The following is a 230,686-nucleotide window of genomic DNA, read 5'->3' as shown; positions in this document are numbered from 1 at the left end:
CGGGAACTCGGGTTGATCGGGCGTTTTGCCGCGGATCGTCCGCCCGAGGGGCTGTTTCTTGAAATGCAGCCGATTCTTTCGCTGCGCGCGCCGACCGAATCCCTCAATTTCGAGATGCTGCTGCGAATGCGCGAGCCGGACGGCAGCATCGTTCCGGCCGGGCAAATCATCTCTGCCGCCGAAAACAGCGGGCGCATCACGCTGATCGACCGCTGGGTGCTGGCGACGACGCTGGAGTGGCTGGAGCGCAACAAGGAGCGACTGGGCAAGACGCGTTTCGTCAGCATGAACTTGAGCGGCGCTTCGTTGAGCGACGAGGTGTTTGTCCGCGAGGCATTCGAGATGCTCAGCAAGGCACCGGCCGCCCGTGATCGGCTTTGCCTGGAAGTGACCGAAAGCGTCGCGCTGCGCGACACCGGCAGCACCCGCACTTTCCTCGAAAAGGCGCGGCGGCTCGGTATCCGCGTCGCCCTCGATGATTTTGGCGCCGGCTACACCTCGTTCTCCTATTTGCGGGAGTTGCCTGCCGATGCGCTGAAGATCGACGGTTCCTTCGTCCGCGATGCGGCCAGCCATCCGGCGAGTCTGAGCATCATCGAGGCCATCGCCAAGCTGGCCGGCAACTTCGGGATGCAGACGATTGCCGAATGGGCCGAGGACCTGCCGACACTGGAGGCGCTGGCGTTGGCCGGCATCGACCATGTTCAGGGCTATGTGGTCAGCCGGCCGGTGGGGGAGATGGATCTCCTGAAGGCGGATTCCGCGGTCGACCTCATTCGGGACCCGAAAGTGGCGGAATTTGTCCGCGGCTTGAGCGCCATGCCCCAACAAGGCTACCCGGCTTCCGTCGAGCATGATCACCGGACCTGGACGGTTCATTGAGAACAGCGAGGATGACCCGCTGAGCGACAGGTTCGAGGTTCTCCTGGGTGTTCGTCGGCGCCCAACCGGAATTTCTGGGCCGACCTGGCTTCCCGCGTCCCGGGAAACCCGGCGAACCGGCGCCTCGCTTTTGCCGCGCAGGCGGGCATAATCCTGAGGGCCAGGACTGAGATGGTGACCGTGACGGGACGGACGCTGGCCTGTTTGCAATTCCGCGCCTCGTTTCCCGATCGCGGGCAGCCGCGCCGGCGGCGTTTCCCGGGAAGCGCCCGGCAGTCGAGTGTGAGGCGAAAGAATGGGCATGCATGCTCCCATCCTCCTTTGTGCGTTGGCCGTGGCCGGCTTGCTGGTCGCCGAGCACCGGGATTCGCGCGTCGGGCTGTGGCTAACCAAGCCGCTTGCCTCCGCCGCCTTCATCTGGCTCGGCCTGGTCTCGGGCGGGCTTGACTCCGCCTACGGCAATCTGGTGCTGCTCGCTCTCGTATGGTGCCTGCTGGGCGACATCCTGCTTATCCCACGCGACCGACCAAGAGTCTTCCGGGCCGGCGTGTTCGCCTTCCTGCTCGGGCATGTCGCCTACAATGCAGCCTTCCTGAGCAGGCCACTGGCGCCAGAAGGGCTACTGGTCGCTGCCATCGTCCTCGGAGTGGCCCTCCTGGTGGTACTGCGCTGGCTCGGCAAGTCGCTTCCGGCGGATATGGTCGGTCCGGTGCGAACCTACATGCTGGTCATCGGCGTCATGTCGGCGCTCGCGTGCGCGGTCTCGGCTGCCGGAGGTCCCTGGGTGGTGGCGGTCGGGGCGCTCGCCTTCACGGCTTCCGACATTTCAGTGGCTAGCGACCGCTTCGTCAGGCAGCGGTTCATCAACCGCGCCTGGGGCCTGCCGCTCTACTACACGGCGCAGTTGCTGCTCGCGACGACGCCAGCGCTCATTTGATGTGTCAGCCTTTCAGGATGGTCGCAGCCACTGGCATAATCGCATGATGAAAGCTGAGACGGTCACACGGACTGCCGGAGGAGTCGGGACGTGCTGAAGGTGCTGGTGTTGATGCCGCTGCTGGGCGCTGCCGCGGTGGCCGCGCTGCCGGTGCGTCGTGCCTTGCCGCGGTGGCGCGTGGCGATGCTGTTCGCGCTGGCGACCCTCGGCCATGCCTTGTGGCTGGCGGCCGGATTCGATCCGGCGGGGCCGGCGATCCAGTTCTATGAAAGCCGGCCGTGGAATGTCCGGCTCGGTTCCTATTTTGCGCTCGGCATCGACGGCATTGCACTGACCATGGTCTTGCTGTCCGCCTTGCTGACCCTGATCGCCGTGCTCGTCTCGCGGCGCATGGAAAAGGGCGCGCGGCTCTACTTCACACTGGTGCTGCTGCTTGAATCGGCGATGTTGGGGGTGTTCACCGCCCGCGACTGGTCGTTGTTCTATGTCTTCTGGGAAGCCACGCTGCTGCCGCTGTTTTTCCTGATCGACCGTCTCGGCGGCCCCGACCGGCAGCGGGCGGCGCTCAATTTCTTTCTCTACACGCTGGGTGGGTCGGTGTTTATGCTGGTGGCGCTGCTCTTCCTCTATGACGCGGCGCCCAACCACAGCTTCGCCATGGGCGACATGGCCGAGGGCGCGCGCGACCTGCCGCCATCGACGCAACTGCTGATCTTCGCCGGGCTATTCATCGGCTTCGGCGTCAAGATGCCGGTCTTTCCATTACATGGCTGGCTGCCGCTGGCGCATGTCGAGGCGCCGAGTCCGGTGTCGATCCTGCTTTCCGGTGTCTTGCTCAAGATGGGTGCCTACGGCCTCATTCGCGCCGCCGAAACGCTGCCTGCCGCACTGCTGGCGACGCAGGACTGGCTTGCGGCGCTGGCGCTGGTCAGCCTGCTCTACGGCGCTGTCCTTGCCTGGCGGCAGCAGGATCTGAAGGCGATGGTCGCCTACTCGTCGATCTCGCACATGGGCGTCGTCCTGCTCGGCATCGCCACGCTCAATGTCACCGGGCTGACCGGCGCGGTGATGCAGATGGTGGCGCACGGCCTGACTGCGGCAACTCTGTTCCTGGTTGTCGGCCTGCTCTACCAGCGAACGCACAGCCGCGATCTCGCGGATTACGGCTGCCTGCTCGGGCGCGCCCCGCGCTTCGCCTTCTTCACTGCGTTTGCGCTGCTCGCCGCGATCGGCCTGCCCGGCAGCGCCGGCTTCATCGCCGAACTGCATGCACTGGTCGGCGGCTTCGCGCGCTGGGGTGGCTGGGTGCTCATTGTCTGTGTCGGCATGCTGGTCGGCGCCGCCTACGGCCTGCGCGTGATCGGTCGCCTGTGCATGAGGGGGCTGCCGGCGCAGGACATTGCAGACATGACGCGGACCGAGACGGTCGCCGCGGCGATTCTCGGGCTCGCCATCGTCACCCTCGGCGTCTGGCCGGCGCCCTTGCTCGATCTCGTGGCGGGCAGCGTCGGCCGCGTCGGCCGGTTGTTCGGAAGCTGACATGGGCGACGATGCCATGCTTCCATTGCGCGAGCGCCTGAGCCGCTGGATCGAGCACCTGGCGCACGTCCTGCCGGCGCAGGCGCCGATTCGCGATTTCGTCCATCACAACACCCTACACGGCTTCCAGCACCTGGCGTTCACCGACGCGCTGGCGGCTGCACAGCGCCTGACCGGTGCAGCGGTTTACCTGCCCGAGGCGCGCTTCCGCGAATTGCTGGCAGAGGGGCGGATCACGCTCGACGACCTCGATGCGGCACTGACCGACGCCGGCCTGACCGATCTCGACCTGCCGGTTTGGCGGGTCATCACCCGGCGCGATGTGCTGCTCGCCACCTTGCGCCTGGCGCCGGACGATCCAGGCCGGTTCCGCCAGGACTGGGAGGCACGCGAGCATCCGCAGCCGAAAAGCTTCATTTTTGCCCGTTTTTCGCCGTCGACCGTAGCAGTTGGCGGCGAGCCGACGGCCGACTGGCGGGACGCGGCGACGCGGCATTGGTCGGCGCTGTGCGCGCGAGTCGGGCGCGAGTGGACGCGGCGCGGCCTACTCGAACATCTGACCGGGGAGGATGTGCTCGAACGCGTACGTACCGTCCTGCAGCGCCATCTTGCTGCCCACCTTGACCTTGGCCTTGCCGCCTGGCGCAACCCGCAGCGCGAGCGCGGCTTTTGGGCGGCCTGGCGCGCCTGTGCCGGCGTCGATATGGTGTGGGAACTCGACGACCTGCCGAACGTGCGCGATGAACTCACTTGGCTGCCCGACGATCCGGTCGACGTGCTGGCGGAGGAACTGCCGCGGGTGATCGCCGATGAAGCCCTGTGGCCCGGTTACCTCGAACGGCTGGCGCTGGAGATACCGGGCTGGTCGGGGATGTTCCTGTGGCGCGCGCGCAATCCCGGCCGCGGTGACGGCACGCCAGTGGCCATGGTCGATTACCTTGCCATCCGCGTCCTGCTCGAGCGACTGCTGTGCGATGACCTGACGCGGCGGCTCACCGGTTCGCCGCTGACCTTGAGCGAATTGCACGCCTGGTTTGCCGCGCGTCCGGCCGAGTTTTTCGTCCGTGATGCCTTGCGTAGCCAGGCTCTGGGCGAGGATCACCAGAACCGGGCGGCACGCCTGTGCCGCATCGATCTCGTCGGGGCGAGCGCTGACGCGGAGTGGGAGGCGCTGGCCGACGAGATCGCCGCCTCCGGCGAGTCGCGCGCGGCTGCCGCGCGGGTAGCCGCAGCCCGCCTCGAGGCCCTCCTTGCGCTGCTCGGGCTTGCCGCCCGCGATGTTGACGGGCTGACGGCGGAGGATGCGCGGGCTCTGCTCGGCTGCGCCGCCAGCCTTGAGTCGCTGGAGCGCGGCCACGTCTGGCTGCTCGCCTATGAGCGGCACTACCGCGAGCAGATTTTCGCGGCGCTGGCCGCCAACCAGCCCCACCGCAAGCCGGTCACCGCGCCGACGGCGCAGGTCATCTTCTGCATGGACGACCGCGAGGAGGGCACGCGCCGCCATCTCGAAGAGGTCGCCCCGGCCATTGCCACCTTCGGCGCTGTCGGTTTCTTCGGCGTCGCCATGCTCTGGCAAGGCGTCGACGACTCGGCTCCCAGCGCACTGTGCCCGGTCGTTGTGGAGCCGGTGCATGCCGTAGGCGAAACCGTCGTCCCCGGTGGCGAGGAGGCGCTCGCACACCGTGCTGGACGCCGCCGACGCCGACTGAAATGGCGCGAGCAGTTCATTCAGGGCACGCGCCGCAGCCCGCTGGCTGGCCTGCTGCTGACCGCGCTTGCAGCGCCGCCGGCGCTGGTGGCGCTGGTTGCCGGCACGTTGGCGCCCGGCTGGTTCGGCCAGGCGTTGGGACACTGGTGCGAGCAGTTCGATGGCCGCGTTCACACCCGCCTGCGACTGACGGCGGCGAGTGCCGATCCGCAGGCGACTCCGGCCAATCCACAGGCGGGATTCACCGACGACGAGCAGGCGCTATGCGTCGGGAACTTCCTGTACATGATTGGGCTCGCCGCTGACTTCGCGCCGCTGGTACTGGTGCTCGGCCATGGCTCCGGAAGCCGCAACAATCCGCATCTCTCGGCCTACGACTGCGGCGCCTGCTCAGGCCGTCACGGCGGCCCGAATGCCCGTGTCCTGGCGGCAATGGCCAACCGGCCCGAGGTGCGTGCGCGGCTTGGCGAGCGCGGGTTGCACATCCCGCTGGCGACATGGTTCGTCGCCGCCGAGCACAACACTTGCGACGACGGTATCGAATGGTATGACCTCGACCTGCTGCCGGGCGCCCGCCAGGCGGACCTCGATTGCCTGGTCGGACAACTGGCGGAAGCCTGTCGCGCCCATGCCGTCGAGCGCTGCCGCCGCCTCGCCTCGGCGCCGCCGCGCGTGTCTCCCTGGCGGGCCAGCCAGCATGTGGTCGGGCGCGGCCACGATATCTCGCAGGCACGGCCGGAACTGGGTCATGCGACCAACGCGGCGGCCTTCATCGGCCGCCGTGAGATGAGCCGTGGGCTCTTCCTCGACCGTCGCGTCTTCCTCATCTCCTACGATCCGATCGCTGACGACGACGGACGGATCGTCGAGGATATCCTGCTGGCCGCCGGGCCGGTCGGTGCCGGGATCAGCCTCGAATACTATTTCTCGACCGTGGACAATGAGCGCTTCGGCTGCTCCTCCAAGGTGACGCACAACATCGCCGGGCTGTTCGGCGTCATGGAGGGCGCCGATTCCGACCTGCGTACCGGCCTGCCGTGGCAGATGGTCGAGATCCATGAAGCGATGCGCCTGCTGGTGGTCGTCGAGCAGACGCCAGAGATGCTGTCGGCGATCGTCGCGCGGCAGCCGGCGCTGCAGGAACTCATCGGCAACGCCTGGATCGTTTTGGCCGCAGAGGATCCGTCGACCGCGGCAATTCAGGTTTATTGCCCGCGCCGCGGCTGGCTGCCGTGGTCGGGCGGGGCGGTCCTGCCGCGGGTCGAGCGTTCCGCCGACTGGTTCACAGGGCGGCACGAGGCGCTGCCGCCGGCGCTGATCCGGGGATCTGCGGCATGAATGCGGCACTGCACCTGCTGCCTGATCTGGTCTGGCTGGTGCCGGCATTGCCGCTGCTGGCTCTCGTGGCCGTCGGGCTGCGCGTGCTGTTCGGGTGCGCGCGTGGCGACGGCGCCGAGGCGCTGACTGCTCAACTCTGCGCGCTGGCCGCACTCGCCGGCCTGCTGCTGCTGCTCGGCATCGATCTCGTGGCATTGCGCGACGGCGCGCCCGACCATCGCGTCCTCGGCACATGGTTCGCCAGCGGCAACTGGCGGGGCACCATTTCCTTCCTGCTCGATCCTCTGTCGCTGTCCGTATCGACGGTAGCGGCGCTGATCGGCTGGCTGACGCTGCGGTTTTCGGCCAACTACCTGCACCGCGAAGCCGGCTTCCATCGCTTCTTCATCGTCCTCAGCCTGTTCCTCGCCGGCATCCAGCTCGTCTTTCTCGCCGGCAACGGCCTGCTCGCCTTCGTCGGTTGGGAAATGTGCGGTATTGCCTCCTTCCTGCTGATCGGCTATTCCTGGCAGCGTCCGGTGGCGACCGACAATGCCCTTTTCGCCTTCGTGGCCAATCGCGGCGGCGATGTCGGGTTCCTCCTCGGCCTCGGCTTTGCCGCCGCCTGGCTCGGCAGTTTCGAGTGGCCGGTCTTGGCCGGCACCGCGGAACTGACGAAGGTGACAGCGCGCCTGCTGGTCTGCGGCTTCGTCGTCGCGGCTCTCGCCAAGTCGGCGCAGCTGCCATTCACGCCGTGGATCGCGCGGGCACTCGAGGGGCCGACGCCGTCGTCGGCAATCTTCTATGGCGCGGTCATGATTCATGCCGGCGTCTATCTGCTGCTGCGGCTATCGCCGCTGCTCGCGCAGGTACCGGACGTGATGGTGGGGCTGGTCGTCGCTGGCGCCGCGACGGCTCTCTATGCCTGGCTGTGCGGGCTGGTACAGACCGACGTCAAGTCGGCGCTGATCTTTGCGACGGTCTTTCAGGTGGCGCTGATGTTCGTCGCCATCGGCCTCGGATGGACGACGCTGGCCACCGTTCACCTGTGCCTGCATGCGGCGTGGCGCGCCTGGCAGTTCCTGTTCGCTCCGTCCTGGCTGGCGCTGACGCAGGGGCGCCCGAAGCCGGCGCCGATCTGGCTGCGCCGCTGGCAATGGCTGTATGCGGCAGCTGTCGAGCGCTTCTGGCTCGACCGGCTGGGTTTCACGCTGCTGGTGAAGCCGACCGGGTCGTTTGCCCAGGACATTCGTGGGCTCGAAGAGCATTTCATCGATCGCGCGCTGGGCGAGCCGGGTCGTGGTAAGCCGCTCGCCCCCGAGCATCCGCTGATCGTCGGCGACGGCCTCGCCGGGCGGGCGCTGGCCAGCCTTGCCGAACGCCTGCAGCGACTGGAGACGCACCTTTCGCTGAGCGGTCGCGGCGGGGTGGCGGAACGGCTGCTGCGGCGGACCAGCGGCTATCTGCGGGTCGTGGAAAACCTGCTCGAGCAGCCGCGCTACCTGATGATGGCGGTCATGGTGACCTTCGTGGTGATCCTCTGATGGGTGGCTTCAGCGAAATCCTCGGGGCCGAGCAGGGTGGCCCGCCGCTGCTGGCAATCCTGCAACTGCTGCCGCTGTGCGGCGCCACCGTCGCCTTCGCCTTCAAGGAAAGGGCAACGGCGGTTGTCGCCGGCAAGGCTTTCGCCCTGGCCGAACTGCTGCTGTGTATCGTCGTCGCCAGCCGGATCAATCCGGCGTCGGCGACGCTGCAACTGGCGGAGCGTTTCGAACCGCTCGCCTATCATGTCGCGGTCGATGGAATGAGCATCGTCTTTTTGCTGGTTGCGGCCCTGCTGACCGTGCTGATGACCTTCTACGGGATGAGTCGCGGCATGATTTCGCCGGGCCGCCTGTTCGCCGTGCTGCTGGTCGCCGAGGCGGGGTTGGTTGGCATGCTGGTGACGCTGAATGTCGCCTGGTTCGCGCTATTTTCGGCGCTCGAACTGTGGGCGGTGATCTATCTCCTGCGGCGCTGGGCTTCGTCACGCGCCGAGACGCAGGCGTTGGCCCGCTTCGTCCAGTATCAGAGCTTCGGCCTGGCGCTGTTCGTCGCCGGCTGCCTGGTGCTCGGCTGGGGCCACGCCGATGCCAGTGGCGGACGCTGGAGCTTCGACCTCTTTGACCTCGCGGGCACCGTGCTGGCCGACCGTTTCCAGACGGTGGCTTTCTTCCTCCTGTTCTACGGACTGGCGGTGCGCACGCCGCTCTTCCCGCTGCACGGCTGGCTGCCCAACATGGCGCAGCACGGCCTGATCGCCGTCGCCCCGGCGCTGATGGTCGGTACCAAGGTCGGCATCTACGGCATGCTGCGTTTCGTGCTGCCGCTAACGCCAGCCGCCGTTCTCCACTGGCAGCCCTACGTCATCGGCTTCGCCATGGCCGGTGTCTTCTTCACCGCCGCACTGGCCTTCCAGCAGACCAATCTCCGCCGCTTGCTGGGGTTCGCCGTGGTCAGCCATACCAGCCTGCTGGTGATCGGCGTCTTCAGTCTGCACGAGGCGGGGATTCAGGGCGCCGTGCTGCTCGCCGCCAACTTCGGCCTGGCGGTGAGCGGCATGTGGTTCATCGTCGGCTTCGTCTTCCGCCGCACCGGCACTACCGAACTCGACGAACTCTCCGGCCTGTTCGAGCGCATTCCCTTCCTCGCCATCGCCTTCCTCATTTTCGGCCTGGCTATCGTCGGCATGCCGGGAACCCCCGGTTTCGACGCCGCCCACCTGATTCTGGAGGCAGCCATCGACTCCTTTGGCGCCCTGTCGACGGTGGCGGCGGCGCTCGGCAACGTCGCGGCGGCCGGATTCCTGCTGTGGGCCTTTCAGCGCGCCTTTTTGAGCCAGCGAAAACAGGGTTCCCCCGACGTCGACCGCACCACGCCCATGGAATATCTGGTGTGCGGCATCGCGCTGCTGGCGATGCTGACCATCGGCTTCTTCACCGAACCCTGGTTGCATCTTACCGAGGCCGCCAGTCAGGGTCTGGCGGCGCGTTTCGTACGATGAACGGATACCTGCTTTCTCTCCTTGTTTTCCTGCCGCTGCTCGGCGCCGTGCTGATCTGGCTGCTCCCGGACCGCGCGGCGCGTGGCCTGACGGCGCTGGTCATGCTGGCGACGCTGGCTGCCGCCAGTGCCGTGCTTGTCGCCTTCGACCCGGGTGGCGCGCGCTTCCAGTTGCTCGAGCGCGAGCTTTGGGTGTCGAGCCTCAACGTGCATTATCAGTTGGGGGTCGACGGCCTGTCCGTGCTGTTCCTGCCGGCAACGGCGCTGCTATTCCTCGGCAGCCTGGTGGCTTGCTGGAATGCCGTGCACGACGCGCCGCGCCTGCACTACTGCCTGCTGCTGCTGTTGCAGTGCGCGACGCTGGGGATCTTCTGCGCGCTCGACACGCTGCTCTTCTTTTTCTTCTGGGAACTGACCCTGCCGCCGAGCTACTTCCTGCTCGCCCGCTGGGGTGTGACGGCCGGCAGTCCTCGCGTGGCGGCGCGCTATTTCATGATCATGCTGGCCGGCGGCGTGCCGCTGCTGCTCGCCTTCGTAATGCTCGCCGCCAGCCAGTCGGTGCCGACCTTCGACCTGCTGGCGTTGCTGGCGGTGCCCTTGCCATATTCGATGCAAATGATTTTCTTCCTGCTCTGCCTGATCGGCTTTGGCGTGAAGGTGCCGCTGGTTCCGCTGCACACCTGGCTGCCGCGGTTCGCGCTGGCGGCGCCGGGTTCGCTGACCGCGCTGCTTGTCGGGCTCAAGGTCGGGGCCTACGGACTGGTGCGCCTGGCCATTCCGCTGGCACCCGCTGCGGCGCAGGATATGTACTGGCTGCTCGCGGGCCTCGGCACCCTGACCCTGATCTACGGCGCGGTGGGCATCCTGGCGCAGACCAACCTGCGGGTCGGGCTGGCCTATGCGAGCATCTGCCACGTCGGGCTGGCCGTGCTCGGCCTGGCCACATTCACGGCGCAGGGGGTGCAAGGGGCGGTGTCGCTGCTGCTGAGCTTTTCGGTGGCCACCGGCGGCGCTTTCATGCTCCTCGAGTTCCTGCGCCAACGCACGGGGTCGACCGACATCAACAGTCTCGGCGGGGCTGCCCTGACGATGCCGCTGCTCGCCAGCGGCGTCCTGATCTGCGGCCTGGCCGGCGTCGGCATGCCTGGCACCAGCAGCTTTCCCGGTGAATTCATGGTGATCCTCGCCGCCCTCGAGAGCCATGCGGGCACCGGAATGGCTGCGCTGTTCGGGCTGGCCATCGCCGCCGCCGGATTCCTGTCGCTCTACCGAAAGGCGTTCCTCGGCCGGGCAACCCGTCGCGAGGTGCTGGAAGCCGAAGACCTGCGGCCACGGGAATGGGCGGTGCTGGTGATCCTGATCACCCTGGTTGTGACCATCGGCCTTTATCCCGGGCCGTGGCTCGAGATCGTCCGGCCGGCGGCGGAGGCGTGGGCCGCCGGGGTGGTGCGCTGAGGGCGGGCAAGAAAATGCCCTTCAGGTCAGGCGTCCGGCCCAGCGTTCGCTCCCCTGGCGGACGACCTCTTCCAGCGCGCCTTCGCGTACGAAGCTGTCGCGAACCTCGCTTGCTCCATTGCGCCGCTGCAAGACCTCGGTGCGCAGCAAGTTCAATGCTTCGGTTGAACCGAGATCGTAGGCATGCACCTCGATGATGGCCATCGTGCGCAGGATATCGTCGCGGATGATGCGTTGTTCGGCGCTGCCGGGCACCACCAGCGTACCGTCATAGCCGAAGCGGCAGGCCTGGAAACGGTTGAAGGTATAGACCAGGTAATCGTCCTCGCGCGGCTCGATCGGCTTTTCCTCGAGCAGATAGCGCGCCAGCGCCTGGGCATAAGCGGCGATCTGTGCAGCCCGGTCCACGGTCAGCGGCGTATCCATCACACGCAGTTCGATGGTGCCGAATTCGGGCTTGGGACGGATGTCCCAATAGAAGTCCTTCATGTTCTCGACGACGCCGGTGGCGATCATCTTGCGGTAATAGGCGGAGAAGTCGTCCCAGTTCAACACGAAGGGCGCGCGTCCGCTGAGCGGGAAGGCAAAGACCGAATTGAGTCGCGCCGACTGGAAACCGGTGTCGAAGCCCTGCACGAAGGGCGAGGCGGCGGACAGGGCGATAAGGTGCGGTATGTAGCGACTAAAGGCGTGCAGCAGCCACAACGCCTGGTCCGGGCAGGCGCATCCGATATGGACATGCTGGCCGAAGACGGTGAACTGCTTGGCCAGATAGCCATAAAGCTGCGAAAGGTGGTGGAAGCGCGGGGCGTCGAAGATGGCTTGCTGTCCCCAGTGCTGAAAGGGATGGGTACCGCCCCCGGAAAGCAGGATGCCGAGGCGGTCCGCCTGATGTACCAGGGTCTTTCGGATGTCGAGCAACTGGGCCAGCGCATCGTTGTAGTCCTGGCAGATATCGGTCGAAAGCTCAATCATCGAATCGGTCATTTCCGGTTTGATCTCACCCGGATACCGACGGCCGGCCATTTCGCGCAACAGGTCCGGGGCCGAGCCGATCAGGTTGTAATCTTGACTGCCGACGATCTGCAGCTCGAGTTCCACACCCAGGGTCAACGGCGCGGAATGCGAGAAATCCGGCAGTTCGTTCTCGATTTCTTCAGTCACGACGCTCTCCGCTCCACTTGAGGCACAATGCCACGATCACCGGGCCGGCCAGTTCCATGATCGCCGCCGCACTCATCGCGACTGGGACCATGGTGCCCTGCAACTGCGGGTAGATGCGCCCGATGTCGGCGGCAGCTACCATCACCGGCCCGGCCGCCGGGGAAAGCGCGAGGCCCAGCAACAGGCCCTGGCGCCAACTGATGCCCGCGGGCCGCGCCAGCAGCAGGATGCCGCACAGCTTTGCCAGACTGCGTGCACCGATCAGGACGAGGGCCAGGACGCCACCGGTCAACAGGTGTTCGATCTTGATCTGCGCGCCGACCACGAGAAAAAGCATAACCACCAGCACGCCGCCGACGGAGCCGAAGTGTCGCGGGAACACCCAGGCCCGGGGTGTGCTATTGCGCAGGACGATGCCGGCGAACAACATGCACAGAGTCACGGGCAGGTGCAGGGCTTCGATCAGGCCGATGGTCATCAGCACGAGGCCGAGCAGAACGGTGGAGGCATACTCGTCGCGCAAGCGCAGCCAGCGATCCAGTCTGCTGACCGCCTCGGCCAGCAGCATGCCGACGAGCAGCCCTCCGCCGAGCAGATACAGCGGATGGGTGATCGCCAGCACCCAGTCGTCCCTGTAGCGCTGGTGCAGCACACCCAATGCCAGGTGCACGGTGACGACGGCGTAGATGGTGTTGAGCGCCGTCAGGATCAGCAGACGGGTGCTGACCTGACCCTGCGCATTACTCTCGGCAACCACGCGCATGATGACGGCGGGTGACGTGGCCATCCCGATCGCCGCGAGCAGCGCGGCTGGTTCGGCAGCCAGGCCGAGATGCCGGCTGACCAGAAACACCGCGCCGAAGGCAGCCAGCGATTCACAGAGGCTGGTCACCAGGAGCCAGCGGTTATTCCGCAACCAGCGCAGATCGACACGACTCCCAAGCTCGAAGAGCAGGATGGCGAGGGCCACGTCGAGACCACGGTGCAGCCATTCGCTGTGCGCGGCGACCAAGGGTGCGCCCGCCAGAGCCGAGACGACCATGCCGACGATCGGGTAGGCCGTGATTCTGGGCAGGCCGAGATGATGACGTACCCATTCGCCGGCCAGCGCGGCCCCGAAAACCGCCAGCGCGACCCACAGCAAGGGGCCGAAAGCGAGTGGCCAGTCTGGGAGGAAAAAGACGGAAGGTTTCATTATGGGTATGTTTAGGGTTGTCGGGCACTAACGAGAGTAAGACAATGAGGCTCTCGGCAAATTATGCCCCGTCGGGCCAAGGAGTTCACCATGAAACTGAAACGTACCCTCACGATTGGTTTGTCGGCTCGGTTGCTGCACCCGCGAGCGGGCGGCAAGGGTCTCGACAGCAAGACACTGCAATACCTCGAGCAGTCGGTGGCGCAATGGATCATGGCGCGGGACGTGCTGGTATTCATGATTCCCTCCATTACACGTGATGGTATTCTTGACCGTAGCGTAATGCGATTGAGTGATTACGCCAAGAATATTGACGGACTAGTCCTGCAAGGCGGCGCCGATATCAATCCGGCGACCTACGGCGAGACGGAGATGCGCCCTGAATGGGCAGGCGACCGGACGCGCGACATGTACGAGATGGAATTGTTGCACGAGTTCCTCGAGTGTGGGAAGCCGGTCCTCGGCATCTGCCGCGGTGCCCAATTGATCAATGTGGCCATGGGCGGCGCCCTTTATCAGGACATTGCGTCGCAACTTCCCGGATCTGCCGAGCATCTCGCGGAGGCTTATGACCGCCATGCGCATGGCATCATCCTTGAAAAAGGGGGGCTGCTGGAAAAGCGGCTGGGAAATCCCGCTCATTGCCAGGTCATTTCGATCCACCATCAGGGTATCCGCACCCTCGGACGCGATCTCGTCGTCGAAGCGCGAGCGGAAGGCGACGGGATGATCGAGGCGATTCGCGGCACGGGCCGGAATTTCCTGCTCGGCCTGCAATGGCATCCGGAATTCCGGCGACCGGGCGACGAAGACATTCTCGATTGCCTGCCCCTGCTCGAAGCCTTTCTCGACGCCGCCCGCAGCCGTCGCTGGCTGTAGTGTATTGGCCAGGCGGCGGGGCTTTGACTGCCGTCCATGACGTTGCCGCGCTGAACGCTGAAGGCAAGCGCGAAGGCTGCGGGGATGACTTGGTGAGCGGTCGTGGCCTCAATCGGCGTGCTGAATTTCCAGGCCCGACAGCGCTTGCGCCTTGGCCGATCGGATTCGCAGGTAGTGGATACCGCTGCGGTCGACCTCGAAAACAAAGGCAATTTGCTTTCTTCCGGGGCATTACAACGGAAAGTCCGTGATGTCGAAGCGGGCGGATATGATCTGCGCGACTCCCTCCAGTGGCCCAGCCGAGTACAGAGTTGCCAGAGAGCGGCCAGCGGGCAGGTGCCCGAGGGGGATGAACCAGGCGTTTTCCTTCGCGTTGTGCAGCATCGCCAAAGCTCCTGAATCCCAACGACCATCTTTCGGTATTTCGATTGCCATGGGGTAGTAGGCGCAGGTTTGCTTGGTGTGCGTGAGCAACTGGGCGAGGTCGCGCCAGATATCCGGAGGAACGCCGCCAGCATGGCGCCGGATATGATTTTCGGTGGTCTCGATGCCGGAATCGAAACTCAGGCGCCCGCTGAATTCGCCCTCGTGGCACGTGGCGCAAAGCGTGTTGAAGCGCACAACGGTATCCAAAGAGATGTGTCGGCAGCCTGGGCAGAAAGCAGCCAGAGCAGGGGCAGCAACAGAAGCAGCAGGGTCATGTCACATTTTCCTCCGGGTGGCCGCAATGGGTGATCGATTCTCCGTTGTGCAATGCATCAACGATGCTGTGCTACAAATCCTGTTCTGCCCGGCCGCCTCTATTCGGCCAAGAGCGGCCCGTCACCACTCCCGATCTGGCTTCTAATTACCTGCCGTTCACGAATGCACACTATGCTCTAAAAGCCGCCATCTGTGATGCACTGGACATATTCGTTCGCGTTAGCCCATTGAATGTCGGCAGTTCAAAAATGCCAATGAGTCATTTCGACCCTCTGCTACCGGTCGAACCGTCGAAATGCTGGCAGCAAAGCCGACATAGGCAACCACTCCTCGGCGACCCTTCGGTTCGCAGTTCATGGCGAGTATGTGCTGCGGTTTCGGGGCCATTCGATGCCGACACCTGCATCAACGCTTCAGGCTGGCAATCTGGGCGATTTAACCGTATTGCGCAACGCAAATGCGCCCTACCTCGACTCAACAAATCCTTCGCATTGCCGCCTGACCTCCCTCGAGATCTTATCCTTCTGCATTGAGATTCCGGAGTAGTAGATCAGGTCCTACCTGTTCACTCCGTTCTTGAATTCCACGTGCACGTGGCTCTTTTCGTCGAAGACGAGGGTCGCGCCGAGACCCTTGCACAGAGACTTGATAGCGGCGTTCTCGCCTTCGATGTCGAGCGCATAGCCGGTACCGTGCTTGCTGGTGCCTGGCGGGGCCACGGGCGCGGCGGCCAGGTCGAAGGCGTGATCGCCCTTCTTACTCTTCTTCTTGAGCTTAGCGCTGTCTGTGAGCTTGCCAAAGGTCCGCTTCGCGCTCGACAGCGTCTTGTGCCGCTGGCGCGTGTCTTCGACGGACGAGCGGTCTTCAGGCTTGCCGATGGGACTGGTCGCGTAGCCGCTAGTTGGATCCGGCTTGCAGCCCATGAGGATGGAGCGAATGCCCTTGAGATCCTTCTTCTCGTCGTCCTTGAGCGGCAGGGTGAGGGAATGCTCCACCATCTGCAGCAGATATTCCCAGTGATAGTTCACCTTCCAGAACTGATCGGCGTCCGAGAGAAAGCCGGCGATGATCCTGGCGCGCACGTCGGTGAGGCGAGGAACGAGACCGTCGATGATGCGTGTTGTCAAAGCCGTCTCTTTCACCCGAGGGTCGACGCGCTCGGTGCGCGCCTGGCGGTCGGCCTTGCGTGTCTCCGTGTTCTCGCCGGTGCCGCGCTCGTTTCCTCCATTGCTCAGCTCGCGCAAGGTACGGCCCTCGGGGTCAACGCGTCCGTCCGGCGAATTCATGCCGAGGCAGCGCGCTTGGAATTGACGGATTGCCTCGATCGTCGACGACCCACTACGGCCATCCTCTTGAAGCTTGCGCAGCGGTGCGAGATCCCGCCGATTCAGGAGTTGCTGCACCAGGCGGACGTCGTCCTCGACGTTGTCCCCGTCCTGGCCGACCGACCCCTCGATCTTGTTCATGAGCCTTACCCTGGTCCAGTGGGCAGCATGCGATCCAGAAGAACCAGCGCGTCGTTGATCCCTACCAGCCCCTCCAGACGAGTCGCTCCACCCCCCAGGTCAGGATCCTCGGTCATCGCTCGCCAGATGGCTTTCAACATGTCGGAGTGGGTGTACACACTGTGTGCTGGCATTTGTGAGATCCCCTTTCGCTGTGCCACGGCCAAGATCTGTCGCATCAGCTTCTCGCCTTCGGCAACTCGCGCCGCATCCGCGGCGATCGCCTGAAAGATGGCCTCCGCTGCCTTTCGCAACACGTCCGCAGCGGCCGCCTCTTTGATCTTTCGCGCCGTGGTGCGCGCGCTGAACGCCATCCCAGTTGGGATGACCCCTCGCTCTGCAGAGATCAAGACCCCGCGGAGGGCGGCAACTTCGGCGGCAACTGGCAGTCGGTTGTTAATGAGGATCTGTTCGCCGTCCGTGAGCCATGTCTTCACGGAACTGATGAGGCTCATCTGCCGTTCTGCGAGCTCATGAATGAGCCCCGGAACCCGGAGAAGCACGCGCTGAATCTCTTCGAGATTCACGATGTTCAGCATGTCGGCACTACTCAGGAACCAGGCGAGTGCTGGTCTTACCCTGTGATTCGACCACGGACCATTCAAACGCCTCTTCTGAAATCGATAGATGAAGCTGCGCAAATAGCTCTTGTGGCCCCGACTCTCGCAATTCTGCGGTGGTGACCAAGACGGATAGCCGCGGCGGAGCGGTCCTCAGATTCAAGAACTCCTTCTGCACCGCGGTTTTGAGCTCGTCTGCCAATTTCTCCAGTTCAGCTGATTCGACTCTACGCTCTGAATTGCCCACCGCCTTCATGGCAGTCCGGACCAGCTCGTCGCCGAGGTGCACGATGCTGACCGAAACATAGGGCAGCCTGGCAGGGGTTGACGTTAGCTCGGCCAGCGCTTGATCGAGGGTGCTTCTCTCCAGGCCCGACAGTCTTATCCCAGCTCGCTCTAGGTGCAGGTCAAGGAGCTTGGCGAAACGCTCGCGCACAGCAGGAAGTGACACATCGCCTCTGGGTGAGTCGCCTGGCTTCGCCTCCTCCATATCTTTGATGACGACGGGGACGTTCAACGTCAGCGTTGGCAACCGAAAGTGAGGAACCGGCATGTGTCGGAGCAGCGGATGGCTCGCATACATTTCTGCCAGTCGTACAGCCTCCAGATCAGCCTGGACCCTTGCCATCGTGATCTCCGATAGCAAGTGCCCAATGTAGTCTCCCAGGTACGGCATTTTGGCTCCCCTGGCCCCACGCTTATGCGGGTCGTGATCTCATGTTGGCTTCGAGGATATCGAGCACTTTCGCCATTCCAGCGGGCATCTCGTCTTGCACGGCTCTGATGTGAACTGCCATCGAGTAGGTGCGCTGAACATTCGTGCCTTGCTGGGTGTTTCGTTGATATCCCACGGAGACGTTCAGCTTCGCGGATCCCCAGCCCCAGCCGGCCTTCGCCTCAAGGGACGCGTCGATCTTCAAGCTCTCGTCGATCTTCGTGTACTCGACGGAGTCGATCTTGGCATTGAAGTCGATCGTCACATCCTCGATTCGAAGGTAGGGAATCGGAAGCATGGTCAGGATCGGCACCTCGAGTTGCTGCGTCTCGTACACGGCTGGCGCAGCGGCTGCCGCCACGACTGCAGCCACTGCTGGCACCCCTGGCACCGCTGCTGCGGTGACGTTGCCCTGCGCGTCGCGCACTTCTGGAATGGCTGCTACCGCTGGGACGGCGGCAACGGCTCTGACTGCGGGGACATAGGGACTCATTTCCTTGGGGTACTTGAACTTGACGTAGATGGGATCGCCGGTCTCAGCATTCGTCGGATCCTGTCCATTCTGTCCGGCGGGAACTTGAAGCTTCTTGAAACCGACCTCCTTGATGAAGTTCACGGCGCTCATTGCCGCCTGCGCCTGGGCATTGACCGCCGCGATCAGCGGTCCTCCAAGCATCGAGGCGAAATCAATGGTGGATAGTTCTTGACCTGGTGTCGGCATGATCTCTCCTTTGGTTGAGCGAGTAACCTAGTCTTAATGCTTATGGGTGTCAAGCGAGCGTAATCTGCTCGGGGCGGTGGCAATCGTATTGGACCGAGGTGCCATCTGGTGCCCGTTGGGGCTGCCGGCCGATGGCTTGCACGCGAGGCGTTGTGACCTCGGACGGTCTCAAGCCCTTCACCGCATCTCAATCGCTCCGAGTGCCGCCTACCTGTGTGTGCCTGCCTCTGTGTGGCCACCTCGCTGTCCCCTCCAGCCTGGCGAACGTGAGATGAGACGCCGGGAAGTTTCCCGTAGCCACCGTCAGCTGATGGCCGGGAGCGCCTGTTGGGCAGGACTGCTCCATTGCGGTCATTGAACGGCAACTGTCTTTTCCGGGCGCCGAGGAACGTACGAGCCCAACTGCCCCATTCCGCCACAACCGAGCCTTGGTCACATAAGTAACCTTATCCCTTTTCCCTGACGCGAAACCACCCGGTTATGCTGCGCCGTTTGTTGTGCGCCATGAGGACTTCGTGCGGAAACGATTCACTGAGAAAGATGATCATGGTGCCGAAGCTTGGGCTAACGGTCGCGATGGCCGTTTCCCCTCTGGGCTCAAACAAGCGCAACTCCCCACCGTCGCCTGCTTGCCAGTGCTCGTTCAGGTAAAAAACCGTTGAAAGAATCCGGTTCCTAGAGCCGTGCAAGACGTCGGAATGCTTGGCGTAGCCTGTACCAGCCACATAGATGGCGTAATGGCATTCATAATCAAACAAGCCGAGAAATAGCGCCGAGTTCAGGCCGCTCCGCAGCGTTTCCATCCAAGCCAAGTAGGCGTGATCAATGCTATTGGTGTCGTCCAGCCAACTGATTACATCGCCACGCAATGGACTGAGGAGTTTCTTGGCTGAGCCTCGGCCAATCTGCGCTGCCTTAAACCTGAAGGAGCCATCATCCTGGCAGCGCGTAAAAAGCAAGTCAGTTAACGTTTTTTGCAGTGGGTCGTCTAAAACAATGTAGCCAACCCGCGTTAAATGGTCGGCGATTTCCTCAATATTCATTGAATCGCCAAATCAGCGTCGCCGCTTGCGGTATTCCGAATTGCCTCACGGTCGAAGTGGCGGGGTGCCAGTAACAATTGCGCCAGATGTTCGGGGTCGTTCGCTTTCATGTGCAAGGCAAAGGCTGCCAACTGCGGATCGTTAGCCGCTGCGAGCGCTTCGATCAGCGCCTTGGCGGCTTCGCGCGGATTTGCCCCGCCAACGACATGGGTCGGACTGTTCTTGTAGTGTGACAGTAGTTCTGCGCAATGCATCCGATAGAGCAGGCTGTTGCGCGGGAGCTCAAACTCCGCCTGTTTGGCTGCGATCTTCGCCTCCATTTCGGTGTCACTTTCCCGGTAATGTTCCTGCTGAGCCTCGCTCCAAGGTGGCTTGTCGCCATGCATGATGCGCAAGATTGCAAAAATGCCTTGGAGGATGATCTGTGAATGCGTGCTGGCATCGCGGAAAACATGAACCAGACCCTTGCCGTGACCTTCCTTGCCGGTGTAGCACATGTTCGCTGTGATCCGTCGTGGATTGAAGCGGAACTGTCGTGCGCAGGCGGAGGGCAGGAGAGCGAAGAGCTCATCGGTTTTTGCTGCGGTGCTCACGAGGAGATTCTTTCAGTCAGCCTTTGTCGCTGTGGGTGCAGCGCGGCCAGATAGCTGCTAAGAGCATACGCCACTCCGGTCATGTATCGGAATTGGTGTTGTAGGTGTACTTTGTTACCTGCCTTTCAGTCCGTGATGACCTGAAGGGCGGGATTGGGTCAGGATAACACATTGGCATTTTTGGATAGCGGCCGCTTGGATCGATTTCTCGCCCGAAGCTGACGAAGGTCTGGTCCACTCAAATTGCTGCCGCTCAGTTCGAGAATCCTGTTTCCCAGTTGCTGACACCCGTGATTGAGTGCTATGGGTCGATTAGCGACGGTCGGAGATATTTGGCGGGCTCGCAGTCTCAAGCTGGCGTTGTGTTCTGCAACATGGCAAATCGCGATCAATTATGGGTTGCTGTTCCCCTTTCCTTCAAGCGACATTCCCATTCCTGTCTTTGGCCGCAAACCGATGGCAGTCCAATCCGGAATGCGGCTTGCACGCCTTCCCCAGCGACTGCTGCGACTGCCTGGTCAACGCTGTTCCGGGCGGCGCCGTTCAGGACTCCGCGTCGATGAAGTGCAGCAGATCCCTGGCGAAACGTTCGCGTTGCCATTGGTGCGGCGAGTGATCGCTGCCTTCGTAGATGTGAAGGATGGCATTGGGGATTTCGCGGGCGACGTAGCGCGCCGTGTCGTTGCTGTAGAAATTGCTCTGGCCGCCATAGACGAGCATGGCCGGGATGTCGATCCGGCGCAGAACATCGCGGTAGTCGGCGGCGGTCAGGCTGGCCCAGCAGGCGATCAGCGGTGACGGGTCCTGGGCGCGTAGCGCCGAACGCGAACGTTCCCAACCGCTGGTGCCGGCCAGGTATTTCTCCCGGGCGCGCTCGTTGAGGCCGAACGCCGTCAGCTTGAGCACGCCTTCGGCGAAATCCTCGGCCAGCCAGGTCATCAGTTCGCGCGCCTTCTCCGGGCCGAAGTCGCCGTAGATTCCATGTTCCCAGCCCGGTTCGGTGAGCAGCTTCGGTGATTGGTCGATGATGCACAGCCGTGACAGGCGCCCGGTTCCGTAATCCCTGATGTACTGCCAGAGGGTCAGGGCGCCCATCGAGTGGCCGACCGCGACAACCTTGTCGAGCTCGTAGTGATCGAGCAGGTTGGCGAAATCCCGGGCCATCCGTTCCGCGGTCGGCGGATCGCCATTGTCCACCGGGTGGCCGCCGTGGCCGCGGGCGTCCCAGCGATAGACGCGGTGGCGCCGGTTGAGATCGTTGAGGAGCGGCGCCCACTCGTGGTGACTGGATGTCCAGCCATGCAGCATGACGATCGGCGGCCCCTCCCCGGAAACCCTGACATGAATTTTGGTGCCGTCGTTGGCGATGAAGTGGGACATTGGAGCGCTGTGCGTGGTGAGGCCGGCAGTATAATCCGGCCTTCAAAGTGGGGGATACCGGAATGTTCGACTGGCGGGATTACGGCAACGGCATCGTTGCTTTCGACGCGGGCTACGTGCGGCCGATTCTGGCCGCGATTCACATCGTCGTCGAGGACGGACGGGTGGCCTTCATCGATAGCGGCAGCAACGATGCCCTGCCCAACTCGCTGGCGATGCTGGACAGGCTGGGGTTGGATAGCGCCGCGGTCGACTACATCATCCTGACCCATATCCATCTCGACCACGCCGGCGGCGCCGGCAGCATGATGGCGGCCTTCCCCGGTGCCCGCCTCGTCGTCCATCCGCGCGGCGCCCGCCACATGGCCGAGCCAGACCGCCTGGTGGCCGGGGTCACCGCCGTCTATGGCGAGGAATACGTCCGGCGTGTCTACGGCGAGATCGTCCCGGTTCCCGCCGGGAGAATTCTCGCGGCGCCGGACGGCCAGGTGGTCTCGCTCGCCGGTCGCGACCTGCTGTGCATCGAGACCCCGGGACACGCCAGGCATCATATCTGCATCGTCGATCGCCGGACCGGCGGGATCTTCAGCGGCGACACGTTCGGGCTTTCATATCGCGAGCATGATGTCGGAGGGCGCGCCTTCATCTTCCCCACGACCACGCCGACGCAGTTCGACCCGGCAGCCATGCATGCCTCGATCGACCGCCTGATCTCGCTCACACCCGAGGCGATCTACCTGACCCATTACAGCCGGGTGCGCGATGTGGCCGAATTGGGGGCCGATCTCCACCGGCGGCTCGACGCGATGGTTGCCATCGCCCGGGGCGTGACGGGATCGGGCGCGCCGCGCCACGAAGCGCTGAAAGCTGAACTGACCCGCTACCTGCTCGCCGAACTGCGCGCACATGGCTGCCCGCTGCCCGAAGGGCGTACGCTCGAGATCTGGGAAGTCGATCTCGAACTCGACGCTCAGGGACTCGCGGTCTGGCTGGATTCCCGACAGCCAGCCTAACGGCGGCGCCAGAACAAGACGAGCATGATGGCGGCGATGGCCAGCATCAGGCCTGTTGCGTAGTAGAAGCCGGCGGGGCGCTCGAGCCAAGGCATGAAATGGAAGTTCATCCCGAAGATTCCGGCCAGCAGCGTGGCCGGCATGAAAATGGTGGCGACCACGGTCAGCGCCCTGACTTCGAGATTCACCCGGTTGCTGACCGTCGACAGATGGACATCGAGCAGCCCGGTCGCGAGTTCGCGCAGGTCGTCCAGTGATTCGACGATATGCACGGAGTGGTCATAGACATCGCGCAGATAGACCTGGATTTCCGGCCCGAAGAAATGCGCGTGCTCGCGATGCAGGCTGCCGAGAAGTTCACGCAACGGATAGACGTTGCGGCGTAGCCGGGAAACGCAGCGCTTGAACTGGTGGATCTTTTCGGGAACCTGCTGACCGGCGCGTTCGAGAATATCGGCCTCCAGGTTCTCCGAATACTCGTCGAGCTGCTCGATAACGGCGAAGTAGCTGTCGACCACCGCATCGATCAGCGAATAGGCCAGCATGTCGGGAGCCGCGCCGCGCAGGTTTCCGCGGTCGCAGCGCAGGCGCTGGCGTACCGGCTCGAAGGTCCGCGATGGGCGTTCCTGAAAGCTGAGGAGATAATCCGGCCCGATGACCAGGCTGATCTGGTCCTGCACGACGTCGAGCGGCTCGCTGGTGATCTCATAGCGGTGCAGGACGACGTAGAGATAGTTGTCGTAGGCATCGATCTTCTGCCGCTGGTCGTTGTTGAGAATATCTTCGAGGACCAGCGGGTGCCACTGGAACGCAGCGCCGATGGCCGCGAGGTCCGCCGCAACCTGGAGTCCATAGACGTTGCCCCACAGGGTCGAGTTCTCTCGCCGATAGGCAACCAGGGCGGCGGCATCCGGCATTTCGGCCTCGCTCAGCGCCTCCGGGCCGAAGTCGATGACCGATATTCCAGGCGTTGCAGTCTTGATTTCGCCGATGTGAACCAGTGAGCCCGGCGCCAGGCCAGCCTTGAGTGACCGCGGCTTATTCAGCTTTCGGATGTGCTTACCTCGTCAATAGTTGAATGGCGTGCGCAGCGGCGGCCATGCCGAAGACCGAGGTCACGCAGACCGACGATCCGAATCCGGCACAGCTGAGTCCCACCGGCCCCGCCGCCGCGTCGCAGCTTTCCCGAACGGCGGGGTAGCGCAGGGCTTCGGTCGAGAAGATCGTGGCGACCCCGAATTTTTTTTTGGTGTCGCGCGGGAAACCGTATTCGCGGCGCAAGAGCGAACGAACCCTGGCGAGCAGGGGGTCCTGCACGGTCAATGCAAGATCGCTGATGCGCACCTGGGTCGGATCAGTCTGCCCGCCGGCGGCGCCGGCCACGACGATGGGAATGTGGTGGCGCCGGCAGTGGGCGATCATCGCCGCCTTGGCGCGCGCCTGGTCGATGGCGTCGATCACGACATCGAAGTGCGGCTGCAGCAGCTCGGCCACGTTTTCTGGCGTCACGAAATCCTCGATGCCGGTGACCCGGCAGTCGGGATTGATGGCGCGGATGCGCTCGGCCATCGCGTCGACCTTGGCCTTGCCGTAGATGTCGCCCAGGGCATGAATCTGGCGGTTGGTGTTGGATTCCGCCACCATATCGAGGTCGACCGCGGCAAGCCGGCCAATGCCTGTTCGGGCGAGCGCTTCCAGCGCCCACGAACCGACGCCGCCGACACCGACGACGCAGACGCTGGCATTTTTCAGTTTCTCTGCCGCTTCCGTCCCATAAAGGCGGGCGACGCCACCGAAGCGGCGGTCGTAATCAGCCTCCACGGGTCTTCGCAGTCGGTGGACGGCGCCTGCCTTGTGCCTGTCCGTATCGGGCCATGTTAAATTGTTGCGGTCGGGTCATTTCCGGGTAAGTTTATCCGAAAGCGCTGGTTGTGCAGAAGGCGGCATGCTGAATTGCCGGCTTGACGACCTGTCAGCCCGCGCCTAACATTCCGCGCTTACTTCAAAACAGGCGCAATGTGACCCTGGAACACCTTTACGCCCTGATCGGGGCCGACATGAAGGCCGTCGATGCCGTCATCCGCGACCGTCTGCATTCCGAAGTCGTGCTCGTCCGCCAGGTTGCGGAGTACATCATCGGCAGTGGCGGCAAGCGCATGCGGCCGGCGCTCGTCCTGTTGGCGGCCGGCGCCATGGGTTATGCAGGCCGGCATCATCATGACCTAGCGGCGGTCGTCGAATTCATCCATACGGCGACCCTGCTTCACGATGACGTGGTCGATGGGTCCGACCTGCGGCGCGGACGCAATACCGCCAATGCCATGTTCGGCAACGCCGCCAGTGTCCTGGTAGGTGATTTCCTTTATTCGCGTGCCTTCCAGATGATGGTCGAGGTCGACGACATGCGCGTCATGCGCGTCCTCTCCGATGCCACCAACGTGATAGCCGAAGGCGAAGTGCTGCAACTCATGAATTGCCACGATGCCGACGTCGACGAGGAGCGCTACCTGCAGGTTATCCGCTACAAGACGGCCAAGCTGTTCGAGGCCGCCGCGCAACTCGGCGCCATCCTGGGCGGCGCCGCGCCCGATGTGGAAAGGGCGCTGGCCGACTACGGCATGCATCTGGGAACGGCTTTTCAGCTGGTCGATGACGTGCTCGACTATTCCGGGCTGGAGGGTGATACCGGGAAGCATCTCGGCGACGATCTGGCCGAAGGCAAGCCGACCTTGCCGCTAATCTACGTGCTGCGGAACGGAACACCGGAGCAGTCGGCTTGCGTGCGGCGGGCGATCGAGGAGGGGGGGCGCGACGATTTTGCCGCCGTGCTGGCTGCCATCCAGACGAGTGGCGCACTTACCCATGCGCGCCGCCAGGCGGCGCACGAGGCCGAACTTGCAAGAGCGGCAATCAGCAACCTGAACGATACAAATTATCGGAAAGCTCTGCTACAATTGACTGTCTTTGCAGTCGAGAGAGACCACTAGGAACTTCTCGCAAGGTATCGGAGTGTAGCTCAGCCTGGTAGAGCACTGCGTTCGGGACGCAGGGGTCGCAAGTTCGAATCCTGTCACTCCGACCATAGCAAAGTAAGGACAAAGCCCTGATTATTCAGGGCTTTTTTCTTTTCTGTCTTGCATCCATCGAAACTCGAATTTGTCAATTTGTCGTAAAATTGTCGTAGCGGCAGTTTTGCGTCGTTCAAAAATCGGAGTTACGACGTGGCATACATCAAAAGGATGGAAAGCAAGCGCACCGGCCAGGTTACGTGGAAAGCGGAAATCCACGTAAATGGCGTGCGAGACTGGGATACATTCGACACGCAAGCGGAAGCGAAGGCGTGGGCCGCAGACATTGAAACGCAGTTGCGCAAGGGAACCTATAGAGACACGTCAGACGCGCAGAAAAAAACGCTTGCAGACGTACTTACATCGTTTCGTGACGAAGAGGCAACGGATAGACGCACTAAGCGTGCGAGCAAAGCGGAAATCTATCGAATCGATAAGCTGCTGCAGTACGATATTTGCAAGAAAAAACTTTCTGAGTTGAAGCGTTCAGACGTAAAAAGCTGGAAAGAAACCCGAAGTAAAGAAAAAAACCAGCAAGGTAATCCACTCTCCGCATCCACGATTTCAAGAGAAATCGACATCTTTCGTTCGTGTATCGAATATGCAAGAGACGAAGATGATGGCCTTGGAATTTTTCTACATGAAAATGTCTTTTCAGTCGGTCGGCGCAGACGGAATAAAAAACCAGTCAAAGTAAAGCGCGAACGTATTTTTTCAAAAGAAGAAAAGCAAGCATTGCTCAAAGCGATTGAGAAATGCAGAAATCCGCAAATGCGGCTTGCTTTCAACTTTGCAATTGAAACCGCATTGCGAAAAGCAGAGCTTGTCGCCCTTAAAATGGAGGACTGGCTATATCCTGAGCCACTTCTTTATATTGAACGCGTTGAAGACTTGCCCGATGAAAAAACGGGGGAGCGCGTTTTTGTCGATGGAACAAAGAACGGGAGAAAAGCATATATTCCGCTTACACCACCTGCCATCGAAATTTTGCGCTCTTTGCGTAAGGGAAAGAAGAAGGGTGAAATGTATTTCGACAAGCTGAATTACAACAGCTTGTCTTGCTCTTGGAAGCGTGTTCAAAAACGCTCAGGCGTCGTTGATTTTCGCTGGCATGACTTGAGGCATGTGGCAGCAACGAAAGCTGCCTCAGAGTTGCATGATCCGCACCAAGTGATGAAGGTTGCACGCCATTCGAATATCCAGCAATCTTCAGAGTATGTTCATGCTGATTTGATAGAAATCGCAAAAAAACGTGCGGCTGCACACGAGCGCCGCGTTAAAGAAGGTCGGCTTGACGATCCGATTTAAGAATTTACCCTCCGCCGAGGGCTAAAACCCAAGTGCTGATATAGCATCGCATGTTGAAGTCTCCAGTTCCGACAACACGTTCCGACAACGTTTTTTGCTTCGCAAAATCCCGCGTCGGAATCCTGCATCGGAAGCTTCAACTTTCAAAATGCTTCCACTAGATTTTGAAGTCAAAAGCAGTGGAGGGGCACAGTCGTGCCAGTAACTATTATGATTGAGCTTATGGGTTCGATATTTGGTTCTCTGCCTTCAGAGCGCAAGCTCCCCCTATGGTTTTGACTTGAAAAGCGGTTTGTCGCTGCTCAAAACTTCGAAGGTGCTTCCGACCCCCGAAGGGAAGTCGGATCACTGAAGAATTTTGACGCTGCGAACGGGATCAGCAGATTTCAGCTAGTTCTGTTTCCGGCCTTTGCTGTAACGCCTTACAATCGTTGGCTATTACAAATCCATAAAAACCACGATGACGCCCGCCGAATTTATTGCCAAGTGGCAACACAGCACCCTTTCCGAAAAAGCAGGTGCACAAGCCCATTTCCTTGACCTCTGCGAAATGCTCGGCGTCGAGAAGCCCGGCGACCCAGACAACTATTGTTTTGAACGCGGCGCAACACGCACGGGAGCGGGGCATGGTTGGGCGGACGTGTGGAAACGTCATTTCTTCGGATGGGAAAATAAAGGGCCGGGCGCTGATTTGAGCAAGGCACTCAAACAGCTAATGACCTATGCCTTGGCGCTCGACAATCCGCCGCTGCTTGTTGTCTGTGACCGTCTACTGATTCAGATTCATACCCACTTCACCGGGGCACCTTCTGAGGTGCACACCATCCGAATTGAAGACATTGGAGAACCGGCCAATCTTGAAAAATTGCGCTGGATATTCACTGCGCCGGAAAAATTTCGGCCCGGTCGAACAGTGCAAGATGTCACAGCAGAAGCGGCGGGGCGCTTCGCGCAAATCGCGCAGGCATTGACCGGGCGTGGTCATGAGCCGCAGAAGGTGGCGCATTACCTGATTCAATGTTTGTTTGCGATGTTTGCTGAAGATGCTGACCTGTTACCAGACAAGATTTTCGAGCGGATTTTGGCGAAAAGTGCCAACGCGCCCGAGAAGGTGTCTGCCCGCCTGGGCGACCTTTTTAAATCCATGCAGGCCGGTGGTGAATTCCTTCTTGAAGACATCAATTATTTCAATGGCGGACTGTTCGCCGTTGTCGAACCGTTACCACTTGAAGCTAGCGAAATTGCCGAACTACATGCAGCGGCAAAAATGGATTGGTCGCATATCGAGCCATCTATTTTTGGCACGCTGTTTGAGCGCGGCCTTGATCCTGCCATGCGTTCGCAGCTTGGCGCGAACTACACAGACCCCGCCACTATTGCCAAACTGATTGATCCGGTGGTGACTCGTCCGCTTTCTGACGAGTGGGAGGCGGCAAAGCTAGTGATTACTGCCGCGATGGAAAAATATCATGCCGGGGGAAAGGGTTCCCAGTCTGCCTATAAGACCGCACAAGAAACTTTCCTGCTCTATATCGAGCGCCTGAAAAATTTCCGCGTGCTTGATCCGGCCTGCGGTTCCGGGAATTTTCTATATCTTGCGCTTCGCGCATTAAAAGACCTCGAACACCGCGCAAACCTAGATGCAGAAGCCATCGGCTTGCATCGACAGTTGACCATTGAAGTGTCACCGGCCAACGTCCTCGGCATCGAGTTGAATAGTTACGCGGCAGAACTGGCGCGGGTCACTGTCTGGATTGGTGAAATTCAATGGATGCTGCGGCATGGTTACGACATCCGGCGCAATCCGATTCTTGCCACACTGGATCACGTCGAATGCCGTGATGCGATTCTCGGCCCGGAAGGGGCCGATTCGCCGTGGCCTGCCTGCGATGTCATCGTCGGCAATCCGCCGTTTCTAGGCAATAAAAAGATGCTGACTGAACTGGGTCAGGTAACGACTGAAGCCATCCGAAATCTGTTCAAAGGTCGTTTGCCGGGTGGTGTCGATCTGGTGATTTATTGGTTTGAACGTGCGCGTGCACATATTGATAGCGGCAACTGCCAGCGTGCCGGATTGGTTTCTACGCAAGCCATCCGCAAGGGTTCAAATCGTGCGGTCCTTGAACGCATCGTCGCCGCCATGCCGATTTTTACGGCTTGGCGTGATGAACCTTGGGTGAATGATGGCGCTGCGGTTCGTGTGTCGCTGGTTGCCTTTGGGAAGGGCGGCAAGCCGCACATTGACGGCGAGGAAGTCACAGGCATTCAAGCTGATCTATCGCCGTTGTCGGGTGGGTTCGATTTGACGGAAGCCAAGCCGCTACCTGAAAACGCAGGTATCGCGTTTCAGGGGCCGGTCAAAGTCGGGGCTTTTGACATTCCCGGCGATACCGCCCGCGCCTGGCTAAAGTTACCGAACCCGAATGGCAGGCCGGGGGCCGATGTTTTGCGGCCTTGGGCCAATGGTCAGGACTTGGCCGGTCGGCCATCAGATACATGGATTATTGATTTCGGCGTCGATATGCTGGAAACGGATGCGGCACTGTATGAAGCACCTTTTGCGCATGTTCAGGAACACGTCAGGCCGATGCGCGAAGCGGGGCGGCGAGAAGGCCGGAAACGCTTTTGGTGGCGGCACGGGGAAACGGTGCCAGCTTTACGGCGGACAATGAACGGGCTTTCGCGTTACATCGCCACACCACGCGTTGCCAAGCATCGTTTTTTTGTCTGGTTGCCGGTCGCCGTTTTACCCGACTCCCGGCTATATGCCATCTGCCGCGACGACGATTTCACTTTCGGCGTCCTGTCCTCCCGCCTGCATGAAGTCTGGGCGTTGGCGAATGCCTCCCGGCACGGCGTCGGCAATGATCCAACCTACAACGCCGGTGATTGCTTCGAGACTTTCCCCTTTCCACAAGCAAGCGAGACAGCAAAAGCGGCTATCGCCGAAGCGGCAAAGAAACTCGATGACATGCGCACGCGCTGGTTGTTTCCTGCGGAATGGGTTGATTGTGTTCCAGAAATTGTCGCCGGGTTCCCTGAACGGCGAGTACCGAAAACGGGCCATGAAGCTGCCTTAAAGGCGCGAACCATGACGAACCTGTACAACGCTCCACCGGCATGGCTTATTCAGCACCATCAGGCGCTGGATAAGGCCGTTGCAGAAGCCTACGGGTGGACAGACTTCTCCGAAGAGATGACTGATGGGGAAATTCTTCAACGGATTGTGGCTCTGAATTCAGAGCGCCGTTAATGCATTTGATAAAGCTTGGTAAGTTTGAGTAAATTTATGACACAAGTCGTTATTCCAATTCCGGCATCACTAGATTTGCCTTCGGCGCTCGATTTTTCAGTTTTCTTGTCAAAGATAGAAAGAGCGGACGAATACGTTTTTGATTTCTCTCGCACCCGCACAGTTGAACCGTTTCCCATGCTTCTCGTTTCGAGTGAGATTCAGCGTCTTGCCATGCGGTTTGAGGGCACAAATACGGCTTGTAGTAATTTCAAACATATGACCTACGCGGGTCATATGGGCTTCTTTCAGGCTTTTGGCTTGGAGTTTGGCAAAGCTCCAGGGGAGGCTAATGGGAGCAAGCGATATATCCCGCTAAAAATATTCCATTGCGATGATCTTATAAAGGCGGCAGCAGCAAAGGGGATTGAAGTAGGTGATGAAGTTGAGGGCGAAAGCCAGCACATGGCAGCGATGCTGTGTGGTTCGGATTCTGGCGCCGTTTTTGACACGCTGACTTACTCTGTAAGAGAGTTGATGCGTAACGTCGTCGAGCATAGCGAAGCTAAACAATTTGGGATTTGTGCACAGTATTGGCCGACGAAGGGAAGAGTGGAGGTTGCAATTCTGGATCGTGGTATCGGCCTGCGAGAGAGCTTAAAGAACAATCCTCACCTGGATGTGACTGATGATAAAAGAGCTATCAATTACGCGCTAATGCCTGCCGTTTCCGGTAAGGCATTTAAGGGTGCGAGGCAAAAGCAAAAGGGGCCGTGGGCAAACTCTGGTTTCGGTCTTTATATGACAAGTCGGATTTGTCGAAATGGTGGAACGTTCTTCGTTGCCAGCGGTGATAAGGGAATGTTGTTAACAAAAAAAACCGAGGCGAAGCGTTATTTTGATTCAGCCTTTCAAGGCACCGCGATTCGTATGGTTGTTCGGACAGATCAGTTATCAGAACTTCGGGATGCTTTAGAGAAATATCGCAATGAAGGGTATGAAATTCAGCGACGATATAAAGAGATCGTCAGTATTGACCCTTCATCCGCTTCGCTCATGCTTTCAGAGGACTTTGATCTTGGCGTTTGGGAGCGGTTGTTGAACAAGCTCAAAACGAAGCTTTGAGCTTGTTGGGCGAGCTTCACGGAAATTGCCGCCGGGTTCCCTGAACGGCGAGTGCCGAAAACGTGCCATGAAGCCGCCTTAAAGGCGCGAACCATGACGAACCTGTACAACGTTCCCTGCGTCGCTTATTCAGCACCATGAGGCGCTGGATAAGGCTGCGAACGTTTACGGTTGAACTGACTATTCACCGACAACAGCCGATTGTGAAATATTGCGTCGTTTGAGCAAATTGAATACAGAACGATTATAGATTGCAGTTTAATCCATATGGGGTATTGACATATTTGTTGATTTATGATGGAATCGTACTTGCTGGATGTTTGTAGCGGTGCGATATTGCAAGGGACTCTGCCTCTATATCGTTGTTTGACGACGCAAACAGTTCTTTATTAGAGTTCCGATTTATTAAGGACGTACTACACCTCAGCGGCTAAATGTACGTTGCAAACGGTCAATAAATTTGGCTTTTTATGCAACTATATTTATGAGGTTAGACATGACGAATAAACAACTATTCGCAAAAATCCGTATTAGCAGCAAGTACTTTTGGCAAAATGAATATGCTCTTCAAAAGGGCCAAAAATTGCCATTTCCGGTCACTTTGAAAGAAAAAACCCCGCATGGTTATGAGGTTTTTGGCGGACTTGGGGGGCAATATCACCGTAAGGACGTTCACTTGTTCGTCATCGAAAACGGTGAATATGTTTGCGTTGATGAGCCTGCGGGCGAATTAGTTGTCCAACTTAGCGCCAAGCTCAAGCGAACCAGTCTCAATTTTTCTGACAACGAACTGGCAAAAAATGACCCGCGCTTTGGTCTTCCTTTCCCAGTTTGCATCGTACCCGATGCTGACTATAAGGAAGTGGTGCGCGGTGGTCCGCGTGACTATAGACTCGACGAAGTTACGTTGTTTGTCGATTGTCTAAAAATCAGTTAATTCAATCTTAATGCTATTGTGTTTTTCCATCTTCTTCCGATGGCGGCATTTGACGCCAAAAAATAGGAAGAAGATGGCGGTGGTCAGATCAAGTCCCGAAGGGGCTTGTTCTGATTCGCGTAGCGAAAACCGTGCTTTTGCGTTCGTTGAAATCCGATGAGGATTTGTGCGAACGTGTTCGGCTTTAGCCGAACCTTGGTTTTGGTGTCGAGCCACTAATGCCAGTTGGAGAACGCGAAGTGTCTCGAACTGGCATGCTGGCACGAACGCCGAGAATTGCGGTGGCGTTGTTGCTGCGCTGGGAGCACATGCCATACACCTGCTGCGACCTGCTCGCACGATGCCCGAGTACTTGCGCGATTCCTTCGGCATCAATGCCGCTGGCTTTCAAAGACGATGCAACGGCATGACGCAGCGAGTACGGCGAGATGGTCGAGCGCATGCGCGGAAAAGCTTTCTTTCCCGCTTTGCGAACAGCATCACAAAATCGTTTGGCATTGTTTTGTATAGTGACCTTGCCACCTTCAGTTAGCGCGGCGAGATATTGAGCCGATTTGCTGTCGAGAGAGACAAGAATGACGCGTTCCGGTTGTCCTCTTTGCTTACCGATTTTTGCGCCTTTGATCGTTATTTCCAAGCCGTTTTCGCACTGTTTGACTGAAACGCCATTTTCAATTTCTGCTGGTCGTGCGCCCGTTAAAAATGAAATAGTGTAAGCAGCACGGTATTTCGGTGTGATTGCATTGAATAAACAGTTTGACCAGTCTGGGCGCTTAAGAAGCGCACTCAGTCCAGCGCGTTTTGATTTTGATTCGGCTTTCCACCCCGCTGATTCTTTTTCTTGCCGAACATCATTCCAGCAGCGACCAGTGCTGCCGACCACGTGATTTTGCCGCTCGGAATCAGGAGGGTAAGAGCGGAATATTGATGAAATGCGCTCGATTTCGAGCAAGGCAGATTGCCATTCGTCAGAGCCAAAAACTGATTTGTCACGGTCACGAAGGGCATTGCGTGCTTGATTGGCACAAACGTACATTAAAGCCGCTCGGCGCAAAAAATAGCCGGAACGACTTGTTGCATCAGCAGGGGTTTGATTGTCGCGCAACATGCGAGCGTAAATTTTTTCATACTCAACAATAGTTGAAGGTTGGATGCCCTTGGCAACATTTGAAACAGACTTGCGCAGTTCTGCAACCAACAAAAATTCTTCGCTCCTATCTGTTGAAATCATGGCTACCTCCTGTTGATGCAGAGGGCTTCAACTCAAGCCCCGCAAAGCCACTGGAGCCTTCACCATCGCTTTTCCCGCCTTTCCCTGATTTGGCTTTTGACGAGCTTTGTGGACGAAGCGAATAGAGTTTTTGAAATTTTTCAAGAAGCTCGCTGTATTCGATATTGCCTGCGATCCGGGGCGTTAGACAGGTGAGCCAATGCCCTCCAGCATGTGGCTCAAACTCCCAGTCTTGGCCGATTTCTAGTTCAGGATCAGGCGGCAACGCATCAAATTTTTCTAAGTACAGTTCCATGTACTGTTTTGCATGGAAACATCGCTTTATTTTTGATTTTTTCAAGAAATAAAAGCGCGGTGTGAAGTCACTTTCTATTCTCCAAAAAAATGCGGTATCAGTTGATTCGGCAACAAATATTGCTCGACATGAATTAAAGCCCGCAGGCTCGATTGAGAATTTTTGGCCGCACGACAGTACGTGGGCTTCGATTGATTTCATCAAATCGAAAGCCTCGTCGGACATGTTTGGGAAAGATTTGGGTTGTTCTATTGCTGCCGGTTTGGATAAGGAAAATATTGATGAATTGATAAAGTCTGTGACGGCCTTAATTGATTTGTTGATTAAATCCATATTGATCTCCGTGAAGTTGCTATATTTATATTAATTGCAAATTCATTGAGTTCTGTCAATCAAATAACAGGATTTATATTATTTTGATATTCTGCGCCGTATCGATGATGGGCGGAATAATATTCAAACTAAGGCCATTATTTCTTGATTCTAGATGGGTGTATTTGAAAGCTGGATGTAGCGTTCGGATTTTGTAAATAATTGATTCTAGGCGGTTTGTATCGATGGTTGAGTTTGGTATGGGTATATGTCTGGAATGGTTTAAGTGAAATTTTGTTTCTGGAGTTGTTTTTCTTGTTTTGTTTTTTTGGAGTGGTTTTTGATAGGATACAGATAATAATATTAAAAACCCAAAGACAAAGAGTTTAATAGGAACGCGTGTGCCTACGTGCACGGGCGTGCGCTATATAGGTAGCAATGCCATTGAGATAGTTTTTTGGAAAAAACTATTTTCTAATAATCGGGTTGTTTTTGCTTGATTTAAATATCAAGACATGATTCACTTAATGTGAAAAACATATTAGCTGCTTTGTGATTGGCTTTTATGGTGCGCAGTATATTGAAGCAATTTTCTTACATTCGGAGTCGTGTGATGAATACAACAAAATCAAATGAAAAATCGATGCAGATGCCTGGATACATTAAAGAAGAAATAGACGCTGAAACAGGCATAATGCAAAAATTTTGGAAAAATATTTCAGACAAAATTCACTTCAGGAAATTTGATGAAGTGGGACAAATGTTGACAAAATGGATGAAAATAAAAGGGAAGGCTGTAGAGGTGCCGGTCGACAACGATTATTTCGTTGAAAACATCGACCAACAACTTCTTATTGACCGCATTTTGTTCACGAGGAATTATTCAGACATGCTTGTCTTTCAAGTAATGAAAGGAAAGCTATCAGTTTTGACCGGACTAGCGCATGTCAAACAAGCTGAAATCGTCAAGGCGACGAAGCTGAATAAGGGACAAGTCTCATCAGCAATTAAGCGTCTTAAGTCCCCCATCGTCTTGAATGAAGATGGGCACAAGCTTCCTGAGCTTGTGCGTGAATATGAGGGTGATACAAAGAGACCTGCCTGGTTCGTGTTAAATCCTGAGATTGTTATTACCGGCGACCACAATCGCGCACGTGAGCTATGGGATGGTGCAAAGAAACAGATTGAAGCCGCTCAGAAACGGCGCAAGGCCGAAGTTGCCAAGCTGGTACAAGAAATCATTGACCGCATTAATGATCGCATCAATGCGGGCGAAGTCGAAAGCGTCGTTGTCGATGACGAGCTATCAAAAGTCAAAGATGTCTGCGTCAAGGAAGATGTTGAGTTTGCAATGACTCCGGCGTGGGAAGATGACTTTTGAGCAATGAAGCAGTTGCCAATCATGGCATCGTGTTGGGATAACTGCGTGTGTCGTAACGCAGTGGTCACATCGAAAGAAATTTTCGTAAAATCAGACCATTAAAAAAACCCGAAATCTCGGGCTTTTTTTCACTTTATACGGCCAGACATGAAAAAATTTGTCGTAAAATTGTCGTAGCGAGTTTTTCGCTAAACGACTGGGTTTTTTTGTTTGCTTGACAAAGTGCGCTAAGTATCTGATTTTAAAAAACTATGATTTCTCGCGTTTTTTTACGATTAGTGCAATTGAGCGTTCGGGACGCAGGGGCCGGAGGTTCGAATCCTCTCACTCCGACCAGAAAATAATAATCAAGCCTCTGTTTTTCAGGGCTTGTTTCCGGTGGTTCGTTCCAGAGATCGAAAGAACGGAGTTGCGCCAATTTCCGATCTCTTTTGGCGCAAGCGTGGAGGATCTGCGCTTGCCGTCCGTAGCGGAATTGCCGCCCAATACCTAAGTAACGCGAGTCGTCCGAAGCGTGTCTCGCTGCGCTCAACGCCCCGGGACTCCGGGCAACGATGAAGCCGCCGGCGGCTTCGCTAAAGATCCGCATGCGCCGGGTCGGCGTCGAGACCCAGACCATTACCTACTTCAGGTAGAGCAGGCACGCCTCAACGTCGCCTCCGATTTGTCGGTCAGCATCATCCGCGACCGTACCATTGCCACCCGGACCAAGCTCGCGGAACTGACGACCGAGGACCCGGCGATCCGGTTCCCTCAATCTGTGGCATGAGGCCGTCCATGGGGCGGCGGGCCCACAGGATTCACCTGGTGGCCGACGTGCGGTAGCGGACCCGAAATCCTGAACCTGCGCGCGCATGGTGAGCCCGGCGCGGGACGCGATGAATCCGTTCACAACCTTCTCCAGTCGCCTGAAACCCGTACGCCGATCCGCTGCCGGCATTCCAGCCTCTGGCCCATCCTGTTGCTGATGCTCTTCTGAGTGGCGGTCCTGCTCGGCTTCCTGCTCGGACGGGCGCTGCTCCTCCTGCTCCCCGTCTTGGTGGCGGGCTTGGCGGCGTTAATCGTGCCGCGTTGGCTGCGTACCCACGATGTGCAGGCGGCGAATTAATTGCCGAAGGTCGTGGAAGGCATCGATCCGGCTATTTCACCAAATCCGTGAATTCAATCACAGCCGGATTTTTCATGCTCGGGGATCATGGCTACACACAAACACGAATGGAGAAAAAGCCATGTCGCCCAGCCTGAACCCGAATTCCCCGATGCGCCAGCGCCCGAACCCAGCGGCCGCGAACGGGTCTCGTTCCAGTAATGAAAACACCGGCAGCTTTGACCTGCGCGCCACGCTGGCTGCAATGGTGGTGCGTGAACTTTCTTTTGCGGAATTCCGTGCCGCCCTCGAAAAATCCGGCATGCGCGTTAGCTGATCGGGAAGGAACAATGACCATGGCAACCCAGGCAACCGTCTCGCTGGTCGGTAATATTTTTTTTGCAACGTTAGGTGATGGACGACGCGTCAAGCAACCTGATCTGCGCAGGTTGGCCTATGCGCTGTATTCTTCCGGCGTCCTGTCCGCCGACATCAGGTTTGAATGGCGGGCGGGACTTCGCATGACGACCGCTGGCCAGCGGGTAGGTCTTACTGCGGAAATGACCCGTCTGGAGCGTGAAAGCCTCAACCTGACCGTCGCGGCGTAGGGGATCGGCGATACATCTCAACAATTCCGAAAAGCTGATCCTGATCATGCTCGGCGAGGTCTAAGAAAGGCTGGGCATAGTCGGGGGATCATGAATGGACCCGAAAATCGTCCAATCAGCCATCTACAGCGGCCACACGTGGGGCATCGAATGGAAATACTCCTGGATTTATGATAATTCGGACGCTCAGCCTCCCGAACTCAACGATGTTATCAACATTCTGAGCATGTAGAGTGTTGTCGAGGAAGCTTACGAGATCTTTGACGGCGACCAGAAAGCCCAGCTAAAGCAATTGGCTCCTCCATTTGGGAACAATTCCGGTTTTCCTGGCTTCGGCGGCAATGAAAAAGGTGAATTCAGCAGCATCGCCACGTTCCTGGCCGAACATCAGGATCGCTTTACCCGATTCAAGGGTCGGATATGCGACAGCCACACCCCCTCTGTTGCGAAGTATCGTCGGATGTGCGAAGTGTTCGAGACAGTTCAGCCCGCGCTGTTTGGTCGGCAACTCATTGTCAACGAACTTGCCCAGATACTGAATGTGAGAAGTCATCATTCAGAAGATTGACCGAATGGAAGCCGCTGGCGCGAATCGCGCGTAGGGGGGTGCGCCGACCGGCGCAACTGACGAAGATCAATGCCACGCCGCTGCCGGTAGCGGACAATGACGGGAACTGGAGATAGAGATGACCTTTCCCGAATTCTTTGCGCGTGTTCCCACCATCACGCTGCGCGACCCGCTGGCCGATCTGCTCGGCGCTGCCGAAGGTGGACTGATCGAATATCACTTTGCCGACGCCGTCAGGCTCGCCGGCCATTCCTGCCCGACCGTCGCCGGCGCCTGGCTGATGACGGTACGTGCGTTGCGTGCGCTTTACGGCGATGAAATTCCCGAGCGCGGAAATATTGCGGTGGCGCTCCGTGAAAACATCGATAGTGGCGTGGCCGGTGTCATCGCCAGCGTCGCCGGGCTGCTCACCGGCGCTGCCGGCGAAGGCGGCTTCAAGGGGCTGGGCGGCCGCTACAGCCGGCGTAATCTGCTGCAATTCGGCGTCGCCGGCAGCAGCGGCATGTCCTTTATGCGTCGGGACACGAATGTTGCGGTCGACTGCGAATTACACCTCGAAAGCGTTCCCGCTGACCCTCGCCTCGGCGGCTTGCTCGCTTCTGTCGTGAGCGGCACGGCTGACGTTTCGGCAAGACGCCTGTTCGGCGAAGTCTGGCAGGAACGCGTCAGACGTATCCTGATCGACCGCGGCGACGATCCGGAACTTGTCCGCTTGAGAATGTCCGGTAATCCGTCCTGACTGGAGCCGCTGAGAATCGATCAGGATTAAGTTCCAGCAGACAGTTGGGTAAATGACACGCATGGGGAGCGTCATGAACAGGATCTGGCTCAAGAACTACCCTCAGGGTACGCCGGCCGAGATTGATCCGGACCAGTACACATCGATCCTCGACCTGCTCGACAAGACGTTTGCCAAATTTGGTAACAAGCCGGCCTTTCACAATCTCGGCTGCTCGATGAGCTATGCCGAACTGGAGCGGCAGTCGCGTGCCTTTGCGGCCTTTCTGCAGGGACTGCCGGGGATGGTCAAGGGCGAGCGCGTGGCAATCATGTCCCCCAATCTATTGCAATACCCGGTGGTGCTCGTCGGCATCCTGCGCGCCGGGATGACCGTGGTCAACGTCAATCCGCTATACACGCCGCACGAACTGGAGCACCAGTTGAAGGACTCCGGCGCTCGTATCATCGTCATCGTCGATAATTTCGCGCAGACCCTGCAGCAGGTGTTGGGTAAGACTTCGATCGAGCATGTCATCACCACGCAGGTCGGCGATCTGCTGCCGGTCCCGAAGCGCTGGCTGGTCAATTTCGTGATCAAGCACGTCAGGAAGATGGTGCCGGAATGGAATATCGACGGCGCCATCACGCTGCGTACCGCTCTCGAGCGCGGCAGCGCGGCGCGCTTCAAACCGGTGGGCACGACGGTCGAAGACATCGCCTTCCTGCAGTACACCGGCGGCACGACCGGGGTCGCCAAGGGCGCGATGCTCACCCACCGGAACATCCTGGCCAACATAGAACAGCTTGGCGCGTGGTTCTCGGGGACCATAACGGAAGGTAACGAAATCCTCATTGCGCCGCTGCCGATGTACCACATCTACTGTCTTATCGGGACGCTGGTGTTCATGAAATGGGGCAGCCATACGGTGCTGATCACCAATCCGCGCGATCTGCCGGCCTTCGTCAAGGAATTGGGGGGCTGGAATTTCACCGCGTTGACGGGCGTCAACACGCTGTTCAATGGCCTGTTGAACACCCCGGGCTTCGACCAACTGGATTTCTCGGCACTGAAATTCGTGACTGGCGGTGGCGCCGCCATCCAGAAGCCCGTGGCCGAACGCTGGCAAAAGGTGACGGGAAGCTATCTCACCGAAGGTTTTGGCCTCACGGAAGCCTCGCCGATTGTCTGCTGCATGCTGCCGGGCACGGCGTGGGATGGCACCGTTGGTTTTCCGATTCCGTCGACCGTGGTCTCGATCCGCGACGGCGATTTCAACGAACTGCCGGCGTGGACCGGTGAGGGCAATATCGAGAAACACACCGGCGAGATCTGCGTGCGCGGGCCGCAGGTCATGAAAGGTTACTGGAAGAATCCCGCCGAAAGCGCCAACGTGCTTCACGATGGCTGGTTGAAAACCGGCGACGTCGGGCATCTCGACGACAAGGGTCGGGTGACCATCACCGACCGCAAGAAGGACATGATTCTGGTCTCGGGTTTCAATGTTTATCCCAACGAGATTGAAAGCGTCGTCGCGGCGCACCCGGGCGTTCTTGAATGTGGCGTGGTGGGTGTGCCCGATGAAAAGTCGGGCGAGGCGGTGAAGGTGGTGATCGTCAGGAAGGATCCGAATTTGACGAAGGAGTCTGTCATCGAGCACTGCCGGACGTCCCTGACGAGCTACAAGGTTCCGCGCCACGTCGAATTCTGCGATGCCCTGCCCAAGACGCCGATCGGCAAGGTCCTGCGCCGCGAACTGCGCCAATCGATCCAGCGCGACTGAGGGATCGATTCGGAGTAATCTGGACGCTAGGCAGCGTGAATGACAGCAAAGAGGGGGACCATCATGAACAAGATCTGGCTCAAAAACTACCCGCAAGGGATCCCGGCGGAGATCGATCCGGATCAATTCAAATCCATACCGGATCTGCTCGACAAGACGCTTGCCAAATTCGCCGACCGGCCGGCCTTTCACAACCTCGGCTGCACGATGAGCTATGTCGAGCTGGAACAGAAGTCACGCGCTTTCGCGGCCTTCCTGCAGGGGCTGCCGGGAATGGTCAAGGGCGAGCGCGTGGCAATCATGTCACCGAACCTGCTGCAGTACCCGGTGGTTCTGTTCGGCATCCTGCGTGCCGGGATGATCGTGGTCAACGTCAATCCGCTGTACACGCCGCGTGAACTGGAACATCAGTTAAAGGACTCTGGCACGCGGGCCATCGTCATCGTCGAAAACTTCGCCCAAACCCTGCAGCAGGTGCTGGGCAAGACGACTGTCAAGCATGTCATCACGACGCAGATTGGCGACATGCTGCCGGCCCCGAAGCGCTGGTTGATCAATTTCGCGATCAAGCACGTCAAGAAGATGGTGCCCGCCTGGCACATCGACGGCGCCATCACGCTCGCTAGTGCGCTCAAGCGCGGTAGTTCGGTGCGTTTCAATCCGGTCGATGTGAAGAATGAAGACATTGCCTTCCTCCAGTACACCGGTGGCACGACCGGCGTTGCCAAGGGCGCCATGCTGACCCACCGCAACATTCTCGCCAATCTGGAACAGACGGGCGTGTGGATATCCGGCAGCTTCAAGGAAGGTAGCGAAATCGTCATTGCCCCGCTGCCGATGTACCACATCTTCTGTCTCACCTCGACGCTGTCGTTCATGAAGTGGGGCAGCCTGAGCGTGCTGATCGCCAACCCGCGCGACCTGCCGGCCCTGGTCAAGGAAATGGGAAGCTGGAAGTTCACGACGATGACCGGCGTCAACACGTTGTTCAATGGCCTGTTGAACACACCGGGCTTCGAACAGCTCGACTTTTCGGCGTTGAAGGTGGTGGTCGGCGGCGGCGCCGCCGTACAGAAGCCTGTCGCCGAGCGCTGGCAGCGGGTGACCGGGCACTTCCTCACCGAAGCCTACGGTCTCACCGAAACCTCGCCCGGCGCCTGCTGCATGCCGTTGGGCGGCGCCTGGGACGGCACGGTCGGCCTGCCCATCCCGTCCACTGAAGCATCGATTCGTGATGAGGATTTCAACGAATTACCGGTGTGGACCGGTGCTGGCGACATCGAGAAGCACACCGGCGAAATCTGCGTTCGCGGCCCGCAGGTGATGAAGGGCTACTGGAACAATCCTGCCGAAACTGCCGACGCGCTGCATGATGGATGGTTGAAAACCGGTGACGTCGGCCACCTCGACAATCAGGGGCGCGTTACTATCACCGACCGCAAGAAGGACATGATTCTGGTGTCGGGCTTCAACGTCTATCCCAATGAGGTCGAAAGTGTCGTTGCGGCGCACCCAGGCGTTCTCGAATGTGCCGTGGTCGCCGTGCCCGACGAAAAATCGGGTGAGGCGGTCAAGGTCGTGATCGTCAAGAAGGATCCGAACCTGACGAAAGAGGCCGTGATCGAGCACTGCCGGACGCTCCTCACCAGCTACAAGTTGCCGCGCCATGTCGAGTTCCGCGATGTGCTGCCCAAGACGCCAATCGGGAAAATTTTGCGCCGCGAATTACGCTAATTGATCCAGTGCATCTGGTCTCGTGAGGGCTTGCGGAGCAGAGAACGCTTGAGTCGCCGGCGGCCGGCCCTCATACTGCCAGTTGTTCAATAATGTTGCCGGACAGCGGACTCAATCCGTTCACCCCTGCCAGGCATTACTCAGGAGAAATGAAATGACGCTATGCCCCATCGCCATTGTTGCCGGTTGCAGCAAGTGCCCGGTGGTCAAGATCTGCCCCGTCAAGACGGTTCTCGGCGACTATGCGCCGCCACCGGAACCACCGGTGAAGCCGGCCCCCCGGAGAAGGGCGCCCGCCGCCAGGAAGCCCAAGTAGCCGAGGCCGCCTCCGTTGCCGGGGGTGGGGAAGTGCCGATCGCATTGATCGGAATCTAGCTGCGTCGGCGACAGAGGCGGATGGTCAGGCCGGTAGCAGAGTGACTTGATTTCTTGCTGGTCGCGCAGCCGGAAAATTCGGGCTGTTGCGGTCGACGGGTCAATACACCCAAAAACCGCGCAGGTGAGGAGGGTGCACTACCCCGCTTGGGCGGGCGCCCCCGGCAATCGGTGGGGCCGATCCTTTCATTCAGGGAAATCAGAGAAATTCAGGCCGGATCAGCCATAGTCTCGCCACCGCCGACGCGTAGCGCGGTGAAGATCGCAAGCGCCTGGAGCATGGCGATACCGATCAGAACCTGGGCGAAGCGTCCGTGGTCCATGAACACGCCGAAGACAATCGGGGCCAGCGCCAGCCCGGCGTCGAGGCCTGAATAGACGAAGCCGTAGACGCGCCCGTAAGCGGCCTGCCCGAAACGTGAGGTGGCCACACGCCGGACCAGCAGATCGCGCGAGGGACCGGCGACACCGGTGCAGAAGCCGATGCCGGCCATCAGGGGCAAGACGCTCCACGACGGGAGGGGCAGCGTCGCCAGTGCGACGGCCAGCAGCGCCGCCGCGCCCAGTGCCAGCGCGATCAGGCGTTCGTGATCACCCTTGCGGGCGAGCAAGCCGCCGCCGAGAATGCCGGCCGCCCCGCCCAGCAGGTACGCCGAGAGGGCGCTGGCGGCGACCGCCAGCGAGAGTCCGTGAAGATTCTGCAGGATAGGGGTTGCGAAATTCTGGATTGCCCCGAAGGCGGTGGTGATCAGGAAGAAGAAGGCGAAACACGTCCACACCGCCGGCGAACCGAGGAAGGCGAATATCGAGACGCCTTCGCCTTCCCTCACTTCGTACGCAATGCCTGGTGGATCGGCGAGAGCATCACGACGCCAGAACAGCAGGGCAAGCGCAGCGGCCGCGACCATGGCCGCGCTCAGCGCGGCGGCTCGCCAGCCGGCGCTGGCGGCAATCGACGTCAGGAAAACCGGCGCCAGCGCCCAGCCGAGGTTGCCGGAAAGGCCGTGCATGGCGAAGGCATGGCCGAGGCGTGGTTGCGAAACATGGCGGTTCAGGACCGTGAAATCCGCCGGGTGGAAGACGCTGTTGCCCAGCCCGGCCAAGGCGGCGACGACGACCAGCATGGCATAGTCGTCGGCAAGCGCGAGCAGCACCGCGGCAACGAGGAAGCAGCCGATCCCGGCGCCCAGCACGCGAGCTGCTCCCAGTCGATCGACCAGAAAACCCGAGAGGGCCTGGCCGACTCCGGAAATAACGAAGAACACGGTCATCGTCGCGCCGATGCCGGTAAAGCTGAGTCCGAAATCCTCCATCAGCCAGGGAAACAGCGGCGGCAACAGCAGGTGGAAAAAATGCGACACACCATGCACGAAACCGACCACGGCGATGGTCTCGACATCGTTTCGAGGGTGCTGTGAGAGTGTGGCGCTGGTCATGGGCGGCAACCGGAATGACGGATGAGCGGAGTCTACCGGCTTCTTGCCCGAAGCGTGCCGACGCATTAGCCTTGCGTCTTCGAATGACTGGCAAGGCAAATGCAAATTTTCATCGACACCGAGTTCACAATGCTCGCGCGCGAGGCAAGCCTGATCTCCTTCGGCGCGGTGAGCGAAGACGGCCGCGAGTTCTATTGCGAACTGTCACCGATTCTTGACGAGGAGTGCTCGGAGTTTGTCCGGGAAACCGTGTTGCCCTTGCTCGAAGGCGGCGCGGCGGTTTGCCCACGCGCCCGTTTTGCCAACCGGCTCGCTGCCTGGCTGGGGCAGTTCGATGCCCCGGTGCTGCTCTCGGACAGCGACTGGGACATCTACGTCGTGCGCCACGCCCTGAGCGGCGAGCGCAATCACCTTCCGGGTCTGCTCGTGCTCCCGGGCCTGGCCGGGCCGCTGGACGTCATGCTGCTGACGCTCGCGCCCCTTTCGGTCGAGGCGATGGCGATTTTCGAGCGCGAGCTCAGGCGCCATTTTTCTAGGGACAACAGGCAACATCATGCGCTGGTCGATGCGCGAGCAATGCGCGACGGGCTGCTGGCCATCATTTCCAATCTCAAGGTGGAATAGGGCGGACCCCTGCGGATTCCGGCGACCGGCAGTCGCGCAATCGATGGATGGGGATTCAAACCGGGAATCTTCGGGCGGCATCGGTTAGAATGCCGGGCTTTCAGCAATTTTCAATGGGACTGGTGATGACGCCGCAAAGCAAGCCGAACACCGACGACCTGCGGATCCGGGAAATCAAGGAACTGGTACCGCCGGCGCACGTCTTCCGCGAGTATCCAGTCTCCAGTCGCGCGGCGCAGACCACCTACGCGGCCCGTCAGGCAATCCACCGTACCCTGCACGGTGCAGACGACCGCTTGCTGGTCGTTATCGGTCCCTGTTCGATCCACGACTACGACGCCGCGCTGGAATACGCCAAACGCTTGGCGAAGGAAGCAGAAAGGCATGCTGAGGATCTCGTCGTACTGATGCGTGTGTATTTCGAGAAGCCACGCACCACGGTCGGCTGGAAGGGGCTGATCAACGACCCACGTCTCGACAACACTTTTCGCATCAACGAAGGCATCCGCCTGGCCCGGCGCATCCTGCTCGAAATCAACGAACTCGACCTACCCTGCGCCACTGAATTTCTCGACACCATCACCCCGCAATACACCGCCGACCTCATCGCCTGGGGCGCTATCGGCGCCCGTACCACCGAATCGCAGGTGCACCGCGAACTTGCCTCCGGCCTCTCCTGTCCGGTCGGCTTCAAGAACGGTACCGACGGCAACATGCGTATCGCGGTCGACGCCATCCGCTCGGCCAATTCCCCGCACCACTTCCTGTCGGTCACCAAGTCCGGCCACACCGCCATCGTGTCGACGATGGGCAACGAGGACTGCCATGTCATCCTGCGTGGCGGCAAGGAACCCAACTTCGACGCCGCGAGCGTCGATGACGCCTGTACCGAAATCGCTAAGGCCGGCCTGGCCGCCAGGCTCATGGTCGATTTCTCGCATGGCAACAGCCGCAAGCAATACAAGCTGCAACTGGAAGTCTGTGCCAGCGTTGCCGCCCAGTTGGCGGCTGGCGAGGAGCGCATCGTCGGCGTCATGGTCGAATCGCATCTCGTCGAAGGCCGTCAGGACCTAGAGCCAGAGAAGGCGCTGACCTACGGCCAGAGCATTACCGACGCCTGTCTCGGCTGGGATGACAGCCTGACGGTGCTGGAGAAGCTGGCGGCGGCCGTCCGCGCCCGTCGGGTGGCGGAGGCAGCGGCGTAAAGATTCCCTGGTCGAGTCGAACAGAGTGTTGACAGCCGGCAAATGGCTTGGTCGAGGCGTGAACCGAGGCAGCCCGGTTCTCATTGCCGAAAGCCGATTGCCGCGGAGATCCGCCGGCTAGAGCATGACCCGATTACGTCCGCCGCTTTTCGCCCGGTAGAGCGCTTCATCGGCGGTGGCGATCAACTCCGGCAATGTTTGCTCCGGCTGCATGCGCCCGATGCCGATCGATACGGTCATGTGCGGCAGACCTTCGCCGCGTCGGAAGTTCAACGGCAGGAATTCGATCGCGCGACGCACACGTTCGGCGACGATGAAGGCCTCGTCCAAGCCGGTGTTCGGCAAGCCGATTACGAACTCCTCGCCACCGAAACGCGCCAGCAGATCCTCTGGTCTTATGTTGTTGACGAGCGATGCGGCGACGGCCGCCAGCGCCTGATCACCGGAAACGTGTCCCCAGGTGTCGTTGAGCCGCTTGAAGTTGTCGATGTCGATCAGCAGGCAGCAGAATGAACGGCCCCCGTCGGCACAGCGCGCCATGATCCGCGGGAAAGAATGTTCCATCCAGCCGCGGTTATTGATGCCGGTCAGGGCATCGACCGTCGCTGCCAGTTCGAGGTCGCGCTGCGTTCGCTTGTTGCGAATGAGCAACTCGTTGCCATGGCGCACCCGTGTCGACAGGATGTAGAGCAGATTGCGGGCGATGGCATGCGAGATTTCGACCATCGTCCAGAGGACATCCTGCGAAACCCGCAATACGCATGTTTCCTCCTCGGCAATGACGTCGGCCGACACCACGTTGCCATCAACCACCGACATCTCGCCGGCACATTCTCCAATGCCGATGTAAAACGCTGGTTCGTCGTCCGGGGCCGTCAGGTGTACGCTCACGCGACCGGCGAGGAGGACATAGATGCTACCGTTCGGTGCATTGCGGGAGAGCAGCGTCTCGCCGGTGTCGATGGTCAGTTGTTCGCAGTCCAGAAGCAGATGCGCGATCGCGTCCATGGGGACGTCGCGAAAGAGCCGCGATTGGCTCAGCATCTCGATCAGGTCGGTGCCGGTTGTCTCGGCTGCTCCCGGTTTTTTCTCTTTTTCGCTCATCTCTCTTTCTCTAGTGAGCGGGCATCCACATCCGCTTCAGCCCGGTTGCAATGATGCTGCCTAATCCCTTTGGCAGTCAATGCACCCCGCGTAACCGCGACCGGACGCTTCCTAGATACTACTTCGGCATGCGGTACTGGCCTCTCATCGTCAGCACGTGCGCTGACCACACCTTGCCGTAAGGCAGGTCATCGACCACCGGCTTGCGGATCATCTTCAGGCACTGCGCCATCTGCCCTTCGCTGCTGCTGGGCTTGGAGTACATCTGTAGGGCAAACTTGGAGAAGTCGCGCACCATGAAGTCGAAGATCTGGTCGAGCACCTCCGTTTCGAGCTTGTGGATTTTTGCGTTCTCGAGGATGAGTTGGCCGTAGACGACGAGCGTGAACATTTCGCCGGCGGTCAGCAGGAATTCGATATCCTTGGCCTGCGCCTTGGTCGGCGACGCCAGCACGGCCATTTCCTTGAACAGGGCGATCTGCCCCTTGAACACGTTTAGGTTGGGCAGGTCGTAGCTGGCGTAAACGATGCGGTAGTCGTGAAACCTGATTGTGCCCTGTCCCCTGGTCGAACAGGAAGGCGTCGTCGGCACCGTCGTCGCGCCTGGGGACTTCCGGGTATTCGGCCGGCGCGAAGAAGTAGTTGACCATGAACTTGACGATCAGCGCCATATTCACATGCACCGTACCTTCCAGCTTGGGCAGGCAGCGGATGTCGGCGGCGGCCATCGAGAAGTATGGCTCCTTTTCGAAACCCTTGGCGGCAATGACGTCTCACAGCAGGTTGATGACTTCCTCGCCCTGGGTCGTCACCTTCATCTTGACCATCGGGTTGAACGAGAGTCCGAAAGCGAAGATGTTGCCGTCGTCGAGCAGGCGCTTGGCCCTGCCTTGCGCGTCATTGTTGCTGCTCATCAAGATGGGGCCGATGCCGCAGTACCGACACCTGATAGACGTACCAGTAACACAGGCCGTAAAAGCCGAGGATTTCGGCAAAGCCACTGACGCGCCAAGTATCCCAGACGGCGCCATTGTAGGCCTCCTTGAGCTTGGTCAGCCCCTTCCTTTCGAAGAAGGCGATGGTCTTTTCCATGATCTCCCGCGAGCGCTGATCAGGATAGGCGCGGATTTTTTTTCGAATTGAGCAGGATCATGAATCGCTCCTTTGCTGGCGTGGATGGGACGAATGGGCGGACGAAGCGGCGGTTCCCCAGTTCAGTCGGCGAAGCGCGGCGGGCGCTTTTCGCGCTGGGCGGCGATCGCTTCGCCAAGATCGTCCGAGAGCAGCATCGACGCATTCCAGGTGGCGACGAAGTTGAGTCCGTCGGCAACCGAATGGTCACGGCTGTAGTTCATCACCTCTTTGATGCCGCGAATTGCCAGCGGTGATTTGGCGGCGATGGCGAGCGCCAGCTCGCGAACCGTTGCGGGCAACGTCTCTTGGGATGTGAAAACACGGTTGACCAGGCCGATCCGTTCCGCTTCATCGGCCAGGAAGTTGCGCCCGGTGAACGCCAGTTCGCGGGCCACGCCTTCCGGTATCAGGCGCGGCAGGCGCTGCAGGGTGCCGACGTCGGCGACCATGCCGACGTCGATCTCGCGTACCGAAAAAACGGCGTCGGTGGCGGCGTAGCGCATGTCGCAGCAGGTCACCAGATCGACCGCGCCGCCGATGCAGGCGCCGCGGATGGCGGCCAGCACGGGTTTGCGACAGCGTTCGACGCTAGAGAGGCAATCCTGCATGTCGAGGATCAGGCGGCGCAAGGCTTCCCGACTGCGCGCACCGTCGGGATGTGCGATGTGCTGCTGGATGCCGGCGAGCAGGGCGAGATCAATGCCGGCACAGAAGTTCTTGCCGGCGCCGGAGAGAATGACGACGCGCACCTCGGGTGTGGTGTCTGCCCATTCAAAGGCCTGGCGAATTTCCTGCCACATGGCCTCGGTCATCGCGTTGAATTTGTCGGGCCGGTTGAGGTGGATCTCGGCGATGCCCTGTTCGAGGCTTAGCGACACTGTGGAAAGATTCGGCAAGTTCATGGAGTTGGCTCCGGGCGAGGGTGTCGGACAGCATAGCCGGCACGGTACAGGTGCGGGTAGGGGCAACTGCCTAAACGACGACGCTTCAGTCAGTGAAGGAAAGCAGGACGAAGTCGGCCGCCTGTTCACGCAGCGGTATCAACGCTTGGTAAGCAGCGGACTGGTACCAGCCAGCGACCGCCGCGCCATCCGGGAAGCGGATGACGACAGTGTCGCTAGCCGCGTACTCGCCGCTGAGGACGGCAGCCAGTTGCCCGCGAAACAGCAGTTCAGCGCCCCACGGCGCCAGCGTCGCCGGCACCCGGGCACGATACTCTGCCCATTTGTCGACATCCCTGATCGTGATGTGACCGATGATGCAGGCGCTCATGCGGCGGTCTTGCCTTTCTGCCACAGCACGTCGCCGCGGCCACCGGCGCGGTTGAGGACGCGGCCGAGAATGAACAGCAGGTCGGAAAGGCGGTTGATGTAGCGGCGCGCCGCGTCAGACACCGCTTCGGCGTTCGCCAGGCGGACGATGGCCCGCTCGGCACGGCGGCAGACCGTGCGGCTCACGTGGGCGAGGGCGGCCGGGCGGGTGCCGCCGGGCAGGATGAATTCCTTGAGCATCGGCAGATCGGAGTTGAACTCTTCGGCGAGCGCCTCGAGGCGGGCGACCTGCACTTCCTTGACCACTTCCATACCCGGCAGGCAGAGCTCGCCGCCGAGGTCGAAGAGTTCGTTCTGGATGTCGAGCAGTGCGGCGCGCACGGTGTCCGGCAGTTCCTCGCAAAGCAGGACGCCGAGGCCGGAGTTCAGTTCGTCGACCTCGCCCATGGCATCGATGCGCAGGCTGTCCTTGGTTGTCCGGCTGCCGTCGCCGAGGCCGGTGGTGCCGGCGTCGCCGGTGCGGGTGACGATCTTCGACAGGCGGTTGCCCTTGCGTTCCGGATCCTGGTCTTTATCCGTTGTGCTCATGTGCGACTTCTCCTTGCAGTGGGTATGTGTTCATTTTCTCAATAATGCCTTGCGTTTCAACGCTCGCCGCGCAGACGCAGCCGAGCAGGTCGATGACCTTTTCCTTGTAATCGGCGAAGCTGTAGGTGTTGAATTTCTCGCGGATGCTCGATTCGTCGGTTGAGCCGCCGCACTGCATCAGGTCGGCGATCTCGCGCTGGTATTGGCTGACGGGGAGTTGGCTCATGAGGGCTGGATTGGTTGAGGCCTTTGGTCTGAGATGGCTTTTTGCCGAAGGCGACAATCGTCACCTCGATGTGGGCGGATTATACTGGCCGGCCCGCCATACAGAATGCTGTGACCATGCCATAGTTCGCATCCAATGTCAGTTTTCTAGTCACCGATGCCCCATTTCCCGAACGCTTCGGGCGGGTGGCAGCGGCGGGGTTCTCGGGTGTCGAATATCTTTTCCCCTACGAATGCCGGTGCGCGCGGTCGAGGATCACTGGTCGGGGCCGGTGCCTTCGTCGCGTCGGATACGCTGGTCCGCGCTCGCGCGCTCGGTGTCGACCCGCGCCAGCATCTGGCGGGCAACGATGCCAGGGGTTTCTTCGCCGTGCTCGACTACCTGCTGGTGAACGGGTCGACGCGGACCAACGTCAACGATTTCCGCGCCCTGCTGGTGGGGTTAGAATGAGCCGATGACAAAGCCCGACCCCACATTCAATACTGATCGTGCCGCCCTTGTGGCACGCCTCAAAACCATCCTGCCGGCGTACTGCCTGCTGGTGGACGAGGAGGATCTGCGTCCCTACGAGTGCGATGGTCTGACGGCCTACCGCGAACTGCCGCTGGCGGTTTGTCTCCCGGAAAGCGAAGGGCAGGTAATTGACATCCTGCGTACCTGCCACCAGCTTGGCGTACCGGTCGTTGCGCGCGGTGCCGGCACCGGCCTCTCCGGCGGAGCGATGCCGCATGCGCAGGGGGTTGTCCTGTCGCTGGCGCGTTTCAACAAGATTTTGCGCGTCGACCGCAACGCTCGCCTGGCCGTCGTCCAACCCGGCGTGCGCAACCTCGCTGTTTCCGAAGCGGCGGCGCCGTTCGGTCTCTACTACGCACCCGACCCGTCGTCGCAGATTGCCTGCACGCTGGGCGGCAACGTCGCCGAGAATTCGGGCGGTGTGCACTGCCTGAAATACGGGCTGACCGTGCATAACGTGCTGCGCATCCGTGTCGTCAGCATCGAGTGCGAGGTTTTCGAGTTCGGCTCGGAAGCGCCGGACTCTCCGGGCTATGATCTGCTGGCGCTGTTCATCGGCTCCGAAGGGATGCTCGGCGTGGTTACCGAAGTCACCGTCAAGCTGGTACCCAAGCCGGAACTGGCGCAGGTGGTAATGGCCTCCTTCGACGACGTCGGCAAGGCCGGTGACGCGGTGGCCAGAATCATCGCCGCCGGCATCATCCCGGCCGGTCTGGAAATGATGGACAAGCCGGCGACGGCAGCCGTTGAGCCTTACGTCAAGGCAGGCTATGACCTTGACGCCGCCGCCATCCTGCTCTGCGAATCCGACGGCACGCCGGAAGAGGTCGCCGAGGAAATCGTCCGCGTTACCGAGGTCCTGAAAGGCGCCGGCGCCGGCAACATTCGCGTTTCGCAATCGGAGTCCGAGCGCCTGCGTTTCTGGGCCGGACGCAAGGCGGCTTTCCCGGCGGTCGGGCGCATCACGCCCGACTATTACTGCATGGACGGCACGATTCCGCGCAAGCGGGTGGCCGAAATGCTGGGGGCCATCGTGGACATGGAGAAAAAATATGCGTTGCGTTGCGCCAACGTCTTTCATGCCGGTGATGGCAACCTGCATCCGCTGATCATGTACGACGCGGCCAAACACGGCGAATGGGAACGCGCCGAAGCCTTCGGCGCCGAGATCCTCGAACTCTCGGTGGCGCTCGGCGGCTCGATCACCGGCGAGCATGGGGTCGGTATCGAGAAGATCAACCAGATGTGCGTGCAATACACGACGCCGGAACTGGAGACTTTCCACCGCGTCAAGGAGGCATTCGATGAGCGCGGCCTGCTCAATCCCGGCAAGGCGGTGCCCAGCCTGCACCGTTGCGCCGAGTACGGGCGCATGCATGTTCATCACGGCGAAATCAAATTTCCCGAACTGGAACGCTTCTGATGACGCTCGATGATCTCGTTGCGGCGCTCCGTAGCGCCCATGACAGCCAGACGCAATTACGCATCCGCGGTGCTGGCAGCAAGGATTTCTACGGTGGCATGCTGGCCGGCGAGGTACTGGATGTTGCGGCTTACGCCGGCATCATCGCCTACGAACCGACCGAACTTTACGTTACTGCCAAATGCGGTACGCCATTGGATGAGATCGAAGCGGCGCTGGTCGAGAAGGGGCAGATGCTCGCTTTCGAGCCGCCGCGATTTTCCGGTGCCACGGTCGGCGGCTGCGTCGCCACCGGCTTGTCCGGTCCGCGTCGTCAGCAGGCCGGTGCGGTGCGCGATTTCATGCTCGGCGTGAAATTGGTTGATGGCGCCGGTCAGGTGCTCGAATTTGGCGGTCAGGTCATGAAGAATGTCGCTGGCTACGACATTTCGCGGTTGCTTGCCGGCAGCCTTGGTACGCTGGGCGTGCTGGCCGAGGTGACGGTGAAGGTGTTGCCGCTACCGGTGGCCGAGCAGACGCTGGTTTTCGACATAAACGAAAGCGAGGCGGTCAAACGGCTCAACCAGTGGGGCGGCCAGCCTTTGCCGATTTCCGCGTCGTTCTGGCATGACGGAAAGCTCTGGCTACGGCTGTCCGGAGCCAGGGCCGCCGTCGCGGCAGCGATCAGCAAGCTGGGTGGGGCTGTTGCGGTCGACGCCGAAAAACACTGGAATTTGGTGCGTGAGCAAACGCACCCGGCGTTTGCCGCTGCTGTACTCTGGCGTCTGGCGCTGCCCTCCGGCGCGCCATCACCGGGCCTCGACGGCCTGCGCGCCATCGAGTGGGGCGGCGCCTTGCGCTGGTACGCCGGCGAGCCGGGCGAAATTCACGCTGCCGTGCGCGGCGCGGCGGCGCGTCTCGGCGGTCATGCCGTGCTTTATCGGGCGCCGGAATCGCTGCGCTGCCGCGAAGGCGCTTTTGCACCGTTGCCGCCGGCCATGCTCGCGCTGCATCGCCGGCTGAAAAAAGCCTTCGATCCGCGCGCTATCCTCAACCCCGGTCGTCTCTACGCGGAGTTCTGATGGATACCCGACTTGCCGATTTCATCCGCGACACACCGGCCGGCAAGGAGGCGGAGGCGATCCTGCGGACTTGTGTGCACTGCGGTTTCTGCAACGCGACCTGTCCGACCTACCAGTTGCTTGGCGACGAGCTCGATGGGCCGCGCGGCCGCATCTATCTGATCAAGCAGGTGCTCGAAGGGCAGCCGGTCAGCGAAAAGACCCGCCTCCATCTCGACCGCTGCCTGACCTGCCGCTCGTGCGAGACGACCTGCCCGTCCGGCGTCAAATACAGCCATCTGCTCGACATCGGACGTCAGGTGGTCGAGCAGAAACTGCCGCGCAAGGGCGGCGCTGCGCTGACCCGCTGGGTGCTGCGTAACGCCTTGCCGCGCCCGTTGGTGTTTGGCCCGGCGGTGAAGCTGGGCCAACTGGTGCGCCCGTTGCTGCCTTCCGCGTTCGCCGACAAGTTGCCGCCGGATAGCCAGGGAAAGGCGAAGCCGTGGCCGGAGGCGCTTGGCCATCGACGCCGCATGCTGGTGCTGGCCGGCTGCGTGCAGCCGGCGCTGGCGCCGAATATCAACGCGGCGACGGCGCGCGTGCTGGACAAGCTGGGTATCAAGTTGTTCGAGGAAAGGAAGGCAGGCTGCTGCGGCGCCGTGCGTTTCCACCTGAACGACCAGGATGCGGCCAAGAATGACATGCGGCGCAACATCGATGCCTGGTGGCCGCATGTCGAGGCCGGCGTCGAGGCGATCGTCGTCACCGCTTCCGGCTGTGGCGTGCAGGTCAGGGACTTTGGTCGTGTACTGGCGAACGATGCGGTCTACGCCGAAAAGGCGGCAAAAATCAGTGCTCTCTGTCGCGACCCCTCGGAAGTGCTCGCCGCCGAACAGGCGCATCTGCAGGCCTTGCTTGAAGCGCCTCATGGCGCGCGCGGCAAGGTGGCTTTCCATTCGCCGTGTACCTTGCAGCACGGACTGAAGATACGCGGCGTCACCGAAGGGCTGCTGGTGGCAGCCGGCTACGAGCTGGTTCCGGTGGCGGACGGGCATCTGTGCTGTGGTTCGGCCGGCACCTATTCGCTGCTCCAGCCGGAATTGTCGCGACGCCTGCGCGACAACAAGCTGGCGGCACTGATGGCGGGTTCGCCGCTGCTTATCGCCACCGCCAATATTGGCTGCCTGACCCATCTGCAGGCGGGAAGCGTTCTGCCGGCCAGGCACTGGATCGAGCTCGTCGACGCGGCGATGCCCTGAGAGCGCGGCCATCGTCCGTAAAGCGTGAGTTTTGTCACGGGCAGCAGGCTGACCATCCGTGCTAATCTTCGCGGTCAAGGAGAGGTAATGCTCATAACGGTCGATGCGTGCGCGGCACAGCACCAGGGGGATCGCAAGGAACAACAGGATCGTCTCGCGATCCTTCCGCATGTTCACCAGCGCGGGGTGGCGCTGGCGGTCGTCGCCGACGGCATGGGCGGCCACACCGGTGGCGCACTGGCCGCGGAACAGGTGGTGTATACGGCGAAGAACAGCTTCGAGTGCTTTTCGCCGAGGCTGGAAATGGCGCGGATCTTGCTAGAAAATAGCATGCTCGAGGCGCATCTCATGGTCAAGGCCTCGCGTTTCATGAACGAGAAAGATCCGCACAGCACGGCGGTGATGTTGTTGCTGCAGCCTGGAAAGGCAACCTGGGCTCACTGCGGCGACAGTCGCCTCTATCGCTTTCGCGACGGGGAGCCGATTTTCCGCAGCGTTGATCATTCCTATGTCGAGTACCTGATCGCCAGCGGGCGTCTCACGCCCGAGGAGGCGCTGTCGCATCCCAATCGCAATATCCTGATAACGTCGCTGGGCGGCAAGGAAGATCCGCGGTTCGATTTTGGCGAAGCCCACGACCTGACCGGGGGCGACAGTTTCGTGATCTGCTCGGACGGCCTCTGGGCCTACTTCGATGACGCGGAGATGGGCCGCATAGTCGCCGAGAATTCGGCACGCAGGGCTTCGGAAATTCTGGTCGACGCGGCGCGTGCCCGGGCCGCCGGAGGCGGCGACAACCTGTCGCTGGTGATTATCAAGCTGAACGAGACAAGACCTGCCGTGGCTGCTCCCGACACCGCCCGGCGACAGTGATCTAGCGCTTGCCGAGACCGCCGAGCAGCGCCGCAACGATCCGCCTCGGCTTGTGTGGGTCGACCTTGGCCGGCGGCTTTGGGGAATCCGGCAACTCGGCGCACGGCGCCGTGTCCTCGTAAGGCTTGCTGAAGTCGAAACCGTCGGCGGCGACCATCGGGCTGCGCCGCGGCGGACGCCGGTCGCTCTGCGCCGGGCGTTCCGGACGCTGGGCGATCGGTGCCTTGATCGGCGGCGCGGACGAGCGCTTGCGCTTGTTGCCCGGCGGGTATTCGTACTCCGGCTCCGGTTCGAAACCGGCGACCTCGACCTGCTCGATCGGCCGCTTGATCAGTTTCTCGATATCGACCAGATAGCCGACTTCACGCGCACAAACCAGTGAAATGGCATTACCCTGCTTGCAGGCGCGGCCGGTACGGCCGATGCGGTGCACATAGTCTTCCGGCGTGTGCGGCAACTCGTAGTTGATAACGTAGGGCAGGTCGTCGATATCGAGGCCGCGGGCGGCGACATCGGTGGCGATCAGCGCGTGCGTCGTGCCGTCCTTGAAGGCGTCGAGCGCCTTGATGCGTTCGAGCTGGCTCTTGTCACCGTGAATGGCATCGGCATGGATGCCGGCGCGCTGCAACTCGCGGGTCAGCCGCGAGCAGCCCTGCTTGGTGCGCATGAAGACCAGGCACTGGCGGATTTCACTCGATTTCAGCAGCTTGATCAGCAGGCCGCGCTTGCCGAATTCGGATACCGGGTATACGCGGTGTGTGATCGTCTCGGAAACCTGGTTGCGGCGGGCGACTTCGATCAGCACCGGCGACTTGAGCATGGTGTCGGCGAGGCGCTTGATTTCTTCCGAGAAGGTCGCCGAGAAGAGCAGGCTTTGTCTTTGTTTCGGCAGCATGTTCAGGATGCGCGTGACATCCGGGATGAAGCCCATGTCGAGCATGCGGTCGGCCTCGTCGAGGACCAGCGCCTGCACCGAGTTGAAGCTGACGCTCTTGTTCTCGACGTGGTCAAGCAGGCGGCCCGGTGTGGCGACGAGGATCTCGACCCCCTTCTTCAGTTCGGTGATCTGCGGCTTGATGTCGACGCCGCCGAAGGCGCACATGGAGCGGACCGGCGTGTGCTTGCTGTAGGACTTGACCGACTCGTAGACCTGCAGCGCCAGTTCGCGGGTCGGCGCAAGGATCAGCGCGCGCACCGGATGCCGGGCCGGCGACGGGCTGCTGCTGGCGAAGGGCAGGATGCGTTGGAGGATCGGCAGCACGAAGGCGGCGGTCTTGCCGGTGCCGGTCTGGGCGCCACCCATGATGTCCACCCCGCTGATCAGCAGCGGGATGGCCTGGGCCTGGATCGGCGTCGGCTTGGTATAGCCCTCGTCGAGTACGGCGCGCAACAGTTCGGGCACCAGGCCAAGGTCGGCAAAGGTGATTTCGAGAGCGGTTTCGGCAGTTGTTGCGGCTACCGGAGTGCTGGCCGCGTCGCCAGCTAAGGTATTGATTTCAGGCATGGGGCAAAATTATACGCCTTGCGCGTCTCGATCAGCGGAATATGCCCGGTTACCTCTGCACAGTCGTGGTTCCACTCGATATCTGCTGTTCAGCGCGGCATCGGAACGCCGAGTCCGCTGAACCATACGTCGAGAATGTGGAGGGCATAGCTGGCCAGCGGAAACATCTCGGGCATTCTGGTCCAGTTGAAGAGCAATCCGTCGATCAGGGCGATCAGGCCGATGGTTGCCTGGTGCGGGGTCAGTGTGCGGTTGATCTGGCCTTTTTCCTGAGCCAGTGAGAAGGCACGCTGAATGACCTCAATGTGGTTCTGGCCTTCGTCAAGATGCGAGTCGCGCAGGGTGGCCATTTCGCCGACGTATTCGCACTTGTGCCAGAAAATCTCGAATACGCTGCGGAAACTGCCGTCGATCTGCATCTTTTCGAGAAATTCGTTGGTCGCTGCCTGAATAAAACCGAGCGGGTCTGCCACCAGATGCGCCTCCCGTTCCGCGCTGTTGATCAGCAAGGGGCAGATCAGGCGCTCGATCATCGCATCGAACATGGCGACCTTGTTGGCAAAATGCCAGTAGATGGCGCCGCGCGTGACACCAGCTTCCTTGGCGATATCGTTCAGCGAGGTTTGCGCGACGCCTTGCCGACTGAAGACCTCGACCGCCGTGTCGAGAATCCGGTTGCGGGTTTCCTGGGCGTCTTCCTTGGTTCTTCTGACCATTTTGTCTCTCTCCTGTGATCGAGGGCGCCGTTCAGATGTCTTCGCGCCAGCCGCCGCCGAGCGCCTTGAAGAGGTCTACCGCGGCGCCAAGCCGGTTCTTGCGGCTGTTCAGATAAGTCAATTGGGCGACGTTTGTCGTCCGCTGTGCATCGAGTACGTCCAGAAAGCCGGCATAACCGGCCTCATAGCGCGCCTGCGACAGCTTGAGCGAACGTTGCGCGGCTTCCAGTTGGGCAATGTTGGCGGCTTCTTCCGCGCGCAGTTCACGCAGGGCAACCAGGGCGTCGTTGACGTCCTTGAAGGCGCTCTGCATGGTCATCCGGTAGTTGGCCAGCGCTTCCTTCTGGCCGGCGCTTGCCTGGTCGACACGGGCACCGGTGCGGCCGGCATCGAAAACGGGCATGGTGAGGCCGAGCGCGGCCGACCAGATGCCGGCAGGGCCGGTGAACAGGTTGGAAAGCGCCATGCTCTCGCTGCCGTAGATGCCTGTCAGGCTGATTGTCGGAAAGTAGGCGGCTTTGGCAACCCCGATGCGGGCGTTGGCGGCGATCAGTTTTTCCTCGGCCTGGCGCACGTCCGGACGGGCTTCGAGCAGGGTCGAGGGCAGGCCGGTGGGGGGCATCGGGGGCAGGGGAAGCTTGGCGAAATCGCCGGCAGGAATGCGCAATCCCGGCTGGCCGGTGAGCAGGCCGATCTGGTTCTCGGAAAGTCCGCGCAGTCGCTTGAGCTGGCTGAGTTGTGACTGGGCGGAGGCGAGCGAGTTTTCGGCCTGTGCCAGTTCGAGCCCCGAGGCATTTCCGGCATCAAGCCGCGCCCGGACAATGCGCACGGTCTCTTCGCGGGAGTCGACGGTGTTCTGGCTGACGGCAATTTCCGCATCGTGGCTGCGCAGGGCCAGATACTCGTTGGCGACGTTGCCGATTAACGCCAGTCGTACGCTGTCGCGGGCAAAGCGGCTGGACAGTGCGTCGGCGCCGGCGGCTTCGTTCTGGCGCCGGATGCGGCCCCAGAGGTCGATTTCGTAGCTAAGGATGAGCGCGGCGCGGCGGTTGTTGTAGGTGGCGCCGCCCATCTGCTGGCCGTTGTAAGTCACGCCGCTGGTGCCCAGGCGGCTGGTGGCGGCATCAAGGCCGACAGCCGGATAATACGCGGCGCCGACTTCGCGGGCAAAGGCGTCAGCGGCTTCCAGACGGGCGACGGCCGCTTGCAGATCCTGATTGGCGGCCAGGGCCTGCTGGACGAGGGCGTTGAGGTCGGCGTCGCCAAAGAGCGTCCACCAGTCCGGATCGACCGGTGCCGTGGCGCTTTCGTCGGTTGGCGCCTGACTGTAGGTTGCCGGCAAGGTCGCCTCGGGGCGCTGGTAGTCCGGGCCGACCGCGCATCCGGCGAGGGCGAGCGTTACGGTCAACACCGAAAAAAGGCCGATTTTTGCGGGGCGGATATTCCGGGCGGGCATCTTAGTTTTCCTCGGCTTGGGTTGCTGCTTCGTGGCCGTCGGGCATTTCCCGCTTGCCGCGTTCGAGCCACTTGAAGAACAGCGGGATGAAGAGGGTGGCGATGAAGGTGGCGGCGATCATGCCGCCGAAGACGCCGGTGCCCATCGACTGGCGGGCGCCGGCGCCGGCGCCGGTAGCCGTGACCAGTGGGACGACGCCGAGCACGAAGGCGAGCGAAGTCATGATGATGGGCCTGAAGCGCAGGCGGGCGCCTTCGAGCGCGGCGTCGACGACGCTCATGCCTTCGGCGTGCTTCTGGGCGGCGAACTCGACGATCAGAATGGCGTTTTTCGACGCCAGGCCGATCAGCACGACAAGTCCGATCTGGAAGTAGATATCGTTCGGCATGCCACGCAGCCAGATTGCCGTCAGCGCGCCCATCAGCGCGAACGGTACGGCCATGACCACGGCCAGCGGCAGCGACCATTTTTCGTACTGCGCGGCAAGGATCAGGAAGACCATGATGATGGCGAAGGCGAAGGCTTGGATCGACGAGCCGGCGGAACGCTTTTCCTGGAAGGCCTGGCCGGTCCAGGAGATTTCATAGCCGCTCGGCAGCGTGGCGGCGGCCACTTCCTCAACGATCTTGATGGCATCGCCCGAGCTGACACTGGGCTTGCTGTCGCCGATGATCTTGGCGGCGACGAAGCCATTGAAGCGTTCGACCTGTTCGGGGCCGACGACGCGCTTGACCGAGGCGATGGCGGAGAGCGGAATCATCCCGTTGCTGGTCGAACTGCGCACGTAGACTTTGCCGATGTCTTCCGGCTTCATGCGGTAATCCGCGTCGGCCTGCAACTGCACGCGAAAGACGCGGCCCGCCTTGTTGAAGTCGTTGACGTAAAGCGCGCCCATCGTGCTTTGCAGCGTCGAATACACGGAGTCGAGCGGGATGCCGAGCGCCAGCGCCTTTGGCTCATCGACCTCGACGAAAAGCTGCGGCACGGTCGGGCGGAAGAAGGTGGAGACGCGGGTGAATTCCGGGCGTTTCTGTAACTCGGCCATGAAATTCTTGACCACTTCGTCGAGCTTGCGGGCATCCCCGTCCACGCGGTTCTGGACGAATACTTCAAAGCCGCCTGCCGTACCGAGACCCTGGATGGGCGGCGGGTTGAAGACGAGGCCGAGGCCGTCCGGTTGCATCATGCCGATGCCCATGAACTTGCCGGCCAGATCCTGCGCCTTGGCCTCGCGTTCGCTCCAGTCGTGCAGTGGAATGAACATGGTGCCGGCATTGGGCTTGTTGCCGCCGCCGATCAGGTCGAAGCCGGAAACGACGAAGGTGTACATGACGGCAGGATCGGCGGCAATGGCCTGGCGCATGTTTTCGCCGGTCGTCGCCGTGCGTCTGAGCGTGGCCCCGTCCGGCAGCATGATGGCGGAGATCAGGTAGCCCTGGTCTTCGTCCGGCACGAAACTACCGGGGATGATGCGGAAAAAAGCGAAGATGGCCCCGATTACAAGGGCAAACAGTAGCGCAACGACGATGCTGTGCTTGACCGTCAGGCGAACGACGCCGATGTAGGATTTGGTGAGCCGCTCGAACAGGCGGTTGAAGGGAGCAAAAAACTTGTTCTCACCGTGCTGTGCCTTGAGCAGCAACGCACAAAGCGCGGGAGTCAGGGTCAGTGCGACAACGCTGGAGAGCGCCACGGAAACGGCCACAGTGACGGCGAATTGTTTGTAGAGCTGGCCGGCGATGCCGCCAAGGAAAGCGACCGGCACGAAAACCGCGACCAGAACCAGCGTGGTGGCGATGACTGCGCCCTGGACTTCCTTCATGCCCTTGATGGCCGCCTGGCGCGGCGGCAGTTTTTCCTCCGACATCAGGCGCTCGACGTTTTCCAGTACGACAATGGCGTCATCGACGACGATGCCAATCGCCAGCACCATCGCGAACAGCGTCAGCATGTTGATCGAGAAACCGAACAGCCAGAGGCCGGCGAAGGTGCCGATCAGGGAGATCGGCACGGCGGTCATCGGGATCAGCGTCGCCCGCCAGTTCTGCAGAAAAATGTAGACGACGGCGAGTACCAGGATCATCGCTTCGAGCAGCGTCTTGACCACTTCATGAATCGACGCCGAAACGAAGCGTGTGGTGTCGAACGGAATCACGTAGCCCATGCCTTCTGGGAACTTGACTTTGAGTTCGTCCATCCGCGCTTGCACTTTTTCCGCCACTTCCAGCGCGTTGGCGCCGGTTTGCAGGAAAACGCCCATCGCGATGGTCGGCTGGCCATCCAGCGTGACCTGCTGGTCATAGCTGAAAGCGCCGAGTTCGAGGCGGGCAACGTCCTTCAGGCGCAGTACGCCGCCCGGACCGCTGGCGCGGATGACGATGTCGCCGAATTCCTCGGGGGTCAGCAGGCGGCCCTTGGCAGTCACCGTATAAACCAGTTGCTGGCTGTCCGGCGCCGGCTCCTGGCCGATCTTGCCGGCCGCGTTCTGGGCGTTCTGGATGCGGATCGCGTTGGCGATGTCGGTTGTCGTCAGGCCCAGTTGCGCCATGCGGTCGGGCTTGAGCCAGACGCGCATCGAGTAATCCTGAGCGCCGAAAATGGTGACGTCGCCGACGCCCTTGAGCCGCTTCAGTTCATCGACGATGTTCAGGCTGGCGTAGTTGGAGAGAAACAGCGTGTTGTAGCGGCTTTTTTCGGAAGTCAGCGCGACGAGTTGCAGAATGTCGTTGGAGCGCTTCTGGACGATCACGCCGTTACGCCGTACTTCTTCCGGCAGGCGCGGCTCGGCGGCCTTGACCCGGTTATTGACGTTGACCGAGGCGATGTCGATGTCGGTGCCGATATCGAAAGTCGCGGTAATGGCGACCGAGCCGTTGGCCGACGCCGAGGAGGTGAAATACAGCAGGTTCTCGACCCCGCTCAATTGTTCCTCGATTGGCGCCGCGACGGTGCGTGCCAGCGTTTCGGCAGAAGCGCCCGGATAGTTGGCGGTGATCAGCACCGTCGGCGGGGCGATCTGCGGGTACTGCGCGACCGGCAGCACCTGCGAGGCGACCAACCCGGCGATGACGATGATGATCGAGATCACCGACGCGAAGATCGGCCGGTTGATGAAGAATTTCGACATGGCCGCTCCTTACTCGTGGGTCGGGGTCGTGGCGCTCATGCCCGACATGCCTTCCGGCTTGGTGCCGGCGGCTGGGGCGGGTGGGTGCGGATCGACCGGCGCGCCCGGCCTGAGCTTCATCAGGTTGTCGATAATCACCTTGTCGCCGGCCTTGAGGCCGTCAAGTACGATCCAGTCCTTGCCAAACCATTCGCCGGTCTTTATCGGGCGCGGCGCGACCTTGTTCTCGGCATCGGCGGTCATCACCAGATTGCCCTGCTCGCTCTGGACCACCGCGCTTTGCGGGACGAGGAAAATGCCGCCCTGCTCGCCGGCCAGCAGGCGAATGCGCACGAACTGGCCGGGCAGCAGGCGACTGTCGCTGTTCGGGAATTCGGCACGCAACTGGCGGGTGCCCAGCATCGGGTCGATGGTGCTGGCCATGAAGTTCAATTTGCCCTTGACCGGGAATACGCTGCCGTCCGGCAAGACCAGTTCGACCCCGGTGACAGTTTCCGGCGTCAGGCGGCCACCCGGCAGGCGCGCCGCTTCGTTGGTCGAGATGCTGAAGCGGACCCACATCGGGTCATTCTGGTACACCGAGGTCAACAGGCTGTCCGATCCGACCGTAATCAGGTTCCCGATCGATTTTGCCGCCCGCCCGGAGATGCCGTCCACCGGCGCCGTGACCGTCGTCCACGAGAGATTCAATTGGGCCTGGCGCAACGCGGCCTGCGCCAGTTCGTTGGCGCTGATCGCATCGTCGTATTCCTTGCGGCTGACGCCCTGAATGTCGACCAGTTTCTTGAGCCGCGCCATTTCGCGCGCTGTCTGGTCGGCCTTGGCCTTGGCCTCGGCGTGGGCAATATCATAGGTGGAGCGGTCGATCTGAAACAGCGGTTGGCCGGCCTTGACCGGCGCGCCCTCGTGATAGAGCTGTTTCATCAGAATGCCGCCGACGCGGGCGCGTACCTCGGTTTCCTTGGCCCCTTCGGTCTGTGCCACGATTTCGACCGCATTCGGCACGCTGCGTGGCTGTATCTCCAGAACGGTGACGGGCATTGCGCCGCCTGCCTTTGGCGGTGCCTCAGTCTTGGAGCAGGCGCCGAGGAACAGCGCGCCGCTGATGAGGCTAGGAAGCAGCAGGGTTTTCGGAAAACGATGTAGCAGGGTGAGAGGTGAGTGCATGTCGAAGCTCCGGGAATAGCGATCGGCAGGGTCGTGTGACCTGCAGAATTGACGATGAACGGATTCTACATACATTCGTGTATGTATGTAAATTGTGGCAAGCATGCCTTCTGAGGTGCATTGCTGCCAGCGGTCGGCGGGTCGCCATTCCGGACGCAACAGCCGTACGGCTTTCATCACCCGGAATTCGGATGTTGTCGGCTACGAAGTGGGCGTGGCGTTGTATTTTTTATAGCGCTTCACGCTTGCGAATCGAGCGTTATAATCGCAACCTTTCGCCTCTCGGAGTACCTATGTCGCATTTCATTCGCCCCCTGGTAATCGCCGCCAGCCTGGCTCTGGCCTTTCCAGCGCTGGCCGCAGAACCTTCCGCCAAGCAGGCATCCAAGCCGGCTGCCAAATCGACTGCAAAATCTGTCAAGAAGCCCGTTGCGAAAGCTGCTGAAAAACCGGAGGCTGCCGTGGCCGCCTCGGGCGACTTCGAGCTGGCGCACAACCTGAGCCCGGAAGGCGAGAAGGCCCTGCAAGGCTTTGTCGATCGTTTTAACAAGGACACCGGCGGTAACCTGAAACTGGTGCGGCTGCAAAAAGGCGAGAGGCCGGCTGGTCTGAACCTGATGCATCGCTATGACATGAGCGAGGTGTTGAGCCAGTCGAAGTACTTCATGCCGCTCTATCAGATGATGGCCAAGGCAGGTGTCAAGCTGGATGCCGACGGGCTGTCGAATGACCTGAAGGCCAATGTCGTCGATGCCAAGGGTCGCCTGGTTGCCTTGCCGGTTCTCTACGCGACCCCGGTGCTGTTCTACAACAAGAACGCCTTGCGCAAGGCCAAGCTGAATCCGGAGCAGCCGCCGAAGACCTGGTTCGAGATGCAGGGCATGCTCGACAAACTGCAGGATGCTGGTTATTCGTGTCCCTACACCACGGCCTGGCCGGTTTGGGTGCATGTCGACAACGTCAGCGCAGTTTCCGGCTTGCAGGCGACGACTGACAAGGGTCAGCTTGCTTTCAACGGCCTGCCGCAGGTCAAACACGTGGCGATGATGTCGACGTGGACCAAGGCCAATTATTTCCGCCTGTTCGGTCGCCGCGACGAGGCCAACCAGAAATTCGCCTCGGGCGAGTGCGCGATGATTACTGCCGACTCGAACCAGTCGATCGCTTTCCGCGATGCCAAGGGTGTCGAACTTGGCGTCGCGCCGATGCCTTATCACGAAGACGTCTATGGCGGCCGCCGGCCGTCGCTGGCCGATGGCGCTTCACTGTGGGTGGGGGCGGGCCGCTCGCCGGCCGAATACAAGCAGGCCGCCAAGTTTGTCTCGTACCTGCTGGCGCCGGATAATCAGATCGAGCTGGTGCGCGCCTATGGTGGCTTGCCGCTGACCGCCGCCGCCCGCGCCGCTGCACGCAGCAAAATTCTGAAGGACGACGACGAAGCGCTGCAAGCCGCCTATGTTTCCTTGAAGGGTACGAATTCCAAACTGCCGTCAGCGCTGAACGTTTCGGATATCGATGCGGTGCGCATAATCACCGATGAGGAAATCGAGCTGGCGTGGTCAGACAAAAAGCCGTCCAAGGCCGCACTCGATACTGCGGTCAGTCGCGGCATGTCGGTCCTCAATGCGACGCCGGCCTTGAAGAAGGCGCAGCCCTTCTGATGCACCCCCCGCTGCCGCGCTGGATTGCCCATCGCGGTGGCGGAACCCTGGCTCCGGAAAACACGCTGGCCGGCATCCGGCTGGCGGCCAGCCTCGGCTACCAGGCGGTCGAATTCGACGTCATGCTCTCGGCGGACGGAACGCCGGTGCTGATTCACGATGAAACGCTGGAACGCACGACCAACGGCACGGGCCACGTTTGCGATACACCGGACGTGGTCCTGTTCAAGCTCGATGCCGGAAACGGCGAACCCGTTCCATTATTTGCGGAAGCCGCCGCACTGTGCCGTGAATTGGGCTTGCTGGCCAACGTCGAGATCAAGCCGGCAATCGGCCACGAACTGGCGACGGCCGCTGTCGTCGCCCGGCTGACCGCCGACCTGTGGTGCGGGGCGACGATTCAACCGCTGCTGTCTTCCTTCTCGCTCGCAGCCCTCGAGGTGGCGCGCGACGTGGCGCCGGAAATCAGCCGCGGCGTTCTTTTCGAGGTGCCGCCCGCCGACTGGTATGCGCAACTGGACCGATTGCAGGCGGTGACGCTGCATTGCGCCGCCGACCTGGTCAGCGACGAAATTATCGCCGAAGCGACGGCACACGATATCCCGGTGCTGTGCTACACGGTCAACACGCTGGAACAGGCAAAAACGCTGTTCGAGCGTGGCGTCAGTAGCCTGTTTACCGATCGCCTCGATCGTTTTGCCGGGTAGCGGCGCTGCCAGCCGCATGGGCGGTCCGGTTTTCTTTTAAAATTGACGGCTTCGCACTTAACGTTTTTGAGGCCGCCAGCTTATGACAAGCGCCGAAATCCGCCAGCAGTTTCTCGACTTCTTTGCCTCCAAGGGCCACCAGATCGTCGCTTCGAGCTCGCTGGTGCCGCACGAGGACCCGACCCTGTTGTTTACCAATGCCGGGATGAACCAGTTCAAGGACGTCTTCCTCGGCTTCGACAAGCGCCCGTACAACCGTGCGACGACGTCGCAGAAATGCGTGCGCGCCGGGGGCAAGCACAACGACCTCGAGAATGTCGGCTACACCGCGCGCCACCATACTTTCTTCGAGATGCTGGGCAACTTCAGCTTTGGCGACTACTTCAAGGACGACGCGATCAGGTATGCCTGGGAACTCCTGACGGAAGTCTACAAACTCCCGTCCGACAGGCTGTGGGTGACGGTCTATGCCGAGGACGACGAGGCCTACGACATCTGGACCCGCGAGATCGGCATCCCCGGCGAGCGCTGCATCCGCATCGGCGACAACAAGGGTGCCCGCTACGCTTCCGACAATTTCTGGATGATGGGCGACATCGGCCCCTGCGGTCCGTGTACCGAAATCTTCTACGACCACGGCGAGCAGCACTGGGGTGGCCCGCCAGGAACGCCCGAGGAAGACGGCGACCGTTACATCGAGATCTGGAACATCGTCTTCATGCAGTTCAACCGTGACGAACACGGCGTCATGCACCCGCTGCCCAAGCCCTCGGTTGATACCGGCATGGGCCTCGAGCGCATCGCCGCCGTGCTGCAGGGCGTCCATGCCAACTACGAGATTGACCTGTTCCGGACGCTGATCGCCGCCGCCGCGCGTGAAACCAGCGCTGCTGACATGAACAGCCCGTCACTCAAGGTGCTGGCCGACCACATTCGCGCCTGTGCTTTCCTGATTGCCGACGGCGTCATTCCCGGCAACGAGGGACGCGGTTACGTGCTGCGCCGGATCATCCGCCGCGCCATCCGCCACGGCTACAAGCTGGGCGCGCGCGCTGCCTTTTTCCACAGGATGGTGCCCGACCTCGTCGCCGAAATGGGTGCTGCCTATCCGGAACTGGCGCGCTATCAGGCGCGCGTCATGGCGATGCTGAGGCAGGAAGAGGACCGCTTCTTCGAGACCATCGAGCACGGCATGGCGATCCTCGAAGGCGAGCTGACGGCGATGGAGCAATCAGGCAAGACGGAGTTCAGCGGTGAGGTCGCTTTCAAGCTACACGACACTTACGGTTTCCCGCTCGATCTGACGCAGGACATCTGCCGCGAGCGCAGAGTGAATATCAAGAAATCCCCGGTAGTGCACGTAGCTAGTGGAGCAATAGTTGGCCAGGGTGCAGCGGTAAGCATGACAGTCGAAATTACCTCCTTCGATACCGCGATGGCGCGCCAGAAGGAACAGGCGCGTGCCGCCGGCAAGTTCAGGATGGCCGCCAACCTCGATTACGACGGCCCTGCCACCACCTTCCATGGCTACGACAGTCTCGAATACAAAGCCAATGTCCTGGCGCTCTACAAGGACAGTGCTGCGGTCAACCAGCTAAACGAGGGCGAAACAGGCGTCGTCGTGCTCGACAACACGCCGTTCTACGCCGAATCCGGCGGCCAGGTTGGCGATCGTGGCGTGCTGCAGTCGGTGCATGGTACCTTCGCCGTCGAGGATACGCAGAAGATTCAGGCAGCCGTCTTCGGGCACCACGGCATCGTCAGGACTGGGGCCATCACGGTCGGCAACGGCGTCGCCGCCAGGGTGGATGTCCTGGCCCGCATGCGCACCATGCGCAACCACTCGGCGACCCACCTGCTGCACAAGGCGTTGCGCGATGTGCTCGGCGACCACGTGCAGCAGAAGGGGTCGCAGGTGGACCCGGACAAGACCCGCTTCGACTTCGTGCACAACCAGCCGCTGACCAATTCGGAAATCCGCCGCGTCGAGCAACTCGTCAATGCCGAGATTCTTGCCAACACCGCCAACGAATGCCGCGTACTGCCGATTGCCGAAGCGCAGAACCTTGGCGCCATGATGCTGTTCGGCGAGAAGTACGGCGATACCGTGCGGGTACTCGACATCGGTTCGTCGCGCGAACTGTGCGGTGGCACGCATGTTGCCCGCACTGGCGACATTGGCCTCTTCAGCATCAGTGCCGAAGGTGGCGTCGCGGCTGGCGTGCGCCGCGTCGAGGCGGTCACCGGCGACAATGCGCTGGCCTACATGCAGGGAATGGAAGCGGCGCTCGGCGGCGTTGCCGGCACACTGAAGGTGCTGCCGAAAGACGTGCCGGCCCGTGTTGCCGCGGTGCTCCACCAGGTGCGCAAGCTGGAACGCGAACTGGCGGCGCTCAAGGGCAAGCTGGCGTCGGCGCAGGGCGACGACATGGTCAATCAGGCAACCGACGTCAATGGGGTCAGGGTTCTTGCAGTCAGGCTGGAAGGGGCGGACATCAATGCCTTGCGCGAGACCATGGACAAGTTGAAGGACAAGCTGAAGACGGCCGCCATCGTGCTGGCTGCGGTGGCCGACGGCAAGGTAACGTTGATCGCTGGCGTCACCGCCGACCTCACCGCCAGGGTCAAGGCCGGCGAACTGGTCAACATGGTCGCCCAGCAGGTCGGCGGCAAGGGCGGTGGCCGCCCGGACATGGCGCAGGCCGGCGGCACGCAGCCGGAGAACCTTCCGGCGGCGCTGGCCTCGGTTGCCGGCTGGGTCGCGGGCAGGCTGTGAGGCGGGGTCGCCGGGCATGAGCGAGGGATTCAGCTTTTGCCCGCGTTGCGCCGCGCGCCTCGTCGAACAGACGATCGACGGCGTGCTCCGCGCCGCCTGTCCGGAGGCGGTCTGCGCTTTCGTACACTGGGAAAACCCGGTACCCGTGGTCGCCGCGCTGGTCGAGGTCGGCGGCCGTATCCTGCTGGCGCGCAACGCGCGCTGGCCGGAAAAGGTCTTCGGGCTGGTGACCGGCTACCTCGAGCGTGGGGAGGCGCCCGAAGTGGCGGTGGCACGCGAGGTTGGCGAAGAACTCGGGTTGCGGGCGACCACGGTCAAGCTGGTCGGGCTCTACCCTTTTGCGCAGAAAAACCAGTTGATAGCCGCTTATCACGTCGTCGCCGAGGGGAAGATCGTCCTCAATGAGGAACTCGCCGAGTTCCGGCTAATCGATCCGGACAAGCTCAAGGCCTGGGATTTCGGCACCGGCCCTGCAGTACGCGACTGGCTGGCGGGGCGCGCCGCCGCTGCCTAGGCGGCCGGGTCGCTCACTCGGGAAAGCGGCGGACGACGACGGTCTCGGTCTCGCGCACGGCCTCGCCCTCAATGACGTAGCCGCCGCCCGGCCGCCGCCCGGTCATTGCCTTGCGCGCTTCGCGCGTCTTCCACCACAGCCAGCCGCCGAGCGCCGCGCCGCCGGCGACGACCAGCGCGATCAACGCCAGCGAGAACATGAAGGCGAGGAGGGTGGCGGCGACCGCCGCGACGAAACCAACAATGCGACCGGCCAGTCCGGATGGCTGTCCGGCGAATGCGGAGTGCCGTGGGGATCGTTGCTGCTGGTCGTTCATGGTGTGTGCTCCGTGGTGTGCGTCCTGATGGGCGAGAGTCTACCCAAGAAGTGGTCGCCGCCTGTGGTCAGAATGTCATCTTTTTGTAACAGCAAGCCTTGCCAAGCTCTCGCGGCCGGCTCACCATGATGCAATCGGCAAGGCGGTCCGCTACGCTGCCCATGCCGCAGAAACGATCGATCCAGGAGAACACGATGACGCACCCGCTCGCCGGCCAGCCGGCCCCCACCGCCAGCCTCGCCGACATTCCGGCGCTGCTCGCCGCCTACCGCAATCCGCCCGACCCCGCCGACCCGGCGCAGCGCGTCGCCTTCGGCACCAGCGGCCACCGCGGCAGTGCGCTCGCCGGCAGCTTCAACGAGGCGCACATACTCGCCATCACCCAGGCGGTGGCCGAATACCGCGCCGGCGCGGGAATCGTCGGGCCGCTTTTTCTCGGCATGGATACCCACGCGCTGTCGGCCCCGGCGCAGCGCACGGTTCTGGAGGTGCTGGCCGCCAACGGCGTCGCCGTCCGCTTCCAGGCCGCCGGCGGCTTCACGCCGACGCCCGTCATCTCGCATGCCATTCTCACCCATAATGCCGGGCGGACGGCTGCCCTGGCCGACGGTATCGTCATCACGCCCTCGCACAACCCGCCGCAGGATGGCGGCATCAAGTACAACCCGCCGCACGGCGGGCCGGCCGACACCGACGTCACCGGCGCCATCGAACTTCGGGCCAACGAACTGCTCGCCGACGGCAACCGCGGCGTCAGGCGCGTGCCCTGTGAGCAGGCACTGAACGTGTCGACCACCCGTGCGGTCGACCTGATGAATGGCTACATTTCCGATCTCGGCAACGTCATCGATATGGAGGCGATACGCCGCGCCGGTCTGCGCATCGGTGTTGACCCCATGGGCGGCGCCGCGGTCGCCTACTGGGCGCCGATCGCCGAACGCCACGGGCTCGACATCACTGTTGTCAACCCGGCGGTCGACCCGGCCTTCGCCTTCATGACACTGGATCACGACGGCAAGATCCGCATGGACTGCTCCAGCCCGTATGCCATGGCCAGCTTGGTCGCGCTCAAGGACCGCTTCGGCATCGCCTGGGGCAACGACGCCGATGTCGACCGCCATGGCGTCGTCACCCCGTCGCTCGGGCTAATGAACCCCAACCACTACCTCGCCGTCGCCATCGCCTACCTGCTCGCGCATCGTCCGCAATGGCCGGCGACCGCCGCCGTCGGCAAGACTCTGGTGTCGAGCGGCCTGATCGACCGTGTCGTCGCCGGGCTTGGCCGCCGTCTGCTCGAAGTGCCGGTCGGCTTCAAATGGTTCTCCACCGGGTTGCTCGACGGCAGCATTTGCTTCGGCGGCGAGGAAAGCGCTGGCGCCAGCTTTCTGCGCTGCGACGGCAGCGTGTGGACCACCGACAAGGACGGCATCATCCTCGGCCTGCTCGCCGCCGAAATCACCGCCGTCACCGGCAAGGACCCCGGTCAGCACTATCTCGACCTCGCCGCCCGCCACGGCACACCGCACTACCTCCGCATCGACGCCCCGGCCAGCCCGGCGGAAAAAGCCGCCTTCAAGCAGTTGACCGCGGAACGCGTCACCGCCACCACCTTGGCCGGCGAACCCATTGTCGGCAAACTAACGCGCGCCGCCGGTAACGACGCGTCGATCGGCGGGCTCAAGGTGGTCACGGAAAACGGCTGGTTCGCCGCCCGGCCCTCGGGCACCGAGGACATTTACAAGATCTACGCGGAAAGCTTCACCAGCGCCGTGCACCTGCAGCAGGTGGTGGCCGAGGCGAAACAGATCGTTTCGGCGGCGCTGGGGGTGTGAGTTGCTGCAATGCAGACGCCGGGGGCGGCAGTCGACCAGGATCAGTCATCGACAGCCAGCGGAAAGTGCTTCTCTGAACGGCAGGTCTCGGATCACGAAGCCGCCCTTTGCAACCTGCAGTCGTGATTGTCTCGATAGCTGGATGGGCATAAAGTGTTGCGTCTCGATCACCCGATCCGGACTGCCATGCCTGCCACCTCCGCCTGCGCCCCGAAGGAAGTACCCTTGGGGTGCGCCTCACCGCGCAGTGCGGTCTACCGCCGTCGCCGCCCCGAAGGCACGCTGCGCTATCGCACCGTACAGACGCATCTTGCCACCTGGCTGGCGCTTCAGGATGACGGCACCGGGGAGACTGCACCGGCGGTAACCGAGAGGGAATTTTGCCGTTACCTCGACTGCGGCATCCACGCTCACGGTTTCGCCCGTGCCCGTTGCGCCGACTGCGGGTACGACTTTCTGGTTGCATACTCCGGCACGGGGCGTGGCGTCTGTCCGTCCTCCAACACCTGACGCATGGTCGAGACCGCCGCGTATCTGGCCGATCACGTCATCCTGCGCCTGCCGGTGCGCCAGTGGGTATTTGCCGTACCCAAGTGGCTGCGCTATTACCTGGAGCGTGACCCTGCCATCCAGAACGCGGCGCTGCGCATCCTCCTGAATGCGATCCAGAAAACCCTGCGGCGGTGCAGTTCAGGCGCCAGTGCCGCGTCGCATATCGGCGTGGTGGATTTCATCCACCGCTTTGGCGCGCTGCTCAACGCCCATCTGCACTTCCACTGCGTCGTCGTCGATGGCGTATTTAATGCCGTGGCGAACGGTGGCGTCGCTTTTCACGTCGCCGGCGGGCTCAATGCGCAGGCGATCACGGCGGCGGCTTTTCGGTCGACGCCGAGGTACGCATCGAGGCGCACGAGCGCGATGGCCTGGAGCGCCTGTTGCGCTACTGTGCCCGCCCGGCCTTTGTGCTGGAACGTCTGTGCGAGACGGGATGGCCTAACCCATATTTAACGCCACCCAATAACACGCCATATAAAGCAATGAGTTATGACCGTCTCGGGGCGCGTCTGGCACTACAAACGCGCCATCGGCGAAGAGCGCAGGGCTAGGTGACCAGCTTTTTCGTCCCGCCCGGCAGCGGATCAAGTCCCAGTGCCGTGTAGATCGCCCGCAACTTGGGCTCGGGTTGCGTCGCCTTGCGCAGGTGCAAGGTGCGACCATCCTTCTGCTTGAAACTCGCCGTCACCCGGCGCTGGACCGATAGGGTCTCGCGTAGCGACGCCCAACTCGCATCGATCCCCTTCGCCTTCAGCTGCCGACGGACCAGTTGCACGCACTGATATGCCAGCACCGAGATGAACAGGTGGCCGTCACTGCGGCCCTCCTTGTGATGGAAGACCGGACGCAGCCCCAACTCCGACTTCAGGCTGCGGAACACCGCCTCCAGATCGGTTAACATGATGTAGGTGCGCCAGAGTCGTTCCTCGCTCCAGGTCGTCTCGTTGCTGCGCAGGCAATACACCCCCGGATCGGTCAGCATCGTCCCCGTCACCGGCTTCTGTTCCCAGGCCAGCCGGATCACGCGGGTCTGCTCGGTATTCGTCTCCAGCGTGATCTCGTAATGTCGCCCCACCCCGAAGCAGCGTTGCTTCAGTTTGCCGATCCGCTCCTGAATCCGGTTGGGACGCTTCTCGCCGCGTGGGGTCGCGAGCCCCGCCGCGATCTTGGCCAAACCCGCCTCGAAGCGCGCGCAGAAACGGCGGTTGATGCCATTCTCCTTCTCCTCTCGTTTGGGCGAATGGCAATACAGCCGCACTTCTCCGGCTTCCTCGTCGAGGACCTTCATCACCCGCAGCGTATCGCCGCCCGCCGTGGCCACCGTCTCGTCGCCCGCCGGCTGCACCCGTCCAGACTCTTGACTGACCACCAGGTAACGGTAGCCATGCTCGCGCAACCAGGCGAGATTCTCCTCGGTAGCGATGCCCCGATCCATCACCACCAAGGCGCCCGGCGACGCCGACAGCCCGCCGAGTATCCCCGCCAGCGTGCGGCACTCCACCGCGTTGCCGGCGAAGACCTGCGAGCGGCGCACAAATCCACTGACATCGAGCATCAGGCCCAGGGTCAAGACCGGACAGTCGCTGCGCTTCTCCTTCGAATGGCCGCGCCGGGCCTTGGGATTGCCCGCCTCGACGCCCGCGAAATAGGTGTTGGTCAGGTCGTACAAGGTGACCGTCGTCTCCAGGCCGAAGAGGTCCTGGACCCAGTTGAAGAGCGAGGTCTCGATAGCCTCCCGATGCCTCATCAGCACATCGGCGGCGCGGTACAGGCGCATGATCGACAGGTCCGAAAGCGAGAGGTCCCGGAGTTCGCCCAAGGCGCTGGTCTCGTTCAGCCAGCCCCAGGTGGTCAGCTCCGAAGCGGGCGCGGCCATGCGCGCCACCACCTGCGCCAGGATCATGGCGCGGGTCACGGCGTTGATCCCCAGCGAAGCCAGCAGGGGCTCGAACTCCAGTTGCGCCAGAGCGGCGAGTCCTACATGCTCGACGCCCACCGAACGCGGCTGGGTGAGTTCGAGGGAGTGCACATCGACCTCGACGAATGCCGGGCTCTCGGCGGGAGCCGGGGCGCGGACCAGATGTTGCGCAAACAGGGCCTGGGCAATCGTCTCGACCTCCTCGAGCCGGTCCACGCTGAGGAGCGACTCCTGCTGGCCGAGCAGTTGGCTCAGGCGGGCGCAGAGGCTGGGCCAGAGGTCCTCGGCGAGGTCGAAGTGGGAACCAAGGTTGAGGAGGGTGACCTGGCGGACGCGTCCGCCCTCGCGGCGGCTCTCGACCAGGCGGTAGGTGTGGTGAACCTCGCCGGAGGCGGAACGACGGGTGGCGGTGCGGCGGATGAACATGCGCCAAGGATAGCGCGAGTCAAGGGGTTTGGATCGGCTACTGACAAATATTATGGCACTACAAAATGATCTCCAGCCCCACCCCACGTAACCATGCGGGTTTGCGGGGCGTCATGGGGCGAAATCAGGGCAAAATCGGGGGGAGGTTGTTAAACATGGCCTGGGGCCATCGACTCCGAGCATTTGGTCTATGAGAGCGTGAAACCCGGCACCGGCGGCAGCGACAGTTTGATGCTGCCGCCGATGCAACTGCTCGATCGGCTCGTGGCGCTGATCCCGCCGCTGCGGGCCGCCGTTACTGCGCTGGCGCAGCCCGCAGCAGATGCCGGTGTCACCGCCACCGACCCTAATGCACCCGCCAAGACGGGCGGGGCGGCCACGGACGCGCCTGAGCCACCGCATCGCAAAGCGGCGCGCTATGTCTGGACGCTGATGTTGGCCCGTATCTGCGACCAACGGAAGTCCCTGTGAGACGACGTGCTGCCCCTGCTGTGTCCGCAGTGTGGTGGCGTCCCGGGATACCATCTCAGGCTCTGCCTGAGACATAAGATGAAGATCATCGCCTTCATCACCGAGACGGTGATGATCCGGGAGATTCTCGGCCATCTGGGCGTACCGGCTTCGCCACCAGCACTCAAGCCGGTACGCGGGCCACCGCTGTGGGAGATGCCGGGCAGCGAGCCCGGCGACATTGACCTGCCGGCGTAACTGGTGCCGGACCATGTCGCGAAGCAAATCCCCTGGCGGGACGAGTTCGATCAGCGCATCGCGTGGTAGGGGAAAACGACGAACGCATCCCGCTCGTCGGGAGCGACTCACCCCTGCGGCCCTGTGAGTGGCGGAATTCCGGCACTCACAGGGCCGCAGGCACAGACTTGAGCGCTACCCATCCAAAGTTTTGGGGTTCCTTCGGCATGAACCTCGCATTGACTGCGAATTTCATCCATGCGATCGTTGCCAATAGAATGGGCACTTGAAATTCCTATCTTTCCCGCCAATTCTTCGTGCTCAATCATGCCTTGAATTCACGATCTGATCTGCTAGAATGAAAAAAGCATAGATATATATTGTCTCAGGCAGTTAATTCGGTTCGAAGGAAGGTAGCGCTCCCAATCCTCTTGACTTAGCGTGTTTGCATATTTTACAGCCGCCGCGATAAGCCGGCCATATCGGGGTAGAATTGGGTCTCGTAACGGATTGATATTTATAGGTTAAATATGCCATCCTAAATATGTCAATGTGCTTTTCAGGCTTGTGGACTTCATTCAGAGCACAGCCTTTCGCGAAGCGGCTCGCCGTGATTCCCGGAATTTCACGCGCAGCCGTGGATTGCCCTTCACCGATCTGATCGCTTTCCTGCTCAGCGGTGTGCGTGGGGCCGTGCAGGGCGAACTCGATGCGTTCTTCACGCTGCTGGCGCGGCGAACCCGCTTGTCTCGGGTGGTGACCGCCAGTGCGTTCTCGAAGGCGCGTAGCCGCCTCTATGCGAATGTCTTCGATCCGCTCAACACAGAGTTGCTGCGGCTGGTCGATGAAGCCCTTCCCGGTCAGCCGCTCTGGCAGGGATTGCGGGTTCTGGCCGCCGATGCCTCCAAGGTTCGCTTGACCTTGCTGAACGCGGAGGGCAAGCGGTGTGTGCGCGAGGCGACGCTGTTCGGCTTGTTTCGTCCGGGCATCGAGTTGTTCGATTCGCTGATCCTGCACAGCCCCCTGGTTGGTGAGCGGCAGATGCTGTTCGAGCGCCTGGACCGGATTGACCGCCACGACATGCTGCTGCTCGACCGCGGTTACCCGGGCGCGTGGCTGGTGGCCGCCTTGCTGCATCGGGAGATTCCCTTTTGCATGCGCTGCGATTCGTCGTCGACCTTTGCCGCCATCACGCAGTTCATGCGCTCCGGCCAGGACGACACCGTGGTGACCCTGCCACCGCCGAATTGCCGGGATGCCGTCGATTATGAGTGTCCCCGCCAGGCCTCGACCGTGCGCCTGATCCGCCAAGTGACACCCGCCGGTAAGGTGCGCGTGCTCATGACGTCCTTGCTCGACAGTGCGCAGTATCCGGCGCCTGCATTCGCAGATCTCTATCATCGGCGCTGGCGCATCGAAGAGGCCTTCAAGCGCCTCAAGCATCGCCTGTCGCTTGAGCATACGTCTGGCTTGACCTGGCTCGCGGCCTGTCAGGACGTCGGCGCCAAGATGCTCTGCGACAACCTCAATGCGCTGGCGGTCTATCTGGCCACGGAGCACCTCATCGCCCCAGATTCGCCGTGGCGTATCAATCGCACCTTGGCTTTCTCGCATCTGCGCCGTCTGCTGCTCCAAGTGCTCACCGGTCGCCTTCGCTTGACCTCGCGCATCGTCGCCGCACTGTTCTCCGAGATTGTCCTGAACCTTCAAAAATTCATCCCCAACCGAAACCGACCGCGACCTATTCGACCCAAGCCACACAAGTCTCATGCCTACAAAACCGCTCCATGACAAGATGCTAAGTCACGAGGATTGGTAGCGCTCCCCTCAGGAGCCGTGAGGGGTGTTTTCTGGTTTACTTAAGGCGTTGTGGCATGAATCTGTGCCATACCTAACTGAGGAGAAATATCATGTCAATGTTATTCGTATCGGCTTTTTCAGAAGATACCATCGCCGCCCCGGGCAATCGGCAACCCAACTACATTATCGTGTCCGTCACTGACAACAATGGAATTCCGGTCACCGGACTTGGCGTAGCCAATTTCAAGGTGGACCCGATGATTGTTGGTCCTGGCGGAGCACTGGTGAACATCACCGGAGTTACGGCAGGAAGAATGCCGGGCTTCTACCTCATAAATGTCGTCCCCATCAGAACGGAAACATGGAAGTCGGGCGTCTATATTTTCGCGGTCGCGGTTGAAAGAAACGCAGACAAGGGTCAGGCCTTGGCCACGGTATTAATGGACTGAGCAGGGCTGGCGCAGGCGGCACTTGATGCTCTGGGTTGCGGCGTGGGAGTTGTTTGACGCCCAGCGATTAGGGCGAAGGCGTACCCGGCCACACCGAGTGGAAAAGGCATTCTTTAAGAATAGGAATTTCAAGTACCCATTTTGCAACTATTGGCATCTATCGCATCGATGAAATTTGCAGTCAATGCGAGGTTCATTCCGAAGGAACCTCAAAACTTCGGATGGGTAGCGCTCCAATCCTCTTGACTTCGCGATTTGCCATTAGTTTATAGCGACTTCGCAATCTGGTTGCTTATAGGTATCATAAGGCTCGTAACAAGTTGATATAAATGGGCTTTATATGACGGTCTAAATATGCCAATATCGTTTCTCAGCTGACGGACTACATTCATGGTGCTGATTTCCTTGGCGCCGCCCGACGTGACCCCCGGTTTTTCACCCAAAACCGTGTGTTGCCCTCCACAAATCTGATCGCATTCCTGCTTACCGGTATTCGCGGCGCAGTTCAGGCTGAGTTCGATTCCTTCTTTGCCCTGCTTGCCGGAAGAACCCGTCTGTGTCCGGTGATCACGGCCAGTGCCTTCTCGAAGGCGCGTCGCCATCTACTCGTCAATCCCTTCGATCTGCTCAATGTGGAACTGTTGCGTCTGGTCGATGAGGTCATTCCTCAGCAGCCCGACGAGCAATGCTTGCGGGTCTTGGCGGCAGATGCATCGAAGGTTCGCCTGACCTTGCTTGACCCAGAAGGGCGACGCCATATTCGGGAGGCGGTGATCTTCGGTTTGTTTCGACCAGGGATCGCATTGTTCGACTCGCTGATTTTGCACAGTTCGCTGATCGGCGAACGTCAGATGTTGTTTGAGCGGCTTGACCGGCTCGGCGCCCAGGACATGTTGGTGCTTGATCGGGGATATCCGGGGGCCTGGCTGGTCGCGGCCCTGCGGCATCGGGGTATTCCCTTTTTGCATGCGCTGTGATTCGTCCGCTTCTTTTTCCGCCATCCCCCAGTTCATGCGATCCGGCCTCGATGAGGCGCAGGTGACATTGCCGCCACCCCACCGTCAGGATTCCACGGCGCAAAATTCTTTGACATTCGCTGCTGTTGCCCTATCGTTTCTGAATAGACACAATTTCAAGGAGGACAATATGATCAATGGACCGGTGTGGAATGAAGCGGAGATTCAGCCTGGCGATACTCCGACAGTGTTGGCGATTGGCGATTCCTGGTTCTGGTACCCGCGTAACAATTTGGCCATTCCGCTGCACCGAATTCTCAACAGAAGCTCAAACCACGTCATTCTTGTGCGCGGACATAACGGTGCCGAAGCCGTCGAATACGAAAATGGGCCCATTCGGAAGCAGATCGAATGGGATCTGGACAAGAAGATTGGCTATGGCCGCACCATCAGGGCGGTTTTCCTGTCGGGCGGTGGAAACGACTTCGCCGGGCGCGACGACATGCGAGCACTTCTCAAGGGTGACTGTTCGAGCCTGTCGGACCCTTCGCAGTGTTTCCGGGCCAGCCAACCCGCTCAACTCTTCGAAGCCGTTCAGAAAGCACTGCTCAGTGTCGTCGATCTCGTTGCTGAAAAACTGCCAGGGGTTCCGGTGTTCGTTCATGGCTACGACTATGCCGTTCCGAGCGGGAAGGGCTTTTTTGGGCTGGGTCAATGGCTGCAATACCCGATGGACGAGTCGCAGGTGGATCGCGGCATACAACAAGCTGTCGTCAATGAACTGATTGACTCGTTCGCCGGGGCGTTGGCCGAAGCATCCAAAAAGCGGCCTGCTCTCCACGTCGTCAACGCCAGGGAAACTCTGAAACCGGATCAGTGGGCCAACGAACTGCACCCAACGCCAAGAGGGTTCAACAAGCTCGCTACTGCATGGGAGCCTGTCTTGAAGTCTGCCGGGATCGCATGAGCGCTGGCCACATAGCACAATAATGCTGAAAGCCCTTTTCAACCGAGGACTCGCGCGCTTGGTGAAGCCTACCCATCCGCTCGATAATAGGGGCCGCCGCTTAGTGGCCGTGATTGAGTGCATACTGAACCAAAATGCCCACGATGCTGGAGCCGCAACGTTTCCTTCCATGAATTGGGATGTAGTTAGCCTTTGTCGGGAGCACGACGTCGGCATTCTGCAGATGCCTTGTCCAGAGATAGCCTGTTTGGGCTTCAGTCGAGCCAGGAAGCCTGGCCAGTCCATCCGCGAGTTGCTGGATATGGATTCCGGCAGGTGTTGCTGCGTAAAGATTGCTACTGAAGTTGCCGATCGGTTGGAGACATATGATCGCGAGGGCTATCAGGTGCTTGCCGTCCTGGGTGGTAATCCTCAGAGCCCCGGCTGCGCAGTGCACAATAATGAGCAAGATCTGCTCCCGGAGTCTGGCATTCTGATGCAGGAGCTGCACGCTGAGTTAAGCAGACGAGGACTGCTAGTGCCATTCAAGGGCATGAGGGATTCGGATGACAAGCTGCTGGCAGAGGATTTACGTTGGCTGCGCAGCATATTTGAACACCCGTCTAAATTCAATTAGAAGCCGTCTCAAAAAATGATGGTAGATACCGATAGATGAGGCACATCAGTGGCAACTGTAATTTGTTACCTGCCGTTCAATCCTGGATGACACGGAGGGCAGGATAGGGTCGAAAACCGCCGGTAGCAAAACGTCTTTAAACGAATCAGTGATATACGCGCAAGTAGCCGTTACAACGAACCTTAAATCATGAGCAAACCCACCAATTTCGCCACCCCCGAAGATCTCGAGCAGGCCTTCTACGAGGCCGTCCTCAAGGGCGATGCCGACCTCCTCATGCAACTGTGGGCCGAGGACGAGGAAACCCTGTGCGTCCACCCGACTGGAGTCCGCCTGATCGGCATCGCCGCGATCCGCGAAAGCTGGCGCGGCATTTTTTCCAGCACCCGGCTGCGCGTCCAGGCCGAGTCGATCGCTCACTGGCAAGGCTCGGTACTGGCCATCCATCACCTGACCGAAATCCTCTTTGTCGGCGACGATCCCGGGCCGCACGGGCCGCTGCACGTCACCCACGTCTATACGCGCGGCGCGCACGGCTGGCGCCTGGTCAGCCGCCACGCCTCGGCCGCCGACGACGGCCACCAGGCCATGGCCGACGCCATCCCGCACACGCTCCATTGATCACCGCCTGCAAGCCGTATCATGCGCCCGCCTGGCTTCCCGGCGGCCATGCCCAGACCATCTGGCCGCGCCTGATCGCGCAGCGACCGCTCAAGCTGCGCCGCGAACGCTGGGAAACGCCCGATGGCGATTTCATCGACGCGGATTTTCTCGACGGTCCGCCCGACGCACAGTTGCTCGTCCTGTTCCACGGACTCGAGGGCAACGCCCGCAGCCATTACGCCATTTCGACGGCACGCGCCTGCAAGGCCATCGGCTGGCGCTTCGTGATGCCGCACTTTCGCGGCTGCTCGGGCGAACTGAACCGCCGTCCGCGTGCCTATCACTCGGGCGACAGCGAGGAAATCGACTGGATCCTGCGCCGCCTGCTGGCCGTCAACGGAGGACGCAAGCTGCACGCCGCCGGCGTCTCGCTCGGCGGCAACACGCTCCTCAAGTGGGCCGGCGAGCGGGGCGTCGCGGCCGGCGAGCTGGTGACAGGCGTCGCCGCCATCTGCACGCCGCTCGATCTGACCGCCTGCGGTCACCACCTGGCGCGCGGCTTCAACCGCGTCTATACACGCCACTTCCTAAACACGCTCAAGGCAGTTTCCGCCGCGCGCCTGCGCCAGTTTCCAGGGCTGTTCGACGAGGCCCGAATGCGGCGTGCGATCAATCTCTATGAATTCGACGACGCAGTCACCGCGCCGATGCACGGTTTCGCCAGCGCCGACGAATACTGGGACAAATGCTCGGCCAAACCCTGGCTCAAATCCATCGCCGTGCCGACGCTTGCGGTCAACGCCAAAAACGACCCATTTTTTCCTGCCAGATACCTGCCGACCGCCACCGATGCAAGCCCGCGCGTTCACCTCGAGCAGCCGGCCACCGGCGGCCACGTCGGCTTCGTCTCTGGCGCCTTCCCCGGCCATCTCGACTGGCTGCCACAGAGACTTCTCCACTTTTTTACCCAGGAAATCGCATGAGTGCCACCATCAACCTCCCCGCAGAGATTTTCAAGGCCTACGACATCCGCGGCATCGTCGGCAAATCGCTGACCGCCGAGGTCGTCCGCCGCATCGGCCACGCCCTCGGCTCGCTGGCCGTCGAGCACGGCCAGACCGCCATCGCCGTCGGCCGCGACGGCCGCCTCTCCGGCCCCGAACTCGCCGGCGCGCTGATCGACGGCATCTGCGCCGCTGGCTGCGACGCCATCGACGTCGGCTGCGTGCCAACGCCGGTCACCTACTTCGCCGCCTGGGAACTCGGCTGCAACTCCTGCGTCTCGGTCACCGGCAGCCACAACCCGCCCGACTACAACGGCCTCAAGATGGTCATCGCCGGCACCACGCTGGCCCTCGACGCCATCCAGCAACTGAAACGGCGCGCTAACAGTGGCGATCTCAGGCACGGTAACGGCAAGCGCAGCAGCGCCGATGTCAAGAGCGCCTACATCGAGCGCATCGTTTCCGACGTCCACCTCGCCCGCCCGCTGAAGATCGTCATGGATTGCGGCAACGGCGTCGCCGGCGCCGTCGCCCCCGAGCTCTTCGCCCACCTCGGCTGCGAAGTCGTGCCGCTGTTCTGCGAGGTCGACGGCAACTTCCCGAACCACCACCCCGACCCCTCCAAGCCAGAGAACCTCGCCGACGTCATCCGCGCGCTGCGCGAGACCGACGCCGAGATCGGCATCGCCTTCGACGGCGACGGCGACCGCCTCGGCGTCGTTACCAAAGATGGCGAGATCATCTACCCGGACCGCCAGTTGATGCTGTTCGCCGCCGACGTGCTGTCGCGCGTGCCCGGCGGCCAGATCATCTACGACGTCAAATGCACGCGCCTGCTGGCGCCGTGGATCAGGCAACACGGTGGCGAACCGCTGATGTGGAACACCGGCCACGCGCTGGTCAAGGCCAAGCTCAAGGAAACCGGCGCCCCGCTCGCCGGCGAGATGAGTGGCCACACCTTCTTCAAGGAACGCTGGTACGGCTTCGACGACGGCCTCTACGCCGGCGCCCGTCTGCTCGAAATCCTCTCGCACTCAGCCGACGTCGGCGCGCCGCTCAAATCGCTGCCCAATTCGCCGTCGACCCCGGAACTCAACATCAAGATGGCCGAGGGCGAACCCTTCGCGCTGATCGACAAGCTCAAGGCCGAGGGCGTCTTCGACGGCGCAACGGAACGGATCACCATAGACGGCCTGCGCGTCGAATACCCCGACGGCTTCGGCCTCGCCCGGCCGTCGAACACGACGCCGGTCGTCGTCCTGCGCTTCGAGGCGGACAACAACGCCGCGCTGGCGCGCATCCAGGGCGATTTCCGGCGGGCGATCACTGCGGTGTGGTCGGGGATTGAAGTGCCGTTCTGAGCGAGCCAAGATGGCCGCAACCTGGGCCATTCAGCCGGCTATCGACTCTTTGCGGATATTGATGCTCGCGGCAGACGAGTGACAGCAAACTGATGACCAAGCGGTCATTGAGACGAAACGGCAGTCTGATTCGCTTTCCAGTCGCACGAGCAGTGAACGTAGCGGCGCAACAAAACGTTCGACTTGTTGTGGAAAGAGTCACAGGGCGAGTTGTGGTTTCCCATAACATCATTCTCTAATGCGCACCGGCCATCCTTAGCGATTGCCTTGGACTTTGCCGTGCGTTCCAGGACAATTGCAAGAAATGCCAATGAATCCCGGCCAGTGATTTCCGCTTACCACACGAAATATTTCGCCTACGCGCTAACCCATCGCTGCCCGCCTGACAGTGTGGAGAAGCTAGCTGGCGCGCTCGTCGACGCCCAGGTTGACTTGAATCCTCACCAGGTAGATGCAGCCCTTTTCGCGTTCAACTCGCCTCTTTCAAAGGGGGCACTTCTGGCGGACGAGGTGGGCCTGGGCAAGACCATCGAGGCAGGCCTCGTCCTCTCGCAGAAATGGGCAGAGCGCAAACGGCGCATTCTGGTGATAACGCCATCCAACCTGCGCAAGCAGTGGTTTCAGGAGCTGGCCGAAAAGTTTTTCCTGCCCTGCAGGATTCTCGAAGCCAAGCCCTACAACGCCGCCATCAGGCAAGGCCAGTTCCGCCCGTTCGAGGTGCCGGAGATCGTCATTTGCTCCTACCAGTTCGCCAAGAGCAAAGCCGCCGACGTTCACGCCGTGCCCTGGGACCTGGTGGTGATCGACGAAGCGCACCGGCTGCGCAACGTTTACAAGCCGTCGAACGTCATCGCCAATACGTTGAAGCAGGCGTTGGCCGGCAAGCACAAGCTGCTGCTTACCGCGACGCCACTACAGAATTCGCTGCTGGAATTGTTCGGCCTGGTGAGCTTCATCGACGAACACGCCTTCGGCGATCTGAAAAGTTTCCGTGAGCAGTTCGCCAATCTGAATCAGGAGCAGGTATTCCAGACGCTCAAGGCGCGCCTCAAGCCGGTCTGCCATCGCACTCTGCGCCGTCAGGTCACGGCTTACATTCCCTACACCAAGCGCTTGCCGCTGGTCGAGGAATTCACCCCCGAGGAAAGCGAAGACCGGCTCTACCAGCTCGTATCGGAATACCTGCAGCGGGACAACCTCCAGGCCCTGCCGGCCAGCCAGCGTTCCCTGATGACGCTGGTTCTGCGCAAGCTGCTGGCATCGAGCACCTTTGCCATCGCGGGCGCATTAACCTCGATATCCAACCGGCTCAAAGTCAAGCTGCTCAAGCATCAGCCGGCAGAATCGCTCGCAGACGAGCTGGATCAGGACTACGAAGCCCTGGACGAAACCGCCGAGGAATGGGCCGACGAATTTGCCAACGACCAACCGGTCGAACTGCTCATCGAAGCCGACCGTCACGCGCTTGAACAGGAAATCGCCGACCTCGACGGCTTCGCCCGGCTGGCCACCTCCATCGAGCACAATGCCAAGGGAAAGGCGCTGCTCAAGGCGTTGAAGATCGCCTTTGCCAAGGCGCAGGAAATCGGCGCGGCGCAGAAGGCCATCATCTTTACCGAGTCGCGCCGCACCCAGAGCTATCTGTTGCGCCTGCTGGCGGACAGCCCGTTTGCCGAGGGCATCGTGCTGTTCAATGGCTCGAATACCGACGATGGCTCCAAGCTGATCTACAGCCAGTGGCTTGAACACCACCAGGGTGGCGACCGTGTCACCGGTTCGCGCAGCGCCGACATGCGCTCGGCGCTGGTCGACTACTTCCGCGAGCAGGGCCGCATCATGATCGCCACCGAGGCGGGGGCCGAAGGCATCAACCTCCAGTTCTGTTCGCTAGTGGTGAATTACGACCTGCCCTGGAACCCGCAGCGCATCGAGCAGCGCATCGGCCGCTGCCATCGTTACGGCCAGAAGCACGATGTGGTGGTCGTGAACTTCCTCAATCGCAAGAACGCCGCCGACCAGCGCGTCTTCGAATTGCTGTCCGAAAAGTTCCAGCTCTTCGAAGGCGTTTTCGGCGCCAGTGACGAAGTGCTGGGCGCCATCGAATCCGGCGTCGATTTTGAAAAGCGCATCGCCGCCATCTACCAGACTTGCCGCAAGCCGGATGAAATCCAGACCGCCTTCAACCAGCTTCAGCTTGAACTAAGCCTGGAAATCAACGAGTCGATGACGCGCACGCGCCGGCAATTGCTGGAAAACTTCGACGACGAGGTGCGCGAAAAGCTCAAGGTGCGCGGCGAAGCTTCCAGGGCCTATCTCAATCGCTACGAGCGCCTGCTCATGCAGCTCACGCGGCATGAACTCAACGGGCAGGCCGAGTTTATCGGCGATGCCTCGTTTCGTCTGGCGGCCAACCCTTTCCCGCAGCAAGCCGCCGCTATTCCGCTGGGACTGTACGAGCTGCCGCGCCGCTCCGGCGAAGCGCACCTCTTCCGCCTCAACCATCCGCTCGCCGAAGCCCTGGTGACGCAGGCGAAAGTCCGCGAACTGCCACCGGCGGAAATCAGTTTCGACTATGGCCAGCATGACGGCAAAGTCACTTCCCTGGAGCCGTTCATCGGCAAGGCCGGCTGGCTTTCCCTTTCGCTCCTCAGTGTGGAATCGCTCGATCAGGCTGAAGACCACCTGATCTTTTCGGCGATCACCGACGATGGGCAGTCCCTCGATGAAGAAGTCGCGCAGCGCCTGCTGACGCTGCCATGCGCATCCCCTCCGCAAGAATTACTCCCTCTCCCTCAAGGAGAGGGCCGGGGTGAGGGCAGGGTTCAGGAATCACTCGACACGCTCACTCAAGGCCGTCAGGCCATCATCCAGCGCGACATCTCCACGCGTAACGCCCGATACTTCGAGGCCGAGGCCGACAAGCTCGATGGCTGGGCCGACGACCTCAAGGTCGGACTGGAGCGCGAAATCAAGGAAATCGACCGCCAGATCAAGGAAGACCGTCGCGCTGCCACATTGGCTCTCACCCTGGAGGAAAAGCTCGCCGGGCAAAAGCAGATCAAGGCGCTTGAATTCCAGCGCAACCAGAAGCGCCGTTCCCTGTTCGATGCGCAGGATCAGGTGGACAAACAGCGGGAGGAGTTGATTGCAGTCATCGAGGGCAAGCTGAATCAGACCACGACATTGCAGCCATTGTTCACACTGCGCTGGAGGCTCGCCTGATGAGCCTGCTTGATGCATACAATGGAAGCCGTTCGCCTTGCCATCTCAACTGTCCGATAGAGCCGCGCCAATGAAAAATCGAGTCATTTCCGTCAAGGGTGTCGACGTCACCATCACAAGCCGCCATGAGCAGGACTACATCTCGCTCACCGATATGCTTAGGCACTTTGGCGATGAGAGCATTCTGTACAACTGGTTGCGCAACAGAAACACGATTGAGTTCCTGGGTATCTGGGAGCAGTTGTACAACCCGGACTTTAAACCTGTCGAATTCGATAGGTTTAAGAGTCAGGCAGGTCTAAACAGCTTTGCGCTGTCGCCCAAAAAGTGGATTGAGGCCACTGGCGCCATAGGTCTTTATGCCAAGGCGGGCAGAGGTGGCGGCACCTATGCCCACAAGGACATTGCCTTTGAATTCGGCTCATGGCTCAGCCCGGAATTCAAGATTTATCTCATCAAGGAATTCCAGCGCCTCAAGGATGAAGAATCCCGCCTCACCGCGCTGGAATGGAGCTTCCAGCGCACGCTGGCCAAGGTCAATTACCGGATTCACACCGACGCCGTCAAAGAGCGTTTGATCCCGCCGCGCCTGACGCCCGCGCAAATCAGCATCATCTACGCCAGCGAGGCGGACTTGCTCAACGTAGCGCTGTTCGGCTTCACGGCCGCGCAGTGGCGGCAAGCCAACCCCGAGCAAGCGGGCAACATGCGCGACGCCGCCACGCTGGAGCAATTGGTCGTATTGTCGAACCTCGAAAGCATCAACTCGGTACTGATCCACCAAGGCTTGTCCGCGCAAGAACGCCTGGCGCAATTGAACGCCATCGCGATTACCCAGATGCGTTCCCTGGTGGGGAGCGTTACGCTCAGGCACTTACCCGGCGCCGGCACACAAAAAGGGATCACCAAATGACCGAACCCACCATCATCTGCCCCAACTGCAAGACCGAAATCCGGCTGACGGAGTCGCTCGCCGCGCCCCTGATCGCCGCCACGCGCCAGCAGTTCGAGCAGCGGCTTGCGCAGAAGGACGAAGACATCGCCAAGCGCGAGCAAAGCATCCGCGACAAGGAAAAGCAGGTTGCGGAAGCCAAGCGCACCCTGGATGAACAGGTGGCCGACCAAGTCGCCGCTCAGTTGAAGGCAGAGCGTGCCCGCGTGATCGCCGAAGAATCGAAGAAGGCCAAGCTCGCCAGCGCGGCCGAACTGGAAACCAAGGCTCGGGAATTGACCGAGCTTCAGGAAGTTCTCAAGTCCCGCAATGAAAAGCTCGCCGAAGCGCAGAAGGCGCAGGCTGAACTCATCAGGAAGCAGCGCGAACTTGACGACGCCAAGCGCGAACTGGAACTCACCGTCGAAAAGCGCGTGCAGGACGGCTTAACGGAAGTCCGCACCCAGGCCAGACGCGAGGCCGAAGAAGGGCTCAAGCTCAAGGTGATGGAGAAGGACCAGACCATCGCCTCGATGCAGCAGAAGATCGAGGAACTCAAACAGAAGGCCGAGCAAGGATCGCAGCAGTTGCAGGGCGAAGTGCAGGAACTGGAACTCGAAAACCTGCTGCGCGCCAAGTTTCCCTTCGACACCATTGAGCCGGTGCCCAAGGGCGAGTTCGGCGGCGACGCACTGCAACGGGTGGTGAGCCACAGCGGCCAGCCCAGCGGCACGATTCTCTGGGAGTCCAAGCGCACCAAGAACTGGAGCGACGGCTGGCTGGCCAAGCTGCGCGACGACCAGCGCACGGCGAAAGCCGAAGTCGCCGTGCTCGTCAGCCAGGTGCTACCGAAGGGTGTCGAAGCCTTCGACGTGGTGGACGGCATCTGGGTCACCAGCCCGCGCGCCGCGTTGCCGGTGGCCACGGTGCTGCGCCATACCCTGCTTCAGGTCAGCATGGCGCGGCAGGTATCCGAGGGCCAGCAGACCAAGACCGAGATGGTCTACCAGTACCTCACCGGCCCGCGCTTCCGCCACCGTGTGGAAGCCATCGTCGAAGCCTTCTCGTCGATGCAGGAAGACCTCGACAAGGAACGCAAGGCCATCATGAAACAGTGGGCGAAGCGCGAAGAGCAGATCGAGCGCGTGATGGGCGCGACGGTGGGCATGTATGGCGACTTGCAGGGAATCGCGGGCAAGTCGTTGCAGGAGATTGAGGGGCTGGGGTTCCCGGCGCTTGAAGATGGAAAAACCTTGTAGTATTGAGGATGCATAAGGCTCGCCTAATGAGCCTGTCAATAGGGTAAAACCACCAAAATAGGGGGCATTATGGCCAGCGGCAAAATATTGAGACAATTGGTAAAAGCCGGTGCAGCCGGGGATACGTCTGCCTTTCGCCAAGCGTCCGAGGCCATCATCCGGGAAGAAAGGCAGAAGCAGCATCATTTGCTCGCCAATGACCTGGAACAAATCCTTTGTGGCGGCGGCCATCGTCCCATGTCAACGGCAACTCGTGGACTCTCGGAACGCATCCCCATGGATCAGGAGCGCGGTCTACCGCTCCTTGGTCTGCGCGAACCCGGTCGTGGTCTTGAAGAAGTTGTCCTTGCCGAAGACAACCAACAGATCATCGAAGACATCCTTGAACAGCATCATCGAGCCGATGTGCTCAAAAGTTACGGCCTACGTCCTGCGGACAAAATCCTCTTTTGCGGCCCGCCGGGCTGTGGCAAGACCCTGACGGCGGAGGTGATTGCCACGGAACTGGGGTTTCCGCTTGCGCTTATTCGTCTCGACAGCGTGGTGTCCTCCTATCTGGGAGAGACGGCCGCCAATCTGCGCAAGGTGTTCGACTTCATCGACGCCACCCCCATGGTGGCTCTTTTCGACGAATTCGATGCCTTGGGTAAAGAGAGGGCCGATGCCAGCGAACACGGCGAACTCAAGCGTGTGGTCAACGCTGCGCTGCAAATGCTCGACGCCTATCAGGGTAAGAGCCTCATCATTGCTGCCACTAATCACGAAGGCATGCTCGACTCCGCGATCTGGCGGCGCTTCGAGGAAGTGCTGGTGTTCGGCTTGCCCACACGTGAACAGCTTGGGCAACTTCTGAAGATCAAGTTGCGCGGCGTACGCCGCGATTTTGAATTGGACGATGATCGGGTTCTTTCTTACTTCTCGGAGATGTCCCATGCCGACGTGGAACGGGTGCTACGGCATGCCATCAAGGACATGATTCTCAAAGGACAGGAGTTTCTCCAGCTTCGCCATATTGAGAAAGCGCAGCAGCGTGAACTGAATAGAAAACGGCAACTGTCGGGGGCGTAATACATAATGGAAGCCTACCCCCATTTAAAATTTGAACGCGAGCAACCTGTTAGACAAAAACGGCCAGGTACTTTTCGACCGCCGCCACCCCCTGCAGATTTGCCTGCGCACGCACGCAAGCTTCAAAAAAGTCTGACGACCTCAATTGAGGAAGCCGCTAAAGACATTGGCGGTTTCGACAACCGCACACTATTCAAGTTGAAGGTCGGCACGCTGCCTCCGGAACAGATTGAGCAAGGATTCCCCGGCGTTGAGGTTGTAAGCCAGGAAAACGGTGGCTACGCACTTGCCTTCGTCGACAAGAGCGCACTCGATGAATTCGAGGCAAGGCTTAGCCAACTGGCCGATGGCAAGTCGCCCAAGTACGCCAATATCCTCTATGCGCTGGAAGCGTTCGACCACTGGACACCGGAAGATCGCATGGGCTGGGCCTTGAAGCGCGAGGGACTGCCTACTCAAGAGCCTTTCGTCATCGATGTGGAGTTGTGGCCTCTTGGTCGGCGTGATGAACGCGAGGCAATGACAACAGCCTTCAGTGTTTGGTTGGCGAAAGAGGGAGCCGCGATTCTGGATCGCATCAACGTGGAAGACTTCGTTGCCTATCGGCTGCGACTCTCCCGGAAGCAGGCTGAAGCGCTGTTGAAACATCGCGATGTCCGAGCGGCTGACCTGCCGCCACGCTTGGGGCTGGAGCTGGGTATCATGCAACTCGATATCCAGGAAGTCAGCCAATCCGCGCCGCCGGCTGATGCCCCATTGGTGGCGGTGCTCGATAGCGGCATTGCCGAAGGCCACCCGTTGCTTGCCCCGGCGTTAGGCGATGCACAGGGCTTCTTGCTTCCGGACAAGATGTCCCATGATGACGACGGCCATGGAACCATGGTGGCGGGAATCGCGCTCTACGGCGATGTCGAAGCCTGCGCCCAGGCCAAGGAGTTCATTCCCCAATTGCGCCTGCTGAGCGGGCGCGTGCTCGATCGCAAAGCCGAATCTGACGCGCGCTTTATCGAGAACATTGTGGATGAAGCGGTAAGATATTTCCACGAGAACTATGGTTGCCGTGTCTTCAACCTTTCCTACGGCAATCTGAACAAGCCCTACCTTGGAGGCCGGGTGGGAGGCCTTGCATATACCCTCGACTGCCTTGCGCGCGAATTGGATGTGCTCTTCGTCGTGCCCACGGGAAATTTCAAGGATGTACCTATCGAGTGGTTGAAAAATGAATACCCAGATTATCTCTTCAAAGAGGAGGCTAGGTTGATTGATCCGGCTCCAGCTTTGAACGTACTCACCGTAGGAAGCCTTGCCCGCTGGGATCGGAGTGCCACGGCATGGCGCTGGCCGAACGATTTGGTAGAAATCCCGGTTGCGCAGAGGAACCAGCCTTCGTCATTTACCCGTTGTGGGTGTTCAGTAAAAGGAGCCATCAAGCCCGAGTTGGTGGCCTACGGTGGGAACCAAGCGATTGATCCGCGTACCGGAAACGTCTCGAATCGGTGGCTGGGCGAGCTGTCGTCTGGTAAAGACTTCGTGGAAGGGCGATTGCTTGCAGAAAGAGCGGGGACAAGTTTCGCGGCCCCTCATGTCGCGCATGCCGCCGCTCGATTATTGGCGGAGGTGCCTGATGCCAGCATGAATCTTCTCCGTGCGTTGTTGGTTGCAAGCGGAAAGATACCTGCCGCAAGCCATGATCTTTTTAATGGTAAGGAAGACCAGATTGCGCGAGTGGTCGGTTACGGAATGGTCGAGGTTTCCAATCTGTACCGCTCTACCGAGGAACAGGTTATTTTGATCGCGGAATCGGCCCTGATCGACAAGCATCATCACTTCTATGAAATACCAATACCAGAGAGTCTCTACAGCGGAAGAAGCCGCAGGCGCGAAATCACCGTCGCGCTCGCACACTGTCCGCCGGTCCGGACAACCCGTCTCGACTACAAGGCCAGCCGTTTCCAGTTTCGGCTGGTAGAAGCAAAGACTCTTGAACATGCCATCTCAGCATTCGACAAAGCAACAGTCGATGAGGTTGACGGCATCAAGGAACTCAACTGCAACAAGACAACCTATGGCACCCAGAAACGCGCCTACGGGACAGTGCAGGCATCCACATGGGCAATCAAGCGGTCCCGCACGGACAGATTGTTTGTTGCGGTGACCCGTAACGATCATGCGTGGGGCATTCCACCGTTTACGTTGGAAGAGGAACCGTATGCCCTGGTGATCCGCATGAGCGACCGCGAAAACGAAGAAGCACGGCTCTATACAGAAATTCGTGTCCAGTTGCAGGTACGCGAACGCGCGCGTGTTCGTGTTTAAGCAGCGAGAAATTGATGACTAAGAAGCAAAAACTCGAACTTACCTGGATCGGCAAGGAGAACCGGCCCAAGCTGGAGCCGCGCATTTTGCTGGAGGAGCCGGCGCGGAGCTATCACGCGAAGCACCGTGTCACCGGGGCTGACTCTTTCGATAACCGGTTGATCTTCGGCGACAACCTGCTGGCGCTGAAGGCACTGGAGGCGGAGTTTTCCGGCAAGGTGAAGTGTGTGTTCATCGACCCGCCCTACAACACCGGCAGCGCCTTCACGCATTACGACGACGGGGTGGAGCATTCGATCTGGCTGTCGCTGATGCGCGACCGGCTGGAGATCATCCGGCGGCTGCTGTCCGACGATGGTTCGCTTTGGATCACCATCGACGACAACGAGGCGCATTACCTGAAGGTGTTGTGTGACGAGGTGTTTGGGCGGGTGAATTTTGTGGCGTCCGTGATTTGGAGAAAGAACTACGCTCCAAAATCAAGCGCGAAGCATTTTTCAGTAGATCACGATTACGTGCTGATCTACGCAAAGAACGAGGATCGCTGGAAACCTAATCCGATGCCTCGGTCAGAGAAGCAGGACAAAGCATACAAGAACCCAGACAACGATTATCGTGGCGTTTGGAAGACAAGTGATCTTTCTGCTCGCAACCCTTATAGCTTGGGTATTTATTCTGTTACCGGTCCATCTGGGCGAGTAATCGACGGACCGCCTAAAGGACGGTTTTGGTCAATTTCCAAAGACAAATTATTGGAACTGGATGCCGAAAATAGAATTTGGTGGGGTAAAGGCGGGGACTCGATACCCCAACTCAAAAGATTCCTGGCAGATGTAAAGCAAGGTGTTGTTCCGCAAACGCTCTGGCCTTATGAAGAGGTAGGGCATACGCAAGACGCGAAGAAGGAAATCGTCGCGCTTTTTGGGGAAGATGTGTTCGGCACACCGAAGCCAGAAAAACTGATGAAACGCGTTATTGAGATAGCCACCAACCCCTGCGACCTCGTCCTAGACTCCTTCGCCGGTTCCGGCACCACCGGCGCGGTGGCCCACAAGATGGGCCGGCGCTGGATCATGGTGGAACTGGGCGAGCACTGCCACACCCATATCATTCCGCGCCTGCAAAAGGTCATCGACGGCGCCGATCCCGGCGGCGTGACTGCCGCGGTCAACTGGCAAAGTGGCGGCGGTTTCCGCTACTACCGCCTGGCGCCCTCGCTGCTGGAGAAGGACAAGTGGGGCAACTGGGTCATCCACCACGACTACAACGCCGCCATGCTGGCCGAGGCGCTGTGCAAGCTGGAAGGCTTCAGCTACGCACCCTCGGACGCCGCGTATTGGCAGCACGGCCATTCCACCGAGCGGGATTTCATCTACGTCACCACCGCCAGCCTGACCCATGAGCAGTTGCAGCAACTGGCCGACGAGGTGGGGCCGGAGCGTACGCTGCTGGTGTTGTGCACCGCCTTCCGCAGTCGCGGCGATTTCCCCAACCTGACGGTGAAGAAAATTCCCAAGCAGGTGCTGTCGCGCTGCGAGTGGGGGCACGACAACTATTCCTTGCGGGTGGAAAACCTGCCGCAGGCTCCCCCCTCACCCCCGGCCCCTCTCCCGCCAGCGGGCGAGGTGAGCAAGTCAACGGGGCAGCAGGCGTTGGATTTATGACTATTTGTGGGAGCATTGCACGGTAATGGCGCGCTGCGTTGAAAATGCCTATCGAGGAGAACGACCATGAATCGGGACACGGTACTGAAGCTGTTGAGCGAGCATCGCGAGGAGGTGCGCGAGCGCTATGGCGCGAGGCGTCTGGCACTATTCGGATCGGCGGCGCGGGACGAGTTGCGCGACGACAGCGATATCGACGTGCTGGTGGAATTCGAGGGGCCGGCGACCTTTGACGGCTACTTTGACCTCAAGACCCGCCTGGAAGAACTGTTCGGCAGGCCGGTCGATCTGGTGACCGAAAAGGGGCTCAAGCCGCGTGCCCGTCGTCATGTCGAACAGGATCTGATCCGTGTCGCGTAGCTGGTTGCTGTATCTCGATGACCTGATCGCCAGCGCCGAAAAGATTGGTCGGCTGATCAGTGGCCAGACCCTGATCACTTTCAGCGAGAACGAGGCGGTCTTCGACGCCGTCTTGTTCAATCTGCAGGTGATTGGCGAGGCATCCAAGAGCCTGCCGGAGGAAGCGCGTTCCGCCATGCCGGAGGCAAGCGGTTCCGCTCCCGCCCGATTGCGCGACCTGATCGCGCACCACTATTTTGCGCTGGATGCCGAGATCATCTGGGAGGTCGCGATGACGCATGTACCGAGACTGCTGGCGCAAGCGCGCCTGCTTCAGGCGGGTAGCGACGATGATTCCTGAATCGGGGACGTGAATTGAACCGCCACGTCAACGCCATTGCCGGTCGCCTGAGCCTGCGCCACCCGCAGCGCCGCTCGCTGGAGATACTCGACCGGATCACGGAGATTGCGCCACCCGGCAAGGGCGCCGATGTGGCGGCCCTGCTGGAAGCCATCCGCAGCGAGTTCCCCTCGGTGACCGACTTCGAGCGCGAGTTTCCGTCGCTGTGTTTCGCGCTGGCCACCGGCGTCGGCAAGACGCGGCTGATGGGCGCTTTCATCAGCTATCTGCACCTGGCGCACGGCATCGATAATTTCTTCGTGCTGGCGCCGAACCTGACGATCTACAACAAGCTGATCGCCGACTTCAGTGACCGCAATCATCCCAAGTACGTTTTTCGGGGCATCGCGGAATTCGCCATCGATGCGCCGACCATCATCACCGGCGACAACTACGATCAGCGTGACCCAATGAGCAGGACGCTTTTCGGCGGGGTGCGGATCAACATCTTCAATATTTCCAAGATCAATTCGGAAGTACGCGGCGGCAAGTCGCCGCGTATCAAGCGGCTGTCGGAATACATCGGCGAAAGCTACTTCGACTATCTGGCCGGGCTGCCCGACCTGGTGATGCTGATGGATGAATCGCATCGCTACCGTGCCAGCGCCGGGATTCGCGCTATCAACGAGCTGAAGCCGATTCTGGGTCTGGAACTGACCGCCACGCCATTTGTGGAAACCGCGAAGGGTGCGCTGGCGTTCAAGAACGTCATCGTCGACTATCCGCTGGGCCGAGCGATGGCCGATGGCTTCGTCAAGGAACCGGCGGTGGTGACGCGCAAGAACTTCAATCCGGCGGGCATGTCGGCGGAGGAGATCGAACGCCTGAAGCTGGAAGACGGCGTGCGCCTGCACGAAAGCGTGAAGGTGGAACTGGAGACCTATGCCCGCGAGAGCGACAAGCCCATCGTCAAACCCTTCCTGCTGGTGATTGCCCGCGACACGACCCATGCCGGGCAACTGCTGACCTTGATCCAGTCCGATGGTTTCTTCGAGGGACGCTACAAGGACAAGGTCATCCAGGTCGATTCGAGCAAGACTGGCGCGGAAGAAGAGGAAATGATCGGGCGCCTGCTCAAGGTGGAGTTAACTTCCGAGCCGACGGAGATCGTGATTCACGTCAACATGCTCAAGGAAGGCTGGGATGTCACCAACCTCTACACCATCGTGCCACTGCGGGCGGCCAATGCCCGCGTCCTCATCGAGCAATCCATCGGGCGCGGCTTGCGCCTGCCCTATGGCAAGCGCACCGGCGTGACTGCCGTCGATCGTCTGAACATCGTCGCCCACGACCGGTTTCAGGAAATCATCAGTGAGGCCAACAAGCCGGACTCGGCGATCCACTTGAAGGCGGTAATGCTGGACGCGGACCAGCTCGGGCAGAAGACGGTGACGGTGGTGTCGCAATCTGGACTCGCCACCAGGCTTGGACTGACGCCCGCGCAGGTTTCCGGCAGCACGACCGTGGCCGGCCAGGAAGTGGCGCCGGCCTTTGCCAAGCCGGAAGAGCAGAAGGTGGCGCAGATTGCGTGGGAGATGATCCGCAAGCTGGAAAACCAGCCGGCGACCCTGCCCACCATTGAATATCTGAAGAAGCCGGAGATTCAGGCCGCCATCGTCAAGGCGGTCGAGGAGCAGTACCGGCCGGCGCAGTTGGAACTGGAAGAGATGGGCGAGAAGCCGGATATCGCCGCCGTGGTGGCAAAAACCTCGGACCTGGTCACGCAACAAACCATCGCCATCCCGCGCATTCTCGTGGTGCCCAGGGGCGATGTGAAAGCCGGATTTAAACCGTTTACGCTTGCGCTTGCCACACTGAAATACCCGGCGGTGTCTGACGAACTATGGATTCAACATCTGCGCACCAACCAGCTTGAGGTGGTTTCGCTGGGCCGTGGCGGCATCGAGGAGGCCCGGCTGGAAGACTATGTGGTCAGCGGACTGGTGGACTTCGACGATATTTCCTACGACGACCATGCCGATCTGCTCTACGACCTGGCCGCACAGACCGTGCAACATTTCCTGAGCTACCTTTCCGAGGACGATGCCCGCAAGGTGTTGCGTTGCTACCAGCGAGATATTGCGAAGTTCATCCACGCCCAGATGCAGGCGCATTACTGGGAGGGCGTTGTCGGCTACGAGGTGAAAATCAGCAAGGGCTTCAGCGAACTGAAGCAGAGCGCCTACACCCAGTCCGTACAGGAACCGCCGGCCAGCTACCGCGTGGAGCCGGCGGACAAGAGCAACATGGCGAAGTACCTGTTTGGCGGCTTCCAGCGCTGCCTGTATGCGGTGCAGAAGTTCGATTCCGACTCGGAGCGCAAGCTGGCGGTGATCCTGGACCGCGATGCGCTCAAGTGGTTCAAGCCCGCCAAGGGCCAGTTCCAGATTTATTACCGGAATGGCGCGGATCATCTGGAATATCAGCCGGACTTCGTTGCGGAGACCGGCGACACGATCTACATGCTGGAACCGAAGAAACGCACCGAAGTCGTAGACGCGATTGTCATCGCCAAAAAGGAAGCTGCGGTTCAATGGTGTGCGAATGCGTCAAATCATTCGGCAGGCTACGGTGGAAAACCCTGGCGTTATGTGCTGATTCCACATGACGAGATCGTGGAGAACATGACGCTGTCTGGGCTGGCAGAACGATTCGACGGTTGATCTGAAAAGTTGGCGCTGACTGGATGGCGGCAATATCGGCTTTGCCAAACAGTGACGATGCCGTAGCGGTCGGCCTAGGCGTCGTTGTCCCAGGCGATGTCAAGCATCGGCCACGTTCGCGCCGAGGCCAAAGGTTACATCTGTGTACCCATCGAGTTTCACGCCAGTTATCCAATAAACCCGGTCGAACGCCATGCCAAGCTGGCTCCCGCCATCATGGCCGGAGCCGGTTTTGACATTCAGCCCTTGCAACTTACTGAAAAGCCCCTGGAGACAATGCATTACTCACCCGCAAGGGGCGCGTCCCAACCGGATAGGTGAATTCCGCATTGGGCAGCAGATCGACAGCGCCAATGCTACCCGGTGGCCGCACCGTGCCGCGCAGCGGTGACATGTTGGTCAGGCGCGAAGGCAGCTTGCCATATTCGATCAACTCGCCCCGCCCTGCCGACTGGTTTCCCTCGAAACGCCCTTGGGCCGGCGGGAAAAAGTCGCCGTTGCCCACCGTCAGGTTATTGATTGCCCAGATATCGATACCCGCCGGGAATTTCTCGGCCCATACGGCCATAAAATTACCGCTGTGGTTGTCGTTGACCAGGGTGTTATGGATCAAATAGAGTGCGTTGGCCGGCCAGAAAGGCCCTTCCGCCCCGTAAGAGACAATGCGTGGATTGTCGGTCGTCGCGCTCTGACCGATCACATTGCCGATCACATAGGCAACGCCGCCATTGGGAAACTCGAGTTCGTAGGACGCCTTGCCGCCGGTACCATCCACCAGCATGTTGTAGAGCACGTGACTCTCGCGAGCCCGCGACTTGACGAGATGCCCGAGATAGCCGTTCTCGAAACGGCTGCCGCGCAGCACGAACTTGCCGATCCGCCCGACATAGAGCAGGTGATGCAGCAAACCGGCATGGCGCGGCGCATCGACGAATTCGCTATCCGAAACCTCTAGCGAAAGTTCGGGTGAATCAGCCGCCAGTAGCCCCATTTCGTTGTCGGCGAAACGACAGGCATGGACCGTCAGTTGCCCTTTCTCGAAACGGATGCCAGCCCCGTTTCCATCGGCGACCCGGGCGCCACGAAATTCGATGTTCTCGATCCGTACCTTGCCCCCCTTGACCACCCAGATCGCCTTGCCTCCGGCATTTTTGCCATCGGCCAGCATGACCGGCCGCTCACCGACACCCCGAATGACCAGGCGGTCCTGCGTCCAGACCGCCGGCTGCCCCCGGTAAATTCCCGGCCGAATCTCGATCACTTCACCATCTCGCGCCAGACGGGCGGCTTCAGTCAGCGAACTGATTTTTTCGCCGACACCCACCACCATCGTAGCCTTTGGCGCTGCCTCGGCAGGCGCCTTCTGTCCAGGCAGCCCTGATTCCGGCAACACCATCAGCTTGCCATCCGCGCCCCGCCGGATCTCACCGCGGTAGCCCTGCTGCTGTGGCAGATTGTCTGCTGGTTGGGCGATTGCCTGCCCTGCCGCCGATAACAGCAAAACATAAATGACATGGCGCAGTGATTTCCGAATCATGATCTTTCCTCTGAGGAGATCGTCAGGACAAGGCAAATGAGGTGTGTGCATTCTAAAGGCATTTTCCCGATCGAAAAAAAGCCCCTGCCTGTTTTCCACACCGCAGTTTCACTCGTACTCAAGGCATTCAGCGCCTCCCTGCCAGACCATCTCTAACGAAATGAGGCAGGTCGTCAACCACAGAGTCCAATGGCTTAAGCGGCTATTTGATCTGCACAGTGTTGCTGGGTGAATTTTGCAGGCGAACGAAGTCGTGGCCGTCGCTTTGGTTCTTGTAGCCGTGGGCGCCGGCGTATTTGTAGATTTCCATGCCGGGGAGCTTGCCTTGCCGGTGACGGCGGTGATTGCTACCATCGAGCAGCACGGCGGAGAACCACCTGAAGCCGACCGGCACTTCAAGCAAATGGCGGCCCAGCCCGGCAACGATGCGGTCGATCAGCCTACTCGACATCAGGGTCTTGCCGACGATGCGCGAGCAGGAAACCCGCGCTTCCCGTGTTCCCGTCGTGCCGTTGCGGCTCAGCGCTTCCGACGCGCCTTCGCGGCAATATGCGTTCACACCGGTTTGGTGGGCTTCTTCGCTCTTGCGGGTGGCGTCTTCCTGGTGGCAGGCTTGTGTCGCGTTTAGGTGAAGTCCTTGGCGGCCTTTGCCAAGGCCTTGGCCTGCGCCGCCGGATCGAGGGCGATGCGCGGGTTGGCCGCGGAGACGGTCACGGTCGCGGTGGATTCGGCCAACTCGGTGGCCAGGTCACGCACGGTCCCGTTGAAGGACGCCTTGCTGCCCGGCTCGATCTCCTTCACGTCGGTCGGAAGGCCTATCTTGTCCAGGATCGCAATGAACGGATCGGGATCGAGTTCCTCGACGTTCACCATCGTTCGGACATCCCATGCGCCTTGTGCGACAAGGATGGCCGCCGCGACCGGCGGCACGCCCGCCGTGTAGCTGATACCCTGGGACTCGACTTCGTCGTAGCACGTCTTGTGATCCGAGACCTGGTAGATCAGCACCTCCCGCGCCTTCCCGTTCTTCCAGCCCTTCAGGAAGTTACCGATGCACGTCTTGCCTGTGTAGCCGGGCGCGAGCGTCTTCGGATCCGGCAGCAGCGCTTTGACGACTTTCAGCGGCACCACCTGTTGGCCCGCGGCGAGGGTGACTGGCAGGTGCGACAGGAAACCCAACGTGCGCAGCACGGTGAAAACATTGATGTAATGGTTCCCGAAGCCCATCCAGAAGCGGATACTGTTGGCGTCTATGTTCTTCGAGAGCGAGTGCAGTTCGTCGTGCCCGTTGAGGTAGATGGGGCACGGGCCCACCGCCGGGAAGTCGTAGACGCGCTTCACGGAGTGGGTTGGGTACTCCTTCCATTGCCGGTCAATCCACGTCCAGACCTTGATGAACTCGCGGAAGTTGATCTCGGGATCGAAGTTCGTCGCGAAGTATCTGCCGTGACTCCCCGCGTTGACGTCCATGATGTCGATCGTGTCGATCTTGTCTAAGTAGTGCTTCGCGGCCAGCGCGCAGTAAGCGTTCACCACACCCGGATCGAACCCTGCGCCGAGGATGGCCGTCAGCCCCTTCTCCTGGCAGCGGTCGCGGCGCTTCCACTCGTAATTGGCGTACCACGGCGGCGTTTCGCAGACCTTGTCCGGCTCTTCGTGAATCGCCGTGTCCAGGTAGGCTGCGCCGGTCTCCATGCAGGCCTCCAGGACCGACATGTTGATGAAGGCATTGCCGAGGTTGATGACGATCTGGGAGCCCGTGTCGCGGATAAGCCGCGCCGTTGCCGGGATGTTCAGCGCATCAATCTGGCGGGAGTAGAGTTTCCCGGCCGGGTCCTTGAGGTGACCCTTCCGGCGTACGCTCTCGATGATCTCGTCGCACTTGGCTTGCGTGCGTGAGGCGATGCAAAGGTCGCCCAGCACGTCATTATTCATCGCCGCCTTATGAGCAGCGACGCGGGCCACGCCGCCCGCCCCGATGATCAACACATTTTTCTTCATGAAGCTGCTCCCTTACGAATGGCTTGTGCGGAAATCCTTGTAGCCGAAACGCCGTACCATATCCAGCGTCCCATCCAGTCGCCGCACACAGATGGCCGGCATCGGCAGGCCGTTGAACCAGTTCTTCTTGACCAGCGTGTAGCCGGCCGTGTCGGCGAAGCGAACGGTGCTGCCCGGCTTGAGCCTGGAGGCCAGCTGATAGCTACCGAAGATGTCGCCGGCCAAGCATGAGCGCCCGGCGATGATCACCGGGTGGGGCCCGGGGCGGGGCGATGCGATCTTGGCCGGAATGCGGTAGATGAGCAGATCGAGCATGTGCGCCTCGGTCGAGGCGTCTACGATGGCGATCTCCGCCTCGTTGTGCACGACGTCCAATACGGTGGTGACCAACTCGCCGGCCCCCGTGATGGCGGACTCCCCGGGTTCTAGGTACACCTGGACACCGAAACGCCGGCTGAATTCTTTGAGCTTCGCGCAGAGTGCCGCCAGCGGGTAGCCGCGCTTCGTGAAGTAGAGTCCCCCGCCGAGGCTTACCCACTCCAGGCGTTGGAGAAGCGAGCCGTACTGCCGCTCGATAAGGCACAGGTTCCTGGAGAAATCGGAGAAGTCGTCGTTCTCGCAGTTGAAGTGGAACATCACGCCGCTCAAGCGGTCTGCCACGCGTTCGAGTTCCTTCGGATCGCGCACCCCGAGCCGGGAGTGCCGTCCGGCCGGGTCGGCGAGGTCGAAGTGCGAATAACTGACGCCGGGATTCACGCGAATTCCCACGGGCAGGCCGCGAATGTCGTCCGCGAACGCCTCCAATTGCGGCACCGAGTTGAAGATGATCTTGTCCGCGTAGCGGCAGACCTCGCGGATTTCCGCTCCGGAAAAGGCGACGCTGTAAGCGTGCACCTCCTTGCCGAACTTCTCGTAGCCGAGCCGGGCCTCATACACGCCGCTGCTGGTGGTGCCGTCCAAGTACTGCTGCATGAGCGGAAAGACGGTCCAGGTGGAGAAGCACTTGAGCGCCAACATCGACTTGGCCCCCGAGGACTCCCGCACGCGCTGGATGATCTTCAGATTCCGCAACAGCTTGCGCTCGTCTATTAGGTAGTACGGGGTCTTCACATGGGTCTCCGAAGCGCAGCCGACCGGCGCACTTTTGCACCCCACTTCCGAACGGTCAAGCGTGGGCAGGGTCGCCCATGACGTCTAAATCGCTTGGGGTATTCCTCACCCTCGCTGAGGGACAAGGATAGGAAATTCAAGGCCACCTTCACAGTATCTCTTGCGTTTCAGTCGTAGTCAATCTGGGAACTTGTGTCGAAGGAACCTGAACGGCCCGCCACTGCATGCACGTTGTCTGTGCCTGAGGCCACCCGACGAGCGACGTCTGTTCGTCTGTTGCCCGACCACGCGATGCGCTGATCGAACTCGTCCCGCCAAGGATTTGCTTCGCGGCATGTTCCGGTGCAGGTTGCGCTTGCGGATCGCTCTCGTCCGGCGCGACGCCCGCGATCTCCCACAGCGGCTGCGCGCGTGCCGGCATCAGGCGTGGCGGTGAGGTCGGCTCACCCAGATAATGGTTAATGAGATCTCACTCTCATGTCACAAGTTTAAGCCGATAGCTGGTCAGTAAAGTAAGGGGCTGACAGCCCGAAGCGGTAAGCTTTTGTTGCGAAACGAACGGCAAACTGCAGCGAGGTCAGCCCGAATGAAGGATAGTAAAGCTGCTCGATTACGGCGCGGTGCGATGGCACTACGCCAACAATTTACCAACCCGCGAGACGGCGTCTTCAGTCGCGTACTGGGCGATGCGGAAATCGCTGCGCTCGTCACCGCGCATGTCAAAGACTATCGTGAGCGTATCTACCCGCCGCTCGATACCCTATCCGTGGACAAGCACCTGATGATTGTGACCGACTAGTATATCGTTCCATCAATATAATTACGTATTATGCGATTTCGAGGTCGAATTTCTTCCAGCGAAAGACAACTGGGGTGGCGTTCATTTCATCGATACCTTTCAGGATGCGCGCTTTGAGTTCATGAATCGAGGCGACGCGGATATGGCGGAGGAAGGTCCGGGCCATTTTCGAGAAAGCGCATTCGATCAAGTTGAGCCAAGAACCATGCTTGGGTGTATGAACATACTCGAAACGTCCGGGTCGCGTCGCCAAGTAAGCCATCGTCTCTTTCGAGATGTGGGCCGAGTGATTGTCGAGGACGACACGGATAATGGCCTCCGGCGGGTAGTACGCATCGATTGAACGGAGCAAACCGATGAATTCGCAACTGCGGTGCCGATCTTCAACCTGGGCAAACACATGGCCGGCGTGCAAGTCGATGCCGGCCAGGATCGATACGGTTCCATGGCGGACGTACTCGTAATCCCGACTCACCGTCGGTGCTTTGCCGGGAACCGGTGGCCGGTCAGGCGCCGTCAAGCCAATCGCTTGAACGCCGGGCTTTTCATCGACACTGACCGTGTAAATCGGGTTCGGCCGTCCATCATGAACGGCGCCTTCGGTGTAGAGGGAAACGTCCCGGTAGACCATCAGCACCTCATGCGTAACCGGTAACTCTGCGGCGTTCTTTCCAGCGCCGATCGTGCTGTCGACAATGTCCTCCTCGAATCACGAAACGCGGAGGAGGCCAGGATGGCCAAGGCAGGGGAAGGGTCGCGGGTGCGGCGTAGCGCGAGCGAATGGGAGGCGTTGCTGTCGCGATTTCCGGGCAGCGGTTTGAACGTTGCGACCTTCTGCAAACGCGAAGGGATCAGCGATACCAGCTTCCATCGCTGGCGCACACGTCTGGGCATCGCCCTCGACAGTCAGGACAAGGCCAGCGGCCAGCCGGCCACCTTCGTCGACGTCGGCCCTCTGAGCACAACCACGGCGACGCCCGCTCGTTTCCACCTCACCCTCGACCTCGGCGGCGGCCTGATCCTGCAGCTGGAGCGCCGCTGATGTTTTTCCCTGAAGGCCAAATCCGCGTCCAAGTCTATGGCCAGCCGGTCGACCTGCGCAAATCCTTCGACGGTCTGTACGCGATCACCCGTCATGTCCTCGGTCAGGACCCGCTGAGCGGCCAGCTCTTCGTCTTCTTCAATCGCCGTGGCACTCAGGTGAAGGTGCTCTACTGGGATCGCAGCGGCTTCTGCCTGTGGGCCAAGCGTCTCGAAGAAGGCCGTTTCGTCGCCAACTGGGATAAAGTGCGCACGTGCGAAATCGACTGGACCGGTCTGAAACTGCTCCTCGAAGGGATCGAGCCGGGACGCCGGAAGAAGCGTTATCACGCCTCTGGAGCGCCCATAAAAACGCTTCAAAACAGCGGCTTGTGTTAAAATGCACGCATGGATTCAGCACGTTACCAGACGGTTTACAACCTCGAACAAGCCGCGGCATTGTGCCCGCAAGAGGTGCTGGATCTGTGCCAGACGCTGTCTGCTGAAATCACCGCACTGAAGCAACAAATCGACTGGTTCAAGCGCCAGATCTTCGGCCAGAAAAGCGAACGACGCATCGACGTCACGCCGAGCGGCCAACTGAGTCTCGGCGAGTTCCCGACGCCCCCACCAGGTTCTGAGTCACCAGGTCGCCCCGTCGCCGCGCATACCCGTCAGCCGACCAGCAAGCGTCCCAGTGACGAAAGCGTGCCCTTCTTCGACGAGAACCGCGTCCCAGTCGAAGTCGTCGAGCTCACCGCGCCGGAAGTCGAAGGCCTCTCTCCCGAGGACTACGAGGTCATCAGCCACAAGGACAGCTATCGCCTGGCGCAACGGCCGGGTAGCTACGTGGTGATCAAGTATCGCCGGCCGGTAATCAAGCTCAAGAGTAACCAGACACTGGTCTGCGCCAACGCGCCGGCCGGTGTCATTGAGGGCAGCCGGGCCGACGTCAGCTTCGTCGCCGGACTGCTGATTGACAAATTTGCCTACCACCTGCCACTGTATCGCCAGCATCAACGCCTGGCCGATGCGGGAATCACCGTCAGCCGGCCGTGGCTGACGCAGATCGGGCAACAGGGCATCACTCTGCTCGAACCGATCTACGAGGCGCAGTTTGCCTCGATCCGCAGCTCGCGCGTCAAGGCGATGGACGAGACGCCGATCAAGGCCGGACAGGGCGCACCCGGCAAGCTGAAAGCGGCGTACTTCTGGCCGGTGTATGGCGAAGGCGACGAAATCTGTTTCCCCTTCTTCGCCAGTCGCGAGTTCAAGCACGTCGAGGCGGCCCTCGGACTGACCGCCGCCGAAGGCGCGGTGCTGTTGTCGGACGGCTATCAGGCCTACAGTCATTACGCGGCGCAGATCGGGATCACGCACGCCCAATGCTGGGCGCACACGCGTCGTAAGTTCTTTGACGCGCAAGACGCGGAACCAGAAGCGGCAGCGCAGGCACTCGCGCTCATTGGGGACCTGTATCAGGTCGAAGAGCGCATCCGCGAGCAAAAGCTCACCGGTGCAAGGGAAGCGCGACTATCGTCTGGAGCATGCCAAACCGATCGTCGAGCGTTTCTTCGCCTGGGTTGGCGAACGCTTCGCGGCGCAGGGGCTGTTACCGCGCAATCCGCTGACCAGGGTGCTGGCCTACGCGCGCGATCGACGATGGGGACTGGAGGTCTTCCTCGCCGACCCGGACGTGCCGATCGACACCAATCACCTCGAACGCGCCCTGCGGGTGATTCCCCATGGGGCGCCGCTCCTGGCTGTTCTGCTGGACGGAGTTCGGCGCCAGGCAGGTCGGGATCATCCAGAGCCTGATCGTTACCTGTCGGCTGCATCAGATCGACCCCTACGATTATCTCGTCGATGTCCTGCAGCGCGTCGCCGAGCACCCCGCCGACCGCGTCCATGAACTCACGCCACGGGTCTGGAAAGAACTGTTCGCTCAGAACCCGCTGCGCTCGCCTTTGTACGCGTTGCCGAAGTAGGGGCGCTCGACGCCGCGTAGTTGCCGGTTACCCTCATGCATCTTCCGGTCGAAGTCGGGATCCCGTTTCTCCAGATAGTAGGTGATCTTGTGGGGTTTGAGTTGTGGTTTGCATCAAGAATCCGCCAGACCGTGCTCTTGCCCGCACCGGCAAGCCGTGGGAAGCCCGATGCCGCTGCCTGTTCGGCCACATGGCGGGCCAGCGCCGAGATGCTCCACAACTCCGCAGCCAGTCCAAACTCCCTTGGTTTGGTGCACGCTACGCTGACCACCCAAGCCTTGGCCTCCTCAGTAATCTCCGGGGCGTGAGGCCGGTGGTAGGCATCCTTCAATCCGGCTTGAATGCCCGCCGCAAGCGCCTTGTCGATGCATTTGTAGATCATCGGCCGGCTGACGCCCAACTGCCGCTGAATCTCGGTGATCGATACGCCCTGCGCGTATTTGAGCAGCACGCCGGCACGCTCCACTTCGCGCAACGGCGCCGTTCGCGACGCCGCCAATTCAGACAACCTGGACCTCTGCTCGTCTGTCAGCAACAGTGCTGCTCGCCCGCTTGTCCGCCCCATGATCACCTCCACGTCAAATGCTAAGACAATCATGGCAATTAACGGCACGTTTGTAAATATATTAATGGAACGTACTACTAGACTGTGGTCGGGCTGGCAGGAAGACTATCCGCTGCCATACGTCAGTCCGAACGCACCGAGCAAAGCTGAAGTGTTTGGCACCTGGATGCTGTCGATCCTTTCGGGTCACAGACGCTACTCGCACGTCACCGCGATCCGCTGCGACGGCGTCAATCCAGGGCTCCTGGGCATGAGGAAAGTGATCAGCGAAGATGCGCTGCGTCGGGCATTGGCGGCAACCCCAGAAGCCGAAGGCGTCGCCTGGCTGGACGGACACCTGAACGAGAGCACGGCGCCATTGCTCGATGCACCCTGGATTTTCGATGTCGACACCACCGTGAAGCCCCTCTACGGCAAGCAGGAAGGGGCGGTCGTCTCCTACAACCCGAAGAAACCAGGGCGTCCCTCGCACACCGATCACACCTACCTCATGGCCGGCCTGCGGTTGGTCGTTGGCGCCGAGGTCAAGGCGGGTGACGAACACTCGGGCAGTCACAGTCTGCCGGGTCTGCTGAGAATTCTGGATGCCCTGCCACCCAAGCGGCGCCCCAAGATGGTTCGCGGCGATTGCGGCTTCGGCTCCGATCCCTTCATCGCGCCGCTGGAAGAGCGGGGGCAGCCTTACCTCTTCAAGCTGCGCCTGTCGAAGAACGTCAAGCGCCACATTGAGCGTGTCTTCTGGGAAACCGGCTGGACCGATGCAGGTCAGGGATGGGAAGGCAAGGACGGCCGTCTGAGCCTGTCCGGGTGGAAGGCGTCTCGACGGGTGGTGATTCTGCGCCGTCCCCTCAAGGGCGCAATGATGATTGCTCAGGAGGACGATGGTCAAGGACTGCTCGGCTTTGTCGAGACCGACCGCAAGACCGGCAAACAAGCGACAGGCTACGAGTATGCCGTCCTGGTCACCAACCTCGATCACGAGATTCTTTCGCTGGGGCAACTCTATCGAGATCGGGCCGATGCGGAGAACGCCTTCGACGAACTGAAGAATCAGTGGGGATGGGGTGGATTCACGACGCACGACCTGCATCGTTGCCAGCTCTCGGCAAGAGCGGTGGCGCTCATCTACGACCAAAGGAAGTCCCCGTGGGACAACTGCTGGAGTCTCTTCGTCCGACTGGCCAACCCGGAGGTCCGCCGCGAGGCCATCACCAGCAGGCCGTGGTTGATGTCCGCGGTCGGCCGCAAAACCGAGCATGCCGGACAGACGACGATCACCCTCACTGGTTTGCACGCGCATTTCGGCCAGGCCCGTGAGGTTCTGCAACGTGTCTCAGCGCAACTTCAGGCTTGGGCAGCATGCGCTGCGGAGCAGTTGAACTTGACCACCGTCTGGAACCTCGTCTGCGATCATTTCAAGCGCACCCTGGCCGGCGTCGGACCGCCTCAATCTCGCCGATTACTCGCAAATCATGCGAATGGAATCGGCTAACTGCGGTTTTTAGGATGAGTCCAACCTGTATCGCTGATCCCATGGACCACCTGTTCTGGAACGGCATCCACCCAACGACTCAGGGCCATGAGTTGATAGCACGGCCGGCGCTGGCCGAAATTCCCGAGCCCGAAACTCTGTTGTTGCTGGCCATCGGCCTGATCGGCATTGTCGTGACCTGGCACCAGGCGGCCTACGCGCCCAGTTGTCACCCATCAGCCCCGCTGCGGTGGCGCTTTTTTATGCTCCGCGCTCTTGTCGGGCGATAATGTCTGCCGGCGGTATTTTCTCCGCCCTGAAAAAGCAAGGAATCCAAATGACTATGAAGAGGACAGATCTCGAGAAGAATCGTGGTCTCAAGATCAATGGCAAACTGGGGGCAGGCGGTAGCCCGAATCGCTTTGCGGCGGGTGCATCCAGCGTCGTGGATAGGCGTGAGCAGCGCCGGCTGGATCGGGAATCCGGGCAGGTCCCCTTTGCCTGCAAGCTGCCGGCGGATCTGGTGAAGCAACTTCATGAGCGCGGGGGTGCGCATGAAGGCGGAATCAACGTTTTCATGGCGGAACTGATCTCCGGGGCACTCATCAAAGCGAAGTGAGGATCATCGCTCGGTGGGCCCGTTTTCAGGTCTTTTGACCGGTCGACCGCGACATTCCCGCCACCCAGCCTCGTGGCAGTCCTACACCACCCCGGTCGTCGTCTGGCGTTTCGAGGCGGACAACGACACCGCGCTGACGCGCATCCAGGGCGATTTCCGGCGGGCGATCAACGCAGTCTGGCCAAGGGTCGAAGTGCCGTTCTGAGCGAAGCACGATGCTCACAACCGCGAGGTCAAACAGAAATATGAGTAAATTGGATTTTTCAATTCACTCTGACCCCTTTCGCTTGCTCCGGAATAAGTTCCGACCCACACAGGAAAACGGCCGCCCCGAGGGCGGCCGCAGTGTTAGTGAGTGTCCACATAGCTGCTCAAGCGCGAGCCATGTTTGCGCTTACTGACAGACGTCCATAGTCGGCACGCCGGTCGGCACACCAGGGAACGGTTTCACCGGCTTCCCCAGAGCCATCGAGAAGTAGGGATTGCATGCGGGCGGCTTGCGCGCGGTAGTGACGCGGACCTCGTTTGAACCCACCCCTTCCTTGCCGCCGATGACCGGGCGCACCGTGTAGGTGTAGAGGGTCGCAGGGGAAAGGCTGGCATCCACCAGGAAAGTCTGGTTGCTGGCTTTGCCCAAGGCAGCCGGAGTCTTACCGGCCCTTGCACGATAAACGCGATAGCCGGAAGCGCTCTCCACCGCTTGCCAGCGCAATACGGCCTGGTTGGCGCTTTTGTCCACCACTATCAGGCGGGTGACCGGGCCGGCGATGCTGGCCGGGGTCGTAGCCGAACTCTTGTTCGCCAGCTTTTCCACCATGCGCCAGACCGCAGCGATTTGCACCCCATCCTTGGTGGCGTAAGTGCCGGCCTTGGCGCCCAGGGTGCTCATGTCCTGAGTGTCGTTATAGCCCCACCAGTCCCAGCAACCATTGGGGTTGATGGGTAGCCGCATACCCAGGGTAGGTATGGATTGGGGATAGAGCACGACGATATTGTTGGCATCGGCCCATTCATTCACGCCGGCGTTGTCGACGAAGTCGGTGCCTAGTGTGGCGGCGCTTTGCATACAGCCATGGAAGACGATGTGCAGGCGGCAGCGCTGGCCGGCCTTGCACGACTCGGGCACATAGACATAGCCGGTCTCGCCCATCGCGATGTCGTCCGGCTTGTCGACCGGCGTGCCATCGCGCTGCTTGAGGTAGGGCACTTGGCTGAAGGCCAGAGGCTTGGTGCTCAGCTTGCTGCTCTCGGTGCGGGCGAGCGGGCCATAGAACAATTGCAGGGCGGCGCCGGCGGCGTCGTACAACTGACCGCTGACGGGCGGTTGGTCGCCACAGATGTTGATGAACTTGCCGCCGGTGGTTGGGCAAAGGTTGCACGAAGACGAGCCTGAGCCGCTGCAAGCCGCGGAAATCTGTGCATGGGCGGCGTTCAGGCTGTCCTTGTGGAAAATCTGGCTCTTCGGTGTGAAACGGCCGTACCAGTCCACCAGGGCTTGCGAGACTGGCCGCTTGACGACGCCGTCGTTATAGCCGTGAAATACCCACACGGCCTGGTTCTCCAGGTTGCTGACTGGGTCAATCATGCCCTTCGCTGACCAGTCGCGGGCCGCACGTTCCATTTGCTTGAGGTCGTCGGAGGTAATCGGCCGCGTCGGAATCATGGGGTCGCCCTGCATGCAGCGGCCCATGGCGATGGTCGAAGCGGATCCACCAAAGGATGATTGAAGCGCACAGAAGTAGGGGCCGCCGGCGGTGATTGCCACGCCCTTAACCGACGCCGACTTGGCGACGCCGACTTGCACCGCCATGAAAGCACCGGATGAAATGCCGGAGACGGTGGTCTGCTTGATATCGATATTCAGTTCCGGCAGGTCCGCCGGTAGATTGGCCCCGTGGCCAAGGTTCATGGTAAGGGCGATTGCCAGGCCGGCAAACGTTTGCAGCATCTTCTGGCGCATGATGGTTCTTTCAGGAAGTGGTGAAAAATGCCGAATAGCATAACGTGGCATTGTGTGTTGCACAATCGATAAAGGATGGGGATGAACGAAAGGGAATCCAACCGGGCTTCGGGGCGAATGGCGGCGCCGGGTGCAGAAGGCAATCGCCGATTTTTGGCCAGCATGCGTCACGATTTGCAGAAAATCCTTCTGAATAGCACCCCAAGCACTGCCCGCGACCCAGAGATTGGCAACATACCATTCAGTTCCCTGTCATCGACGATCTAGTGGCCACAATGGGCTGAGGGGCACTCCAATCCTCGAAACTTAGCACGAGGTCATACGGCAGATTTATAAGCATGGGACAAGTGAGGTTTCCGCTGATTTGGGCGAGTTCGGCATTGATCAGGGATGAATTTCTCGAGGTTTTTGACGATTTCCGAGAAGATTTCCCGAGTGACTCGGGTGGTGATTTTCTGCACCCCTGCCAGGACGCGAGGCAAGAGTCGACGTAGCGTAGGAACGGACTTGCTGCCAGGGCTTTTAAACGGGCAGGACGGGCTGGCGAAACTGGTGGAAGCGGTGCTCAATCAAGTACTGGAGGCGCAGGTGACGGAACCCGCCGCCACGCATACAGTGTCGCTTCTGTTACGTTGAACGCCCGCGCCAACACCGACACCGTCTCATTCCCCGGCGCCATCATTCGCGACAATACTTTCTGCTTCAGTTCCTTCGGATATCTCACGTCGTCCTCTTCCTCGCCCCTGCTGTTCTGGTCTGAAGTCTAAATCAGACCAAAGGGACAACTATCCCAATCCTCTTGACTTAGCGCGTTTGCATATTTTACAGCCGCCGCGATAAGCCGGCCATATCGGGGTAGAATTGGGTCTCGTAACGGATTGATATTTATAGGTTAAATATGCCGTCCTAAATATGTCAATGTGCTTTTCAGGCTTGCGGACTTCATTCAGAGCACAGCCTTTCGCGAAGCGGCTCGCCGTGATTCCCGGAATTTCACGCGCAGCCGTGGATTGCCCTTCACCGATCTGATCGCTTTCCTGCTCAGCGGTGTGCGTGGGGCCGTGCAGGGCGAACTCGATGCGTTCTTCACGCTGCTGGCGCGGCGAACCCGCTTGTCTCGGGTGGTGACCGCCAGTGCGTTCTCGAAGGCGCGTAGCCGCCTCTATGCGAATGTCTTCGATCCGCTCAACACAGAGTTGCTGCGGCTGGTCGATGAAGCCCTTCCCGGTCAGCCGCTCTGGCAGGGATTGCGGGTTCTGGCCGCCGATGCCTCCAAGGTTCGCTTGACCTTGCTCAACGCGGAGGGCAAGCGGTGTGTGCGCGAGGCGACGCTGTTCGGCTTGTTTCGTCCGGGCATCGAGTTGTTCGATTCGCTGATCCTGCACAGCCCCCTGGTTGGTGAGCGGCAGATGCTGTTCGAGCGCCTGGACCGGATTGACCGCCACGACATGCTGCTGCTCGACCGCGGTTACCCGGGCGCGTGGCTGGTGGCCGCCTTGCTGCATCGGGAGATTCCCTTTTGCATGCGCTGCGATTCGTCGTCGACCTTTGCCGCCATCACGCAGTTCATGCGCTCCGGCCAGGACGACACCGTGGTGACCCTGCCACCGCCGAATTGCCGGGATGCCGTCGATTATGAGTGTCCCCGCCAGGCCTCGACCGTGCGCCTGATCCGCCAAGTGACACCCGCCGGTAAGGTGCGCGTGCTCATGACGTCCTTGCTCGACAGTGCGCAGTATCCGGCGCCTGCATTCGCAGATCTCTATCATCGGCGCTGGCGCATCGAAGAGGCCTTCAAGCGCCTCAAGCATCGCCTGTCGCTTGAGCATACGTCTGGCTTGACCTGGCTCGCGGCCTGTCAGGACGTCGGCGCCAAGATGCTCTGCGACAACCTCAATGCGCTGGCGGTCTATCTGGCCACGGAGCACCTCATCGCCCCAGATTCGCCGTGGCGTATCAATCGCACCTTGGCTTTCTCGCATCTGCGCCGTCTGCTGCCCCAAGTGCTCACCGGCCGCCTTCGCTTGACCTCGCGCATCGTCGCCGCACTGTTCTCCGAGATTGTCCTGAACCTTCAAAAATTCATCCCCAACCGAAACCGACCGCGACCTATTCGACCCAAGCCACACAAGTCTCATGCCTACAAAACCGCTCCATGACAAGATGCTAAGTCACGAGGATTGGCCAGACTCACTCCCCTACAGCACCCATACGGGGGCCTACTGCCGCGCTCGCCAACGTATGCCAACGGCGATGGTCAGCACTTTGGCCGGTCACACAGGTCAATGGCTGACGGCCCACGCCCCAGCGGCTTGGCACTGGCGAGGTCGTCCGGTTCGCTTGGTTGATGGTGCCACTGTCATCATGCCTGATACCGAGGCCAATCAAACTGACTTTCCCCAGCCGCGAAGTCAGCAGCCTGGATTGGGGTTCCCGCAATGCCGACTTGTCGGCCTGATCTGCCTTGGCAGCGGTGCAGTGCTCAATGCCGCCATCAGCGCTTGTCGTGGCAAGGGAACCGATGAGCAGTCCTTGCTGCGCCTTCAGCTCGATACCTTGGCGCGTGGTGACGTGCTGTTGGGCGACGCCTTCTTTGCCACCTATTTCCTGCTGTGCGCCCTGGCCGAGCGTGGGGTGGATGCGGTCTTTGAACAGCATGGATCACGCCAACGTACCACCGATTTCAGCCTCGGCCAGCGCTTGGGGGAGCGAGATCACCTGCGGGTACTACCCAAGCCGGCTATCAAGCCAGGCTGGATGTCTCAGGATGATTACGCGCAGGCGCCGACGAGTCTGACCGTGCGCGAGCTTCGTGCCGGCGGCAAGACGCTGGTTACTACCTTGTTGTGCCCGAAGCAAACGTCCAAGGATTCCATCAAACGGCTGTACCGGGATCGCTGGCATGTCGAACTTGACCTGCGCAACATCAAGACTACCTTGGGTATGGAGCAACTGAGTTGCCAAACCCCCGACATGGCCGTGAAGGAGATCTGGGTCTATTTGCTCGCCTACAATTTGATCCGATTGATGATGGCGCGCGCAGCGCTGCTCAGCGGTTGCTTGCCCCGGCAGTTAAGCTCCAAGCATACGGTACAAGTTTGGCTCGCGTGGGCACCTCACGCCTTTCAGGGCAATATCACCTGCCCTGATGAACTCTTCGCACTCATCGCACGGCAAATCGTGGGCAATCGCCCCGGACGCATCGAACCTCGTGCCATCAAACGACGACAGAACGCCTACCCATTACTCACCAAGCCGCGCTCCATCGCTCGCAACATCGTCCGCACTCAGGGACATCCCAAAAAGCTTAAGTAAGTGCCATTCTGGTCCGTCCCCTATTGTTCTCTGGAGCAGACCTCTTTCGCTTTGTCGCTTAGGCGAAAAAGTCCACGGCGCCCGTCTTCAGGTCGTAAAATGCGCCCGCGATCTTGACTGTACCGGCTTTTTCCAGTTCGGCGATCACCGGGCTGTTCTTGCGGATGCTGGCCATGGTCAGTTCGACGTTCTTGCGCGCCACCGCATCGACGAATGCCGCGTTGCCGGCCGTGCGGTCGCCGCTGTAAGTCGTCGCCTTGATGGCTGGCTGGATCTTCGCGAGCAATTGCGTGAGGTTGCCCAGCTTGGCGTCCGCAATGGCACCTGCCACCGCGCCACAGGCCGAGTGCCCCATCACCAGGATGACCTTGGCGCCGGCCAGCTTGGTCGTGAACTCCATACTACCCAGAATGTCGGGGTTATCGATATTGCCGGCCACCCGGGCGTTGAACACGTCGCCCATGCCCAGGTTGAACAGAATCTCGGCCGGCGCGCGCGAATCGATGCAGCTCAGCAATACGCCTGCGGGAAACTGACCGGATGCCGTCATGCGCGCTTCCGCGAGGAAATCGCGCTGGATCTTGCGCCCCTCAAGGAAGCGAAGGTTGCCGTCCTTCCATTTCTGGAGGATCTGGTCCGGCGTCATCTTGTCGCGCGCTTCTTTCGTCAGCGCCATGGCCACGGGGCCCTTGGCGGTGGTGTCCGCCGCGTGGGCACCACTGGCGCCGAGCAACCCGGCGGCGGCCGCAGCCGTGGATGCCTTGACGAAGGCGCGCCGGGAAGGCAGATGCACACATTGTTCCGGATGGTTCTTATCGGATTCGCACATGAGACAGGTCTCCTGATCAGTCAGTTTGCAAACAGAAGGCAGATGGGATTTTCACTCTCATTCCGCCAGAAAAAATTATTTCACCCGGAATCAAGCCATCGGGTGAGCAAAAACTTTAAAAGCATTGTATTTGAAAATTCACGGCACCTCACGCGTAAACAGCCTGGGCGGCATCGGCGGCAACCGGTCCACCGCCGCGGTAAGTTCCCGCACCCAGACCTTGTGCAACTTCTCGAGATAGTCCGAACCCGAATCGTTAAAAGGGGAAAGCCCATGTTTTTTCGGTGGTCAGGCTGTCATGCAGCCAGGCCGGATCAAGGTCTGCGCCATTAGGCCAGATGAGTACGCCAAGTTCAATCCGGACCTGTGCGAAAAAATCTGCACTAGCCAGAGGAGCGTAGATGCCGGGGTTCGTGCTTGTTTTTATCGCTGAAAGAGCGGCAATGCCTGACGAGCCGTCGCGGAAGGTCAGGGCGAGCCGATGATCCGGCAGGACTGAAACAGCCTGGATACGCCATGGCGCGGCAGGAATTACTCCAGCGGCCGAATTTTCCTGGGCTGTTGTCTGGCTTGGCATAAATCCCAATCCTCCGTCAGTTCATGTCGGTGTTCGATCGCCCATTCTATTGTCAGATTCATCGCCCGCCGGGGCAGGCTGCCAGCGATTACCTCCAGCGTTCAAATGTTTACCAGCGCCTCGCGTTCGCCATACAGTGCATGAAAGTAAGAAGGTAAATGTTCCCGCCAGAACATCTGAATCACGATACCGAAAGACTGGCTGATAGTTGGCATCGTCTTTTTCTCAGGCCATCCGTTCCGGCAGCACGTCGCGCAGCAGCACGGCGGCGTCGCGGATCATTTTCTCGGTGGTATCCCAGTCGACGCAGGCGTCGGTAACCGAGCAGCCGTAACGGAGCTGGCTGAGGTCGACGGGGATCGGCTGGTTGCCGGCTTCGATATTGGACTCGATCATGACGCCGATCAGCGACTTGTTGCCGAGGCGGACCTGGTTGACGATGTCGGCCATGACCAGCGGCTGCAGTTCCGGCTTCTTGAAGCTGTTGGCGTGCGAGCAGTCGACAACGATGTTGTTTGGCAGCCCGGCCTTGGTCAACGCCTGCTCGACCATCGCGATGGATACGGTGTCGTAGTTCGGGCGGCCGTCACCGCCGCGCAGGACGATGTGGCCATGGCGGTTGCCGCGGGTACGGACGACGGCAACGCGGCCCTGGCCGTTGATGCCGAGGAAGGAATGCGGCTTGGAGGCCGACAGGATGGCATTGACCGCGACACCGAGGTCGCCGCTGGTACCGTTCTTGAAGCCGACCGGGGTGGACAGCCCGGAGGACATTTCGCGGTGGGTCTGCGATTCGGCAGTGCGGGCGCCGATCGCGGTCCACGTGATCAGGTCGCCATAATACTGGGGCGAAATCGGGTCGAGCGCCTCGGTGCCGGTCGGCAGGCCGAGTTCGGCAACGTCGAGCAGGAACTGGCGGGCTTTCTCCATGCCGACGTCGACGCGGAAGCTGTCGTCCATGAACGGGTCGTTGATGTAGCCCTTCCAGCCCACCGTGGTGCGCGGCTTTTCGAAATAGACACGCATGATCAGCTGCAGCGTGTCGCCGACTTCGTCGGCCAGCGCCTTGAGGCGGCGGGCGTAATCGAGGCCGGCGACCGGGTCGTGGATCGAGCAGGGGCCGACGACGACGAAGAGGCGCGGGTCCGTGCGCTCGAGAATGCCGCGCAGCGTGGCGCGGCCATGCATGACGGTGTGTGCGGCGGCCAGCGACAGCGGCAGGCGGCTGTGGATATCCTCCGGCGTCGGCATGGTGTCGAAGGCGGTGACGTTGACGTTTTCGATGTCGATGGTGCTCATGGCTTACTGGCTCAGTTGGCGAATCATGTCTTTGACGGCGGCGACCTTGTCGTTCAAGGTCGGGCAATGGCGCAAAAATGAAATTTTATCCTGTCCGGCCAGCTTATAGCTGCGGTTCTTCTGGATCAAATTGATAATCCTGATCGGGTCGATAGGCGCCAGTTTTGCGAATTCCGGACCGAACTGAAGTGTGATCTGGTCGACCGAGGCGTCGAGCTTCTGGATGCACAGCGGCTTGACCAGCAGGCGCAGGCGGTGCGTTGCCAGCAGCGACTGACCCTGGAGCGGCAGTTGGCCGAAGCGGTCGATCAGTTCCTCCTGCAGCGCGTCGAGTTCGTCGGCGCTGTCGCAATTGGCCAGGCGCTTGTACAGTGTCAGGCGCTCATGGACGTCGGGGCAGTAAGCGTCGGGCAGCAGGGCCGGCGTGCGCAGGTTGATCTCGGTACCGGTTCCCAGCGGCTGGGTGAGGTCGACAGCGTCGAGGTGCTTGCCCTGCTTGAGCGCGGCGACGGCGCGGTTGAGCATGTCGGTGTACAGATTGAAGCCGACTTCTTGCATCTCGCCGGACTGGTTGTCGCCCAGCACTTCGCCGGCGCCACGGATTTCGAGGTCGTGCATGGCGAGGAAGAAGCCGGAGCCGAGTTCTTCCATGCCCTGAATCGCCTCCAGACGCATTCTTGCCTGCCTGGTCACCGCCTTCGCGTCCTGTACCAGCAGGTAGGCATAGGCCTGGTGGTGCGAGCGGCCGACGCGGCCGCGCAGTTGATGCAATTGTGCCAGACCGAACTTCTCAGCGCGGTTGATCAGGATGGTGTTGGCGTGCGGGTTGTCGATGCCGGTTTCGATGATGGTCGTGCACAGCAGGACGTTGGCGCGCTGGCCGGTGAAGTCGCGCATGACGCGCTCGAGTTCGCGCTCGTTCATCTGACCGTGGCCGATGACGATGCGCGCTTCCGGCACCAGCTTTTCCAGCTTGTCGCGCATGTTGGCGATCGTGTCGACTTCGTTGTGCAGGAAATACACCTGGCCGCCGCGCTTCAGTTCGCGCAGCACCGCCTCGCGGATGATACCGTCGGAGAAGTTGCTGACGAAAGTCTTGATCGCCAGGCGCTTCTGCGGTGCGGTGGCGATCACCGAGAAATCGCGCAGCCCTTCCATCGACATTGCCAGCGTGCGCGGAATCGGCGTCGCCGTCAGGGTCAGGACGTCGACCTCGGCGCGCATCGATTTCAGGATTTCCTTCTGGCGCACGCCGAAGCGGTGTTCCTCGTCGATGACGACCAGCCCGAGTTGCTTGAAGCGGACGTCCTTGCCGATCAGCTTGTGGGTGCCGATGATGATGTCGATCTTGCCCTCGGCCAGTTCCCGCAGCGCCTGCGCCGATTCCTTGGCGGTCTTGAAGCGCGAGATTTCGGCGATTTTCACCGGCCAGTCGGCGAAGCGGTCGACGAAGGTCTGGTAATGCTGTTCGCAGAGCAGGGTGGTCGGACAGAGCACGGCAACCTGCTTGCCGCCGGCCACCGCGCCGAAGGCGGCACGCAGTGCGACTTCGGTCTTGCCGAAGCCGACATCGCCGCAGACCAGGCGATCCATCGGCTTGCCGGAGCGCATGTCTTCGATGACGGCAGCGATGGCTTGCGCCTGATCATGGGTTTCCTCGAAGCCAAAACCGTCGGCGAAGGCTTCGTAATCGTTTTCCGAAAAACTGAAGGCGTGGCCCTGACGGGCGGCACGGGCGGCATACAACGCGAGCAGTTCGGCGGCGGTGTCACGCGCCTGCTCGGCGGCCTTGCGCTTGGCCTTTTCCCACTGACCGGAACCGAGGGTGTGCAGCGGGGCGTTTTCCGGGTCGGCGCCGGAATAGCGCGAGATCACATGCAATTGGGCCACCGGCACGAAGAGCTTGGCCTCGTTGGCGTAGTGCAGTTCGAGGAATTCCTGTTCGCCGAGACCAAGGTCCATGCGCACCAACCCACGGTAGCGGGCGATGCCATGGCTTTCATGGACGACCGGGTCGCCGACCTTGAGTTCGGTCAGATCCTTCAGCCAGTTGTCGAAAGTGGCCTTGCGTGCCGCTTCACGCCGGGTGCGGCGCGGGCTGCCGGCGAACAACTCGGTTTCGGTGATGAACGCCAGTTGGTCGAGCGCAAAACCGGTTTGCAGCGGGCCGATACCGAGCGCCAGTTTGGCATCGCTGCCGACAAATCCGGCAAAATCGGCGTTGGCTTCGGGCTTGATGCCGTGCTCGGCAAACATTGCGGCCAGCGTTTCGCGCCGGCCGGCGGTTTCGGCGAGCAGCAGTATGCGACCGCCAAAACTGGCGAGATGGCTTTTCAGCGCGCCGAGCGGGTTGTCGCTGCGGCGGTCGACCGCAAGATTGAGCAGTTTTCCGGCGGAGCTTTCATTTTTGGCCGGAATTGCCAGTCGACCGTAGGATTTTGCGGCACTGAAGAAGGCTTCGTCGGTCAGGAACAATTCTTCCGGCGCCAGCAGTGGCCGTGCCTTATCGCCTTGCAGCAGGTTGTAGCGAGAGCGGGTATCGCTCCAGAAGGCGGCAATCGCGCCCGGCGCATCGCCATGCGTGACGAACAGCGCATCCGGCGGCAGGTAGTCAAAGAGGCTGGCGGTTTCGTCGAAAAACAGCGGCAGGTAATACTCGATGCCGGCGCTGGCGATACCGGTCGAGATATCCTTGTAGATACCGGATTTTGCCGGATCGCCCTCGAATCTCTCGCGGAACGCCTGACGGAAATGTGTGCGCCCCTTGTCGTCGAGTGGGAACTCGCGGGCCGGCAGCAGGCGCACTTCCGGCACCGGATAAACGGTGCGCTGGGTATCAACGTCGAAGGTCTTGATGCTTTCGATCTCGTCGTCGAACAGGTCGAGCCGGTAGGGCAGTTGCGAGCCCATCGGAAAGAGGTCGATCAGGCCGCCGCGAATCGAGTATTCGCCGGGCGACACGACCTGCGTCACATGTGCGTAGCCGGCCAGCGTGACCTGACTGCGAAACTTGTCGGCATCGAGTTTCTGGCCCTTCCTGAACTCGAAGGTATAGGCCGCCATGAATTCCGGCGGCGCCAGCCGATTGACTGCGGTCGACGCCGGAACGAGCAGGATTTCCAGATCGCCCTGCAAGGCAGCCCACAGCGTGGCCAGGCGCTCGGAAACGAGATCCTGATGCGGCGAGAAATGATCGTAGGGCAGGGTTTCCCAGTCCGGCAGCAGGCGCACCTTGAGGCCGGGCGCAAACCACGGGATTTCCTCCAGCAGGCGCTGGGCGTCGGCAGCGCTGGCGGTAACGACGGCGAGCAGGCGGCCCTTGCTTTGACTGGCCAGTTCGGCCAATGCCAGGGCATCGGCGGAACCGGCCAACGGTGGCAGATCGACGCGGGCGCCGGGCTTGGGCAGGGCGGGGAGGGAAAGCAGCGGGCGGGCAACGGGCACGGCAGATCAGTCAGCTAGAGCGGGTGGGGATTATAGCGGTGATGAGCGAATTACCTACCAGCCAGGTCGTGCACGGTACTTAGGCCTGGCTGCTAAGCAAACGGCCTTGTCGGCGTGCCACAATTTGGCTTAGTCTTGCTGCACTGGCCGTTGAACACGGCTTCCCTTACTACTTGCAAACCCATGTTACGTCTCCTTTTTTCCAAGTCTCGCTATATCGTTATTGTTCCCATCGTCGGTACGCTGATTGCGGCATTCGGACTCATGCTTTACGAGACGATGGCCATGGTTACGGCGCTGATTGAAATTGTCCAGAAAGGTGTCTTGGTGCAGAAGGAGGTCAAGGCGCTGGCGGTGGGGATGATCGAGGCGGTCGATATTTTCCTGATCGCCATCGCGATGTACATCATCAGCGTCAGTTTATTTACGTTGTTCATAGACAATACGCTGCCCTTGCCGCAATGGCTGGTCGTTCCCGATCTTGAGGCGGTCAAGGCCAGTCTGGTCAGTGTCGTGATCGCCGTTCTTGCCGTCCTGTTCTTGCGCGCAGCGGTGGCCTGGGATGGTGGGCCCGATTTCCTTGGTTTCGGTATTGCGATGGCGATGGTGATCGCCGCGCTCAGTCTTTATCTTGGCTTGAAGGGTGGACGGAAGAAAAGTTGAGCATTGTCGCGGTCAACCGCGAAAAAAAGCCACTTTTCCCATCCTCTGTTTAAGCGCTGGGCTGTAGCGGAATCCGTCATGTCCCGAAGGCCTGGCCGTAGCGGCGGATGTCGTGTCCGTCGCGGTCGGTCAGCCCCGCTGCATCGAATACGGACATGCCGTACGAATTGCTCTACGCCTTGTAAGCGCGTAACGTAGGCACTTGGAGCTTTGCTCGGACACGACATTCTGGAGTGAAGAATGGAAAAAATCTGGTTGCAGTATTATCCGGCCGGTGTGCCGCATGAAGTGGATGCGGCAGCATTCATGTCCATCCTCGATGTATTTACGCAAAGTTGCGCACGTTTTCGTGGGTTGCCGGCCTTTTCGAGCCTGGGAACGCGCATGTCTTACGGAGAGCTCGACCGCCTGACCCGCGATTTTGCCGCCTATCTGCAGACGCATTGCGGGCTGGTCAAAGGCGATCGGCTGGCGATCATGCTGCCCAATGTGCTGCAGTATCCGGTGGCGCTGTTCGGGGCATTCCGCGCCGGCCTGGTCGTCGTCAATTGCAACCCGCTCTACACGCCACGCGAATTGGCGCACCAGCTAAAGGATTCTGGCGCGCGGGCACTTGTGGTGCTGGAGAATTTTGCCCATACCGCCCAGCATGTACTTGGCGAGACGGCGGTCGACACGGTGATCACGACCGGACTGGGCGATCTTTTCCCGCCGTTCAAGCGTCTGGCTACCAATCTGGCGATCAAGTACGTCAAGAAAATGGTGCCGGGCTGGCATATCCCGGGTGCTGTGAATTTCCGCAAGACGCTGGCTGAGGGGCGGCAACTGGCGCTCGTCCCGGTGCCGCTGACGCCGCGCGATATTGCCTTTTTGCAATACACCGGCGGCACGACCGGCGTCCCGAAGGGCGCGATGCTGTCGCACGGCAATATGGTGGCCAACCTGCAACAGATTTCGGCCTGGATCGGCCCGCGATTCGCCGAGGGCGTCGAGGTCGTCGTAACGCCTTTGCCGCTTTACCACGTGTTCGCGCTGACGGCGAACCTGCTGACCTTCTTCAAGTGGGGTGCGCTAAATATCCTGATTGCCAATCCGCGCGACATTCCCGCGCTGGTGGCCGAGCTGGGCCGGCAGCCATTCACCGCCATCACCGGTGTCAATACGCTGTTTGGTGCGCTATTGCGCGATCCCGGATTCGCCAAGGTCGATATGCACGCGCTGAAAGTTGCTTTTGGTGGCGGTATGCCGGTGCAACGCGCCGTGGCCGAGCAATGGGCGAGCGTGACTGGTTCCTATCTGATCGAAGGCTACGGGCTGACCGAAGCGTCGCCGCTGGTTGCCGGCAACCCGCTCGATACCCGGGCTTATACCGGCACGGTCGGCCTGCCTTTCCCGTCGACCGAGATAAAAGTCTGCGACGAGTCGGGCGCAGAATTGCCGCTCGGCGAGGTCGGCGAAGTTCTGGTGCGCGGCCCGCAGGTCATGCAGGGCTACTGGCAGCAAGCGGAGGAAACCGCGAACGTGCTGAGCGCCGATGGCTGGTTGAAGACGGGCGACATGGGCTTCATGGACACGCAGGGGCGGGTCAAACTGACCGATCGCAAAAAGGACATGATCGTTGTTTCCGGCTTCAAGGTTTTTCCCAACGAGGTCGAGGAAGCGGTCATCACTCATCCTGGTGTGCTCGAAGTGGCGGCCATCGGCGTTGCCGACGAACGGGCCGGCGAGGCGGTGATGATTGTCGTCGTGCGGCGCGATAACGCGTTGACGGCCGAGGCGCTGATCGCCCATTGCCGCACGCAACTGACCGGTTACAAGGTGCCGCGCCACGTTGTGTTCAGCGACACGCCACTGCCCAAGACGCCGGTCGGCAAGATCCTCCGTCGGCTGGTACGAGTTGATGCTCAAGATGCATCGTAGAACCCGATTGTGAGCAATCTTCCCCTGCGCTGGAAATCGCCGAACGGTTCGCGGCTGAAGATGCGGCTGATGCGTCCCGGCGATGCTGAAAGCGTCAAGAATTCGCTGAACCAGCTTTCTCCGCTCGCCCGCCGCCATCGCTTTTTCGGACCGGTCCGCGAATTTACCGATCCGATGGTGAGCCAGTTAGTTGATGTTGACCCGGCCCGGGTCTATCCGCTGGTGGTGTTGCATCGCACCAAGGGGGCCCGGGTGACGGTTGGCGGCGGGCGCTTTGTTATCGACGAGACGGGCAAGGCTTGCGAGTTTTCGCTGGTCATCAGTGACGACTGGCAGGGGCAGGGCATCGGCCGCCGCATCCTCGGCGAATTGATCGCGGAGGCGACGCGACGCGGCCTGCAGCGAATCATCGGCGATGTGCTGGCGGAAAACCCGGCCATGCTTGCGCTCGGACGTTCCATGGGTTTTATGCTGCAGGACAGCGAGGAAGGACCGTCGGTCAAACGCCTGATACGCACGTTACCCAGGCGGCAAAAGCCGCTGGTTGAGCGGTTTTTCGGGAGACCGCAGGGGCCGCGCGACAAGCGGCACGGCTGAAGCCGGCTAAATTCCCTGGGTGCGCTTTGCCTGCTGCCAGGCGAGAACGGCTTGCCCGGAGTGCGCCAAAATTTCGCGGTAGCGTTCGGACGGCATGGCGTGCCGCAGCGACTCAAACAAAGCCTGGGTGCTTTCCTGTGCGACGTCGCTGGCAGCGCTGTCGTTGAGCAGAGCAATCTGGATGTTGGCGAGCGCATCGGCCAGCAGGCGCCAGCCCAGTATCGGCATGCGCTGGTCGAGGCCGAGCATCAGACCGCCCAGCGCTTGCAGAATGGCGCGGGCTTCTTCCGGCGTTTCGCAGGCAGCCATGGCGTGCCATAGCGCGAGGTGGATGCTGCGCCTAAGTGCGATCTTGAAGTCGATGGCGTTGCTTTCGATGTGCTCGATCTGGTTGAAATACCACTGGAAACGTGCGTCCACCTGTGGGCCCAGCCCGTTGCGTAGCGCGCCGATCAGCGCTGAAAGTGCCGGAATCGCCGTCAGGCTGAATGCCTGGCTGTAAGCCAGCCCCCATTGATCGAGGCCACCGATCAGCAGGGCCATGCGCGCGGCCCGGGCTTCCGGGCTGCTGCCGGCCTGGCACCAGTTGCGGCATTGCTGTTCGAGTTGGCCGACCTTGCTGCCAAGCACCGCCGGTTCGGCGGAAATGGTTTGCCGGAAGATTTCGGCAAAAATGTCCTGCGCCATGCGTGCGGCGAGCTTCTGGATGTCGGCACCGGCGTGGATGGCCAGGGTGTCGAGGGGAAGGTGGGCAGGTGTGCTCATCGGGGTCTGCAAACAAAACGTGGGCGTATTTTAAGTCAGCCCTGAATCACCTCGCCCAAACCAGCTGATTTTTGGCTGTTTCTGGACGTCGACCGCAACAATCCGCTATTTTGGCCGCTTTCAAGGCGAGATGAATCGGAATGCACCGTGGCCCGAAAGCCGGTCTGTTGCGGCCGAGGGTCGGGTCCGAGCGTCCGGCGATGGCGGTCGCGCAGTGCGGAAAATGTGGCGTCGACGGCCTGTCTTGCCGGGCTGCCACGATCATGACAGCGGCGCCTTGCGGCTTTGGCATTACAATGGTCCTTGGCGCTTCCGATCCGGCGGCCGCTCCCGGTGTCGGTTGCCGGGACCCGGGGTCTGCGGGCGCGCGAGGTGCGTGGTGGCCTGCGACGGCTGGCAGAGTCCTGGCTTGCGCGCACCGGAGATTGCCGCATACCACCGGAGATGGGTCGCGATGGGTTGACCGCGAAGCTGATCCGCAACTGATCGAGGACATGCTGCCGCGGCTCGCCTCCGCCGCGCGCGGCGCTGAGGCACAGGACGCCTGAATTCAAGAAGATGAATCACGATCCTCATTCAGTTCTCGGCCTCGCGCCAGATGCCGGGCCCGGCGACTTGAAGCGCGCTTACCGTCGGCTGGCCATGCACTGGCACCCGGATCGCAACGGTGACCCGGCGGCGCCAGAGCGTTTCCGCCAGATCAGGGCAGCCTACGAGGAGCTTGCCGCGGTCGACGGTAAGGAAGGGGCAACAACCGCTAAAAGGGACGACAGACCGGCGGCGGCCAGCAGGAAGGCGGCGGATATTCGTCTGAACCTCGACATCAGCCTCGAACAGGCGGCTCTCGGGTGTCGCCGGACGGTGGAAGTGACGCGCGGCAAGCCCTGTGCAACTTGCGACGGCAGCGGCGAGGCCGGGGTAACCCGGACGCGGTTTTGCGCGGCGTGTCACGGCAGTGGTCGGGTGCGCGACGCCAAGCGCGTGCTGGTGACCTGTGACGAGTGCGCCGGGCGCGGCTTTTTCAGCACGCGGATCTGCCCGGACTGCGCCGGCAGCGGGCGTGAACTTGGGCGAGTCAGCCTCAAGATCAACGTGCCGGCCGGCATGCTGCCGGGTGACGACCTGCGCCTCGCCGGTCAGGGCGAGCCGGCGACCGCCGAGCTGGCGGCCGGTGACCTCTATCTGACCGTTCTCGTTCGCAGCCACTCACTTTTTCAGTTACGTGGGCGTGATCTTCATTTCGCCATGCCGGTAAGCGCGCTGGCCCTCATGGCCGGCGACGAGATCCGCTTGCCCTCATTGAGCAATCTCGTTTCCTTGACCCTCGACCCCGGACCGCCCGAAGCGCGCGAAGTGCGGATACCAGGCAAGGGCTATCCCGGGCGCGGCAAGCATCAAGCCGGCGACCTGGTCGTGCGTCTCGATCCGGTCTTCCCGGCCACGCTCACCGCCCGCCAGCGCCGATTGTTGCTCAAGGCCAATGCGGCATTGATGGATGGCGGCGCGGACTCCCTGCCGGAGATCGTCGCCTGGAACCGTGAGCATCGCGGCGGCCCGCCTGAAGCCTAGAGCAGCGGACTCATCATCTGCACCGCGTTTTCGAGCAGACGCCGCCCGCGTGAGCGGGCGCGCCACGCCGCGAGTTCCAGGCTCTGCGAGCGGGCCTCGTAGTCGCGCTGGAGGGCGCGCGTCGTGGCCGAGAATTCGTGATCGTAGGCAATCAGCGAAACTTCGAAATTCAGCTCGAAGCTGCGAAAATCGAGGTTGACCGTACCGAAAACCGTGAATTCATCATCGACGACCATACTCTTGGTGTGCAACAGTCCGTCGCGGAACTTGAGGATCGTGACCCCGACTTCGAGAAGGTCCTCGTGGTAGGCTTCGCTGGCAAACCGCACCAGGCGCGAGTCGATCTTTTCGGGAACGATCAGCACGACGCGGATGCCGCGCAGGGCGGCCGAGCGCAATGCTGTCAGCAGCGCTTCGCCGGGAACGAAATAGGGCGTGGTCAGGACAATCTCACGGCGGGCGGCGTAGATGGCCATCAGCAGCAGCGCATCGATGCGCACCCGCGAGGTCTGCGGTCCCGAGGGGAAGATCTGGACGTGACCGCTACCGGCGGGCGGCAGATCGGGGGGTGGCAACGGCGCGAAATCGCCGCCGGTCTGCAGCGATGTCAGCGAGAGCGAGATGGCTTCGAGCACCCAGGCGGCCGGTCCTTCGATCCGCGCCATGGCATCCACCCACTCGCCAACACCTGCATCCTGCTTGAAAAATCGCGGATCGGCGATGTTCATGCTGCCCACGTAGGCAATCCGGCGGTCGATGACCGCGATCTTGCGATGATCACGCAGGTCGAAACGGACGAACAGCGCGCGCAGCGGGTTGACCGGCAGCATTTCGACGACGTTGACGCCGGCGTCGCACAGACGATGATAGTCAGCGCTCTTGAAGAACGGGCGGCTGCCGAGCGAATCCATGAGCGCGGAACAGGCGACGCCGCGCTGTGCGGCGCGCACGAGGGCAGCGATCAGGTCATCGACGAAGCCGCCGGCGCTCCAGATGTAGAACTCCATATGGACCGAGGAAAGCGCGGCATCGATGTCACAAATCATGGCGCGCATGATCGATTCGCTGTCGGCGAGCAGCTGCAGGCGATGGCCGCTCATCAGCGGCAGCCCGACCGCGGTTTGCGCCAGACGGCTGATGCTTTCGCCGCCGCTGGACAGGCGTGTCGGCGAGGCGATGCTGGTGCCGGGAATGCTTTCCGCCCAGCTCAGCACCTGTGGGCGCAGGGCGAGTGCCCGCTGCATCCAGACGCGGCCGAGACGCCGCTCGCCGATCAGCAGATACATCAAGGCGCCGATACCAGGAAGCAGGATGACCAGCAGCAGCCAGGCAACCGCCGTCCCGTGCGCCGAGCGCCGCGAAAAAATGCGCAGCGAAACCGCCACGACCAGGATGACGTCGAGAACGGGGAGGAGGTTCAGCAACATCGTGCCAATATCATCTGCCTGATCGACCATGGTCAACGGGGGACCGTTCTCAGCGATGTGATTTCTGGAGGCTGCGGATGTTGCAGGAAATTGAAGCGTTCCGGCACGTCGACCGCGGCGATCGGCTCAAGGGCCAGTCCTTGCCAGGAAATCCGCCCGGACTTGCTGTTCATCAGCGCAAGAAAGGCGCTTTCGTTGGCTGGGCTGGCGTCTGCGTCATGGCACCGCGCCAGAAACTCCGCCAGATCGCGGTCGTCGAGGAGGCCGATGCCAAGCGCTGTTTCGAGCAGAACATTGCCGTCTTCGTCGATATGAAGCGATTTCGGCATGCCACTTGCGGCCCCGGTCTGGCTGACGAAGCCCGCGTCTTCCCGCCGGAATACCCACGGTGTATAGGCCAGGTTGACGAAAACCCGTTGCGGGCCGTTCTGTACGAACCAGCAGCCGGAGTCATCACGACCGTACTGCCGGTTGATGAAGGCGATCATCCCGCCGTGGGTGACGCGCTCCCCCTGCAATCGCCAGTCTCCGCGGCGGTCGAGCGACAGCCAGTCGTAACAGGCGGGGACGTCAGGCCATTTGGCGATGGTGGAGAAATCGACGGGCATCAGTCGGCGTAGTTCTCGAGAGGCGGGCAGGCGCAGTTGAGGTGGCGGTCGCCATGGACATCGTCGATGCGATTGACGCTCGGCCAGAACTTGTTGCTCCTCACCCAGGGCAGCGGGAAAACGGCTTGTTCCCGGCTGTACGGGTGACTCCAGTCGGCATCGACGATATCCGCCTGCGAATGCGGGGCATTCTTCAGGGGGTTGTTGTCGGCCAACCAGACACCGTTCTCGATCTGGCGGATTTCCTCGCGGATGGCGGTCATGGCTTCGATGAAGCGGTCCAGTTCGGCCTTCGATTCGGATTCCGTCGGCTCGACCATGATCGTCCCGGCGACCGGAAAGGATACCGTTGGCGCATGGAAACCGTAGTCCATCAGGCGCTTGGCGATGTCGATTTCGGCGATTCCGGTCGCCGCCTTGATCGGGCGGATGTCGAGAATGCACTCGTGGGCGACGCGGCCGTTCTTGCCGACGTAGAGGACCGGGTAGTGCGCCCGCAACCGGGTGGCGACGTAGTTGGCGTTGAGGATGGCGACCTGCGTCGCCTTCTTGACGCCTTCGCCGCCGAGCATGGCGAGGTACATCCAGGAAATGGTCAGGATCGAGGCCGAACCAAAGGGGGCGGCGGCAACCGCGCCCTGCCCGTCGTGCGGGCCGTCGACGGGTGCAACGATGTGGTTGGGCATGAACGGCGCCAGATGGGCCTTGAGGCCGATCGGTCCCATGCCCGGTCCGCCGCCGCCGTGCGGGATGGCGAAGGTCTTGTGCAGGTTCATGTGGCTGACGTCGGCCCCGATGAAGCCCGGCGAGGTCAGGCCGACCTGGGCGTTGAGGTTGGCGCCGTCCATGTACACCTGGCCGCCGTACCGGTGCACGATGGCGCAGATGTCGCTCACGGCTTCCTCGAACACGCCGTGGGTCGATGGGTAGGTGATCATCAGGCAGGCCAGTTCGGCCGCGTGCAATCTGGCCTTGTTTTCGAGGTCGACCGCATCGATGTTGCCGTGCTCGTCGCAATCGACGATGACGACCCGCATATTGCACATCTGGGCGCTGGCCGGATTGGTGCCATGCGCCGACTTCGGGATCAGGCAGACGTTGCGGTGGTCTTCGTCACGAGTCGCGTGGTAGCGGGCGATCGCGACGAGGCCGGCGTATTCGCCCTGCGCCCCCGAGTTCGGCTGCATGCAGATGGCGTCGAAGCCGGTGACGGTCTTCAGCCATTCGGTCAGGCCGCCGATCATCTCGTGGTAGCCAACCACCTGATCGCGCGGCGCAAACGGGTGCATGCCGCCGAATTCCGGCCAGGTGACCGGGATCATCTCGCTGGTTGCGTTGAGCTTCATGGTGCACGAGCCGAGCGCGATCATCGAGTGGTCGAGCGCCAGATCCTTGTTGCGCAGCGACTTCAGGTAACGCAGCATCTCGTGTTCGGTATGGTGCGTGTTGAATACCGGGTGCCGCAGGATGGCATCACCGCGCAACAGCCCGGCCGGGATGCCGGGGTGGGTGGCGGCAATCTGGGTGTCGATGGCTTCGACGTCGAGTGTGACCTGGGTGATCAGCTTGAAGAGGACGGCGACATCGTCGCGGGTGGTCGTCTCGTCGAAGGAAATTCCGAGCACGCCGGCCGCGACGCGGCGCAGGTTGTAGCCGGCGGCCAGGGCGTCGCCATAAACCGTTTCGGCGCGGGCGCCGAGGTCGAAATGCACGGTGTCGTAGAACTGTCTGGTCAGCAGCGTGATGCCGGCGCGCTTCAGGCCTTCGGCGAGGATCGCGGTCAGGCGGTGGATGCGCCCGGCGATCAGGCGCAGCCCCTTGGCGCCGTGATAGACGGCGTACATGCCGGCCATATTGGCCAACAGCACCTGCGAGGTGCAGATGTTGGAGTTGGCTTTTTCGCGGCGGATGTGCTGTTCGCGCGTCTGCAGCGCCATGCGGTAGGCGGTGTTGCCGCGCGCATCTTTCGAGACGCCGATGATGCGGCCCGGCATCGAGCGGACAAAGACTTCACGGGTGGCGAAGAACGCGGCGTGCGGGCCGCCGAAGCCCATCGGGATGCCGAAGCGCTGGCTGGAACCGAGCGCAATGTCGGCGCCCATTTCCCCCGGCGACTTGAGCAGGACCAGCGCCATCAGATCGGTGGCGACGGCAACCGTCGTGCCCCTGGCCTTGAGGGCGGCGATTGTCGCGGTCAGGTCGCGGACTTCGCCGTTGTCGCCCGGGTATTGGAGGAGGGCACCGAAGAAGTCGTCGGCAATGGTTTTTGCCTCATTTTCCGGGTTGACCGCACCCCGAAGGAAGTACTCCTGGGGTGCAGCAATCACCAATTCGAAGCCGAAATAGGCGGCGCGCGTCCTGACGACGTCGATGGTCTGCGGGAAGCAGCAGGCATCGACCAGAAAACGGTTGGACTTCGATTTGGAGACTCGGCGCGCCATGGCCATCGCTTCGGCGGCGGCGGTCGCTTCGTCAAGCAGCGAGGCGTTGGCGATTTCCAGCCCGGTCAGGTCGACAACCATCTGCTGGAAATTCATCAACGCTTCCAGACGACCTTGGGCGATTTCGGCCTGATAGGGTGTGTAGGCGGTGTACCAGCCGGGGTTTTCCATGACGTTGCGCAGGATAACCTTGGGCATCAGCGTGTCGTAGTAGCCCATGCCGATGCAGGATTTGTTGACGACATTTTTGTCAGCGATGGCCTTGAGGTCGGCCAGCGCCTCGTGTTCCCGGCGCGGTGCGGGTAGCGGCAGGTCGGCCGGCAAGCGGATGGCGGCGGGAACAGTCTGGTCGATCAACTGTTCCAGGCTGGCGACGCCGATGGCGGCCAGCATGGCAGCAATTTCGCTGGCACAGGGGCCGATGTGGCGGCCGATGAACTCGTCGTGCTGTTCCAGAGCTGAAAGGGGAAGATTCAACGGCATGGGAGTCCTTGAAATAGAAATACTTGAATACGTCATCCCCGCGAAGGCGGGGATCCAGTGGTTTGAGTTTCCGGGTTCCCGCTCTCGCGCCCCGCAGGAAGTACCCTTGGGGTGCGGGAAGGACATGCAGCTTTCAGGCGGCGTCGGCAATGCCTTGGTAGGCGGTGGCGTCGAGCATCTGGTCGAGGTCGACGACGTTGTCCGGGGTCATCTTGAACAGCCATGCGCTGTAAGCGTCCTGATTGACCGATTCCGGCGCATCGGCAGCGGCCTGATTCACTTCGCTGACGGTGCCGGCGATAGGCGCGTACACATCAGCGGCCGCCTTGACCGACTCGACGACGGCAATTTCCTTCCCGGCATCGTAATGGGCGCCGATTTCCGGCAGTTCGACAAAGACGAGGTCGCCCAAGGCTTCCTGGGCATGGTCGCTAATACCCACGGTGACGGAGCCGTCAGCGTTGAGCAGCATCCATTCGTGGGAGGCGGCGTACTTGAGGTCGGCGGGGATGTTGGACATGAGGGGGCTCCTTAAAAGCGTTGTCGATTAAAGATAGTTGATTGGCAATTCAATTCAAAGCTGTGAGCAAAATTCGGCCACGTGCCGTGTAAACCTTCGGGGCTCCTATACTCATGGCGTTTTCGTTTTCTGTTCCAACTCATTGAAGTGCCCAAGGCTTCCAACTGACCTAGCCACTGAGCGAAGTGCGGGCACGTGGCTCGGATTGGCTCTATGCCTATCTTTCCCAAGATCGTCGCGCCATCGGCGACTTCCTTGTATGTCGGCACCAAACCGCGTATGCGCGCCTTAGGATGAGTCACTGGATTACCGTCAATCAATTCGGCCTCACGCGCTGCGGCAACCATCGCCTGCATGCGATTTGCGAGACCTCCACTATTGAAATGACCAGCCACTGTCTGCGGTGAGGAAAATAACCAAGCCTCGAACTCATGCAGCGCGAGAAACGGGAGAAAGCGCGTATGCGCAACATCCTCGGCGAATGCCTGAGTAGTGGAGGCCACCCTGGTTCTAGGGGCCTCATGGCCCGAAGAAGAAGCGGGCCCCGGAAAGTCGGCAGGTAGGGCGTAGAAGTCAATCAGGGTAGTCACCCAGGCGGCGTTGTCTCGAAGGAGTGGATTGAGGCTGCTGCGAATCTGTTGGTAATGGCTAACACCACCGCGATAGCCACTGCCCCCAGCCAGACGTTTTGTCCAGATCAGGATTGGCTTTGCCACGAATACCCCATATGCCGCCAGATGCGGCGCCAAGGTACGGTTGACGAATATCTCCTCCGACTGGCCTTCCACCAGTATCAACAAGCGTGTCACGGTCGTCCCCCGAGGACGTTCTTCTCCCACAATTCACCGAGGCTGTAGCTTTCCAACCATTCCTTTAGCGCCAGCTCGTCGATACGGTTGAAGGTCGTCGCTCGTCCGTCGTTCTCTGCCACGATGACGTGCTCAGGTTCGAACTGATTGAGCAAGGTCACGGATTGCGTGGCCAGCAATACCTGCCGGCTCTGAGCAGCGGCCTCCAGCATCTCCGCCAAGAGCCTAATTGCTGCGGGATGCAGGCCCAGTTCCGGTTCATCAAGCAGAATCAGTGTTGGCATGGAATGCGTCGGTTGAAGCAGCAGCGTGGCCAGGCAGATAAATCGCAGAGTGCCATCCGACAGGGAGTAGGCGTCGAAATAGGCATCCGACCCCTCCTGACGCCATTCCAACTTGATCTTGTCTGGGTTGACCCGTGACGGCTCCAGCAAGAAATCGTCGAAAAAAGGCGCCATCAGGCGCACATGCTCGACGATGTGACCATATTCAGTGGCATGCCGCTCCCGCAGCCAGTAGAGATAGGCTGCCAGGTTGGCGGCATCCGGACGCAGGAAACGGTTGTCGGCGATGTCGCAGGTGCGCTTGCTAGGCGCGGAATCCGACGTGTCGTGAAAGTGATATACGACCCAGTTCGCGATCTGGGGATAGACATACGCGGGTACCTGGTTTTTGCCCTCCTTGGCAGCCTGCTCAAGCTTGCTTTCGGAATGACCTTGGGCGATAACCTCGGCGTAATTCCAGCGCCCGTGATAAGCCACAGATTCCGTTTCAAAAACCAGGCTGTCTCCCAACGCGGGCTTGAGCCTGAATCCGTAAGCGTTCTGGGCAAAATCAAAATTCACTTCCATGGCCGGCGTGTGCTTCTGGCCATGATGCAGGAAGCGGTCGGCTCCGCCCTGTTCCGCCACATAGAGCTGCAGGTTTCTGGAAAGCACACGATCCAGCAAGCGGAACACGCCAATCAGATTGGACTTGCCAGAGCCGTTGGGGCCGATCACCACGTTGAGATCGCCCAAGTCCAACGTCTGCTTGGCGATGGACTTGAAGCCTTCGATATTGACCTGTCGGAGTGTTTTCATGTCTGCGTTCCTGCTTTCGCGTTGCTGGCGAATGCCCCTGGCCAGCCTCCATGGCTTTCGATGATACGGTCGATTTCCGCCATCAGGCGGATGGTTTCGTTGAGGGCGACGACGACGCGCTGGTAATGGCTGATGTCATCAGGCGAGAGCGTGCGGCCCTTGCGGTCTTTCAGCCACTTCTCGCAGACCTGATAGCCGCCGATGTGGAAATTCCATACGGCTTCGGGGACGCCTTGGAAACCGGTGCTGCCGGGGGCTTGGGTGGCTCCTGTCTTGCAGGTGGGGGCGTCGATCCAGACGGTGTCGTCCGCCCAGGCGACGCGACCGACTTCGGGGTTCCGGCCGACAATGAACTCGGTGATGGGCTGGGCGAGCTTGGGCGATTCCAGCAGGTGCAGGGCGGTGAGTTCGCCGCCGAGCCGGGCCAGCGCGCGGAACAGATCCAGGTTCCCGGTCAACGGCAGGCGCGGGAAATCGATCTTCAGAAACTCCGCGTAGCGGCTCCGGTAGCCGGGACTGTGAAACACCGCGTAGGCGTAGTGGAGGATATTTTCGGGCGTCAGGCCGGCGGGCAAATCAAAGTTTCCCTTCGTCTTAACACCGAGCTTCTGTGCCCATGAAAACAAAATCTTCGTGTTCAGGTTCGGCCTGAGTCCATCGTTTGAAAGCTTTGCTTGTGGCGAGTCAGCATCGTCCGTCAAGAAGAGTGGGAAAACCGTGCAGCTTCGCGAGGACTCTGCTGTTTTCATTTCAACGAGAAATTTCGAGACGAACACCGCATCGAAGATGCCGGTGGCTTGGATGCGAGCGCTCAGCAAAGCGACATTGCTGCGTAGCATGTGGCGGAGCGTCGGATACTTGGAATCGCCCTTCTCGATAATTTTCGGGTTGTAATAAATCCAACGGAAGTCAAATGGCCGGTAAGTGAGGTGCTGGATAAACTGCGGAACCTCGTCCGCCCTAATCTTGAGCTGCGCGTCTTTGAGTTTCCAGTTTGGGGTATCGGTGATGCCGTAGCGTTCGCGTAACAGTTCTAAACGGTGCTCGGTGGCAATGTCCGACATCCGAGCGACCAGCGTTTTCTTGTTACAGTCAATCACTATGCCGTCTCGGTGAGTTTTCACTCCGCACGAATTGACCGCCATCAAATCCTTGAGCGACGGGTAATCTTCGTATTCGGCCGAGTTCGCGTCATCGAACGGAATCAAGAAATACCGCGGCTCTACCGGACGCAGGTCGGTCCACTTTCGAAGTGAGATTGGATGGAAGGCGAGGTCAGCGTATTTCTCGTTTCGATTGCCCCATAGATCGGTGTGGCGAACTGTGCTCGTGGATGGCTTCCCGAACGGGCGAACTGCGATGGAGACGGCAACCCCCTGCTGAATGTCGAATACGTTTTCGTTGCTTTTGCCTGCTGGCACCCGCTCACCGATGTTTGAATCACCATGGAGGTCGAGAACGAACATCGCGTTGAACTGACCGAGCAGTTCCTTCCTTACTCCACGATGAATCACGCCCTTGAGGTATCCGTGGTTGGTAATCATGCCCCAAACACCGCAGTTTGGAGCCGCCAATAGCTTCTGACTCAGCCGAACAAATTTAAGGTAGTCGTCGGCTAAAGCAACGAGACCTTGCTCGCCCCGCACATGTTTCTTGTAGTCGTCCATTAGGCCATCAATGAACGGATTGAAATTAGTGCTGGTTACTGAATACGGCGGGTTGCCAATAACGACGGTGAAGCGCTTGTGCCGTTTGATTTCGTTGACGGCGGCGGCTTCGTGGGCGAGGGCGTCGAAGCCGATGAGCGGGAGCTGTTTCACCCATGGTTCGAGGGCGTTGGTGAGGTAGATGCGGGCGCGTTCCTCGGTGCCAAAGCGGTAGCCGGTCTCGGCGAGCTTGAGGCCGATTTTCATGTGGGCGATGGCGTAGGGGGCCATCATCAGCTCGAATGCGTGGAGGCGTAGGAGGAGGTGCTTCGGCACGTAGTCATTCCACGCGGTGTGCTGCTGGACGTCGGTGAGGCGCTGCTGTTTCCACTTCGCCACGAGGGTGCGGTGAATGACAGCGATGACTTCGACGAGGAAGGTGGCGGTGCCGGTGGCGGGGTCGAGGATTTGGACGAAGGGTTCGTCCGGGGAGATGGTTCGCTTTTCGCCCGGCTCGTCGGTGAGCGGCGGGAGTTTCATCTCCGGATGCCTGGTCAGCATTTCGCCCCAAGTCGTCGTGTCGGCCAGACCATCGGCAAGCCCGAATTCCGTTTGCAGAAGTTCGTGGACGCTACGGACGATGTAGCTGACTACTGGCTGCGGGGTGTAGAAGACGCCGCGCTGGATTTTGAGTTGCTTATTGTAGGCACCCAGGAAGTGCTCGTAGAAGTAAATGACCGGGTCTTCGCCCCGCGTCTTGTTACCGAAATCACGCAGGATGGCGGGTAGATCGGTTTCCTCGCCGCGCAGCACTTCCACGACGTCCTGAATGCCGAGTTCGTCAAAATCGATGCCGCCCTTGCGCCCGCCTGCCTTGAGGAAAGTCTGCAGCATTTCCTTGAGGAAGGGATTGGTGATGGGCACCATGTCGACAACGTTGTCGGCGATTAGGGCAGTGCCGTGGCGGCCTTCGCTCATTTCGGTGCGCGAGATGGCGGCGGTGAGCAGACCGTAGGTAATGGTCTGGGCGTAGGTGTCGGCGAAGGTTTCCGGCGTCAGGTCATGGATCAGCGCCGTCTGAAAGGCTTTGTAGAGCTTGGTGAGCGCGCCGCGCTCCGACTCGGCGGCCAGCAGGCGTTTCGCTTTGTCGCGAATGCCGCGCGCCAGTCTGGCGAGTTCTTCGGCAAGCAGGTCAGCAGTCTGGATGACATGGCCGATGCGATGGCGGAAGGGTTTGGCCCAGGTTTCGCGCCAGGCTTGGGTATCGTTTTCGTCTTCCGGCCAGCGCAAACGCTGGTGCAGGGCGCGATCGACGTTCGCCAGTTTGAGCGGGGTATCGCCGCCATCCCAACCCAATACATTCAGGGTGGGCAAGTCCCCGGCATTTTGGTGGAAATGGGCGAAGGCGATTTCGCGTGCATCGGTGTCTTCTTCACCAAAAGCGGTGACGAAAAGCAGGTCTTCGGCATGCCAGGCGGGCGCGCTGGCTTTGTTGGCCGAGGCGCGCTTTTTGATAACGAGGTGCGAGAGGATGCGGCGCAGGACGACGACGGGCAGTTTCTTGTTTTCGAATTCGACGAAGAAGATTCCCCAAGGCTGGCCGCTGACCAGTGGACGCAGTTGATGGATGGTCTTGATGCGGGCGGCGTCTTCTTCCTTCAAGCCCAGTTCGGCGGGTGTGAACTCGAAGGTGAGTTCGTCGAAACCGTATTCCCGTAGCGGCCAGTCGAGTTCGTCTTCGAGGTAGCGGACAAGTTCGGGAAAGGCATGGATGTTGCGAAGGCTATTGGCGGCCATCAGTTGAGCTCCATCCAGCATTTGAGCACCGGGGAGACACCCAGCGGCGCTTGCAGGGGGCGAAGGAATTTGGCGATCAGTTGTTTTTCAACCTGTTTGCGTAGTTCCGAGAGCGTGTTGCGGTCGACCACCGTTTTTCGTTGATTTTCCGGTGTGGACCGAATCAGGGCCGCGATGGGGCCGGCGTCGGTGAGCACTGCTTTGCCTTCCAGGTCGAAACAGGCCCAGACGGTCAGCCCCGAAGCGTCTGACCAGCGCGGCTGGCCGGTTTCAGGGTCGGAAAGATTGCTGTCCGGCCGGGGTATGCGGTAGCAGAAAAACACGGCCCGGCTATCTGGCTTCGGGCTTTCCTTGCCGGAAAACGCTTTTAGCGGGAATCCGGCAAGCTGGGCGGCCAACTCGGGTTGGGCCGCCATCAGGCGTTCGTATTCGAGACGCAGATTTTCGGTGTCGGAAAGCTGGCCGTCGCATTGTTCGTTGAGTTCCTTGACCGGATCGAACTCGTCATCCGGCGTCAGTAGCTTGCGGCCTTCGATGCCGAGCGTGCGTGAGATGAGCAGGGTTTTGTGGGTGACGCGCTGGAAGAGGCGCAGCAGTTCGTCCAGCTCGTCGGGTGGCAGGAAGTTCCAGAAGGCGGTTTTGCCGCGCAGTTTTTTGCGCTCCGGGTGGTCGGCGATCATATGGGCCTCGATGTCCGGGTTCATGCGCCGGTCTACGCGTCCGATACGCTGCATCAGGCGCACCGGATTCCAGTGCAGGTCGTAGTTGATGAGGTGGGTGGCGTCCTGAAGATTCAAACCTTCCGACAGCACATCGGTGGCGACGAGAATGCGGATTTCTTCCTTGCCTGCGGCAATGAGTTCGGCGGAGGAGGTTTCGTTGTAATAGGGCGAGAAGCGGCGGATCACGTCGCTGCGCTGCTTTTGACTGCTGCCGCCATCGATGCGGCAGATGCCGGTGAGCCCGGCTTGTGTGAGCTGCTGTTCGAGATAGCGGGCAGTGTCGGCGAACTCGGTGAACAGGATGAGCTTTTCCTTCTTCATCACCGCGTCGTTCTTGAGCAGCTTGATGAGCGCCTTGAGCTTGTCGTCGCGTTCGGGCTTGGCCTCGCCTAACAGGTTGAGAAATTCGGCAAGCTGGTTAAGGTCGTCATAGTTGTCGTCGATGATTTCGTTGATTTTGTAGAGATCGGCATCGAGTTGCTCGACGGCGGCGAGATGATCCTCGGTCAGGAATTCTTCAACCTGGTCTTCATCGGCTTCGTCGGGCCACAGTTCATGGTTGTGCGACTGGCTGTAATTGATGAGTGCCCCGTGATTGATCTTCCAGCGCTCCAGGCGGCGTTTGTCGTGATCGGTATGGCTATGGACGGTGACCCAGGCCAGCAGTTTTTGCAGCAGGCGCCAACAGGAACTCTCGAAGGCACGGGCGGAGCTCTCGAAGCGCTTGAGGAAGAGGGTGCGGATCAGGGTGACAACCTGTTTCTGCCGGCCTTCGTCGAAAGAGGTGAGTTGTTGATCGGCTTTGTCGCCCTTCCAGTAGGGCAGCGGGTAGTAAATGCCGAGTACGAACAGCGGATTTTTCTTGTTGAATGCCTGTTCTACGGCGGTAAGCAGTTTGCCGTAGGTGGCTTTGAGGTTGTAGGCGACAACGTTAGGGGCTTCTCGCTCTGGGAATAGCGCCTCGCTGGCATTCTGCTGGCGCTGGCTTTCCTTGACATAGCCGCGGCTACGCTGAACGACGATTGCGGCAAAGATGCGGTCGGTGCGCAGGGCCTGCTCGGCGGCAAAAATTTCGGTGCCGAATTCGAGATTGAGCTGCGTCGTGGCCGGTGACTTGCCGAGCAAGTGCTTTTCCAACTGGTTGAAGTGAGCGCGCAGGTTGTGAATGCCCAACTGTGTGGCGTACACGGTTTCGTTGCCGGCCAGCTCGATCATGTGGCGGAAATCGTGGATCGAGTTGTTGACCGGCGTGGCGGTCAGCAGAAAGAGCTGTTTTGGCCGACCGCCTGATTGCAGGTATCGCTGGAGCAGCCGGTAACGGGATGCCTCTTTCTGCCCTTCACCCTTGATGCCGGGATTGCGGAAGTGGTGGGCTTCGTCGATCAGCACAATATCGGCGTCGCGCAGTGTGAGTTCGATATCGCGCTGCCAGCGGCCTCTGCGTTGCAGGTCGGTGTGGTTGTAGACGACGAAGTTGACGAAGCCGCTGTTCAGATGCGGCAGGTAGCGCTGAATGGCGCGCTCCCAAACGTCTTCCCGTGCTGCTTTGGGGGCGAACAGGACCACCCGACGGCCTTCGCGGACGACCATGCGTTCCAGCAGCATCAGACCGACGAATGTTTTACCAAGGCCAACGCCATCGCATAGGAACGCAGAGCCGAAGCGGTCAGCGATCTGAATGAGATTTTTGTAAGCATCCTGCTGATACTTGGCCAGAATGGGGAACAGCTTGGAGTGCTCGCGATCCCATTCGTCAGGAGTGAGTTCGTGACCGCGCATGAGTTCGTCGAGCGCCTTGGCCCACACTTCGAACGGACTGTAGTTGCGTGTGTGGCGTTCGAGCGTTCGCAGCAGGTCGGGACCGACGTCTTCCGCTTCGTTCCAATGACGCTCATACCATTCTTGAAGCAGGCCGACTTCCGGGCCGCGAATCTGGACATTGAGTTCCACGTTGCCAGTCAGGCCGGGGTAAGTAAAGTTTGAAGAGCCAACCAGGCCAAATGAGCCGATTACGGCGGCCTTGCCGTGCGTCAGGTAGGCCTTGGCGTGGAACTTATCCTTGCGGAAGACACGGCATTCGATTTTGCCTGATCGTACGGCTTCAACGATGGCGGGTACGCCTTTTAGAAAGTCATTTTGACTTTTCTCGGTTTCGACGCTGGCGTCAAGGCGATTGCTGATCTTTTGCAGGCTTTGAACGAAAGCGCGTTTGGTTCTGAGGGAAACCTCATCACCCATGAGGATGCGGATTTTTGCAACGGACTGCCATTTGTCTTCGAGTGTAAGCAACGCTCCAATCTCGAAATAGCCTGTTGCAATGTCAATCGCTCGCGAAAGCTCGCACCAGTCCTTCAGATAAGATCGTACTTTCCAGCTTGAATCGCTGTTGTCAACGATGAAAAGATCAGAGGCGTTGGTGGCCATTGCGCAGCTTGCTATTCCGCAAATGGGTTCAACAGGCCGATCCCGCAGCCGTCGAAATCGCGGACGTTACGGGTGACCAAGGTGAGGTTGTGGGCCTGGGCGGTGGCGGCGATGAGCATGTCGGCCTGGGATCGAGTGATGCCGCGCCGTGAAAATTCGCCACGCATCTGACCGGCGCGGTAGGCAATTTCTTGCGTTATCGGCATCACCGAGCAACGCGTGTTCAGCAGCGAATCATAGGCTACGCGCAGGGCGTGGTTGCCACCGCGAATCAAACCGAACATCGACTCATCGACTGAAATCGCCGCGAGCAGGAAACTCTGTTGGTGTTCCGCCCAGGTCAGCACACCAGAATGGGGGCGGGGCCGCAACAACTCGCTGATGACGCTAGTGTCAACGAGCTGCATTTTTCGGGTATTCCTCATCGAGCATTTCAGCAAAGGCATTCGGGCGCATGGCGGCAAAACGGTCCGGGTCGGGTAGCGGGTCTGGGTCGCTCGCGGCAAGGCGACGCAATTCAGCAAACGCCTCGCCCAGCGTCTGGGGCTGGGTTTGTGTGGCTTTCCAAGCGCGATAGGAGGTCATTTCTTCAGTCGAAATCACCGCCGCCACCGGCGTGTTGCGGTTGTAGATGATTTGCGGCTCGCTGCTCGCCTGTTTGACGACTTCCGAGAAATGCTGTTTGGCTTGGGCGATATTCCAGTTCATGGCTACCTCCAATCATGTCTATAAAAAAGGCTTATTATAGACATGATTTTCGAGTTTAAATGGTCAGATTGCCGACTTGCCGTTTCGGGCGAATACGGGTTTTACGACCTTGGCCTTGAGCAATTTGCCACGGATATCGACTTCAACTTCGTCGCCAATCTGCACGCCGAGCGGCAGGCGGGCGAGGGCGATGGACTGCTGCAAAGTAGGTGAGAAACTACCTGAAGTAATTTCGCCATTCCCCTGTTTTGTAATTACTTGTTGGTGGCCGCGCAGTACGCCCTTGTCGAGCAGGATCAGGCCGAGAAACTGCTTTTGCTGGCCGGTTGCGGTCAACGCCGATTTTCCGACGAAATTGCGTTCGTCCTTCATGGCGACCGTCCAGATCAGCCCGGCATCGAGCGGCGAAACTGTTTCGTCCATGTCCTGACCGTAGAGATTCATCCCGGCTTCGAGGCGCAGCGTATCGCGGGCGCCGAGGCCGCAGGGGGCGACGCCGGCGGCGTGCAGCGCATTCCACAACGCTTCGGCTTCACAGGCAGGAAGCATGATTTCGTAGCCATCCTCGCCGGTGTAGCCGGTGCTGGCGATGAAAAATTGGTCGACCTCAGCGGCGAAGAAGGCTTTCAGGCCTTCCGTGGCCGCCTTGGCCTGCGGCAACACCTGCCAGACCTTGGCGCGGGCATTCGGCCCCTGGACGGCGATGATCGCCAACGGGTTGTTACCGTCGCGGCGCTGGGTGATCGTTACATCAAGCTTCCATTCCGAAACCTTGGCCTGCATCCATACCAGGTCCTTTTCAGCGGTGCCGGCATTGACGACGATGCGAAAGTGCGTGTCGGTCAGGAAATAGATGATCAGGTCATCAATGACGCCGCCGGCCTCGTTGAGCATGGCAGCGTAGAGCGCCTTGCCGGAAACTGTCAGCTTGGCGACATCGTTGGCGACCAGGCGGGAGAGAAAAGCGCGGCAATCGGGGCCGACGACATCGACCGGACACATGTGCGAAACGTCGAACATGCCGCAGTTATTACGCACCGCGTGGTGCTCTTCGATCTGCGAGCCGTAGTTGACCGGCATGTCCCAGCCACCGAAATCGACCATCCGTGCGTTCATCGCACGGTGTGCAGCATTGAGAACAGTTTTCTTCAGCATATCAATCCTTTGCAAGCGTTGATTAACGCCAGTTCTAGAAACGGAAAAGGGGTGAAACGAAAGAATCACGTCTTGCGTTTCACCCCTCTGTCCTCGATACCTGAGAGATTTGCCCCATCGGTGGATGTCGACCGTGACCCGAAGGAGGCGCCCTCGGGGTGCTGCAGCCGCCATCACTCTCCAGAGTTTCGGGTTTAACCCCGCTTCCACGGTTCTTTTGCCTGAGCGTTTTCGGGTGGAATTGCGCCTTCGGCGGCAGAGCGGATCTGCACTCTCCCACGGAATGGAGAGCACTATAGCCGGATGCCCGGTGCGAGGCAATCTGCGGCACCGATACCTGCTGCACCACGCAAGCGAATCCGGGCAACGGTGCGCTTCATGTTAAAATCTTCGATTGTTTTTTGCCTGTTGCCCGTGACCCCAGCCAACTTCGACTTCCATTGCCATTCCACCGTTTCCGACGGCCTGCTGTCGCCACAGGATGTGGCGCGACGGGCGGCGGCCAATGCTGTCGACCTCTGGGCACTGACCGATCACGATGATCTCGGCGGTCTGCTCATCGCCAGGGAGGTGGCCGAGGAGGCCGGCATGGGTTTTGTCCCGGGTGTCGAGATATCGATCGAGTGGCGGGGCGTACCGATCCATATCGTCGGCCTCGGTTTCGACCCGGCGGACCCCGGCTTGGCCGGCGGCCTCGATGAACTGCGTATCGGACGCATCGAGCGTGCCCGACGGATGGGCGATGCGCTGGCGGCCATCGGCATCCCCGGCGTCTATGAAGGGGCGTTGTGTTTCGTGACCAATCCGAGCCTGATTTCACGCGCCCATTTCGGCCGTTATCTGGTTTCGATCGGCATCGCTCGCGACATGGCTGGCGTCTTCCAGAACTACTTGACGCCGGGCAAGCCTGGCTACGTCGATCATCGCTGGGCGACGCTGCAGGACGCAATCGGCTGGATCAATGGCGCCGGCGGCGTGGCTGTCGTGGCGCATCCCGGGCGCTACCGGATGTCCGGCAGCGAGATGCGCCGTTTCCTCGATGATTTCAAGGATATTGGCGGGCAGGGGCTCGAGGTCACCTGCGGCAGCCATTCGCCTGACCAAGTGATGCATTTCGCCCGCCTTGCCCGGCATTACTCCTTCCATGCCTCGCGCGGTTCGGATTTTCACGGGCCGGAAGAGAGTTATGTCGATCTCGGCAAGTTGCCGCAACTGCCGGAAGACCTCAAGCCGGTCTGGCGTCTGCTGAGCTGAGACATGGCCCGCGTCGTCAATATTCATCCGGATTCGCCGCAACACCGCCTGCTGGCGCAGGCTGCCGAATACATCTGCGCTGGTGGCATCGTCGCGCTGCCGACCGATTCCTGCTACGCCCTTGGCTGTCGCCTCGACGACAAGGAGGCGATGGACCGGATTCGCCTGATTCGCCAGATTGACGAGCGCCACCACCTGACGCTGATGGTGCGCGATCTGTCGGAAATCGCCCATTTCGCCCGCGTCGATAACTCCCAGTACCGCCTGCTCAAGGCGGTGACGCCCGGCAGTTACACCTTCATTCTCGAAGGAACCAAGGAACTGCCGCGCCGTGTCATGCATCCCAAGCGCAAGACGATCGGGCTGCGGGTTCCCAATCATCCGGTCGCGCTGGCCATGCTCCAGGAGTTGAATGAACCGCTGTTGACGACGACCCTGCAATTGCCCGGCGACGAGGCACCGTTGACCGAGGGTTGGGAGATTCAGGATCGTCTCGACGACCAGATCGAACTGATTCTCGACGCCGGCCACTGCGGCACCGAGCCGACCACCGTCATCGACCTGACCGGCAGGATGCCCGAACTGATCCGCGCCGGCCGCGGTTCGCTCGCGCCGTTCGGGCTGGACTGACCGGCATGCTCGAAGGCGTTATCCAGACCATCGCCATCTCGGCGCTGCCGGTGATCTTCGCGATCACGCTGCACGAGGCAGCACACGGCTATGCCGCCCGTCACTTTGGCGATCCGACAGCGTGGCAGATGGGGCGCATCAGCCTCAACCCGCTGCGCCATATCGACCTGGTCGGCACCATCCTGATTCCCGCGGCTATCCTGCTGTTTTCCGGCGGAACCTTCCTGTTCGGTTATGCCAAGCCGGTGCCGGTCGATTTCAGCCGCCTGCGCAACCCGAAGCAGGACATGTTCTGGGTTGCCGCCGCCGGCCCGGCCGCCAACCTGTTCATGGCCTTTTGCTGGGCTTTCATGCTCAAGCTCGCCTGGCTGATGCCGGGCAACGTGTTCACGCTGCCACTCTCCGAAATGAGCAAGATCGGCATCATCGTCAATTGCGTGCTGATGGTGCTCAACCTGCTGCCGCTGCCGCCACTCGATGGCGGAAGGATCGCCGTCAGCCTGCTGCCGCACGCACTGGCCTGGAAATTTGCGAAGATCGAGCGCTGGGGCTTCCCGATTTTGCTGGTGCTTTTGTTCACCGGCATCCTCGGCGCCGTCATGAATCCGCTGGTAATACTCGCGGCGCGGGCCATCGAATCCATTTTTGGGCTTTACTGATCAACCATGTACGCAGAACGTGTCCTTTCCGGCATGCGCCCCACCGGGTCGCTCCACCTCGGCCATTACCACGGGGTCCTCAAGAACTGGGTCCGGCTCCAGCACGAGTACCCCTGCCTGTTCTTCGTCGCCGACTGGCATGCGTTGACGACGCAGTACGACAATCCGCAGGGCATCGAGCAGGCGACGTGGGAGATGGTCATCGACTGGTTGGCCGCCGGCGTCGATCCCAAACAGGCGACCCTGTTCATCCAGTCGAAGGTGCCGGAGCATGCCGAACTGCATCTGCTGCTGTCGATGATGACCCCGCTCGGCTGGCTGGAGCGGGTGCCGACCTACAAGGACCAGCAGGAAAAGCTGGAAAACAAGGATCTGTCGACCTACGGTTTCCTTGGCTATCCGCTGCTGCAGGCGGCCGACATCCTGATCTATCGCGCCGACAAGGTGCCGGTGGGCGAGGACCAGGTGCCGCACATCGAGTTTTCGCGCGAAATCGCCCGCCGCTTCAACCATCTGTACGGCCGCGAACCGGGTTTCGAGGACAAGGCGCGCGAGGCGGTCAAGAAACTGGGCGGCAAGAAGGCCAGGTTTGAGGATCTGCGGACCCGCTTCCAGCAGGAGGGCGACCGCGAGGCCATCGCGCGGGCCAGGGTCATGCTCGAAGAGATCCAGCACCTGTCGCTGGCCGACCGCGAACGGCTGTCCGGTTATCTGGAAGGGACCGGCAAGATGATTCTCGCCGAACCGGGGGCGCTGCTGACCGAGGCTTCGAGAATGCCGGGTCTGGACGGGCAGAAGATGTCCAAGTCGTACCACAACACGATCACGCTGCGTGAATCAGGGGAGTCGGTCACGAAGAAGGTGCGCAGCATGCCGACCGATCCGGCCCGCGTGCGCCGCACCGACCCCGGCGAGCCGGACAGGTGCCCGGTCTGGCAACTGCACCAGGTCTATTCCGATGCGCGGTGCAAGGAGTGGGTGCAGCAGGGGTGCCGCAGCGCCGGTATCGGCTGCATCGACTGCAAGCAACCGGTGATCGACGGCATCCTGCGCGAACAGGCACCGATGCGCGAGCGGGCGCAGGTCTATCTGGATGACCCGGTGCTGGTCCGCAACATCATTGCCGACGGTTGCGAGAAGGCCCGCGAACTCGCCCGCGAAACCATGCGCGACGTGCGCGAGTCGATGGGTCTGGAATATCACTGATGAACAGCGAGGCGCCGACCGGCTTCTGTCCGTTCAACCGGCAATGCCGCGGTCAGAGCCGCGTTCCGGCCCGCTGAACATGGAACTTGCACCTCAAGCATGCTCGTTTCAGGGCACGGTCGATCTTTCCCGGAACGGGTTTTCCGCGCCGGTTGCCCGCATCTACGGCGAGCCGCTCGAGCAGTTGCCGCTGGATCTCTACATCCCGCCGGACGCTCTGGCAATCATGCTCGATGCCTTCGAGGGTCCGCTTGATCTGCTTCTGTACCTGATCCGCAAGGCCAACGTCGATATTCTCGACATCCCGATGGCGCCGCTGACCCGGCAATACCTCGACTATATCGAGAGCATGCGGGCGAGCAACCTCGAACTTGCCGCCGATTATCTGGTCATGGCGGCGATGCTCATCGAGATCAAGTCGCGCATGCTGTTGCCGCGCCCGAAAGCGGGCGCCGGTGACGAGGGTGAGGATCCGCGTGCCGAACTGATCCGTCGCCTGATGGAATACGAGCAGATGAAGCTGGCCGGGCTCAAGCTCAATGAAATGCCGCAGGCCGAGCGCGAATTCTTCTGGGTCGAGACGCTGGTCGAGAAGTCTCTTTACGTCCGCTTGCCGGAGGTGTCTCTGGAGGATCTCCGGCAGGCGTGGATCGCCGTCGTGCGCCAGGCCAGCTTGAAAACGCGTCACAAGATCGGCCGCGAGGAATTGTCGGTGCGCGAGCACATGGGGATCATCCTCCGGGTCTTGCGCGAGCGCGCTGGTTTCGTGCAGTTCGAAACGATGTTCGATCCGGCCATGGGGGTGCCGGGGCTGGTCGTGCATTTCCTGGCGATGCTCGAGCTGGCCCGCGAAAAGCTGGTCGAATTTACTCAATCCGAGGCTTTTCAGCCGATTTACCTGAGAGTGCATCAAGGTGGAAGCGAGTCTGGTCAAGAAAGTGCTTGAAGCGGCATTGCTCGCCGCCCGCGAGCCGATGACGCCGCTCGAGCTGCGCAAGATGTTTGACGAGGAACTGGCGCCCGATATCCTGCGCAAGCTGCTCGACGAACTGTGCGAGGAATGGGCCGAGCGTCCGGCGGAATTGATCCAGCTCGCATCGGGCTGGCGTTTCCGGACGCGGGCCGAATTCCTTCCATACCTCGAGCGCCTGAATCCGGAAAAGCCGCCGAAATATTCGCGGGCGATGCTGGAAACGCTGGCCATCATCGCCTACCGGCAGCCGGTAACGCGCGGCGACATCGAGGAAATCCGCGGTGTCGCGGTGAATACGAATGTCGTCAGGACGCTCGAGGAGCGCGGCTGGATCGATGTCGTCGGTCATCGTGATACGCCCGGTAGGCCGGCGCTGTTCGCGACGACGAAGAAGTTTCTCGACGATCTCGGGCTGCGCAGCGTCAGCGAGTTGCCGCCGCTCGAACAGATCGGTCAGACACTGGAACTGAATCATGAAAACTAAACGCACGCCTTTCCGCCAATCGAAGGTGGCAGGTTCCGAAAATCGGCCGGAAAAGGCAGTCGACCGTGCCCGTTCCCCAAGGGATGGTGCTCCTGCCAAGGTGGCGAACATCGCGAAAGCAACCGTGAAGGGCGGTAATGAAACTCCAAGGGGGCGTGCGCCGCGGCGCGAAGCCGATGCCGGAGTCGTTCCAAGAACGCTGGCTCCAGGACGTCGCCCGGCACCCAATACGGGAGGGCGGGCGAATCGCGGCAGCGTTGCCCGCGATGGCCGGCCGTTGGCCGAAGCCAAGCCGGAACGTCTGCAGAAGGTGCTGGCGCAGGCCGGTATCGGTTCACGGCGGGAAATGGAACAGTGGATTGCCGCCGGCCGGATCAGCGTCAATGGGGTGACGGCCCAGATCGGTCAGAGCGTGGTGCCGACCGACAGGATCAAGATCGGTGGCCGCCTGGTAAACGTGCGATTCACCTCGACCCGGACGCCGCGCGTGGTTCTCTATCACAAGCCCGAAGGGGAAATCGTCTCGCGTGACGATCCGGAAGGCCGGCCTTCGGTATTCGCCGCCTTGCCGCGCATCCGCGGCGGCCGCTGGATCGCCGTCGGGCGGCTCGACTTCAATACCTCCGGGCTTCTTCTTTTTACCACCTCGGGCGAACTGGCCAACAAGCTGATGCACCCGAGTTCGGAACTGGTCCGTGAGTACGCGGTGCGTGTTCTCGGCGAACTCACGCTGGAAACGCAACGGCTGTTGCTCGACGGTGTCGAACTTGACGATGGTCCGGCCAGCTTTGCCAGCATCGACGAAGCCGGGGGTGAGGGGGCCAACCGCTGGTATCGCGTGACCCTGTTCGAAGGGCGCAACCGCGAGGTGCGCCGCATGTTCGAGGCGGTCGGGTGCACGGTGAGCCGCTTGATCCGGATTCGCTACGGGCCGTTCAGTCTGCCGCCGCAACTCAGACGAGGCCGCGTGCACGAACTGGATGAGGGTGAAGTCAAGGCTTTCCAGAGCGAACTGGAGAAATCGACCAAGCCGGCAGTTCCCCGGGAAGAGGTATGAAGCCTGCCAGGGCATCGCCAAGGCCGACGTCGTAGACACTGTAATAAAGTATATTTTAATCAATCGGTTATTTCAGGTTCTTGAGGGCATTGTTTAAGTATTGTCTGCGCTCGACTTTGGTGAGGGCATTCGTGACGCTGGATGAGGCATTCACCGGGCTTGGGATCCGCGGATAGGGCCGGCGCGCGATGATCGTGATGGCGCTGCGCGCCGTGCCATGTGGCGCCGACACCTGGTTGGATGTTGCCGAATGGGCCGAGGACAACGAAACCTCGCCGCATTGCCGTGACATCCATTGGTTGCCATGGAGACTCGCTCCGGCGTCACCGGAACGGCAGGAGGAGGTGGCGAATCCTGAATCGCTTTGGATAATCCGTTTCTGCTGGCACTATGGCAGCGCATTGGCACGGCAAACGATTTCAGGATGGAGATGGAAGGCCACGGCACCATTTCTCGCAGCCGCCGTCCTGCGCCAAGGAGGATTAGAAAATGACGCTTCCCCCCGATACAACATCAGAGACCGATGCAGATTCCGGTTCGATCCTTGCGGCGATTGCCAGGGTGCACATCGGCGCGCCCTTCACCTGGCTCGCCAAAGGGCTTTCGGATTTTTATGCGGCCCCGACCGCCAGTCTCTTCTATGGTGTCGCATTTGCCGTCATGGGTTGGGCCATCGTCTTCTTTTACGGTCATGCCTACTCTCTGACCGTTGCGCTGATCGGCGGCTTCATGTTGCTCGGCCCGGGCCTAGCGATGGGACTGTACGGGCTTTCGCGGCAGCGGGAAGCGGGCGAGGTGCCGCGCCTGCAACCCTCGCTGAGCATCTGGCGGGCCAATCTCTCGAATCTCGGGATTTTCGCGCTCGTCAGCGGCGTCGTCTTCCTGATCTGGGCGCGGGCGTCGATGGTGGCCTTTGCAGTGTTCTACTCCAGCGGACTGCCGACGGCGGATGATTTCCTGCGCGAGATCCTCGCGTTCGAGAACGTGGAATTCGTCATCGCCTACCTGTTGATCGGTAGCGGCTTTGCCGCATTCATTTTCTCGATCAGCGTCGTCGCGGTACCGCTGATGCTCGACCGCGACAAGGACGCGATCAGCGCGATGCTGCTCAGTCTCGCCACCGTCGCGAAAAATCCCTTGCCCATGCTGCTGTGGGCCGCCCTGATCGTCACGCTGGCGGGCATCGGCTTTGCAACGGCGTTCACCGGACTGGTCGTCACGATTCCCGTACTCGGGCACGCTACCTGGCATGCTTACCGGGCGCTGATCCCGCCGAACGCCGACTGAGCTTCGCGCGTCGCCAAACCGGGAATCAGCGCTTGCTCGAGATCGCGGGTCTTTCTCGCCAGTTCAATGGCCGCGAGGTTCTGCGCGAGGTGTCGCTCAAGCTGAACGCGGGCGAGTATGTGGCGATCGTCGGCGAATCCGGCGTCGGCAAGTCGACGCTGCTCAATCTCATCGCCGGACTCGACCGTCCGGACAGCGGCCGGCTCATTCTGGATGGCGTCGACTACGGGGACCTCGATGAGGATGCTCTCACACGCCTGCGCCGCGACCGGCTCGGTTTCATCTTCCAGGCGTTTCACGTTCTGCCGCACCTCACCGTGCTGCAGAACGTTGCCCTCCCGCTCTGGCTGCAGGGCCGGTACGGCAGCGCGGCCGATGCTCCGGCGCAGCAGTTGCTCGACGCGGTCGGCCTTGGCGACCGCGCGGCAAGCTGGCCACGCGAGCTTTCCGGTGGTGAAATGCAGCGCGTGGCGATCGCCCGTGCCCTGGTCCATCGCCCGCGCCTGGTGTTGGCCGACGAACCCACCGGAAACCTCGATCCTGCCAACGGCGCCCGGGTGCTGGCCCTGCTCGCCAAACGTATCCGGGGGGCCGGGGCGATCGGTATTCTGGTCACGCATTCGCGAGAGGCTGCCACGACGGCCGATCGCGTGCTGCTCCTGACCGCCAAGGGATTGCTCGGTTGAGACTCGCGCTCGTGTTCCTGGGTTCGCTGGCCAGGCGCCGGATGGCAACACTCTTTTCGTTCGTGGCGATCGTCCTCGGCGTCGCTCTCGGCATGGCAGTTCAGGCGGTGCATGAAGCGGCATTGACCGAGTTCGGCCGCGGCCTGCGGACGCTGGCCGGCGACGCCGACCTGCATGTGGTCGGGCCACGTGGTGGATTCGACGAGAATCTCTACAGCTTGGTCGCCAGTCGTCCGGAAGTGGCTGCGGCGAGCCCGTTTCTTGAACTGGAGGCGCGGCGCGCCGGTTCCGAGGAGACGGTGCACCTGCTCGGCGTGGATGTCTTCACGCTAGCCTCGGTGACACCGGCGCTGCTGCCCAGACCGGCCGCCGGGGCAGGGCGCTTCGCAACGCTGGCCGACGACAGCATCTTCCTCAGTACGGCGGCGCGGGAAGCGCTGAGCTTGAGTCAGGGCGACCCCGTCACGCTGCAGTCGGGCGCCGGCAGCACCACTTTCAAGGTCGTCGGAGATATTCCGGGTGCGGTAGAGAACCGTCGCCTTGCGGTAGTGGACATCGCCGTGGCACAGTCGCGCTTTGCCAGGATCGGCCGCCTGACGCGCATCGACCTGAAGCTGGCCGAGGGCGTGGCGCCCGAGGCAGCCCGTTCCGCGCTGCAAGCCATCATGCCCGCCGGCGTGCTGATCGAGGCGCCGGAAGCGGCCGCCGATCAGGCGGCCAACCTGTCGCGGGCCTACCGGGTCAATCTCACCCTGCTGGCGGCTATCGCGCTGCTGACCGGCGGTTTTCTCGTTTTTTCCGCGCAAGCACTGTCGGTGGTCCGCCGCCGAACCGAGTTTGCCTTTCTACGCGCCCTCGGCCTGGCGCGCCACAGTCTGTTCGCCTGGCTGGTGGCGGAAGGCGCGCTGGTCGGGCTGGCCGGCGGTATGATCGGGGTAATCCTCGGTCACGGCATGGCATGGGGGGCGCTGGCCCTGCTCGGTGGCGACCTGGGCGCTGGCTTTTTTTCCGGACTTCAGCCTAGTCTTAACTTCCAGCCACGAGTGACGGCGCTCTACATCGCGTTGGGCATGCTGGCCGGTATCGTCGGCGCCTGGCTGCCGGCCCGCGAGGCGGCGACGGTCGCGCCGGCCCAGGCCTTGAAGGCGGGTGACGAGGCGGCGCTGCTTGGTGGCCGGGGCCACCCGTGGCTTGGACTGGCGGTACTGCTGGCCAGCCTTGTGGCATGCACGATTCCGCCGCTCGACGGATTGCCGCTTGGCGGCTATCTGGCCGTCGCCTGCTTGCTGGCCGGCAGTGTCATGTTGCTGCCGGCCCTCGCTGCAGGCATCGCCCGCCTCCTGCCGCAGCGCGGTCCGGTGCCGGCGCGCCTCGCCGCGGCGCGGCTCGGCGCGGCGCCGGGACATGCCGTGGTGGCGGCGGCCGGCGTACTGACCAGTGTCGCGCTGGCGGCGGCGATGGCGATCATGGTCGCCTCGTTCCGCGATTCGGTCGATCAATGGCTGACCGAGATCCTGCCCGCCGATCTCTACCTGCGGGCCGGCCAGGCCAGGACCGGCGGCTATCTCGACGAAGCGCTGCAAGAGCGAATTTCGGCCGTAAACGGTGTCGACCGCAGCAAGTTCACGCGCCACGACAACCTGCGTCTGGCTGCCGGTGAAGCGCCCGTGGCCCTGATCGCGCGGCCGCTGGCGGCCGATGGGAGCGACCTGCCGCTGGTCGGCAGGACACAGTCCGGGGAGCAACCGGCCATCTGGATCTCCGAAGCGATGCTCGATATTTACGGCTGGCGCGTGGGCCAGCAGGTCATGCTGCCGCTCGCCGGCAAGGCGGTTAGCGCGCACGTCGCCGGCGTCTGGCGCGACTATTCGCGGCAGACCGGCGCCGTCATGATCGATCTCGCTGATTATCGTCGCCTGACCGGCGACCGCCTGGTCAACGATGCAGCGATCTACCTCGCTCCCGGCGCCGTCGCCGACCAGGTGGCCGATGCGCTGGCGGCGCTGGCTGGCCCCGGCGTGCTGGAAATTGCCCGCCCGGGCGAAATTCGGGCGATCAGCCTGCGCATATTCGATCGCACCTTTGCCGTTACCTATCTCCTCGAAGCGGTCGCTGTCGCCATTGGTCTGGCCGGCGTTGCCGCCAGTTTCGCCGCGCTGGCTTCGGCACGCCGGCGCGAGTTCGGTATGCTTCGCCACCTCGGCCTGACGCGTCGGCAGATTGGCTGGATGCTCGCCTTGGAGGGCGCGCTGGCAGCCGGAGTTGGCGTCCTTGCCGGATTGCTCGCCGGCGGCGCTATCGGCCTCGTGCTGATCGAGGTGGTCAACCGGCAAAGCTTCCACTGGAGCATGGATCTGCACATCCCCTGGGGTTCGCTGGCGGTGTTCGCCGCCGGACTGGTGCTCATGGCCGCCCTCGCTGCCGTCGCCGCCGGCCGCCAGGCGATGCGCGAGGATGCGGTGCTGGCCGTGCGCGAGGACTGGTGATGCGGCGCCGCGACTTCCTATTTATGCTGGCCGGCCTGCCCGCCACGTGGTCAGCCAAGTGCCAGGCAGTTGAGTTCGCCAAGGTAGTTCCCGGTCGCCGGCTGGCCTTTCCCGCCGATTACGGTGCCCACCCAAATTTCCGCACCGAGTGGTGGTACGCCACCGGCTGGCTGACCCTGCCGGATGGCAGTCCGCTGGGTTTTCAGGCAACCTTCTTTCGCGTCCGCACCGGGATTGGCGAAGCAAACCCAAGTGCCTTCGCTCCGCGCCAACTGATCCTCGCCCACGCAGCCGTCGCCGATCCCCGGTTTGGCCGCCTGCGCCATGACGAGCGTGCCGCACGGGTTGGCTTCGGGCGAGCCGGCTTTACCATCGGCGAGACCGGCGTCTGGATCGGCGACTGGCGTTTCGAGCAGCGTGGCGGCGGCTATCGGGCCGAAGTCCGCGGCAGGGAATTTTCCTATGTTCTCAACTTCGTTCCCGACGGGCAGCCACTCGCCAACGGCGAGGCCGGGTTCAGCGCCAAGGCACGCGACCCGGTTCATGCCAGTTACTACTACAGCCGCCCGCAGCTCACCGTGGACGGCAGTGTGACGGTGAACGGGAAGTCACAGGGCGTGACCGGCCGCGCCTGGCTCGATCACGAATGGTCGAGCGAACTGCTGCCCGAGGAAGTACAGGGCTGGGACTGGATTGGTGTCAATTTCGATGACGGCAGCGCGCTGATGGCATTCCGCCTGCGAAATAAGGGCAGCCAGGCGTTATGGGCGGCCGCCAGCATCCGCCAGTGCAATGGCGACAGCGAGATCGTGCCGGCGGAGGCGGTCGCTTTCGAACCCGTGCGTCAGTGGCGATCACCGCGTACCGGCATCACCTACCCGGTTGAATGGCGGATCAGCATCGGCCAGCACCGCTACCTGCTGCATGCTTTGATGGACGACCAGGAACTGGACAGCCGCCGCTCGACGGGCGCCATCTACTGGGAGGGGGCGATCAGCCTGAGCGAAGGCGGGCGGGAAATTGGGCGCGGTTATTTGGAGATGACGGGTTACGGGGAGCGAATCAGGCTCGGTTGACCTGAGCGGGTCGGATGCGCCAGCGCCATAAGCGTCGGCCCGGGCCCATGAGGCGCCGGGCTGCAACTTGGCTGATAGCGACATGATTGGCCATGCCGGAAGATGCAATGTGTTGCTTCCCGCGAGCCGGAAAGCCGCGGCAGCTACTTGCGGTTCCTGGCGACGAAGGGTTCCACCAGCCCCTCGTGTGCCGAGTCGGTCATATTGATCGTCTTGTCGAAGCTGGCGTTCCAGACGTCGGCATTGGCCAGGTCGGCTACCCCGTATGTCCGCCTTGAAAAAATTGCGTGGCGCAAGGTCGTGCTCTTCCGTCGCGTCGCCCTGAGCTTGGCATCGGTGAAGTCAGCCTGCTTCATTCCCGCACCAGTGAGATCGGCTGCGGACAGATCGGCGCCGATCAGCCACGCACCACGCCAATCCCTTCCCGCCAGCTTCTTGCGCGAGAAATCAAAACGCGAAAGATCGGTCGTGGCCTGCGGCACGACGTAGTTTTCCGGCGGCAGGTCGCCTGCCTCCGTTCCGCCAGCACCACAATGGCGGAGGTCGGTAGCACGAAGAGGTGGCCGTTTTTTATCCGGCTAGCCGCTCGTAGAGCTTGACGGTGGTATCGACATACCTAAGCAGACGCTCAGCTTGGGCAACCGTCGCCAATGCATGTCGGCTTGTGTTTGCGTGGGCTAGACTAGGCAACAAAATGGTTTGGAACTCATGCCATTGCTCGGCAATTTCCTTGAGTTGCGCGGCCAGTTCGGGAACGCTCGCCGCACTCCGCTTCAGTTCGCCGAGATTTTCTTCAAATTCATACCAGGAGTCCCCCATCCGTTGCAGCAGCGCATCGCTACATATCCCCCATTCCCGGAACAGGAAAAATTTGGTGATCCGTTGCGACAACATACGGTTACGGCCTGCAATATTGACGTAGTGGCCCTCCGGCAACGCAGAATGTTTTGCAGCCTCGTCAGCCAGGAGGTCTATGGCTTCCAGGATCTCTTCGCTCAAGTCGAGCACCGAGGCAGCACTGGCTATCGCCGGTTCTGTCTCGAACATGGCCTGCTGATAGCGCGGCCATATATCCATCACGACAGCCAGCCGGCCGGCAAGAGGGTCGGGCAAGCCGATACTCTCCAAGTGATCCAGCATCCGCTCGAATTGGACATTCAACCGTCGCAACCTGACCATGGCCTTGGCCGGTGTGATGTTCTGGCCGATCAGCGCCCACGCCATCGCCATGCGCTGTGACAGCACACGCGGCCGACCGCAAAGATTGATCAGGGCGCCGGGTGACAGTGATTTGCCAAGTTTGGCACCGGCCGCTCTCGGCTTGCGGCAGAAATTCATCCGCTGGCTGGCGTTGCCGACTTCGGTATTCAACAACGCTGCGTTCTGAATATGCACGTTGCGCCCCTCGACGACGATGATGCCGCTATCGCTCAACTGGCGCAGACTCCGCGACAAGCTTTCCGGAGTCATGCCGATGCGCGAGGCGATGACCTTCTTCCTGGTGTTCAGTGTGACGGAGATTTCGCCGGCCAGGCCAGGATGTCCTCCGGCCAGTTCGATCAGGTAGTCAAGCACCCGCTGCGTGCCGGTCAACCCGTAGTGGTGGCCCGTCACGTCGAATTCGACGGCACATTGCCGCTGGGCCAGTGCCTGGACGAACCGCCAGCTCAGGTCAAGATCCGTGCGAATCACGGCGCGCAACTTCCACATCTCAAGTGCGACGACAAGGCAGGGGGTGATCGCTTCGGCGGAGCAGGCGTAGCGGCTAGCCCCGAACAACTCACCCAGGCCGAGAATCTGCTGGGATTGCGCCAACTCGATGACTTTCTCTCTTTGGTCGCCCAGAACCGTCGACCGCTTCACGGTACCGCTGACCAATAAATGCGCCTCACGGATCGGCTGGCCGGCACGGAACAGATACTCATGCGCCGCCAGGTTACGCAGGCGGCTTGCCCCGATCAACTCGTCGAGTTTCGTCGGTGCCAACCCGGAAAATACGGGGCTGTCCGATAACAACTCACGCTGTGCCCAAGCGTTGTCTTTTATCGGGGCATTCAAATTTTTTAAACCCCTCAAATTTTTCGCAAAACGCCATGCCAAGCAAAAAAGAAGGGGGCATAACCCCCTTCTTTATACTTAAACGCCTTGATCGGTCTAGTAAACGTCGTGCTGCGTGTTGTAGACGTTGAACTTGCCGGTCGGTGTGACCACCCGCGGATCGCGAATGACTGCCTTCAGCTTGCGCGTCTTGTCGTCAACCACAACGATGGCCGATTCCTGATCCTTGCCGTTCCATACCGAGAACCAAACCTCGTCACCCGCCTTATTGTATTCCGGCTGGACGATGCGCTTCGGACCGTCCTTGATGCCGGACCATTCGCCGATCGGCAGCAGTTCCGGACCTTTATCAAGGTTGGCGATGTCCCACACCGCGATCGACTGGCTGATCGCTGGATCAGGATTGAGCGTCGTATCGACCCACAGGTTCTTCGACTTGGGGTGCGTTTTCACGAACAGCGAACCGCCACCCTGGCCTTTCAGCGAACGAACGACCTTCCAGGCGTTTTGCGGATGCTTTTCCGGATCGGTGCCGATCAGGGCAATCGTTTCGTCACCCAGATGCCCCGTCGCCCAGACCGGGCCGAACTTGGGATCGACGAAGTTGGCGCCCCGTCCCGGATGCGGCGTCTTGCCGACGTCGACCAGTTTGGTCAGCTTGCCGTCCTTGGTGTCGATGACCGCAATCTTGTTCGAGGCATTGGCCGCATCCATGAAATAGCGATGCTTCGACTCGAAGCCGCCGTCATGCAGGAAGGGCGCCGCCTCGATCATCTTGATCTTCAGGTTGTTCAGGTCGCGATAATCGACTGCGTAGACCATGCCGGTTTCCTTGACGTTGACAAAGAACTCCGGATTGAAGTGCGAAGCGACAATAGCGGCAACGCGCGGCTCGGGATGGTATTCCCCCCTGCCCACGGTCGTGCCGCGGGTAGAAACGATCTTCAGCGGCTTCAGGGTATCGCCATCCATGATCACAAACTGCGGCGGCCAATAGCTGCCGGCAATCGCATATTTGTCTTCCCAGCCCTTGGCCTTGGAACTCTCGACCGAACGCGCTTCCATGCCAACCTTGATTTCGGCGACGATTCCGGGCGACTCCATCCAGAGGTCGATAAGGTCAACCTTGGCGTCGCGGCCGATCACGAACAAATAGCGGCCGGATGCCGAGATGCGCGAAATATGCACGGCGTAGCCGGTGTCCAGGACTTTGACGATCTTCTTGCTGTCGCCGTCGATCAGCGCAATCTGGCCAGCGTCACGCAGGGTAACGGAGAACAGGTTCTGCAGATTAAGATTGTTCATCTGCTTCTTCGGACGCTGGGCGACCGGGACGATGACCTTCCACGTCGCTTCCATTTCCTTCATGCCGAATTCCGGCGGCGCCGGCGGCGTCTGCTGGATGTAACGCGCCATGAGGTCCACTTCGTCATCGCTCAGCACGCCTGAAGTCCCCCAGTTCGGCATGCCGCCGGGGGAACCGTACTTGATGAAGGTCTTCAGGTATTCCTGACCCCGCTCGAGCGTGATGTCCGGGGTCAGCGGCTTGCCGGTCGCCCCCTTGCGCAGCACGCCGTGGCAGCCGGCACAGCGTTCGAAAAATATGCGCTTGGCCTTGTCGAATTCCGCCTCCGACATCTTGGGTGCCTTCGGATTGATGTCCTGGTGCATCGGCACATTGGCCAGCGGCGAGCCGCCGGCGGCCTCATACTCAACCAGCGTGCTATCGCCATGAGCAACCGGCGGCGTAACCGGTGCCTCCGCGAAAGCCAACTGACAAAGCATGGTCAAGACCGGCAATGCTGCCAGATGGTAACGCTTGGAATTTCTGGAAATCATAAGTCCCTCCTCCTCTATTGAAATTTGATCGGCGACGTACTATTGCACGCGAATTAAATTTCACCTTGATCGAAATCAAATGTAAACACAAAGTCGAGGACACGCGGTTTTCGCACAGATACAAACTTGATCATCGACAAGAAAACCATGTTGCTGGCTATAAAGAAACATGCGGGGCCGAGCTCGGCTGGATCTACTGACAAGGTCCAGGCCTGACCTCCACCGGCTTCGCTAGAAGCACTTCGCGCACCGTGCATGGATTTCCTGCACTTTGATCGACATCGCATTGTTCGTTGCAAATCGAGCAACAAGCGATGCCATCATCCCACCTTCCTGGCTTAACCGCGGGTTGCGCGACGGCAGCTTGTGGCCGAAAGTGACACTTCGGCCGAACGATATCTGAAATTGCAGCGTTGAAGCGTTGCATGACTGAATGTCAGTCATGCGACAGGGAGACACGTGAAGGGTCGTGATCCTACTCCAGATGCTCGACCATCAACTGCGGGGTTTCGACGCCCATGTATTCGTTGATTTCCAGCCGGTAGGCGATACGGGATCTGTTGCCGGGCTGGGCGGCGAAATTGAACTGGATGGCGTCGTAACGCGCGTTGCCCTTGCGTAAGCGCAGCTTGAGGTGCTTTTCCTTGAGCACGCGTTGCTGTTCGACCTCGAATTCGTCCATGAACAGCGGTGCCGGAAAACCCTGGCCCCAGACTTCGTTCTGCAGCAGGCGCGCGGTTTCTAGGGAAATATAGCCGCCTTCGAGGGCACCGTCGGTTTCCAGCGTACGCGTCAGGTCGGCCGGGGCCAGCAGTTCCCCGACGACCTGAACGAACAGATCGCGAAATTTATCGAAGTTTTCGGCGTTGACCGTAGCGCCCGCTGCCATGGCATGGCCACCAAAGCGGACGAGCAGGCCAGGAGCGCGCTTGGCGACGAGGTCGAGCGCATCGCGCAGATGCAGGCCGGGGATCGAGCGGCCGGAACCCTTGATGATGCCACCCTCGCCGGGCGCAAAGGCGAATACCGGGCGGTGCAGCTTGTCCTTGATGCGCGAAGCGAGAATGCCGACGACGCCTTCGTGCCAGCTTTCATCGAACAGCGCGATGCCGGGCGCGGCGTCGTTGGCGTCCAGCGATTCGAGCAGGATCAGCGCCTGTTCCTGCATCCCCGATTCGATCTCGCGGCGCTCGCGGTTCAGTGCGTCGAGCTGCTGGGCAATCTGCAGGGCGCGTGTGCAATCCTCGGTGAGCAGGCATTCGACGCCGAGGCGCATGTCGGCGAGGCGGCCGGCGGCGTTCAGCCGGGGACCGAGAATGAAGCCGAGATCCATCGCCGTCGCCTTCTTCGGGTCACGCCCGGCGGACTTGAACAAGGCGGCGAGGCCGGGCTGCAATTGCCCGGCGCGCATGCGCTTCAGGCCCTGGCTGACGAGAATGCGGTTGTTACGGTCCAGCTTGACGACGTCGGCGACGGTGCCGAGCGCGACGAGATCAAGCAGGCTGGCGAAGTTTGGCTCTGGCCGGTCAGAAAAGAAGCCGCGTTCGCGCAGTTCGGCGCGTAAGGCGAGCATGACGTAGAACATGACGCCGACGCCGGCGATGCATTTGGACGGAAAGTTGCAGCCCGGCTGGTTCGGGTTCACGATGCAGTCGGCTTCGGGCAGCGTTTCTGCCGGCAGGTGGTGATCGGTGATCAGCGTGGCGATGCCGTGTTCGCGGGCGCGCGCGACGCCTTCGATACTGGCAATTCCGTTGTCGACGGTGATGATCAGGTCGGGCGATTGTTGCGCGGCGAGGTCGACGATTTCCGGCGACAGGCCGTAGCCGAGCTTGAAGCGGTCGGGCAACAGGAAGTTGACGTCGGCGCCGAGCATCTGCAGGGCGCGCATGCCGACTGCCGTGGCGGTGGCGCCGTCGCAGTCGTAATCGCCGACGATCAGCAGCTTCGCTTCGGCCTCGATCGCATCGGCCAGCAGCCTCGCGGCGTCGACCGCGTAGGTCAGCGATGTAGGGGGAAGCAGCGATTTCAGCTCGTAGTCGAGTTCGGCCTTGTCGGTGACGCCGCGCGAGGCATAAAGCCGGGCGAGCAGCGGGTGCAGGCCCTGTTGTTCGAGCTGCCAGACGGTGCGCGGCGGGATGTTGCGGGCGACGATGCGGGTCATGCGGCGAGTTCCTGGGCGGTGACGGCGAGCGGTTTGCCTTTTTTCCAGAATTTCCAGCGCTCGCCGGCGTTCAGCGTGTAGCGCAGTTCGCCATAGACGGTGGGGGCGATCAGAGTGACGCGGTCGACCTGGTTTCCGAGTGCTTTTTTAAGCGGAGCGAACCAGTCGACGTCGAGTTGCGCGAGAGCGCTGCGCCAGTCTTCGCCGTCTTCATGAACAGCAGCGGGCAGCAACTGGTCGAGGACGACCAGCGGGTTGGCGCCGGCTGGAGCGAGCATTGCCGATAAGCTGGCTGGCCGGCCATGCGCCGCTATGCCGGCGGCGCGGGCGAGGCCGGCGGCAAGCGGATCGTCGCTGAAGATGGCCGAGAATCTTTGTTCGATAGCCGAGGGCAGGGTGCCGCCACCCCACAGCCACAAACTGTTGATCGCCGGCCGACCCGTATCTTCGCGCCGCGCATTGAGCGGATGGCCGTGCAGGAACATCTGCACCTCGTTGAGCCAGCGGGTCAGCGGCAGGGCGCTGCCGTTCAGTTCGCCATCGACGCGGCGCCCGGCAACGGCGGAAAGCGGCGCCACCGGATGGTCGACCGCAGCATTCAGCCGCAGATACCAGCGCGTGGCGCTGGCAGCGTGAAACTGGCCGATGTCGGCAAATTCGGCATTGAGCGCCTGGACCATGCTCCGAGCCTCGTCGTCGGCAAGGTCGAAGGCGCCGGAATCGACAAGGATGATGCGTTCCTGGTGAAAGCGCAGGTGCACCGGATCGGCACACAACCAGTGGCCGCTGCGCGCTTCGTCGCTGCCTTCGCCGAGCAGGCGCAGGGCGCCGAAGGGGGGGGCGGCGAGCTTGAAGCAGTTGGCCAGAACGGTTTCGAAGGGGCGGCGCGGCTGGCGTTCCAGTTGGGCACGGGCAAGCAGCCATTCGAGGCCGGGCGCGCTGAGCTTGCCGAGGGTGAATTGGTCGGCCGGTTCGGGCCAGATCAGTTCGGGGACAAGCAGGGTGAGATGCACGGTAATTCGGGCCAGCAGGCGTCGGGGGAGGCGAAGAGTGTACCATAGCGACTTTTCACGCCTCCCCACGCCGCATGGCCCTGCCCTACGAATTGCTGATCGGTTTGCGCTATACGCGCGCCAAACGCCGCAACCACTTCATTTCCTTCATTTCGCTGATCTCGATGCTCGGCATTGGACTCGGCGTCGCCGCGCTGATTGTCGTGCTGTCGGTGATGAACGGCTTCCAGAAGGAACTGCGGACGCGCATCCTCGGAGTGGCGTCGCACATCCAGATCACCGGCATCAATGGCGAACTGAGCGACTGGCCGGCGATTGCCGCGCAGGCCAGGCAGCATCCGGAAGTCCGCGCGGCGGCACCATTCGTCCAGTCGCAGGCGATGTTCACCGTCGACGGCGGGGTCAAGGGCGCGCTGGTGCGCGGCATCGATCCCGAGCAGGAAGACCGCGTCGCGGATTTCCGCAAGACGATCAAGAGCGGCAGCCTCGACGACCTGCGCCCTGGCGAATTCGGCGTCGTCCTCGGCGCCGATCTGGCGCGCTCGCTGCGCGTATTCACCGGCGACAAGGTGACGCTGATCGCCCCGCAGGGCACGGTGACGCCGGCCGGCGTGCTGCCGCGCCTGAAATCGTTCAAGGTGGTCGGCATCTTCGAGGTCGGCATGTACGAGTATGACTCGGGCCTCGCGCTGATCGACCTGCAGGATGCGCAGACGCTTTATCAGATGGGCGACCGGGTCAGCGGCGTGCGGCTCAAGGTTGATGACCTGTTCCAGGCGCCGCGCGTGGCGCGTGAACTGGCCGGGCTGATCGACGCCAACGCCTATATCAGTGACTGGACCAAGAGCCACGCCAATTTCTTCCGTGCCGTGCAGATCGAGAAGACGATGATGTTCATCATCCTGTCGCTGATCGTCGCCGTCGCCGCCTTCAACCTGGTGTCGACGCTGGTCATGGCGGTCACCGACAAGGAAGCCGACATTGCCATCATGCGCACGCTGGGCGCGCGGCCGCTGTCGATCATGACCATCTTCGTCGTCCAGGGCGCGCTGGTTGGCTTCATCGGCCTCGGCCTCGGCATCGCCGGCGGCGTCGCGCTGGCGCTCAACATCGACGTTGTCGTGCCTTTCATCGAACAGGTATTCGGTGTGCATTTCCTGTCGAAGGAGGTCTATTACATCTCCGACCTGCCGTCCGACCTGCAATGGGGCGACGTCTGGGGCGTCACGCTGATCGCCTTCGTGCTGGCCTTGCTCGCCACGCTGTATCCGAGCTGGCGCGCTTCCCGCGTCAATCCGGCCGAGGCGCTGCGCTATGAGTGAAATCATTCTGGCGGCCAGCCGGCTGGGCAAGGTCTTCCGCAGCGCCAACCTCGAAGTGCCGGTGCTTTCGGCGATCGATCTCGCGGTCGCGGCGGGCGAAACCCTCGCCATCGTCGGCGCTTCCGGTTCGGGCAAGAGCACCTTGCTCCACTTGCTCGGCGGGCTGGACTCGCCGACTTCCGGCAACGTGCGGCTGATGGGCCGCGATTTTTCGGCTTTGGGCGAGGTCGACCGCGGCGACTGGCGCAACAAGCACCTCGGTTTCGTCTATCAGTTCCACCACCTGCTGGCTGAATTCTCGGCGCTGGAAAATGTCGCGATGCCGCTGCTGATCCGTCGCCAGGAACGCCGCTCGGCGCTAAAGGCAGCAGGCGAGATGCTCACCGCCGTCGGCCTCGGCCATCGCCTCGAGCATCGCCCCGGCGAGCTTTCTGGCGGCGAACGCCAGCGCGCGGCGATCGCCCGGGCATTGGTCAGTTCGCCATCCTGCCTGCTGGCCGACGAGCCAACCGGCAACCTCGACCGCCAGACAGCCGGCGTCGTATTCGACCTGCTACTCAGCCAGGTCCGCTCGCAACGCGCCAGCCTGGTGATGGTGACGCACGACCTGCAACTGGCGGCGCGGGCCGACCGCATCCTGTATCTGAAGGATGGGGTGCTGGTAGGCGAGTAGGGCGGCGCGAAAAACCGCTCGGCGAAAAACAGGGGTAATTTCCGGTTGACCGCAGCAGGGTGGTGTTCCGGTCATCTTTTTCCCTGGACACAATCCCTGTCTTGATGCCCAACGATATCGAACTCAGAAGCGGCCGAAGGGAGTTAACTGCAGTGAGCGGTCAGGCGGCGCTGTTCCCGGGCCTGTCATATTAGCGGTGGTGTAGTAATCGCAAGACTACCACTGTCATACCATGAACTCGCGAATGGAGCCGCATACCGAAAGCAGTTGCGGCGCCTCCATTCTGCCGATGATGTTGCGGATCACTGACCCGATCACCTGCTGCGCACCCATGAGTCCCATTCTGGCTGACTGCTCAACCACAAATCCCGCCTTTGCCTTCTTCAGAGGCCCCATGAAATAGCAGTCGAGGCCGCTCTTCATCAGGTCAACCACGACGTCAGCAAGGGCGCAACGATGGGCGATGGCATCGGGTGACTCCTCAAGCAAGGCAAGTACGGAAAGGGTCCGCTCGCGGAGGTCCTCAGAATGGAAGTAGCGCAGAAACGGCTTCGATGGCTCTGGGTGGCGTGTCGATAGTTGGTTGTCGCGCTTCGCCGGGCGGGTTGCCTTGGTTGTTGGGGAAGTAGTCATAAGGCCATGATACCCCCGGGGCGGGACAAGATCGTGTGGGGGTGTGGAAATCACTTCGCGACGATCAGCGCCGTGTAATGTTTGACATGAGAGGCGATCTCCTTTCGATGGAAGCGACCAAAAGGGTCAGAGTGAATTGGGTTTTTTCAATTCACTCTGACCCTTTTGGTTCGGTTCACGCCTCGGATATCGACGAGTATCCGAGGCTAGCAAACCACTGTTCTTCTGCCGCCAACCAGGCAGCCGGCGGCCAGATCAGTACTTGATATCGCGCTTCTCCTGGCGACCATCCTGCTTAGTGTCGCGCTTTTCCTGGCGGCACGCCGCGTTACTCTGCTGGTTGGCCGCCCTGCAGTCGACCTTGTTCTGGCGTGCATCCTGCTTCGCGTCCTGGTTCGCGTCGCGGCCTTCGCGCCGCTGTTGCGCCTGCTCGGTGGCGAAGGCAGCGCCGGACAACGCCAGCAACACACCGGCGATCAGAGCTGCCGTGCGGCTGATGTGTAGGGTGGGGTTCGAGTCGATCATTTACATGCTCCTTTGGCTCGGTTGGTACAGGCGGACTCCGGCGAGACTGCCCCGGCGCCCGGGTATGCGGCCCCTTTTTTGCCGACTTGGCCGATGCGGTAGCCTGAACACCGATCGTGGGCCTGTTCAATCCCACATCGGTGATGGCATGATATCATGCGGCCGACGCAGTACATCCGGCGAGCCCACCAGCGCGCAGGGCTGGAGCATCAAATCTCGCGCAGTTTTAGGGCGCTCGCCAGATAAGCCGGATTGTAGGCAGCGGTCTTGAGTTTTCTGGGGAGGCTGATCGAGCGGGACTTGTCGGCGCGAAAGAGATTCAAGGCGAGGCGGCGCAAGAAGGAGAAATTCTGGACGGCATTGCGCAGGCGAATCAGACTGGCATCCTCGCCAAAGGTGACGTCCAGGCACCAATTGCTGCGCTACTGCGCCGAGGCAAAGCGCTTCTACGAACGGAAGAAGGCGAAGACGAACAACGTGGTGGCGATCAAGGCGCTGGCACACAAGCTGGCGCGGGCGTGCTTCCACATTTTGAAGGAGCGCAAACCGTTTGACGTGACGCGCTGCTTCGCATGAGTCACGACGGCGGCCGGCAAGCCCGGATTTGGGGACTGGAGCAACAGCCATTTGGTCTGAATGGGATGCCAAGTCGCCGTCACCGATTTGCGGTAACAACGGATCGCCCGCAACGCGAGCCAGCCAGGGATTGGCGCCGAGTCTTCGGCAGCCACGGGTCTGTGATGAACCCATTGGACACGCTGCGGCACCAACGTTTTTCTGGGGCGGCCAAGCCGCCAGGGCGACCGGCCGCTTCATCGCCGCTCGCTTGATCCCGATGGGTGTCCCCCAAGAGGACTTCCTTCGGGGCGTTTGGCGCGATTCGTCGCAGCCATGAATTGAAGAAACGGACGCGGTCAGCAACTGCAAACGGGAGAAGAAATTGATACATGGCGGCTGGCGCCGCCACGTATTTGTTTGCTCGCTTGACATGGACCGGCTAATGGGTGTCGCCAGCAGCTTGTGCGAGTCGGCGAGCGTCTTGCCGTGCCTCTCCATCTGGTCGGCGCTGAAAAGTTCGGCGCGTAGCGGCGGTTCGGCGGAAGCGTACTTCTGCTCCAGGACATTATTGTGTTGTCGCTCTGTCAACCGGAGCAGCACGGCGCGAATGGTCTTGATGCCTGCATTCAATTTTTTCAGATCTCCATGACCGTACCGCTTCGGCCGGATGCAATTCGCTGAAGCGCTGGAAGCATCTTATTCGCAGCGCTGCCTGGCGTATGTGCGACAACACACAGTGGGCCTGTCGAGAACCCTGCGTAATGGACTGCTACAGACTGGCATCATAGTCTTCAGCAGTGTGCGACTGCCACTCGCCGTTTCCAGTGAGTTCCAGTATCTGCTTGTGAAACTTGACGATGGTGGAACGGTGACCGACGCTGACCAGTGTAGTTTTGATAGTCTCCAGTTCCCGGTAAAGAAGTTCCTCATTGGGGATATCGAGTGCGCTGGTGGCTTCATCCAGGATCGCATAGCGCGGCTTGGTCAGCAGCACGCGAGCGAAGGCCAGGCGCTGCTGTTCGCCGACCGAGAGAACCTTCTCCCAGTCCATTTCCACGTCCAGACCGCCGAATCGTTCGGCGAGGTCAGGGAGGTTCACCCTTTCCAGCAGCCGCAGGAGTTCCGCATCCGGGATTGGTATCTCCTTGTTCGGATATAGAAGCTGGCTGCGCAGTGTGCCCAACAACATGTATGGCTGCTGGGGCAGGAACAGGAGTTCCTCCGGCCCCGGCCGGATGATTTTGCCGCTGCCCGAGCGCCACAGGCCGGCGATGGCGCGCAGCAGAGAACTCTTGCCGCTACCGCTGGTGCCGACGATCATCAGGCTGTCGCCCGGTTTGACGGTGAGCGAGAGATTCTTGACCAGGATTCGTTCGTAATTCGGGGTCTGCAAGGTGACGTCTTCCAGTGCCAGACTCGAATTCTCCACTGACTCGATGACGTCCCGGTTGAGCGCCCGACTTGTCGGGTGAGCCACCATGGCCTTCGAAAAGGTGTTCAGGCGGTCAACACCGGCTGCGAAGCGACTCAGGTTTTCGAAGTTATCGATGATCACCGAGGTGGCGGTCAGAACAGCCGCGAAGGCGCCAGCAGCCTGGACGGCGCTGCCGACCTCGAGTTCCCCGGACAGCACTTTCGAGGCAATGATGGCGCTTGGCAGGACAATGGTCAGCATGCTGTAGGTATATTGAAACAGGTTGAGAAAGAGTTGCTGCCGGATGATCCTGTTGAAATTGTTGAACGCCTCGGTAAAACGCCGCTTGACCGTCAGGGATTCCTGGGCTTCGCCCCGGTAGAAGGCGATCGATTCGGCGTTCTCGCGAACCCGCACCAGGCTGAAGCGGAAGTCCGCCTCGCGCCTGAGCTGTTGGAAGTTGAGGCCGATCAGTGGCTTGCCGAAAATGAACACTGTGATCAGAGTTCCGGCGACCGCATAGGCTGCAAGAAAATAAACGAGCCCCGTGGATATCGACCACAACACGCTACTGAAGGCGACCAGTTGCAAAATCGACCCGATGAAGATGAGCAGGAAGTAGAGCGAGCGCATGGTGAAGGTGTTGATGTCCTCGGCGATCCGCTGATCCGGGTTGTCGATTGTGGTATTGGAATTCAGTTCGTAAAAATGCCGTTTGCTGAAATAGCTGTTCAGAAAACGGTTGGTCAGCCACCGTCGCCAGTGGATGCCGAGCTTGTCGCGAACGTAAAAGTAGAAGGCGTAGACCGGCACGGCCGCCACGAGCAGGGCCAAAGATAATTTGATAGCCGTCCAGAAGCGCTCTTCATCGTGGGCGGCCAAGGCTGAGGTGAATTCACCTGTTTTTTCATTGAGCAGCACCGCGAACTGCGTCTGTGCCAGGAGCAGGGCCACCAACAGGGTAAGCAGACCCCGCGCTTTCCATTTTTCTTCCAGGCGCCAGTAGGGGGTGGCGATACTCAAGAAGCGCTGCCATAGGTGGCGGTCGAGTGTCTTCATCGATTGCACGTTATTACGCCAGATGCAATTGACGGAATGTGCGGCAGCGTACAGAGGCAGTCAGGCTTTGCCCGGCATTTTCCGCAGCAATCGCCAGGCGCTGCTCATTGGCGGCGGCCAGTGCCTCCCGGTGCAGGGCGTCAGCCTCGGCATGGACCTTGTCGCGCTCGGCCTGCCGCGTCTGGGCGAGCAGGATGAGGGGCGCGGCATAGGCCGCCTGAAGGCTGAAGGCCAGATTCAGCAGAATGAATGGGTAGACGTCGAAATTGGTGATGGCGAGCGCGTTGGCGCCGATCCAGATGGCAACGATGATCGTCTGCGTTCCCAGAAATACCGGCGTACCAAAAAACCGTGCAAATACTTCGGCTTTAAGCGCGAACCAGTCATTGCCGAAGGGCGAGGCAAGATGTGCGTGGGGCCGGTGGAAACGCAAGTGATCGGTGTTTGCCAGTTCGGCCTTCGCAGGGGTTGCGTCCGGTGCGGGTGTCTGCATTTTTCCCTCGTTATTCTCGTTCAATCCTGACTCATGTCGAGCGCCCCAGTTTCGCCTGAAGAGCGTTCAACTCCGCCTCCAGATCACAGATGCGCTGCAACAGCGTGAGCGCCAGCGCGACACCGTGTGTGTCGAGCTGGAAGTCGTCGCGCAGCCGGCGTGCGGTTTTGACGGTCAGGACATAGCGGAGCTGGAAGAAATAGGGCTGGCTGCTGCGGTCGACCGGCGTAATGAGGTCATTTTCGATAAGGTCTTCGATCTCCTCGGCCGACAACCCGGATACCTCGGCCAAGAGATCAATCCCGCAGACATCGGTATCGTTCAGCCAGATCGAATCGCTCAATTGCCTGTTCATGAGTTTGCTCCTGACGCAAAGTACTGACGAGGATTAAATTTGGAAGTCGCTGCCAGTTGTTGGAACAGTTCGCGTTCCGTCGCATCAGGTGTGGTCGGTACCTCAATCCTGATCACGGCGTACAGCGCACCAACGCTGCCATCAGTAGTCGGCAACCCGCGTTTGGCGAGGCGCAGCTTTTGCCCGGCGCTGGTGCCCGGTTTGACGTTGAGTTCCACGGTTCCGCCCAGGGTGGGAATGTGAACCGCGGCACCTAGGACTGCCTCCCAGGGAGTCAGCGGCAGATCGATGTAAAGGTCGCGGCCGTCGATCCGGTACAGCGGATGCGGCTGCAAGGCCAGCGCGACATACAGGTCGCCCGGACGGCCGCCATTGAACCCGGGCCCGCCTTTGCCGGCCAGCCGGAGACGTTGGCCATCGGCGGCGCCTTTCGGGATGGTGATGCGAAAGGTGCGCGCGACGCGATGGGCCAATCCGTTCTGGTCGTACTCGGGCAGTTCGGCACGGACGTCGATTTCACCGCCGCGATAGATCTGCTCGAGCGAAACGGATGCCACGATCTCGTAGTCCTGCCCGGGTATCGGGTAGTCTTCCCGCGCCTTGCCGCCACCTCTCGCCCGGCCGAATGCCGCAAAGAAATCCGACAGGTCGACATCGTCGAAGCCGGCTGCGTCGGTATGAAATTGCTGCTGCCAGTCCGGCGGCGGCGTGAATTGCTCACCGGCCGGCCGGCGGCCCAGATTGTCGTAGGCTTGGCGCTTCTCCGGGTCTTTCAAGGTCGCATAAGCCTCGGCGAGCTCCTTGAATTTCTCTTCGCCCTGCACGTCCTTGGATACATCGGGATGATATTTGTGGGCCAGCTTGCGATAAGCCTTCTTGATCTCGTGCGCCGTGGCGCCACGGTCGACCCCCATGGCCTGGTAATAATCCTTGTATTTCATTTCAGCCCTTGAAGAGGATTGGACGGACAACTGCCGGACGAGCCGGTTCGCCTGGATTATGCCGTCGACAATCGCTACTTGGCCAGCAGCCAACCTTGCAGGCAGTTTCATCCTGCCTGCAGGTCGCGTCGGTGCGATGGTTCACATAGCTATGTTGGCTGCCGTACAGACCGCGGATCGATTGTTGCGCAATCTCACTCTACCAAGTGCCGGAACTCCGATGTGGAGTTCCCCAGCGTTGTTCAACGAATTATCAGGAGAAGAAGATGAACTATGAAGATCGCGATACCTATGGAATGTACAAGGGCAACCTGAGCAAAGGCCCCGGTCCGGATATGGAGCATGGTCCCGGACCCGCGCTGATGGGCGCCGATACGCTAGTTGGCAACAGTGTATTCAACGACAAGGGTGAAAGCCTTGGCGAGATGAAGGAAATCATGCTGGACATGCGCAGTGGCAGCGTGGGTTATGCGGTGATGTCATTCGGTGGCTTCTTGGGCATGGGGGGGAAGTTTTTTGCAGTGCCCTGGAACGCATTGATCCTCGATACCAAGAACAAGCGCTTTATCCTCAACGTGGACAAGAGTCGTCTGGAGGGTGCGCCAGGCTTCGACAAGGACAAGTGGCCCAACATGGCGGACCAGTCGTGGGCGAAGGAAATCCATGCCTACTACGGGACCGCGGCGTATCTGAACGACCCGCGGATCTGAAGTACTCGGGTCGCCCGGCGGATTGTCTGATATTGAAAGCAATCGCTGGTGCGGCCTGGAAATTGAGCTTTGACAAAGAGGATTCAAATGAAGACGACACAAAAATCCGCAGCCGGTACGCTCTGCATATTGGTTCTGCTCGGCTTGAGTGGTTGTGACAACATGTCGACGCGCGAAAAGGACACCGCAATCGGTGCCGGTGTCGGCGGTGCTGCCGGTGCTGTCCTTACCGGCGGTGGCGCTGCCGGAACGATCGGTGGTGCCGTGGTTGGCGGTGTCATCGGCAATCAGGTCGGCAAGCCCGATAAATAAGTGAGAGACTTTATGCTGGGACTCGTTCTGAGGTCAGGGTGGGTAGCAAAACGATAATCGCCGAACTGATCGGTGGTCGGATTTCAAGGAGATGGAAATGACGAATTTTAGCCAAAAAGTGATCGCAGCATTGGCGATGGGTGTTCTGGTTCTCGGCTTGTCCGGTTGCGAGAAGAAGGAAGGTCCGATGGAGCGTGCCGGCAAGGAAGTCGACAAGACGGTCGACAAGGCCGGGCAGCAGATCGAAAAGGCTGGCGACAAGATTCAGGATGCGGCACAGGACGCCAAGAAATAATCGGAAGGGGTCCGGCAGGCGGTGTTTGGCTTGCTTGGCGCACTGTCTGTCTTTGAGAGAAAAGTCATGATTGCAATCAGTAAATCAGGGGCGGCAGTCGCTGTCTCGGCCGCGCTCGCCCTCGTCGGGTGCGAAACCATGAACCAGCCAGGTTATGGCTATGATCAGGCACCGGCTTACCGGCAGTCGAACAATTCACGCGACAATTATTCGATGTACGGTACCGTGCAGTCCATCGAGTTGGTCAGGCAGGATAGGGCCGGCAGCACGATCGGTCTTGGAACCATTGCCGGCGCGGTGGTCGGAGGTGTTGTCGGCCACCAGGTTGGCTCCGGAAAAGGCAATACCGCAGCGACCGTGATCGGCGCGGTTGGTGGCGCCTATGTTGGCCACGAACTGGAAAACCGGAACCAGAACCAGCAGCAAGCCGATGCCTACCGGGTGACCGTTCGCATGGAGGATGGCTCCAATCAAACCTTGATGCAAAACACGAGCGACGATATTCGGGTCGGCGATCGCGTGCGGATCGAAAACGGTATCGCCCGCCGCTACTAAGGGACGTGCTACGGGAGATGCGGCAGTGCGGGTCGGCAACGCCGAGTCCGCAAAGTTTGTGACCCGATCAATGTGCCGCCAGCTTGATTCGATTCCCAAAACAATCCGGCGACCGGTATCCTCGACACATGTCTCCAATTCGCTTAGGAAGTGCTGGTCGCTGGCTGCTGGCCGTACTCCTTGTGCTTCTCCTGCTCTGGCTGGCCTTGCCGCGACTGCTTGGCATGGCGGCGGAGCGCTGGCTGGCCATCCCGGGCCTCGAGGGGCTGCACGTCGAGATCGACAAGGTTGGCGCCGGGCACGCGCGCCTGACCGAAGTCAGCGCCACCTATCAAAGCGCCGGCGGCCACCGATTCCGGATTGCCGTGCACGACATTGCTCTCGACTACTCGCTGGCACGCCGCCATGTCGAGCGTCTGGATATTGCCAGCGGCGAACTGGAAATCCTGCCCGGGCAGACGCAACAGGCTACCCCCTGGCCGCAACTTGCCTGGCCCCATTTGCCCTTGAGCGAAGCCGTGGTCGGCGACCTGCGGGTGACCCTGCACTGGCCGCAGCGTGCGGCACTGGACGTCCATGGCAACTTCTATTTGCGGCAAACGGAAGGGCAGTTGCAGGCGGAATTCCGGCCGAATGGCCACCTGTTGCGGTCGACGGCGATTTCCGGCGATATTTCCGAGTTTCATCTTGAGTGGTTGCCGGCTACTGGTCCGGGTGCGGAAGCGCGGCTGCATGTCGGCCGTCAGCCGGCGCAACAACCGGCCAGGCTGGTTGCCGAAGCGCCGCTGGCAGTGCTGGTGGACCTGGGGCGCACCTTGGGCATCGCCATGCCGCCGGGCGCCGCGCAAGGGACGCTATCGCTGAAGGCCGAAGCGCTCCTCGGCGAAACGGCCGGCAGCCTGCGTGCGCTCAGTGGCCAAGCGGAATTTACGGACGCCGACATGCAGTTTGCGGCGCCGGCAAAGCCACAGGCAATTGCGCTCTCAGGCAAATTGGCCTTCGCCTGGCAGCCGTCGGGGACGCAGCTCGAATTGCAGCCGGGGCTGCACTTGCAGGTGACGATCGACGGCGAACAGTCGCTGCAAGTGAACAGTCGGCTTGACAAGGCCTTTGTCCTTCGCGTGGACAATGGGGCAGGAGTCAGCGAAGGCGAGTTTCCGTTCACGCTCGATTCGCCCCGATGGGGACGCTGGGATGGCGCGGTGCACCACGTCAGTCTCAATGGGGGCGCGGCTTCAGCCGACTGGAAGGCGGCCGAAGCGCAGGTACGGATCAAGGGGCAGATGAAGCAGTGGCAACGGGATGCCATTCAGATCCGCGACCTGCAGGCGACGGGTGACATGGCATTGCACTGGTCGCCGGCGGCCGGGCTAAACAGCGAGCTGGCATTGCAGCTCGGCGTCGAACGTCTGGCATGGTCGCGGGATGTGCCGCTGACCATGAGCCGTGCGACATGGAAAGTGAAAGCCGATGCAACGGCAAAGGCTGACGACAGTTTTTGGGCCAGCCTCCTGCTGCATGGCGAAGCCAGCAGCCCGCAACTGACAGTAAGGCAGGGTACTGGCCAGGTTCTGACGCTCGGCGCCAGCCGCCTGCAACTGCTGCAACTGCGCCCGAACGGCACCCAGGGCGCCCAAGGTGAATTGATGCTTGCTGTCGATGCACTGCGCTTCGGGGCCTGGCCGTCGCCCGCCGTCCGCGCCCGCCTGCGCCTTGATGCGGGCAAATTGCGCAGCGACGGCACTGTACATTTGCAGGGAACGGAAGTCTTCCGCTTTGCCGGGTCGCACGCGCTCACGCAGGGGTGCGGCGAGGCGACGCTCTCCGGACAGCAAGCCCTGCCGATGCTGGGCAAGCTGTTGCAGCCACGGCCGCCCACCATGCTCCCGCTTGAGCTTCAGGCGGGCGAGGTTGATGCGCGCTTCACGCTGGACTGGTGCACCGGGCCGAAGCCACGGTTCGACGCCAAAGGAACGCTACAGGCGCACGATGCCACGCTGGGCTGGGATAGGGCGCGGGTCGAAGCCGCGCAAGCCCGGCTCCAGCTCGACGGATTGCATCCGCTACAGGGCCGCATCCAGCTTTCAGCGCCACGCGGCGGGCTGGCAACCGGTACGGCATTGGCCGACCTGAACGTCGACCTGGCGCTGGCGGCAAAGGCGCTGACCGTGCATGCGCTGGATGTCGCCTTGCTCGGCGGCACTTTGCACGGCGCGCCGCGCAGCCTGCCGTGGCCGCCAGCGGAGCAAGCCATGCCTCTGGAAATTCGTCACATCGATCTCGGCCAGTTACTCGAAATGTTGAAGGTTCACGGCCTGTCGGGAAGCGGCCAGGTGGACGGCAATGTGCCGCTCACCTATCGCAACGGCAGCGTGGAAATCCATGACGGCGAGTTGAATAGCGTCGGCGGCGGCACCATCAAGTACGCGCCGATGACGACGATTCCGGACAACCCCGGCTTGCTGGCCTTGCGCAACTTCCAGTTCCAGCAGCTTGGCATGCACCTTTGGTATGGGTCCGACGGAACTTACCGGACGCAGATAAAGCTGGATGGCAGCAACCCCGATTTCTACAGCGGGTATCCCATACGCTTTGGGCTAAACATCAACGGAGCGCTGCCGGGTCTGTTTCGCGCGGCGCTTTTTTCGGGTGACTTCAACCGTCACATTTTGGAACAATTGCAATCGGGCAAACTGGAATAACTTTGTTAAGCTGCCCGCTACACCCTTGTGGAGCACCCCCATGTTCAGGCCCTCACTTCTGCTTTCCCTTACCGCACTGGCGCTGCTCGTGGGCGCCTGCTCGCCGACCGTGCGCCTCGAGGCGCCGGACAAACCCATCGAAATCAACATGACCGTGAATATCAAGCATGAAATTCTGGTCAAGGTTGAAAAGGAAGTTCAGCAATTGTTCGATTCGAACAAGGGCCTGTTTTGAACGGCGCCCGTCTTGACCAAGGAGATGCAATGAAGACATTGATTAAGGCATGTTTGCTCAGCCTGGTGCTGATGATGCACGGCGCCTTTGCCGCCGACCTCAAAACGGCAAAGGAGCAGGGCTGGGTCGGTGAGCAGAGCAATGGCTACCTCGGCCTGGTCAGGAACGACGCTCCTGCCGACCTGAAGGCGCTGGTAACCGAGGTGAATGGCCAGCGAAAAGCCGAGTTCACGCAGATTGCCGCGAAGAATGGTATTACCGAGGCGGAAGCCGCCAAGGTCTTTGCCCGCGAAGCAGCGGCGCGGACCTTGCCGGGCAATTACATCCAGAATCCGGCTGGCGGCTGGGCGAAGAAATAGGCGCCGGGCCGCCCGGCTGTTAGATCAGTCGGAAAGCTTCTGCGGCGGCGGCTGGGGGTTTCCCGCACCTTACACGACGGCACCGAACAACGCACCGACACCCGCGGTGATCGCCATGGCGAGCGCGCCCCAGAAGGTAACCCGCAGCGCACCTTTCGTCATGTCGGCGCCGCCGGCCCGGGCGGCCATCGCGCCCAATAGCGCGAGGAAGGCGAGCGAGGTTGCGGAGACCCACGGAATCAGCGCGTGCTCGGGTGCCAGAACGGTTACGGCGAGCGGCAGCACCGCACCGACCGCAAAACTTGCGGCCGAAGCCAACGCGGCCTGAACCGGCCGCGCGCTCAGGGTTTCGGAGATGCCGAGTTCATCACGCGCATGGGCGCCGAGGGCATCATGCGCCATCAGTTGCTCGGCGACCTGCTGTGCCAAGCCAGGCTCAAGGCCGCGGGTGACATAAATGGCTGTCAACTCGCGATGTTCCGCAGCGGGATCGGTCGCGAGTTCGCTCCGTTCGCGCGCCAGGTCGGCATTCTCGGTATCGGCCTGCGAATGGACGGAGACATATTCACCTGCCGCCATCGACATCGCGCCGGCCACCAGCCCGGCAACGCCAGCGACCAGAACGCTCCCCTGACTTGAATTGGCAGCCGCGACGCCAACCACCAGACTGGCGGTCGAGACGATACCGTCATTGGCACCGAGGACGGTGGCGCGCAACCAGCCGATGCGATCGGTACGGTGACGTTCGGCATGGCGGCGTGTGGCTTTCATTGCAGCGATTTTAGCGGGGAACCCGCTGATTCAGCACTACAAGACGTTGCGCCCACTGATTACTCTGAGCAGGACGACCACAATGGCAATGATCAGCAGGATATGAATAAAACCGCCCATGGTGGTCGATGTAACCAGCCCGAGCAACCACAGGATCAGCAATACTACGGCTATTGTATAAAGCATGAGATTCTCCGTTCTTCTTCAATAAACTACGTGTGGCCTAACGCTGCCTGAGCAGCCAGCCCAACAGAACCCCGCCAGCAACCGCGATCCCCAGCGAGGTGATCGGCCGCTCCCTGACATGGGAATAAAAGCTATCGGCGAAGCGCAACTGCGCGTCCTTCAAGCGCCGGCCTTGGGTATCGAGTGATTTAACGGCCCGGTTTGCTGAACCGGCAAACCTGTCTACTGCGTGATGGGCGCCTGCAGCCATGTGCTTGACGGCGGGCCGGGCGGCGTCCGATGCCTTGTCGATCGCCTTGTTTATATTGCTGCTGGCCTGGTCGATCGTGCGTGTAGCTGCTTCGCCCAAATCGCCTGTTCCGCCAATCCGTGTTTCGGTTGCCATGATTTATTCTCCTGTTCGGTGATGGATGCAAGACGGTTATTTCATGAGCGAACGGTACAAGATTATTTCCGTTCGCTATAAGCATCTGTCTGCCAGCGCACATTGATGCTTTCCGCTGGCAGACAAGATTCACATCACTTCAGGCGCATGCTGTTGGTAACCGAGGTCACGCCCTTGACGCTACGAGCGACTTCAACAGCCTTCTCGATCTGGGCTTGCGTACTGACGAAGCCGCTCAACTGGACTTTGCCCTTGAAGGTTTCGACGTTGATCTCTGCTGACTTGAGGCCAGGTTCGCTGAGCACGGCAGCCTTGACCTTGGTCGTGATTACGGTGTCATCGACATATTCGCCGGTGCCTTCAGTCTTCGATGTAGAGGAACAGGCAGTGAGCGTGGCAAAAAGGACGAAGGCGGCCAGGGCCGCGGCGCGGCGCAGTATTGAGATGGTCATGTTGAACTCCTTGAATAATCTTTGGTGGCTTCGGCGATCCAGTATGGCTTGCCTTGCAGACACAATGCGAGAATGGCGGGTAGCGTCATGACAGTCTGTGCGCTGGCGCACGCAGCGCTTCGAATCGGGCGCACGACATCCGGGATAGGCTATGTTCGACAGCGCACCGACGATCTACCCGGCCAACACGTAGCCTGAAGACGAAACATGAGGAGTCACAATGACTGAATTCTATAAGGCTGCACTGCGCAATGCTTTCTTTGTTACTGCCTTGGCTGGCGGTCTAAGTTCGGTACATGCCGAAATCAGCATTGGTATCGGTTTGCCGAGTGTCAGCATCGGCGTCAACGTACCGGTCTATCCGAGGCTTGTCGCGGTGCCGGGCTATCCTGTCTATTATGATCCGCAAGCGAATTCGAATTACTTCTTCTACGACGGTCTGTACTGGGTGTACCAGGATGACAACTGGTATTCGAGCAGTTGGTACAACGGGCCGTGGCGGTCGGTTGGCCCGGAGTATGTCCCGCTATTCGTGCTCCGCGTGCCGGTTCGTTACTATCGGCAGCCGCCGACGTATTTTCATGGCTGGCGTGCCGATGCGCCGCCGCGCTGGGGCGATCACTGGGGTCGTGAGTGGCAACACCGTCGGGCTGGGTGGGACCACTGGGACCGCCATTCAGCACCGCGCGCCGCACCGTTGCCGACTTACCAGAGACAGTATTCGGGAGCGCGCTATCCTGACGCGGCAGACCAGCAGCACAAGATCCGCTCCGAGCATTACCGATATCAGCCGCATGAAGCTGTAACGCGGCAGCATTTTCAACAGCCGCAGGTCGACGAGAGTCGCCGGCGTTCGGTGCAGCAACAGCGAGTTGAGCCGCAGGACCGCCAGCAACGGGCCGAGCCGCAGGACCGCCAGCCAGCGCCGAACCAGCAGCGGGAACGGCATCAGCCGCAACAGCAGGCGCCGGTCCAGCAACGAGCCGAGCCCCAGGACCGCCAGCCACCGCCGAATCAGCAGCGGCAGCAGCAGTCGCAACCCGCGCAACAGCGCGAGATGCAGCGGCCGCAGAATGAACACCGCGACAAGGGCCGCGATCAGGCGCCTGGACAGCAGGACAGGGGCGGGGATAACAGGAATCAAGGGCGCGGTCAGGATCACTGATAGTTAATGATGTTCGAACGCGCGCCGGCAGATCCAGGTGTTGCGGCTAGCATCCGGGGGTGAATAGATGAAACAATCGCTGACGCCGTCCCCCGGGGACGCAACCACCGAGGCCGGTTCCCCCTTGGGTGCCGAGCGAGAACCCGAAGCCACGCTGCTGAAGGTGCCGGTCGATGTGCGCAGCACGTCGCTGGTCGTCATCGCCGCCTTGCTGAGCATTTTCGCGCTGCGTTGGGCAAGCGAGGTGGTCATCCCCATCATGTTCGGTCTGATGTTGAGTTACGCACTGACACCGATAGTCGACACCCTGCACCGCTGGCACCTGCCGCGACCGCTTGGTGCGGGACTGGTGATGGTCGTCCTCGTGTCGGCTACGGTGTGGGGCGTCTATACGCTGCGCGACGATGCCGACAACCTGCTCGAATCCCTGCCGGTGGCGTCGCGCAACCTGCGGGAATCAGTGCGCGGAATGCGCGGCGGCCCAGACGGCAATATCGAGCGGGTCCAGAAGGCGGCTGCGCAGATCGAGCAGGCTGCAGCCGGCAGCCTGTCTGGCCCACCGTCTGCGCCACGTGGAGTCGCTCGCGTGCAGATCGAGAAAGCCGCATTCGACATCAAGGATTATTTTGTGGTCGGCGCCCTGCATGCGGCGCAGATCATCGGTCAGGCGACGGTCATCTGCTTCATTGCCTTTTTCCTGCTTGCTTCGGGTGACGTTTTCCGGCGCAAAGTCGCGCGCATCGCCGGCCCGACCTTCGCCAGGCGGCGGGTCACAGTGCAGGCAATGAACGAAATCATGGAGCAGATCCAGCGCTATCTCGCGGTCCAGCTATTGCTGAGTGTCCTGGTTGGCTTGGCGACAGGCGCCGCCTTCTGGGCTATTGGCATGAAGCAGGCTGCCGTGTGGGGCATCGTCGCGGCGCTGTTGAATCTGATCCCCTACCTTGGCTCGGTTGTCCTCGGCGTCGCCGCCGCGTTCGTCGCGTTCACCCAGTTCGGGAGCATCGAGAAGACATTGCTGGTGGCCGGCGTCTGCATCGGGCTGCATGTCGTGAGCGGCAACATCCTCACGCCCTACCTCACAAGCCGTACCAGCCGGCTGAGTGCGGTCGTGGTCTTCCTCGGGGTCCTGGCATGGGGATGGCTCTGGGGCATCTGGGGCCTGCTACTGGGTACGCCGATCCTGATGATCATAAAGGCAGTGTGCGATCGGGTCGACGACCTCAAGGCGGTGGGCGAGCTGCTCGGTGGAAACGAGCCGGTCAAGAGCGAGATGTCGGACCATGTTGCATGAGGGCTGCAGCTCCATTACGTGCGTATCGACGCGCCGGCTGGTCCAGTCCAGAAAACTCCCTCCAAGCAATTGACTGGCCAGCGTATTACTGATCAGGCTTGGAAATGTTTTATCCGCCGGCATGACTGCCATGGGCTGGGTAACGCCAATCCGGCGGATTCTTTGTGCGCCAGCGAACAGAGTGTCGGCGCTGTGGGGGGTAGTGTGGTGCATGGTGATTCGGGCATGGCGTCAGCCACGCGGATCGGCCACTAGACTCATACGGAGGTAATCCCATGAACAACATCATTTACATCGTCGGCCTGGTGGTCGTCATCCTGTTCGTCCTGTCGTTTTTCGGTCTGCGCTGAAACGTCAGGAACCGCTTCCGAAAATCCAGATCGTGCGCAGTTTTTGCACAAAGACTGTTCAACAGAGATCCTTCTCTTTGAACATCGAGACATGCTATCCAGGAGAAAACATGAAAAACCTTTCCGTCTTGCTGATCGCTATCAGCGCGCTTTTATCGGGTTGCGTGGCCTATCCGGTTGCCTATCGAGATGGCGGCGGTCATCGCCCGGATTATGATCAGTCCGGTCCACCCAATCGAGGCGACCACGACCGCGGCGACTATGACCGCGGCGACCACGACCGCGGCAAACACGACCGCGACGGCGACGGAGTCAAGGATAAAAATGACCGTCGTCCGAATGATCCTTACCGCTACTGAGCGCCTCGACCGGCCCGCCGTTGTGTTGAATGTTCGCCAGCACACAGAGCCGGCAGGGCGTTGAGCAGACAATGATCCTGACGATCCTGCTTCCAGGCTGCAGTTCACGGTGCCGGCAGTATCGGTTCTTGAGAAGGTGACGAAAATGTCAATCGGAACAATTCTTCTGATCATCCTTGTGCTCGCACTGCTCGGCGTGATTCCGGCGTGGCCGCACAGCAGGGGGTGGGGTTATGGGCCGAGCGGTGGCTTGGGCCTTGTCGTGGTCATTCTGCTTGTCTTGCTGTTGCTGGGCCGAATATGACGCCCATTAGTTCCGGCCGCGGCATCATGCCCGGTCGGGCGGCGAGGCACATGCTATCCGGTTGGGTCCCGCCGCCCGGGCGCGACAAAGCGCCTCGTCGGCCCGGTTGAGCGCCTGTTCAGCCGTGCTGTCGGCAGCGCTCATGGTGGCAATGCCCATGCTGATGGTAACGACACCCTGACGCTCGCCCATGACGATCTTGGTCACGGCCACCTTGTTCATCAGGCGTTCGGCGAAAGCCTGCGCCGCTTCAAGGTCGCTGTTGAGCATGAGCACCGCGAACCGGTCGTTGGCAATCACTCCCGCACTATCCATCTTGCGCAACTCATCGCGCAGGACGTTGGAAACCAGTCGCAGCACGGCATCGTCGGCGGCCAGACCGAGCGTGTCGTTGAGTACGCTCAGATAGTCGAGGCTTACTGTCAACAGGGCGATCTGCTGAAAGGCATCGCGTTTCAATTCCGAATGCGCTGCTTCGAGGTGGCCAAGGAAATACTCCCGGCTCGCCAGTTGGGTCAGCGGGTCGATGGCAGCCACCTTGCGCAATTCCTCTTCCATCTGCCGGCGCTTGGTAATGTCCCGCGCAAAGCCCACCGTCCCGACACTTGTGTCATCGATAATGATCGGTGACTTGTAGGTTTCGAACCAGCGCGCTTCGCCATTGTTCTCGATCAGTTCTTCAATGTCTGTCGCCTTGCCGCTGGCGAGTACGGCCTGATCGCCGGCGCGATAATGTTCCGCCAGTTCGCGGGTGGTAATGTCGAAGTCGGTTTTGCCGCGCAGCGAATCGGGCGAAGGCCAGCCGAAATTCTCGGCAAATGGGGCGTTGACCGCAAGAAACCGGCTTTGCTCATCCTTGAGCCAGACAAGGAACGGGAAATTGTTGAGCACGGTGCGGAGATATTGCTCGCGCAGGTTCAGTGCCTTCTCGGCCAGCTTTTCAGCGGTAATGTCCATCACCACCATGCGACATTCCTCGCCGCTTTCGCCCGGAACCGCCTGGATTCTGACGAAGGCTTCGGGATTATGGCTGGTTGGCAAGAGGAGCATCTCGCAGGATTTCTTGGATTTATTACGCAAAACTTCGTCGAAAAAGTGTTGAAACATGGGCAAATATTCAGGATTGACTGCTGCAGCAAAGCGATGGCGCATGTTTTGCGATCGCTTGATCCCGAGCAGTATGGCGCCGGCGAGATTGAGCTGAAGAATGACGCCCTGCGCATTCAGCGTGAAATAGGCAACCGGTGCGAAGTCGTAAATATCGGCATATTTTTCGCGCAGGTCATCGGCTTCGGCGTAAGAGTTGCGCAATTCCTCGTTATGCATTTCCAGTTCGATCTGGTGCACCTGAAGTTCGTGCAGCAGTTGCGCGGCTTCCCAGTTCGTATTCGTGGCCACCGGGGGCGTTTGCTTGAAGCGTGCCTCGGCGCGCTGGCGTACGGTGAGCGGATTGGGGCGGCTGCGATTCTTCGGGAAGTTCGCCGGGGCACGCATGAACAAGCGGTCGTATTCGGACCTGACGACGCCGTAGCATTCACACGCCCTGGCTTCGAGGCCCGACCGATCAGTCACCGTGATATGCCCGCGTTGGTATTGAATGAGGCCGGCCGCCTGCAATTTTCCGGCGGCCTGGGTAACGCCTTCGCGGCGCACCCCCAGCATGCTGGCGATCAGTTCCTGGGTTACGTTGAGTACATTGCCCGGTATCTGGTCAAGGCTGAGCAGCAGCCAGCGACACAACTGCTGGTCCAGCGAATGATGGCGATTGCAGACCACACTTTGTGCCATCTGGGTCATCAAGGCCTGCGCGTAACACAGGCAAAGGCGTTGCAACTCGCCACCCTGGTCGAGTTCCCAGGACAATACCTCGGCCCGCAGGCAACTGGCCGTGCCCGCAGTTTGTACCACCACCTTGTGCGTCGTCGTTGCCCCGCCGAGTACCAGCGGGATGCCGACCAAGCCGTCGTTTCCCGTCATCGCCAGTTCGGAGGATGAGCCGTCTTCGGTGGAAAAAATCAGCGAGACAATGCTGGTGATCGGGAAATAGACGTATTCAACATCATCGCTGGCGCCGTAAAGAATCTGTCCGGCGGTCAACTCGACGATCGTCAGATCGCTTTCCAGTCTGGCGTACTCGGTTACCGGAAGCGCCGCCAGAATGCGGTTCAGCTTGGGGTCATGCGTCAACTCTTGCGTCATCGAACCTTCCTTGTCGGGCCACCGCCCAATCGAATGCGGATTGCGGAAAGCCATCCATTCAATCTCATCATAGTTCATGCCGGCGCGCGCTTATGTGTGGAATCGCACAAAGCAGAAATCCTTCTGCTTCCAGAGCGCAGGATACCGGTAGGCTGTCGCCGTTATGTTGGCTAGCGAACAGAACCGACGTCTGCCTCCGGCTAAACTGTTTCCGTCGACACGAGAAATGGATCGTGTGATTTGCCGGACGAACCTGATGGTGTCCGGGTTTCAGAAGCACTTACCAATGAGGAATCAATCATGAACAAAGATCAAGTCAAGGGCGCCGCAACGGATTTGGGCGGGAAAATTCAGGAAGAATTCGGCAAGCTGACCGGCGACAAGAAGCAATAGGCCGAGGGTCTGAAAAATCAGGTCAAAGGCAAGATTCAGGAAAAAGTTGGCGACCTGAAAGAGGAAATCAAGGAAGTCCGGAAGGGCTGATCCTTGTTGAACAGACCGTAGCGATGCGGTTTTATCTGGCGGGTTTGCGACCGTAATCCGAGCTTTCACGTCAGAAAGATAAAGAACCATTAAAGGAGTATATGCCATGCGAAGCACGCTCACGCTCAAGGCGCTCGTCATTTCTCTCGGGCTGGTTTGTGGCCCGCTGTCGGCGCAAGAATTGGCCAGGTTACCAACCCAAACCGATGCAAACGGTACCGCCTATATATCAGGTGGCATTGGCGACAAGGAGTTTCAGCAGATCAGCCAGGTCGGCCAGGACTTCAACCTCAAGCTGATCCTGTCCGAGAAGTCGGGCGCCTTTGTGGCCAAGGTCGCTGTTACGATTTTCAATGGTCAGGGCAAGCAGGTGCTGGACGTGCCTGCGGCCGGACCGATCGTGCTGACCCGGCTGGACCCTGGCGCTTACCGGGTACGTGCCACCTATGAGGGGCGCGAGATCCAGAAGGACGTGAATGTCCGTGCCGGCGCTCCCCAGACAATTTCATTTGCCTGGTAATGCGCGGGCCGGGAGTTGGCTGATCCGCCATTGCTGTGGTCGACCGGTATTTTTGGCCATTTTTGGTTGCATTTCAGTGGGTCGACCATGCGGGAACCTTCGCAGGTCATCCGGCGGCCTATGCTTCAAGGCTTCCTTGCAGTTAGCGCCCACAATCAGTTCATAGGAGCAAGTCGGGATGACCGCCAAACGGAACGACCAGGTTTCCGTAAACCAGCCTGAATCCGAGGTTGCGCCGGATGGCGGCACGTTCCAGATTGTTGGCGTGGGTGCCTCGGCCGGCGGACTGGAAGCGCTGGAGCAATTTTTCGCCGGCGTGCCGAAGAACAGCGGGATGGCCTTCGTCGTCGTCCAGCACCTTGATCCGGATCGCCATGGGCTGCTGCCCGAACTTTTGCAACGGAGAACGCCGATGCTGGTGCAACAGGCCGGCAACCGGATGAAGACCCGGCCGGATTGCGTGTATGTGATTCCGCCCAACAAGGATCTGGTGATCCTCCACGACACGCTTTATCTGCTTGATCGGCTCGCGCCGCATGGCTTGCGCCTGCCCATTGATTCATTTTTCCGCTCGCTGGCTGAAGACCGACGGGAGCGCGCCATCGGCGTGATTCTCTCCGGCATGGGTTCGGATGGCACCTTGGGGCTGCGCGCCATCAAGGAGCAGGGCGGGCTGGCGCTGGTCCAGGACCCCGCTGAGGCAAAGTTCGATGGCATGCCGCGTAGTGCGATAGAAGCCGGATACGCCGATGTAGTGGCTGTCGCCGGCGAATTGACCACGCGCATCGTGAATATTCACGGCCAGTTGCCGCCTACAGATGAAAACCTGCCCGGGCCGGCCACGAAAGAACATTCATCGGGCTTTGAAAAGGTCTGCATCCTGCTCCGCTCGCACACACGGCATGACTTTTCCCTGTACAAGAAAAGCACGATTTATCGACGGATCGAGCGCCGCATGGGCATTCACCAACTCCGGCAAATTTCGGATTACGTACATTTCCTTCAGGAAAACCCCCAGGAAATCGATCTCCTGTTCAAGGAACTCCTGATCGGCGTAACCCATTTTTTCAGGGATCCGGCGGCCTGGGCTTATCTGCAGGAATCGGCGCTGCCCGCCATGATCGCGGCCAAAGAGGTTGGCGGCACGCTGCGTGCCTGGGTCGCCGGTTGCTCGACCGGAGAGGAAGCTTATTCGCTGGCAATCACCTTCAAGGAGCTTGTAGAAAAACTCAAGCCACTCGAGCGGGTTGTCGTGCAGATTTTCGCCACCGACCTGGACCCGGATGCGATTGCCAGAGCCCGCAAGGGATACTTTTCGGCCAATATTGCTGCCGACCTTTCGCCCGAGCGGCTGGCCCGGTTTTTCCGCGAAGATGGAAGCGGTTTCCGGGTTGCCGAGGAAATCCGCCAGATGGTCGTCTTTGCGACGCAGAACATGGTGATGGACCCGCCGTTCACCAAACTGGATATCCTTACTTGCCGGAACCTGCTGATTTACCTCGGGCCGGATCTGCAGAAAAAGTTATTGCGCCTGTTTCATTACAGCCTGAATCCCGGCGGGGTTCTCTTTCTGGGCAGTGCCGAGAGCATTGGTGGCTTTCATGATCTTTTCTCGCCACTGGAAAGCAAGGCACGAATCTATCGCAACGAGCAGGTAATATCCAGTCCGCTTGATGTGGATTTTCCAACACGCCAATTTAACGGCCCGGTCAACCCCAATGCGGCATTGATACCCGACATGCATATTTCGAATCTACAGGCTTTGGCCGATCAGTTGCTCCTCCAGAAATTCTCGCCAGCGGCCGTGCTGGTCAATGCCGAGGGCGATGTTCTCTTCATCAACGGGCGCACCGGAGAATACCTTGAGCCAGCCGCTGGCAAGGCAAACTGGAACATTCACGCGATGGCCCGCGAAGGCTTGCGCCAGGGGCTGGACATGGCGCTGCCCAAGGCGTTCCGCACGATGGAGTCGGTGGCCGTCAAGGACTTGCAGATCCGGACAGGCAGCGGGGTTCGGCTGATCGACCTGACGGTCAATCCGGTGCGCGAGCCGGCGCCGCTCAAGGGTATGGCGATGATTGTCTTTGCTGAGGTTGCGGTGCCGGTTGCCAAGCCAAAGCGGCGCGTTGGCAAACTGGCCGACAACGGACGGATACTCGAACTTGAACAAGCATTGCAGCAGGCTTCCACCGAGATTCAGGCCATTCGCGAAGAAATGCCGCGTTCGCACGAAGAGCTCAAGTCGACTAACGAGGAACTGCAATCGACTAACGAGGAACTGCAATCGACCAACGAGGAACTGCAATCGACCAACGAGGAACTGACGACTTCCAAGGAGGAAATGCAGTCGCTCAACGAGGAGTTGCAGACCGTCAATGTCGAGCTTCAGTCCAAGGTCGACGAGTTGTCATCGATCAACAACGACATGAAGAATCTGTTGAACAGCACCGACATCGCGACCATCTTCCTCAACAACGGCCTGCGCGTCCGGCGTTATACCGACCAGGCAACGCGGATCTTCAAACTGATCCCCGGTGACGTGGGTCGACCGCTGGCCGACATCGTCAATCAGCTTGACTATCCCGGCTTGCAGAAGGATATAAAGGCAGTGCTCGACACGCTGATCTTCTCGGAAAAGGAGATTTCCGGTCGCAATGCAAGCTGGTATCTGGTGAAAATTCTGCCTTACCGGACCCAGGATAATGTGATCGATGGGGTGGTGATCAACTTTATCGATATCAGCGTGGCGAAGAAACTTGAAGTGGAACTGCGGGCGGCCAAGGGGGTTGGTTCGTCGACCTGAGCAACCATTGGATTCTGGTTCGTCGGTACGGCATCTGGCGCCTGTCGCAATACGTAGCCGTCTTTGAATCAGGCGGCAATTTGCAGTTGAGCGATATCCAGCAACAGGAACCGGCCATGGCGGTCGTCGTCGCGACTGCCGTCGTCGCTGACGATAATGAGTTGTTGCCGGCCATCAATCACTGCCGGGCTCACCCCCTCGGCGTGTTCGAAGCCTGTCAGGCCGGGCACGGTGATCTGGCGTGCTTCCTCGCCGCGCCGACCGCTCCAGAACCAGAGCTGAAATTGCACCCGCTCGCGCGCCACCGGACCGCCGATCAACACATAACCCCCGAGCGACGGAACGTAGGACATGCCACGCAACCCGTTGCCGTCCAGATCGAAGGTGTCCAGAACCGGCGAAATACGTGGCGACTCGCCGGCCTCAAAAATGGCGACTGGATTTTCGAGGCTGGCAATGATCGCGCGGCCATTCACCAGCGGACTGCGAAACCCCACCAGCAAACGGCTACGGTCGGGAGTAATCTCCAGCGCCTCGATATTGAGTCCGCCGCCACCCTTCACATCGCCAATCGTCGCCGCTACCGCCAACTCCGGATGCGCCGCAGTCAGCGCCGCCTTGAGTCCCTTGGCCACCTTCGGCTCTCTGACGCGATTGCCGTCGATGCGGAAGCGCACCAGCTTGTCGCGCGCCTTCTTCTCGTCGCCGTCGCTATCGCGCGAATGCGAGGTGATCGCATAAACGTGGCCCGCCGAATCGAGCGCCAGTCCTTCCAGATCGTCCAGCTTCCAGAATGCGTCGTTGCCCTCGAACCAGCCAGGGGTGAGCGGGCGACTGCTGACGGTGCCGTCAGCAGCAATGCCGACCAGGCTAAGTGGATGGTCCACCTCGTCTTCGACAACCAGAAAACGACCGTCGGGCAACTGCTGGATAGCCGAGGGTTCGTAGATGCCGGTGAGGCTTTGGAAGGAGGGCGGTGTCGATTGGGGCATGGTGGTAGTCTCTAAAAACCTGCAGGCTCTTTCAAGCGACCGAGCGGGTCCTGGCGGTAGTAACTGCGGAGCAGCGCGTAGAGGGACGGGTATTCGCGGTTGACGATGTCGGGAAGCTCGAAGAAGTTTTCCGAGAGCACGGCGAAAAATTCGGCGGGATCGTCGCTGGCGTAGGGGTCGATGACGGTTTCCTCGCCGCTGTCGATGCGCCGGCAGAAATCCTCGTAGGCGGTCATGAAAACTTCGTCCCAGGCCGCCGGCGTCATTCCCGAATGCAGCGCCGGCATGCCGTCGGCCTCGCCGTTGAGCATGTCGAGCTTGTGGGCGAATTCGTGGATGACCACGTTGTAGCCGGCACCGGCCATCTGCGCGTCGTGCCAGGAAATGATCAGCGGCCCGCCTTCCCAGGCTTCGCCGGAGAGCACGTCGTCGAATTCATGGACGATGCCGCTCTCGTCCTCGATGCGGCGTGGCACGACGAATTCGTCCGGATAGACGACGATGCCGACCCAGCCGCGGTAGGCGGCGAGGCCAAGTTCGAGGATCGGCAGGCAACCCTGGGCGGCAATCGAAACGCAGATCTCGTCACTCAGTTCGAGGCCGCCGGCAACGCTGAATTCCTTTTCCGCCAGAAATCCCTCGACCAGCGTTTTTAGCTCTTTTTGCTCGTCGACCGCGAGTGCCGAAAGAAAGGGCATCGCGGCCATCGTCCGCGCCCATAGCGCATCCGGAACGCTTGCTTTCCGCTTGTCACCGAACCAGTCGAGCAGCCCCATCACTTTTTCATCGTCAGCCAGATGCCGGCAAAGATCAGGGCGATCCCGAGGTAGTGATACCAGAGCGGTATTTCGGCGAGGAAGAGGGCGGACAGGATGGTGCCGAAAACCGGCATCAGGTGGATGAACAGGCTGCCCTTGCTGGCGCCGACTTCGGCGACGCCTCGATTGTAGAAGATGTAGCCGAGGAAGCTGGGAAAGATGCCGACATAGGCCAGCGCCGCCAGCGATCCGAGGTAAACGTTGATGTGCCGGCCCAGCGCCATCTCACAAAGGTAGGCCGGGAGCAGTGCGGCGAGGCCGACGGCGGTCATCGCGGCCAGCATCAGCATCGGGTGCACGCCGGCCGGGCGCCAGGCCAGGCCGACGGTATAGACGGCCCAGACCAGCACGGCGAGCAGCATCCAGGCGTCACCGACGTTCAGGTTGAGGTGGGCGAGTACGTTGACGTCGCCGCGGGCGACGATGGTCAGCGCGCCACAGAGCGAGGTGAAAACGCCGATGGCCTGCTGGCGGCTCAGGTGCTTGCCGAGGAAGCCCCAGGAGACGGCGATGGTGACGATGGGAATGAAGGAGTTGAGCAGCACCGCATTGGTTGCCGAAGTGTATTGCAGGGCGATGTAGGCGAAGGTGTTGTAGCCGCCGACGCCGATCAGGCCGAGCAGCAGCACCGGCTTCCAGCCCGCCTTCAGCAGCGGCCACTGCGCGCGCAGGTGGGGCAAGGCCAGCGGCAGCACCAGCCCGAAGGCAATGGCCCAGCGCCAGAAGGCCAGCGCCAGCGGTGGCACGTCGGCACGGATGCCGCGGCCAAGAACCATGTTGCCCGACCAGAACAGCGCGGTCAGGGTCAGCAGCAGGTAGGGGTTGGTGTAGAAATGGTGGCGGCGGGCGAGCATGGGGCGAATTATGCCCGAAGGGAGCGGAGGCTCAGGCACGGTATAATTCATCCCATGGTCTGGCTCCTGCATTCCGTCGCCGCGCAAAGCGATTTCGATCAGTTTTTCAGCACCCTTTCCCAGGGTCTGGACCCTGACGATGCGGCGACGCTGAGGGAATCCGTCGCGTTCTCCTGGGAAGTTTATGGCAATGCTTCGCTGGGCAGCGGAGAGCGCATCTGGTCGCATGCGCTCGGCATGGCTGTGATCATTGCCGGCCTCCGGCTCGACGTCGAATCGCGCATGGCGGCGGTGCTGTTCGCCATTCCCGCCCACGACCAGCATGGCACCGCGCGCATCGAGCAGCGCTTCGGCAAGGCGGCAGCGGATCTCGTCAATGGCATTTCGCGGTTGAACCGGATGCGGCCGATCACCAGGGGCTTCGTAACCGCCAACATCGAGGCTGGCGAAGTCAATCCTTCCGAAACGAAGGCGCAGGTCGAAGTGCTGCGCAAGATGTTGCTGGCCATGGTCCAGGACATCCGCGTCGTGCTGCTGCGCCTCGCCAGCCGCACCCAGACACTACGATTCTACGCGTCACATCCGGATGACCTGCGCATTCATGTCGCGCGCGAGACGCTGGAACTGTACTCGCCGCTGGCGAACCGGCTTGGCGTCTGGGAGTTGAAGTGGGAACTCGAGGACATGTCCTTCCGTTTCCTGCATCCGGAAACCTACAGGAAGATCGCCAGGATGCTCGACGAGAAACGCAGCGAGCGCGAGCGTTTCATCACTGAGGCCGTGGCGAAGGTGAGCGCCGAGCTGGAAGCGGCGGGCGTGCGCAATGCCGATGTTTACGGGCGGCCCAAGCACATCTACAGCATCTGGAACAAGATGCGCTTGAAGGGCGTCGAGTTTTCGGAGCTGTACGATATCCGCGCGCTGCGCATCATCGTTGATGACCTCAAAGACTGCTACACCGCGCTCGGCATCGTGCACAACCTGTGGTCGCCGATTTCCAAGGAATTCGACGATTACATCTCCAACCCCAAGGGAAACTTCTATCGCTCCCTGCACACGGCAGTAGACTGTCCTGACGGACGCAGCCTGGAAATCCAGATTCGTACCAAGGAAATGCACAAGCACGCCGAACTCGGTGTCGCCGCCCACTGGCGCTACAAGGAAGGCGGCAAGCGCCACGCCGAGAGCGACTACGACGAAAAGATTGCCTGGCTGCGCCAGTTGCTGACCTGGAAGGACGAAGTCGCCGACAGTTCGGACTGGATCAGCCACTACAAGCAGGCGGCGCTCGACGAGACGCTCTATGTCATCACGCCGCAGGGCAAGGTGGTCGATCTGCCGCAGGGGGCAACGGCGGTCGATTTTGCCTACCGCGTGCATACCGACCTCGGTCATCGCTGCCGCGGCGCCAGGGTAGACGGCCAGTTGGTGACGCTCAACACGCCGCTGGCGACCGGGCAGCGCGTCGAGATCATCACTGCCAAGCACGGCGGGCCGTCGCGCGACTGGTTGAATCCGACGCAGGGCTACATCCACACCAAGAGCGCGCGAGTCAAGGTGCGCGCCTGGTTCTCAAGCCTGGCGCTCGAGGAAACCCTGGCCGAAGGTAGGGCCATCGTTGGCAAGGAATTGCAGCGCCTCGGGCAGACGGGCGCGAGTATGGATGATCTCGCGCACAAGCTCGGCTTCTCGCGCGCCGATGATCTGCATATTGCCGCGGCTCGTGGCGAACTGAATCTGCGGCAGTTCCAGCTCGTCGCTCGCGGCGGTGATCCGCTGGCCGAGACGCTGCTGCCGGATGAGGTGCTGGCCAGGCCGAGCCGGCCGGCCAAGGGCAATCAGGGCATCCTGATCGTCGGCGTCGACAAGTTGCTGACGCAGCTTGCCCGTTGCTGCAAGCCGGCACCACCGGACAAGATCCAGGGTTTCATCACGCGCGGCAAGGGTGTTTCCATTCACCGCATGGATTGCTCCAACTTCGCCAACCTGCTCGCGCAGCATCCCGAACGCGTCATCGAAACCGCCTGGGGCGGCCAGACGACAGGCGTGTTCGCCGCTGACATCGTCGTCGATGCTCACGACCGCCAGGGCCTGCTGCGCGACATATCCGAGATCTTCACGCGTGAAAAGCTCAACGTCGTCGGCGTCAATACACAGACGAAGCAGGGCAAGGCGCACATGGGATTCACCGTCGAGATCACCAACCTGCCACAACTCCAGCGCACGCTGACGCTGATTCACGAAGTCGACGGCGTGGTCGGCGTGCGCCGGGCCTGAAACACGAGGAATGCTCATGAAAGGAAACTTCGCCGCAATCGCTCTGACCGTCATCGGTGCGGTGGCCCTTGCCGTCAATCTGGATTTTCTCGAACTCGATATCGTCGCGCTGTTGCGCAAGTGGTGGCCGCTCGTCCTGATCGCGGTGGGCGTGGCCTTGTTTTTCACCCCCGACGACAATGGGCGGAAGCACTCGGGTTCATAGGCATCTGGCCGCCCCGGAACAGCGAAATGCGGCGGCGGGACCGCAATCGTCCGGGAACACATCCTGCGTCAAGTCATGGACTTCGGTCTCAGACCGCTGCGGATGGTTTTTTCATTGCTCGCGTGGCGCGGACGATGGCGACCGGGATGCGGCGGTGGCATCTGGCGGCCGAATGGTCAGATACATGCGCTTTGTTCCATTCGCCGACCCGCTGCGCACCGAAGCCCCGGTTATTCTTGCGAGTGACCGGGACTGATAGACCTGGTGAAGCTGGGTTACCAGTTCGACATAGTTGCGCGTTTCGGGATAAGGCGGAATCGCGTTCCGGTATTGCTGAACCGCCCCTTCACCGGCGTTGTAGGAGGCGATCACGAGATTCTGTTGCCCCGGAAACAGCTTGAAAAGGTCGGCAAGGTAACGCGCACCGAGACGTATATTGGTTTTCGGGTCGCGCAGCTTTTCTTCGACGGATTTTTTTTCGTTACCGAGCAGGCCATAGCGTTCGGCGGTAGCGGGCATGATCTGCATCAGGCCGACTGCGCCCTTGGGCGAGATCGCGTCAGGATTGAAGCCCGATTCGGCCGCCATGACCGCCTTGAGCAAGGCAAGTTCGACCGCAAACTCGATGCTCGCGGTCTTCAGCAGCGGCTCGTAGGATTTCAGGTTGGGATGCTCTATCAGACGGGTGGACAGCGCCTGCTTTCCGCGCCCAGAGGGTTCCAGCTGCAGCGATCCGAACCTGTTTCCCCGCACCAGCAACTGGTAGCGAGGATCTGACTTCTCGGCGGAAAAGTGCGATACACCCTGTTCGTCGACATAACCATAGATATCCGCATGGCCGCTTGCCGAAGCGACAGCCAGAAAAAGTGTAACGACGAGTCTTGAACGCTGCATCGGACCTTCGGGTGGAAAATGAGTAAACTGAGCTTGTTCAGATAGCCCTGATGGAGAATGTCTATCATCAAGCTTGCTGTCAATTGACCTGACCGAGCCGAGAAGTTCCCGGGTACTGGTAACGGATCAGTTTATCAGTACGCACCAGTCGCCTCAAAGTTCAATCAGTTCCGGTCGACTGGATGAAAGGGGTGATTTTAGGTTGTTTTGTTGCCCATTTGCCGTACTGCGGATTTTTTGGTTAAGTTATGGCCATTCGGCACAACTGTTCAGCAAAGGAGAACCAATATGTTCAAGGGAATATTGATCACCAAGGACGAAGCCGGCTACAAGGTCGCCGTGCAGCAGATCGACGACGCCGTGTTGGGCGAAGGCGATGTCACGGTGCAGGTCGAATGGAGCACGCTCAACTACAAGGACGGCTTGGCGCTGACCGGAAAGTCACCAGTCGTGCGCCGTTTTCCGATGATTCCCGGCATCGACTTCGCCGGCACCGTCAGCGCCAGCACGAACCCCGCGTGGAAATCTGGCGATCGCGTCGTGCTTAACGGCTGGGGCGTCGGCGAAACCCATTGTGGCGGCCTGGCCGAAGTGGCGCGGGTCAAGGGCGAATGGCTGGTGGTGCTGCCCTCCGCATTCACCGCGCGGCAGGCGATGGCGATCGGCACGGCAGGCTACACGGCGATGCTCTGCGTCCTAGCCCTCGAAAAGCACGGTATCAAGCCGGCCGACGGCGAGATTCTGGTGACCGGAGCCAACGGCGGCGTCGGCAGCGTCGCCATCGCGCTGCTGTCGCGGCTTGGCTACACGGTGGTCGCGTCGACCGGTCGTCCGGAGGAAGCCGAACATCTGAAGGCGCTCGGTGCCGCCGATGTCATCGAGCGCGGTGAACTGTCAGCGCCCGGCAAGCCGATCGGCAAGGAACGCTGGGCCGGCGTCGTCGATACAGTTGGCAGTCATACGCTGGCCAATGCCTGCGCGACGACGAAATATCGCGGCGCGGTCGCTGCCTGCGGGCTGGCCGGCGGCATGGATTTTCCGGCGACGGTGGCGCCGTTCATCCTGCGCGGCGTGACGCTGTACGGCATCGACAGCGTGATGGCGCCGCTGGCCGTCCGCCAGGAAGCCTGGGCACGCCTTGGCCGCGATCTCGATATCGCCAAACTGGATGAGATCACGTCCGAAATTGGCTTGTCTGAGGCGATCAAAACCGGCGCAAGTTTGCTTGAGGGCAAAGTGCGCGGCAGAGTGGTGGTGGATATCGGCCGCTGATCTCGCGACAACGGGCTCGCTGTAAAAAAACCTGGCCAAGGCCGGGTTTTCGCTATCTCAGCCGTTCAGGCGCCTACCTCCCGAGTTCGACAGTTAATTGCGCAAGTGACTGATTTCACTTGAGGTGAATTTAAAGAATGCCACTGCAACAGCGTCAGCTACTGCGGGGCGGTCGGTTTTTTCACGTCCAGGGCATTAAGCACCTCGGTTTGCTCGGCACTGAGGATCGAGACGCCGGTGACGGGTTCAGACGCGTTGAGCCGGATCTGGTGACGCTGGATTCGGCGAAGGTAGTCGAGCGCTCGTTCCGGCGATAGCCCGGCGTTGGCCGCTTTCAGGCGCTGACGCATGACCCGGTAAAGGATCAGCGCCATGAAGCAGATCGCCGCGTGAGCCCGGATGCGTTCGGGCAGACGGTGGTGACCGGTCCGATCTCCAATTCGGATTTGAGTACCTTGAAGCCGCGCTCGATATCCGCCAGCGACTTGTACCGTGCAACAACGTCCCGGGTGATCAGGTCCGTCGTATTGGTCACCAGCAGCAGTTTGCCGTCCATCAGGTTCGCCAAGGAACGCGCGCGCTCATCGATAGCGTAGATGAAGCGCTCGCTTTTCAGGTCGACCTTGATGATCTTCGACAGATGGGCCTCGCTGACCTCATGGAAGAAGCGCGCCTTGGCGCCACTGTCCGAGAGCTTGCGGCCCCGATGGTTGACGCCGTCATCCTGATCGTCAAGTTTGCCCACCCACTGCGCGGCGCGCTGGATCAGCTTCCCGATCTGCTCGTCCCGTCGTTGGGTCTGTAGGGCGGCACGTTCTGGATCGTGGGCAATCACCAAGCGCAGCGCGTTCCACGTCTTTTCAGCGATGATCTCGACGGTTGCCGCTTGGCACTGGCTCTTGTGGAAGTCATCGAGCAGTTCAGTGAATTCGTGATAGCGGCGTCCCGGCACCGCCAGGATGAATTCGAGCGGCCGGCCACTGGCCAGACGTATTTCGCTCAGCGCATCAAGGTTGTCCAGGCTGAGCAAGCCGCGATCGGCCACCAACACCAGGCGACTGACCGAGGGGAACCGGTTCAACACGATTTTGAGCATCGGCAGCAGCGTCTTTGTCTCCGCCGTATTGCCGTCGACCACCGCGTGGCAGATCGGCAAGCCCTCGGCCGTCTGCACCACGCCGAGCATGAATTGCCGTGCAATCAGCCCTTCCTTGGCCATGCCAAAGGCACGCACATCGCTTTCCTGGGTGCTCAGTCCCGCGGCGCGTATCGTCGTCAGGTCATAGAACACGACGGACAGATCCTGATCGATCATCGCTCGCAGCAAGCCGGCCACCACGGTATCGACCGCCGCGTGTTGATCCATCAGGGCATCCATGCTGCGCAGCAGATGCTGATGCGTGATCGCTTTGACCTCGACCTCAGGCAAGGCCACCGTCTCCAGCCAGCGCAACACGCCCAGTTTGGATTCCGGATCGCAGAGTCGGTTGAACACCATCACCCGGATCAGCGCTTCCACGTCGATCGTATGCCGCGTGCGGCGAAACACCCGCTTCAGTTCGCCAAAACCGAGCGATTTCCAGAGTTCGGTCAGTGTCCATACATCGCCAAACGCCCGGGCCGACTCGAAGCTCACCGTCGGTGTCGGTGGCACAACCACCATGGCTTCACGGCCCGATACCTTGAGCAACCCCTTGATCACTGAATCGAGACCGCCATCGCGTTAATCAAGACGGCCAAGCGTCGCCACGGTACGCTTCTTCACCCGCCCAGCGTCGTCCCGGTACGACTCGACAAGTTGGACGTAGCGGCGACCTCCTGAGGTGGTTATCTTGACATGCATGCCGCCACAGCATCACCGACATGAGTCCTGTCAAGTCAGAATTTAATAGGCCTTAGCGTGCCACCACACAACTTTCTTAGACATCCTCTGAAACCCGCGCCGTTACTGGGGCCATGTGTCAAAAATGGCCACTTTTGCCGCTGAACTGTCGAACTCCTGCTACCTCATGCGCGGTAATTTCGATGGCAGACCTCTTTGGGCTGCTGCTACGATGATGCAAGTTCGCACCAGGCGAATTCGTGTGTCTTGGCGGCCATCATCTGGTCTTGACATCACTTGCCCGAACCGAGCGGTATCACGAGCGTGGCGAACAGCGCATAGCCTTCAATCCTGTTTTTCGCATCAAACTCCCAGTATCCGCGCAGGTTCGCGTACGCCGGCTGCCCGCCGATAGTGAATGCATAGCCGAGCTGCGGGCCGATCGCGGCCACATTCGACTTGAACGATCCGAGCTTTGCGCCGGACCCGCTGTCACCGCTGAGTTGGTAGTAGAAATAGCCCGCCACGCCGACCTGCCAGTTGGCTGAAAGGAACTGTGAAGCAGCCCAGTCGAGATGGGAGTCGATGCCGTTCTTGTACTGGGTGTCGCTGTTTTCCCAGTTGTAGGTCAAGCCCGCCACTGCGGAGAACTCGCTGCCGGTCGTCTGGTTGAAGCAGGTGTAGCCACTGTCGGCATCGATCGCGGCATGCCCGATGCTGATGTTGGAGAGCCGGGTGCTGTCGTAGTTGCCGGTCGGTATGTCGCCGGTCACGTACGTCATCCAGTTGTGGACACCTCGGTTCCAGGCGAGACTGGCGATGGGATAGAGATCGGTCATTCCCGTCGTTGAGTCGCTTCTGTCGAACTCGGTGCCGCGCCGAGAGATCACGATATCGGCCCCAGCAGTGTTCCCGCCATAGCCGAATCCAAGGCCGATCGATGCCTGGCCGCCAAACAGCTTCGTCTCCGGCACATAGGATGGCTGAACAATGAGCAGCGGCGATCTCGCTTCGAGGCCGAGCGTCACGCTGTTGCCATGGGTGAGCGATTTGCTCTGGGAAGCACTGCCGCTGTAGTAGTAGCCCTGTATCGGCAATGACCAGCCCGGCGTTGCCGGGACCGCGGCGAGGCTCGCGTACTGACCCGAGGTCCAGAACGGTACCCCGCCCTGGTAGGCTGAAACCGGATTGGCGGCAAACATCACGGCCGCTGCTGCGCACCCAAAAAATTGAGCGACGTGATAATCCTTTCGGGGCGCCCACATTTCCGGACTTCCTAAGCCGGACGAGCCGGAACCGAACAGGTTAAAGTAGAAGCACTCTGCCACGTGAAGTGGAGGTTGCCATGAACGTACCACTTCTTGAGCGCTACTGTGACCGGATCGCGGGGATTTTGACCTGCTACGACCGGGTTGTGATTACTGGCACGCTGCCTGGCGCGTGCTACGCGGCAGGCATTGAACGCCAAGGCCTTGGCGGCATCGGCCGGGGTGAGCATTCAGTACATCGCCAAGGCGCATGTGCGCAAGGAAGCGGTGGTCGCCGAGGTGATCAAGGCGCGGGGTGATCACCCCGGACTGGTTCATGTCATCTCGGTCATGGAAGCCTGCTCGTCGTACAAGGCGTGGCATGACAAGCGCACCCATCAAACCTTTCTGCGCCCGGCGCCTGGCAAGTGCCTGCACTACTACTTCTATTTCATCGACGCGGAGTGGGGTCTGGTCTATCTGCGCGTGCCGACGTGGTGTCCCTTCCGGCTTCAGTTCTACTGTAATGGCCACAGTTGGCTGGCCCGGCAACTGACGGCTGCCAGCATCAATTACACCCTGGCCGACAACGCCTTCCTCCGTATTGGCGACTGGGCGCAAGCGCAGCCGTTGGCTGACAATCTTTCCCCGGACGTCCTGTACCGGATTCTGGATCGCCATGCCCAGCAATGCTGTCCGGTCCTTGATGTCTTTGGCCAGACCTACCACTGGAGTCTGATGCAAATCGAGTGTTCGACCGATCGGGCCTTTCGTTCGACCGCGATCATGCAACCCCTCTACGAAGCCCTTTCCCGGGAAGCTATCGTTTCGGTGAAGGCGCCGCAGGTGATGCATTTCCTGGGCAAGAAGCTGACGCCGCAGCTGGCGCAAGAGCTTGAGAGTCGCCTGTCCACCCGCATCGAGCGCACCTGCATCAAGCATCGGCTGGGCCAGCACTCGGTCAAGATGTACGACAAGTTCGGTCAGGTGCTGCGTATTGAAACCACCACCCATAATGTTTCCTTCTTCAAGCACCACCGCAAGGTGGAACACCGGGATGGTGAAGCCTCCCAGGAACTGGCGGCCGTCAAGAAGTCGATCTACGACCAAAGGAAGTCCCCGTGGGACAGCCTGATCGATCGGCGCGAAATCCTCCTCGGCTGCAACCGTCGCTACCTGGAATTCCTTTGCGCTCTCGATGACTTCTCCGCCGGCACGCGTTGCCTCGGCAAATTGACCACGCCCAAAGAAATCGACGGGCATCGCATCAAAGGCTTCAATTTCTTCGACAAGATCGAGCATGACTTGCTGTGCTCGCTCCAACATCCCGAGTTCAACATTCGCGGCGTCCGCCGGGCCGATCTGAAACCTTTCTTGCCTCACCTGGCCGCTGCCAGCATCACACGATACCTCCGGCGTTTGCGTGACTTCGGGTTGATCAAAAAGATCGTCGGCACCTACCGCTATTACCTGACTCGCACCGGTCGAAATGCCATCGCCGCTGCTTGTCGCATCACCGAGCAAATCATCAGGCCCGCTCTCGCGGCATGACAATTTCTGCTCAGAAAATGTGAATAGTTGAGTCATAAGGGACTATAAATATCAATCCGTTATGAGACCCAATTCCACCCCGACATGGCCGGCTTATCGCGGCGGCTGTAAAATATGCAAACGCGCTAAATCAAGAGGATTGCTATGCTACCGACCAGAAGGGCATGTCCGGAATGCAGGGTATGGAAGGCCAGAAGAAGTAACAACCCTTGCGCCAATAGGGTGGGGCGGTCTGCCCGTCTCATTTGTGAACCTTGAAACCAGGCGATGACGAAAATGAAGAAGTCGATTGCGCTGTTTGGATTGATGACCGTGGTTGGCGTTTCCCCAGCCGAAATCTCCGGCTTTATCGGGGGATTGGAGCCCGCTTCCCGTCCTGCTGGCGCGCCGGTAATCACGCATTTTGAGCAGACGCCGGCCTGGCAGGCGCAGGCCCTGCGTGGTATCGGTCAACCGCATGTGGGCCTTGATTTCCTGAAGGATCAAGGGGCTTGGTATACCCCCTTCATTCATCCCAACCTCCTGGGTCGTTATGACATTCGTGGCCTTCATGCCGACACGGTGCGCAAGGATTGATCATGAGGAATTCGAAAGCCGGTATTGCCATTCTTGCCTTGGTTGCCGCTGCCGCCGTGGTCGGCGGTTATATGGGCTGGCGTATCCGCCACCAGCCTGCCGCGCCGCAGGAAATCTCAAGCCCCGAAGGTCAGGTCGCACCGGAGGCCTACGCGAGCAAGGATATCCTGCGCGCCACCTACGACCCCATTCATTTCAGGCCGGCCATCGAAACCGCGCGTGACGAACAGTGCCTGGCTTGCCACCGTGAAGTGCTCGACGACAAGGTTCGTGAAACATCACCGGCAGGCATCAATGCCAGTACCAGCAAGGCCTGGTATCAACGGCTCAGTACCTACGCCGGCGACCAGGACACGTTTCATCGACGCCACCTGAAAACAGCGATGGCCAAGGATCTGATGAACTTTTCCTGCACTACCTGTCACCAGGGAAATGACCCGCGCGACGAAGCGCAGGGTACTTCGGCGACCGGTACGCCACAGAGCGATAACGGGTTCACGCTGCGCAAGACGGTGAACACCGAGCAGACTTGCCTCCAGTGCCATGGTCCGATGAATGTCAAGGTCATGGGCTTGCCCGGCCCCTGGCCGGAAAGCAAGGAAATGTTCGGCGACTCCTGCCTGACCTGTCACGCCGCCATTCGCACCAACCGCCACCAGGTTAGCTATCTCAAGGCCGAGGCGATAGAGGCCGCCGGCCAGAAGAACGCCGATGTCTGCTTTGGCTGCCACGGTGGACGTGCCTGGTACCGGATCGAGTACCCCTATCCGCGCCATCCGTGGGAAGGCATGGCCCTGGAGGTGCCCGATTGGGCAAAGGACCGCCCGCTTGTCAGCGAAGCCCGCTTTGCATTGCCAGCCAATGGCAACCAGCCCAGGCAATAAGGACGAATCATGGATACGAAACGCAACTGGCTGGACATCCTCAACCCCAGGCGCCGCAGCTTCCTCAAGACTGTCGGCGCCGGTGCCGCGGTGGCCACCACCAGCGGCCTTGTCGAATTTGGCGCGGGCCGGCAGGAGGCCAAGGCCTTCGCTTACGAGCCTTATCCAAGAGATGACGACCTGACGACGGTCGTTACTTCCTGCGACCACAACTGCGGTTCGCGCCACATGCTCGTCGCCCACAAGAAAGGCGACGTCATCGTTCGTCTGTCGACCGATAACGGCAGCTATCAGGAGGGTGGCAGTTTCGGCAAGGATACCGAAGAGGTGCCGCAATTGCGCGCCTGTCTGCGCGGCCGTTCCTACCGCAGCCGGCTCTATTCGCCGGAACGCCTGCTCTATCCGATGATGCGGGTCGGCGAGCGTGGCGAGGGCAAGTTCAAGCGCGTCTCGTGGGATGAGGCGCTCGACCATGTCGCCAGGAAAATGGTCGAATTGAAGCAGAAGTACGGCCCCACCGCCATTCTCGACCAAGCCTATGCGGGGACCTCCTACGGCGTGCTGCACAAGTCAGACCAGATCGAAGGCCTGCTCGCCCGTTTCCTCGGCATGTTCGGTTGCCGCACCAACTCGTGGTCGGTGCCCAGCTACCAGGGGACGACCTTCAGCTCGCGCACGACCTTTGGCACCATCACCGACGGCAATGAAGACGATGCCTTCGCGCACAGCAAGCTGATTATCATGTGGGGCTGGAACCCGGCGTATACCTTCCACGGCGGCAATACCTTTTACTACATGCGCTTGGCCAAGCAGCGCGGCTGCAAGTTTGTCGTCGTCGACCCGCAATACACCGATTCCGCCGCCAGCTACGACGCCTGGTGGATCCCGATCAAGCCCAATACCGACGCCGCCATGCTGGCCGGCATGGCTCATCATATCTTCGCCAACAACTGGCAGGACCAGAAGTTCATCGACAAATTCTGCCAGGGCATGGACGCCGGTACGACGCCCAAGGAGTTCGCCGACAAGGAGAACTTCAAGGACTACATCCTCGGCAAGAACGAGGGCATTCCGAAGACGCCGGAATGGGCCGAACAAATTTGCGGGGTTGCCGCGGTCGACATCAAGAAACTGGCCGAAATGTACGCGAGGACCAAGCCGGCCGCGCTCAAGGCGAGCTGGGCGCCGGGGCGCGCCAGTTATGGTGAGCAATACAACCGGATGGCGGCAGCCCTGCAGGCGATGACCGGCAACATCGGCATCCTCGGCGGCTGTGCCGAGGGTGTCGGCAAGGGCTGGCACGCCGAGGCCGTCGCGTACCCCTATGACGAGTATGCCAACGTCTGGTATGCCTCGATCAAGTCGGATCGCTGGGCGCACTGCGTGCTCAACTACCCCAACGTCAGGCGGGAAGAGATCGGCTGCTGGCCGAGGAACGACGAACTCGACGGCAGGATCCCCAACATCAAGGCGATCTTCTGGCATGGCTCGGACTGGTTCAACCAGTTGACCAACGTCAACAAGGAAATCCAGGCGATCAAGAAGCTCGAACTGGTGGTGTGCATGGACTCCACCATCACTCCCTCGGCACTGTGGGCCGATGTGCTCTTTCCGATCGCCACACACTTTGAGCGCCATGATGTCGCCTTGCCCTGGTACAAGGGCCACTATTACATTCATCGGCCCAAGGTCATCGAGCCGCTCGGCGAATCGAAGACCGACTTTCAGGTGTTCACCGAACTTGCCTTCCGCATCGAAAAGCTTGATCCCTCGGTCAAGGATTTCGGCAAGCGCTACAACCCAAAAGCCGAACGCGACTACTTCCAGAACAACGACGCGACCGACGAAGCCTACATTAGCGACTGGTGGAAAAAGGTGCAGACCCACCAGGGGGTCAAGATGTCATGGGAGTCATTCAAACAGCACGGCGTTTACAAATTCACCTTTGACAAGCCGATTGTTGCGTTCGAGGAGCAAATCAGGAATGGCGTTCGATTCGAGACGCCGTCGGGCAAGATCGAGATTCTCTCGGGCTATCTCGCCGGCGTGAAGGATTGGACCAAGACCCAATACGGTTACGAAATTCCCTACATTCCGAAGTGGGTCGAGCCGTTTGAATCGCTCAATCACGAGAAGGCGAAAAAGTTCCCTTTCCACATGATTACCCCACACCCACGCTGGCGCACCCACTCGATCTTCCACAACATTCCCTGGTTGCGCGAAACCTACCAGCAGGAGGTCACGCTGAACGCCAAGGATGCGGCAAGACTCGGCATCAAAACCGGAGACATCGTCGAAGTGTGGAACGAGCGCGGCAAGGTGGTCGTTCCTGCCTACGTGACCGAACGATGCATGCCGAGTGTGGTGGTGCTGTTCGAAGGCGCCTGGATGGACCTGGCCAAGGATGGGACCGACCGTGCCGGCAATCCGGATTTCCTGACACTGGATGAGCCCAGTCCGGCTGGCGCCTTTGCTTACAACACTATTCTTGTCGACCTCAGCAAGACCCCGCTCGAACATCGGCCGGGCTGGGATATTCAGGCTACTTCGCGGTCGGCGATCTTCCGCAGGGACAAGTGAGGCGATCATGGTCAACAAAGTCGACAAGCAGGAGCTTGAACAGGCTATCCGCCGCAAGGTGGCGCAAACCTACGAACCGGTCAAGCCGGCCAGGCAGTTCGGTTTCATCCATCACAACGTCGATTGCATCGGCTGCCGCGCCTGCGAGATCGCCTGCAAGGACAAGAACGGGCTGCCGCCCGGCCCGCGCTTCCGGCGCGTCATGTACATCGAAGGCGGCAGCTACCCGGAGGTGTTTGCCTACAAGGTGAACATGTCGTGCAACCACTGTGCAGAACCGGCCTGCCTACCGACGTGTCCAACCGGTGCGATCTGGAAGCGGGCCGATAACGGTGTGGTCGACATCGATTCGACCCTGTGCATCGGCTGCCGCAAGTGCGAGGCTGCTTGCCCCTACGGTGCGCCGCAATGGGATCCGCAGGAGCAGGTGATCAAGAAGTGCAACATGTGCATCGATGAGCTGGAAGCCGGTCGCAAGCCATATTGCGTGATGGCCTGCATGATGCGCGTGCTCGACATCGGTCCGGTCGAGGAGATCTGGAACAGCACGCTCAAGACCAAGGTGCTAGGGCCCCATGACAAGACGGTCAGGCAGGTCAAGAACATGGCCAACCCGGAATTGACACGTCCATCCATTGGCTTCATTCCTCACAGCAAGGGCAAGATGGATGGAGACTGAATTGCGCAATGCGCTGGTTGAGGATCTCGACCAGTTGATTCGCCTGCATGACCGTGAACTGGATACGGGGACGCTGGCCGCGTTGCGGAGCGCTGCCTTTCCAGACGGGCTGGCGTTGTCCGCCGCCGACGAGGCGGGTGAAACGGCCTACGCCAACATGGCAGCCGCCCTGCGCGAAAATCCGACGCTGGATGAACTGGCGGCCGACTACGCGGCGATCTACCTGAACAACAGCTTCGGTACCTCGCCCTACGAGTCGGTATGGCTGAGTGATGACCATCTGGCCTGCGACCGGCCGATGTTCGAATTGCGTGAAATCTACGCGGCGGCTGGCTGGCGGGTCGGCGACTGGCGTCGCCGCTTCGACGATCACCTGGTGCTGCAACTGCAGTATCTGCGGCAGATTCTAGCCAATGCTGCGGTCGACCCGGAAGAACTGGCCAGGTTCGTTGACGAGCACCTTGGCTATTGGCTTCCGGACTGGGGGCAGCGGGTATCGTCGCACTGCGGCACCCGGTTCTATGCGGCATTGGCCGAGTTGACCTATGTCTGGCTGCTGCTATTTCGTGAACTGCTGGCCGAAATCCACGATTTGCCGCTGCCCTCGCGCCAACAGATGGGTGAGAAGATCAATCGGAAACTGGCGCTCGACAAGGCCGAAATTGCACCGGTTCGCTTCATGCCGGGCGTCCAGGGACCAAGCTGGTAGTTTCCCGATACTGCGGAGTTCCCCGCCATGCTGGCTTGGCGGCGGGCATTGCTCACGAAATCCACAATCCGCTGGGTTCAATGCGCCTTGCCGTCGACGGTTTGTTGCGGAGTTTTCGCCAGGGAAATGCCGATGCGGAACGCATTTGCAGCTATCTGGAAATGATGAATGCGGAAATCGAGCGCTGTAGCGGCGTTACCCGGCGTCTGCTGTTACTTTCCCGCCTGCCACGGCAACAGGAGCAGATTGTATCGGTCAACCGGGCGGTGAGCGACACGCTGCAGTTACTCGATTTCGATGCACAGAGCCATGGGGTCGAGCAGCATCTGGAATTGGCCGTGGACGACTTGCGCGACCTCGCCGATGACAGCGACCTGCGCATGGTAGTTCTCAACCTGGCGCAGAATGCGCACCATGCGATGCCGCAAGGAGGAAGCCTGACCTGATTTTCATCGATCTCAAGTTGCCGGATACCGACACGCCGAAGCTGGTGAAACGCTCTCCGCTCAGTATCCGATTGTGGTGTTGATCGGGTATGGTTCGATTCGCAATACGGTGAGCCTGATCCAGGCCGGTGCGGTGGAGTACCTGACCAAGCCGGTGGGGCTCGATGAGCTGGAGATTGGCATCCGCCGCGAGCTGGACAGCACGGAACTGCGCCAGCGCAACGAGTTCTACCGGCGTCAGCTGGAATCCTGGCAACCGGGTCCGCTGCTCGGCAATTCGCGCGCCATGCTGGAAGTCTTGACCTGATCGAGGCCGTCGCACCCACCGATGCAACGCTGTTGATACAGGGCGAATCCGGCACCGGGAAGGAAATGGTCGCCCAGGCTCTGCAGCGAAGGAGTGCCCGCTGCGGCCGCGAGATGGTTACGGTCGACGGCGAAATATTGCAGGAAACCCTGTTCGAATCGGAAATTTTTGGCCATGAGCGCGGCGGCTTTACCAGTGCCGACCGCCAGAAGAAGGGCTTGATCGAAGAGGCGGAGGGAAGCACGCTGTTTCTCGATGAAATTGGTGAAACCAGCCCGGTGATTCAGGTAAAGCTGCTGCGCGTGCTGGAAACCGATACATTTTGCCGCCTTGGTGGCACCCCGGCATTGCGGGTGAACGTGCGCTTTGTCGTCGCCAGCAACCGGGAACTGGGCGAAATGAGCGAGGCTGGAAGCTTTCGCTGTGACCTCTATTTCCGGCTGGCCAGCTTCGTGATCCGCGTGTCACCGCTTCGCCATGGTGGAAATTGGGCAAAGGCGACCTTGGTGCTTGGTATCAGCGAGCGCAATATCTACCGTTTGATCAAGCAGCATGAACTGGGCGACTGAATCGCGTGCCGAAGGAGCGGTGTCACTCCTTCGGCGACCAATGCGTTACGCTTCGGCGACTCGTCTGGCGATGTGAGCCAGCGCCTCCTCGACCTGGTCGATCAGGATCAGGCAAAGGTCGCCGGCCTGCAGACGGGCGAGGGCGGTGTCGATGGCCAGGAATTCGCCGGTGATGGCATCGATCTGCCGGGTCCGGTGGGCATTCGCAAGGCCTTCACGGAGCAGGGCGATGACCTCGCCGTCCTCGCGGCCGCGCTGACAGGCATCCTGATAGAGAATCACGTCGTCGAATGACTCGCCGAGGATTTCCGTCTGCTGGCGGATATCGTCGTCGCGACGGTCGCCGGCGCCACTGATCACGACCGACCGGCGCGTTGCTGGCATGTTTTCGATGGCCTTGACCAGTGCCTGGATGGCGTCGGGGTTGTGTCCGTAGTCGGCGATCAGGGTGGCGCCCTTGTAATCGAAGACATTGAAGCGGCCGGGGGCGGTCTGCGCATCGTTCACGAATCCGGACAGGGCGCGTTCGATAACTTCCCAGGCGAAGCCCAGCGCCCAGCCGGTGGCGATGGCCGCCATCGCGTTCTCGACCTGGAAGCCGATGGCGCCATTGCGCGTGATCGGAATGTTGGCGAGCGGGATGCTGTGTATCCGGCGGCCTTCGCAACAGACGATGGCATCGCGTTTGACATGGACGACGCGCCTGCCCTGTGCGCGCTGGGTGGCCAGCACCGGGTTCGCGCGATCCTGGGCAAAGTAGATGACCGAGCCATGGCAATGCTGCGCCATGGCGACGACGATCGGATCGGCGGCGTTGAGGACTGCCGTGCCCCCCGGCGCGACATTCTCGACGATGACCCGCTTGACGACGGCGAGTTCATCGACCGTGGTGATGAAGTTGAGACCGAGGTGGTCGCCGATGCCGATGTTGGTGATGACCGCGACGTCGCACATGTCGAAGCCCAATCCCTCGCGCAGCACGCCGCCGCGAGCGGTTTCGAAGACAGCGGCATCGACGTCCGGGTGCAGCAGGACGTTGCGTGCGCTGCGCGGGCCGCTGCAGTCGCCATCATCGGTGCGCTTTCCCTGGATGTAGAGGCCGTCGGTGCTGGTCATTCCCACACGCAGGCCGTTGCTCTCGAAGATGCGAGCGATCAGGCGGCTCGTGGTGGTCTTGCCGTTGGTGCCGGCGATGGCGACGACCGGGATGCGGGCATTGTCGCCGGGGGGAAAAATCATGTTGACGATTGCCTCGCCAACCGCGCGGCCCTTGCCGAACGACGGGTCGAGGTGCATGCGCAGGCCGGGCGCGGCATTGACTTCGACGACGCCGCCGCTCTGTTCCTCTAGCGGCTTGAGCATCGTGTCGCAGACGACATCGATGCCGCAGATGTCGAGGCCGACGGTCTGGGCCGCCGCGACGGCGCTGGCGGCAAGTTCTGGGTGCACATCGTCGGTGACGTCGGTCGCCGTGCCGCCGGTGGACAGGTTGGCGTTGTTGCGCAGGATGATCCGGGCGCCGCGCGGCGGCACGGAGTCGGCATCGTAGCCTTGCTCGGCCAAGCGGGCGATAGCCACGTCGTCGAAGCGAATCTTGGTCAGCGAAGTAGCATGGCCATCGCTGCGCCGGGGATCGCGATTGACCTGGTCGACGAGTTGGCGAACGTTTTGGATCCCATCGCCGATGACCAGCGGCGGGTCGCGGCGGGCGGCGGCGATCAGCTTGTCGCCGATGACCAGCAGCCGGTAATCGTGGCCGGGAAGGTACTTCTCGACGAGGATGTCGTCACGAAACTCGATGGCGACGCGGTAGGCTTGGCGCACCTGCTCCTCGCTCGTCAGGTTGACCGAAATGCCCTTGCCCTGGTTGCCGTCGCGAGGCTTGACGACGACCGGAAAGCCGATTTCCCGGGCGGCGGCCCAGGCATCGTCCTCGTCCGCGACCGGGCGACCTTTCGGCACGGCGACGCCGGCGGCGCCGAGAAGTTTCTTGGTCAGTTCCTTGTCCTGGGCGATTGATTCGGCAATGGCGCTGGTGAAGCTGGTTTCGGCGGCCTGGATGCGCCTCTGCTTGCTGCCCCAGCCGAACTGCACGAGGCTGCCCTGTGTCAGGCGGCGATACGGAATGCCGCGCGCCACGGCTGCGGAAACGATGGCGCCGGTCGACGGCCCGAGGCGGATGTCCTCGTCCAGTTCGCGCAGCTGTCCGAGCGCGCCTTCGAGGTCGAAGGGCTGGTCGTTGAGCGCCGCATTGCACAGTTGTTCGGCGAGATCGAAGGCCAGGCGGCCGACGTCTTCCTCGGTGTACTCGACGACCACCTGGTAGATGCCGGTCTCGACAGCCTGCGCCGAGCGACTGAAGGTGACCGGACAACCGGCCTGCGCCTGCAGTCCGAGGGCGGCGAATTCCAGCGCGTGCGCCATCGAAACGGTGTCGAGATGGTCGGCGGGGATCAGGTCACCGAGTTCGGGGAAGCGGTCGCGCAGGCAGGCTTCGAAACCGGGCAGGTCGGCGATCGCGCATTCGGCACCCTCGCAGGTGACGATGGCCTGGATCGCCGTGTGCCGGCTCCACAGATTGGGGCCGCGCAGGGCACGAATACGGGAAACGTCCATGAAAACTCTTCCTTGCTTTGCTAGCTAGTTCCGGAATGCCACCGGGGGCGACCGTCTGGCGCTCTGCGGCAACAGGGCGGCAGGGTCGGGCAGTTCGAGACCGAAGGTCTTGACCCCGGTGCCGATCACTTCCTTGGTCAGTCCCAGCGCCCAGCCGGCGGCAACGGCCGCCAGCACGTTGGCGATGGTGGAGGGGTCCTTTTGCCTGCCGATCAGCGGCACGTCGCCGAGGCGGCAGAGACGGATTTCCTCGCCGCCGGTGGCCAGCGTGATGCGGCCGTCGCGTACGAAGATGCCACGTTTGCCGGCGGCAATGTGTTCCGCCAAGGCCGGGCAGGCCGGATCGGCGGCGAAAAAGATGACCTCGCCATCGGAGAGTTCGGCCAGGCTGGCGACGATCTCGTCGCTGGCATTGAGCACCGTGCAGCCATTGCGCAGGACGACATCGACCTGTGTGCGGTAGACGTTGCGGTAGGTCGTGAAATACTCGCCGCCACTCGGGTGGACATCCCAGCGCGCGAGGTTTTCCGCCGTCGGGTCGATATTAGTGACGATACCCACCTGGCAGCGGTCGTAGGCCAGTCCTTCGCCAAGGATGGTGCGGCCGCCGTTCTCAATCACCGCCGCCTCGACGGCGGGGTTGAGCAGCAGACGGTGGCCCGATGCCCAGTTGGCGCCATCGGACTTCTGGACATGACGCCGGTCGATATACAGGCCGTCGCTGCAGGCCAGTCCGACGCGCCGGCCGGAGAGGTAGATCAGGTGGGCCAGCAGCTTGGCGACGGCGGTCTTGCCATGCGTCCCGCTGATGCCGACGACCGGAATGCGGCCGCTTTCACCTTCAGCGAACAGGCTGTCGACGATCGCCTTACCGACCGGGCGTGGCTTGCCGACGCCGGGGCGCAGGTGCATCAGCAGGCTGGGGCCGGCATTCACCTCGACGATTGCGCCGCCCTGTTCGCCCAGCGGTCTGGAAATATCCTGGCAGACGAGGTCGATGCCGGCGATATCGAGTCCGACGATCCGTGCGGCCAGCGCGGCCAGTTCGGCGGTTTCCGGATGGACCTCGTCGGTGACATCGAACGCATGGTTGGCGTTGCGCTGGATCAGGACATTGCGGTCTTTGGCCGGAACGGCATCAGGTTCGAGTCCCTGGCGCGAGAGTTCCATGCGTGCCGCCGAGTCGATATGAATTATCGAAAGCGGATGCAGTTCGGAGTGGCCACGGCGCGGGTCGGTGTTGATCTGGGTGGCGATCAGTTCATCGACGGTGGACTTGCCATCGCCGGTCACGGTAATCATGTCGCCGCGATTGGCGGCCGCCAGCTTGCCGCCAATCACCAGCAGGCGATGCTCGGTGCCGGGAATCGAGCGTTCGACAAGGACCGCCGTGCCTTCGTCGATGGCGACGGCGTAAGCCTTTTCGACTTCCTCGCGGGTCTTGACATCGATGAACACCCCCCGGCCATGATTGCCATCGCGTGGCTTGACGCAGACTGGCAGGCCGATCTCCTCGGCGGCCTCCCAGGCATCGGCGACGCTGGCAACCTCGCGGCCTTCGGGAATCGGCACGCCGCATGACGAGATGAGTTCCTTGGTCAGGTCCTTGTCGCGCGAGATCGTTTCGGCAATAGCGCTGGTGCGGTCGGTCTCGGCGGTCCAGATGCGGCGCATCGCGGCGCTGTAGCCGATCTGCACCAGGTTGCCGTCGGCGAGCAGGCGGATGGTCGGGATGTCGCGGTCGTCGGCGGCATCGACGATACTTGCGGTCGACGGCCCGAGGCACTTGGAATCCACCATGTCGCCCAGTTCCTCGATGGCGGCCTCGACGTCGAACGGCTGGTCCTCGATCGCCGCCATGATCAGGTCGCGGGCCATGTGCAGCGCGGTGCGGGTGACCTCCTCGTGCCAGGCGCGGACGACGACCTTGTAGACCCCGTATTCCGAAGTTTCGCGGGCCTTGCCGAAGCCGCCGGGGAGGCCGGCGAGATTCTGCAGTTCGAGCGTGACGTGTTCGAGGATGTGGCCGGCCCACGTGCCCTCCCGGACGCGGCGCAGGAAGCCCCCATGCTCGCCGTAGCTGCAGCGGTGCTCGATCAGCGAGGGAAGCCAGGCCGTAAGCCGCTCGTAGAAGCCGGGGATCTTGTTCGACGGATACTCTTCCAGTTCCCCGAGTTCGACCCAGGCTTCGAGCACCGGACGGTAGGTCCACATGTTCGGGCCACGCAGGGGAATGATCTCCCTGATGATGATGTCTTTTTTCTTCATGTTTGGCACGCCCGTCTCCGTCTCACGGTGGAAAGAATGATGCGGCAATTGGTAATTATTAACGCTTTCGGCGGAACATGGCTGACGCCCGTCAAAAAAATGTCATGTCCGGGTACCTCTTGTTACAGCCCGGATTACAGGAAACGGTCGAGCAGTTTCCGGCTGTGGCGGTCGAGCGCGGCGGTATCGCGAATCAGGAACTGGATGCCGTGGGTGTCGGCAATCAGCAGCCGGGTGTGCGACAGGCGCCGGATATCTTCCTCGCCTTTCAATATCAGCACGGCCCTGCCACGGTTGGTGGCAACTTGCCAGGTACTCGGGCAGGCGAAACTGGAAACCTCGACGATCTTCTCGATTTCCGGCATGAATTCGCGGCTCGCCAGTTCTTCCTCGACCAGCCGGCCGCTATCCGGCGCCAGGTCGGCGATGCGTTCGACCCAGCCGACTTCATGGCCTTCGCCATTGACCAGCGAAATGCCCTCGTCGGGCGCGCCGATCGGGAAGGTGCGCACCGGCACGACGCCGACATGGACGTCGCCATTTTTGGCCGTTAAAACGAGTTGACCGTAGGAATCGCGCTGCAGCTGAAAATTGGATTTCGCCATGTTCGTCGTCACGCGGTCGTAGTCTTGGGAATGATGTTGATGAATAGTTCCGGCGCCTCGGTATCGACATTGCGCGCCTGCGCCTGATAGAGCCGGTAGTAATGGCCTTCGGCGGCCATCAATTCATCGTGGTTGCCCAGTTCGACGAGACGACCGCGATCCATGACGACCAGCCGGTCGGCTTTCCGGAGCGTGGAAAGGCGGTGGGCGATGGCGATCGTCGTGCGGCCACGGACCAGATTGTCGAGCGCCTTCTGGATTTCCTTCTCGGTTTCCGTGTCGACCGAGGAAGTTGCTTCGTCGAGGATCAGGATCTTGGGGTCGATCAGCAGAGCGCGGGCAATCGAAATGCGCTGGCGCTCGCCGCCGGAAAGGCCCTGGCCGCGTTCGCCAACCAGTGAGTCGTAGCCGTGCGCCAGGCGCAGGATGAACTCGTGGGCATGTGCGGCGCGGGCGGCGGCGATGATTTCCTCGCGTGAAGCATCGGGCTTGCCGTAGGCGATGTTCTCGGCGATGGTGCCGAAGAAGAGGAAAGGCTCCTGCAGCACGAGGCCGATGTGGCGGCGGAATTCGGCGACCGGCACCGAACGGACATCGACGCCGTCGATCAGTACCTGGCCTTCGGTGACGTCATAGAAGCGGCAGATCAGGTTGACCAGTGTGCTCTTGCCCGACCCGGAATGGCCGACCAGGCCGATCATCTCGCCCGGCTCGATCATCAGATCGACGTCGCGGGTCACGGCACGGGTGCCGTAGCGGAAGCTGGCCTTGCGCAATTCGAGACGGCCCTCGACCGGGGTCTTGAGATGCACCGGGTTAGTCGGCTCGGGGACGCTGGAAACGTGGTCAAGAATGTCGAAAATGCGCTTGGCACCGGCGGCAGCCTTCTGCGTCACCGAGACGATGCGGCTCATCGAGTCGAGGCGGGTGTAGAAACGGCTAATATAGGCGAGGAAGGCGGTCAGCACGCCGACCGTGATGTCGCCCTTGGAAATCTGCCAGATGCCGAAGGCCCAGACGACCAGCAGGCCGATCTCGGTGAGCAGCGTGACGGTCGGTGAGAACAGCGACCAGGTCTTGTTGATGCGGTCGTTCATCGCCAGATTGCGCGAGTTGGATTCGCGGAAGCGCTCAGCCTCGCGCTTTTCCTGAGCAAAGGCCTTGACGACGCGGATGCCGGGGATGGTGTCGGCCAGCACGTTGGTCACTTCGGCCCAGACACGGTCGACTTTTTCGAAGCCGGTGCGCAACTTGTCGCGCACGTAATGGATCATGTAAGCGATGAAGGGCAGCGGGAGCAGCGTGACGATCGCCAGCCAGGGGTTGATTGAGAACAGGATGGCGGCGGTCATGACGATCATCAGCACATCGGTGGCGAAATCGAGCAGGTGCAGCGAAAGGAAAAGGTTGATGCGGTCGGTTTCCGAGCCGATGCGCGCCATCAGGTCGCCGGTCCGCTTGCCGCCGAAGTATTCGAGCGACAGACCGAGCAAGTGCTCGTAGGTTGTCGTCCGCAGGTCACGGCCGATGCGCTCGGAGACCAGCGCCAGGATGAAGGTGCGCAGCCAGCCGAGAACCCAGGCCAGCAGCGAGGCACCGAGCAGGCCGCCGAGGTAGAGTTCGACCAGCCCCCAGTCGATCGGCTTGCCGTTTTGGAACGGGATCAGCACGTTATCCATCAGCGGCATGGTCAGGTAGGGGGCGACCAGAGTGGCCGCGGTCGACGCCAGGGCAAGCAGAAATCCGGCCAGCAATTGCGTCTTGTAGGGCCGGGCGAAGCGCCACAGGCGGAACAGGGTCCAGGTCGACGGCGGCGTTGCGGATTCTTGAGTGCAGATCGGGCACTCGTCCACCCCTGGCTCAAGCGGCGCCTTGCATTTTGGGCAGAAATCCTCGGTCGACCGCAGCACCGGCTGGCCACTGGCCAGACTCTTCAGTTGCAGCTCGAATTCGCTGATGACGCGTAAGGCGGCCAGATTATTGGCCAGCGTGTAGCGCCAGCAGGCCAGGCGGCCCCGTTCGTCGATCAGCTCCAGCGTACCGACCCCGGCATGGTCGAGGTGGTTGAGTTGCAGGCCATTGCGCAACGGCCACTGCTGCCATGCGGTTTCGCCCGGGGGTCGGGCGAGCAGGCGCTGGTTGGTGATGATGACCAGGCCGTCGGCGAAGTGCAGGCGGGCGTCGAGGTCGATTTCGATCCAGGCCTGCGGCTTTTCCGCAGTAGTCAGCAAGGTTTCGACTTCGGCGGACCAGTGGCCGGGAAGCACGGGCTCGTAGCCGGCGCGGTTTTGTACGCTGTGGGTCATCAGTAGAGTATATCGCAAGGCTCGGGTAGCCGGCTTAATGTCCGAGTTTCCCGGTGGTTGACTCACGTCAAGGCGTAGGATGGAGGCCTGCCGTTGAATATGGCCTGACCCAAGACAAGGAAGCTCATGTTTCGCATCTCCCAATACATGCAGGAAATTGCCGACCCGTCACCGCTCGGCCCCAAGCGTAATCCGCCCGGCCCGGTGGTGATCTGGAACCTGATCCGGCGCTGCAACCTGACCTGCAAGCATTGCTACTCAATCTCGGCCGACACGAACTTCCCCGGCGAACTGACCACCGAACAGGTTTATTCGGTGATGGACGATCTCAAGGCGTTTCACGTACCGGTGCTCATTCTGTCCGGTGGCGAGCCTTTGCTGCGCCCGGACATCTACGAAATCGCCAAGCACGCCAAGGCCAAAGGCTTTTATGTCGGCCTGTCGTCGAATGGCACGCTGATCGACGAAAACAACATCGACAAAATTGCCGAGTGCGATTTCAACTACGTCGGTGTGTCGCTCGACGGCATCCGCGGGACGCACGACAAGTTCCGCCGCATGGACGGCGCCTTCGAGGCCTCGCTGAAAGGCATCCGGTTATGTCGTGAGCTCGACCTGAAAATCGGCGTCCGTTTCACGATGACGCAGGACAACGCCCACGACCTGCCCGAACTGCTCAAGCTGGTCGAGGATGAGGGCATCGATCGTTTCTATTTCTCGCACCTCAACTACGCCGGGCGCGGCAACAAGAACCGCAAGGACGACGCCCAGCATCAACTCACGCGCTGGGCGATGGACCTGCTCTTTGATACCTGCTGGGAATACCAACAGCGCGGCCTGCACAAGGAGTTCACGACCGGCAACAACGACGCCGACGGCGTCTATTTCCTGTATTGGGTACGCCGGCGCTTCCCCGAGCAGGCGGCGCATGTCGAGGCCAAGCTGCGCCAGTGGGGCGGCAATTCGTCGGGTGTCAATGTCGCCAACATCGACAACCTGGGCAATGTGCATCCGGATACGATGTGGTGGCACCACAACCTGGGCAACGTCAAGGAGCGGTCGTTCTCGCAGATCTGGACGGATACCAGCGACCCGTTGATGGCCGGCCTCAAGCAGCATCCGCGGACGGTCAAGGGGCGTTGTGGCGAATGCGCCTATTTCGCGATTTGCAACGGCAACACGCGCGTTCGGGCGCAACAGATGACCGGCGACGCCTGGGCGGAAGACCCGGGCTGCTATCTTTCCGACGAGGAAATCGGACTATGAACAACTGGAAGATCCTGATTCCGGCCTGTTTTGCCGCCTACTTCATGTTCGGCATGGCGCAACTGGCCGATGCCGCAGATACCGCCGCGAATTTCAAGGAGCATTGCGCGTCTTGCCACGGCGTCGATCGACTCGGCGGGATTGGCCCGGCGCTGCTGCCAGAGAACCTCGCCCGCCTGCGCAAGCCGGAAGCCGAGAAGGTCATCCGCGATGGTCGTCTGGCAACGCAGATGCAGGGTTTCGGCAAGCAACTCAATGACGAGGAAATCAAGGCGCTGGTCGCCTATGTCTATACGCCGATCAAGCCGATGCCGGTGTGGGGCGAAAAGGAAATCACCGCCTCGCGCATCGTCAATTTCGCGCCGGGCAGTCTGCCGGACATGCCGCAATTCAAAGCTGACCCGATGAACCTGTTCGTTGTCGTCGAAAGTGGCGACCATCATGTGTCGATTCTCGACGGCGACCGGCTGGAGCCGATTTATCGCTTCCAGTCGCGTTTCGCGCTGCACGGCGGTCCGAAGTTCACGCCGGATGGACGCTATGTGTTTTTCGCCTCGCGCGACGGCTGGATCACCAAGTTCGACCTGTGGAACCTCAAGGTGGTCGCCGAGGTACGCGCCGGCATCAACACGCGCAACGCGGCGGTGTCCGGTGACGGCAAGTGGGTGGCGGTGGCCAACTACCTGCCGCATTCGCTGGTCATCCTCGATGCCGACCTCAACCTGAAAAAAATCCTGCCGGCCACCGACAAGGACGGCACGACGAGTTCGCGGGTGTCGGCGGTCTATGACGCCTCGCCACGCCAGAGCTTCGTCGTGGCGCTCAAGGACGTCAAGGAAGTGTGGGAGGTTTCGTACAACCCGAAGGCACCGGATATCCCGACCGGCATGATCCACGATTTCAAATACCGCGAAGGCACCTTCCTGCCCGGCTTTCTGAACCCGCAACGCACCCAGCTCGACGATTACCTCGACGACTTCTACTTCACGCAGGGCTATAACGAAGTGATGGGCGCCTCACGCAATGACTCCAAGGCGGCAGTCACCGGGCAGGTCGTCAACCTCGATGTGCGCAGGAAAATTGCCGACCTCGAACTGCCCGGCATGCCGCACCTCGGTTCCGGAATCAGTTGGACCTGGCACGGGCGGCCGGTGATGGCGACACCGAATCTGAACGAGGGCCTGATCAGCGTCATCGACATGCAGACCTGGCAGACGATCAAACAGATCAAGACCCGTGGCCCCGGTTTCTTCATGCGTAGCCACGAAAACAGCCGCTACGCATGGACCGATTCGATGATGAGCAAGGAATTCAAGGACACCATGCAGGTCATCGACAAGGAAACGCTGGAAGTCGTCGCCGAACTGAAGCCGGAGCCGGGCAAGACCTTCGCCCACGTCGAATTCACGAAAGACGGCAAGTACGTGCTGGCCAGCCTGTGGGATATGGACGGTGCGCTGATCGTCTACGACGCCGAGACGCTGAAGGAAGTAAAGCGCATCCCGATGAAGAAGCCGGTCGGCAAGTACAACGTCTGGAACAAGATCACCAAGTCGGAAGGGACGAGCCACTGAAGGCGGTCAGGTGGGTTTCGATTTTGGGTCGGATTTCCGGTTGACCGTGGGGGCGTGTCTTTGGTGATGGCTGGTTGTCGGCCAAATCGTACAAGGTGACTGTTAGGACGCAGTCCACCTCGAAGACTTCGGTTGAATGAATTCCCAATGACATAGAATGGGTGAAGAACAATTGAAATTAGTAGCATGTCACCCACCCTGCAACCATCCTTTCACGCCAACCCGTACGATGGCAACTACGGAGCCCTGACAAATTCCAAGGTCAGCGACTTGGGCGCAGCGATACAGGTTGCCGAGGCATATCTCGATGGAAAGCCCGCTCGCCGAGGAAAACATAAGATCGCGCAGGTCGAGCGTGACTCAGCCTTCTGGTCTGCAGAGTTCCTGATATCCATGCCGCCAGCCTTCTGGGCGACCGACGTGTCGAAACTTGCCCTGGCCCGCTACCTGGATCAAACGCGAGTCTCCAATCCCGATCTGCTGGCTCACTTAGGTCGGATTGCGCCGGATGCAGTGTGCTGTGCAATCCGCTATGCCAGGATGGCGCTTAACCCAAAACCGGCCAGACGTGCCGAGCTTGAAGAAATCGCCGGGTCCGCCCCGGCAATTCATGAACAATGCCAGATTCTTGAAATCTTTGATCAGGCACACAAACAACGCTGCCTGGAAGTGGAATCTTGGCAGGCAAAGCTTGCTGACCTGTCTCCCTTTGAGTTGCTGATCTACGCCAGCCTCCACGCATTTCAAAATGTCGTACCGGGAGAGTTTGACGCCCAATCTAGGCGATCCAGTACTCGAAGCGCGGTAGAAACAATTTGGTACGCTACCAACGATATTTTGATCTGGAAGTTGAAAACGGCCCCTGAGTCATTGATCAAGCTCTCGGAGCAGCAAATCGGTCACTCGGTAGCAACGCATTTGTCGCCGTTCCTGTTTCCATCGACATCTGGACCGATGCCTCGTCATGACCTGCGAAGCACTTACGAGAATCTTTTTGCAGCACAAATAGAGTTGAATGAATTCATTTCCAGGTCAGTGGATGCATACAGCTACGACGAAGCAATCCGATTCGTGCGGCACGGAACTCGTCTGGAAATTGAGATAGTGAATCCGGCAATACGAGACAACTGGCAGCGAGATGGAGAAAAACTGTCGTTGCTACACGGATATTGGTTCTATCGCGCGCTTGAACAATTCGCCTCATCGGAAGTCGCCATCCACCAAATTGGTAGCCGAGAGAACCACGAAGCCAACCGCTTGGCCTATATCCGTGCAATACGTAGCCAACTGCAACTCGACGAGGTCTATGGCATTGACGAGTCCGTGATGCTGGAATCTGGAGAGCGAGTTGATCTGTTTCAGGCATTGCTGTCCTTGGAACTGACTTCAGCCTTCTTCCAGCGTGATTTCCTGCAGAGGTATGTCGAGTTGCTCCATGAATCGGGAAACTGGCTGGCCGCGCTGGGACGGTTAGCCTGGAACGGGCTAGTGGAAGGCAGCCAAAATCGTTTTCCAATCACTTGGTCGGCACGAGAGGAAAAAGTGCACTCGATCGTCGGTTGGACGGTCAATATGCAACATCCAAAGGGCAGTCTCGCCATGGCCGCTTCGATTCTCGACTTTTGGACTAATGATTTTGCGACACTTGCAGCCCGGTTGCACAAGAGTGAACCAGGACCTCACCCCGAATTATTTGAGCGTCCGTTCTTGAAACTCGGGCAATCTATTGTTCAGTTGCCATGGATCTACGGTCTTCAGAACCACAGCACCGCCGCCATTAACAATCTGCGCCGAATTGGCGCCAGACGAGCAGAATCCAAAGAAGAAACCCGACGCATCGAAGAGCGCATTGGAAAGCTTTTTGAATCCCGCAGCTTCCAGGTATCGATGAACTGGCACCCTGACTCGGAGAGCTATCCAGGCGCTGGAGAAATCGACCTTATTTGTTCCCGTGACGGCGCTATCTTGGTCATTGAGGTTAAATCAACCTTTCTCAGACACTCTGAGCGGGACGCATGGCTGCATGGGAAAACCACGCTCAGGAGGGCTGGGCAGCAACTCAGGCGGAAAGTAGATGCCGTTCAACATGCCCTCGAACATCACCCTGATATCCGTTCAATGCTAGGGATCGAATCCGGAAGCCTTATTCCCGAAGTGCGGGGATGGATCGTTGACACTTCGATCGAGCATGACCATCAGCGATTCGACGGTTTTCTGAAGATTTCAGTGGAGGAAATCATTATTGCCCTGCGCGATGATCGAAGACTGTTGAATGATCACGCTGGAATCTTGAATGGACAGATTTTGAAGACTCAATCAGAAGACGTAACGGCATGTCCCGCATTGAAATCGCTCTACCCCAACGAGTTCTCGGCTCTACGATTCTTCGAAGTAATCGAAACAGAAGAAGTTTGGGGAGAAGCGCTTTCACTGATCTGAACCGTCAGAATTTTACTAGTAGTACGTTCCATTAATATATTTACAAACGTGCCGTTAATTGCCATGATTGTCTTAGCATTTGACGTGGAGGTGATCATGGGACGGACAAGCGGGCGAGCAGCACTGTTGCTGACAGACGAGCAGAGGTCCAGGTTGTCTGAATTGGCGGCGTCGCGAACGGCGCCGTTGCGCGAAGTGGAGCGTGCCGGCGTGCTGCTCAAATACGCGCAGGGCGTATCGATCACCGAGATTCAGCGGCAGCTGGGCGTCAGCCGGCCGATGATCTACAAATGCATCGACAAGGCACTTGCGGCGGGCATTCAAGCCGGATTGAAGGATACCTACCACCGGCCTCACGCCCCGGAGATTACTGAGGAGGCCAAGGCTTGGGTGGTCAGCGTAGCGTGCACCAAACCAAGGGAGCTTGGACTGGCTGCGGAGTTGTGGAGCATCTCGGCGCTGGCCCGCCATGTGGCCAAACAGGCAGCGGCATCGGGCTTCCCACGGCTTGCCGGTGCGGGCAAGAGCACGGTCTGGCGGATTCTTGATGCAAACCAACTCAAACCCCACAAGATCACCTACTACCTGGAGAAACGGGATCCCGACTTCGACCGGAAGATGCATGAGGTGCTGATGGTCTACCGGGACGTTTCCCTCTACACCGAAGGCGCCGTTCATGATGGACGGCCGAACCCGATTTACACGGTCAGTGTCGATGAAAAGCCCGGCGTTCAAGCGATTGGCTTGACGGCGCCTGACCGGCCACCGGTTCCCGGCAAAGCGCCGACGGTGAGTCGGGATTACGAGTACGTCCGCCATGGAACCGTATCGATCCTGGCCGGCATCGACTTGCACGCCGGCCATGTGTTTGCCCAAGTCGAAGACCGGCACCGCAGCTGCGAATTCATCGGTTTGCTCCGTTCAATCGATGCGTACTACCCGCCGGAGGCCATTATCCGTGTCGTCCTCGACAATCACTCGGCCCACATCTCGAAAGAGACGATGGCTTACTTGGCGACGCGACCCGGACGTTTCGAGTATGTTCATACACCCAAGCATGGTTCTTGGCTCAACTTGATCGAATGCGCTTTCTCGAAAATGGCCCGGACCTTCCTCCGCCATATCCGCGTCGCCTCGATTCATGAACTCAAAGCGCGCATCCTGAAAGGTATCGATGAAATGAACGCCACCCCAGTTGTCTTTCGCTGGAAGAAATTCGACCTTGAAATCGCATAATACGTAATTATATTGATGGAACGATATACTAGGGGATGATGCGTTGCTTTACCACATAGCGTTACTTCGTCTGCTGGGAGGTTAGTGTTTAATTGCGTAAATTAACGATTGTATTTCTAAGTTGAGCGCCCTTGACTTCACGTTTGCGCCAAACAAAAGGAGATGCGGATTGGTTGTAGGTTGCGATAAACGCCTCGATGGCCTGTACCAACTGCTCGATGGTGGCGAAGCTGGCGCCGTTGAGTGTTTTGCGCGCGAAGATGCCGAACCAAATCTCGATCTGGTTGAGCCAACTGGCTGAAGTCGGGGTGAAGTGGAAGTGAACATTGGGATGTCGGGCCAACCACTCGTGGTTTTTCTTGTGGGTGCTGTAATTGTCAAGAATGACGTGGATTTGCTGATCGTCCGGAATATCAACGACCAACTCGTCCATGAACGCCTGAAAGTCAGGACGTTTCTTGGTGTGGGTGGTCTTCGATTTAATTTCGCCGGTCGCAACATTGAGGGCGGCGAACAAGTTGATCGTGCCATGTCGCTTGTAGGTGCTCTTCAGTCCTCGCACGATCTTGCCGCTACTGGTGCAAACATAGCCGGTTTTCCTTTCCAGCGCCTGAATCGACGGTTTTTCGTCGACGCTAAGCACGAGGGCATTTTGCGGCGGACTCAGATACAACCCGATGACGTCTGCCGACTTGGCCGCAAACTCCGGATCGGTACTCACGCACCACGAACGATGTCGCCGAAGCTGGATGCCTTCCTTTCGCAGCACACGCCACACCGCGTCATCAGAAATGTTGAGGGCTTGAGCCAGCGCGCCGCCGTCCCAGCCCGAGAACCCGGCCGGAGGCGGGGCTTCGAGTTGCTTGAGAATGCGTTGGCGCAATTCCGACGCCGGATAGACTGGCGGTTTGCCAGGCCGTGCGAATTCCGACCCAAACTGGACAGTCATTCCGACGGAACCTGGACACTGATTCCGAGGCAAACTGGACACCGATTCCGACGGAATCTGGACAGCCCAAAGTCATAACGTAGCACGCGGGATAACCGTGGCACCCTCAGCGCATTTGCCGAGGACCACATGGCGAATAGCAGGTTATCCATGCGCAAGATTTTTGAAGTATTACGGCTATCCGTTGCGGACGGTCGCAGTCACCGCGAGATTGCCCGGGCAGTCGATTCCTCACCGACCACGGTGGGGGAGATTCTCCGTCGGGCGAAACTGGCCGGATTGAGCTATCCGCTGCCGGCTGGAGTATCTGAAGCCGGCATCGAGGCGCTGCTCTACCCGCCGTCGGCGCCCTCGGCAACCCGTCGACCGGAACCCGACTGGGCCGGCGTGCAGCGGGAACTGCGCAGGAAAGGCGTGACGCTCGACCTGCTCTGGCAGGAGTACAAGAGCGAGCACCCGGACGGCTATCAATACAGCAGCTTCTGCGACCACTACCGAGTTTGGGCTGGGCGTTTGTCGCTCAGTCTGCGCCAGACCCACACACCCGGCGAGAAGTTGTTTGTCGATTACGCCGGCCCGACCGTTCCAGTCACCGACCCGCTGACCGGCGAAATCCGCCAGGCGGCCATCTTCGTTGCCGTCCTCGGCGCCTCGAATTATGACCGAAGGAAATCCCCGTGGGACACCTATTATGACGCCACATGGAGCCAGGCACTGCCGGACTGGATTGGCAGTCATGTCCGAGCACTGGAATTCTTCGGCGGTGTGCCGGCCATGCTGGTGCCCGACAATCTGAAGAGTGGCGTCAACAAAGCCTGCCATTACGACCCCGAGCTCAATCCCAGCTATCGCGACCTGGCCGTCCATTACGCCACCGCCGTCGTGCCGGCCCGGCCGTATCGCCCGAAAGACAAGGCCAAGGTGGAAGCGGGTGTTCTGCTCGTCGAGCGCTGGGTGCTTGCTCGCCTGCGGAATCAGCGATTCTTCAGCCTCAGTGAGCTCAATCGGCACATTGCCGAACTGATGCAGGCCCTGAATCGCCGCCCCTTCAAGAAACTGCCGGGGTCACGGGAAAGTGCCTTTGCCGAGATGGACCGCCCGGCCTTACGCCCGTTGCCGGAATCGCGTTACGAATTCGCCGAATGGAAGGTGGCGACGGTCGGTATCGACTACCACGTTGAAATCGCCGGCCATTACTACTCCGTGCCTTACCGCTTCGCCCGGCAGAAGGTCGATGCCCGTTTCACAAATACAACCGTCGAACTGTTTCATCGCGGGAACCGCATCGCCAGCCATGTGCGGAGTGCGGCGAAGGGGCGGCATACCACCGTCGATGCCCACATGACGCCGGCCCATCAATCCGTTCAGGGCTGGAATGCCCCTCGGCTGCTGGACTGGGCCGGCCGTATTGGACCGCACGTCAAAGCCGTCATCGAACATGTCCTGCATCAACGTCGCCATCCGCAACAGGGTTACCGCAGTTGCCTGGGCATTCTGCGTCTATCGAAGGCCTATGGTGAGGCCCGCCTGGAGGCGGCGTGCGAACGGGCCATCGACATCAATGCGCTGTCCTACGGCAGCCTGAAATCCATCTTGAAGCATGGCCTGGACATCAAGCGCCTGACGGCAACGGCCCAGACCGCTCTCCCCCTGGATCACGCCAACGTGCGTGGTCCGCATTACTACCACTGACCTGAAAGGAAACATCTATGCTCCATCACCCGACCGTGGACCAACTGCACCAGCTCCGCCTGACCGGCATGGCCAAGGCTTTAGCCAGCCAAGCACAACAAGCCGACATCAGCCAACTCGCCTTCGAGGAACGCCTTGGCCTTCTGATTGACAGTGAACTGGCCGAGCGCGAATCCCGGCAGAACGCCGCTCGCCTGAAACGGGCCAAATTGAAACAGGCGGCGACACCGGAGGATGTCGATTTCCGCCATCCGCGCGGTCTTGACCGGGCCTTGTTTGCCCGTCTGATGACCGGGCGCTGGGTCGGCGACCACCAGAATGTGTTGATTTGCGGGCCAACCGGCGTCGGCAAGACCTTCCTTGCCTGCGCCCTGGCCAATCAGGCATGCCGTCAGGGGCGTTCTGCCTTCTATGTGCGCTTGCCACGCCTGTTGCCGGCACTGGCTATCGGTCGTGGGGATGGCAGTTATGCCAAGACGCTGGCGCAGTTGGCCAAAACCGACGTCCTGCTGATTGATGACTGGGGGCTAGCACCACTGACCGATGAAAGTCGGCGTGACCTGCTCGAAATCTTCGATGACCGGCACGGCACGCGATCAACCATCATTACCAGCCAGTTGCCCGTGAAGCATTGGCATGAGGCCATCGGTGACCCGACGCTGGCGGATGCGATTCTCGACCGTTTGGTGCATCAGGCACATAGCCTCAACCCTGATGGCGAATCGCTGCGCAAAAGGAGCAAACCGGAATGACCCGAGGCCACCCCATGTGCCCCCCACACGCTTACCGAGTTACCCACCGCCGGCCGCCAGCCAGCCTGCTATGGAAGGAGCGCAGTCTGCCGGCCGACCGTGGATAACTCTCCATGGCGCGACAAAAACTTGACCCCCATGACATCAACAGAGTAAAAACCAAAAACCCCGCGTCGCTACGCTCCGACTGTCCAGTTTGCTCCGGAATGCGTGTCCAGTTTGGCTCGGAATCGCTGTCCAGATTCGTCGGAATACGCAGGCCGGGGGCGATCCCGCAATCCCGCCAAGCCTTCGCTGGAAAACCGCTTGCGCCAGGTGCTTACCGTTGCCGCCTGAATGCCAAGCTCTGCCGCCACTTCGTCGTTGCGTCGCCCCGTCAGGCACCTCAGAACAAGCTTCGCCCGCTCCACCAGGCGTGCTTCATCCGTGCGACTCTTGCTCAGCCGCTCCAGTTCCTTTCTGTCTTCTGCCGTGCAATTAATCGCCGATGCAACTCGCGACACCGCCGCCTCCATCTCGTAACACTCGATGGAGTCATCATAGTTAACTATGTTTATTAATGCAATTAAACACTAGGTTACCTATTAGTAAGGCGCCACGCTGCCTTATTCCCCTTTAATTCTGGGATCATTTCAATGAGGTTAGCTTCTTTCAGCTTGTAGAACTCAGACTTCACCGCGTTTTCACTCTTGATCCCCGTTATATCCCGGGCCTGCCGATTTGTAATCCTGCCTTGCTTGGATAAAAACTCCATAATTGCCTCCTGCGGTGTAGCAAGAGGTGAGTGTGGAATAATGACTCGAACATAGTTTCCTTCGTCGGTAATATCTGGATTGCGCAGGCGCCATTCCTTCATTTTTTGAAAAGCAGTGTTCAGGCCTTCGCCGATATCTTTGTTTGGGGGTACCTTGTAGCGGGATAGCATGCCAACGATACGAGGATTGCGAGCGTAGCGCACATCGAGAATGTTATCTTTCGTTACGAATGCTGGTAGGCGACCGGGGCTTAGAACAGTCAAGTCCAAAATCTGCTGTAAATACTCTTCGATCCGATGAATGACGAATGGTTTTCAGCTAGCGAGGGCAACAACGTTGTTGCCCTCGCTAGCTGCGGCGCGGGAAGCCGCCCACTCCTTGAATTCATCCATGTCGAGGTACTTCCGTTCCTGCCAAGCCTCGTTCTGTTCGGCCAGCAGAGCGCCGATCAGGCGCAAGGCTGACTCGTCGTTGGGGAAGATGCGGATCACGCGCTCCCGCCGGCGAATTTCCTCGTTGAGCCGCTCCTGCATGTTCGTTGTGCGTAGCCGCTTGCGATACTTCTCGGGCAAGACCATTACCGCCATGGCATCCTCGAATCCTGCTTCGAGGCAGGCCACCGCTTTGGGGGCGCTCTTGGCGAAGCGCTCGGTGAATTCCGCCAGGCGGCGCTTGGCCTCGACCAAATCGGGCGCCTGCAGCACGAGCTTGACGGCAGCTGCCACCTCGGCGCGGTGGCGGGTGTTGCATTGGCCCAGAATGTTGCGCATCAGATGCACCTGACAGCGTTGCCAGCTGGCCCCTGAAAGTGCCGCGCTGCCGCTTCACGCAGGCCGCCGTGGTCGTCCGAGATGATGAACTGCGTGCCCTTGAGGCCGCGCCCTCTGAGCCAGCGGAAGGTCTCGTCCCAGGTGGCGAAGCTCTCGGTGTCGCCGATCCGCACGCCCAGAATCTCCCGGAAGCCATCGGAGCGGATGCCTGAGACGGTCAGCACGGCACGCGAAACCACACGATCTTCTTGCCGACTCTTGATGAACAGGGCATCGACCAGCACGAAGGGATACTCGCCGTCCAGCCGCCGTTCGTTGAACGCGCTGACCCGCGGTTCCAGTCCGGCGCACAGTGCGCTCACCGTCGATTTGGAGAAGCTGGCGCCGCACAGCTCTTCGGTGATCGCCGAGACCTTGCGCGTCGAGACACCGTGCACGACCATTTCCATGAGCGCCAGAACGAAGGCCTGCTCGCTCCGCTGGTAGCGCTTGAAGATGTCCGTCGAAAAGCTGCCGTCCCGCGTCTGCGGCACCAGCAGCGTCACCGGCCCAACCCGCGTGTAAAGGGTGCGTGGCCGGTAGCCGTTGCGATAGCCGGCCCGTTCGTCCGTGCGCTCGTGCCGCGTCGCCCCCAGCGTTTCCGTCACCTGCGCCTCCAGTACTTGATTGAGCACCGCTTCCACCAGTTTCGCCAGCCCGTCCTGCCCGTTTAAAAGCCCTGGCAGCAAGTCCGTTCCTACGCTAACCTCATACCCAGTCATCGCTTCTCTCCTTCGGTTATCGATCGTCTCGCAACGTCAGTTTACCGAATCGAAGCGGTGGCTACCTGCCACCCGATTTACAGCAGTTTAGGGACTCAATCCTTAGAACCTCGATCCGATTGTCGAAGATCAAGACTTGAACGTCGTCAGACATTGAGTAATCGCGATGAATGATGGCATTGACGACGATTTCCCAAAGTGTCTCAGGGGGGTACGACATTGCCTTTGGGCCGTCAGTTGTCCACACGTTAATGGATGACATGATTGCTGTGACCCGTTCGACTGTCTTGTGGATTATCTGATAGAGCGGCCCCTCGACTGACTCTATTGGACCAAGGTGATCTCGCTCAGGATCTTCTTCTTTTGTTTCATAGCGAATGATGCGAACAGAACATTTTTTCGGCATCAGGCTCGCAGGTTCAGTTGCGTAGAGAAGTACGCCCGCTACCTTTGGCTTGAACGATTTTCGATCAATCAAATTTTTGTTCAAAGTCAATTCAAGTGGATCGGTAGTCGGTGAATACTCGGCTAAGAACTCGCACAAACGGGGTGAGTCCACAATGTCTTCTGCTACAGCATTATCGAGCGAATAATCCTCATAAGAAACGGCCCCCTTTGCGAACGATAAGGCTGTAATACGGGCAGGATCGGAGACTGGCAGGGACTGCGCTCCCATGCGCTCATAAACCGTACCATCGGCTACCTTATGAACAGCTTGGCTCTTCTCTATTTGGATTCGCAGAACGTAGGTGTGCCTCCCTTCGGCCTTAAGGAAGGTAAGATCCATTGGTAATGCCGGTTGTACTTCCGTAAGCGCCTGAATGTGCTGGTTGTAATCTTCAATATTTGGCGTTCCAGCCCACCGTTTTGCTGGGTCAGGCTCATCTTTTTCATCTGCAATGCCTATATACGCTTCACCACCATCTGCGTTCGCAAAAGCGACCGCAATTTTCTGAAGTTTGGCGCCCTTAATTGCCGCGGCCTTTCTGTCAAAAAAATGATCCTCTTGCTTCGTCGATAGCAACAGAGCGTCGGCATTAGTTATCGTTTTTGTATCCATGGGACATGCTCCGATAAATAGGATTGGAAGTTCTTGGCCTGAGCATACCTCTCGAAATATGCAATGACAATACCAACGGGAGCCGAGTGAGGGAAGCTATGGAGAAGCTTTCCGGAGGCCCATAGTTGGCCAATCCTCTTGACTTAGCGGTCTGTCATCTAATTTTGGTAACTTTGCCATCTGGCCGCGCCAAGATATAATCGAGCATGTAACCAATTGATATAAATAGGCTTTATATGACGGCCTAAATATGCCAATATCGTTTCACGGCTAACGGACTACATTCATGGCGCCAATTTCCTTGCCGCCGCCCGCCGCGAGCCTCGGTTTTTCACCCGAAACCGTGAATTGCCATTCACGAATCTGATCGCTTTCCTGCTCACCGGCATTCGCGGCGCAGTTCAGGCGGAGCTTGATTCCTTCTTTGCCCTGCTTGCCGGAAGAACCCGCCTTTGTCGGGCGATCACGGCCAGTGCCTTCTCAAAGGCGCGCAGCCATCTGGTCGCCAATCTCTTTGAGCCGCTCAATACAGAATTGCTGCGCCTGGTCGATGAGGTCGTTCCGCAGCAGCCGGACTGGCAAGGCTTGCGGGTCTTGGCGGCGGATGCATCGAAGGTACGTCTGACCTTGCTTGACCTGGAAGGGCGCCGCCATATTCGAGAAGCGGCCATCTTCGGTTTGTTTCGGCCAGGGATCGAATTGTTCGACTCGCTGATTTTGCACAGTTCGCTGGTCGGCGAACGTCAGATGTTGTTTGAGCGGCTTGACCGACTCGGTGCTCAGGACATGCTGGTGCTTGATCGCGGGTATCCGGGTGCCTGGTTGGTCGCGGCGCTGTTGCATCGAGGTATCCCCTTTTGCATACGCTGTGATTCGTCCGCTTCCTTTTCTGCCATCACCCAGTTCATGCGATCCGGAGAAGATGAGGCGCAGGTGACATTGCCGCCACCGCATCGTCAGGATGCCATTGATTACGAGTGTCCGCGTCTGCCTTCTATGGTTCGCCTGATTCGTCAGGTGACGCCGACTGGCAAGGTACGGGTCTTGATGACCTCCTTGCTTGATACCGCGCGGTATCCGGCCACAAGCTTCTCAGCCCTTTATCACAGCCGTTGGCGTATCGAGGAGGCGTTCAAGCGCATCAAACACCGGCTCAATCTGGAGCACACGTCCGGCCTGACTTGGCTGGCCGCCTGCCAGGATGTTGGGGCCAAGATGGTGTGTGACAATCTCAATGCCCTGGCCACCTACCTGGCTGCGGAAGAGCGGCTGCCCAGCGATTCGCCATGGCGAGTGAATCGGACGATGGCCTTCAATACCGTACGTCGTATCTTGCCCCGAGTCTTGGCGGGTGTGCAGCAAATCACCACCCGAGTTACCAAGGAAATCTTCTCGGAAATCGTCAAAAACCTTCAGAAATTTATCCCTGATCGTGCTCGACCTCGGCCAAACCAGCGAAAGCCTCACCTGTCCTTTGCTTACAAACCCGCCGTATGACTATGGACTAAGTTGAGAGGATTGCATAGTTGGCCGACCACTGCCTAGCGAGAGTTTGTTGAGCCAGTCGAGGTGTCCGAGTGGGCTTCGCGCTTGAAGCAGGGGCTGGCTGTACGAGGCCGAGTGGGATTTCATCCATGGGTTTCCTTATCGGTAAATTTCACGCCGGTTGCCTACCTGCACCCCAAGAACGCGCAAAGCGCCATCTTGAATATCGCAAATCACCCGGCAATCGCCCATCCGGTAACGCCAGAAGCCACCCAGCGGGCCAGTCAATGCCTTGCCTGTGCTGCGTGGGTTTTCCAGCCCGGTGACACGCTCGTCCATGAAATCAACGATGCGCCGCGCCGTTCTGCTTGTCGAGCTTCTTTAGCCGCACCCCTGGCCGTCTCGGCGTACTCAATCGCACAGGCCAAGGTCGCTTCTCACGTCAGAAGAGGAGTGCACCGCTTCTTGCCTCTTGCGAACACGCTCCAGCACGTCAGCGGCAAGGTAGTAGTCTTCCATTTCGTCGATGCCCTGCTTGATGATTGCGCGCAGGTAGTAAGCCTTGGTGCGCCTGGTTTGGGAGGCGAGGTAGTCAAGCCTTTGCTCGGTTTCGGGAGCGAGGCGAATCGAAGTTGCCATGCCGGAATCTCCAATCAGATACGTGTATTCACTGTATCGCGGAGCCATTGATTTGGCCAACCGGGGCCACGAAGGCGAACGGGAATCCGGCCGGGTCACTGTTGCGGTCGACCGGATTTTCGGGTGAAAAATGGCTTTGGGCAGCGGCGCGCCGGGTGCTTCGGCCAGTTGTGCAAAACTCTCGACCATCAGCGATAGGGTCTCTTTGTCGAGATCGTGGCGCACGTTGATCAGGCCGTAGCGCGCTTCGCCGGTGAAGCCGATGCGCCGTGGAATGCCGGCCATGAATGGCACGATGGACCACTTCAATGAATTGGGCAGGACGTAGGCGGCGCCGTAGCCGCATGCTGCCAGTTTTCGGGCCGGGCGCTGGGCCAGCGCGTCAAGCTGCAGGTTGGGGTGCCGGGCGTGCAGCCGCGCGAACAGTCGCTGCGCCATGAATGGTGTCGCCGATCCACGAGGGGGCGACGATCAGTACCTTTATCGTGCGACCGTGGCGGGTTGGGCGCCCGCCACGGGTTCAGTGATGACCCTTGGGTGCGGCGCCCTTGAATACATACTTCATGCTGCAATAGGGGCAGACCACTTCGCCCGCCTGGAGGACGTCGAGAAAGACGCGCGGGTGCTGGCTCCACAACGGCGAGCCCGGTGGCGGGCAGTGCAGCGGCAGGTCGTGGGCGGTGAGTTCAACGGTACGAAAGTCGGACATCTGGATCTCCCTGAATTAGATGTAGGCCAGCCAGTCGTCGTGCTGGGCGGAGCGGCCATTGACCACGTCGAAATACCTGGCCTGGATCTGGGCGGTGACCGGGCCACGGCGGCCGATGCCGATCTGGCGGCCATCGAGTTCGCGAATCGGCGTCACTTCGGCGGCAGTGCCGGTGAAGAAGGCCTCGTCGCAGCAATACACCTCGTCGCGGGTGATGCGTTTTTCCTGGACCGAAAGGCCCAGCTCGGCGGCGATCTGCAACACGGTGGCGCGCGTGATGCCTTCGAGGCACGAAGTCAGGTCGGGCGTGAACAGCTTGCCCTGCTTGACGATGAACAGGTTCTCGCCGGCGCCCTCGGCAACGTAGCCTTCGGGGTCGAGCAGCATGGCCTCGTCGTAGCCCTCGTTGGTCACTTCGTTATTGGCCAGGATCGAGTTGATGTAGTGGCCGGACGCCTTGGCGCGCACCATCGAGATGTTCACGTGATGCCGGGTGTAGCTCGACACCTTGACGCGGATGCCGCGCTCGATGCCTTCCTCACCGAGATAGGCGCCCCACGGCCAGGCAGCGATGACGACATGCACCTTGGCGCCTTTCGGCGAAACGCCCATCTTCTCCGAACCGTAGAAGGCGATCGGCCGCAGGTAGCCGGCTTCGAGATCGTTGGCGCGCAGCACTTCCTTGTGCGCCTCGTTGATGGTTGCCTTGTCGAAGGGCATTGCCATCTGGAAGATGTGGGCGGAGTTGAACAGGCGGCCGGTGTGGTCTTCCAGGCGAAAGATGGCGGTGCCGCGTTCCGTCTTGTAGGCGCGGACGCCCTCGAAGACGCTCATGCCGTAGTGCAGCGAATGGGTGAGGACGTGGGTGGTCGCCTCGCGCCAGGGCACGAGCTGGCCATCTTGCCAGATGAAGCCGTCGCGATCCGCCATGGACATAGTCGATTCTCCGTGTTGCTATCGTGAAAGCCTACGATTTTAGCCCAAATCAGCGGGTAAAATAGCGGTTTTGCCGCTCAAGCTCCCCATGATCTGGAAACCTGATGTCACTGTTGCCGCCGTCGTTCAGCGCGACGGAAAGTTCCTGCTGGTCGAGGAAGAGACCGAAGCCGGTCTCGCTTTCAACCAGCCGGCCGGCCACCTCGAGGACTGCGAGGCGCTGATCGACGCCGTCGTGCGCGAGGCGCTGGAAGAGACCGCCTATCACTTCAGGCCAACCCACCTGGTCGGGATATACAGCTGGAAGCGCCCGGGCCGGGATACAACCTACCTGCGCTTCGCCTTCGGTGGCGAATTGCGCGGCTGGGAATCCGAGCGCAAGCTGGACAAAGGGATCGTCGCTGCGCGCTGGCTGACCATCGATGAAGTCGAGGCGACGCAGGTCCGTCATCGCAGCCCGCTGGTTAGGCGCTGCATCGACGATCTGCTTGCCGGAAAGTCGTATCCCCTCGAACTGCTGGTGCATTACGAGTGATGTTGCGCGCCGGCCTTGTCGTCCTGTTATGGCTATGGACGGGATTTGCCGCGGCTGACGAGACGGTACGAATCTGTCACGGCTACGGCTGCCTCGTCGAGGCCGAGGTGCGGTTCAGCGACGCACGCCTTGCTGAAATCGGGCGCGAACTGGCTGTTGCGGTCGACGCCGAAAACGAGCGCAAAATACTGGCTCTCGTCGTCGGCCGCCTCTACGGCTGGGCCGGCGAGCAATCGGACATCCACAACGATCGCGGTGGTAACTATGCCGATGCCGGCGTGCCGGGCAAGATGGACTGTATCGATCACTCAACCTCGACGACGCGCCTGCTGCGCCTGCTCGAGGCGCGCGGCAGCCTGCGCTGGCATCGTGTGCTGGAGCCGGAAGCGCGCTACTGGGCACTGGTCATTCCGGCACATTATTCGGCGGTGATCGAGGAGAAAGCGGCGGGCGAGGGCGCGCGTTTCGTCGTCGATAGCTGGTTTGTCGATAATGGTCAGCCGGCGGTGATTCTGCCGCTGGATGAATGGAAGAAAGGGGCTGGGCCCGATGTCTGAAAAAACCGTGGTCGTCGGCTTGTCCGGCGGTGTCGATTCCTCCGTTGCGGCACTGCTGCTGAAGCAGCAGGGCTGGAAGGTGATCGGCCTGTTCATGAAGAACTGGGAAGATGACGACACCGAGGAATACTGCTCGTCGCGCCAAGATCTGATCGACGTCATGAGCGTCGCCGACCGCATCGGTATCGACGTCGAAGTGGTCAATTTCGCGGCAGAATATCGCGAGCGCGTGTTTGGCGAATTCCTGCGCGAATACGAGGCTGGACGGACGCCGAATCCGGACATCCTGTGCAACTCCGAGATCAAGTTCAAGGCTTTCCTCGACCACGCGCTGCAACTCGGTGCCGAGAAGATCGCCACCGGTCATTACGCCGGCATCCGCGAATTCGATGGCAAATTTCAGTTGCTGAAGGCCGAGGACGGCACCAAGGATCAGAGCTACTTCCTCTATCGCCTGCATCAGGCGCAATTGTCGAAGACGCTGTTCCCGCTGGCCGACCTCTACAAGCGCGAGGTGCGCAAGATTGCCGAGGCCGAAGGGCTGCACGTCGCCGCCAAGAAGGATTCGACCGGCATCTGCTTTATCGGTGAGCGGCCATTCAAGGATTTTCTGGCGCGCTATCTGCCGCCGAAGAAGGGCGAAATCCGCCGCCTCGACGACGGCAAGGTCATGGGCGAACACGATGGACTGATGTTCCATACTGTCGGCCAGCGCAAGGGCCTGCACATCGGCGGCATCAGGGAGAAGGGCGAGCCCGGCGGCGGCGATCACGATGCCTGGTTCGTCGTCGGCAAGGACATGGAGAAAAACGTGCTCCATGTCGTCCAGGGTCATGATCACCCGGCGCTGTTCAAGGCGTCGCTGGTTGCGGATCAGCTTTCCTGGGTTTCAGGTCAGGCGCCGCATACACACTGGGTGTACACTGCCAAGCCGCGCTACCGGACGCCCGACCAGGCCTGCGAAGTCGAGCGGGTCGATGTGGAGAGTTGCGAAGTCAGGTTTGCCGAACCACAATGGGCTCTGGCACCAGGGCAGTCGGTGGTGCTCTATGAAAGCCGCGTCTGCCTCGGCGGCGGGGTGATCCAATGATTGCCGCGCGCCCGACCATCCACCTGCACAGCGTTTAATGGGATTCAACGTGTCCGATCGTCTCGCCGTTTTGTCGCAATACCTGCTTCCCAAGCAGGCGCTTACCGTTCTCGCCGGCAAGCTGGCCGGCGCCCAAGCGGGGTCAGTGACGACCAGCGTTATCCGCTGGTTCGTCGGGCGTTACGGCGTCAATATGGCTGAGGCCGCCAATCCGGATATTGCCAGCTACGCCAGTTTCAACGAGTTTTTCACAAGGCCGCTGCGCGAAGGCGTGCGGCCCCTGGCCGCGGCTGATTTCATTTGCTCGGTCGACGGCGCGATCAGCCAGTTTGGCGCCATCGAGCGCGACCAGATCTTTCAGGCCAAGGGTCACAGTTATTCGACGACTGCGCTGGTCGGCGGCGACCGCGAACTTGCTGCGCAGTTCGAGAACGGCAGCTTCGCGACGCTCTACCTCAGCCCGCGCGACTACCATCGCATCCACATGCCCTGCGCCGGCCGCCTGATGCGCATGATCCATGTGCCCGGCGCGCTATTTTCGGTCAATCCGGTCACGGCGCGCGGCGTCCCTGGCCTCTTCGCGCGCAACGAGCGGGTTGTCTGCGCCTTCGATTCGCCGCATGGCCCCTTCGTGCTGGTGCTGGTCGGCGCCACCATCGTCGGCAGCATGGCGACGGTCTGGCATGGCGTGGTCATTCCACCACGCCCGGGCCATCTGCGGGACTGGAATTACAGCGATCAGCAGATCGAATTCAAAAAGGGCGACGAAATGGGCCGCTTCCTGCTCGGGTCGACGGTGGTCATGCTGTTTCCCAAGGATGTGCTGCAGTTCAACCTGGGCTGGGCGCCGGCACAGGCGATCCGCCTCGGCGAGGCGATGGGGTCAAAGACAACGCAATGAAAAGGGCGCCAGCGGCGCCCCATGACTTGGTCTGCGCCGGCCCGGATCAGTCGTGCGGCACGGTGTCGGCAAAGGATGGGCGTTGCATCAGCTTGGCGTAGAGCCGCGCCAGATTCGGGTGCGCCGTCTGCCAGTCGATGGCGGCAAAGCGGAAGCACAGGTAGCCCAACGCGGCGCCGACGACGATGTCGGCCAGCGAAAAATGGGTGCCCATGCAGTAGGCTTTCTCGCCCAGTTGCTCGGCCAGGAATTCGAGGCTGCGCGCGATCTTGACGCGCTGGCGGGCGATCCAGTCGTCGCTGCGTTGGGCCGTTGTCCGCTTTCCTTCGAGGAAGGCGGCTGCAGCTGCATCGCAGATACCGTCGGCGACGGCTTCCCAGCGCTTTACCTCAATGCGTTCGCGGTTGGGCGTGGGAAAGAGCTTGTTGTTCGGGGTGACGTTGTCGATGTACTGGACGATGACCCGCGAATCGAAGAGCGGGGTGTCGTCGTCGAGGATGAGGACCGGAATCTTGCCGAGCGGATTAACGTTCGGGACTCCGCTGCCTTGCAGCCACGGCGAGTCGATCACGAAATCGTATTCGATCTTCTTTTCCGCCAGGGCGATGCGCACCTTGCGCACGAACGGGCTGGTATGGGAGCCGATCAGCTTCATCTCATGCTCTGTTGTTTGGAAAACACCAGTATAGCGTATGGCGCAGTCCTTCGCCGCGCGGGTAAAATCACGGGCTTGACGATAAGGATGTTTTCATGACCTGTGATCCACTGACCGCCCTTTCCCCGCTCGATGGCCGCTATGCCGGCAAGGTCAATGTCCTGCGCGAGTATTTTTCCGAGTTCGGCCTGATCCGCGCCCGCCTCAAGGTTGAGATTGAATGGCTCAAGGCACTCGCTGCCGAGCCGCATTTCACCGAAATTGCCCCATTTTCGCCGTTGACCGTAGCCGAGTTCGATGCGTTGGTTACGAACTTCAGTGTCGACCAGGCCGCCGAGGTCAAGGCTGAGGAGGCCGTCACCAACCACGACGTCAAGGCGCTGGAATACTGGATCAAGAAGAATACCAGGGGCAATGCCGAGGTGACCAAGGTCAGCGAGTTCATCCACTTCGCCTGCACGTCGGAAGACATCAACAATCTGTCGCACGCGCTGATGTGTCAGGGT

At 60.6% G+C, this 230,686-nt stretch carries 199 protein-coding genes, 1 tRNA gene, 12 pseudogenes and 2 riboswitches (2 of these 214 running past the window's edge); of the genes and pseudogenes, 121 read left to right on the top strand and 91 right to left on the bottom strand.

Features of this window, described 5'->3' with window-relative positions; genetic code table 11:
• From IPP03_07030 to IPP03_07000, 7 genes are all read left to right on the top strand, one after another.
• Positions 1–882 carry the end of an EAL domain-containing protein gene (locus tag IPP03_07030; protein MBL0352404.1) on the top strand. The gene continues 2,115 nt to the left of window position 1, outside the view, so only the last 882 of its 2,997 coding nucleotides appear in the window; the start codon falls outside the window, past its left edge; its stop codon occupies positions 880–882.
• 301 nt (positions 883–1,183) lie between these two features.
• The gene (locus tag IPP03_07025) at positions 1,184–1,819 is read left to right on the top strand and encodes a lysoplasmalogenase (protein ID MBL0352403.1); all 636 of its coding nucleotides are present in this window, start codon (positions 1,184–1,186) and stop codon (positions 1,817–1,819) included.
• Positions 1,820–1,909: 90 nt separating this feature from the next.
• A complete protein-coding gene (locus tag IPP03_07020) occupies positions 1,910–3,358 on the top strand; it encodes an NADH-quinone oxidoreductase subunit M (GenBank protein MBL0352402.1) in 1,449 nt (482 codons plus the stop codon).
• A 1-nt stretch (position 3,359) separates the two neighbouring features.
• Positions 3,360–6,404 (top strand): DUF2309 domain-containing protein, encoded by a 3,045-nt coding sequence (locus tag IPP03_07015; protein ID MBL0352401.1) that lies wholly within the window; start codon positions 3,360–3,362, stop codon positions 6,402–6,404.
• Complete coding sequence (locus IPP03_07010; protein ID MBL0352400.1) at positions 6,401–7,927, top strand: hypothetical protein; 1,527 nt, start codon at positions 6,401–6,403, stop codon at positions 7,925–7,927. Before IPP03_07015 ends, IPP03_07010 begins: the two co-directional genes overlap by 4 nt.
• Positions 7,927–9,426, top strand: a complete 1,500-nt coding sequence (locus IPP03_07005) for an NADH-quinone oxidoreductase subunit M (GenBank protein ID MBL0352399.1) — start codon at positions 7,927–7,929, stop codon at positions 9,424–9,426. The genes IPP03_07010 and IPP03_07005 overlap by 1 nt, the downstream gene beginning before the upstream one ends.
• Entirely contained in the window at positions 9,423–10,880 is a 1,458-nt protein-coding gene (locus tag IPP03_07000) for an NADH-quinone oxidoreductase subunit M (protein ID MBL0352398.1), read from the top strand. Before IPP03_07005 ends, IPP03_07000 begins: the two co-directional genes overlap by 4 nt.
• 21 nt (positions 10,881–10,901) lie before the next feature.
• Here the strand turns inward: IPP03_07000 and IPP03_06995 are convergent, their stop codons facing one another.
• Positions 10,902–12,020 (bottom strand): glutamate--cysteine ligase, encoded by a 1,119-nt coding sequence (locus IPP03_06995; GenBank protein MBL0352397.1) that lies wholly within the window; start codon positions 12,018–12,020, stop codon positions 10,902–10,904.
• A gap of 16 nt (positions 12,021–12,036) precedes the next feature.
• A complete protein-coding gene (locus tag IPP03_06990) occupies positions 12,037–13,239 on the bottom strand; it encodes a cation:proton antiporter (protein MBL0352396.1) in 1,203 nt (400 codons plus the stop codon).
• 90 nt (positions 13,240–13,329) lie between these two features.
• On the opposite strand from IPP03_06990, the gene IPP03_06985 reads away from it, so the two are divergent.
• A complete protein-coding gene (locus tag IPP03_06985; protein ID MBL0352395.1) occupies positions 13,330–14,118 on the top strand; it encodes a gamma-glutamyl-gamma-aminobutyrate hydrolase family protein in 789 nt (262 codons plus the stop codon).
• Positions 14,119–14,349: 231 nt separating this feature from the next.
• On the opposite strand, the gene IPP03_06980 is transcribed toward IPP03_06985, so the two are convergent.
• The 8 genes from IPP03_06980 to IPP03_06945 form a co-directional block, all read right to left on the bottom strand.
• Positions 14,350–14,739 (bottom strand): hypothetical protein, encoded by a 390-nt coding sequence (locus tag IPP03_06980; protein ID MBL0352394.1) that lies wholly within the window; start codon positions 14,737–14,739, stop codon positions 14,350–14,352.
• Positions 14,740–15,377: 638 nt separating this feature from the next.
• Positions 15,378–16,286, bottom strand: coding sequence for a peptidoglycan-binding protein (locus IPP03_06975; protein ID MBL0352393.1), 909 nt, complete (start codon positions 16,284–16,286; stop codon positions 15,378–15,380).
• Positions 16,287–16,291: 5 nt separating this feature from the next.
• Positions 16,292–16,864 (bottom strand): hypothetical protein, encoded by a 573-nt coding sequence (locus tag IPP03_06970; GenBank protein MBL0352392.1) that lies wholly within the window; start codon positions 16,862–16,864, stop codon positions 16,292–16,294.
• A gap of 7 nt (positions 16,865–16,871) precedes the next feature.
• Entirely contained in the window at positions 16,872–17,513 is a 642-nt protein-coding gene (locus IPP03_06965) for a hypothetical protein (protein ID MBL0352391.1), read from the bottom strand.
• Positions 17,514–17,583: 70 nt separating this feature from the next.
• On the bottom strand, positions 17,584–18,321 hold the full coding sequence (locus IPP03_06960) for a DUF2589 domain-containing protein (GenBank protein MBL0352390.1): 738 nt from the start codon (positions 18,319–18,321) through the stop codon (positions 17,584–17,586).
• A 446-nt stretch (positions 18,322–18,767) separates the two neighbouring features.
• Positions 18,768–19,364 (bottom strand): 2OG-Fe(II) oxygenase, encoded by a 597-nt coding sequence (locus tag IPP03_06955; GenBank protein MBL0352389.1) that lies wholly within the window; start codon positions 19,362–19,364, stop codon positions 18,768–18,770.
• Entirely contained in the window at positions 19,361–19,957 is a 597-nt protein-coding gene (locus tag IPP03_06950; protein ID MBL0352388.1) for a hypothetical protein, read from the bottom strand. Before IPP03_06950 ends, IPP03_06955 begins: the two co-directional genes overlap by 4 nt.
• Before the next feature lie 543 nt (positions 19,958–20,500).
• A complete protein-coding gene (locus IPP03_06945; protein MBL0352387.1) occupies positions 20,501–21,337 on the bottom strand; it encodes an alpha/beta hydrolase in 837 nt (278 codons plus the stop codon).
• 62 nt (positions 21,338–21,399) lie between these two features.
• On the opposite strand from IPP03_06945, the gene IPP03_06940 reads away from it, so the two are divergent.
• Entirely contained in the window at positions 21,400–22,350 is a 951-nt protein-coding gene (locus IPP03_06940; protein ID MBL0352386.1) for an MBL fold metallo-hydrolase, read from the top strand.
• Here the strand turns inward: IPP03_06940 and corA are convergent.
• Entirely contained in the window at positions 22,347–23,405 is a 1,059-nt protein-coding gene (gene corA / locus IPP03_06935) for a magnesium/cobalt transporter CorA (GenBank protein MBL0352385.1), read from the bottom strand. The two genes, IPP03_06940 and corA, sit on opposite strands and share 4 nt — an antisense overlap.
• A 4-nt stretch (positions 23,406–23,409) precedes the next feature.
• Positions 23,410–24,171, bottom strand: a complete 762-nt coding sequence (gene tcdA / locus IPP03_06930; GenBank protein MBL0352384.1) for a tRNA cyclic N6-threonylcarbamoyladenosine(37) synthase TcdA — start codon at positions 24,169–24,171, stop codon at positions 23,410–23,412.
• A 197-nt stretch (positions 24,172–24,368) separates the two neighbouring features.
• Between tcdA and ispB the strand changes: the two genes are divergently transcribed.
• The 6 genes from ispB (at position 24,369) to IPP03_06900 (ending at position 32,020) form a co-directional block, all read left to right on the top strand.
• Positions 24,369–25,337 (top strand): octaprenyl diphosphate synthase, encoded by a 969-nt coding sequence (ispB, locus tag IPP03_06925; GenBank protein ID MBL0352383.1) that lies wholly within the window; start codon positions 24,369–24,371, stop codon positions 25,335–25,337.
• 18 nt (positions 25,338–25,355) lie between these two features.
• Positions 25,356–25,432 (top strand) — tRNA-Pro (locus IPP03_06920).
• Between the two features lie 139 nt (positions 25,433–25,571).
• Positions 25,572–26,726, top strand: coding sequence for a site-specific integrase (locus tag IPP03_06915; protein ID MBL0352382.1), 1,155 nt, complete (start codon positions 25,572–25,574; stop codon positions 26,724–26,726).
• Between the two features lie 460 nt (positions 26,727–27,186).
• The gene (locus IPP03_06910) at positions 27,187–29,979 is read left to right on the top strand and encodes a class I SAM-dependent DNA methyltransferase (protein MBL0352381.1); all 2,793 of its coding nucleotides are present in this window, start codon (positions 27,187–27,189) and stop codon (positions 29,977–29,979) included.
• A 36-nt stretch (positions 29,980–30,015) separates the two neighbouring features.
• Complete coding sequence (locus tag IPP03_06905) at positions 30,016–31,083, top strand: sensor histidine kinase (GenBank protein ID MBL0352380.1); 1,068 nt, start codon at positions 30,016–30,018, stop codon at positions 31,081–31,083.
• A 496-nt stretch (positions 31,084–31,579) separates the two neighbouring features.
• Positions 31,580–32,020, top strand: a complete 441-nt coding sequence (locus tag IPP03_06900; protein ID MBL0352379.1) for a hypothetical protein — start codon at positions 31,580–31,582, stop codon at positions 32,018–32,020.
• A 184-nt stretch (positions 32,021–32,204) separates the two neighbouring features.
• Here the strand turns inward: IPP03_06900 and IPP03_06895 are convergent, their stop codons facing one another.
• The gene (locus IPP03_06895; GenBank protein MBL0352378.1) at positions 32,205–33,251 is read right to left on the bottom strand and encodes a site-specific integrase; all 1,047 of its coding nucleotides are present in this window, start codon (positions 33,249–33,251) and stop codon (positions 32,205–32,207) included.
• Positions 33,235–33,879 (bottom strand): hypothetical protein, encoded by a 645-nt coding sequence (locus IPP03_06890; GenBank protein MBL0352377.1) that lies wholly within the window; start codon positions 33,877–33,879, stop codon positions 33,235–33,237. Before IPP03_06890 ends, IPP03_06895 begins: the two co-directional genes overlap by 17 nt.
• A gap of 592 nt (positions 33,880–34,471) precedes the next feature.
• On the opposite strand from IPP03_06890, the gene IPP03_06885 reads away from it, so the two are divergent.
• The 8 genes from IPP03_06885 to IPP03_06850 all read left to right on the top strand — a co-directional run bounded on the left by IPP03_06885 (position 34,472) and on the right by IPP03_06850 (position 42,053).
• Complete coding sequence (locus IPP03_06885) at positions 34,472–35,239, top strand: hypothetical protein (protein ID MBL0352376.1); 768 nt, start codon at positions 34,472–34,474, stop codon at positions 35,237–35,239.
• A 1,229-nt stretch (positions 35,240–36,468) separates the two neighbouring features.
• A complete protein-coding gene (locus IPP03_06880; GenBank protein MBL0352375.1) occupies positions 36,469–36,663 on the top strand; it encodes a hypothetical protein in 195 nt (64 codons plus the stop codon).
• Between the two features lie 19 nt (positions 36,664–36,682).
• The gene (locus tag IPP03_06875; protein ID MBL0352374.1) at positions 36,683–36,934 is read left to right on the top strand and encodes a hypothetical protein; all 252 of its coding nucleotides are present in this window, start codon (positions 36,683–36,685) and stop codon (positions 36,932–36,934) included.
• Between the two features lie 292 nt (positions 36,935–37,226).
• Positions 37,227–37,502 (top strand): YfbU family protein, encoded by a 276-nt coding sequence (locus tag IPP03_06870; protein MBL0352373.1) that lies wholly within the window; start codon positions 37,227–37,229, stop codon positions 37,500–37,502.
• A gap of 118 nt (positions 37,503–37,620) precedes the next feature.
• Positions 37,621–38,241 carry a hypothetical protein gene (locus IPP03_06865; GenBank protein ID MBL0352372.1) on the top strand — a complete coding sequence of 207 codons (621 nt, stop codon included), beginning with the start codon at positions 37,621–37,623 and terminating at the stop codon, positions 38,239–38,241.
• A gap of 73 nt (positions 38,242–38,314) precedes the next feature.
• Positions 38,315–40,003 (top strand): AMP-binding protein, encoded by a 1,689-nt coding sequence (locus IPP03_06860; GenBank protein ID MBL0352371.1) that lies wholly within the window; start codon positions 38,315–38,317, stop codon positions 40,001–40,003.
• A 63-nt stretch (positions 40,004–40,066) separates the two neighbouring features.
• The gene (locus IPP03_06855; protein MBL0352370.1) at positions 40,067–41,737 is read left to right on the top strand and encodes an AMP-binding protein; all 1,671 of its coding nucleotides are present in this window, start codon (positions 40,067–40,069) and stop codon (positions 41,735–41,737) included.
• Positions 41,738–41,891: 154 nt separating this feature from the next.
• The gene (locus IPP03_06850; protein ID MBL0352369.1) at positions 41,892–42,053 is read left to right on the top strand and encodes a hypothetical protein; all 162 of its coding nucleotides are present in this window, start codon (positions 41,892–41,894) and stop codon (positions 42,051–42,053) included.
• Positions 42,054–42,321: 268 nt separating this feature from the next.
• Here the strand turns inward: IPP03_06850 and IPP03_06845 are convergent, their stop codons facing one another.
• Positions 42,322–43,548 (bottom strand): MFS transporter, encoded by a 1,227-nt coding sequence (locus IPP03_06845; GenBank protein ID MBL0352368.1) that lies wholly within the window; start codon positions 43,546–43,548, stop codon positions 42,322–42,324.
• 99 nt (positions 43,549–43,647) lie between these two features.
• Between IPP03_06845 and IPP03_06840 the strand changes: the two genes are divergently transcribed.
• Complete coding sequence (locus IPP03_06840) at positions 43,648–44,172, top strand: 3'-5' exoribonuclease (GenBank protein ID MBL0352367.1); 525 nt, start codon at positions 43,648–43,650, stop codon at positions 44,170–44,172.
• 125 nt (positions 44,173–44,297) lie between these two features.
• On the top strand, positions 44,298–45,377 hold the full coding sequence (aroG, locus tag IPP03_06835) for a 3-deoxy-7-phosphoheptulonate synthase AroG (GenBank protein MBL0352366.1): 1,080 nt from the start codon (positions 44,298–44,300) through the stop codon (positions 45,375–45,377).
• Positions 45,378–45,494: 117 nt separating this feature from the next.
• Here the strand turns inward: aroG and IPP03_06830 are convergent, their stop codons facing one another.
• The 6 genes and pseudogenes from IPP03_06830 to IPP03_06805 all read right to left on the bottom strand — a co-directional run bounded on the left by IPP03_06830 (position 45,495) and on the right by IPP03_06805 (position 49,757).
• Positions 45,495–46,481, bottom strand: a complete 987-nt coding sequence (locus IPP03_06830) for a diguanylate cyclase (protein ID MBL0352365.1) — start codon at positions 46,479–46,481, stop codon at positions 45,495–45,497.
• A 118-nt stretch (positions 46,482–46,599) separates the two neighbouring features.
• Positions 46,600–47,634: pseudogene (locus IPP03_06825) on the bottom strand (hypothetical protein).
• A gap of 61 nt (positions 47,635–47,695) precedes the next feature.
• A complete protein-coding gene (locus IPP03_06820; protein ID MBL0352364.1) occupies positions 47,696–48,517 on the bottom strand; it encodes a crotonase/enoyl-CoA hydratase family protein in 822 nt (273 codons plus the stop codon).
• 85 nt (positions 48,518–48,602) lie between these two features.
• Entirely contained in the window at positions 48,603–48,887 is a 285-nt protein-coding gene (locus IPP03_06815; protein ID MBL0352363.1) for a DUF1330 domain-containing protein, read from the bottom strand.
• Positions 48,884–49,474 (bottom strand): cob(I)yrinic acid a,c-diamide adenosyltransferase, encoded by a 591-nt coding sequence (locus IPP03_06810; GenBank protein MBL0352362.1) that lies wholly within the window; start codon positions 49,472–49,474, stop codon positions 48,884–48,886. The genes IPP03_06815 and IPP03_06810 overlap by 4 nt, the downstream gene beginning before the upstream one ends.
• Positions 49,458–49,757 (bottom strand): hypothetical protein, encoded by a 300-nt coding sequence (locus tag IPP03_06805; protein ID MBL0352361.1) that lies wholly within the window; start codon positions 49,755–49,757, stop codon positions 49,458–49,460. The genes IPP03_06810 and IPP03_06805 overlap by 17 nt, the downstream gene beginning before the upstream one ends.
• Positions 49,758–49,856: 99 nt before the next feature.
• Here IPP03_06805 and IPP03_06800 point away from each other — a divergent pair, with 99 nt between their 5' ends.
• The 5 genes from IPP03_06800 (at position 49,857) to IPP03_06780 (ending at position 54,808) form a co-directional block, all read left to right on the top strand.
• The gene (locus tag IPP03_06800) at positions 49,857–50,150 is read left to right on the top strand and encodes a hypothetical protein (protein ID MBL0352360.1); all 294 of its coding nucleotides are present in this window, start codon (positions 49,857–49,859) and stop codon (positions 50,148–50,150) included.
• A gap of 4 nt (positions 50,151–50,154) precedes the next feature.
• Positions 50,155–51,636 carry an FAD-binding protein gene (locus IPP03_06795; protein ID MBL0352359.1) on the top strand — a complete coding sequence of 494 codons (1,482 nt, stop codon included), beginning with the start codon at positions 50,155–50,157 and terminating at the stop codon, positions 51,634–51,636.
• A complete protein-coding gene (glcE, locus tag IPP03_06790; GenBank protein MBL0352358.1) occupies positions 51,636–52,697 on the top strand; it encodes a glycolate oxidase subunit GlcE in 1,062 nt (353 codons plus the stop codon). The genes IPP03_06795 and glcE overlap by 1 nt, the downstream gene beginning before the upstream one ends.
• Positions 52,697–53,935 carry a glycolate oxidase subunit GlcF gene (gene glcF / locus IPP03_06785; GenBank protein ID MBL0352357.1) on the top strand — a complete coding sequence of 413 codons (1,239 nt, stop codon included), beginning with the start codon at positions 52,697–52,699 and terminating at the stop codon, positions 53,933–53,935. Before glcE ends, glcF begins: the two co-directional genes overlap by 1 nt.
• An 87-nt stretch (positions 53,936–54,022) precedes the next feature.
• Complete coding sequence (locus tag IPP03_06780; protein MBL0352356.1) at positions 54,023–54,808, top strand: serine/threonine-protein phosphatase; 786 nt, start codon at positions 54,023–54,025, stop codon at positions 54,806–54,808.
• Between the two features lies 1 nt (position 54,809).
• Here IPP03_06780 and IPP03_06775 read toward each other — a convergent pair whose 3' ends face one another.
• The 5 genes from IPP03_06775 to IPP03_06755 form a co-directional block, all read right to left on the bottom strand.
• On the bottom strand, positions 54,810–56,234 hold the full coding sequence (locus IPP03_06775; protein MBL0352355.1) for a DEAD/DEAH box helicase: 1,425 nt from the start codon (positions 56,232–56,234) through the stop codon (positions 54,810–54,812).
• 167 nt (positions 56,235–56,401) lie between these two features.
• Positions 56,402–57,028 (bottom strand): TetR family transcriptional regulator, encoded by a 627-nt coding sequence (locus IPP03_06770; protein ID MBL0352354.1) that lies wholly within the window; start codon positions 57,026–57,028, stop codon positions 56,402–56,404.
• 31 nt (positions 57,029–57,059) lie between these two features.
• Positions 57,060–58,484, bottom strand: a complete 1,425-nt coding sequence (locus tag IPP03_06765) for an efflux transporter outer membrane subunit (protein MBL0352353.1) — start codon at positions 58,482–58,484, stop codon at positions 57,060–57,062.
• Position 58,485: 1 nt separating this feature from the next.
• Complete coding sequence (locus tag IPP03_06760; GenBank protein ID MBL0352352.1) at positions 58,486–61,611, bottom strand: multidrug efflux RND transporter permease subunit; 3,126 nt, start codon at positions 61,609–61,611, stop codon at positions 58,486–58,488.
• 9 nt (positions 61,612–61,620) lie between these two features.
• Positions 61,621–62,778 (bottom strand): efflux RND transporter periplasmic adaptor subunit, encoded by a 1,158-nt coding sequence (locus IPP03_06755; GenBank protein MBL0352351.1) that lies wholly within the window; start codon positions 62,776–62,778, stop codon positions 61,621–61,623.
• 293 nt (positions 62,779–63,071) lie between these two features.
• On the opposite strand from IPP03_06755, the gene IPP03_06750 reads away from it, so the two are divergent.
• The 4 genes from IPP03_06750 (at position 63,072) to IPP03_06735 (ending at position 68,436) form a co-directional block, all read left to right on the top strand.
• Complete coding sequence (locus tag IPP03_06750; GenBank protein MBL0352350.1) at positions 63,072–64,439, top strand: extracellular solute-binding protein; 1,368 nt, start codon at positions 63,072–63,074, stop codon at positions 64,437–64,439.
• Positions 64,439–65,146, top strand: coding sequence for a glycerophosphodiester phosphodiesterase (gene ugpQ / locus IPP03_06745; GenBank protein ID MBL0352349.1), 708 nt, complete (start codon positions 64,439–64,441; stop codon positions 65,144–65,146). Before IPP03_06750 ends, ugpQ begins: the two co-directional genes overlap by 1 nt.
• An 82-nt stretch (positions 65,147–65,228) precedes the next feature.
• Positions 65,229–67,922: an alanine--tRNA ligase gene (alaS, locus tag IPP03_06740; GenBank protein MBL0352348.1), complete on the top strand. Its 2,694-nt coding sequence runs from the start codon at positions 65,229–65,231 to the stop codon at positions 67,920–67,922.
• A gap of 16 nt (positions 67,923–67,938) precedes the next feature.
• On the top strand, positions 67,939–68,436 hold the full coding sequence (locus tag IPP03_06735) for an NUDIX domain-containing protein (GenBank protein ID MBL0352347.1): 498 nt from the start codon (positions 67,939–67,941) through the stop codon (positions 68,434–68,436).
• Positions 68,437–68,449: 13 nt separating this feature from the next.
• Here IPP03_06735 and IPP03_06730 read toward each other — a convergent pair whose 3' ends face one another.
• Positions 68,450–68,752, bottom strand: a complete 303-nt coding sequence (locus IPP03_06730; protein MBL0352346.1) for a hypothetical protein — start codon at positions 68,750–68,752, stop codon at positions 68,450–68,452.
• 194 nt (positions 68,753–68,946) lie between these two features.
• On the opposite strand from IPP03_06730, the gene IPP03_06725 reads away from it, so the two are divergent.
• The 3 genes from IPP03_06725 to IPP03_06715 all read left to right on the top strand — a co-directional run bounded on the left by IPP03_06725 (position 68,947) and on the right by IPP03_06715 (position 71,592).
• A complete protein-coding gene (locus IPP03_06725; GenBank protein MBL0352345.1) occupies positions 68,947–70,584 on the top strand; it encodes an alpha-D-glucose phosphate-specific phosphoglucomutase in 1,638 nt (545 codons plus the stop codon).
• A 186-nt stretch (positions 70,585–70,770) separates the two neighbouring features.
• A complete protein-coding gene (locus IPP03_06720) occupies positions 70,771–71,094 on the top strand; it encodes a transposase zinc-binding domain-containing protein (protein ID MBL0352344.1) in 324 nt (107 codons plus the stop codon).
• Between the two features lie 3 nt (positions 71,095–71,097).
• Positions 71,098–71,592: a transposase gene (locus tag IPP03_06715; GenBank protein ID MBL0352343.1), complete on the top strand. Its 495-nt coding sequence runs from the start codon at positions 71,098–71,100 to the stop codon at positions 71,590–71,592.
• Positions 71,593–71,686: 94 nt separating this feature from the next.
• On the opposite strand, the gene IPP03_06710 is transcribed toward IPP03_06715, so the two are convergent.
• Entirely contained in the window at positions 71,687–73,483 is a 1,797-nt protein-coding gene (locus IPP03_06710; protein ID MBL0352342.1) for an IS1634 family transposase, read from the bottom strand.
• A gap of 183 nt (positions 73,484–73,666) precedes the next feature.
• Here IPP03_06710 and IPP03_06705 point away from each other — a divergent pair, with 183 nt between their 5' ends.
• From IPP03_06705 to IPP03_06615, 19 genes are all read left to right on the top strand, one after another.
• Positions 73,667–73,954, top strand: coding sequence for a hypothetical protein (locus IPP03_06705; GenBank protein ID MBL0352341.1), 288 nt, complete (start codon positions 73,667–73,669; stop codon positions 73,952–73,954).
• A 78-nt stretch (positions 73,955–74,032) separates the two neighbouring features.
• A complete protein-coding gene (locus tag IPP03_06700) occupies positions 74,033–74,191 on the top strand; it encodes a hypothetical protein (protein ID MBL0352340.1) in 159 nt (52 codons plus the stop codon).
• 507 nt (positions 74,192–74,698) lie between these two features.
• Positions 74,699–75,961 carry an IS4 family transposase gene (locus tag IPP03_06695; GenBank protein MBL0352339.1) on the top strand — a complete coding sequence of 421 codons (1,263 nt, stop codon included), beginning with the start codon at positions 74,699–74,701 and terminating at the stop codon, positions 75,959–75,961.
• 119 nt (positions 75,962–76,080) lie between these two features.
• The gene (locus tag IPP03_06690) at positions 76,081–76,419 is read left to right on the top strand and encodes a hypothetical protein (protein ID MBL0352338.1); all 339 of its coding nucleotides are present in this window, start codon (positions 76,081–76,083) and stop codon (positions 76,417–76,419) included.
• A 452-nt stretch (positions 76,420–76,871) separates the two neighbouring features.
• Complete coding sequence (locus IPP03_06685; GenBank protein ID MBL0352337.1) at positions 76,872–77,396, top strand: hypothetical protein; 525 nt, start codon at positions 76,872–76,874, stop codon at positions 77,394–77,396.
• Between the two features lie 169 nt (positions 77,397–77,565).
• The gene (locus tag IPP03_06680; GenBank protein MBL0352336.1) at positions 77,566–78,342 is read left to right on the top strand and encodes an SGNH/GDSL hydrolase family protein; all 777 of its coding nucleotides are present in this window, start codon (positions 77,566–77,568) and stop codon (positions 78,340–78,342) included.
• A 22-nt stretch (positions 78,343–78,364) separates the two neighbouring features.
• Positions 78,365–78,958, top strand: coding sequence for a hypothetical protein (locus IPP03_06675; GenBank protein MBL0352335.1), 594 nt, complete (start codon positions 78,365–78,367; stop codon positions 78,956–78,958).
• A gap of 189 nt (positions 78,959–79,147) precedes the next feature.
• Positions 79,148–79,579, top strand: a complete 432-nt coding sequence (locus tag IPP03_06670) for a DUF3225 domain-containing protein (protein ID MBL0352334.1) — start codon at positions 79,148–79,150, stop codon at positions 79,577–79,579.
• Positions 79,579–80,544 carry an alpha/beta fold hydrolase gene (locus tag IPP03_06665; GenBank protein MBL0352333.1) on the top strand — a complete coding sequence of 322 codons (966 nt, stop codon included), beginning with the start codon at positions 79,579–79,581 and terminating at the stop codon, positions 80,542–80,544. The genes IPP03_06670 and IPP03_06665 overlap by 1 nt, the downstream gene beginning before the upstream one ends.
• Entirely contained in the window at positions 80,541–81,926 is a 1,386-nt protein-coding gene (locus tag IPP03_06660) for a phosphomannomutase/phosphoglucomutase (protein MBL0352332.1), read from the top strand. Before IPP03_06665 ends, IPP03_06660 begins: the two co-directional genes overlap by 4 nt.
• Before the next feature lie 324 nt (positions 81,927–82,250).
• Positions 82,251–85,148: a DEAD/DEAH box helicase gene (locus IPP03_06655; protein MBL0352331.1), complete on the top strand. Its 2,898-nt coding sequence runs from the start codon at positions 82,251–82,253 to the stop codon at positions 85,146–85,148.
• Between the two features lie 70 nt (positions 85,149–85,218).
• Positions 85,219–86,061, top strand: a complete 843-nt coding sequence (locus IPP03_06650) for a KilA-N domain-containing protein (GenBank protein MBL0352330.1) — start codon at positions 85,219–85,221, stop codon at positions 86,059–86,061.
• The gene (locus IPP03_06645; GenBank protein MBL0352329.1) at positions 86,058–87,338 is read left to right on the top strand and encodes a DUF2130 domain-containing protein; all 1,281 of its coding nucleotides are present in this window, start codon (positions 86,058–86,060) and stop codon (positions 87,336–87,338) included. The genes IPP03_06650 and IPP03_06645 overlap by 4 nt, the downstream gene beginning before the upstream one ends.
• Positions 87,339–87,407: 69 nt before the next feature.
• A complete protein-coding gene (locus IPP03_06640; protein MBL0352328.1) occupies positions 87,408–88,406 on the top strand; it encodes an ATP-binding protein in 999 nt (332 codons plus the stop codon).
• Positions 88,407–88,412: 6 nt separating this feature from the next.
• Positions 88,413–90,722 carry a S8 family peptidase gene (locus IPP03_06635; protein MBL0352327.1) on the top strand — a complete coding sequence of 770 codons (2,310 nt, stop codon included), beginning with the start codon at positions 88,413–88,415 and terminating at the stop codon, positions 90,720–90,722.
• A 14-nt stretch (positions 90,723–90,736) separates the two neighbouring features.
• Positions 90,737–92,386 carry a site-specific DNA-methyltransferase gene (locus IPP03_06630; GenBank protein ID MBL0352326.1) on the top strand — a complete coding sequence of 550 codons (1,650 nt, stop codon included), beginning with the start codon at positions 90,737–90,739 and terminating at the stop codon, positions 92,384–92,386.
• A gap of 66 nt (positions 92,387–92,452) precedes the next feature.
• Positions 92,453–92,746 carry a nucleotidyltransferase family protein gene (locus tag IPP03_06625; GenBank protein MBL0352325.1) on the top strand — a complete coding sequence of 98 codons (294 nt, stop codon included), beginning with the start codon at positions 92,453–92,455 and terminating at the stop codon, positions 92,744–92,746.
• Positions 92,736–93,086, top strand: coding sequence for a DUF86 domain-containing protein (locus IPP03_06620; GenBank protein MBL0352324.1), 351 nt, complete (start codon positions 92,736–92,738; stop codon positions 93,084–93,086). The genes IPP03_06625 and IPP03_06620 overlap by 11 nt, the downstream gene beginning before the upstream one ends.
• 14 nt (positions 93,087–93,100) lie before the next feature.
• Positions 93,101–95,788 (top strand): DEAD/DEAH box helicase family protein, encoded by a 2,688-nt coding sequence (locus IPP03_06615; protein MBL0352323.1) that lies wholly within the window; start codon positions 93,101–93,103, stop codon positions 95,786–95,788.
• 253 nt (positions 95,789–96,041) lie between these two features.
• Here the strand turns inward: IPP03_06615 and IPP03_06610 are convergent, their stop codons facing one another.
• The 4 genes and pseudogenes from IPP03_06610 to nspC all read right to left on the bottom strand — a co-directional run bounded on the left by IPP03_06610 (position 96,042) and on the right by nspC (position 100,436).
• Positions 96,042–97,325, bottom strand: coding sequence for a hypothetical protein (locus tag IPP03_06610; protein ID MBL0352322.1), 1,284 nt, complete (start codon positions 97,323–97,325; stop codon positions 96,042–96,044).
• A gap of 346 nt (positions 97,326–97,671) precedes the next feature.
• Positions 97,672–97,791: pseudogene (locus tag IPP03_06605) on the bottom strand (hypothetical protein).
• Between the two features lie 158 nt (positions 97,792–97,949).
• Complete coding sequence (locus IPP03_06600; GenBank protein MBL0352321.1) at positions 97,950–99,326, bottom strand: saccharopine dehydrogenase family protein; 1,377 nt, start codon at positions 99,324–99,326, stop codon at positions 97,950–97,952.
• 12 nt (positions 99,327–99,338) lie between these two features.
• Positions 99,339–100,436, bottom strand: coding sequence for a carboxynorspermidine decarboxylase (gene nspC, locus IPP03_06595; protein MBL0352320.1), 1,098 nt, complete (start codon positions 100,434–100,436; stop codon positions 99,339–99,341).
• Positions 100,437–101,022: 586 nt separating this feature from the next.
• Between nspC and IPP03_06590 the strand changes: the two genes are divergently transcribed.
• Entirely contained in the window at positions 101,023–101,235 is a 213-nt protein-coding gene (locus tag IPP03_06590) for a hypothetical protein (GenBank protein MBL0352319.1), read from the top strand.
• Between the two features lie 28 nt (positions 101,236–101,263).
• On the opposite strand, the pseudogene IPP03_06585 reads toward IPP03_06590, so the two are convergent.
• Positions 101,264–101,875 (bottom strand): annotated as a pseudogene (locus tag IPP03_06585) (IS630 family transposase).
• Positions 101,876–101,968: 93 nt separating this feature from the next.
• On the opposite strand from IPP03_06585, the gene IPP03_06580 reads away from it, so the two are divergent.
• From IPP03_06580 to IPP03_06570, 3 genes and pseudogenes are all read left to right on the top strand, one after another.
• Positions 101,969–102,277: an IS66 family insertion sequence element accessory protein TnpB gene (locus tag IPP03_06580; protein MBL0352318.1), complete on the top strand. Its 309-nt coding sequence runs from the start codon at positions 101,969–101,971 to the stop codon at positions 102,275–102,277.
• Positions 102,277–102,654, top strand: coding sequence for an IS66 family insertion sequence element accessory protein TnpB (tnpB, locus tag IPP03_06575; protein ID MBL0352317.1), 378 nt, complete (start codon positions 102,277–102,279; stop codon positions 102,652–102,654). Before IPP03_06580 ends, tnpB begins: the two co-directional genes overlap by 1 nt.
• Before the next feature lie 9 nt (positions 102,655–102,663).
• A pseudogene (locus tag IPP03_06570) lies at positions 102,664–104,243 on the top strand (IS66 family transposase).
• Here IPP03_06570 and IPP03_06565 read toward each other — a convergent pair.
• Positions 104,170–104,808, bottom strand: coding sequence for a helix-turn-helix domain containing protein (locus IPP03_06565; GenBank protein MBL0352316.1), 639 nt, complete (start codon positions 104,806–104,808; stop codon positions 104,170–104,172). The pseudogene IPP03_06570 and the gene IPP03_06565 sit on opposite strands and share 74 nt — an antisense overlap.
• A 76-nt stretch (positions 104,809–104,884) precedes the next feature.
• On the opposite strand from IPP03_06565, the pseudogene IPP03_06560 reads away from it, so the two are divergent.
• The 4 genes and pseudogenes from IPP03_06560 (at position 104,885) to IPP03_06545 (ending at position 107,103) form a co-directional block, all read left to right on the top strand.
• Positions 104,885–106,300: pseudogene (locus tag IPP03_06560) on the top strand (transposase).
• 41 nt (positions 106,301–106,341) lie between these two features.
• Positions 106,342–106,569 carry a PEP-CTERM sorting domain-containing protein gene (locus IPP03_06555; protein MBL0352315.1) on the top strand — a complete coding sequence of 76 codons (228 nt, stop codon included), beginning with the start codon at positions 106,342–106,344 and terminating at the stop codon, positions 106,567–106,569.
• Between the two features lie 53 nt (positions 106,570–106,622).
• On the top strand, positions 106,623–106,898 hold the full coding sequence (locus IPP03_06550; GenBank protein ID MBL0352314.1) for a hypothetical protein: 276 nt from the start codon (positions 106,623–106,625) through the stop codon (positions 106,896–106,898).
• 13 nt (positions 106,899–106,911) lie between these two features.
• Positions 106,912–107,103: a hypothetical protein gene (locus tag IPP03_06545; protein MBL0352313.1), complete on the top strand. Its 192-nt coding sequence runs from the start codon at positions 106,912–106,914 to the stop codon at positions 107,101–107,103.
• 189 nt (positions 107,104–107,292) lie between these two features.
• Here IPP03_06545 and IPP03_06540 read toward each other — a convergent pair whose 3' ends face one another.
• Positions 107,293–108,858 carry a hypothetical protein gene (locus IPP03_06540; protein MBL0352312.1) on the bottom strand — a complete coding sequence of 522 codons (1,566 nt, stop codon included), beginning with the start codon at positions 108,856–108,858 and terminating at the stop codon, positions 107,293–107,295.
• A 565-nt stretch (positions 108,859–109,423) separates the two neighbouring features.
• Positions 109,424–109,582, bottom strand: a complete 159-nt coding sequence (locus tag IPP03_06535; GenBank protein MBL0352311.1) for a transposase — start codon at positions 109,580–109,582, stop codon at positions 109,424–109,426.
• 172 nt (positions 109,583–109,754) lie between these two features.
• Between IPP03_06535 and IPP03_06530 the strand changes: the two genes are divergently transcribed.
• Both IPP03_06530 and IPP03_06525 read left to right on the top strand, forming a co-directional pair.
• On the top strand, positions 109,755–111,017 hold the full coding sequence (locus tag IPP03_06530; GenBank protein ID MBL0352310.1) for an IS4 family transposase: 1,263 nt from the start codon (positions 109,755–109,757) through the stop codon (positions 111,015–111,017).
• Positions 110,995–112,173 (top strand): IS4 family transposase, encoded by a 1,179-nt coding sequence (locus IPP03_06525; protein MBL0352309.1) that lies wholly within the window; start codon positions 110,995–110,997, stop codon positions 112,171–112,173. Before IPP03_06530 ends, IPP03_06525 begins: the two co-directional genes overlap by 23 nt.
• 58 nt (positions 112,174–112,231) lie before the next feature.
• On the opposite strand, the gene IPP03_06520 is transcribed toward IPP03_06525, so the two are convergent.
• The 5 genes and pseudogenes from IPP03_06520 to mfd all read right to left on the bottom strand — a co-directional run bounded on the left by IPP03_06520 (position 112,232) and on the right by mfd (position 118,322).
• A complete protein-coding gene (locus IPP03_06520) occupies positions 112,232–113,002 on the bottom strand; it encodes a twin-arginine translocation signal domain-containing protein (protein ID MBL0352308.1) in 771 nt (256 codons plus the stop codon).
• Positions 113,003–113,258: 256 nt separating this feature from the next.
• The gene (locus tag IPP03_06515; GenBank protein ID MBL0352307.1) at positions 113,259–113,579 is read right to left on the bottom strand and encodes a DUF2442 domain-containing protein; all 321 of its coding nucleotides are present in this window, start codon (positions 113,577–113,579) and stop codon (positions 113,259–113,261) included.
• Positions 113,534–113,794 (bottom strand): annotated as a pseudogene (locus tag IPP03_06510) (DUF4160 domain-containing protein). Before IPP03_06510 ends, IPP03_06515 begins: the two are co-directional and overlap by 46 nt.
• Positions 113,795–113,804: 10 nt before the next feature.
• Complete coding sequence (locus IPP03_06505) at positions 113,805–114,878, bottom strand: 3-deoxy-7-phosphoheptulonate synthase (GenBank protein ID MBL0352306.1); 1,074 nt, start codon at positions 114,876–114,878, stop codon at positions 113,805–113,807.
• A 3-nt stretch (positions 114,879–114,881) separates the two neighbouring features.
• Complete coding sequence (gene mfd / locus IPP03_06500) at positions 114,882–118,322, bottom strand: transcription-repair coupling factor (GenBank protein ID MBL0352305.1); 3,441 nt, start codon at positions 118,320–118,322, stop codon at positions 114,882–114,884.
• A 183-nt stretch (positions 118,323–118,505) separates the two neighbouring features.
• Between mfd and IPP03_06495 the strand changes: the two genes are divergently transcribed.
• From IPP03_06495 to IPP03_06485, 3 genes are all read left to right on the top strand, one after another.
• Positions 118,506–118,985: a YqhA family protein gene (locus IPP03_06495; GenBank protein ID MBL0352304.1), complete on the top strand. Its 480-nt coding sequence runs from the start codon at positions 118,506–118,508 to the stop codon at positions 118,983–118,985.
• A gap of 240 nt (positions 118,986–119,225) precedes the next feature.
• Positions 119,226–120,905: an AMP-binding protein gene (locus IPP03_06490; GenBank protein MBL0352303.1), complete on the top strand. Its 1,680-nt coding sequence runs from the start codon at positions 119,226–119,228 to the stop codon at positions 120,903–120,905.
• 9 nt (positions 120,906–120,914) lie between these two features.
• Positions 120,915–121,502 carry a GNAT family N-acetyltransferase gene (locus tag IPP03_06485; GenBank protein ID MBL0352302.1) on the top strand — a complete coding sequence of 196 codons (588 nt, stop codon included), beginning with the start codon at positions 120,915–120,917 and terminating at the stop codon, positions 121,500–121,502.
• 6 nt (positions 121,503–121,508) lie between these two features.
• Here the strand turns inward: IPP03_06485 and IPP03_06480 are convergent, their stop codons facing one another.
• On the bottom strand, positions 121,509–122,267 hold the full coding sequence (locus tag IPP03_06480) for a hypothetical protein (protein MBL0352301.1): 759 nt from the start codon (positions 122,265–122,267) through the stop codon (positions 121,509–121,511).
• Positions 122,268–122,825: 558 nt separating this feature from the next.
• Here IPP03_06480 and IPP03_06475 point away from each other — a divergent pair.
• Positions 122,826–123,836, top strand: coding sequence for a J domain-containing protein (locus IPP03_06475; GenBank protein MBL0352300.1), 1,011 nt, complete (start codon positions 122,826–122,828; stop codon positions 123,834–123,836).
• Here the strand turns inward: IPP03_06475 and cls are convergent.
• The 11 genes from cls to gcvT form a co-directional block, all read right to left on the bottom strand.
• Complete coding sequence (cls, locus tag IPP03_06470) at positions 123,833–125,293, bottom strand: cardiolipin synthase (protein MBL0352299.1); 1,461 nt, start codon at positions 125,291–125,293, stop codon at positions 123,833–123,835. The two genes, IPP03_06475 and cls, sit on opposite strands and share 4 nt — an antisense overlap.
• A gap of 2 nt (positions 125,294–125,295) precedes the next feature.
• Positions 125,296–125,871 (bottom strand): DUF2946 family protein, encoded by a 576-nt coding sequence (locus tag IPP03_06465; GenBank protein MBL0352298.1) that lies wholly within the window; start codon positions 125,869–125,871, stop codon positions 125,296–125,298.
• Complete coding sequence (gcvP, locus tag IPP03_06460) at positions 125,871–128,795, bottom strand: aminomethyl-transferring glycine dehydrogenase (GenBank protein MBL0352297.1); 2,925 nt, start codon at positions 128,793–128,795, stop codon at positions 125,871–125,873. Before gcvP ends, IPP03_06465 begins: the two co-directional genes overlap by 1 nt.
• A gap of 133 nt (positions 128,796–128,928) precedes the next feature.
• Complete coding sequence (gene gcvH / locus IPP03_06455; GenBank protein MBL0352296.1) at positions 128,929–129,315, bottom strand: glycine cleavage system protein GcvH; 387 nt, start codon at positions 129,313–129,315, stop codon at positions 128,929–128,931.
• 11 nt (positions 129,316–129,326) lie between these two features.
• On the bottom strand, positions 129,327–130,124 hold the full coding sequence (locus tag IPP03_06450; protein ID MBL0352295.1) for a DUF4276 family protein: 798 nt from the start codon (positions 130,122–130,124) through the stop codon (positions 129,327–129,329).
• Positions 130,121–131,206, bottom strand: a complete 1,086-nt coding sequence (locus tag IPP03_06445) for an AAA family ATPase (protein MBL0352294.1) — start codon at positions 131,204–131,206, stop codon at positions 130,121–130,123. The genes IPP03_06450 and IPP03_06445 overlap by 4 nt, the downstream gene beginning before the upstream one ends.
• Positions 131,203–134,649: a hypothetical protein gene (locus tag IPP03_06440; GenBank protein ID MBL0352293.1), complete on the bottom strand. Its 3,447-nt coding sequence runs from the start codon at positions 134,647–134,649 to the stop codon at positions 131,203–131,205. The genes IPP03_06445 and IPP03_06440 overlap by 4 nt, the downstream gene beginning before the upstream one ends.
• Positions 134,649–137,795 (bottom strand): DEAD/DEAH box helicase family protein, encoded by a 3,147-nt coding sequence (locus IPP03_06435; protein ID MBL0352292.1) that lies wholly within the window; start codon positions 137,793–137,795, stop codon positions 134,649–134,651. The genes IPP03_06440 and IPP03_06435 overlap by 1 nt, the downstream gene beginning before the upstream one ends.
• Positions 137,796–137,806: 11 nt before the next feature.
• On the bottom strand, positions 137,807–138,202 hold the full coding sequence (locus IPP03_06430) for a type II toxin-antitoxin system VapC family toxin (protein ID MBL0352291.1): 396 nt from the start codon (positions 138,200–138,202) through the stop codon (positions 137,807–137,809).
• A complete protein-coding gene (locus tag IPP03_06425; protein ID MBL0352290.1) occupies positions 138,189–138,503 on the bottom strand; it encodes a type II toxin-antitoxin system Phd/YefM family antitoxin in 315 nt (104 codons plus the stop codon). The genes IPP03_06430 and IPP03_06425 overlap by 14 nt, the downstream gene beginning before the upstream one ends.
• Before the next feature lie 63 nt (positions 138,504–138,566).
• The gene (gcvT, locus tag IPP03_06420) at positions 138,567–139,658 is read right to left on the bottom strand and encodes a glycine cleavage system aminomethyltransferase GcvT (GenBank protein ID MBL0352289.1); all 1,092 of its coding nucleotides are present in this window, start codon (positions 139,656–139,658) and stop codon (positions 138,567–138,569) included.
• A gap of 77 nt (positions 139,659–139,735) precedes the next feature.
• Positions 139,736–139,852, bottom strand: a riboswitch (glycine riboswitch).
• Positions 139,853–139,857: 5 nt separating this feature from the next.
• A riboswitch (glycine riboswitch) is annotated at positions 139,858–139,947 on the bottom strand.
• Positions 139,948–140,036: 89 nt separating this feature from the next.
• Here gcvT and IPP03_06415 point away from each other — a divergent pair.
• The 11 genes from IPP03_06415 (at position 140,037) to IPP03_06365 (ending at position 151,456) form a co-directional block, all read left to right on the top strand.
• Entirely contained in the window at positions 140,037–140,912 is an 876-nt protein-coding gene (locus IPP03_06415) for a PHP domain-containing protein (protein MBL0352288.1), read from the top strand.
• A 3-nt stretch (positions 140,913–140,915) separates the two neighbouring features.
• A complete protein-coding gene (locus IPP03_06410) occupies positions 140,916–141,542 on the top strand; it encodes a threonylcarbamoyl-AMP synthase (GenBank protein ID MBL0352287.1) in 627 nt (208 codons plus the stop codon).
• 5 nt (positions 141,543–141,547) lie between these two features.
• Positions 141,548–142,201, top strand: a complete 654-nt coding sequence (locus IPP03_06405) for a site-2 protease family protein (protein ID MBL0352286.1) — start codon at positions 141,548–141,550, stop codon at positions 142,199–142,201.
• A 6-nt stretch (positions 142,202–142,207) separates the two neighbouring features.
• Positions 142,208–143,407 carry a tryptophan--tRNA ligase gene (locus tag IPP03_06400; protein ID MBL0352285.1) on the top strand — a complete coding sequence of 400 codons (1,200 nt, stop codon included), beginning with the start codon at positions 142,208–142,210 and terminating at the stop codon, positions 143,405–143,407.
• 43 nt (positions 143,408–143,450) lie between these two features.
• Positions 143,451–144,353: a segregation/condensation protein A gene (locus IPP03_06395; GenBank protein ID MBL0352284.1), complete on the top strand. Its 903-nt coding sequence runs from the start codon at positions 143,451–143,453 to the stop codon at positions 144,351–144,353.
• Entirely contained in the window at positions 144,322–144,864 is a 543-nt protein-coding gene (scpB, locus tag IPP03_06390; protein MBL0352283.1) for an SMC-Scp complex subunit ScpB, read from the top strand. The genes IPP03_06395 and scpB overlap by 32 nt, the downstream gene beginning before the upstream one ends.
• On the top strand, positions 144,854–145,921 hold the full coding sequence (locus IPP03_06385; protein ID MBL0352282.1) for a pseudouridine synthase: 1,068 nt from the start codon (positions 144,854–144,856) through the stop codon (positions 145,919–145,921). The genes scpB and IPP03_06385 overlap by 11 nt, the downstream gene beginning before the upstream one ends.
• Before the next feature lie 489 nt (positions 145,922–146,410).
• On the top strand, positions 146,411–147,208 hold the full coding sequence (locus IPP03_06380) for a DUF2189 domain-containing protein (GenBank protein ID MBL0352281.1): 798 nt from the start codon (positions 146,411–146,413) through the stop codon (positions 147,206–147,208).
• Positions 147,209–147,240: 32 nt separating this feature from the next.
• Positions 147,241–147,894, top strand: a complete 654-nt coding sequence (locus tag IPP03_06375; protein ID MBL0352280.1) for an ABC transporter ATP-binding protein — start codon at positions 147,241–147,243, stop codon at positions 147,892–147,894.
• A 41-nt stretch (positions 147,895–147,935) separates the two neighbouring features.
• Positions 147,936–150,380: an FtsX-like permease family protein gene (locus IPP03_06370; GenBank protein ID MBL0352279.1), complete on the top strand. Its 2,445-nt coding sequence runs from the start codon at positions 147,936–147,938 to the stop codon at positions 150,378–150,380.
• The gene (locus tag IPP03_06365; protein ID MBL0352278.1) at positions 150,380–151,456 is read left to right on the top strand and encodes a carotenoid 1,2-hydratase; all 1,077 of its coding nucleotides are present in this window, start codon (positions 150,380–150,382) and stop codon (positions 151,454–151,456) included. Before IPP03_06370 ends, IPP03_06365 begins: the two co-directional genes overlap by 1 nt.
• 143 nt (positions 151,457–151,599) lie before the next feature.
• On the opposite strand, the gene IPP03_06360 is transcribed toward IPP03_06365, so the two are convergent.
• The 5 genes from IPP03_06360 to IPP03_06340 all read right to left on the bottom strand — a co-directional run bounded on the left by IPP03_06360 (position 151,600) and on the right by IPP03_06340 (position 158,530).
• On the bottom strand, positions 151,600–151,938 hold the full coding sequence (locus IPP03_06360) for a pentapeptide repeat-containing protein (protein ID MBL0352277.1): 339 nt from the start codon (positions 151,936–151,938) through the stop codon (positions 151,600–151,602).
• Positions 151,939–152,026: 88 nt separating this feature from the next.
• Positions 152,027–153,514 carry a type IV pili methyl-accepting chemotaxis transducer N-terminal domain-containing protein gene (locus IPP03_06355; protein MBL0352276.1) on the bottom strand — a complete coding sequence of 496 codons (1,488 nt, stop codon included), beginning with the start codon at positions 153,512–153,514 and terminating at the stop codon, positions 152,027–152,029.
• Between the two features lie 96 nt (positions 153,515–153,610).
• Positions 153,611–155,353 (bottom strand): c-type cytochrome, encoded by a 1,743-nt coding sequence (locus tag IPP03_06350; GenBank protein ID MBL0352275.1) that lies wholly within the window; start codon positions 155,351–155,353, stop codon positions 153,611–153,613.
• A gap of 475 nt (positions 155,354–155,828) precedes the next feature.
• A complete protein-coding gene (gene recJ, locus IPP03_06345; GenBank protein MBL0352274.1) occupies positions 155,829–157,517 on the bottom strand; it encodes a single-stranded-DNA-specific exonuclease RecJ in 1,689 nt (562 codons plus the stop codon).
• Positions 157,514–158,530: a hypothetical protein gene (locus IPP03_06340; protein ID MBL0352273.1), complete on the bottom strand. Its 1,017-nt coding sequence runs from the start codon at positions 158,528–158,530 to the stop codon at positions 157,514–157,516. Before IPP03_06340 ends, recJ begins: the two co-directional genes overlap by 4 nt.
• Before the next feature lie 74 nt (positions 158,531–158,604).
• On the opposite strand from IPP03_06340, the gene IPP03_06335 reads away from it, so the two are divergent.
• Positions 158,605–159,852, top strand: a complete 1,248-nt coding sequence (locus tag IPP03_06335) for a lipoprotein-releasing ABC transporter permease subunit (GenBank protein MBL0352272.1) — start codon at positions 158,605–158,607, stop codon at positions 159,850–159,852.
• Positions 159,845–160,525 (top strand): lipoprotein-releasing ABC transporter ATP-binding protein LolD, encoded by a 681-nt coding sequence (gene lolD / locus IPP03_06330; GenBank protein ID MBL0352271.1) that lies wholly within the window; start codon positions 159,845–159,847, stop codon positions 160,523–160,525. Before IPP03_06335 ends, lolD begins: the two co-directional genes overlap by 8 nt.
• Positions 160,526–160,750: 225 nt before the next feature.
• Here lolD and IPP03_06325 read toward each other — a convergent pair whose 3' ends face one another.
• Positions 160,751–161,158, bottom strand: coding sequence for a hypothetical protein (locus IPP03_06325; protein MBL0352270.1), 408 nt, complete (start codon positions 161,156–161,158; stop codon positions 160,751–160,753).
• 255 nt (positions 161,159–161,413) lie between these two features.
• Positions 161,414–161,683 carry a hypothetical protein gene (locus tag IPP03_06320; GenBank protein MBL0352269.1) on the bottom strand — a complete coding sequence of 90 codons (270 nt, stop codon included), beginning with the start codon at positions 161,681–161,683 and terminating at the stop codon, positions 161,414–161,416.
• Between the two features lie 417 nt (positions 161,684–162,100).
• On the opposite strand from IPP03_06320, the pseudogene IPP03_06315 reads away from it, so the two are divergent.
• Positions 162,101–162,259, top strand: a pseudogene (locus IPP03_06315) (IS110 family transposase).
• A gap of 751 nt (positions 162,260–163,010) precedes the next feature.
• On the opposite strand, the gene IPP03_06310 reads toward IPP03_06315, so the two are convergent.
• Genes IPP03_06310 through IPP03_06295 form a run of 4 tightly spaced genes read right to left on the bottom strand, consistent with a single transcriptional unit; the run spans position 163,011 to position 166,503 of the window.
• Positions 163,011–164,714 carry an ABC transporter ATP-binding protein/permease gene (locus IPP03_06310; protein ID MBL0352268.1) on the bottom strand — a complete coding sequence of 568 codons (1,704 nt, stop codon included), beginning with the start codon at positions 164,712–164,714 and terminating at the stop codon, positions 163,011–163,013.
• A gap of 13 nt (positions 164,715–164,727) precedes the next feature.
• Entirely contained in the window at positions 164,728–165,207 is a 480-nt protein-coding gene (locus IPP03_06305; protein MBL0352267.1) for a DUF1003 domain-containing protein, read from the bottom strand.
• A 31-nt stretch (positions 165,208–165,238) separates the two neighbouring features.
• On the bottom strand, positions 165,239–165,562 hold the full coding sequence (locus tag IPP03_06300; GenBank protein MBL0352266.1) for a hypothetical protein: 324 nt from the start codon (positions 165,560–165,562) through the stop codon (positions 165,239–165,241).
• Positions 165,559–166,503, bottom strand: coding sequence for a DnaJ domain-containing protein (locus IPP03_06295; protein ID MBL0352265.1), 945 nt, complete (start codon positions 166,501–166,503; stop codon positions 165,559–165,561). The genes IPP03_06300 and IPP03_06295 overlap by 4 nt, the downstream gene beginning before the upstream one ends.
• 266 nt (positions 166,504–166,769) lie before the next feature.
• Here IPP03_06295 and IPP03_06290 point away from each other — a divergent pair, with 266 nt between their 5' ends.
• From IPP03_06290 to IPP03_06260, 7 genes are all read left to right on the top strand, one after another.
• Positions 166,770–167,213: a PRC-barrel domain-containing protein gene (locus IPP03_06290; protein MBL0352264.1), complete on the top strand. Its 444-nt coding sequence runs from the start codon at positions 166,770–166,772 to the stop codon at positions 167,211–167,213.
• 87 nt (positions 167,214–167,300) lie between these two features.
• On the top strand, positions 167,301–167,525 hold the full coding sequence (locus IPP03_06285; GenBank protein MBL0352263.1) for a glycine zipper 2TM domain-containing protein: 225 nt from the start codon (positions 167,301–167,303) through the stop codon (positions 167,523–167,525).
• A gap of 97 nt (positions 167,526–167,622) precedes the next feature.
• Positions 167,623–167,820, top strand: coding sequence for a hypothetical protein (locus IPP03_06280; protein ID MBL0352262.1), 198 nt, complete (start codon positions 167,623–167,625; stop codon positions 167,818–167,820).
• Positions 167,821–167,850: 30 nt separating this feature from the next.
• Positions 167,851–168,375 carry a glycine zipper 2TM domain-containing protein gene (locus tag IPP03_06275; protein MBL0352261.1) on the top strand — a complete coding sequence of 175 codons (525 nt, stop codon included), beginning with the start codon at positions 167,851–167,853 and terminating at the stop codon, positions 168,373–168,375.
• Between the two features lie 128 nt (positions 168,376–168,503).
• Positions 168,504–171,077 carry a YdbH domain-containing protein gene (locus tag IPP03_06270; protein MBL0352260.1) on the top strand — a complete coding sequence of 858 codons (2,574 nt, stop codon included), beginning with the start codon at positions 168,504–168,506 and terminating at the stop codon, positions 171,075–171,077.
• A 40-nt stretch (positions 171,078–171,117) separates the two neighbouring features.
• Positions 171,118–171,312, top strand: coding sequence for a YnbE family lipoprotein (locus IPP03_06265; GenBank protein MBL0352259.1), 195 nt, complete (start codon positions 171,118–171,120; stop codon positions 171,310–171,312).
• Between the two features lie 29 nt (positions 171,313–171,341).
• Positions 171,342–171,671: a YdbL family protein gene (locus tag IPP03_06260; protein ID MBL0352258.1), complete on the top strand. Its 330-nt coding sequence runs from the start codon at positions 171,342–171,344 to the stop codon at positions 171,669–171,671.
• A gap of 69 nt (positions 171,672–171,740) precedes the next feature.
• Here the strand turns inward: IPP03_06260 and IPP03_06255 are convergent, their stop codons facing one another.
• The 4 genes from IPP03_06255 to IPP03_06240 all read right to left on the bottom strand — a co-directional run bounded on the left by IPP03_06255 (position 171,741) and on the right by IPP03_06240 (position 173,465).
• Positions 171,741–172,442, bottom strand: a complete 702-nt coding sequence (locus IPP03_06255; GenBank protein ID MBL0352257.1) for a VIT family protein — start codon at positions 172,440–172,442, stop codon at positions 171,741–171,743.
• Between the two features lie 36 nt (positions 172,443–172,478).
• Positions 172,479–172,628 carry a lmo0937 family membrane protein gene (locus IPP03_06250; GenBank protein ID MBL0352256.1) on the bottom strand — a complete coding sequence of 50 codons (150 nt, stop codon included), beginning with the start codon at positions 172,626–172,628 and terminating at the stop codon, positions 172,479–172,481.
• Between the two features lie 37 nt (positions 172,629–172,665).
• Positions 172,666–173,013: a hypothetical protein gene (locus IPP03_06245; protein ID MBL0352255.1), complete on the bottom strand. Its 348-nt coding sequence runs from the start codon at positions 173,011–173,013 to the stop codon at positions 172,666–172,668.
• A 134-nt stretch (positions 173,014–173,147) separates the two neighbouring features.
• Positions 173,148–173,465, bottom strand: coding sequence for a BON domain-containing protein (locus tag IPP03_06240; protein MBL0352254.1), 318 nt, complete (start codon positions 173,463–173,465; stop codon positions 173,148–173,150).
• Positions 173,466–173,709: 244 nt separating this feature from the next.
• Here IPP03_06240 and IPP03_06235 point away from each other — a divergent pair, with 244 nt between their 5' ends.
• From IPP03_06235 to IPP03_06220, 4 genes are all read left to right on the top strand, one after another.
• Complete coding sequence (locus IPP03_06235) at positions 173,710–174,630, top strand: hypothetical protein (protein MBL0352253.1); 921 nt, start codon at positions 173,710–173,712, stop codon at positions 174,628–174,630.
• 67 nt (positions 174,631–174,697) lie between these two features.
• A complete protein-coding gene (locus IPP03_06230; protein ID MBL0352252.1) occupies positions 174,698–175,924 on the top strand; it encodes an AI-2E family transporter in 1,227 nt (408 codons plus the stop codon).
• Between the two features lie 460 nt (positions 175,925–176,384).
• The gene (locus tag IPP03_06225; protein MBL0352251.1) at positions 176,385–176,633 is read left to right on the top strand and encodes a hypothetical protein; all 249 of its coding nucleotides are present in this window, start codon (positions 176,385–176,387) and stop codon (positions 176,631–176,633) included.
• Positions 176,634–176,778: 145 nt separating this feature from the next.
• Positions 176,779–176,937: a DUF3309 domain-containing protein gene (locus IPP03_06220; GenBank protein ID MBL0352250.1), complete on the top strand. Its 159-nt coding sequence runs from the start codon at positions 176,779–176,781 to the stop codon at positions 176,935–176,937.
• 24 nt (positions 176,938–176,961) lie between these two features.
• On the opposite strand, the gene IPP03_06215 is transcribed toward IPP03_06220, so the two are convergent.
• The gene (locus tag IPP03_06215) at positions 176,962–179,214 is read right to left on the bottom strand and encodes a diguanylate cyclase (GenBank protein ID MBL0352249.1); all 2,253 of its coding nucleotides are present in this window, start codon (positions 179,212–179,214) and stop codon (positions 176,962–176,964) included.
• A gap of 216 nt (positions 179,215–179,430) precedes the next feature.
• Positions 179,431–179,727 (bottom strand): hypothetical protein, encoded by a 297-nt coding sequence (locus IPP03_06210; protein ID MBL0352248.1) that lies wholly within the window; start codon positions 179,725–179,727, stop codon positions 179,431–179,433.
• Here IPP03_06210 and IPP03_06205 point away from each other — a divergent pair.
• Together IPP03_06205 and IPP03_06200 are read left to right on the top strand one after the other, a co-directional pair.
• Positions 179,726–180,139 carry a carboxypeptidase regulatory-like domain-containing protein gene (locus IPP03_06205; GenBank protein MBL0352247.1) on the top strand — a complete coding sequence of 138 codons (414 nt, stop codon included), beginning with the start codon at positions 179,726–179,728 and terminating at the stop codon, positions 180,137–180,139. The genes IPP03_06210 and IPP03_06205 overlap by 2 nt on opposite strands.
• Positions 180,140–180,317: 178 nt before the next feature.
• The gene (locus tag IPP03_06200; protein MBL0352246.1) at positions 180,318–182,942 is read left to right on the top strand and encodes a PAS domain-containing protein; all 2,625 of its coding nucleotides are present in this window, start codon (positions 180,318–180,320) and stop codon (positions 182,940–182,942) included.
• Between the two features lie 68 nt (positions 182,943–183,010).
• Here the strand turns inward: IPP03_06200 and IPP03_06195 are convergent, their stop codons facing one another.
• Genes IPP03_06195 through IPP03_06185 form a run of 3 tightly spaced genes read right to left on the bottom strand, consistent with a single transcriptional unit; the run spans position 183,011 to position 185,606 of the window.
• Positions 183,011–183,934 (bottom strand): DUF3616 domain-containing protein, encoded by a 924-nt coding sequence (locus IPP03_06195; protein MBL0352245.1) that lies wholly within the window; start codon positions 183,932–183,934, stop codon positions 183,011–183,013.
• Positions 183,935–183,945: 11 nt separating this feature from the next.
• Entirely contained in the window at positions 183,946–184,710 is a 765-nt protein-coding gene (locus IPP03_06190; protein ID MBL0352244.1) for a zinc-dependent peptidase, read from the bottom strand.
• Entirely contained in the window at positions 184,710–185,606 is an 897-nt protein-coding gene (locus IPP03_06185) for a DMT family transporter (GenBank protein ID MBL0352243.1), read from the bottom strand. The genes IPP03_06190 and IPP03_06185 overlap by 1 nt, the downstream gene beginning before the upstream one ends.
• A gap of 54 nt (positions 185,607–185,660) precedes the next feature.
• Here IPP03_06185 and IPP03_06180 point away from each other — a divergent pair, with 54 nt between their 5' ends.
• A complete protein-coding gene (locus IPP03_06180) occupies positions 185,661–187,883 on the top strand; it encodes a bifunctional (p)ppGpp synthetase/guanosine-3',5'-bis(diphosphate) 3'-pyrophosphohydrolase (protein ID MBL0352242.1) in 2,223 nt (740 codons plus the stop codon).
• A 16-nt stretch (positions 187,884–187,899) separates the two neighbouring features.
• Positions 187,900–188,088 (top strand): hypothetical protein, encoded by a 189-nt coding sequence (locus IPP03_06175; GenBank protein ID MBL0352241.1) that lies wholly within the window; start codon positions 187,900–187,902, stop codon positions 188,086–188,088.
• A gap of 111 nt (positions 188,089–188,199) precedes the next feature.
• Here IPP03_06175 and IPP03_06170 read toward each other — a convergent pair whose 3' ends face one another.
• Positions 188,200–188,982: a transglycosylase SLT domain-containing protein gene (locus tag IPP03_06170; protein ID MBL0352240.1), complete on the bottom strand. Its 783-nt coding sequence runs from the start codon at positions 188,980–188,982 to the stop codon at positions 188,200–188,202.
• Between the two features lie 288 nt (positions 188,983–189,270).
• Here IPP03_06170 and IPP03_06165 point away from each other — a divergent pair, with 288 nt between their 5' ends.
• A complete protein-coding gene (locus IPP03_06165; protein ID MBL0352239.1) occupies positions 189,271–190,254 on the top strand; it encodes an oxidoreductase in 984 nt (327 codons plus the stop codon).
• A 158-nt stretch (positions 190,255–190,412) separates the two neighbouring features.
• On the opposite strand, the pseudogene IPP03_06160 reads toward IPP03_06165, so the two are convergent.
• A pseudogene (locus IPP03_06160) lies at positions 190,413–192,097 on the bottom strand (IS1634 family transposase).
• Between the two features lie 272 nt (positions 192,098–192,369).
• Positions 192,370–193,278: a transporter gene (locus tag IPP03_06155; GenBank protein ID MBL0352238.1), complete on the bottom strand. Its 909-nt coding sequence runs from the start codon at positions 193,276–193,278 to the stop codon at positions 192,370–192,372.
• A 255-nt stretch (positions 193,279–193,533) separates the two neighbouring features.
• Between IPP03_06155 and IPP03_06150 the strand changes: the two genes are divergently transcribed.
• The 9 genes from IPP03_06150 to IPP03_06110 all read left to right on the top strand — a co-directional run bounded on the left by IPP03_06150 (position 193,534) and on the right by IPP03_06110 (position 201,624).
• Complete coding sequence (locus IPP03_06150) at positions 193,534–194,874, top strand: MarR family transcriptional regulator (protein MBL0352237.1); 1,341 nt, start codon at positions 193,534–193,536, stop codon at positions 194,872–194,874.
• A gap of 267 nt (positions 194,875–195,141) precedes the next feature.
• The gene (locus tag IPP03_06145) at positions 195,142–195,450 is read left to right on the top strand and encodes a hypothetical protein (GenBank protein ID MBL0352236.1); all 309 of its coding nucleotides are present in this window, start codon (positions 195,142–195,144) and stop codon (positions 195,448–195,450) included.
• Positions 195,451–195,452: 2 nt separating this feature from the next.
• On the top strand, positions 195,453–196,334 hold the full coding sequence (locus IPP03_06140) for a hypothetical protein (GenBank protein ID MBL0352235.1): 882 nt from the start codon (positions 195,453–195,455) through the stop codon (positions 196,332–196,334).
• A 9-nt stretch (positions 196,335–196,343) separates the two neighbouring features.
• Positions 196,344–198,914, top strand: a complete 2,571-nt coding sequence (locus IPP03_06135; protein MBL0352234.1) for a molybdopterin-dependent oxidoreductase — start codon at positions 196,344–196,346, stop codon at positions 198,912–198,914.
• Between the two features lie 7 nt (positions 198,915–198,921).
• Positions 198,922–199,593 carry a 4Fe-4S dicluster domain-containing protein gene (locus IPP03_06130; GenBank protein MBL0352233.1) on the top strand — a complete coding sequence of 224 codons (672 nt, stop codon included), beginning with the start codon at positions 198,922–198,924 and terminating at the stop codon, positions 199,591–199,593.
• Positions 199,583–200,302 carry a molecular chaperone TorD family protein gene (locus tag IPP03_06125; GenBank protein MBL0352232.1) on the top strand — a complete coding sequence of 240 codons (720 nt, stop codon included), beginning with the start codon at positions 199,583–199,585 and terminating at the stop codon, positions 200,300–200,302. The genes IPP03_06130 and IPP03_06125 overlap by 11 nt, the downstream gene beginning before the upstream one ends.
• Before the next feature lie 35 nt (positions 200,303–200,337).
• Entirely contained in the window at positions 200,338–200,748 is a 411-nt protein-coding gene (locus IPP03_06120) for a hypothetical protein (GenBank protein ID MBL0352231.1), read from the top strand.
• Positions 200,749–200,857: 109 nt separating this feature from the next.
• The gene (locus IPP03_06115) at positions 200,858–201,055 is read left to right on the top strand and encodes a hypothetical protein (protein ID MBL0352230.1); all 198 of its coding nucleotides are present in this window, start codon (positions 200,858–200,860) and stop codon (positions 201,053–201,055) included.
• A gap of 32 nt (positions 201,056–201,087) precedes the next feature.
• Complete coding sequence (locus tag IPP03_06110; protein ID MBL0352229.1) at positions 201,088–201,624, top strand: sigma-54 factor interaction domain-containing protein; 537 nt, start codon at positions 201,088–201,090, stop codon at positions 201,622–201,624.
• 45 nt (positions 201,625–201,669) lie between these two features.
• On the opposite strand, the gene cphA (IPP03_06105) is transcribed toward IPP03_06110, so the two are convergent.
• The 4 genes from cphA (IPP03_06105) to IPP03_06090 form a co-directional block, all read right to left on the bottom strand.
• Positions 201,670–204,240, bottom strand: a complete 2,571-nt coding sequence (gene cphA / locus IPP03_06105; GenBank protein ID MBL0352228.1) for a cyanophycin synthetase — start codon at positions 204,238–204,240, stop codon at positions 201,670–201,672.
• A 24-nt stretch (positions 204,241–204,264) separates the two neighbouring features.
• Positions 204,265–206,508 carry a cyanophycin synthetase gene (cphA, locus tag IPP03_06100; protein ID MBL0352227.1) on the bottom strand — a complete coding sequence of 748 codons (2,244 nt, stop codon included), beginning with the start codon at positions 206,506–206,508 and terminating at the stop codon, positions 204,265–204,267.
• A 134-nt stretch (positions 206,509–206,642) separates the two neighbouring features.
• On the bottom strand, positions 206,643–207,113 hold the full coding sequence (locus IPP03_06095) for a DUF1854 domain-containing protein (GenBank protein ID MBL0352226.1): 471 nt from the start codon (positions 207,111–207,113) through the stop codon (positions 206,643–206,645).
• 8 nt (positions 207,114–207,121) lie between these two features.
• The gene (locus IPP03_06090; GenBank protein MBL0352225.1) at positions 207,122–209,419 is read right to left on the bottom strand and encodes an ABC transporter ATP-binding protein; all 2,298 of its coding nucleotides are present in this window, start codon (positions 209,417–209,419) and stop codon (positions 207,122–207,124) included.
• A 126-nt stretch (positions 209,420–209,545) separates the two neighbouring features.
• Here IPP03_06090 and nirJ point away from each other — a divergent pair, with 126 nt between their 5' ends.
• From nirJ to IPP03_06070, 4 genes are all read left to right on the top strand, one after another.
• Positions 209,546–210,685, top strand: a complete 1,140-nt coding sequence (gene nirJ, locus IPP03_06085) for a heme d1 biosynthesis radical SAM protein NirJ (protein MBL0352224.1) — start codon at positions 209,546–209,548, stop codon at positions 210,683–210,685.
• Positions 210,682–212,259, top strand: coding sequence for a c-type cytochrome (locus tag IPP03_06080; protein MBL0352223.1), 1,578 nt, complete (start codon positions 210,682–210,684; stop codon positions 212,257–212,259). Before nirJ ends, IPP03_06080 begins: the two co-directional genes overlap by 4 nt.
• 186 nt (positions 212,260–212,445) lie before the next feature.
• Positions 212,446–214,698: a hypothetical protein gene (locus IPP03_06075; protein MBL0352222.1), complete on the top strand. Its 2,253-nt coding sequence runs from the start codon at positions 212,446–212,448 to the stop codon at positions 214,696–214,698.
• Between the two features lie 96 nt (positions 214,699–214,794).
• Positions 214,795–215,934: an IS630 family transposase gene (locus IPP03_06070; protein ID MBL0352221.1), complete on the top strand. Its 1,140-nt coding sequence runs from the start codon at positions 214,795–214,797 to the stop codon at positions 215,932–215,934.
• An 88-nt stretch (positions 215,935–216,022) separates the two neighbouring features.
• On the opposite strand, the pseudogene IPP03_06065 reads toward IPP03_06070, so the two are convergent.
• Positions 216,023–216,853 (bottom strand): annotated as a pseudogene (locus tag IPP03_06065) (IS630 family transposase).
• 159 nt (positions 216,854–217,012) lie between these two features.
• Between IPP03_06065 and IPP03_06060 the strand changes: the two are divergent.
• Complete coding sequence (locus IPP03_06060; protein ID MBL0352220.1) at positions 217,013–218,575, top strand: IS21 family transposase; 1,563 nt, start codon at positions 217,013–217,015, stop codon at positions 218,573–218,575.
• Between the two features lie 17 nt (positions 218,576–218,592).
• The gene (locus IPP03_06055) at positions 218,593–219,327 is read left to right on the top strand and encodes an ATP-binding protein (protein MBL0352219.1); all 735 of its coding nucleotides are present in this window, start codon (positions 218,593–218,595) and stop codon (positions 219,325–219,327) included.
• Positions 219,328–219,587: 260 nt separating this feature from the next.
• On the opposite strand, the pseudogene IPP03_06050 reads toward IPP03_06055, so the two are convergent.
• From IPP03_06050 to IPP03_06035, 4 genes and pseudogenes are all read right to left on the bottom strand, one after another.
• Positions 219,588–219,830 (bottom strand): annotated as a pseudogene (locus IPP03_06050) (helix-turn-helix domain-containing protein).
• Positions 219,831–219,904: 74 nt separating this feature from the next.
• Positions 219,905–220,384 (bottom strand): hypothetical protein, encoded by a 480-nt coding sequence (locus IPP03_06045; protein ID MBL0352218.1) that lies wholly within the window; start codon positions 220,382–220,384, stop codon positions 219,905–219,907.
• Positions 220,385–220,396: 12 nt separating this feature from the next.
• Positions 220,397–221,613 (bottom strand): annotated as a pseudogene (locus tag IPP03_06040) (IS256 family transposase).
• A 61-nt stretch (positions 221,614–221,674) separates the two neighbouring features.
• Positions 221,675–222,673, bottom strand: a complete 999-nt coding sequence (locus tag IPP03_06035; GenBank protein MBL0352217.1) for a putative DNA binding domain-containing protein — start codon at positions 222,671–222,673, stop codon at positions 221,675–221,677.
• A 282-nt stretch (positions 222,674–222,955) separates the two neighbouring features.
• On the opposite strand from IPP03_06035, the gene IPP03_06030 reads away from it, so the two are divergent.
• Entirely contained in the window at positions 222,956–224,170 is a 1,215-nt protein-coding gene (locus IPP03_06030; protein MBL0352216.1) for an IS4 family transposase, read from the top strand.
• Between the two features lie 147 nt (positions 224,171–224,317).
• Here IPP03_06030 and IPP03_06025 read toward each other — a convergent pair whose 3' ends face one another.
• The 5 genes and pseudogenes from IPP03_06025 to IPP03_06005 form a co-directional block, all read right to left on the bottom strand.
• Positions 224,318–224,497: a type II toxin-antitoxin system RelE/ParE family toxin gene (locus IPP03_06025; protein ID MBL0352215.1), complete on the bottom strand. Its 180-nt coding sequence runs from the start codon at positions 224,495–224,497 to the stop codon at positions 224,318–224,320.
• A 72-nt stretch (positions 224,498–224,569) separates the two neighbouring features.
• Positions 224,570–224,797 carry a CopG family transcriptional regulator gene (locus tag IPP03_06020; protein ID MBL0352214.1) on the bottom strand — a complete coding sequence of 76 codons (228 nt, stop codon included), beginning with the start codon at positions 224,795–224,797 and terminating at the stop codon, positions 224,570–224,572.
• 102 nt (positions 224,798–224,899) lie between these two features.
• A pseudogene (locus IPP03_06015) lies at positions 224,900–225,235 on the bottom strand (lipopolysaccharide heptosyltransferase II).
• A gap of 82 nt (positions 225,236–225,317) precedes the next feature.
• Positions 225,318–225,506 (bottom strand): zinc-finger domain-containing protein, encoded by a 189-nt coding sequence (locus tag IPP03_06010; GenBank protein ID MBL0352213.1) that lies wholly within the window; start codon positions 225,504–225,506, stop codon positions 225,318–225,320.
• Positions 225,507–225,521: 15 nt separating this feature from the next.
• Entirely contained in the window at positions 225,522–226,442 is a 921-nt protein-coding gene (locus tag IPP03_06005; GenBank protein ID MBL0352212.1) for a branched-chain amino acid transaminase, read from the bottom strand.
• 88 nt (positions 226,443–226,530) lie between these two features.
• On the opposite strand from IPP03_06005, the gene IPP03_06000 reads away from it, so the two are divergent.
• From IPP03_06000 to psd, 4 genes are read left to right on the top strand one after another with little or no spacing between them, the layout of a single operon-like run.
• Positions 226,531–226,977 (top strand): NUDIX hydrolase, encoded by a 447-nt coding sequence (locus IPP03_06000; protein ID MBL0352211.1) that lies wholly within the window; start codon positions 226,531–226,533, stop codon positions 226,975–226,977.
• The gene (locus IPP03_05995) at positions 226,977–227,534 is read left to right on the top strand and encodes a hypothetical protein (protein MBL0352210.1); all 558 of its coding nucleotides are present in this window, start codon (positions 226,977–226,979) and stop codon (positions 227,532–227,534) included. The genes IPP03_06000 and IPP03_05995 overlap by 1 nt, the downstream gene beginning before the upstream one ends.
• Positions 227,527–228,624, top strand: a complete 1,098-nt coding sequence (gene mnmA / locus IPP03_05990) for a tRNA 2-thiouridine(34) synthase MnmA (protein ID MBL0352209.1) — start codon at positions 227,527–227,529, stop codon at positions 228,622–228,624. The genes IPP03_05995 and mnmA overlap by 8 nt, the downstream gene beginning before the upstream one ends.
• Positions 228,625–228,673: 49 nt before the next feature.
• Positions 228,674–229,525, top strand: coding sequence for a phosphatidylserine decarboxylase (psd, locus tag IPP03_05985; protein ID MBL0352208.1), 852 nt, complete (start codon positions 228,674–228,676; stop codon positions 229,523–229,525).
• A 46-nt stretch (positions 229,526–229,571) separates the two neighbouring features.
• Here psd and IPP03_05980 read toward each other — a convergent pair whose 3' ends face one another.
• Positions 229,572–230,180, bottom strand: coding sequence for a glutathione S-transferase (locus IPP03_05980; protein MBL0352207.1), 609 nt, complete (start codon positions 230,178–230,180; stop codon positions 229,572–229,574).
• A gap of 95 nt (positions 230,181–230,275) precedes the next feature.
• Here IPP03_05980 and purB point away from each other — a divergent pair, with 95 nt between their 5' ends.
• Positions 230,276–230,686, top strand: partial view of an adenylosuccinate lyase gene (gene purB / locus IPP03_05975; protein ID MBL0352206.1) — the 5' portion only. The gene runs 957 nt beyond the window's last position; 411 of the gene's 1,368 nt are visible here — the first part of the coding sequence; the start codon lies at positions 230,276–230,278; its stop codon lies off the right edge, out of view.

Source organism: Candidatus Dechloromonas phosphoritropha, from assembly GCA_016722705.1.
In the GTDB taxonomy this organism is placed as follows: Bacteria; Pseudomonadota; Gammaproteobacteria; order Burkholderiales; family Rhodocyclaceae; genus Azonexus; species Azonexus phosphoritrophus.
Note: the sequence above shows the minus strand (reverse complement) of the source record. Positions and strands in the feature narration are given on the sequence as shown.

Coding starts and splice junctions, on each gene's coding strand:
- IPP03_07025 (MBL0352403.1), top strand. CDS start 1,184: ATGCATGCTCCCATCCTCCTTTGTGCGTTGGCCGTGGCCGGCTTGCTG.
- IPP03_07015 (MBL0352401.1), top strand. CDS start 3,360: ATGGGCGACGATGCCATGCTTCCATTGCGCGAGCGCCTGAGCCGCTGG.
- IPP03_07010 (MBL0352400.1), top strand. CDS start 6,401: ATGAATGCGGCACTGCACCTGCTGCCTGATCTGGTCTGGCTGGTGCCG.
- IPP03_07005 (MBL0352399.1), top strand. CDS start 7,927: ATGGGTGGCTTCAGCGAAATCCTCGGGGCCGAGCAGGGTGGCCCGCCG.
- IPP03_07000 (MBL0352398.1), top strand. CDS start 9,423: ATGAACGGATACCTGCTTTCTCTCCTTGTTTTCCTGCCGCTGCTCGGC.
- IPP03_06990 (MBL0352396.1), bottom strand. CDS start 13,239: ATGAAACCTTCCGTCTTTTTCCTCCCAGACTGGCCACTCGCTTTCGGC.
- IPP03_06985 (MBL0352395.1), top strand. CDS start 13,330: ATGAAACTGAAACGTACCCTCACGATTGGTTTGTCGGCTCGGTTGCTG.
- IPP03_06975 (MBL0352393.1), bottom strand. CDS start 16,286: ATGAACAAGATCGAGGGGTCGGTCGGCCAGGACGGGGACAACGTCGAG.
- IPP03_06970 (MBL0352392.1), bottom strand. CDS start 16,864: ATGCTGAACATCGTGAATCTCGAAGAGATTCAGCGCGTGCTTCTCCGG.
- IPP03_06965 (MBL0352391.1), bottom strand. CDS start 17,513: ATGGCAAGGGTCCAGGCTGATCTGGAGGCTGTACGACTGGCAGAAATG.
- IPP03_06960 (MBL0352390.1), bottom strand. CDS start 18,321: ATGCCGACACCAGGTCAAGAACTATCCACCATTGATTTCGCCTCGATG.
- IPP03_06955 (MBL0352389.1), bottom strand. CDS start 19,364: ATGAATATTGAGGAAATCGCCGACCATTTAACGCGGGTTGGCTACATT.
- IPP03_06945 (MBL0352387.1), bottom strand. CDS start 21,337: ATGTCCCACTTCATCGCCAACGACGGCACCAAAATTCATGTCAGGGTT.
- IPP03_06940 (MBL0352386.1), top strand. CDS start 21,400: ATGTTCGACTGGCGGGATTACGGCAACGGCATCGTTGCTTTCGACGCG.
- IPP03_06910 (MBL0352381.1), top strand. CDS start 27,187: ATGACGCCCGCCGAATTTATTGCCAAGTGGCAACACAGCACCCTTTCC.
- IPP03_06905 (MBL0352380.1), top strand. CDS start 30,016: ATGACACAAGTCGTTATTCCAATTCCGGCATCACTAGATTTGCCTTCG.
- IPP03_06900 (MBL0352379.1), top strand. CDS start 31,580: ATGACGAATAAACAACTATTCGCAAAAATCCGTATTAGCAGCAAGTAC.
- IPP03_06895 (MBL0352378.1), bottom strand. CDS start 33,251: ATGATTTCAACAGATAGGAGCGAAGAATTTTTGTTGGTTGCAGAACTG.
- IPP03_06890 (MBL0352377.1), bottom strand. CDS start 33,879: ATGGATTTAATCAACAAATCAATTAAGGCCGTCACAGACTTTATCAAT.
- IPP03_06885 (MBL0352376.1), top strand. CDS start 34,472: ATGAATACAACAAAATCAAATGAAAAATCGATGCAGATGCCTGGATAC.
- IPP03_06880 (MBL0352375.1), top strand. CDS start 36,469: ATGTCGCCCAGCCTGAACCCGAATTCCCCGATGCGCCAGCGCCCGAAC.
- IPP03_06875 (MBL0352374.1), top strand. CDS start 36,683: ATGGCAACCCAGGCAACCGTCTCGCTGGTCGGTAATATTTTTTTTGCA.
- IPP03_06865 (MBL0352372.1), top strand. CDS start 37,621: ATGACCTTTCCCGAATTCTTTGCGCGTGTTCCCACCATCACGCTGCGC.
- IPP03_06860 (MBL0352371.1), top strand. CDS start 38,315: ATGAACAGGATCTGGCTCAAGAACTACCCTCAGGGTACGCCGGCCGAG.
- IPP03_06855 (MBL0352370.1), top strand. CDS start 40,067: ATGAACAAGATCTGGCTCAAAAACTACCCGCAAGGGATCCCGGCGGAG.
- IPP03_06850 (MBL0352369.1), top strand. CDS start 41,892: ATGACGCTATGCCCCATCGCCATTGTTGCCGGTTGCAGCAAGTGCCCG.
- IPP03_06845 (MBL0352368.1), bottom strand. CDS start 43,548: ATGACCAGCGCCACACTCTCACAGCACCCTCGAAACGATGTCGAGACC.
- IPP03_06840 (MBL0352367.1), top strand. CDS start 43,648: ATGCAAATTTTCATCGACACCGAGTTCACAATGCTCGCGCGCGAGGCA.
- aroG (MBL0352366.1), top strand. CDS start 44,298: ATGACGCCGCAAAGCAAGCCGAACACCGACGACCTGCGGATCCGGGAA.
- IPP03_06830 (MBL0352365.1), bottom strand. CDS start 46,481: ATGAGCGAAAAAGAGAAAAAACCGGGAGCAGCCGAGACAACCGGCACC.
- IPP03_06820 (MBL0352364.1), bottom strand. CDS start 48,517: ATGAACTTGCCGAATCTTTCCACAGTGTCGCTAAGCCTCGAACAGGGC.
- IPP03_06815 (MBL0352363.1), bottom strand. CDS start 48,887: ATGAGCGCCTGCATCATCGGTCACATCACGATCAGGGATGTCGACAAA.
- IPP03_06810 (MBL0352362.1), bottom strand. CDS start 49,474: ATGAGCACAACGGATAAAGACCAGGATCCGGAACGCAAGGGCAACCGC.
- IPP03_06800 (MBL0352360.1), top strand. CDS start 49,857: ATGCCCCATTTCCCGAACGCTTCGGGCGGGTGGCAGCGGCGGGGTTCT.
- IPP03_06795 (MBL0352359.1), top strand. CDS start 50,155: ATGACAAAGCCCGACCCCACATTCAATACTGATCGTGCCGCCCTTGTG.
- glcE (MBL0352358.1), top strand. CDS start 51,636: ATGACGCTCGATGATCTCGTTGCGGCGCTCCGTAGCGCCCATGACAGC.
- glcF (MBL0352357.1), top strand. CDS start 52,697: ATGGATACCCGACTTGCCGATTTCATCCGCGACACACCGGCCGGCAAG.
- IPP03_06780 (MBL0352356.1), top strand. CDS start 54,023: ATGCTCATAACGGTCGATGCGTGCGCGGCACAGCACCAGGGGGATCGC.
- IPP03_06770 (MBL0352354.1), bottom strand. CDS start 57,028: ATGGTCAGAAGAACCAAGGAAGACGCCCAGGAAACCCGCAACCGGATT.
- IPP03_06765 (MBL0352353.1), bottom strand. CDS start 58,484: ATGCCCGCCCGGAATATCCGCCCCGCAAAAATCGGCCTTTTTTCGGTG.
- IPP03_06760 (MBL0352352.1), bottom strand. CDS start 61,611: ATGTCGAAATTCTTCATCAACCGGCCGATCTTCGCGTCGGTGATCTCG.
- IPP03_06755 (MBL0352351.1), bottom strand. CDS start 62,778: ATGCACTCACCTCTCACCCTGCTACATCGTTTTCCGAAAACCCTGCTG.
- IPP03_06750 (MBL0352350.1), top strand. CDS start 63,072: ATGTCGCATTTCATTCGCCCCCTGGTAATCGCCGCCAGCCTGGCTCTG.
- ugpQ (MBL0352349.1), top strand. CDS start 64,439: ATGCACCCCCCGCTGCCGCGCTGGATTGCCCATCGCGGTGGCGGAACC.
- alaS (MBL0352348.1), top strand. CDS start 65,229: ATGACAAGCGCCGAAATCCGCCAGCAGTTTCTCGACTTCTTTGCCTCC.
- IPP03_06735 (MBL0352347.1), top strand. CDS start 67,939: ATGAGCGAGGGATTCAGCTTTTGCCCGCGTTGCGCCGCGCGCCTCGTC.
- IPP03_06730 (MBL0352346.1), bottom strand. CDS start 68,752: ATGAACGACCAGCAGCAACGATCCCCACGGCACTCCGCATTCGCCGGA.
- IPP03_06725 (MBL0352345.1), top strand. CDS start 68,947: ATGACGCACCCGCTCGCCGGCCAGCCGGCCCCCACCGCCAGCCTCGCC.
- IPP03_06720 (MBL0352344.1), top strand. CDS start 70,771: ATGCCTGCCACCTCCGCCTGCGCCCCGAAGGAAGTACCCTTGGGGTGC.
- IPP03_06715 (MBL0352343.1), top strand. CDS start 71,098: ATGGTCGAGACCGCCGCGTATCTGGCCGATCACGTCATCCTGCGCCTG.
- IPP03_06710 (MBL0352342.1), bottom strand. CDS start 73,483: ATGTTCATCCGCCGCACCGCCACCCGTCGTTCCGCCTCCGGCGAGGTT.
- IPP03_06700 (MBL0352340.1), top strand. CDS start 74,033: ATGAAGATCATCGCCTTCATCACCGAGACGGTGATGATCCGGGAGATT.
- IPP03_06690 (MBL0352338.1), top strand. CDS start 76,081: ATGTCAATGTTATTCGTATCGGCTTTTTCAGAAGATACCATCGCCGCC.
- IPP03_06680 (MBL0352336.1), top strand. CDS start 77,566: ATGATCAATGGACCGGTGTGGAATGAAGCGGAGATTCAGCCTGGCGAT.
- IPP03_06675 (MBL0352335.1), top strand. CDS start 78,365: ATGCTGAAAGCCCTTTTCAACCGAGGACTCGCGCGCTTGGTGAAGCCT.
- IPP03_06670 (MBL0352334.1), top strand. CDS start 79,148: ATGAGCAAACCCACCAATTTCGCCACCCCCGAAGATCTCGAGCAGGCC.
- IPP03_06660 (MBL0352332.1), top strand. CDS start 80,541: ATGAGTGCCACCATCAACCTCCCCGCAGAGATTTTCAAGGCCTACGAC.
- IPP03_06650 (MBL0352330.1), top strand. CDS start 85,219: ATGAAAAATCGAGTCATTTCCGTCAAGGGTGTCGACGTCACCATCACA.
- IPP03_06645 (MBL0352329.1), top strand. CDS start 86,058: ATGACCGAACCCACCATCATCTGCCCCAACTGCAAGACCGAAATCCGG.
- IPP03_06640 (MBL0352328.1), top strand. CDS start 87,408: ATGGCCAGCGGCAAAATATTGAGACAATTGGTAAAAGCCGGTGCAGCC.
- IPP03_06635 (MBL0352327.1), top strand. CDS start 88,413: ATGGAAGCCTACCCCCATTTAAAATTTGAACGCGAGCAACCTGTTAGA.
- IPP03_06630 (MBL0352326.1), top strand. CDS start 90,737: ATGACTAAGAAGCAAAAACTCGAACTTACCTGGATCGGCAAGGAGAAC.
- IPP03_06625 (MBL0352325.1), top strand. CDS start 92,453: ATGAATCGGGACACGGTACTGAAGCTGTTGAGCGAGCATCGCGAGGAG.
- IPP03_06610 (MBL0352322.1), bottom strand. CDS start 97,325: ATGATTCGGAAATCACTGCGCCATGTCATTTATGTTTTGCTGTTATCG.
- IPP03_06600 (MBL0352321.1), bottom strand. CDS start 99,326: ATGAAGAAAAATGTGTTGATCATCGGGGCGGGCGGCGTGGCCCGCGTC.
- IPP03_06590 (MBL0352319.1), top strand. CDS start 101,023: ATGAAGGATAGTAAAGCTGCTCGATTACGGCGCGGTGCGATGGCACTA.
- IPP03_06580 (MBL0352318.1), top strand. CDS start 101,969: ATGGCCAAGGCAGGGGAAGGGTCGCGGGTGCGGCGTAGCGCGAGCGAA.
- tnpB (MBL0352317.1), top strand. CDS start 102,277: ATGTTTTTCCCTGAAGGCCAAATCCGCGTCCAAGTCTATGGCCAGCCG.
- IPP03_06565 (MBL0352316.1), bottom strand. CDS start 104,808: ATGGGGCGGACAAGCGGGCGAGCAGCACTGTTGCTGACAGACGAGCAG.
- IPP03_06555 (MBL0352315.1), top strand. CDS start 106,342: ATGGACCACCTGTTCTGGAACGGCATCCACCCAACGACTCAGGGCCAT.
- IPP03_06550 (MBL0352314.1), top strand. CDS start 106,623: ATGAAGAGGACAGATCTCGAGAAGAATCGTGGTCTCAAGATCAATGGC.
- IPP03_06540 (MBL0352312.1), bottom strand. CDS start 108,858: ATGCGCCAGAAGATGCTGCAAACGTTTGCCGGCCTGGCAATCGCCCTT.
- IPP03_06525 (MBL0352309.1), top strand. CDS start 110,995: ATGCCTACAAAACCGCTCCATGACAAGATGCTAAGTCACGAGGATTGG.
- IPP03_06520 (MBL0352308.1), bottom strand. CDS start 113,002: ATGTGCGAATCCGATAAGAACCATCCGGAACAATGTGTGCATCTGCCT.
- IPP03_06515 (MBL0352307.1), bottom strand. CDS start 113,579: ATGCCAAGCCAGACAACAGCCCAGGAAAATTCGGCCGCTGGAGTAATT.
- IPP03_06505 (MBL0352306.1), bottom strand. CDS start 114,878: ATGAGCACCATCGACATCGAAAACGTCAACGTCACCGCCTTCGACACC.
- IPP03_06495 (MBL0352304.1), top strand. CDS start 118,506: ATGTTACGTCTCCTTTTTTCCAAGTCTCGCTATATCGTTATTGTTCCC.
- IPP03_06490 (MBL0352303.1), top strand. CDS start 119,226: ATGGAAAAAATCTGGTTGCAGTATTATCCGGCCGGTGTGCCGCATGAA.
- IPP03_06480 (MBL0352301.1), bottom strand. CDS start 122,267: ATGAGCACACCTGCCCACCTTCCCCTCGACACCCTGGCCATCCACGCC.
- IPP03_06475 (MBL0352300.1), top strand. CDS start 122,826: ATGAATCACGATCCTCATTCAGTTCTCGGCCTCGCGCCAGATGCCGGG.
- cls (MBL0352299.1), bottom strand. CDS start 125,293: ATGGTCGATCAGGCAGATGATATTGGCACGATGTTGCTGAACCTCCTC.
- IPP03_06465 (MBL0352298.1), bottom strand. CDS start 125,871: ATGCCCGTCGATTTCTCCACCATCGCCAAATGGCCTGACGTCCCCGCC.
- gcvP (MBL0352297.1), bottom strand. CDS start 128,795: ATGCCGTTGAATCTTCCCCTTTCAGCTCTGGAACAGCACGACGAGTTC.
- gcvH (MBL0352296.1), bottom strand. CDS start 129,315: ATGTCCAACATCCCCGCCGACCTCAAGTACGCCGCCTCCCACGAATGG.
- IPP03_06445 (MBL0352294.1), bottom strand. CDS start 131,206: ATGAAAACACTCCGACAGGTCAATATCGAAGGCTTCAAGTCCATCGCC.
- IPP03_06440 (MBL0352293.1), bottom strand. CDS start 134,649: ATGGCCGCCAATAGCCTTCGCAACATCCATGCCTTTCCCGAACTTGTC.
- IPP03_06435 (MBL0352292.1), bottom strand. CDS start 137,795: ATGGCCACCAACGCCTCTGATCTTTTCATCGTTGACAACAGCGATTCA.
- IPP03_06430 (MBL0352291.1), bottom strand. CDS start 138,202: ATGCAGCTCGTTGACACTAGCGTCATCAGCGAGTTGTTGCGGCCCCGC.
- IPP03_06425 (MBL0352290.1), bottom strand. CDS start 138,503: ATGAACTGGAATATCGCCCAAGCCAAACAGCATTTCTCGGAAGTCGTC.
- gcvT (MBL0352289.1), bottom strand. CDS start 139,658: ATGCTGAAGAAAACTGTTCTCAATGCTGCACACCGTGCGATGAACGCA.
- IPP03_06415 (MBL0352288.1), top strand. CDS start 140,037: ATGTTAAAATCTTCGATTGTTTTTTGCCTGTTGCCCGTGACCCCAGCC.
- IPP03_06410 (MBL0352287.1), top strand. CDS start 140,916: ATGGCCCGCGTCGTCAATATTCATCCGGATTCGCCGCAACACCGCCTG.
- IPP03_06405 (MBL0352286.1), top strand. CDS start 141,548: ATGCTCGAAGGCGTTATCCAGACCATCGCCATCTCGGCGCTGCCGGTG.
- IPP03_06400 (MBL0352285.1), top strand. CDS start 142,208: ATGTACGCAGAACGTGTCCTTTCCGGCATGCGCCCCACCGGGTCGCTC.
- IPP03_06395 (MBL0352284.1), top strand. CDS start 143,451: ATGCCGCGGTCAGAGCCGCGTTCCGGCCCGCTGAACATGGAACTTGCA.
- IPP03_06385 (MBL0352282.1), top strand. CDS start 144,854: ATGAAAACTAAACGCACGCCTTTCCGCCAATCGAAGGTGGCAGGTTCC.
- IPP03_06380 (MBL0352281.1), top strand. CDS start 146,411: ATGACGCTTCCCCCCGATACAACATCAGAGACCGATGCAGATTCCGGT.
- IPP03_06370 (MBL0352279.1), top strand. CDS start 147,936: ATGGCAACACTCTTTTCGTTCGTGGCGATCGTCCTCGGCGTCGCTCTC.
- IPP03_06365 (MBL0352278.1), top strand. CDS start 150,380: ATGCGGCGCCGCGACTTCCTATTTATGCTGGCCGGCCTGCCCGCCACG.
- IPP03_06350 (MBL0352275.1), bottom strand. CDS start 155,353: ATGATTTCCAGAAATTCCAAGCGTTACCATCTGGCAGCATTGCCGGTC.
- recJ (MBL0352274.1), bottom strand. CDS start 157,517: ATGACCCGCATCGTCGCCCGCAACATCCCGCCGCGCACCGTCTGGCAG.
- IPP03_06335 (MBL0352272.1), top strand. CDS start 158,605: ATGGCCCTGCCCTACGAATTGCTGATCGGTTTGCGCTATACGCGCGCC.
- lolD (MBL0352271.1), top strand. CDS start 159,845: ATGAGTGAAATCATTCTGGCGGCCAGCCGGCTGGGCAAGGTCTTCCGC.
- IPP03_06325 (MBL0352270.1), bottom strand. CDS start 161,158: ATGACTACTTCCCCAACAACCAAGGCAACCCGCCCGGCGAAGCGCGAC.
- IPP03_06320 (MBL0352269.1), bottom strand. CDS start 161,683: ATGATCGACTCGAACCCCACCCTACACATCAGCCGCACGGCAGCTCTG.
- IPP03_06310 (MBL0352268.1), bottom strand. CDS start 164,714: ATGAAGACACTCGACCGCCACCTATGGCAGCGCTTCTTGAGTATCGCC.
- IPP03_06305 (MBL0352267.1), bottom strand. CDS start 165,207: ATGCAGACACCCGCACCGGACGCAACCCCTGCGAAGGCCGAACTGGCA.
- IPP03_06300 (MBL0352266.1), bottom strand. CDS start 165,562: ATGAACAGGCAATTGAGCGATTCGATCTGGCTGAACGATACCGATGTC.
- IPP03_06295 (MBL0352265.1), bottom strand. CDS start 166,503: ATGAAATACAAGGATTATTACCAGGCCATGGGGGTCGACCGTGGCGCC.
- IPP03_06290 (MBL0352264.1), top strand. CDS start 166,770: ATGAACTATGAAGATCGCGATACCTATGGAATGTACAAGGGCAACCTG.
- IPP03_06285 (MBL0352263.1), top strand. CDS start 167,301: ATGAAGACGACACAAAAATCCGCAGCCGGTACGCTCTGCATATTGGTT.
- IPP03_06280 (MBL0352262.1), top strand. CDS start 167,623: ATGACGAATTTTAGCCAAAAAGTGATCGCAGCATTGGCGATGGGTGTT.
- IPP03_06270 (MBL0352260.1), top strand. CDS start 168,504: ATGTCTCCAATTCGCTTAGGAAGTGCTGGTCGCTGGCTGCTGGCCGTA.
- IPP03_06265 (MBL0352259.1), top strand. CDS start 171,118: ATGTTCAGGCCCTCACTTCTGCTTTCCCTTACCGCACTGGCGCTGCTC.
- IPP03_06260 (MBL0352258.1), top strand. CDS start 171,342: ATGAAGACATTGATTAAGGCATGTTTGCTCAGCCTGGTGCTGATGATG.
- IPP03_06255 (MBL0352257.1), bottom strand. CDS start 172,442: ATGAAAGCCACACGCCGCCATGCCGAACGTCACCGTACCGATCGCATC.
- IPP03_06250 (MBL0352256.1), bottom strand. CDS start 172,628: ATGCTTTATACAATAGCCGTAGTATTGCTGATCCTGTGGTTGCTCGGG.
- IPP03_06245 (MBL0352255.1), bottom strand. CDS start 173,013: ATGGCAACCGAAACACGGATTGGCGGAACAGGCGATTTGGGCGAAGCA.
- IPP03_06240 (MBL0352254.1), bottom strand. CDS start 173,465: ATGACCATCTCAATACTGCGCCGCGCCGCGGCCCTGGCCGCCTTCGTC.
- IPP03_06230 (MBL0352252.1), top strand. CDS start 174,698: ATGAAACAATCGCTGACGCCGTCCCCCGGGGACGCAACCACCGAGGCC.
- IPP03_06225 (MBL0352251.1), top strand. CDS start 176,385: ATGAAAAACCTTTCCGTCTTGCTGATCGCTATCAGCGCGCTTTTATCG.
- IPP03_06220 (MBL0352250.1), top strand. CDS start 176,779: ATGTCAATCGGAACAATTCTTCTGATCATCCTTGTGCTCGCACTGCTC.
- IPP03_06215 (MBL0352249.1), bottom strand. CDS start 179,214: ATGAACTATGATGAGATTGAATGGATGGCTTTCCGCAATCCGCATTCG.
- IPP03_06205 (MBL0352247.1), top strand. CDS start 179,726: ATGCGAAGCACGCTCACGCTCAAGGCGCTCGTCATTTCTCTCGGGCTG.
- IPP03_06210 (MBL0352248.1), bottom strand. CDS start 179,727: ATGGCATATACTCCTTTAATGGTTCTTTATCTTTCTGACGTGAAAGCT.
- IPP03_06200 (MBL0352246.1), top strand. CDS start 180,318: ATGACCGCCAAACGGAACGACCAGGTTTCCGTAAACCAGCCTGAATCC.
- IPP03_06195 (MBL0352245.1), bottom strand. CDS start 183,934: ATGCCCCAATCGACACCGCCCTCCTTCCAAAGCCTCACCGGCATCTAC.
- IPP03_06190 (MBL0352244.1), bottom strand. CDS start 184,710: ATGGGGCTGCTCGACTGGTTCGGTGACAAGCGGAAAGCAAGCGTTCCG.
- IPP03_06185 (MBL0352243.1), bottom strand. CDS start 185,606: ATGCTCGCCCGCCGCCACCATTTCTACACCAACCCCTACCTGCTGCTG.
- IPP03_06180 (MBL0352242.1), top strand. CDS start 185,661: ATGGTCTGGCTCCTGCATTCCGTCGCCGCGCAAAGCGATTTCGATCAG.
- IPP03_06175 (MBL0352241.1), top strand. CDS start 187,900: ATGAAAGGAAACTTCGCCGCAATCGCTCTGACCGTCATCGGTGCGGTG.
- IPP03_06170 (MBL0352240.1), bottom strand. CDS start 188,982: ATGCAGCGTTCAAGACTCGTCGTTACACTTTTTCTGGCTGTCGCTTCG.
- IPP03_06165 (MBL0352239.1), top strand. CDS start 189,271: ATGTTCAAGGGAATATTGATCACCAAGGACGAAGCCGGCTACAAGGTC.
- IPP03_06155 (MBL0352238.1), bottom strand. CDS start 193,278: ATGTTTGCCGCCAATCCGGTTTCAGCCTACCAGGGCGGGGTACCGTTC.
- IPP03_06145 (MBL0352236.1), top strand. CDS start 195,142: ATGACGAAAATGAAGAAGTCGATTGCGCTGTTTGGATTGATGACCGTG.
- IPP03_06140 (MBL0352235.1), top strand. CDS start 195,453: ATGAGGAATTCGAAAGCCGGTATTGCCATTCTTGCCTTGGTTGCCGCT.
- IPP03_06135 (MBL0352234.1), top strand. CDS start 196,344: ATGGATACGAAACGCAACTGGCTGGACATCCTCAACCCCAGGCGCCGC.
- IPP03_06130 (MBL0352233.1), top strand. CDS start 198,922: ATGGTCAACAAAGTCGACAAGCAGGAGCTTGAACAGGCTATCCGCCGC.
- IPP03_06125 (MBL0352232.1), top strand. CDS start 199,583: ATGGAGACTGAATTGCGCAATGCGCTGGTTGAGGATCTCGACCAGTTG.
- cphA (MBL0352228.1), bottom strand. CDS start 204,240: ATGGACGTTTCCCGTATTCGTGCCCTGCGCGGCCCCAATCTGTGGAGC.
- cphA (MBL0352227.1), bottom strand. CDS start 206,508: ATGAAGAAAAAAGACATCATCATCAGGGAGATCATTCCCCTGCGTGGC.
- IPP03_06095 (MBL0352226.1), bottom strand. CDS start 207,113: ATGGCGAAATCCAATTTTCAGCTGCAGCGCGATTCCTACGGTCAACTC.
- IPP03_06090 (MBL0352225.1), bottom strand. CDS start 209,419: ATGACCCACAGCGTACAAAACCGCGCCGGCTACGAGCCCGTGCTTCCC.
- nirJ (MBL0352224.1), top strand. CDS start 209,546: ATGTTTCGCATCTCCCAATACATGCAGGAAATTGCCGACCCGTCACCG.
- IPP03_06080 (MBL0352223.1), top strand. CDS start 210,682: ATGAACAACTGGAAGATCCTGATTCCGGCCTGTTTTGCCGCCTACTTC.
- IPP03_06075 (MBL0352222.1), top strand. CDS start 212,446: ATGTCACCCACCCTGCAACCATCCTTTCACGCCAACCCGTACGATGGC.
- IPP03_06070 (MBL0352221.1), top strand. CDS start 214,795: ATGGGACGGACAAGCGGGCGAGCAGCACTGTTGCTGACAGACGAGCAG.
- IPP03_06060 (MBL0352220.1), top strand. CDS start 217,013: ATGGCGAATAGCAGGTTATCCATGCGCAAGATTTTTGAAGTATTACGG.
- IPP03_06055 (MBL0352219.1), top strand. CDS start 218,593: ATGCTCCATCACCCGACCGTGGACCAACTGCACCAGCTCCGCCTGACC.
- IPP03_06035 (MBL0352217.1), bottom strand. CDS start 222,673: ATGGATACAAAAACGATAACTAATGCCGACGCTCTGTTGCTATCGACG.
- IPP03_06025 (MBL0352215.1), bottom strand. CDS start 224,497: ATGGACGAGCGTGTCACCGGGCTGGAAAACCCACGCAGCACAGGCAAG.
- IPP03_06020 (MBL0352214.1), bottom strand. CDS start 224,797: ATGGCAACTTCGATTCGCCTCGCTCCCGAAACCGAGCAAAGGCTTGAC.
- IPP03_06010 (MBL0352213.1), bottom strand. CDS start 225,506: ATGTCCGACTTTCGTACCGTTGAACTCACCGCCCACGACCTGCCGCTG.
- IPP03_06005 (MBL0352212.1), bottom strand. CDS start 226,442: ATGTCCATGGCGGATCGCGACGGCTTCATCTGGCAAGATGGCCAGCTC.
- IPP03_06000 (MBL0352211.1), top strand. CDS start 226,531: ATGATCTGGAAACCTGATGTCACTGTTGCCGCCGTCGTTCAGCGCGAC.
- IPP03_05995 (MBL0352210.1), top strand. CDS start 226,977: ATGTTGCGCGCCGGCCTTGTCGTCCTGTTATGGCTATGGACGGGATTT.
- mnmA (MBL0352209.1), top strand. CDS start 227,527: ATGTCTGAAAAAACCGTGGTCGTCGGCTTGTCCGGCGGTGTCGATTCC.
- IPP03_05980 (MBL0352207.1), bottom strand. CDS start 230,180: ATGAAGCTGATCGGCTCCCATACCAGCCCGTTCGTGCGCAAGGTGCGC.